The following is a 230,686-nucleotide window of genomic DNA, read 5'->3' on the forward strand; positions in this document are numbered from 1 at the left end:
TTTATGTCACTTTTCTTGATCAGCATGTGATGACACGTAAAGTGCGTACATTTGTCGATTATCTGGCCGATGCTGTTCCAGATAAATGGAAAAGTCCTACGCCTATATAGCCTCAGCCTGCTCAACAAAGAACGCTTCAACATCTGCCAATTCTCGGCTACGTCGGAACGGTGGCAAACTTTGCCAGATACGTTTTCCGTAATGCTTGGTGATTAACCTAGGGTCGCAGATCATTAACACTCCGCGATCAGTTTCGTCTCGGATCAATCGACCAGCACCCTGTTTGAGTGTTATCACGGCATAAGGCAGCTGGTATTCCATGAAAGCATTCTTGCCTTCGCTGTTCATCTTGTCGATACGCGCTGCCAATACAGGATCGTCTGGTGGTGCGAATGGCAATTTATCGATGATAACGGCAGAAAGTGCCTCACCGCGTACATCGACACCCTCCCAAAAACTTTGAGAACCCACTAGAACAGCATTACCAAGCTTACGAAATCGTTCAAGCAACTCGCTACGAGAGCTATCACCTTGAATTAGCAAAGGGTATTCCATGCCATTGCTTTCGAATGCTTCTTTTAGTAATGCATGAATCTCGCGCATCGCTCGCAATGAAGTGCAAAGCACGAAAGCTCGACCACCACTTGCCTGAATCACAGGCAAAGCTGCTGCTGCGACAGAGGCTGTATAGATGCTACTGCTTGGTTCCGGCATTTTTTGTGGCACATACAAAAGCGCCTGCTGACCATAATCAAAAGGACTATTCCAATAACCTGTCTGCGCATCGCCTAAGCCCATCTGGCCGAGGTAATGACTAAAATCACTCTTCACAGCAAGGGTTGCAGAAGTGAATATCCAAGAACGCGGCTGCGCATTCAGCTGTTTACCAAACCCTTCAGCCACTGACAGCGGCGTTGCATGTAACTGCACAGACTGCGTGAACACTTCAACCCAGCGCACCAGATTTGCATTATCAGCCTTTTGCCAACTATTGAGCTTTTGCTGCAAAGCCAAACCGCGCTGCCAGCAACTCTCAAGCGCTGGATCACGCTCTGCTTGCGATTCCAATACCTCGGTCAATGCGCTTAATTTCTCCTGCATCATGGCATAAGCAGATTCAAAATTATTCAGTGCCAATGCTTTCTGCACAGGCATGCGCGCACCTTCATAAGCAAATATCAGGCGAAAATCCCGCACGGATTTTTCCAGTGCAGCCGTAGCTTCAGGCAATGCGAGACAATCTTTCGCTGTTGTAATAAATTCAGCATGGGCATCGCGTGCCAACTCCATTAGCTGGCTAGTTGAAACATCATCGCCAAAGAAGATACCCGCGATCTCTGGCAACTGGTGGGCTTCATCGAAGATCACGGTGTTTGCCGATGGTAATAACTCGGTCACGCCTTCATCGCGCAACATGACATCAGCAAAGAAAAGGTGATGGTTCACTACCACAACATCGGCTGCCAGTGCTTTCTTGCGTGCTTCCATCACAAAGCAGTCTTTATAAAAACTACACTCTTGCCCCAGACAATTGTCACGTGTGGAAGTCACTGAGGGCCAGATAGTTGCCGTCTCGGGCACATCGGTCAGCTCGCTTTTATCACCTGTCGCGCTGTGCTCGGCGAATGCTTGTATCTTGTGTACGTAATTGGCATCTTCCCGCGAGATAAAACGCCCCTCTTTCATCGCCCGATCAAGATGGAAATGGCAGACGTAATTGGCACGTCCTTTTAGCATGGCAACAGTCACGGGGACTTTCAGTGCATCACGCACCGCCGGGAGATCACGGTTAAAAAGTTGGTCCTGCAATGTCTTGGTGCCCGTGGAAACAATAACCTTACCACCGGACAATAATGCAGGGATAAGATAGGCGAAAGTCTTGCCTGTGCCCGTGCCGGCTTCAGCGACCAGTTGCTGATCCGCCTTGATAGCACTCTCGATCGCCTTGGCCATCTCAAGTTGTTGAGTACGCATGCGATAGCCGGGGATATTCTCTGCCAAGGGCCCATCAGCAGAAAAGATAAAATCCAGTGATTCCAAAAACGCGTTTTCCTGAGAAGTATCTGCTATCGCAGACCATAACCCCACATGATAAAGCATCTGCAAGTTTAGGCGTAAATATGAACGATAGATTGGTATTGATTGTGCTAGAGTTGTAGCGATACCCAATAAACAGGCAAGGGCAAGATATGGCGATTCGCGTCGCGCTGCACCACAAAACGAGTTATAAGTTTGATCGCCCCGTTAATCTGTCACCTCATGAAGTCAGGCTAAAACCCGCAGCCCATGCGCGCACGCCTATATTGTCGTATTCGCTCAGCGTTAAACCTGAAAAACATTTCATCAATTGGCAGCAAGACCCTTACGGTAATTACATTGCCCGTTTTGTATTCCCCGAAAAAGTGCGTGAGCTGGAATTTACGGTCGATTTAGTGGCAGATATGACTGTCATTAATCCGTTCGATTTCTTTGTAGAGAAATATGCTGAGACTTTTCCCTTCAAATACACAGAACAGCTTGAATTTGAATTGAGCCAATACCTGACAGCAGAACCCGTGGGGGAATTAGTCGGTAATTGGATAACGCGCGCCAAAACTGAACTAGTGTCGCAGAATATGGGCACCGGTAACTTTCTGGTGGCGATCAATCAGCGCCTGCAAAACGATATCGGCTATACCCTGCGCATGGCGCCCGGTGTTCAATCCCCGGAGGAGACATTATCTTTAAGAACTGGATCCTGTCGCGATAGTGCATGGCTGCTTGTGCAGATATTGCGGAATTTGGGGTTGGCTGCGCGTTTTGTTTCGGGCTATTTGATCCAACTAACAGCGGATATCAAAGCACTTGATGGCCCTAGCGGTACAGAGGTCGATTTCACCGATCTACACGCGTGGACTGAAGTCTATGTGCCAGGCGCTGGCTGGATCGGTTTGGATCCGACCTCTGGTTTGATGACAGGTGAAGGCCACATCCCACTCGCATGTACGGCTATGCCATCATCGGCTGCGCCTGTGACCGGGTTTACTGATATTGCTGAGGTGACTTTCGAACACGAGATGAAAGTCACGCGCATTCATGAAGACCCGCGCGTCACAAAACCCTACAGCGAAGAAGATTGGCTGAAGATCGATAAGCTCGGCCAAAAGGTCGATGCCGAACTTAAGAAACAGGATGTACGACTTACCCAAGGTGGCGAGCCCACGTTTGTGTCGATAGATGACATGGAAGGGCCTGAGTGGAACACCACTGCGCACGGGGAAAAGAAACGGGAACTGGCTGGCAATCTCGCACTGCGTCTAAAAGAACATTTTGCCACTGGCGGTTTTCTGCATTATGGACAAGGCAAATGGTACCCGGGAGAACCGTTACCTCGCTGGGCGATCAATATGTTCTGGCGTGTAGATGGCAAACCTATCTGGCAAGATCCATCGCTGTTCTCTGATGAAAAGAACCCGGAGCAATACACCGCGAGTGATACCGAGAAATTCACGCTGCTATTGGCACAAAACTTGGGCTTGCCTTCCGCATACCTGATTCCGGCCTATGAAGATGTGCTGTTGCAAACAAAACTGGAACAAGCCTTCCCTGAAAATATCGATCCTTTAAAAGCTGATCTGAAAGATAGTGAAGAGCGCAGAAGATTAGCTCGTTTGCTTGAAACGGGCTTGGGCGAAGTCGTCGGCTATGTCATCCCGATCAAAGCGCAGGAAACAAAAAAAACCACCTCGACATGGCTGACAAGTAAGTGGCCACTTAAGCGGGAACACCTGTACCTGCTGAGTGGTGATTCACCCATGGGGTTACGCTTGCCGCTGGCGTCACTCCCTTGGAAGTTGCCAAAAGATATGGATCCGGAATTTCCCGTTGATCCATTCGACCAGCAAGACGAGTTACCCGCAACACTTTCATCTACCAAGACGACAAGCACTTTAAAACCGGGAAAACCACTACCGCGCGAAGTCATCCAGACCGCATTGTGCGTACAGGTACGTGAAGGTCGTTTGCATGTATTCATGCCACCTTTAACACGTATCGAAGATTATCTGGCACTTGTCACGGCGGTTGAGAATACGGCATCCACCTTAAACATGAAGCTTTGGCTCGAAGGATACACGCCGCCGCGCGATGCCAGAATAAAGTCATTAAGCGTAACGCCAGACCCCGGTGTGATCGAGGTGAATATCCACCCTTCTAGTAACTGGCGTGAACTGGTTAGCAACGTCACCACACTGTATGAAGAGGCGCGCCAAACGCGCCTTGGCACGGAGAAATTCATGCTGGATGGCCGCCACACTGGTACGGGCGGTGGCAACCACGCAACATTAGGTGGTGCGACCCCGGCTGATAGCCCGATGTTACGTCGTCCGGATATTCTTAAAAGCCTGATTACCTACTGGCAGAATCATCCGTCATTATCTTATCTCTTCTCTGGTACGTTTATCGGCCCCACCAGCCAATCACCTCGTGTAGATGAAGCACGTGATGATAATCTGTACGAGCTGTCTATTGCATTCCAGCAAATGGACAAAGTATTGCCTGATACGAAAGAAAGCGAACGCCCTTGGTTAGTAGACAGGCTATTGCGTAATCTGCTTGTCGACCTCACAGGCAATACCCACCGCGCTGAATTCTCCATCGATAAACTTTACTCACCTGACGGCCCAACAGGCAGATTGGGATTAGTCGAATTCCGCGCATTTGAGATGCCGCCACATGCACGCATGAGCTTACTGCAAATGTTGCTCCTGCGCGCGCTGGTTGCACGCTTCTGGCGTGAGCCGTATCAAGGCAAGCTGATCCATTGGGGTACAGAGCTACATGACCGCTGGATGCTGCCGCATTTCATCACGCAAGATATCGCCGATGTTGTCAAAGACCTGCGCACTGCTGGCTATAAATTCGAGAAACACTGGTTCGACCCTTTCATCGAATTCCGCTTCCCGCGTTACGGCACCGTGGCTTATGAAGGTGTTGAACTAGAGTTACGTCAAGCCATCGAACCATGGAACGTACTTGGTGAAGAGATGAGTGGTGGCGGTACAGCTCGCTATGTAGATTCCTCAGTCGAACGCATGCAGTTACGTGTTCGAGGGCTGACAGACACACGCCATATCGTCACATGCAACGGCCGCCCACTGCCATTACAACCTACAGGTATCGCAGGTGAATATGTAGCAGGCGTTCGCTTTCGCGCATGGGATCCTTGGTCAGCCTTGCACCCGACGATTAAGCCACATGTGCCATTGATATTCGATTTGGTCGATACATGGAGCGGACGCGCCATTGGTGGCTGCACCTATCATGTGTCACACCCTGGCGGACGTAATTACTCGACCTTCCCGGTGAATGCACTCGAAGCAGAAGCACGCAGGTTCACGCGATTTTGGGGCCATGGACACACACCGGGCAAGATGCAAATCGAAGAGGAAACACGTAATCCCCGTTTTCCTTTCACGCTAGACCTGAGGTGGCAAGGTGTTTAATATTGAAAGCCATACCTCCATTTTTTGTGTGACCTTTCTATACATGGCTTTCCTATAATCCTATGCTTCACTTAAGCCGTCTCATGATTCAGCACCATTTGCTTACCCCTAGCCGTTGGTTGATTGGTGCTGATTCGCGCAAGCCGTCACGCAGGTATTAGCCTCGATGCAGCAATCGATATTCAATGCCTATTCCTGGCATCAAGACCGTCATGATGAACTGCTGGATAATACCGGCACGCCGAGAGCACACTGGCAGGCACTCATGGATACGCTGGCAGAACTGCCGCCAGCGCAGATGCGGCAACGCGTTGAAGCAATACGCCGTCAAGTACGTGAAAATGGCGTCACCTATAATGTGTATGCAGACACAAAAGGGGTACAACGCCCTTGGGGGCTAGATATCCTGCCCTTCATCCTACCCCACGAAGAATGGGCGCAGATAGAGGCTGCCGTCATCCAAAGAGCGACATTACTCAATGCCATATTGAACGATGTTTATGGCGAACAAAACCTGATGCAGGAAGGATTATTACCACCCGCGCTTATTCACGGTCATTCCGGTTTTTTGCGTCCCTGCCATGGCATTAAGCATCCAGATAATTTTGCATTACATATGTATGCAGTCGATCTTGCACGCTCACCTGACGGACGTTGGTGGGTCGTAGGCGATCGCACGCAGGCGCCTTCAGGTGCAGGTTATGCACTTGAGAACCGCCTAATCATCTCCAGTGCATTCCCTGAATTATTCCGCGATTTGAACGTTCAACGCCTGAGCGGGTTCTTTGCCACGCTACGCGATAGCCTCGCGCACTGGGGCAGGCAATGTGCTGCAAAACAAAGTCTTGCAGACCCAAAGATTCCTCCATTGAGCGCGGGTGAACAACCACTCACTGTCCTGCTAACGCCCGGCCCATATAACGAGACCTATCATGAGCAATCCTATCTTGCTGGCTATCTAGGTTTCCCACTGGTGCAGGGCAATGACCTTACCGTACGCAATGGCGTGGTCTGGCTGAAAACGCTTTCAGGGCTTAAACCGGTGCATGTTGTCTTGCGCCGTCTAGATGATGATTACTGTGACCCCTTAGAGCTAATCCCCGAATCCGTATTGGGTATTCCGGGGCTGACTGAGGCGGCAAGGCGTGGCAATGTACTCGTCGCAAACAGCCTCGGCTCCAACCTGTTACAGACAGGCGCGCTTTTAGGGTTCTTGCCTAGCTTATGCAAACGTTTATTAGGGCAATCCTTATTGATGCCATCTGTCGCTACCTGGTGGTGTGGTGAACCGAAGGCATTGGAAACAGTCATCACAAACCTTGACCGTTTAGTCATCAAACCTGCATTCCCACAGATACATGAAAACCCGATCTTTGGTGAAGACCTCTCCACAGATGAGCGTGAGGCCCTGATACAAAAGCTGCGCGCCAATCCACAAAACTATGTCGCCCAAGAACAGGTCAAGATTTCACAAGCGCCAGTATGGGATTACGACGATTCGGAATCTTTAGATTCTCTCGCCATCGGCTTACGTTTGTACGCATGCGCCACACCACAAGGATATGTGGTCATGCCCGGCGGGTTAACACGCGTTGCCAGCGGTCAGGATGAGCGCATCATCAGCATGCAACGTGGCGGCACGAGTAAAGATACTTGGATTACCGCACCGCATGATGCCAATTACCCGAGCCTGCTGAGAAAGACTTCATCAAGCCGCGATCTTGTGCACAGCAATAGTCATCTATCTAGCCGAACCGTCGAGAATCTTTTCTGGTTCGGCCGTTACAGTGTGCGTAATCATCATTACACCAGATTACTGCGTACGGCGATTCGCTGTTTATTAGAGTTCTCAAGCGATCACCGCGCTGTTGAATGGCGCACGGTGCATAGTTTATGTACATGGTATGGATTGATGCCAGATGACGATGATGAATTGGATATTGGTCCTTCGTCTGAACTCAATGACGAAACAATTGAAAAGCTGCTGATCGCGGGGACATTCTCGACGGACTCTCCAAGTATCGCTAGCCATATACAAGATTTCTTCACTTTGGCGTTCAACCTGCGCGAACGCCTATCGATAGACAACTGGCGTAGCATCAACCAAATGGCGCAACGTTTTAACCGTAGCAGAAGCGCACCAACGTTAAGCGATGCATTGCTGGTACTAGACGAAACATCCACTTCACTCGTCACACTCGCCGGATTCACCCTGGATGGCATGACGCGAGATCAAGGCTGGCGCTTCCTCTCGATCGGCAGACGTATCGAACGCCTGCAATTTCTCTGTACGTTGCTACGTAATGCCTTACTGATGCCACCAGAAAGCAATCTGGACTGGCTACTTGAGATGACAGATAGCATCGTTACCTATCGCTCAAGATATGCAGCGCAAGCCGAGTGGTTACCGCTGCTTGATCTGTTATTGATGGATGACAACAATCCGAATGCGATGATATTCCAGCTCAAAGGGCTGATCAAATACCTGACCCAGATATCCGCAACCTATGGCGGTGGTGGAGAAAGCCAGTTCATCGGACGCTTGGCCGCTTTGCGCCTGATGGATCCAGATATCCATTTACGTCACGGCAGCCAGGAACTGATTGACTGGTTGGATGAAACCTATAGTGCCAGCATTGCGCTATCAGATAGCCTAAGCCATCGTTTCTTCAGCTATTCCGGACAATTACAAGAGATATCGCCAAAATCCATATCACAACAAGAGATATTTCATTTTTAGTTATGCGCTATCAGGTTTCACATATTACCCATTATCACTATGAGAGCAGCGTGACACTCTCACAACAGCTTCTGCACATGACACCGCGTAGCTTTTATACGCAGACATGCACTGCGCATCGCCTTGAGATCAACCCAGCACCTACCGAGTCACAAGTTAACCAAGATTATTTCGGTAATATCACCAACTACTTTGCGATTCGCACACCGCACAAAGAGCTATCAGTCCACTCTTTATCTGACATCGAGCTGATTGCCAAACCCACGTTAGCCGATATGCATAACAGTCGCCCATGGGAATCAGTCAGGGATGAATTACGCCTTGAATACAACAAGAATGCTGAGGCACAGGCTTTTTTATTCCCCTCCCCGAATATCAAGTGTAGTGAGGCCTTGGCAAACTACGCCATGCAAAGTTTTACACCCGGAAGATTATTGATTGAGGCCGCATTTGACTTAACACAGCGCATTTATCAGGAGTTCGAATTTGATCCAGATGCTACCGATGTCAGCACTCCGCTTTCAGAAGTGCTCCATAACAAACGCGGTGTGTGTCAGGATTTCTCGCATTTCATGATTGGTTGCCTCCGTAGCCTAGGGCTGGCTTGCAGATATGTGAGTGGTTACATACTGACCACACCACCGCAAGGGCAACCGAGATTGGTGGGCGCTGATGCCTCGCATGCGTGGGTCTCAGTGTATAGCCCGGTTTACGGCTGGGTAGACTTTGACCCCACCAACAACTGCTTAGTACAGCAGGAACATATCACCGTTGCCTGGGGCAGGGATTTTAGCGATATATCGCCCATGCATGGCATCGTACTGGGTGGCGGGCATCACAGCCTCGATGTGCGCGTTTCCGTAATGCCGATGCTATAAACAGGTTTACTTCTCGAATGTCCAGTCGGGCACAGGCAACTCGCTGAACACCTTTTTCAACCCTTCAGACCAACCCTGTTTAATCGTCGTGTAATACGGATCTTTATCTGTAACACGCTGATGGCAATCTGCATGCAGGCTATCCGTACGGTAAAGCATAATGTCGATAGGGGCTGCGACTGACACATTACTGCGAATAGTGGAATCAAAGGAGATCAATACGCATTTCACGGCATCCATCATATCGCTGTTATTTTTCACAACACGATCGATGATCGGTTTGCCGTATTTAGTCTCACCGATTTGAAAATATGGCGTTTCTATGCTGGTCTCGATAAAGTTACCAGCGGAGTAAAGGTGAAATAAACGCGGCTTCTCGCCTTTGATCTGGCCAGCAAGCAATATATTTGCGCTGAACTCAGCGTTCTGATTTTTAAGGTGTTCAGCATCGCGGTCAAAAGCAGCGCGAATCTCATCGCCGACCAAGGCGGCTGCATCAAACATGCTATCCACATTATGCAAGTGCGTGCCTTTGTCGGCTTTTACCCCTGCCCGTAATTGGTTGACCACAGATTGCGTGATGGCAAGATTACCAGCCGTCAGCAATACGATCACGCGATCGCCACGTACTTCAAAGATATTCATCTTAGGGAAGATGGCGACTTGATCCACACCCGCATTGGTACGGGTATCTGATGCCAGTACCAAACCTTCTTCAAGCACTATGCCTACACAATATGTCATGTTAATTTTTCGTTTATTCTAATCGGCTCTTGATTGAGCCTTGATAAAAAGACACTTGAGAAAAGATGCTATAGAAAAAGACAATAGCCGCTTTACTCAATAGGTGAAGCAACTAATTAAAAGATTGCTGCACGCCCTCTTCGACACCCGCAGCCTCTGTTAGTTTGGCCACATTGTCTTTGGTGAAGAATCCATCAAAATCGCCAAAACGCTGCACGTATTCGATGATCAAAGATGAATGTTCTGAAGCATTGGAGAATATCTGCTTTAATCCTTCTTCTTTGGAACCGATCACGTCAAGCAAAAACCCTTTGCCTTGCTCGGCGATAGATTTAACCACATATTCGATATTCTCTGTGCCATCCCGCTCACCATCTTTCACTGCAATCGCCATATGGTGCAAACGCGGGCCGTAGTTACGCACGAATGTCTCAGTGGGCGAAGGCAATTTTTCAAGGTGATTAACAAAGTACGGCGTATTGTTTGCAGTAAATACTTTCGCCGGGCTTTTAGATTCAGGGATTCCATGAACGCTTTTTGTCACATTGGTCGAAGAGTTCTGGTCAAAGATGTTATACGCACCCCAAAAATAATAACTCGTCCATGACAGGTATTCTAAAATCGCAACTTCACGATTCTGGCTGTAGATACGGGTCGCCAGATGGTCGAGAGGTAACAATAGTTCATCGATTCCCAGCTTGGTTTGCAGATTCTTTGACGTCTCATATGCTGCTTGTACTTCAGAATTGATGACGCTCATGCCTAGCGAGTACACGCGCAAATCACCCGGCTGGCGCTCAAGATATCCCACAATATTATGCGTATAAGGGGAAGGCTTGCCGATAGCTACATTGCCAGGCAACTCAAGCTTACGCACTTCATCTGGAGAAAAGAAACGGAACTCACGCTCCTGCTGCAACTTCACCACAGTATGCAGATTGCTGACACGGATGATCTCACCCATATAACGGCTATTCGGTTTTTTCGCGCCGACTGGGTACACTTCATTGAGCGATCTGAAAATACCGCGCAGATTAGGGTCTTTGACCTCACGCAGGAGAATATCAGGTGAATTTAAGTCTATGCGTAATATGTGCGTCCAATGTGATTCACTCTCCAGTGTCACCAAGTAATGGTATGGCGTCATCAAGGCGAGCTCGGCGATGTACTGGATCGAATGGCCGGGGTCAACCGTGATCATCAATGCATCGATTTCATGGATGAGCGATGTGAGCCCCATTTGGTCACGCTCTTCGAGCAGGCGAATCAAGTACTCTTCAAAGAACGCAGAGTTCTGTTTATCGCCATGGCGAGTGAATCCTAGGGAATTGATATTCTTCAGCATGATCTATCTACTTTAATTTAACCATTTGTTAATCAGGTTGCCTGAGCCCCAATCGCATTTAAAACTATCATTAGATTTAAGCTTAAATGCGATTTAGTTTGGCTCAGATCTTAAGCTCGGCCTATTGCTGTGACTGCTGCATCTGGTTCACGATGACATTCACTTCCATCTTCTCATCACCGCCCCCTACACGGGCACCGCTGATGGGGCAGGCATCGCGATAATCCAAACCAGCCGCGAGCCGAACATGCATACCATTGGTACGGCAGGCATTCGAGACATCAAGGCTGATCCAACCAGTATCTGCCAGACAAACATCAACCCACGCATGGCTTTCCATCAAGCTGCTATCGTGGGTAAATAAGTAACCACTCACATACCGCGCGGGCAACCCCAAACTGCGACAGCAAGAAATGAATACATGGGTTTGATCCTGCCCCACGCCAGCACCCTGCTCAAATGCTTCGGCAGCGGTGGTACCTATCGCGGTGGTGCCTTTTTTGTAACGCACATGCTTAATCACTGCTTTCATGAGCTTCTCAAGCTTTAATGCATCAATCGCTTGTGCTCCACCCACAGTCTTGGCAGCAAATGTTTTGATCGCTTCATCTGCCTGCGTCAGCGGTGTAGTGCGCAAATAGAACTCTAAAGGTATGTTGTCTTCTGGATGCGCTGCCGAATCAACACCGGTCTCGACTTCACCCACGGCAACAATGGTGATCTCATCATGTGCACCATCAAGTACCAGCGTGTGAACGATATTGCCGAACGTATCAGCATGGCGCTGCAGATGCCCGTTTACACGAATCTCCCACCGCTTCACATGCTGCCCAAAACCATCCTGCGGCGTGAGGCGCAATTGCTGTATGGTGTAATTGACAGGTTCGCTGTAAATATATTGCGTACGATGTTCGATATTTAAAAGCATAGTCTTATAGCTGACCCAGTATGCCTTCAGTTTAATTTCTAGAGGGAGTTAAAACAATCTTTTTGATGTTTTATATGGAAAGACTTAAAACAGGGAATCGATAAAGCAACAGATTAAGTACCGTGTGAGTTAAGGAATGTGCGCTGGATCTCACCACCAAGGGTGTTATTGTTCTCGATGAAATCTGTCAGGAACTCATGTAGCCCATCCTGAAAAATATCATCCATACGTCCATAACGTAAGCGTGAGTGCAGCTCACCCGCAAGCCTGCGGCATTCGCTATTACGACGTCCTGAAAGTTGCTCCAGAATCGGCGTGATCTCGGAAAGACAGGCATGCAGAGAGCGTGGCATATCTTCACGCAACACTAGCAATTCGGCAACGCGCCAAGGCTCGATGGTATCGCTGAATATCTTCTGGTAAGCCTGAAAAGCCGATACTGCGCGCAATACGGCACTCCATTCATAATAGTCTACTGCGCCGCCCACTTCCTCTTCTTCAGGTAGTAACAAGTGGTACTTCACATCCAGTAAACGTGCCGTATTATCTGCACGCTCGACGAAAGTGCCTAAACGCAGGAAGCGAAATGCATCATCACGTAACATGGTACCGAAACTGACCCCACGGAATAGGTGTGAACGCGACTTTACCCAATCGCAGAAAACACTCAGTCCACTCTCAGCAAGGTTTGCCCCAAAGAACTGACTGAACTCCAGCCAGAGCGTATTGATGTTCTCCCAAGTCTCGGTGGTTAAGGCAACGCGGACAGAACGTGCATTCTCGCGCGCACTGCGCAAAGCGCTATAGATGCTGGAAGGATTATTCTCATCCATGGCCAGATATTTGATGATATTTGCCGCGGTATATTCTTTATATTCTTTCTCGTACTCTTCGACATTGCCCGCGATCATCAATGCCGGTTGCCACAAAGCAGCTTCGCTCTCTGCGGCATTCGGCACTAGCGACATGTTGTAGGTAACATCCAACACGCGCGCCATGTTCTCGGCACGCTCAATATAGCGTGCCATCCAATATAAGTGATCAGCTGTACGGCTTAACAAAAACAGATTCCCCTAAATATCTAGCGCTCTAATACCCATGTATCTTTGGTACCGCCACCTTGTGATGAGTTCACGACAAGTGAACCCTCACGTAATGCGACACGGCAAAGGGCACCTGGGACTAGCGTAACGGTTTTACCTGAAAGTACGAAAGGCCTTAAATCCACATGACGCGGCGCAATCCCCTGCTCAACCAATGTCGGACAGGTTGAAAGTGCTAAGGTAGGTTGCGCGATGTAATTCGAAGGCGATGAAAGAATACGCAAACGGAACTCTTCTATTTCTTTTTTGGTCGCGGCAGGGCCAACCAGCATGCCATACCCACCTGAACCCTGTACTTCTTTGACTACCAGCTCTGGTAGATGGTCCAGTACATATTTAAGGTCATCTTCCTTACTTAGTTGATACGTCGGTACATTGGAAAGAATAGGTTCTTCCCCGAGATAGAAACGTATCATCTCTGGCACATACACATAAGTCGCTTTATCATCCGCAACACCAGTGCCCACCGCATTCGCCAGTGTCACACCACCATTACGATAAACGTTAAGCAACCCCGGAACGCCAAGCATGGAGTCAGGCTTGAAGCTAAGCGGGTCAATATAATCATCATCGATACGACGATAGATCACATCCACACGTTTAGGCCCTTCAGTCGTGCGCATATAGACTGCATTATTGCGAACGAATAGATCCTGCCCTTCAACCAATTCAACACCCATCTGCTGTGCGATGAAAGCATGCTCGAAATAAGCGCTGTTATAAGCGCCTGGTGTCAACATGACGACGACAGGGTCTTGCACACCCGGCTGCGCTACAGCGCGCAGATTATTCAACAAGACTTGCGGATAATGTTCAACAGGCGCAATCGGATAACGACGGAAAAGCTCAGGGAAAAGCCGCATCATCATCTTGCGGTCTTCCATCATATAGGAGACACCAGAGGGCGTTCGCAGGTTGTCCTCTAGTACATAGAAATCGTCTTCACCTGTGCGAACGATATCTACACCGGCGATATGCGCATAGATATTTTGCGGGACATCAACACCAAACATCTCCGGGCGATATTGAGCGTTTGCCAAGATACTTGCCGGAACAATGCCGGCCTCAATGATCTCTTTTTTATGGTAAATGTCATGCAGAAACATGTTGAGGGCGCGCACGCGCTGGAGACATCCGGCAGATAGCCGCTCCCATTCGCTAGCAGCGAGGATGCGGGGAATCACGTCAAAAGGGATGAGTCGCTCGGCACCGGCGGTTTCACCGTAGACATTAAAAGTAATGCCTACGCGACGAAACAGTAGCTCGGCTTCTTGGCGCTTGCTTTCAAGCTGCTGATGAGGCACATCGCGTATCCAATCTGCATACTGCGCGTAGATTTCACGCACTGCGCCATCGGTTAACTGCATTTCATCAAAAGGTAGTTTAGTTGCAGTATTCATATTTCTTAATTACGCAAAGCGCATGCCAGCTATTAAATCACCGAGTAATCAAAATGTTAAGTTAAATTAAGTAAATCACCTAAAAACAATTGCACCATCTTGGATTCACCACCTAAAACCCATGCCCCAAGATAGCGCTTTCTACCTAATCGCGTCCAGACCGCCATATCGAAATCATCAGCATAATACCGATACAAAAGGCGAGGAAGAAGCCCATGAAGCCAAATGCAGGAAGTCCGAATAAAGTAGGTCCACCCTTTACCGTCATTACGATAGAGGAGCCCACAATCAGTGCAGCGGCTATCAATGCCATGGTTAATCGGTTGGTACTATGATCCAGTTGGTGCCCAAAATGATCCAGCCGCTTTAGATCAAGATTCAGTTTTAATCTGCCACGCCCCGCCTCGCGTAATACCTGCGACACATCACCCGGCAGGCTAGTTACGGCATCAAATACGTTACCCAAGCTACGCTTACCTTTTTTGTAAAGCGTACCCGGCATATAGCGATCAATAATGATCTTCTTCACGAATGGCGTTAAGAAACTCACGATCTGGAAATCGGGGTCTAGTTGCCGCCCCAACCCTTCAAGCGTAATCAAAGCCTTAAACAACATCGTCAGGTCAGGCGGCACTGCAAGGTGATTCTCACGCATGATCGTGGTCAGGTCATTCAGCAGCGCACTGAATCTCACGTGCTTAAGAGGGGCGTTATCATAGTTACAGATGAACTCATCGATATCAGCACTTAGCTTAGCTTCATCGACGTTACTCTCACCAGCCCAGATGATCAATATATCGCGCAAACTATCGATATCGCGCGAAACGAGCGCTGCAAGCAAATCAGCTATTTCACCACGCCTATCGAGTGTCACACGCCCAACCATACCGCAATCAATGATAGCGACGCGGTTTCCAGCTAAGTAAAAAATATTACCGGGATGCGGGTCCGCATGAAAAAAACCATCGATCAGCACCATTTTTAATACAGCTTTAGCACCCCGTTCAGCCAATAAAGGCAAGTCGAGCCCTGCTTTTGTTGCTTGTTCAAGAGAATTACCAGGGATGCCTTCAATCCGCTCCATGACCAATACACTGTCGCTGCAGAAATCCCAGTAGATCTTAGCGAATTTCACATTTTCGTCATCAGCAAAGTTTCTGGCAAAGCGTTCGGTACTGCGCCCTTCTAAAGTAAAGTCTAACTCTCGCTTTAACGATTTCGAGAATTGGGCAATGATTTTACCGGGCTGAAAACGACGAATCTCCGGTAACTCAGACTCCACTAATCGCCCAAGATGAGATAACAGTCGCAAGTCTGCGTCAATATTAGCCTCTACATTAGGGCGACGTATCTTCAACACAACCGAGGTGCCATCTTGCAACTTAGCCAGATGCACCTGTGCAATCGAAGCAGCAGCGATAGGCTCTTTTTGCAAGTCGACGAATACATCAAAAGGCGACCTGCCAAAGACTTTTTCCAACTCTGGCAGAAGTTCATCGAATGGAACAGGCGGCACATGGTCTTGGAGCTTTGCAAATTCAGCGATCCATTGTGGCGGGAAAATATCTGGCCGAGTGGCGAGTACCTGCCCCAACTTAACGAAAGTCGGCCCAAGTTCCTGAATAGCCAGTCTTGCACGCACCTCCGAAGGCAAATTCTTGATTTCAGGCGCAGGCTGCGAACTAAGCGCATTACCAGCCCAACCAATCACACTGCGTTTACCTAGTCGCTTGGCGATATCACCCCACCCATAACGCATGAGGATGCCGGCAATCTCTCGTATGCGGCTAAAGTCACGAAATACTGAGATTGTTTGACGAATCATAGATAGTCCTGCATTGATAGCTTCTTTATATTCTTCTTTAAATTATTTAAGCGCATTGGCCTTTTGCTCCAGTTTTTGTGCAAATTCATGGAGCTTATGGCTTGCAAGCATGACAACATGTGCTTCTGTTTTGTGCACGATACGCTTACCTTTATTTTTTGCCGCAGATGCGGAAGCATGCAACTCTTTGATCAGTCCTTTGGCAACAAGCTTAATTCTTTGGCGCGCACCAGTACCTGTGTGACGCGCGTGATCTGCAAGAGTTTCCTGCCACTCACCATGTGGATGAGGCGCTCTATCCAGTATCTCATTGGCTAATGACCTTATCTTTTGCAAATCAAATAATTTTTTCTTACTCATTAAATACGCCCGCCATATCTAAGCACCCGCCTTGTATTTGCATGGTTTTATTCTACACCATCATCAAAAACAAGTCGGCTATGAAAAATAATCTTATGCAGCAAAGGTTTACAAACAAGGCAAAACCCTTTTAGAATCCATGCCATGCGTTTTTACATCTCACTGATCATGATCAGCATTAGCTTTTACAGCGCTCCTTTATGGGCCGCTGGTGCTGCTATCGATTCGTCGAACACGCAGAATACAATAAACAAATCCGGCAGCCAGCCAGAAAATCCTACCAGCAACTGGGCAAATACTGCACAAGAAATATTAATGGATGCGCTGAGCCTCACCGGAACGCAATACAAGTTTGGCGGAAAATCGCCAGAAACCGGGTTCGATTGCAGCGGTTTTGTACGCTATGTATTCCAGCAAGCTGCAAGTATGACGCTGCCTCACAGCGCAAGAGCGATCAGCCAACTGGGACAATCAGTAGCTATTGATGATTTGCAACCTGGTGACTTGGTATTCTTTAATACCTTGAAATCAGCGTTCTCACATGTTGGCATCTACATGGGCAACAACCGCTTCATTCATGCCCCTAGCTCAGGCGGCGGCATTCATATTGTGGATATGTCCGATAGTTACTGGGCAAAACGTTTCAACGGGGCTCGCCGTTTGGATAACAGCGAGCAAGCTGTTGTTGAAAGTGTTGCTACTACACAAGCAAAATAAATCAGCTCAATGCTGTATCGAGCATCATCATCAGTACAAAACCAATAATCAGCCCACTAGTCGCAAAAGCCTCATGACCTTTACGATGAGATTCCGGGATGATTTCATGGCTCACAACAAAGATCATCGCACCAGCGGCAAAACCCAAACCCCAAGGTAGTAATGTCAAAGAATGCCCAATAATCGCAGCACCCAATAGCGATGCTACTGGCTCTACTAATCCTGATGCCATGCCGATCAACATCGCTGTCATCCTTGGATAGCCCACGACAGCCAATGCCATTGCGACAACAAAGCCTTCCGGTATATCTTGTATCGCGATACCGGTCGCCAATGCGCTACCTCGCATCGTGTCGCCACCAGCAAATCCTACGCCGATTGCAAGGCCTTCTGGCACATTATGCAAAGCGATGGCAAATACAAACAGCCAAGTACGCTTAAGCGCGATTGAGCTTTCTCTTTCAATCCCTTTGATAAAATGCTCATGGGGTAGCCAATGCTCCATTGCAAGCAATAAAGCTGCACCTAAAATAATGCTGGTTCCCACAATACCCGCTGCAGACCAGGAACTCGCGCCAGCCGCACGCGCAGCTTCAATACCGGGAATGATCAGTGAAAACGCACTAGCAGCCAGCATGACACCAGCACCAAATCCAAACAAACTATCCAGCACTCGGTCTGGCAGCTTTTTACAGAACATGACCGGCAAAGCCCCAGCAGCTGTAGCCCCGGCTGCAACAAGGCCGCCCCATAAGGCATGATGCACCTGAGGCAAACCCCAGACGCTCAGCCCAGCACTAGCCAATTGCTGCACGATAGCAGCGAGTAAAATCACACTGATCGCAATAAATGACCAGACAAGTGCTTTGCTACGACCACTAGCTATCAAAAAAGGTAGATTCAAGGTGCACTCTCTTTGAAAATATAGCCTTTAGGATTTAGGCAATCGCAGCCTGATATCGACGGGCAACTTCTTTCCAATCGACCACATTATAAAAAGCAGCGATATATTCAGGGCGGCGGTTCTGGTAGCGCAAATAATAAGCATGCTCCCAGACATCCAATCCAAGAATTGGCGTGTTACCCTCCATCAATGGGCTATCCTGATTACCGGTGCTTTCAATAATCAATTTCTTTTCTGGTGTCACAGATAACCAAGCCCAACCACTGCCGAACCTAGTCAATGCAGCTTTGGTGAATGATTCCTTAAAAGTCGCAAAATCACCAATATCAGCAATCAACGCGGCGGCTAATGCGCCATCAGGCTCACCGCCGCCATTAGGTGACATCACTTTCCAGAACAGGCTGTGATTTGCATGGCCGCCACCGTTATTTTTTACAACAGCGCGTTTATTCTCAGGAAGTGCCTCGATATTTGAAATCAAATCCTCGACAGGCTTACTATCAAACTCACTACCCTCTAATGCGGAATTGATATTATTGATATAAGTCTGATGATGCTTGGTGTGATGGATCTCCATCGTCTGCGCATCGATATGCGGTTCAAGCGCATCGTATGCATAATCTAATGGTGGAAGTACATAAGCCATGATAATTCTCCTCAGTATTTATTGGATGTAATGCATCGACATACTGGCAATACCGATAACACTTCTTATTAACTACTATTGATAGGTCTATCAGTTCTGCTTAAAAGTTCATCAGCACAAAATACATTCGACCAATAGCGTTTATCGTACAAATAATAATGAGAATAATTATCATTTATTTATTAATTCAATACAACTCCTATCCTCACTTTAAAATAAGCGAACCTCCATATTATTTTGACTAAATAAAAAAGCGGCTGAAGAATCAGCCGCTTTTATGCCATCAATATCTACAAAAACTATCTATGAAATGGCGCAACGTCACCAGGTTTACGTAACATCTTATCTACCTCACCCAGATGCAACTCTTCTGTATAGATCATTTCACGTGCATATTCTTCCAGCATCACAGACTCGCCCTCAACCAATTTCAGGAGTTTACGGTAGCAATCTAATGAAGCTTTCTCATGTGCCAATGACTCACGCAAGATGTCGCCAACATCATGATTATGCGTTTCAAGCAAAGGGCCGATAGATAAAGATGGATGCCCACCGAGATTGGTAATCAACTCACCCGCCTTATTCGCGTGATCCAAAGATTCAGTCGCCTGACCACGCAGCCATGAAACGATAGGGATACGGTTGTAACCAAAGATCATTAAAGAATAGTGGGTATAACGTACAACACCAGCCAATTCCATCTCAAGCACTGTATTTAGTGCGTCGATGACTGCGGTTTGATAATCCTCTGTTTTGGATTTTTTAGCCATGATAGCCTCCATTAATTCATTCATTAAGTGGGGTGATGCACCCACGATGAGCGGAGTCTAACGTAATAAAAAATATATTGCAGAACTGCAAATAGTTCGCATTGCGAATCTCAAACTCTTTTAGAATCAACGTACTTGCACATCCTGTTTGGCAAACAGATTTCCCTGCACACAATCGACACCCATACGCTTTGCCCACTCGAACTGTTCGCAGCTATCCACACCATCCATAATGATCTGCACACCGATTCGTCTTGCGGCACTTACCAGCCAATCTACAGTTGATTGCGCCGCTACTTCATTCAGACCTTGCAACTCAGGACCACTAAATTTGATCACTCTGGCATCCATAAAAGCGCTCAATGAGAACATGCCCCAGCGCAATCCAACATCTTCAAGCGCTACGCCGGTGCCAGATTGCTGCAATAGCTCTATCACACGTTGAGATTTGTAAGCATCAGCGATCTGATGATTAGTCACCAGATTCACAACTAGCTCGCGTTCTGACCATGCATGTTGTTTAAACATCTGCAAAAATGGATTATCCGGGCTATCACCGCCTTCAAAAAAACTATCCACATCCAGATTCAACATCAACCAGCCCGTAACCGGCGCATGTTCGATCTGCATCTTTTTCATCTCTAGATCAACGTAGTAGAGCATGAGAGGATTATTGTGCAGATAGGCAAACATCTTGCCCGAGTTCAAGCACTGCTGATCTTTTGTCCAGAATCGTGCAGATGCCTGATATCCGACCACTTCACATGCCTGCACCTCGATGATAGGCTGATACTCGATACCGAACCGACGTGCCAGAATAATATCAAGCACATCGTCAGCTACGAGCTCATAAGGGTCAGCCCCTCGACTCTGCATAAAAGCGCGAATCTCTGCACGATTGATAGCATTCATTTTCGATGACCTCAGTTAATTGAGGATTTCATTGTAAATGAGAATCATTATTATCTAAAGAGGTTTGAGTAATTATTTTTTAAATAAAATCAACACTCAATCAGTTTTATCGCTGTGCCCTAAGGGTCTTGATGGGTCGATAATGTCACGAATAAGCTGCTTTAATTCTTTGGATTCGGGAAAACGACCCATTTCTTTCCTCGAGTAGATCGTCTTATCATCCAGTCGCACTTCAAAAATACCGCCAGTCCCCGGAACCAGACTGACGCGACCAATGTCTGACTCGAAGGTCACTAAAAGCTCTTGCGCCATCCAAGCTGCTCTTAATAGCCAACGGCACTGTGTACAATATTCGATCTCTACATGAGGCTGAGCCATAAATAACCTTATTAATTAAGCGTGTTTAAAATACTTATTTATCACTAATCATGAGTGCCCACTATGCAAGCGCATAGTAAATAGCGGAAAATAAGCTTTGTAATTATTTCATGCTAAATTATCTTACTACCTGTTTCCACCAAGGAATTGTTCCGCATGCATTCAAAATTTAATAAATTCGGTTTGATCACTGTCAGTGTCGCTATGGGCGTCATGCTCAGCCTGACTTATTCTGCCATTGCCGATAAAGAAACGAAATCTGAACTACCTCTTGATGATTTGCGTGCATTTGCTGAAGTCTTCGGCAAAATCAAAAGTGACTATGTCGAACCTGTAGAAGATAAAAAACTGATCAGTGAAGCGATCAACGGCATGCTTTCAGGCCTTGATCCACACTCCGCATATCTTGATGCTGACGCATTCAAAGACCTTCAGGCTGGAACCCAAGGCGAATTCGGTGGTTTAGGTATCGAAGTAGGTATGGAAGACGGCTTTGTGAAGGTCGTATCCCCTATCGAAGATACACCTGCTTATAAAGCTGGCATCAAAAGTGGTGATTTGATCGTCAAACTGGATGACACCCCTGTAAAAGGGATGACGCTGAATGATGCTGTAAAACGTATGCGCGGGAAACCAAATACCCCCATTACTTTGACCATATTACGCAAGGGTGAAGCGAAACCTGTCATCGTGACAGTGACTCGCGCAATCATCAAAACACAAAGTGTGAAATACAAGCTTACTGAGCCTGGTTATGCCTATGTGCGCATCACACAATTCCAGGAACATACTGGTGAAGATTTAGCCAAAGCACTGAAAACCATGCACGATGAAAATAAGGGGCCTTTCAAAGGTTTGATCCTTGATCTACGCAACAATCCAGGCGGTCTATTGAATGCAGCCGTTGGTGTATCTGCGGCGTTCATCCCTAAAGGTGAGCTAGTCGTTTACACAGAAGGCCGCACAGAAGATGCGAAGATGCGCCTGACTGCAAACCCTGAGAACTATGTGCGCGGTGGTGTACGTGATGATTACCTGAAAGACGAATTCGCTGACATTAAGACCGTGCCAATGGCGATTCTGGTCAATGGGGGCTCAGCTTCTGCTTCGGAGATTGTCGCTGGTGCACTTCAAGATCATCAACGTGCGATCATCATGGGCACACAAAGCTTTGGTAAAGGTTCTGTACAAACGATCTTACCAATGAATAACGGAACCGCGATCAAACTGACCACTGCGCGTTACTTCACCCCTAAAGGCCGCTCCATTCAAGCCAAGGGTATCGTGCCTGACATCACGGTGGAAGAAGGGACCGTTAGCACAGCTGATTCAGGTATAAACCTGCGCGAGGCTGATCTGACACACCACTTAACCAACCCTAAAGATGGTGAAGTGCCAGCGACAGAGGCTCCTCCAGCACCAGCCATTGCTCCTGCGACTGCACCAGCAGGTAGTGATAGCAAGGAAAAGAGCAAGGATGATAAAGATAAGTCTTCTGATAAACCAGCTCCTTTAGAGCCAGGTTCTAAGAGCGATTATCAATTCAACCAAGCCTTGAACCTGTTAAAAGGTTTGCAAATCCTGCAACATAAATAAAATAATGAGGCCGTCATCATCATGATGGCGGTCTCAGTCAAAATGGACACATCCCAATACGATGCTTGATCGCTTTATCATCGAATTCGACACTGGTTTAAGAACCCTTTTTGCCGAAGCGCATACTGGCAGACCATACCCAGACAATGCGATCAAAGAAACCCTAAGTGAGAAAAAAGATAAATCACGCTCGATATCACTTATGCGTGTCAATCATAGTGGCGAGGTATGTGCGCAAGCCCTTTATAGCGGACAGTCACTAACGGCAGACAACCCTGAAACTGCCGAGGCGCTTAAAGAAGCTGCTAAAGAAGAGACAGAGCATCTCGCTTGGTGTGAAAAGCGCATCAAAGAGTTAGGTGGCAGAACAAGTCTCCTTAACCCCATCCTTTATGCAGGATCTTTTAGCTTGGGTGCTATCGCTGGCGCATTAGGCGACAAATGGAATCTCGGTTTTCTTGCAGAAACGGAACATCAGGTAGAAAAACATCTCGAAAAACATCTTTCTCTACTACCAGAGCATGACGATAAAAGTCGGGCGATTGTGACTCAAATGCAGCATGACGAGGCAGCACATGCAGAAACCGCGATTGAGCATGGAGGTGCCGAACTACCCAGACCGATTAAATCTGCAATGCAGCTTTTTTCAAAACTCATGACCACTACTACGTATCATCTATGACAAAATTCAGTGAAATACTGGCCACATTAGAGCCAGCAGACCACGTTCAAAAAATCGAATTATTCAATCCAGATGGCACGCAAGCTGGCTTGATCGAGAATAAACCAGGCAGCCAAGGTTCGATCAAGGTTTACCATCATCTTTGGAAAAAATACGGCAGTATTAATACTGATGCCGCAAAAGATGGATTAGTGATCTATGCAGAGCATACGAGTGATGCGGAGAGTAATGCTGGAAAACACCCAAATATCGATCGCCTGTTTACTGTCATTAAAAGTAACAACCCGTTAACAGTAAAGATCGATATCTAAAAAGATTAGGCCATATCGGCAATGGGTGGGTGGTAGATCATCTGTACTACAGCCCCTGAAGGATCGGCACAGTAGAAACTTCTGGCACCATCTCGATGTGTCTTAGGTTGCTGGAGCACTTTGATGCCATGCTTGATAAAATGGGCATGCCATGCATCCACATCTTCAGGTGCTTTAAGAATAAACCCGATGTGATCCAGTCGTTGCAAACCACTTGGTGAATCACTCGCACGGTGCAAGGCGAGATTGTCAGTGCCAGATGTCAGGTAATAATTGTCAGCATCGGGTTGCCATTCGACCTGCATCCCTAATATATCAACATAGAATTTCAAGCAGGCTTCGATATCCTGTACGAACAGTGCCACATGCCGCATGCCCAAAAGGCCATTCGGGCGTGTGTTTTTAGATGTCACAGCTCACCCTCGACGATTTCAAAATCGTGAGTGATCTCTGCCGCTTTACCCAGCATAATCGAGGCTGAACAATACTTCTCAGCTGATAACTTCACTGCACGTTCTACCTGAACAGGATTCAAGCCTTTGCCAGTGACGACGAAATGTACGTGAATCTTGGTGAATACTTTTGGGATCTCGTCTGCACGTGCCGCTTCTATTTCAGCGACACAATCACTGATGGGTTGGCGGGCTTTTTTCAGTATGGTGACGACATCGAATGATGTGCATGCACCCATGCCTATGAGCAGCATCTCCATAGGACGCATGCCAAGATTGCGGCCACCAGCATCAGGGGCGCCATCTAGGACGACTGCGTGCCCGGTTTCGGATTCGCCCATAAAACAGACGTTTTCAATCCACTTGATTCTTGCTTTCATTCACTGCTCCAACTTCTACAGCAATTTTTAAGATTGTAAATTGCGCTTTAACGCCTTATCAGAAAACGTCAAAGCGCAAATATCATGTAGAACTACTTGATGCCTAATAATTCAACATCGAATACAAGACTAGCATTAGGAGGAATCACGCCACCTGCTCCACGAGCGCCATAGCCATATTCAGCAGGGATCAGTAATGTGCGTGTGCCACCGATCTTCATCCCGGCAAAGCCTTCATCCCAACCGCGGATCACTTGACCGCCGCCTAGATAAAATACAAATGGCTCGCCACGATCAAGTGAGCTATCGAACTTTTCACCCTTGCCTTCAGGCTTGCTTGGGTCATATAACCAGCCTGTGTAATGTACCGTGACATTCAATCCGGCTTCTGCTTCGCGGCCTGTGCCGATCTTGTGGTCGATTTTTGTGAATTCGGTGATGGTTTGACTCATTACTGTTTTTTCCTGATTAGAATTTTGAGAACCTGCATTACAGCCACTGATCGCAAGCATGGCGATGAGTACTGTACTTGCAATGATTGTTGCGTGTTTCATGTTTTACTCCAGAATCGCAAACGAACAGCTGAAATTATAACATCGGAGAAAATCCCAATCTTCAGCTAAGTTTCGCTCAGTTAATATTCGCCCTAAACATACAGGCACCTACGGCTGCTGATAAACCCAATTGATCAATGCATCTTGTGCTACTTTGCTATTAGCGGCGAGCGGATGGTTGATCATAAAAACCATCGCCCAACGCCGACCTTTGTTATCAAGGACATAGCCTGCGATAGTACTAACCCCATTTAATGAACCGGTCTTTAAATGCGCACGGCCTGACAAAGGACTGTCTTTCATACGTCTTGCCATCGTGCCATCTAACGACAAAATAGGCAGTGATGACATAAATTCAGGCATCACAGGACTCGCATAGGCATCCAGCAACAAAGTGCCGAGATGCTGCGCACTGATTCGCGCGTTGCGTGACAAGCCTGCCCCATTATCAATCACTAATTCAGGGAAGCTCATGCGTTTGCTTGCCAGCCAATCGGTAATGGCTTTTGTGCCACCGACCTCATTAGCAGGTGTCGCTATCTTCTCGGCGCCGATAGTGAGCAATAGCTGGCGCGCCATCAGGTTATTACTATATTTATTGATGCGCCTGACAATATCAGCCATCGGCTCTGATGTTTGTTCTGTAAACTTAGTCGCAGGAATAGGTGAAATAGTTCGCTGCAAAGTGCCTTGAATTGTGCCGCCCAGTTGCAGCCATAGCTTGTGAAACAGGTAAAAAGCATAGGCGGCATCGTCAACCAAGCTCAACTCGATATACTTCTCGCCACAGCTTTCAGGGTAAGTACCGTTGAACTCCAGGCTGAACTCGTTGAGTTTGTCATTCACGGCGACAGGTTTTATTTTATAGCCGACTTTATTACGCCAATCGCCACAATCCCCAGGAATGATCTGCATCCGGTTTGTGACTTTGATCTCGGGCAAATCAGGTTCGGAAGTGATCGATACTGCTGAAATATCATGTTGATAGCTGATCTGGAACTTAAAACTAGTAGATTTCAGGTTGACCAGCATCGCACTAGGAATCGCATTGTACGAACGATATAGCTCTCCATCAAATGCCCCTGCGTTGTCATTGATAGGGGCAAACCATGTGTTGTCGATAACAAGATTGCCTTGAATATCCTTGATGCCTAGTTGGCGCAAGCTATTCAAAAGGCGCCAATAATCCTCTGCCATCAAGGCCGGATCACCATAACCTTTTAATATCAGGTTGCCCTTGAGGACGCCATTCACCAACTCACCATCGGTATAGACTTCCGTGCGCCACCGATAAGCCGGGCCGAGTATGCTCAAACCCGCATACGTGGTCAGCAATTTCATCACTGAAGCAGGATTAAATGGCTTGCTCACCTGATGGATAAGTAATGGGATATTCGCGTCGACACGCTGCACAAATACAGCTACGTTGTCTTGAGGAATTTGGGCTTGCTGTAATGCTGTGACCACATCTTGCGGTAATTCAGCATGTGCGATCGCACTAGCGAAAACCAGTACTAGCAGGAATAATCGAGCAGCGCGCTTCATCATGGCTACACCCCCATCGCCAAAAGCGCCTGGGTTTGCTCAAGCATCCAATCCATTTCAGATTCGCTCACCACATAAGGCGGCATCCAGTACACGGTATTGCCGATGGGACGCAGAATCAATCCTCGCGCTAAGGCACGCTCATAAAAACGGCGGGAGAATTGTGCATCTTGCGTTTGCACATCGAAAGCCCAGACCATGCCCAAGTTACGCAGATTTTTAATTGGGAAGTCATTAAGCATTTGGATTTTATTATTGAGATAAACAGTTTTCTGACGATTAGCCTGCAAAATATCGTCCGTTTCAAAGATATCCAAGGTTGCCAGCGCAGCGCTACATGCCAATGCATTACCCGTATAACTATGGGAATGGAGAAACCCGCGCGCCACACTATCATCATAAAAAGCCTGATAGATCATGTCAGTGGTCAGCGTGACAGACAGTGGTAAATAACCGCCGGTAATACCTTTGGATAAGCAAATAAAATCAGGGCGAATGCCTGCTTGTTCTGTGGCAAACATGGTACCAGTACGACCAAAACCAACGGCGATCTCATCGGCGATCAGGTGCACCTGATATTGATCACATATCTCACGCGCACGCTTCAAATATACAGGCGAGTACATCGCCATGCCTGCGGCACACTGGATCAAAGGCTCAACAATAAATGCAGCGATCTCTTGATGATGCTGGGCAAGATACGTATCCAGCTCATTTGCACAGCGCAGTGCGTAATCATCAGCACTCTCACCCACTTCCGCCAAGCGCCAATCTGGCGATCTTACTTGTGCACTTTGCTGTAAAAGCGGCGCGTAGGTATCTTTGAATATCGCAACATCGGTGACCGACAAAGCACCTAAGGTTTCGCCGTGATAACTATTTTGCAAGCTGACGAATCTGGTTTTGTTAGGTTTACCTAGATTACGCCAGTAATGAAAACTCATCTTCAGGGCGATCTCAGTTGCAGAGGCACCATCGGACGCATAAAAGCAATGTCCAAGCCCCGTAAGCTTGCTCAGGCGCTCTGAAAGCGTTACGACCGGCTCGTGGGTGAATCCGGCAAGAATAACGTGCTCTAGGGTATTTAACTGTTGGCTGATGGCTTGTTTGATGCGCGGATTATTATGTCCGAACAGATTGACCCACCAAGAACTAACAGCATCGAGATAGCGGTTGCCTTCAAAATCATGAAGCCAAACACCTTCACCACTCTTGATTGGCACCAGCGGCATGGTTTCGTGAGCTTTCATCTGCGTGCATGGATGCCATACTGCAGCGAGACTTCGATCTAAAAGGGCTTTGTTATTCATGGACCGCAGGCAATGTTCGAATCTTTGGATTGTCGCCTATTTAGCCTGATTAAAAAAGCATCCTATTTAAATCAGTTTGATGAATTCTGGCTATGCTCATTCCAACCGCCACCCAACACTTTGTAAAGCGTGAGCTGACTGGTCAGATTAGATAATCGTAATAAGATCAGGCTTTGCTGGGCCGTATATAAAGTCCGTTGAGAATCCAGCACGGTGAGATAACTATCCACGCCATTTTTAAATCTTGCATCAGATAAGTTGAATGCATCTTGAGAGGCATCGACCAACGACTGCTGCGCCTCCATCTGCTCACCGAGATTCTCTCTTTGTGCCAACACATCGGCTACTTCACGAAATGCAGTCTGCACGGCTTTATCATACTGGGCCACCATGATCTTGCGATCGGCTTCGCCAACATCAAGATTCGCCCGATTTCTGCCCGCATTGAAGATCGGCACGCTGATTTGCGGAGCGAATGTCCAGACGCGTGAACCAGAACCGAACAGGCCGGAAAGCTCCGTACTCGCACTACCGATCGAACTAGTTAAAGAGATAGTTGGAAAGAACGCCGCCCGCAGTGCGCCGATATTGGCATTGGCCGCTTGCAAGGAATGCTCTGCCCCTAATACATCAGGACGAGACTGCAATATCGTGGAAGAAACACCAGTAGGCAAATCGTTGAGTGCTGTCACCTGATCAATATCAGCATTTGGCAACAAATCATCAGGTATTGTTGTGCCCGCCAACAAAGTCAATGCATTGATATCCTGCTTGATCTGACTGGTGTAAGCAGCGACATCTACGCGCGCGGTGTCGACGCTGGTTTGAAGCTGCTTCAATGGCAACGCAGATGAAATACCCAACTCAAAACTACGCTTGGTAAGATCATATGTCTTGCGCTGACTGGCAAGCGTCTCTTGTGCAAGTTTTAACCTTGCCATATCTGTAGATAACGTAAGCCAAGCCGTCGCTACTTCTGCCACTAGAGATATCTGCGTGCTGCGTCTCGCTTCTTCAGTTGCAAAGAATGATTGTAGTGCCTGCTCATTTAAACTACGAATACGGCCAAACAGATCAAGCTCATAAGCACTGAAGCCAACAGTAGCTCGATAGGTGTGCGAGACACTGCCACTTTGTCCTGATGAACCACTGACTGTGCCTGTCGTAGATGAGGTACTAGTGCCACTGCTGATACCCTGCTGCGCAGTACCACTGACCGTAGCATTCACCGTTGGGAAAAGATCAGCACGCTGCACTTGATATTGCGCACGCGCCTTTTCGATATTCAGCGCAGCGATACGTTGATCACGATTATTCTCCAAAGTTAGCGCGATCACCTGTTGCAAACGTTGATCGGCAAAGAATTCACGCCATCCGATATCAGGTAGTTTTGCCGCACTGTCAGCAGAAGAAGCATCACCAAAAGTTGAGGGCACGGGCGGTGACGGGCGCTGATAGTCAGGCGCCATACTCGCGCATGCCGTCAGCGATAAAGCGATTATACCAACTGATATCTTCAACAAATTCATTCTACTAAACCTTAATTACGGCACTGTCAGTGTCTGGTTTGTACGGAAATATGGTACGAATCAGCACATAAAATAACGGCACAAAGAAAATTCCCAAGAATGTTGCAGTAAGCATTCCACCCAAGACGCCTGTACCAATAGCCTGTCGGCTTGCAGCGCCAGCACCCGTACTCAACGCCAATGGCAGCACACCAAATACAAATGCAAGGGAGGTCATCAATATCGGTCGCAAGCGCAGGCGAACAGCCTGTAAGGTCGCATCCATTAAGCTATGTCCCTGCTCTTGTAAATGTTTGGCAAACTCAACGATCAGAATGGCATTCTTTGAAGCCAACCCAACCGTGGTCAACAAACCGACTTGAAAATACACATCGCTGGATAATCCCCTGAATGTCGTTGCCAGCAATGCGCCAACAACGCCCAATGGCACAATCAGAATCACGGAGAAAGGCACAGCCCAACTTTCATACAAAGCAGCAAGACACAAGAAGACGAAAATCACCGAAACCGCATACAAAAATGGTGCTTGTGAACCAGATAAACGCTCCTGATATGACTGTGCACTCCACTCATAGCCAATACCTTCAGGCAATTGCTTGATGATACTTTCTGCGATATCCATCGCCTCACCAGAGCTAACGCCATGCGCTGCCTCACCGACAATCTCCACTGAAGACATACCGTTATAGCGTTCAAGCAATGGCGAGCCATATACCCAACGACTGTTGGAGAATGAAGAGAATGGCACCATCTCGCCACTTGTATTCCGCACATACCAGTCATCAATATTGTCAGGCTGCATACGATAAGCCGCGTCGCCCTGCATATATACTTTTTTCACTCGGCCTTTATTGATGAAGTCATTCACATAACTTCCCCCCATGGCGATAGATAAAGTGCTGTTGATCGTGCTGGTCGTCAGGTTGAATGCGCCAGATTTTTTATCATCGATATCGAGCCTGAACATCGGCGTATCATCCAACCCATTAGGCCTGATCTTGGTCAGCCTAGCATCCTTGGAAGCTATATCGATAAACTGGTCACGCGCTTTGAGCAAAGCTTCATGCCCGAGACCACCCAGATCTTTCAACTGCAATGTAAATCCGCCGCTCTGCCCCAAGCCACGAACGGTGGGTGGTTGCATGATGAACACCTTGGCATCACGTATCTTGGATAAGACTTTGGTCGCCTGATCTGCAATCGCAGCAGATTGCTGACCTTCGCCGGTACGTTCTGACCAATCTTTAAGTTTGATGAACGCGCGACCTGAGTTCTGGCTACCCCCGCCACCTGCCCCCTGCCCTCGAATCGTCATGAATTCTTTCACGACATCGGTACGCGTGAGCAGATAATCTTCTAGCTGCCCCATCACCTTTTGCATACGATCATCCGTAGCCCCTGATGGCAGTTGCACCTGCGCCATGAGGATGCCTTGGTCTTCGGCCGGCAAGAATGAGGTCGGTAAACGTAAAAACAGAAACACCAATACGCCACCAATCAAGGCATAAGCCACTAATGCAATCTTGTTATGCTTAAGAATATTGCTGACAGCGTTTTGGTAGCCCTGTGATGCGCGATCAAAATTACGATTAAACCAGCGGAAGAAACCTCGAATTAATCCACCCGTCGGTTGGTGGTGCAATTTATCGACCGGCTTCAAAAGCGTCGCACAAAGTGCAGGCGTCAGCGTCAACGCAACGATTACCGATAACAGCATTGCAGACACAATCGTGATGGAGAACTGGCGATAGATCACGCCCGTTGAACCGCCAAAAAATGCCATCGGGATGAATACTGCCGATAAAACGAGCGCGATACCGATCAAAGCGCCCGTAATCTCACCCATGGATTTTCTTGTGGCTTCTTTGGGTGAAAGCCCCTCTTCACTCATCACACGCTCGACGTTCTCGACAACCACGATGGCATCATCTACAAGCAAACCGATGGCAAGCACGAGGCCGAACATGGTCAATGTGTTAATGGAATATCCGAACGCTGCCAGCACGCCAAATGTACCTAAAAGCACGACAGGAACGGCAATCGCAGGAATGATGGTCGCACGTATATTTTGCAAGAAAAGATACATGATAATGACGACGAGAATAATCGCCTCAATCAAGGATTTAACCACTTCCTTGATCGATATCTTGACGAAAGGCGTCGTGTCGTAAGGTACTTCGACATGCAAACCTAGGTCTGGCGGAAAGAAAGGTTTTAACTCATCCAGCTTTTTGAGTACCGCTTCAGCCGTCGTCAATGCATTTGCACCCGACGAAAGTTTTATGCCCATTGCAGAAGATGTGCGTCCGTTAAAGTCGGCGACCGGCGTATAACTATCAGCCCCTAATTCGACACGGGCAACATCGCTGAGGCGAACAACCGAACCATCTACCGCAGACTTAACGACGATATTATTGAATTGATCGACCGTCTGCAATTTACTGCGCGCGGTGATCGTCGCGTTCAATTGCTGCCCGGTTGCGGCTGGCAACGCGCCTAATTGTCCGGCAGAGACTTCGGCATTCTGTGCCTGCACCGCTGTGCTGATATCAGATGGCATCAGGCTGTATTTTTGCAACTTGGCGGGGTCAAGCCAGATACGCATGGCATACCCAGAGCCCAAGGTCTGGATATCACCCACGCCATCGACACGGCTGATCTGATCCAGCAAGTTGCTGGAGATATAGTCACCGATATCAATAGAACGGACATTGGGGTTATCAGAGACGAGAGAAACAACCAACAGAAAGTCTATGCCTGTTTTGGCAACCGTTACGCCCAAACTTTGCACCACTTGAGGCAATCTTGGCATCGCCTGTTGGAGTTTATTCTGTACCTGCATCTGCGCGACATCAGGGTCAGTGCCCGCATCGAATGTCAGGTTGATACTTGCTGTACCGGAGGAGGTACTGCTTGCCGACATATAGGTCAGGTTATCGATTCCCTTCATATATTGCTCGATCACCTGTGTGACCGAGTCTTCTATGGTCTTGGCCGATGCACCTGTATATGAAGCATTGATAGAAACTCTAGGGGGTGCGATATCAGGGTACTGCTCCAAAGGCAGGATCCTGATCGATCCCAAACCCGCAAGCATGATCACAATCGCGATCACCCAAGCGAAGATAGGCCGGTCAATAAAATAACGTGCCATATTCTTCCCTTAGCGATTTTCTACAGATTTAGCTGATGCCCCAGCTGTTTGATTTGTATCGCCAGCAGATGCATCCGCTTGAGGGAAAACAGGTTTGACGACATCACCCACTTTGACTTTTTGCAAACCATCGATAATCACTTGATCGCCTTCAGACAGCCCGCTCGTTACTAACCAGCTATCACCAATCGTATCGCCAACCGTTAATATCTTGAGCTCGACCTTGTCATCCGCACCAACCACAAGCACGGTAGGTTGCCCACGGCTATTACGCGTCAGGCTGCGTTGTGGCACCAGCATCGCATGCTCATCAATCGCTTGATCCAGCAACGCATGTACATACATGCCCGGCATGAGCAAACCATCAGGGTTCGGCACAACAGCCCTTAAAGTGACGGCTCCAGAACTTGGGTTCACACTCACACCGCTGAATTTCAGTCTGCCTTCGTGGCTATACTCCGAACCATCTTCGAGTACCACGCGGATACGCACCTCATCATGCCCGGTACGTTTTAACTTGCCTGCGGCAAACTGTTTCTTGAGCTTAAGCAGATCATTACTTGATTGCGTCACATCCACATAGATAGGATCAAGCTGTTGCACATTGGTTAAGCTGGTTTCCTGATTGGCGGTCACCAGCGCGCCGGGAGTCACGGTTGAAGTAGCGACGATCCCCGAAATCGGGGAAACAATCTTGGTGAAATCAAGGTTGATGCGCGCCGTATCCAAAGCTGCTTTCGATGATGCTCGATCAGCTTCGGCTTGCTTCAATGAAGCTTGAATATCATCGTCATCTTGTTGGCTCACTGCGTTGATCTTTACAAGCTCGGTATATCGTTGTGCTTTAGCGCGTATAGAAACGATATTGGCTTCTGCTTTCTGCACTGCGGCTTCGGCACTGGCATATGTCGCTTGATATGGCGCAGGCTCTATCTGGTAAAGCAGGTCGCCAGCATTTACATGGGCACCTTCAACAAAATTTCGTTTACGCACAATACCGCCAACCTGCGGACGAATCTCCGAAATCATGTAGGCATTGGTACGCCCTGGAAGATCAGTCACCATCACCTGCGGGCTACTCTTGATTGTCAGCACCCCTACTTCAGTAGCATGCGGATTAGATGGCGGTGCAGAAGAGGCGGAGCATCCGGCAAGTAAAGCCGCAAGCAGCAAACTATTGATTGCTGGATAAGTGGTAAAGGAATATTTACTCAATGTTATTTTCCATTATTTTTGAAGTATCTATCTGAGCGCGACTATCTTCAATCAAGAAGCAGGCAAATAAACATGCGCCCACACTTAATGTTCAGTCTAAAACGCTCTAGTACTGATTTGATTGCATCCATCAGAGTACAGAAATGAGATGAAGGTTCTTAACTAGCAAAGGCTCACAATAAACCGAGGTCTGATTTTGCATGAATTACATGTTGAATAGATGTCACTTGGCGTAAATATATGTAAAACCTTGCCCAATGAACGCGTGGCGAGATGCTTTCGTTGACAAAGGCCTATAAAAATCCATCTAGGTATTAATAAACGCTTAAATAATTAGTATCTAAGTTAAAAAAATATCAAGGCAGATGCAAAATCGTTAGATAATCTTACGCCTCACAAAATTCCCTACAAAATAGAGTAAAAGAAAGAGATTTTTATGCGCTTGTTCCGTTTTCCATGTACGCGGTACGTCTTTGTCATGGCGTTGCTGGGCATATCGCTACAAAGTGGATACGCAATCTCCAGAACAAGCTCAACACCGTCTCCCTCAGCACCGGACTTTGGCAAAAATGTGATCATTTTTGATCCATCAATGTCGACTTCAGCCGTGCAAAGCCAGGTTGATCACATATTCAAGCAACAACAAAGTAACCAGTTTGGTAACGATCGTTATGCCTTGCTGTTCAAACCCGGCACATACAACAACACCATCAATGTAGGGTTTTATACTCAAGTAATGGGGCTAGGCCAGACACCAGATGCCGTCACCATTCATGGCGGCGTGGAGTTAGATGCAACCTGGTTTGACAGAGATGCCACACAAAACTTCTGGCGCGGGGTCGAGAATCTGGCGGTGATCCCATCTAACGGCACCATGAAGTGGGCAGCAGCACAAGCCTCGCCATTACGTCGCTTACACATCCACGGCAACATAGTGCTAGATGATAATGGCTGGTCTAGCGGCGGCTTCATGTCCGATACCTTAATCGATAATCAGGTTAACACTGGCATGCAACAACAATGGTTATCGCGTAACTCAAGCTGGGGCAGCTGGGCAGGCTCTAACTGGAACATCGTATTTGTAGGTGACGATAATGCCCCCTCTGACGCTAACTGGCCCAATCTATCGTATACGGTGATTGAACACACCCCAGTCATCCGTGAGAAACCATTCCTTACGATCAACAGTGATGGCAACTACAGCGTGTTTGTACCAAATCTCGCTACCAGTAGCCACGGTACAACCTGGGGCACTGGCAAAGCGGCGGGAGAATCCATCCCCATCAGCAAGTTCTATATCGCCAAAGCGGGGTTGGATACAGCGACTACCCTCAATCGAGCATTATCAAAGGGTAAACATCTGCTGTTGACTCCAGGAATATATAAACTGAATGACACCTTGCGCGTGACTTCTGCTAACACCATCGTGCTGGGTTTGGGTATTGCCACATTGCAGCCAACAAACGGACGACCCGCCATGACAGTGAGCGATGTAGATGGCGTAAAGCTCGCAGGCATTCTGTTTGATGCAGGAACCATCAACTCTCCGGTGTTATTACAAGTTGGGCCCTCCAATAGTAGTTCTAACCACGCGGGCAACCCCACATCATTGCAAGACCTGTTCTTCCGCGTCGGCGGTGCAGGCGTGGGAAATGCCACAGTCAGCCTAAGAATCAACAGCAAGCACGTGATCGGCGACAACCTCTGGCTATGGAGAGCCGACCACGGGACAGGAATCGGCTGGGCCACAAACACCACAACGAATGGACTCGAAGTCAATGGTGACAACGTGACGATCTATGGCTTAGCCGTAGAGCATTACCACCAGTACCAAACCGTGTGGAATGGCAATGGCGGGGTAGTGTATTTTTATCAGAGCGAAGCGCCCTATGATGTGCCCGATCAAGCCAGTTGGATGAACGGCACTGTGAATGGCTATGCCTCTTACAAGGTGGGAGATTCAGTCACCAGCCACGAAGCATGGGGAGTTGGGGTCTACTGTTACTTTGATACCAACCCCGTAGTGAAACTACACAACGCCATTGAAGTACCCAACAACAATGTTGGAATGAATGGTGTCATATTCCACAATATGACCACTGTGTCATTGGGCGGCACGGGTGAAATCACCCATGTCATCGGCGAGGGTGGTGAAACGGCTAATGCGTCGATCCAAGTCATACGTCTCGCTAAGTAAAAGTCTGTAAATGCCACTATGTCCAACCCCGACGATTACTTAATTTTTCTGTTTTTTTAATATTGATGCAGTAGAAAACTTGAACCCGCTCTTGAAAAACAGACTACTTGCCCTTATTATTAGCACTCTAAGGGTTTGAGTGCTAATTGCATAAAACCCTCTATTGAATTCGTAGTTCGGATATCACAAATAATCTAGGAGAGTATCTCATGGCAATTCGTCCTTTACATGATCGCGTTATTGTAAAGCGCTTGGAAGAAGAGCGCACAACCGCATCTGGCATTGTCATCCCTGACAATGCAACTGAAAAACCAGACCAAGGCGAAATCATCGCTGTTGGCCCAGGTAAAAAAGATGATAACGGCAAAGCTATCGCACTAGATGTCAAAGTTGGCGATAAGGTTCTATTCGGTAAGTACGCAGGCCAGTCAGTCAAAGTGAATGGTGATGAAGTTCTGGTATTGCGTGAAGAAGACATTCTAGGTGTTTTAGAAGCCTAATCGGGTTTCTATTCCCTATCGTAATCAAATAAGTTTCAGGAGATAAACAATGTCAGCAAAACAAGTAATTTTTGGCGATGAAGCGCGTGCCAAAATCGTCAATGGCGTCAATATTCTAGCCAATGCAGTAAAAGTAACATTGGGCCCTAAAGGCCGTAACGTTGTGCTTGAGCGCTCATTCGGCGCCCCTACAGTCACTAAAGATGGTGTTTCAGTTGCGAAAGAAATCGAACTGAAAGATCGCCTTGAGAACATGGGTGCTCAGCTGGTTAAAGAAGTCGCTTCAAAGACTTCTGATAACGCAGGTGACGGTACAACGACTGCTACTGTCCTTGCACAAGCAATCGTACGTGAAGGCTTTAAATATGTAGCTGCTGGTTTCAACCCGGCTGACTTGAAACGCGGTATCGATAAAGCGGTTATCGCAATCGTTGCTGAGATCAAGAGTATCGCCAAGCCAACGACAACCAGTAAAGAGATCGCACAAGTTGGTAGCATCTCAGCTAACTCTGATGCAAACATCGGCCAAATTATTGCAGATGCAATGGATAAAGTTGGCAAAGAAGGCGTGATCACTGTTGAAGATGGCTCAGGCCTTGAGAATGAATTGGACGTGGTTGAAGGTATGCAATTCGACCGCGGTTACCTCTCACCTTACTTCATCAACAATCCAGAGCGTCAAATCGCACTGCTGGAAAATCCGTACGTTCTTCTGTTCGACAAGAAGATCTCCAACATCCGTGACCTGTTACCTGCCCTTGAGCAAGTAGCTAAATCTGGCCGCCCATTGCTGATCATCGCTGAAGATGTTGAAGGCGAAGCGTTGGCAACTTTAGTGGTCAATAACATTCGTGGCATCTTGAAAACTGTTGCTGTTAAGGCACCTGGTTTTGGTGATCGCCGCAAAGCCATGCTGGAAGACATCGCGATTCTTACTGGCGGCACAGTGATCGCTGAAGAAGTTGGCTTGAGCCTTGAGAAAGTAACGCTGAATGAACTTGGCCAAGCCAAGCGTATTGAAGTAGGTAAAGAAAATACGACGATCATTGATGGTTCAGGCGTTGAAAGCAACATCAAGGTACGTATCGACCAGATCAAGCAACAGATCGAAGAAGCGTCAAGCGACTATGACCGTGAAAAACTGCAAGAACGCGTAGCCAAGCTGGCTGGTGGTGTTGCTGTGATCAAGGTTGGCGCTGCGACTGAGATCGAAATGAAAGAAAAGAAAGCACGTGTTGAAGATGCATTGCATGCTACGCGCGCTGCTGTTGAAGAAGGTATCGTTCCTGGCGGCGGTGTTGCACTGTTACGTGCACGCGCTGCAATCAAGGAATTGAAGGGCGATAATCCAGATCAGGATGCTGGTATCAAGATCGTACTACGTGCTATCGAAGAGCCACTACGTCAGATCGTCGCTAACGCAGGTGACGAGCCATCTGTTGTTGTGAATAAAGTGCTGGAAGGCACAGGCAACTACGGTTACAACGCAGCTAACGGCACTTATGGTGACTTGGTTGAACTGGGTGTTCTTGACCCAGCAAAGGTAACACGTTCAGCACTGCAAAATGCAGCTTCTGTTGCTTCATTGATTCTGACTACCGATGCATTGGTAGCAGAACTGCCTAAGGATGATGCCCCTGCAATGCCAGGTGGTGATATGGGCGGCATGGGTGGTATGGGTGGATTCTAAATCAATAGATTAAGGCAGACCTCAAAAGGGAAAACCTAAGTCTTTGAGTTAGAAACGCTTAAAGAAAAAGCCTCGCAAATTGCGAGGCTTTTTCCTTTTATAAACCAATGTTTGGTATCCCCCTATATGCGTTTACATACATATTTACATACAGTATTTACTAATTTCGTTTTTTCAGCCTATACTGCAATACATCAGCCCTCGAAACATCAACGCAAAAACATACATTATGTTTTTAGCGGACAAAAAAACCCCCGATTAAAGGGGAGTAAAATCGGGGGCCAGAACAGCCTCATCAGATAAGGCTTCCCGCTCAGGGAGGAAAAGCGGGAGACGATTATCTCGTCTACAAAGTCAGACTAATGACAATTAGTTTAGTTCCACCAGTTATACGAAGTTTTGTTGCTTTAACCTAACTTTACAATCCCTAACATTTTGCATTGCTCACGTAACAGTTCTCTTGGCAGGCGTGACCTGCGATAATCACGGCATGAACACCCAGACCCAATCCGATTCATTGCTTGATGGCCTGAATCACAAGCAACTCGAAGCAGTAACCCTCCCACAACAATCTGCACTTATTCTGGCTGGTGCCGGCAGCGGCAAAACACGTGTGCTGACAACACGCATCGCGTGGCTAATCCAAACGGGACAAGTCTCGCCTAATGGTCTGCTTGCGGTGACGTTTACCAATAAAGCAGCAAAAGAGATGTTAACGCGATTGACTGCGATGCTGCCGATCAATACTCGCGGTATGTGGACAGGCACTTTTCATGGATTATGCAACCGCTTACTACGGGCACATCATCGTGAAGCCTTATTACCAGCAACTTTCCAAATCTTAGATACGGCTGACCAACTCTCTGCTATCAAGCGCGTAATGAAGTTGATGAATGTGGATGATGAGAAATATCCACCCAAACAGGTGATGGGTTACATCAATAGCTGTAAGGAGGAAGGTCTACGCGCGCATAGCGTGGATGCTTACGATGCGCACTCGCAACGCATGCGTGAGATATTTGAAGAATATGACAAGCAATGCCAACGTGAAGGTGTTGTGGATTTTGCAGAGCTATTGCTTCGCTGTTATGAACTATTAAGCCGCGATAACAATATTCGCCAACATTATCAAAGCCGCTTCAAATACATATTGGTAGATGAGTTTCAGGATACCAATCGCCTACAATATCTATGGTTAAAACTACTGGCTGGACAAGATAATTGCATCTTTGCCGTGGGTGATGATGATCAATCGATCTATGCTTTCCGTGGTGCGCGCGTTGGTAATATGCGCGACTTCGAGCAGGATTTTCATGTCGAGAAGATCGTCAAACTTGAGCAGAATTATCGCTCGCACAGCAATATTCTAGATGCGGCGAATGCCATCATCACGCACAACCGAAACCGCTTGGGCAAGAACCTTTGGACTGCGGCAGGCAAAGGTGAACCAGTACGAGTTTATGAAGCTTATAACGATATCGACGAAGCGAATTTTATCGTCGAAGAGATTCAGTCACTGCATCGTGATGGCATGGACCTCAGTGACATTGCCATGCTTTATCGCTCCAATGCGCAATCACGCGTGATCGAACATGCGCTGTTCTCCGCAGGCCTCGCCTACCGCGTATATGGCGGCTTACGTTTCTTCGAGCGTGCCGAGATTAAACACTCGCTCGCTTATATGCGCTTAATGGCTAATCCCGATGACGATACGGCATTGCTACGTGTTATCAATTTCCCCACACGCGGCATCGGCGCCCGTAGTCTGGAGCAACTGCAAGAAGTTGCGCGGCAACAAGGGGGTAGCTTATGGCAGGCCGCTTTACACGCAACCGGCAAGATCGCGAATTTCGTCACCTTGATCAAGCAGATGCAGGAAGAAGCCATCGGCATCAGTCTACCCGAAGTTGCCGAACTAGCAACGACACTCTCAGGCCTTAAAACTTTTTATCAGAACGAAAAAGAAGGTGAAGACCGCGTTGCTAACTTGGAAGAACTGGTTTCAGCGGCGACCGCATTCATGAATCAGGATATTGGCATGAGCGTGGATGAAAACGGTGAAGTCGCTCAGTCCTTACTTACCCAGTTCCTCGGCCATGCGAGTTTAGAAGCCGGAGAGCATCAAGCGGATGCCGGACGTGATGCATTACAACTCATGACCGTACATGCCGCTAAAGGGCTCGAATTCAAATCTGTATTTATCAGCGGGCTGGAAGAGGGCTTATGCCCCCATGAACAAAGCCTATATGAGGCTAATGGCTTGGAGGAAGAACGCCGCCTGATGTATGTCGCTGTTACGCGGGCGCGCGAAAGGCTGTACCTGAGCTATGCGCAAAGTCGTCTTTTGCATGGGCAGGTACGTTATGGTATTCCATCACGCTTCTTGGATGAGATTCCGGAAGAGCTGATGAAGCGTTTGAACGCCCGCCCGGTATCAAAACCGATGACACAGACATTCACACCGAGTAACTCGCAAAGCAACGCGATGCCATGGAGAATCGGGCAGAATGTGGCGCATGGAAAATTCGGACAAGGTGTCGTTGTCAGCTATGAAGGCAACGCCAATGACCTGCGCGTGCAAGTCAATTTTAAAGGTGAAGGCCTAAAATGGCTAGCGCTGGAATATGCAAAACTGGAAGCCCTGTAACCTAAAAGCCCTAAAACTAGAGCCAGCTATCAACTGGGTTGGGCTTCTACCACATTCGCAAACTTACGCTCGAATACATCCCGATAACTGACATATTGAAATGCCAGCATCATCGCTGTGCCCACCAGCAAACTCAGCAATAGGATAATCGCACCGACAGCCACGCCCACAAAGGGAGAGATAGAGGCAACGATGCCAACAACAATACCGGCCACCATCATGACGACCGCAAAGGCACATGTCAGCAATATCCAAGCGACCCCAAGAGAAAGAGCGCTATACAATGAACCCGCAATACTAGATTTGATCGCTCTAAATATCGGGAACTCATGATGGACGATCAGCATTGGTGCAAACCATGTGGCCATCATCAAGGGCGCGAAAAGCACTAAGACTTTTAGCGTCAACGGCAGCATGATCGTTGCCATCTCATCAAGGCTTGATTTCGCATTGGTCATCTCATTCAGCACTTTCATATCACTACCGATGAGCATGCTGATTAAAACACCATAAAGTAGGCAGATACCGCCAAGGCTAAGTAGTTTTCCTGCATGGGATTTGATAAGCGGAAAAAGCTTGGCCGCTTGTGGAACACGGCCTTGATCAACCTCACGATACAGGCTGATCACCAGCACCAGGAATGTCGGTGAGGTCAACAATACAAACAGCTTGATGACGGCGGGCAGGCCCTGTAACGAAGGCATTACGATAAATAAAAACACGTAAGCCAGTGCAAGTAGCATCCACATTGAAGGATATCGCCTGAACAAGGCAAAGCTGTCTTTGATCCACTCCAAACCTTCTTTGGCACTTCTTTTAAACATGTGAACTTTCTCTACCTCTCGGCATGATCTTGAATTTACTTAAACGGTAATGAGATGACTTGATATACGCTTTTTAAGGATGCGCTGAAAATGCTGCGGGTCTTTTGCATGCGTCAACTCTCCGGCATGGGGGAAATGAAAATCATTGAGGCGCGATAACCAGAAACGCAGCGCGGCGATGCAAAGCAAACCGAGCCATGCTGCATGCTCCGCACGGGTAAGCGGTCGCACTGCATTGTAGGCCTGCAACAAAGCCTCTGAACGAGCCGCATCAAGCGTTCCATCACCCTGCACACACCAGTCATTTACGGCGATTGCCACATCGTAAAGCAGCACATCGTTGCATGCATAATAGAAGTCGATTAATCCGCCCAGCTTGTCGCCATCGAACAAGACATTATCGCGAAAAAGGTCTGCATGAATAACCCCATGCGGCAGACTATTCAGCCCCAAGCTACCCTCAATCGCGAATACCTGCTCCAGCATCTCACGATCTTCCGTATTCAAAAAAGGCGCCACTTTACTCGCAGTCGCTGATCGCCATGCCGCTCCGCGCGAATTCACTGTTTGCAAAGTGAAATCAGCGCCTGCCAGATGCATCTTTGCTAAAACGTGTCCGATCTCGGCGCAATGAATAGGCGCAGGCTCTTCTAATGACCTGCCTTTTAGGCAGCTCACCAAGGCAGCAGGTTTTCCCTGCAAAGTGCCCAGCGCCTGGCCCGCAAGATTAGCGATAGGATGCGGACAAGGTACATTACGCTCCGCCAGATGCGTCATGAGGTCGATAAAGTAAGGCAGCTCTTCAGCGCTATGTTCTTCAAACAGGGTCAATACATAACGCCCTGTTGTCGTGGTCACAAAATAATTGGTATTGGTGATGCCTGAGGCAATGCCCTGCAGGTCGAGCAATTCGCCCAATGGATAAGTGCTTAGCCATATGCGCAACTGCTCAGAAGAAACTGTGGTGAATACAGACATAAATTAAAAGCCAACATTGAAAGAGGGCTTTGCAGCCCTCTTTCTTATGCATTTAGAAGTTGAACAACACCCATTTAGGTACGCTCAACGGCGCCGATGGCCCTTCATTGCGCGCCCATCCGCTATTCTGATCTTCTTTCGTCAAATAGTAAGGAACGCCATGTGCAGGGGTTACTTTCATCATATAAAGCTCGCCATTGACACGATACTCTTCAATCGTATCGGTGCCCTTCTTGATAATCGTTACTTTTGGTTCAGCTGCCGGATCACCACCATCAAAACCGGAAGGTGGTGGCGGTGCTTCTGGAATAGGTTCAAGGTCAGCAGGCTGCCCAGCCGCCATCGCAAGGACTGGCAAAGCAAGCAGAACAAACAGGGTATGTCTAATCAGGCGCATGGTAACCTCTGACGATATTTAGTATGTATGGATTCTATCAAAAAGCGCTTTGCAGCGCTCAAACCATTTGGCTAGCTGTCACATAAATACAACTATAGATAAAACTGTATCTGCTTCTCTGCTGGAGAAGGTTCAAATCCACGTGATTCATAGTGCTTAAAGATAGCTTCGACGATCTGTTTCGGGTCATCAATCACCTGGACTAGGTTGATATCATCTGGTGAGGCCATGCCTTCAGCAATGATGGCGTTACGAAACCAATCCAGCATGCCACGCCAATAAGGCTCATGCACAAGGATGATCGGTATTCTACGGGTCTTGTTTGTCTGTACCAAGGTCAAGGCTTCCATCAGTTCATCCAGCGTACCAAAACCGCCCGGCATCACCACATACGCCGAGGCATATTTAACGAACATGACTTTACGCATGAAGAAGTGCTGGAAATTAATGCTGATATCCTGATAGGCATTGCCTTTTTGCTCGAAAGGCAACTCGATATTCAAGCCGATACTGGGCGATTTACCTGCAAAAGCACCTTTATTCGCCGCCTCCATAATGCCGGGCCCACCGCCAGAAATCACGCTGAATCCGGCATCGGATAACTGTCTAGCAATTTCTTCCGTCAGCTTATAGTAAGGATGGTCAGGCTTAGTGCGCGCACTCCCGAAAATACTCACGGCTGGCGTGATCTGCTTAAGCCTCTCGGTGGCATCCACGAATTCTGCCATAATCTCGAAAGCATGCCAGGATTCATTCCCTGACTGACTGGCTCCCTTAAAATCGAGATCAGTCACCTTGGGGAGTTTCTTTGTAGTGAAAATAGACATAGCGGATACCCAGATCAGATGAAAACGTTGTTATTAGTGGATGGCTCGTCTTACCTTTATCGTGCCTTCCATGCCATGCCAGACTTACGCAACCGCCAGAACGAGCCCACCGGGGCTATTCAAGGTGTACTCAACATGTTGCGCCGTCTGCACAAGGACTATCCAGCTGATTATAGCGCGTGCGTGTTTGATGCTAAAGGCAAAACCTTTCGCGATGACATCTACCCTGAATATAAAGCGAATCGTGCTGCCATGCCGGATGATCTTCGCCCGCAAATAGAACCGCTGCACGAAGCGATTAAAGCCATGGGCTGGCCATTGATTGTAGAGAGTGGCGTTGAGGCAGACGATGTGATCGGTGCGCTTGCAAAACAGGCTGAGCGTGAAGGCATCAAGGTCATCATCTCCACTGGCGACAAAGATATCTCTCAACTGGTGAACGAGCACATCACGGTCGTGAATACCATGCGCGATGCTTTCCGGAGAACAGATGAAGTACTCGACGTTGCAGGCGTTGAGAATAAATTCGGTATCCCACCTAGCCTGATGGTCGATTATCTCGTGTTAATCGGTGACACCTCGGATAACGTTCCCGGTGTTGAAAAAGTGGGGCCAAAGACGGCAGTAAAATGGCTCAAACAATATGGTTCTTTGGATAACATCGTCGCACATGCGGATGAGATCACAGGTGTTGTCGGTGAGAATTTACGCAAAGCGCTACCTTGGTTACCCACTGCACGTGAGCTGATCACGATTCGCTGTGATGTCGGCATACAGGAGAACTTGGCCGATCTTGCTCCCCAGCCTCAGGATAAAGCCAAGTTGGCAGAGCTGTTCGACCGCTTCGATTTCAAGACATGGCGACGCGAGCTGGATGCGCAATCCACATCGGGCGCCCCGATAACTAGCCCTCAAGCCCCAGCATCGACAGCTTCAGCACATATCGCCACTGATCTTTTTTCGGCAGCCGCTGTTACCACGCGCAAATTCGATACAATTCTCACCGAAACGGCACTGCAAAGCTGGCTGGACAAAATAGCGGCAGCCCCACTGGTTTGCTTCGATACTGAGACCACGTCATTAAACCCGTTAACAGCAAAGTTGGTGGGAATGTCTTTTTCAGTGATAGCTGGCGAAGCAGCTTACCTGCCGCTAATGCACGATTATGCAGGCGCACCGGATCAATTACCTTTTGAAGCCACATTGGCACGTATCAAGCCCCTGCTGGAAAACCCTGCCATTAAAAAAGTGGGGCAGAACCTAAAATACGATAAGCATGTACTTGCCAATCACGGCATCCAGCTCAATGGCATCGAGCACGATACCTTGCTGCAATCCTACGTGCTGGAAAGCCACCGTACCCACGGCATGGATGATCTGGCGATGCGGCATCTGGGCGTGCAGACGATCACTTATGAAGAAGTTGCTGGCAAAGGTGCAAAAGCGGTTGGTTTCAGTCAAGTCGCGCTAGAGCAGGCCAGTGACTATGCTGCGGAAGATGCGGACATCACGTTGCAACTGCACGAGAACCTCTACCCGCAGGTTGCTGCGGATGACAAACTGGATTTCATCTACAAACAGATCGAAATGCCCGTCTCGGATATTCTGTTCACGATAGAGCGTAATGGCGTATTGATTGATAACGCCATGCTCAACAAGCAAAGCAACGAAATCGGCCTCAAGCTGATGGAGCTTGAGAAACAAGCGTTTGAACTCGCTGGCCAGCCATTCAACCTCGGCTCCCCCAAACAATTACAAGAGATTCTGTTTGGCAAACTGGGTATTAAACCTACCAAGAAAACGCCAAGTGGTGCGCCTTCTACTGACGAAGACGTGTTGCAGGAACTGGCACTGGATCACCCACTACCAAAAGTGTTGCTGGAATATCGCGGGCTCGCGAAATTGAAATCCACCTATACCGACAAACTTCCCAAGATGATTAATCCAGCAACTGGACGCGTGCATACTAGCTATAACCAAGCGGTCGCCATCACCGGTAGGCTGGCCAGCTCCGATCCTAATCTGCAAAACATTCCCGTACGCACCGCCGAAGGTCGCCGCATCCGTGAAGCTTTTATCGCACCGACTGGTAACGTGATTGTCTCTGCCGACTATTCACAGATCGAGCTACGCATTATGGCGCATCTATCGCAAGATGACGGCCTGCTCAAAGCCTTTGCCGCCGGGGAAGATATCCACCGTGCGACCGCTGCCGAGATATTCGGTGTAGAGCGAGAAGCTGTCAGTAGTGAACAACGTCGATATGCCAAAGTCATCAACTTCGGTCTGATCTACGGCATGAGTGCCTTTGGCCTCGCCCAGAACCTTAATATCGAGCGACAAGCCGCGCAAAACTATATCGACCGTTACTTTGCCCGCTACCCCGGCGTACGTGAGTACATGCAGGTCACCCGCGAGAGTGCCAAAGAGAAAGGTTATGTAGAGACATTCTTTGGTCGCCGCTTATGGGTACCTGAGATCAACAGCCCCAACGGTATGCGCCGCCAAGGCGCAGAACGCGCAGCGATCAATGCCCCTATGCAAGGCACTGCCGCTGATCTCATCAAGCTCGCCATGATCGCCGTACACAACTGGCTGACACATGAAAAACTTGCCAGCAAGATCATCATGCAGGTACACGATGAATTGGTACTAGAAGTGCCAGAAACTGAGTTGGCGCTGATAAAAGAAAAACTACCACTGCTGATGCAGAATGTAGCTAAGTTGGATGTTCCGTTGTTAGCAGAAGTTGGTATTGGGAATAATTGGGAAGCGGCGCATTAACACCCAACATCCGAAACGATGGGGAAGATCACCTATTTTTTGGGCTGAAATCACGTTGACTGCTTGCTTTGCTCTATAGCAAGCTCTTCCAAAAATTCCTGAATATCCCATTCGCAGCCGCCACAACCTGTGAGTGCCCCAGTCCAGCGGGAGATTGCCTCAACATCCTTACCTTGCAAGAACAGTTCGCGAATTTGACCACGTTTGGTGCCGCTACAATAGCAAATCACTTCATTGTCTGGATTATCTTGCTGAGTGGTCATGTGGTCGAATTCATGAAGATTACTTTTACAGCTATTTTAACGCCAGAAACCTGCGTGGAGTAAACAAGCGCATATACTTTGCACAAGACTCAGCTATAGTTGAATATCAATTACAAAGTCTAATTTAAAGCATGACAGATTCTATACCATCACGTTTTGGCGCCATCATCATCGGCGATGAAATCCTTTCTGGCAAACGCCAAGATGGGCATCTCGCCAAAGTGATTTCCCTGCTTTCTGCAAGAGGTCTCAGCCTATCTTGGGCAGAATACTTGGGAGATGAGCCAGCACACATTTCGACCACATTGCGCCGCACTATGCAAAGCAGTGACATCGTGTTTTGCTTTGGCGGCATCGGCGCCACGCCAGATGACTACACGCGTCAGGCAGCGGCCGATGCAGCAGAATTAGTGATTGAGCGCCACCCGGGTGCAGTTGCAGAGATTGAAGCACGATTTGGTGAAGGTGCATACCCCAAACGGGTGCTCATGGCAGACTTCCCACAAGGTGCTGAACTCATTCCTAATCCGGTCAATCGGGTACCCGGCTTTTCACTCGGGCGCCATTATTTTATGCCAGGCTTTCCCGAGATGGCATGGCCGATGACCGAATGGATATTGGATACCCATTACGCACACTTATTCCACCAGCAAGATTTCAGCGAAGCATCTATCCTAGTGTTCGATGCGGGAGAGAGCCAGTTAATCGACCTGATGAATAGCATCGTCGCAAACTATCCTGACCTCAAATTATTTAGCCTACCTAAACTCGACCAACGCAGAACGATAGAGCTTGGCGTCAAAGGGCCTGTAAAAACCGTTGAAGCGGGAATTGCCGAAATACGTACAGGCGTCACTCATGCCGGTTTTAGCTGGTCGCCAATACTTTGATGAAATCAATCAATCTAATCACAACCCATCTACCTGCACGGCATATTTAGAATGTTACACTGCGACAAAAACATATCCATCCACCATAAATCCATCAAATAGTTGTGAAACCCTGATTAATTTACAAATTTGCGTTTTGCTCACACGCTATTTGCATATAAAATGAGCAGTTCCGCTGAATTTTAAAAAAACGGTCATTCGTGCAAATCGGTCCCTACATACTTAAGAACAATCTGGTAGTCGCGCCCATGGCTGGCGTGACAGACCGCCCTTTCCGCATCTTATGCAAAAAGATGGGCGCGGGCTTGGCTGTTTCTGAGATGGTGACATCGAATTCGCTGCTCTACGGCAGTGCAAAAACCTTGCGCCGCGCTAATCATGAGGGCGAAGTAGACCCGATCTCGGTGCAGATCGCCGGTGCTGACCCGAAAATGATGGCTGAAGCGGCTAAATACAATGTTGATAACGGTGCACAGATCATCGATATCAATATGGGCTGCCCGGCCAAGAAGATATGTAATGTCATGGCGGGCTCGGCATTATTGAAAGACGAACCACTGGTTTCACAGATATTAAAAGCCGTTGTCGCTGCTGTGGATGTGCCCGTAACATTAAAGATACGTACAGGCTGGGATAAGCAGAATCGCAATGCGATTGCCGTTGCCAAAATGGCTGAAGATATCGGCGTACAAGCCCTTGCCATGCATGGCCGTACCCGCGCATGTGCGTACACCGGCGATGCAGAATACGACACCATCGCAGCGGTAAAACAGGCTATCAATATTCCTTTAATCGCGAATGGCGATATCACCACACCGGAAAAAGCCAAATATGTGCTGGATTACACGGGCGCTGATGCCGTGATGATTGGCCGTGCAGCACAGGGGCGCCCTTGGATTTTTCGTGAGATCGAACATTATTTAAAAACCGGCGAGCATTTAGCCTTACCCGAAGTCAGTGAGATACATAGGGTGATGCAAGAGCATGTCGCTGATTTATACGATTTCTACGGTGATTTATCTGGCATGCGCATAGCGCGCAAACACATCTCTTGGTACACCAAAGGTTTGAAAGATTCTGCGAACTTTCGCCATGCCATGAACCAACTGCAAACGATAGAAGAGCAGCAAGCTGCGATCAATGAATTCTTTGAGCGTTTGCAAACACAAAGTACACACCTGCAATACGCTGAAGACGATGCGGCAACTACTGATGAAGCGATGGCAGCCTGATGAGCAATAGAGATATCTCAGAATGCGTACGCGCCTCACTTGAAGAGTACTTCAAAGATCTAGACGGCGAGCCGCCACATGCGGTCTATGACATGGTGCTGCAATGCGTTGAAAAACCGATGTTGCAATATGTGCTCAACCGTGCCGGTGGAAACCAAAGCAAAGCAGCCGAGATACTCGGATTAAACCGCAACACGCTGCGCAAAAAACTTCAGCAATACAAGATTCAATAACCTCTTTTTCAGAAGTATTCCCTCATGGCGACAATTAAACGTGCACTGATCAGTGTTTCCGACAAGCAAGGCATTCTTGAGCTTGCAAAAGACCTAAATAAACTGGGCATAGAGATTCTTTCAACTGGTGGTACAGCTAAGCTCTTTCGCGATCATAATATCGCTGTCATCGAAGTGAGTGATTACACCGGTTTTCCGGAAATGCTGGATGGCCGCGTGAAGACACTGCACCCTAAAGTACATGGTGGCATTCTCGGTCGCCGAGATTTACCAGAACATGTCGCAGCGATGGATAACGCTGCGATCCCGCCTATCGATATGGTGGTGGTAAACCTCTATCCATTCGAGGCCACTGTCGCTAAAGCCGACTGTACGCTTGAAGATGCGATTGAGAATATCGATATCGGCGGCCCCGCCATGGTGCGCTCTGCTGCAAAGAACTGGAAAGACGTGGCGGTGCTAACGGATGCGTCACAATATGCTGATGTGATCGCGGAATTAAAAAGCACAGGCACGTTGGCAGACAAAACAAAGTTTGCTTTATCCGTTGCTGCCTTTAATCGTATCAGCAACTATGATGGTGCGATCAGTGATTATTTGTCTTCTTTTGATGCCGATGGCAAACGCGGTGAATTCCCAGGGCAAATCAACGGCCGATTCATCAAGTTGCAAGACCTACGTTATGGTGAAAACCCGCACCAGAATGCTGCATTCTATCGCGACCTCTACCCTGCACCTGGCTCATTAGTCACAGCAGAGCAGCTACAAGGCAAAGAACTTTCTTATAACAACATAGCTGATGCTGATGCTGCTTGGGAGTGTGTAAAGAGCTTTGATAATGCCGCTTGCGTCATCGTCAAGCACGCGAACCCATGCGGGGTCGCTATCGGCGCAGATACTGCCGAAGCTTATGCAAAAGCATTCAAGACTGATACTACCTCGGCATTTGGTGGCATCATCGCGTTTAATCGTCTTGTAGACAAGACAACTGCTGAAGCTGTCTCTAAACAATTCGTTGAAGTATTGATTGCGCCTGACTTTACCGCAGATGCGCTTGCCATCTTGCAAGCCAAAGCGAATGTGCGCGTACTCAAGATTGCACTGCCATCAGGCGGCAATACGGCTTGGGCACAAGGCCGTAATATGCATGATACAAAACGTATCGGCTCTGGCTTGTTAATACAGAGTGCGGACAATCATGAGATCAGCCCAAGCGACCTTAAAGTGGTCACTAAAAAACAACCTACCCCTGAACAACTTGAAGACCTGCTGTTTGCATGGCGTGTAGCGAAGTACGTTAAGTCGAATGCCATCGTATTCTGTGGGGATGGTATGACGTTAGGCGTAGGTGCAGGCCAGATGAGCCGCGTTGATAGTACCAAAATTGCAGCGATCAAGGCGCAGCATGCAGGGCTTTCATTACAAGGTTCAGTCGTAGCCTCTGATGCGTTCTTCCCTTTCCGTGACGGCGTCGATGTTTTAGCCGAAGCAGGTGCTACTTGCGTCATCCAACCTGGTGGTAGCATCCGGGATGATGAAGTGATCGCAGCGGCCGATGCACATGGCCTTGTCATGATTCTGACTGGCGTAAGGCATTTCCGTCATTAACCGAATGATTAATCTGGTGTGATCTTATGGTCGCACTTTTAAAAAATACTCAGGGTTCTTAGCTATGAAAGTACTTGTGATTGGTGGCGGTGGTCGCGAACACGCCTTGGCATGGAAGATAACGCACAGCCCAAAGATCAGCCGCGTCTATGTGGCGCCTGGTAATGCGGGTACTGCGTTGAACCCTGATATGGTGAATGTACCAATCACCGATGTGAAAGAACTCGTCGAATTTGCTGAAAAAGAACAGATCGCATTGACTATCGTTGGCCCAGAAGCGCCTTTGTCGCAAGGCGTGGTAGACGCTTTCCGCATTGCCGGGTTAAAAATATTCGGACCGACCAAAGCGGCAGCGCAATTGGAAAGCTCCAAAGATTTTGCCAAAGCGTTCATGATTCGCCACAACATCCCCACCGCAGCTTATGCCACATTCACAGACGCCAATGCAGCACATGAGTATGTGCGTAAGCAAGGTGCGCCTATCGTCATCAAGGCAGATGGATTAGCGGCTGGCAAAGGGGTTGTTGTTGCCATGGATGAAGATGAAGCCCATGCGGCTATCGACTCCATGTTGGCAGATAACAAACTTGGGGCCGCAGGTGCGCGCGTCGTGATTGAAGAATTTCTGACTGGCGAAGAAGCCAGCTTTATCGTGATGGTAGACGGTAAGAATATACTCCCACTGGCAACCAGCCAAGACCATAAACGGTTGTTGGATGGTGACGAAGGCCCCAATACCGGCGGCATGGGCGCGTATTCCCCTGCCCCTGTCGTTACCCCAGAAATACATGCAAAAGCCATGCGTGAGATTATTAAACCGACTGTTGCAGGCATGGCGCAAGATGGTATTCCTTACACTGGTTTCCTTTATGCTGGCCTGATGATTTCGCCAAATGGCGATGTCAAAACGCTTGAATTCAATTGCCGCATGGGCGATCCAGAAACTCAACCTATCATGCTGAGACTCAAGAGCGATTTAGTCACACTGGCTGAACATGCTGTCGATGGGGCACTGGATAAAGTCGAGGTGGATTGGGATAGACGTACAGCACTTGGTATCGTCATGGCATCAGCAAACTACCCTGAAACACCCCGTACTGGTGATGTCATCACAGGGCTGCCAAAAGACCTGCAAGATGCGCATGTATTCCATGCTGGCACTATGCTTAAAGACGAGCAAGTACTCACTAGCGGTGGGCGTGTACTTTGCGTAACTGCACTTGGTGAAACCGTAAAATATGCACAATCCCGCGCCTACCAGATTGCTGAAGAGATCAAGTTCGATGGTAGCCAGATGCGTAGTGATATCGGCTACAGGGCAATCAAAGCCTAAGGCTTACGGATGTGATCCAAAATCGAGGCTTACGTCACTATCTACGTCAAGGTGGTGTTATTGCCTACCCTACCGAATCTTGCTTCGGGCTTGGCTGTGACCCAAAAAGCCGCTTAGGTGTGCAGCGCATTCTCAGGTTAAAAGGTAGGCCTCAGCATAAAGGCCTCATTTTAATTGCACACGAATTAAGACAGTTCTCCCCATTCATCAGCCAACTATCTGCTAGCCAAAAGACGAAGTTATTAGAAACTTGGCCAGGCCCATTCACGTGGCTCATACCTGCCAGCAAACGTTGTCCATTTTGGCTGAGAGGGAAACATAGCAGCATCGCTGTGCGCGTTACAGCGCATACTGGCAGCGCCAAATTAGCCCATAGCATCAATAACGCCATCGTCTCCACCAGTGCGAATCGTAGTGGCCATCAATCAGCAAAATCTGCCCGTGAATGCAGTAGATTATTTGGAAAGTCAGTGCGCGTGATTTCAGGGCGAATCGGCAAGGCCAAAAAACCTTCGACGATTAAAGACCTTGTAACAAATAAGGTTATTCGTCCATAATGCCACCCTTAACCAGTTTACCAACGAATCTTCAGAAAATCAGCCATGAATCCAGATGCCGTCTTTGATTACTTACAAGGTTTACAAAACCGTATCGTAGAAGCAGTCGAAATGGTAGATGGCAAGACGTTTCTGCATGACAGTTGGCAACGTCCAGAGGGCGGTGGCGGAACCGCATGCATGCTGGAAGAAGGCAATGTATTCGAACGCGCTGGCATCGGCTTTTCTCACGTGATGGGTAATAAACTACCGCCATCCGCGAGCGTGGCGCATCCTGAAGCAGCTGGCCGTAGCTGGCGAGCAATGGGCGTGTCGTTGGTGTTTCATCCACGCAATCCTTTTGTGCCTACCGTACACATGAATGTGCGTTTCTTTATCGCAGAAAAAGAGAATGAAGCACCTATCTGGTGGTTTGGCGGGGGCATGGACTTGACACCCTATTACGGCTTTGAAGAAGACGCTGTGCACTTTCACCGAACATGTCGCGATGCACTTGCACCATTTAGTGATGACTACTATCCTAACTTCAAGAAAGCCTGCGATGAGTACTTCTATTTGAAGCACCGGAAAGAGCCTCGCGGCATTGGCGGTATATTCTTCGATGATTTCAATGAATTAGGATTTGAACAAAGTTTTGCATTGATTAAAAACGTTGGTGATGCATTCATCAATGCCTATCTGCCCATCGTGCAGCGCCGGAAAGATACACCATACAATGAGCAACAGCGCGACTTTCAGGCCTATCGCAGAGGGCGCTATGTCGAATTCAATCTGGTCTATGACCGCGGTACTTTATTTGGCCTGCAATCCAATGGTCGCACTGAGTCGATTCTGCTTTCCATGCCACCCGTCGTGAAATGGCGATATGACTGGAAACCTGATGCAGGGTCAGCAGAGGCTAAACTTTATTCCGACTTCCTCATCGATAAAAACTGGCTAGCACCTTCTTAACCTGATGGGCATATTTCGTGCATACTCCTGTATAAAAGGGAGTGTTCATGTTTGCACAGATATTTCGTACCAAACCGATTGCCACTGAAACTGATAGCGGCCTCAAAAAATGCTTGAGCGCTTTTGATCTAGCGCTGCTAGGAATAGGCGGGGCGATCGGCACCGGTATTTTTGTACTCACTGGGTTAGCCGCAGCAACTCAGGCTGGGCCAGCCGTCATCATCTCATTCATTATCGCTGGTGTCGCCTCAGCTTTTGCCGCACTTTCCTATGCTGAATTAGCAGCATCCGTTGGGGGTTCGGGTAGTGCATACGGTTACAGCTATGTAGCTTTTGGTGAGTTTTTCGCCTGGGTGATCGCTTGGATATTATTACTGGAATACGGTGTGGGAGCAGCAGCAGTCGCTAATGGCTGGGCAGGTTACTTTATTCGCACATTAACCAATTTTGGTTTCAGCATGCCAGAGGCTTATACAAAAGCGCCTAGTCTGGGTGGCATCATCAATTTGCCAGCGTTCTCTATCATCTGGATACTCACTTTACTGCTCATTTCCGGTGTTAAGCAAAGCTCTCAAGTCAACAACATCATGGTGGCGATAAAACTCACGACCATTGCAATCTTTCTGGCAATTGCTGCGATGAACCTGAATACCGATAACTGGCATCCTTTTATGCCTTTCGGCTGGTTTGACACACTGGAGAACGGCAAAACCATCGGGATATTGGCGGGCGCATCCTTGGTATTCTTCGCTTACTTCGGCTTTGATGCTGTATCTACAGCAGCTGATGAAGCAAAGAACCCGCAGAAAGACTTACCGATCGGATTGATCGCCTCCGTGACCTTCTGCACGATCATTTACATTCTAGTATCTGGATTCTTAACTGGCATCGTCCCCTACACCGAATTAAATACTACATCTCCTGTTGCTTTCGCACTAACTAAAATCGGCTACACATGGTCATCCACACTTGTTGCAACTGGCGTATTGGCAGGCCTGATCACGGTTTTATTGGTATTGTTATATGGCTTGACGCGCATCTTGTACGCCATGAGCCGAGATGGTTTGATATCGCCATTCTTTTCGACCATCAATCCAGAGCGACAAACACCGGTTCGCATCATCTTACTTTGCGGCTTCGTGATCTCTATCGTTGCGGGTTTTATTCCACTCGGCGAGCTAGCTGAAACGGTGAATATCGGCACGCTGGCGAGCTTTATCATGGTATGCGTCGGCGTGATCGTATTACGTATACGCCAGCCTAATCTCAAACGCCCATTCAAAAATCCATGGCATCCTGTGATTCCCGTACTCGGTATCATTTCATGCAGCGCATTGATCGCATTCTTGCCTGCGGAGACTTGGCATCGATTCTTAATCTGGGTGGTGATTGGTATCGCGGTGTACTTTAGCTATTCTTTTCAGCATAGCAAGTTGCGCAAACCTTAAACTACAAGTCAACAGAGTGACAACATAGAAAGTAAAAAGCCAGTCTTTTGGACTGGCTTGTTGTCATGCTCACTATAAATATTGATTAAAGTGATAGCACCCACTGGACGACAATTTTGATGTCTTCGTCCTTAACATGTGGACTGTTAGGTGGCATGCGCAAAGGACCCCATACGCCGCTGCCACCTTCTTTAACTTTTGCAATTAATTTAGCTTCTGCTGTCTTATCACCACGGTATTTGGTCGCCACATCCTGATACGATGGGCCGATTACTTTGACTGCAACACTATGGCAGGCAAGGCATCCATTCTTCTGCGCAAGCGCTTCTGCAACCTTGGCATCGACCGCTAATGCTTGGCCTGCCATCATAAAAGAGCTGGCGCTCACAATCGTCAACAACACCCCTTTCATGCTTACCCTTTCACCTTGATCACTCGCTGAAATAGACGATTAACTTCATCATACCCATGATTGCTCACGCATGGAAAGCTATAGATGCGTCAACAGCCCCTCAAGTTCATTAATGACTGGCAAGCACTCGACACCTCTGCATACCCAAGCATTGACAGCATCACTGGCTGGGCGTTCTAGTGTTTGCGGTAATTTTTTCAAATCGTTCGATAAATAAAACGTCAATGCAGCGGGCAGATAGCGCCGATTGATCTGCTGGCGCCACGCATCTTGAGCTTCTATTGCCCCCCGCAGAATCAGCATGGTAGGTGGCAGCAGGAACTCATCTAACGCCACCAGCATATTCGGGCAACCGGAAGGAGAGCGCTGCATGACACCATCAAATGCTTTCAAGCTACGCTCTACTGCCTGCAAATATCGTGGCTCACCCAGCATATGCCCTAAGCGTTGTAAACTGATCGCGGCGATACCATTACCATTCGGGGTAGCATTATCGTAGGCCTGTTTGGTGCGATGAATCAATACTTCATGGTTGTGCCCTGTGAAATAGAACCCTCCGTGCTCAGACTCGAACTCTTCCAGAAGCGTCTCCGCTAAGTCTTCCGCGAATTCCATATCCTGCGCACGATATTCTGCCTGCATCAATTCCAGCAAAGCGTCTAACAGAAAAGCGTAGTCATCGAGATACGCATTCAAATGGGCGATATCATCTTTGCAGGTTGCCAATAATTTCTCATCGACCCATAACTTATCTTTTATAAAATCTAATGCTTGCTGGGCAAGTATTACCCATTCTGGCCGATTCAGGATACGCCCAGCACGTGCCAGACCTTTGATGGCCAATGCATTCCAACTGGTCAGCAATTTATCATCGCGACCGGGGCGAATGCGCTGTTCTCGTGCCTGAAATAACTTTGTACGGGCGCTATCCAGTAGAACCTTATCTTCTGCATCAGCCTGCGCTGTTAAATATACATGCCAATCATGGCCCTCAAAATTAGGCGCGCGATCAAACCCAAAATAACGACTTGCGACGACAAATTCATCTGGGGTCAGTAAGGCTTTAGCCTCTGCTGGTTGCCATACATAGAATCTACCCTCTTCACCCTCAGAGTCTGCATCTAGCGAAGAATAGAAAGCCCCTGAAGATGAACGCATCTCACGTACCATCCAATCGATGGTTTCTTCGATCACCTCGACAAAACGCGGATCTTTACTCAACTGCCAGCCATCGACATACAGGCAAAGTAACTGCCCATTGTCATAGAGCATCTTCTCAAAATGGGGGATCATCCATTTTTCATCCACGCTATACCGACAGAACCCGCCACCAATCTGGTCATAGATGCCACCAGCAGCCATACTGCGCAACATTTGCAACGCCATGGCTTCTGCTTCTTTATTACCTTTTGCAGCCAAACGTAGAAGAAAATTCACATCTGCTGGATTAGGGAATTTTGGTGCTGAACCAAAGCCCCCATGTTCAAAATCAAACCCGCTTTTTAGATGCTCGAAGGCGAGCTGGATAGTTTCCTCACCAGCATTGATGACATTGCTTGCCGTCGGCACGGTACGCGCCATAGCCTGTAATAATTGGCGATTTTGTTCAGCCAGATCTTCTTTGCGTTGGTGATAGAAACCCGCAATATGCGTCACTAAATCAGGAAATCCCGGCAACTGATAGCGAGCAGTCTTGGGAAAATAGGTGCCACTATAAAATGGCTCTTGCTGCGGGGTAAGAAACACAGTTAACGGCCAGCCGCCGCTCTTATTGGAAAGCATGCTGTGTGCAGTCTGGTATATCTGGTCGATATCAGGGCGCTCTTCACGATCGACCTTGATATTGATGAAATGCCGATTCATCACGGCAGCCACTTCTGCATCTTCAAACGATTCATGCGCCATGACATGGCACCAGTGACATGCAGAATAGCCGACCGATAACAGGATAGGTTTATCCTGTTCGCGGGCCAGCTTCAGGGCTTCTTCACCCCATGGATACCACTCGACAGGATTATCTGCATGTTGCAGAAGATAAGGGCTAGTCTCGTTCGCCAGTCTGTTTGTCATGCAATTATAGATTGGTGACGCTATATTCCACAGTTAATACATGCGTACTATGCGGTGCGACATTGATCACATTATCCAGAGCATTGGCCGATTCGACACAGATCATATGGCGCCAGTCATCGTTATCGCCCATGTCACTCAATTCAGCAGCTTTTTGCTTCCATGGATTCCACACCACGGTTGATCGGCTACCGGTCTTCTTGATGCGGATCTTGCGGTTCAGGCCTTTATCTTCGATCACACAGTCAGACTGAGTATCGATATATACGCGGTCAAACTCGCTATGGAAAGTGAGCGCGCCTTTTTGCTTATCGCGTGCGAAATCTTTCACTTTATCAGCATACAAGGTGCCTTCAAGACCACTTACAGCAATCGTTTCAACATCGCTGACCTGAAAGTAAGTATGCAACGCTTCACCGATCTCAAATGGTTCATCGCCATTATTCTTGGTGGCCAGCTCCATTTGTAGCGTCTCGCCAATTATTAGGGTCAAAGTTAATTCATAAGGATATTCAAGCTGTTTCTGGGCAACAGGGGTGTCGATAATTTGCAATACCAATCGTGTCGCGCCACTATCAAGGATATTAGACTCGATCAAACGCCAAGGCATTACACGAGCAAAGCCGTGCGGACAGACTTCGGTATTAGTCGGGTGTGCTCCAAACCAAGGCCAGCAGATAGGCACGCCGCCACGGATTGAACGTCCATGGATATGACGCGCTTTCTTGGATAACCAAAGCACAGGCGCTGATACGTTTTTTGGCTGCCACTGCGTAACATGGGCGCCTTGAAGCGCAATCTGCGCTGTTGCCAACGGATTATTGACTTCGATTGTCATTAATCCGTTTTCATCTTCAACCAATTGAAGATGCAACGCGGCGGCTTCAGGTTTTTCCAGTGTCGATAATGAGTTCATTTGTACATCCCCGATAATTGAATCCGGTCATCCCCCTGCTACTAACTACTTCATTCTTATTTTTCTATTTGCGATACATCGCGTATCGCACCGCGCGAGGCGCTGGTACTCATGGCAGCATATGCACGCAAAGCTGGTGAAACGACGCGCTCACGCGAAACCGGCTTCCAGGCATCCTTGCCTTTGGCTTCCATCGTCGCACGACGATGTGCCATGATCTCATCCGTTACAACCAAGTGAATCGTACGGTTTGGGATATCGATTTCAATGGTATCACCTTCTTCCACCAATCCTATCGCACCACCTTCAGCCGCTTCAGGGGAGGCATGGCCGATACTCAATCCAGATGTGCCGCCGGAGAAGCGTCCATCCGTCAATAATGCACACTCTTTGCCCAAACCTTTGGATTTTAAGTAACTAGTAGGATATAGCATTTCCTGCATACCCGGGCCGCCACGCGGCCCTTCGTAGCGAATCACCACGATATCACCAGCGACGACTTTATCCGCAAGAATCCCCTCAACTGCATCATCCTGACTTTCAAAGATACGTGCACGGCCAGTGAATTTTAGAATGCTATCGTCCACACCGGCAGTCTTTACGATACAGCCGTCCATCGCGATATTGCCATAAAGCACAGCCAAGCCACCATCTTGCGAGTAGGCATGGTCTTTATCACGGATACAACCTTCTTTACGGTCATCATCAAGATCTGGCCATAACATTGATTGGCTAAACGCGATCGTTGTCGAGATACCACCGGGTGCTGCGCGGTAGAACTTCTTAACGTCTTCATCTGTTGTGGTAGTGATATCCCATTTAGCCAATGCCTCGCCCATACTAGCGCTATGCACAGTCGGGGTATCCAAATGGATCTTACCGGCACGACTCAGCTCGCTGAGAATACCCATCACGCCACCAGCCCGGTGGACATCTTCCATGTGATATTTAGCAGTCGCAGGTGCAACCTTGCAAATACAAGGCACATTACGTGAGATACGATCAATATCTGCCATCGTGAAATTCACGCCAGCTTCATGTGCAGCAGCAAGCAAGTGTAATACGGTATTAGTAGAACCGCCCATCGCAACATCTAGGCTCATGGCATTCTCGAACGCCTGCATATTCGCAATATTACGCGGCAACACACTGTAATCATCCTGCTCATAATGACGCTTCGCCAAATCCACGATCACACGACCAGCCTGTAAGAAAAGTTGCTTACGAGCCGCATGCGTCGCCAGCGTGGAGCCATTCCCTGGCAAACTCAAACCCAGCGCTTCAGTCAGGCAGTTCATCGAGTTTGCAGTAAACATGCCTGAGCATGATCCACAGGTCGGACAAGCTGAACGTTCGATAGCTTCAGACTCAGCATCGGACACTTTGCTATCTGCACCAGCCACCATCGCATCAACCAAGTCTAGCTTGTGTGTTGTGCCATTCCAGTTCACCTTGCCCGCTTCCATCGGGCCGCCAGATACGAATACCACAGGGATATTCAAGCGCAACGCGGCCATCAACATGCCAGGCGTGATCTTATCGCAGTTAGAGATACATACGAGGGCATCGGCACAGTGCGCATTGACCATGTACTCAACGCTATCAGCAATCAAGTCACGGCTTGGCAAACTATACAGCATGCCGCTATGGCCCATGGCGATGCCGTCATCCACGGCGATGGTATTGAATTCTTTGGCTACGCCACCCGCTCTTTCGATTTCACGCGCGACGAGTTGACCTAAATCTTTTAAGTGAACATGACCCGGTACAAACTGTGTAAATGAGTTTGAGATGGCGATGATCGGCTTGGTGAAATCCTCTTCTTTCATCCCCGTAGCACGCCATAGTGCGCGGGCACCAGCCATGTTACGACCATGTGTAGTAGTACGTGAGCGGTATTGCGGCATAACAAATCCTTATTTGTTTACAGCGATGTAAACGTAATAAATCGTATAATCCATTATTCTAACCCATATAACCACGATCCCTCTAATGTTGATACACCCGCAAATAGACCCTGTTGCCATCCATATTGGCCCGTTTGGCATCCACTGGTATGGCTTGATGTACCTGATAGGGTTTATGAGTCTACTTCTTCTCGGTAAGTTGCGCATACGCAACACTCCGGCACTCGACTGGAAAGAAAGTGATGTTGATGACCTTCTATTTTATGGTGCACTGGGTGTCATCTTGGGCGGGCGCCTAGGCTACGTAATCTTTTACCAGCCGGCCTATTACTTGAGCCATCCACTGGAAATATTATTTTTGTGGCAAGGCGGTATGTCTTTCCACGGGGGGTTTCTTGGTGTTTTAACTGCAATGATCTTCTTCGCCAGAAAAACCGGGAAACGCTGGCTGAATGTCATGGACTTTGTCGCGCCGCTTGTACCAATCGGCCTTGGTGCTGGGCGTATGGGTAATTTTATCAATGGTGAACTCTGGGGCCGTGCAAGTGATATGCCATGGGCGATGGTCTTTCCCCGTGTGGACAGTATTGCGCGTCACCCATCGCAACTTTATGAGTTTTTGCTTGAGGGCATCGTTCTATTTACGGTCTTATGGCTATATTCGAGAAAACCAAGACCATTAGGGGCGGTTTCAGCCTTGTTCTTGATTGGTTATGGCAGCTTCAGGTTCTTAGTAGAATTCACACGAGAACCCGACAGCTTTTTAGGGGTTCTTGCACTCGGTATGAGTATGGGGCAGTGGCTTAGCTTGCCTATGGTATTGGTTGGCGTATGGATGTTCATCCAAGCAAAAAAGCATCGCTTTGGGCAGCAATAAAACCGTGAACTGATTCACAAAAACAATGAATGTTGAAGTTTCGACGCATGCATAATCGTTCGTGGATTTTTCGACATCTCATTGCATCAAAGAATATCTCTATGAATTATAGAAATTAATAATCCATATAATAATCAGCTAGTTATAATTTAAATTTTTCTCTTAATCATTATGTCGAAACTGGTATGTGAATTGCACATGTATTACCAGAATATAAAAAATCCGGGGCAACCCTGACAACATAAGAAATTAGGAGAAATACCATGAAAAAATTATTTCAATCGATGCTTAACAGAAATCCTGGCGAACCATTCATCAGTGAAACAAAGGCACAAGAAGTTAAAATGGAGAAAGCGCGTGACAATGTATTCTCATCATCAAGCGCAAATCCTTATGGTGTTGAAATAGAAGAGCTAAGCTTTGAAGATTTTGCCCGCATCATGGGTGGTCAAGAAAGAAGCATGCGCGCTTAAGTAACAAGTAGTACTTCACTAGAGAGTGGTTAACAGCAGCGTTTAATTCCCGTCCACTTGCTGTCTTGCCACTCTTTAAAAAATTCTGCCTTGGTTTTTGCTACCTCACCTGAATGATGTTTGGCATGATGCAAGAGATAGCGCTCATATGCATCATCCCCTGATAAGCGCCGTATAAATCCCCAAATTTTCTTTAGCTTTTTAAGCATCAAACCCTTAATTCAGCGTGGTTGCCACATAGGGCACTTCTGTCGAAAGTGGTACCGATTTTCCTGTTAAGTAGCGCATGCTGACACGTACCATATCAAAGATCACCACCCACACGACCATCACGAAGAACAATGTTAACCAAGCATCTAGCTGTTGATTGAATATCAGTTGAGGTGCGACAGCGGCTTTCTCTGGTGGCAATAAGCCGGCTGCCAGTTTGGCAGACATATCATTCGCGGCAGCAAAGAAACCAACACGAATATCTGCGCTGGTGATCTTCTCCCAAGCTGCGGTTGTGGTGATGATCACAAGCCACAAGAGAGGTAATCCGGTCACCCATGCATGTCGCAATTTCCCAGATTTAATCAGAATGCCCGTGGCAATGCAAAGTGCTATTGCTGCCAGCATCTGATTGGCGATACCGAATAAGGGCCAAAGGATATTGACGCCACCGTTAGGGTCGATTACGCCGATATAGAGGAAATATCCCCAACCAGCGACGACTAAGGCGCTCGTGAATAAGACGGATGGATACCATGAAGTCTTACCTAATTTCGGCCAGATATTACCTAACATATCCTGCAACATAAAACGTCCGACACGCGTACCGGCATCTAAGGTAGTCAGGATAAAGATCGCCTCGAACATGATCGCAAAGTGATACCAGAGCGATAGCATGCTTTTACCAAAAGCACTGCCGAATATACTCGCCATACCCACGGCCAAAGATGGGGCGCCGCCAGTGCGGGCAAACAAAGTGGACTCCCCCATTTCGTTAGCCAGATGTTCCATCTGCTCGACTGTCACAGGGAACCCCCACGAGCTGATTTTAGCAACTGCATCGATCGCCTCTTTACCCACTACACCTGCGGGACTATTGATGGCGAAGAAGACACCCGGCTCCAGCACCGTTGCTGCCACCATTGCCATCATTGCGACAAAAGCCTCTAACAACATACCGCCATAACCGATCATGCGAATATCACGTTCATTGGCAATCAACTTAGGCGTAGTGCCCGATGCGATCAATGCGTGGAAGCCTGACACAGCACCACAGGCGATCGTGATAAAAACAAACGGGAACATCGAACCGCCAAATATCGGGCCGGTACCATCGGTGAACTGTGTCAGTGCTGGCATTTTGATCTCGGGGCTTAACACTACAATAGCGATAGCGAGCACGATCACAGTGCCAAGCTTCATAAATGTAGAAAGATAATCACGTGGCGCTAGTAACAACCAGACCGGAAGAATAGCCGCAGCAAATCCGTAAGCAATAATTCCCCAAGCCAAGGGCAAACCTTCATGGTCGAATAAGACTCTTAGCTGTGGGCTGTGATCTACCCAACCACCAGCCACTACAGAAAATAGAAGCAGTGCCACCCCCAGCATGGAGGCCTCTAATACACGGCCCGGGCGGAAACTACGCATATAAAGACCAACGATCATTGCGATAGGAATAGTCGCAGCCACCGTTGATGTCGCCCAAGGGCTATGCTTCATCGCATTGACGACCACCAGACCGAGTACGGCGATTAAAATCACCATGATACAAAAGGTACCGATCAATGCAGCTGCACCCCCGAATGCGCCCAACTCTTCTCGCGCCATTTGCCCAAGACTTTTAGCATTGCGGCGTGTCGAGAGAAATAAAGTGACGATATCCTGCACGCAACCGCCGAGCACCGCGCCTATCAATATCCACAAAGTGCCGGGCAAATAACCGAATTGGGCGGCCAGTGTTGGGCCAACTAATGGGCCAGGGCCAGCGATGGCAGCAAAATGGTGCCCAAACACTACCCATCTGTTGGTGGGCACAAAATCACGCCCATTATCTAAACGTTCTGCGGGTGTTGCCCGCGTCTCATCCAGTGTTAAAACTTCAGCAGCAATCCATGCCGAATAGAATCTATAAGCAATCGCGTAAACACATATCGCAGCAGTAATGAACCATAAGGCATTAATACTTTCTCCCCGATGGATTGCGATACCGCCGATAGCAGATGCGCCAATCACTGCGACTATAAACCAGACGCTTTTTTTAATGAATGCATTCATGGAAAGCTGGACTTGAATAATGGAGCATGCAGTATAAAGCAGGTCAGCTTGTAACTGAATGTAAATAGCAGCATCGTATAGATGCTGAAGCTATCTATTCCAAGCCAACATCAAAATGGGCTGGTCTGTATTACCAGACCAGCCCATTTATTTAAGAAATAGATGCAAAAATCTATTTCTTGCCACTACCCACTTGATTGCCGATTACACCGCCTACGGCCGCCCCGCCCACAGTGCCTAGCGCACTACCACCTGTGAGCACCGCACCAGCAACACCACCTATACCAGCACCAGCAGCGGTATTTTTATCACGGGTAGACATTCCACTACAGGCAGTTAGCGATATCACCAACATAAATAAAGTAGCTAATTTAAAGATAACATTCATTGATACCTCCCAAATATCTTAGGATCATTTAGTGCATAAAGAAGTAAATGATCACTAACAAGAAGAAAGGTACGCCCAGCATCCATGCAACGATATATTTCACCATGATGTTTCTCCTTTATTTAGTAGTCGTTAGAACCGACCAGTTAAAACAAGAATCAAAAGAATGATGACCACAAGACCTAAACCACCTGTAGGTCCATAGCCCCAGTTACGGCTGTGTGGCCAAGCTGGCAAAGCACCCAAGAGCATTAAAATTAGAATGATCAGTAATATTGTTCCCAATGACATTTTCTTACCTCCACTTATCAAGTTATCGGACTTATTGTTATTAAGAGAATGTCAGGTTCAATATTCTCTCGTCACGGTGATCAATTTAACGTTAACCTTGCGTTGGCATGAGCGGCGATTGACTGATTGTTATGTCAGACGTCACTGACAGCTATTTGCTACTAGCGGTTATTTCTCTGGATATGTCCAGAATAATGGCCAGTAACTTGAGTACGATACTAAGTAGGCTTAGAATGGTATGTGAATATGTTTTGCACTAGCTTGCTTTTAAATTACCCTTACCCATTGCCCGAAAGATTCTTGATGAAAAACGTTTATCTTGCCTTACTCCTTTCCACCCTTATGATTACGCCTGCGATCGCGGAAGAAATAGCTAGCGACATTACCGCTACTACCGCAAGTGGTGACAAAGTGATTTTGCAACCTAATGGCCGTTGGAAATTCGTAGAGAAAGAAAAAGCGGTTGAAGCTGAGAAAATCGCTAGCCAGTATGAAGAGAACCAAGGCTGTCCTAATGGGACACAAGGTGGCTTCTTAGGCTTCGGGCGCTGCATTCCCAAAGGAGATAAAGACTATAATCGCGGCTCTATGGGCGGCAAGGGTCGTTAATCCCACAAGACTATCATCACTCAATCCGGTTAGTATCATTCGCATATCACTGGATTGAGCTTTAAACAAACCAGAGGTACCTCTGCAAATACCTGTAGTCAATACAAGCAAACGTCTATCCTTACTATCTGATCTGTGGCCGCTTCTGCGGCCTTATCGTCTCCAGATACTCTTGGCGTTTCTACTTCTATGCTTTGCATCGGCTACGCTTTTACTCGTGCCATTAGCATTCCGTGACCTCATCGATTTTGGGTTCGGACAATCCGCGGCAAAGAATGTCGATTCACTGGGTAGTAAACTCAGTTTGAATAGCCACTTTCTCGTTCTATTCGGTCTCGCCAGCTTTTGGGCTGTGATGGTAGCAGCGCGCTACTATACTGTATCGTGGGTTGGCGAACGTGTGACAGCCGATCTGCGTAGTGCGGTCTATGGGCGTGTGATGACTCAGTCGCCACAGTTCTTTGAGACCTTACAAACAGGTGAAGTGTTGTCACGGCTTACGGGCGATACCACCTTGATCCAGACTGTCGTAGGTAGCTCAGCTTCAATGGGTTTACGTAGCTTGTTTCAGTTTATCGGTGGCATGATCATGCTGGCCGTCACCAGCTTCTATTTATTCTCACTCAATCTCGGTTTAATGCTGCTATTGATCTTCCCCATCATACTGATCGGTCGTTCGGTCAAGAAGTTATCCCGTGAGTCACAAGACAGGATCGCAGATAGTTCAGCAATGGCAGGCGAGATCCTCAATGCCATGCCTACCGTGCAATCCTACACACAAGAGCAGCGTGAGATCGCACGCTTCCGTAACAGCACAGAGATCAGCTTTTCAACCGCCATCAAACGCATACGTGTGCGAGCCGCGCTTACAGCCATCATCATCACAGCCATCATGGGCTCCATTATTTTTGTATTGTGGATGGGCGCACGACAAGTCAGCCAAGGCAGCATGTCAGGCGGTGAACTGGCCTCTTTCATTCTCTATGCCGCAATGGTAGCTGGCAGCGTGAGCACGATGGCCGAAGTATGGGGAGATATCATGCGTGCAGCAGGCGCGACAGAGCGCCTACTCGAATTATTACGCTCTGAACCCGCCATCGCAGAACCGGAACAACCCGTTGAATTCATCAAGCAAGCACAGGCAGGAATCGAATTCAATAACGTTAGTTTCTTTTACCCTGCGCGGCCGCAAATCCCAGCGCTTGATGGCATCTCACTCAACATCACCAATGGCGAGACCATCGCACTGGTAGGCCCTTCAGGTGCCGGAAAAACCACATTATTCCAACTTTTGCTCCGCTTCTATGATGTATCTAGCGGCAGCATCAGTATCAATAATCAAGATATCCGCTCATTAAGCCTAGAACATTTGCGCAGCATGATCGCCGTCGTTCCTCAAGATCCGGTTATCTTCTCGGCGAACGCGATGGAAAATATCCGTTACGGTCGCCCATATGCAACGGATGCAGAAGTCATGATTGCAGCAAAAGCAGCACTGGTAGATGAGTTTATCGAGCGACTACCAGAAGGCTATGAGACATTCTTAGGCGAACGCGGTACGCGTCTATCTGGTGGTCAGAAACAGCGCATCGCCATCGCACGCGCTATTCTAAAAGATGCACCGATATTGCTGCTGGATGAAGCTACAAGCGCACTAGATGCAGAGTCAGAGATACTCGTCCAGCAAGGTCTTAACACAGCGATGCAGGACCGCACGACGCTTGTTATCGCACACCGACTCGCTACCGTACAGAATGCTGACCGCATCATCGTTTTAGAGCACGGCAAGATCATCGAAATAGGCACACCCGCAGAGCTTCGGCATCAAGGCGGCTTATATAACAAGCTGGCAAACCTGCAATTCACTTTGGAAGATCAATTGCCCAAAACTTAAAGCAGCCCTTTTTCGGCGAACGATAAAGTCGTATTACCTGCCACGATAAAATGGTCCAACACCCGTACATCCACAAGCGAGAGGGCCTGCTTTAGCGCGGTAGTCAGCAACTCATCCGCCTGACTTTGCTGCGCAATACCCGATGGATGGTTATGCGCGAAAATCACTGAAGCGGCATTATGATGTAATGCCCGTTTAACCACTTCCCGAGGATACACAGAAGTTTGTGTCAATGTGCCAGAGAACAACTCCTCTTGCGATACCACCCGATTCTGCGCATCAAGAAATATCACCAGAAATACTTCACGTGTTAACTGACCTAACTTCAAACGTAAGTAATCCCTCACTTGCGCAGGTGAACTTAATACATCACGCACCTGCATCTCTTCCGCTAATGCCCTGCGACTCATCTCAAAGATCGCCTGCAACTGCGCATACTTACTTGATCCAATGCCACTCACCTGACATAACTCATGCAAACTGGCCGCAAATATCCCATTCAAGCTCCCGAAGCGAGTGAGCAAGTCCCTTGCGAGATCAACCGCACTTTTACCTGTCACGCCAACTCTTAAGAATATCGCCAGCAACTCGGCGTCTGAAAGTACACCCACCCCATTTGCCAAGAGTTTTTCACGCGGTCGCTCCCCCTCCGGCCAATCTGTAATCGCCACGCCTCACCCTTTCATATAAAATCCAGCTAATTCAAATCATTATTCATTATGACGCATCCTGCAATCAAAAAACTCTTGCTAGGCATTACCGGCGGCATTGCTGCCTATAAAGCGGCTGAGCTTGTACGATTATTAGTCAAACAAGGGATCGACGTTCAGGTCGTCATGACAACATCCGCCTGCCAGTTCATTACGCCTGTGACGCTACAAGCCTTATCAGGTAAACCAGTATTCACTGACATGTGGGATGCCAGCATCGCCAACGGCATGCCACACATTGAGCTATCACGTAACGTTGACGCTATTTTGATCGCGCCAGCCAGTGCGGATTTCTTATCAAAACTAGTGCATGGTGGAGCAGATGATCTTTTATCGACACTATGTCTAGCGCGTGACTGTCCGTTAATGGTCGCCCCGGCAATGAATAAACAAATGTGGGAAAACCCAGCGACACAGCGCAATATCCAACAACTGGAAAATGATGACATCACCATTTTTGGGCCCGGTGCTGGTGAGCAGGCCTGTGGAGAAATCGGCCTCGGGCGTATGCTCGAACCTGAACAGCTAGTAAAATTACTATCAAACACACTGCAACCGAAACTGTTTGCGGGCAAACATATATTGATTACTGCTGGCCCAACCATTGAAGCCATCGATCCTGTACGCGGCATCACTAATTTCAGCTCAGGAAAAATGGGTTACAGCATCGCAGAAGTCGCACAAGCAATGGGCGCTAAAGTCACTTTGATCAGTGGCCCTACGGCACTGCAAAAACCCTACTCTACAGACTTTATCGCTATTACTAGTGCCCAAGAGATGCATGGTGCCGTCATGGATAATATTGCTGAGCAAGATATCTTTATTAGCGTTGCGGCTGTTGCAGATTATCGTCCGGCAACAGCCAGTGCTCATAAGCTCAAGAAAACCGAACAGGCATTTACATTAGAATTAATTCCCAATACCGACATCCTCAGCGAAGTAGCCAACCTCAAACAACCACCATTCTGTGTGGGGTTTGCCGCCGAGAGTGAGCATCTATTGGAATTCGCTGAACAAAAGCGTCAACGCAAAAAATTGCCTTTGATTGCTGCCAATATCGCAACAGAAGCGATGGGCAAAGATAACAGCACACTGGTTTTATTAGATGATAACGGTAGCCATACGTTACCCCACGCTACAAAATCAGAACTTGCGCGTATGTTACTGCAACATATCGCAAGCATGCTTTCCCTTCACTCCTAGATTAAAGGCACTCTTATGTCTCTACAAGTCGAACTCAAGATACTGGATGATCGTTTAAGCAACCTGCTACCTACTTATGCAACACCAGGTTCTGCAGGTTTAGACCTTAGGGCGTGTATAGAGCATACACAGACATTAAACCCAGGCGAAACAACATTGATTCCAACAGGCATTGCCATGTATCTGCGTGATACAAACTATGCGGCCATGATTCTGCCGCGCTCAGGGTTAGGGCATAAACACGGCATCGTACTGGGCAACCTTGTAGGTTTGATCGATTCAGATTACCAAGGTCAATTGCTCGTTTCCTGCTGGAATCGCAGCAAGGAGTCTTTCATGCTAAACCCAATGGAGCGTATTGCACAATTGGTCATCGTGCCAGTCATACAAGCCAGTTTTACGGTTGTTGAAGAGTTTGCGGCAAGTGAACGGGGCGAAGGCGGCTTTGGTAGCACAGGTAAAAGCTGAATTCTCAAATATCGAGCAATGATTAGTTTTGCGCTACTTTTAGGCAGAAAATACAGAATTCACTTGAAAAACTCTGTATTTTCATGGTATAAATGCGGTCTTTTCGAATTTCGGAGTCCACCATGGCACGCGTATGTCAGGTAACCGGCAAAAAGCCGATGGTTGGGAATAACGTTTCCCACGCAAATAACAAGACCAAGCGTCGTTTCTTACCTAATTTGCAAAATCGCAAATTCTGGGTTGAGAGCGAAAATCGCTGGATCAGTATGCGTATTACTAATGCTGCTCTGCGCACAATCGACAAAAACGGTATTGATGCTGTTTTAGCCGATTTACGCGCTAGCGGTCAAAAGATCTAAGGAATTATCATGCGTGAAAAAATCAAATTAGAGTCAAGCGCAGGTACTGGTCATTTTTATACAACGACCAAGAACAAGCGCACCATGCCAGAAAAAATGGAGATCAAGAAATTTGATCCTGTTGTTCGTAAGCATGTACTGTACAAAGAAACTAAGCTTAAATAGCCTTTAAGTTTAGTAATAAAAAAGCCCGCACGTGCGGGCTTTTTTATTACGATATGTTTCTCGTCAGTTAGGCCATTCTATAACAACGTAGTCTGCGAGAGAATTCTTGCAAGGCCTCGACACCAGAGGCTTCTGCACGGTGGCACCAATCCTCTAAGTTCTTCAAAAGTTGCTCCTGAGTCGAAGTTGAACGCTCCCAAATCGCTACCAGCTCTTGTTTCAGCTCATATATCTTATGTAGATTGACCGTGCTTCGTAAGACGCTGTCTAACGCTAGCTTTTCTTTGTCTTGCAACTCGCTAGCATCTAAATGTAGCCATTGGCGAATACGCTCAAGCGTTGGGGACTCATGGCCGTGAGAGTGCGCTTTATAAGCATGACGCACCTTATCGATCTCTTGCTTGTATGCTTTCTTAAGCATCGCACCATATTTACCCATGACATCAAACCGATGCGTAATCACTGCCTGCAATGTATCAAGATCACAACGGGTCTTCGCCCAATCGAAACTTACTTTAGGCGCTACTTTCTTTACCTTGGCTAAGCTAATGATTTCCATCGCACGGATATACATCCAGCCGATATCAAACTCATACCACTTACTGGATAACTTGGCAGAACTGGCATAAGAATGGTGATTATTGTGCAGCTCTTCGCCACCGATCAAAATACCCCAGGGGAATATATTCGTACTCGCATCAGCTGCTGCAAAATTGCGATATCCCCAATAGTGCCCGAGACCATTAATAACACCAGCAGCAGTAATCGGTATCCATGCCATTTGTACCGCCCAAATAGTCATACCGAGCGGGCCAAATAAAGCAACATTGATCACAAACATCAGGCCTATCCCTAAAGCACTATGTTTGGTATAGACATGTCGCTCCATCCAATCATCTGGTGTGCCACTGCCATACTTATTCAAGGTCTCCTCATTTTTGGATTCTGCACGATAAAGCTCTGCACCTTCACGAAGCACCTTAACAATGCCTAATACTTGCGGGCTATGGGGATCATCTTCAGTTTCACATTTTGCATGATGCTTGCGGTGAATAGCTGCCCATTCTTTTGTGACCATTCCCGTCGTCATCCACAACCAGAATCGAAAGAAATGACTCACTACCGGATGAAGCTCCAAAGCCCGATGTGCCTGACAGCGATGCAGGTAAATAGTGACCGCTGCGATCGTGACATGGGTAAACGCTAAAGCAACTAATATATAGCCCCACCACGGTAAATCTATTAACCAAAAGTGACTCATGATATTCCTCTAGTGCTTCGACTCATTCAAATCCATCATACATCTAAACCAGAGGGTTTGCTGTTTTCCATATTAGACAGCACTCTCACCTCGCGCTGTGGATATGGAATAACAATCGAATTCGCTTGAAATGCGCGCCATATCTCAAGATAGATAGCAGACTTCAAGCTTGCTGAGCCTTCCTCAGGATCCGGAATCCAGATATTCAGGTTCAAATCGATACCGCTTTCGCCAAAACCAGCGATATTCACCGTCGGCACAGTATCTTGCATCACACGAGGATGGTTCTTTGCACATTCCAGCATTAATCCCATCGCTTTTTCAAGATTACTTTCGTAACTCACCTGAATCGGCATCTGTACACGCGCTTTTCTTTCCGTGAATGAATGATTCACCACAGAGCTTGTAATCAAGGTCTCATTAGGAATGACCACTTGTGTGCCATCTAACTTACGCAGTACAAGATAGCGTGACCGCAAGTCACTCACGATGCCATAATGATTATCAATGGTAATGACATCCCCCATTTGCATGGATTTATCGATGAGGATGATAAAGCCGCTGATGTAATTACTTGCGATTTTCTGCAATCCGAACCCAATACCGACACCTAAGGCGCCCCCAAAGACCGACAATAATGTGATATCAAGGCCAACCGCAGATAAGGCAATTAGTACTGCAATCAACGAGAAACAGATACGGATCAACTTGCTCAATACGACCCGCATATTCATATTGATCTGTGCAGCATTCATGAGCCGGTTCTCGATCACCCTACTTACCCACAGCGCACCTATCAAGGTGATTACTACCGTCAGCAACCCCTGCAAAATAAGTAGCAGATTGATATGGTTTTTACCTACAGTAAAACTGATATCTTCGAGTGCTAAGATAATATCCGGCAATAAACCACTCAGATGAAATGCTAATATCAACCATACAATAGTTGAGATTAAGTGCTCCATCGCGCGTACCCATCCACCGGAAGAGAAGATATAGCGCAAGGCATATACCACTAGCCTGATAACCGCCATCGCGATTAATAATTTATCAGCCAATTTCAACATACTGGTATGTTGCCAGTTACTTAGAATAAGCTGGCCGATATAGATCAATATCAAAGATGAGAGTGGGAACAAAACACGATTGATTCCACCGATACCGACTTTCCAAGTCTCAGGTGCATGCTTCATTACATAGGCTTTAAGCAGCCCATTGATAGACCCAGCAAGTACAAGCGAAAGTATGATGATACTGAGCTGCCAAACAATCACTGGGCTAGCTATATCCGTAGCAAGATCCTGCCACATTAGAGCTAATTCATTATTCATATAAGAAATATGCTGGCAAGGCCTAAAAAGATAAAAAAACCACCACTATCAGTCACCGCAGTGATCAGCACGCTGGAACCTACAGCAGGATCGCGCCCAGACTTTGTCATGACCAGCGGGATCATCACGCCCATGATCGCGGCAAGCAGAAGATTAAGCGTCATTGCAGCCGTCATCACTGCACCAAGCGCCCAGTTGTGATACAGGAAATAAGCCAATACCCCTAGCACACTACCCCAGAGCAAACCATTCATTAACCCGACCCCAAGCTCTTTGAGCAGAAGCGACTTCATGTTGTATGAAGCGATCTGCCCTAGTGCTAAGCCGCGCACAATCATCGTTGTCGTCTGATTACCTGAGTTACCACCTATACCGGCAACAATCGGCATTAACGCTGCTAAGGCCACGATCTTTTCTATTGACCCTTCGAATAAGCCGATCACCCGTGATGCAATAAAGGCCGTCACAAGATTGATCGCCAACCAAGTCCAACGGTTTTGTACCGATTTCCACACAGAAGAGAAGAGATCCTCCTCTTCACGCAAACCTGCCATCGAAAGCATGTCGCTCTCTGCTTCTTCTCGAATAAAGTCCATCACCGTATCAACGGTTAAACGACCTACAAGCTTATTATTACTATCGACAACAGGTGCTGTCACCAAGTCATAGCGCTCGAATGCCTTAGCTGCTTCATCAGCTTTGTCTTCTGGATGGAATACCACGGCATCATCCGCCATGATATCGACCACCTCAGCATCCAAATCATTCACCACCATACGTTTCAGTGGCAATACGCCTTGCAGAATGCCATAACGGTCTACTACGAATAACTTATCCGTATGATCGGGCAGCCCACCCAAACGGCGCAAGTAACGCAAAGCCACTTCAAGCGTAATATCTTCGCGAATGGTGACGATATCAAAGTCCATCAACGCACCAACTGCATCATCCGTATAACCCAATGCGGATTGCAAACGCTCACGATTCTGGATATCCAGGCTATCAAGCAGATCCTGCAGAACATCTTTAGGTAAGTCTGGCGCCAAATCAGCCAGTTCATCGGTATCGAGCTGCTCAGCAGCGGCCAGCAATTCATCGCTATCCATATCAGCGATAAGCGTCTGCCTAACAGCATCCGATACTTCCAGCAGTATCTCGCCATCACGCTCCGCTTTAACCAGCTCCCAGATATCAAGACGTTGCTCTAACGGTAATGACTCAAGGATGTAGGCGACGTCAGCCGGATGCAGGGCATCCAGTTTCTTTTGCAGCTCCGCAAGATTTTGTTTATGGACTAGCGTTTCAAGAAGATGCTGCTTAGGCATATCCTGCTTATGCACCAAACCCTCGACAAGCCGATGCTTATTCAACAGGCTGATCACCTGCTGCAAGTTCTCTTGTAAGCTTTCTTTTGATTCTTGGGTTTCGGCCATTACTTAGCTCATTGATGCTGCTAGGTTACAAGAATGACTGCCCGATTCGGGTGCCGCCTTAATGAAATTGGGTCAACCAGCTCACCCCCATCCCACTTAATCTGTGACAACTTCATTATTATGGAGTTTTTCTGAGCTAACGAAAACAATAATTTTAATTATCTTCATATTGTTAGCATAACAACTTGATGCCTTAGATGATGTATTTATACTGCATAAACGTGTCAGTAATATAAAAAGATATAGTTCAGACAATAAAAAAGCCGGTATGACCGGCTTTTTTATTCAAACTGTTTTAAATCCGTAACCGATATTACTCAGCAACAACTGGTTCTGCTGATAAATCAGGACGGTCAACCAACTCAACCAATGCCATTGGTGCATTATCGCCATCACGGAAACCGCATTTAAGAATACGCAAGTAACCACCATTACGTGTTTGGTAACGTGGACCAAGCTCATTAAATAGCTTGCCTACGATATCACGGTCACGCAAACGGCTGAAAGCCAAGCGACGATTAGCTAATGTTGCACTCTTACCCAAAGTGATTAAAGGCTCTGCTACACGACGCAGCTCTTTAGCTTTTGGCAAAGTAGTCTTGATCAGCTCATGGCGTAATAATGACGTTGCCATATTGCGCAACATCGCCTGACGATGGCTACTTGTGCGGTTTAATTTACGATTACTGTTACGATGACGCATAGTGATACCTCACACCTTTGCTATTTATACTTTTTCCAGGCCAACAGGCGGCCAGTTTTCTAGTTTCATACCTAATGTCAGGCCTTTAGAAGCCAGAACATCCTTAATCTCATTGAGAGACTTACGACCAAGATTTGGTGCCTTCAATAACTCATTCTCACCACGTTGGATCAGATCACCAATGTAGTAAATATTTTCTGCTTTCAGGCAGTTTGCTGAACGCACAGTCAACTCTAAATCATCTACTGGACGTAGCAAGATAGGATCAACTTGTGGTGCATTCTTCACTTCGATTTCTGTTGGAGCACCTTCAAGGTCAGCGAATACAGCCAATTGACCCATCAAGATACGCGCAGCATCACGAATCGCTTGTTCTGGCTCGATAACGCCGTTAGTTTCAACGTCCATTACCAATTTATCCAAATCTGTACGCTGCTCAACACGTGCACTTTCAACGTGGTAACTTACCTTGTTGATCGGGCTGAATGAAGCATCAACTTGGATAAAACCAAGCACACGGTCTTCATCTGTCTTTAAACGCGCAGGAACAGGTTGATAACCGCGACCCATACCAACCTTAACTTCAAGGTTTAACTTGCCACCCTTAGTCAGGTGAGCAATCACATGATTAGGATTAGAAATCTCAGCATCATGACCAGTTTCAAAATCAGCAGCTGTTACAACACCCTCAACTGATTTATTCAGAGTTAATGTTGTTTCACTCTTACTATTCAGCTTTAAAGCAACACCCTTGAGGTTCAACAGGATATCAACGACATCTTCCTGTACGCCATCAAGCGTAGAGTACTCGTGCACAACGCCATCAATTTTGACTTCAGTAATCGCGAAGCCAGGGATTGAAGAAAGCAATACACGACGCAAGGCATTACCCAGCGTATAGCCAAAACCGCGTTCCATCGGCTCAAGTGTCACGCGTGCACGCACAGGTGAAATCACTTCAACGTCAACAACACGTGGCTTTAAATATTCGGTCGGACTGTTTTGCATAACCTATCCTTGAAAGTTTATATCTGACAACTTAAATACGTGGGTATCTAAAACTTAAATACGGTAGTTTAGATACGACGTTTTTTAGGTGGACGGCAACCATTGTGCGGTACTGGCGTCACATCAGAAATGCTAGTGATCTTGAAACCTACAGCATTCAGCGCACGCACTGCAGACTCGCGACCTGGGCCTGGGCCCTTGATACGGACTTCAAGGTTCTTCACGCCGCATTCCTGAGCTGCTTTACCAGCTGCTTCAGCAGCTACCTGTGCAGCAAAAGGAGTACTTTTACGTGAGCCCTTAAAACCTGCTCCGCCAGAAGTTGCCCATGAAAGTGCATTACCCTGACGATCAGTGATCGTAATGATTGTATTGTTAAAAGAAGCGTGCACGTGGGCGATGCCCTCGGCAATGTTCTTTTTAACTTTCTTGCGTACGCGTACGTTAGCTTTTGCCATGTTGCATTATTCCTTACTTGGAAGACTTAATAGGCTTGATAGGACCCTTGCGTGTTCGCGCATTTGTCTTTGTACGTTGACCACGAACTGGTAGACCACGACGGTGACGTACACCACGGTAGCAACCTAAATCCATCAAGCGCTTGATATTCATCGTTACTTCACGACGCAAATCGCCTTCAACCTTAAGCTTTGCGACTTCATCACGCAGCTTTTCAACTTCAGCGTCGTTCAGATCTTTAATTTTTGCAGTCGTAGAAACACCTGCAGCCTGACAAATCTGCTTTGCAGTATTACGACCAACACCGTAGATCGACGTTAATGCGATCTCAGTGTGCTTATGATTTGGGATGTTAACCCCTGCTATCCGAGCCATGTTTCTACTCCAAAATAATGGCGCAATGATTTGATTGAATCAATTGGCCTAATCAAATCGCCAAAAAAGCCTAAAATTTTAACAGCTTGACCAACTTTTAACAATTACCAATTGATCAAGCCACAACTATTAAGTGTATTACTGTCCAATTAACCTTGACGTTGCTTGTGACGTGGATCTGTACAGATAACACGCACTACGCCACGACGACGGACAACTTTACAATGACGACAAAGCGCCTTAACTGATGCACGAACTCTCATTTTTCCACCTCTTTAGCTTGTTCTATACAGCCTAAAACTATTTCACGCGGAAAATAATCCGCGCACGTGACAAATCATAAGGCGTCATTTCTACAGTGACTTTGTCACCAGGAAGAATGCGAATGTAGTGCATACGCATCTTTCCTGAAATATAGCCCAATACCACATGACCATTTTCCAACTTAACTCTAAACGTTGCATTTGGGAGGTTTTCTAGAACCTCACCCTGCATTTCAATTCTGTCTTCTTTTGCCATTACTTTGCTTAACCAAAGGTCTTACTCAATTAGCGCGGAGTAACCGCACCACCTTTAAAATTAGCTTTCTTTAGCAAACCTTCATACTGATGAGACATCAAGTGTGACTGTACTTGTGTCATGAAATCCATGGTCACAACTACAATAATCAACAGCGATGTACCACCAAAGTAAAACGGTACGTTCCATTTCAAGATCAAGAACTCTGGCAACAAACAAACCAGCGTAATGTAGATTGCACCGATCAATGTCAAACGACCCATGATGCGATCTATATATTTAGCGGTTTGGTCACCAGGACGAATCCCAGGAACAAATGCACCACTCTTCTTCAAGTTATCTGCTGTTTCTTTTGGGTTAAACACTAACGCCGTATAAAAGAAACAGAAAAACACAATCGCAGTAGCAAAGAAAATGATGTAAAGCGGCTGGCCTGGCGACAACGTCGTGCCTACCTCTTTTAACCATGACATGCTATCTCTGCTACCAAACCATCCAGCTAACGTCGCTGGGAACAAAATAATACTTGAGGCAAAAATCGGGGGAATCACACCCGCCATATTCAGCTTCAACGGCAAATGACTTGTTTGACCGCCAAATACCTTACGACCTACTTGGCGCTTAGCATAGTTGACCGTAATTTTACGTTGACCACGCTCTACAAACACGACAAAAGCAGTTACTAAAATCGCAGCAGCAAACAGGAAGATCACCAGCGGGATAGAAAATGCGCCCGTTCTGGCCAACTCCAACGTACCACCAATGGCATGTGGCAATCCAGCAACGATACCGGCAAAGATAATGATAGAAATACCATTACCAACACCTCGCTCTGTAATCTGCTCACCTAACCACATCAAAAACATCGTTCCACTCACCAAGGTAACCACCGTTGTGAATCGGAACATCAAACCAGGATCTAGCACAAGGCCAGCCTGACTTTCTAAAGCAATCGCGATACCCAAACCTTGGAATGTCGCCAAAAGTACCGTGCCATAACGCGTATACTTCGTAATCAAACGACGTCCAGCTTCGCCTTCTTTCTTCAACTGCTCCATCTTTGGAGATACAACAGTCAATAACTGCATAATGATCGATGCAGAGATGTAAGGCATGATACCTAACGCAAATACGGTGAATCTAGACAACGCGCCACCTGAGAACATGTTGAACATGCCCAGAATGCCGCCACTTTGCGATTCAAATAACCTAGCCAGCACATCCGGATCGATACCCGGAACCGGGATGTGCGCGCCTAAGCGATATACAACTAAAGCACCTAACACAAATAACAGACGACTCTTAAGCTCGCCCATCTTGCTTACAGCACCAAACATACTATCGTTAGCCAACTTGCTATTACTCTACGATCTTGCCGCCAGCAGCTTCTAACGCCGCACGTGCACCCTTGCTCAGAAGAAGACCTTGTACATTGATTGCACGAGTCACATCACCTGAAAGGTAAACTTTCACAGATTTCACAGTTGTCGGCACAACGTTAGCTTGTTTCAAAGCAAGCAAGTCGATCACGTCCGCTTGAACTTTAACTAACTCACCAGTACGCACATGTGCAGTATCAGCCTTAGTTAAAGAATTAAAGCCACGTTTTGGCAAACGACGTTGCAAAGGCATTTGACCGCCTTCAAAACCAACTTTGTGAAAACCACCAGTACGTGATTTCTGACCTTTATGGCCACGACCAGCTGTCTTACCAAGGCCAGAGCCGATACCACGACCAACGCGACGCTTCGAGTGCTTAGCACCTTCAGCTGGCTTAATAGAATTCAATTTCATTATGCTTCTACCTTTAAGAGATAGTTTACTGCATTGATCATGCCGCGATTTTCCGGTGTATCTTGCACTTCAACAGTGTGATTCAAACGACGCAGACCAAGACCAGCGACACTTGCACGATGTGCAGCGATACGACCAATGGTGCTTTTAACCAAAGTTACTTTAACAGTGCCAACAGCCACTTCTTTTTTTGCTTTAGCCATGATTAGCCTCTGATTTCTTCAATTGTCTTGCCACGCTTTGCAGCGACTTCAGCAGGAGTATTCATGGATTGCAGGCCATTCAACGTTGCGCGAACAACGTTGTAAGGATTGGTTGAACCAATGCACTTAGCCAAAACATTCGTAATACCCATTACTTCAAAAATAGCGCGCATTGCACCACCAGCAATAATACCGGTACCTTCAGAAGCTGGCTGGATGAATACTTTAGCAGCACCGTGAACACCAGTAACTGCATGATGCAAAGTACCGTTAGTCAGGCTTACCTTGACCATATCACGACGCGCTTCATCCATTGCTTTTTGTACAGCAACAGGCACTTCACGCGCTTTACCTTTACCCATACCAACCGCACCGTCACCGTCACCAACAACGCTCAATGCAGCGAAACTCATAATACGACCACCCTTGACCACTTTGGTCACGCGGTTGACTGCGATCATTTTCTCGCGCAGACCATCGGTCTGCTGTTGTTCAATTTCTTTTGCCATCATCAACCCCGTCTATTAGAAGGACAAGCCGTTTTCACGCGCTGCATCAGCAAGCGCTTTGATACGACCATGGTATTTATAACCTGAACGGTCAAATGCCACTTGTGTAACGCCTGCAGCCTTTGCCTTTTCAGCAATTCGCTTACCAATAACCGCAGCTGCAGCAATATTGCCACCATTCTTGATATCTTTACGCACTTCAGCTTCTAGCGTTGAAGCACTCGCCAGAACTTTATCTCCAGTTTCGGCGATAATTTGCGCATAGATATGACCATTACTACGATGCACGCTTAGGCGTGTCACCTTTAACTCAGCGATTTTGGCACGAGTTTTACGTGCACGACGCAGACGAGAATTTACGATATTCATGGCTAAACCTTACTTCTTCTTGGTTTCTTTAATAATGACCACTTCATCGGAGTAACGAACACCCTTGCCTTTATAAGGCTCTGGTGAACGGTACGCACGAATCTGCGCAGCAACTTGGCCAATCACTTGTTTATCAACACCTGTCAACACGATCTCTGTTGGCGTAGGTGTTTGTACAGTTACGCCATCAGGCATCTTGTGGTTGACTGGATGTGAGTAACCTAGCTCCAGATTCAACGTAGTACCTTGCGCCTGTGCTTTATAGCCCACACCGACCAGGTTTAGCTTACGCGTAAAACCTTGAGATACGCCGTGTACCATATTTGCAACCAGCGCACGTAAAGTACCTGACATTGCACGAGAGTGTTGGCTATCATTTGCAACCACAAATGTAAGTGAATCACCTTCACGATTTAAGTTAACTGCACCAGTCAACGCTTGTGACAACTTGCCCAAAGGGCCGCTGACAGAAATATTGTTGGCACTTAGCACCACTTCAACCTTAGCAGGAATGGCGACTGGATTTTTAGCTACACGAGACATGTTTTCTCCTTAAGCCACGATGCACAGCACTTCACCACCGACACCGGCAGCCTGCGCTTTGCGATCAGTCATCACACCCTTGGAAGTTGACACGATCGTCACACCAAGACCATTTAATACCTTAGGAATATCTTGATTACCGCGGTAGATACGAAGACCAGGGCGACTTACGCGCTCGATCTTCTCAATCACAGGGCGACCAGCATAATACTTAAGGCTGATATTCAATTGTGGTTTGCCATCAAAATCTTGCACAGCAAAGTCATCAATGTAACCTTCATCTTTAAGTACGCTAGCAATAGCACGCTTTACTTTAGATGCAGGCATTGAAACTGCTGGCTTATTTGTGCTTTGCGCATTACGAATGCGGGTCAGCATATCGGCAATCGGATCACTCATACTCATGTTCTAACCCTCCGTTACCAGCTAGCTTTGGTGACGCCAGGCACTTCGCCGCGCATCATCAACTCGCGCAACTTGCTACGCGCAATACCAAACTTACTAAACACACCACGTGGGCGACCAGTCAATGCGCAACGATTACGCAAACGAACAGGACTGGAATTACGTGGCAAACTTTGCAATTTCAAACGTGCCGCACGACGATCTTCAGGTGAAGCATTTAAGTCGGTAGCAATTGCTGTTAATTCAGCGCGCTTAGTTGCATATTTCTTTACTGTATCGCGACGTTTTTGTTCGCGTTCAATCAAACAGGTTTTAGCCATAAGATCCTCAGTTTCTAAACGGGAAGCTAAATGCTGCAAGCAATGCACGCGCTTCTTCGTCAGTTTTTGCTGTTGTTGTAATCGTGATATTCAGACCACGCAACGCGTCGATCTTGTCATATTCGATTTCAGGGAAAATGATTTGCTCACGCACACCCATGTTGTAGTTACCGCGACCGTCAAAAGACTTAGCAGAAATACCACGGAAGTCACGGATACGTGGAATCGCAACAGTTACTAAACGATCCAAGAATTCGTACATACGCTCACGACGCAACGTCACTTTGCAACCGACAGGATAGTCATCACGAATCTTAAAAGCAGCGATAGACTTCTTAGCTTTGGTAACAATCACTTTTTGACCAGCGATCTTTTCAAGATCGCCAACCGCATTTTCCATTACTTTTTTATCAGCAACAGCTTCGCCAACACCCATGTTCAGCGTGATCTTTTCGATACGCGGCACTTGCATGGGGGATGTATAGCCAAATTGCTCGGTCAAGCTCTTGACCACTGATTCTTTATAAAAATCTTTTAAACGAGCCATGATATTTTCTTATGCTCCCTGGCTTATGCGTCTACAACTTCGCCGCTAGACTTGAAGACACGCACTTTGCGGCCGTCATCCAGCGTTTTGAAGCCAACGCGATCACCCTTCTGGGTGGCACGATTAAATAAAGCAACATTGGAAATGTCTAATGGCATTTCCTTACTAATAATTCCGCCAGTCACACCCTTCATTGGGTTTGGCTTTGCGTGCTTCTTAGCAACGTTGACACCCTCAACTAACACATGGCCAGACTCAAGAACGCTCAGAACAGTACCGCGCTTGCCTTTATCTTTACCAGTATTTAGAACGACTTCATCGCCCTTACGAATTTTACTCATCAGGCAGCTCCTTATAATACTTCCGGTGCCAGAGAAACGATCTTCATGAAACGCTCGCCGCGAAGCTCACGTGTCACTGGCCCGAAAATACGGGTACCAATCGGTTCCAGCTTGTTATTTAACAACACGGCCGCATTACCATCGAACTTAACCAGCGAACCATCAGGACGACGAACACCCTTGGCTGTGCGAACAACAACGGCGCTATATACTTCGCCTTTCTTCACACGACCACGTGGAGCAGCATCTTTAATGCTGACCTTGATGACATCACCGATACCGGCGTAACGACGCTTTGAACCGCCCAACACTTTGATGCACATTACAGAACGAGCACCAGTGTTATCGGCAACTTCTAGCCGAGATTGCATTTGAATCATGAGAATAATCTCCAACTTAATCCGTTAAAACCAACACCGGCCGTTTTTCAACTCGGCCGATAGACCACGGTCAGTATTGGGGCGCCAGCTTGTCTGCCTAAGAATTACCAGAGACAGGAGCGCCGAAAAGTCCAACATTATATATTGCATCCCCTAAGGAATGCAATATAAATTAGATGCTACGTGCTTTTTCTACTATCTTGCTTACTTTCCAAGTTTTAGTCTTGGAAAGTGGACGACTTTCTTCGATCACCACTACATCGCCTTCTTTACACTCGTTTGTTTCATCGTGTGCATGGAATTTGTTGGAACGGCGAACAACTTTACCGATCAATGGATGCTTTACTTTACGCTCCACCAATACAGTGACAGTCTTATCCATTTTGTCGCTAACAACGCGGCCGCTTAATGTGCGGACGACTTTTGCAGTTTGATTATCGCTACTCATTATTTATTCCGCCTTATGCCTGAGCTTGCTTGTTTTTCTCAGCAAGCACTGTACGGACACGAGCAATATCGCGACGAACCTTACCCACCTGATCAACTTTGTTAAGTTGTTGAGTGGCCAATTGCATGCGTAATGAGAACTGCGCGCGGCGCAATTCGATTAGCTCATTGCTCAACTCTTCAACTGTCTTGTTTCTTAATTCGGTTGCTTTCATTTTCAGCTCCCAATATGACGGGTAGTGAATGTTGTCTCGATTGGCAACTTAGCAGCAGCCAAACGGAACGCTTCACGCGCTAGCTCTTCGCTCACGCCGTCCATTTCATATAACATTTTACCTGGCTGGATTTGAGCAACGTAGTATTCAGTACTACCTTTACCGTTACCCATACGTACTTCAGCAGGCTTCTTAGAAATTGGTTGATCAGGGAAAATACGAATCCACACCCGACCACCACGCTTGATGTGACGCGTCATCACACGACGCGCGGCCTCAATCTGGCGAGCAGTCAAACGACCGCGACCAATTGCCTTAAGGCCATATTCACCAAAACTCACTTTATTACCCGTAGTTGCAATGCCCTTGTTACGGCCTTTTTGCATCTTACGATATTTTTGTCTAGCTGGCTGTAGCATTTTTCGCCCCTGACTTTCTTGCTTTTTTCTCTGGCTCGGCAGCTATTGCAGCAACAGGTTGTTCACCTTTACCAGCAAATACCTCACCCTTAAATACCCAAACTTTAATACCGATAATGCCGTATGTCGTTTGCGCTTCAGCAACACCATAATCGATATCAGCACGCAACGTATGTAGTGGCACACGACCTTCGCGATACCATTCTGTACGTGCAATTTCGATACCATTCAAACGACCTGAGCTCATGATCTTGATACCTTGAGCACCAAGACGCATTGCATTTTGCATTGCGCGCTTCATGGCGCGACGGAACATCACACGTTTCTCAAGCTGTTGCGCGATACTTTCAGCAATCAATGTCGCATCGATTTCAGGCTTACGCACTTCTTCGATGTTCAGATGTACTGGCACACCCATCAGACCTTGCAGGGTAGAGCGTAAGGATTCGATATCCTCACCCTTTTTACCAATCACAACACCAGGACGTGCACTATAAATAGTGATCTTGGCATTCTTTGCAGGGCGCTCAATGATGATACGGCTCACGGCTGCATGAGAAAGTTTCTTCTTGAGGAATGTACGGACCTTGATGTCGCCACTCAACATTGAAGGAAAGTTTTTGCTGTTTGAATACCAACGAGATAACCAATTTTTCTGGACACTCAGACGGAAACCAAACGGATGTATTTTCTGACCCATATCGATTCCTTTAGTTACCGACAGTCACAGTGATGTGACTGGTTGGTTTAATAATCTTGCCTGCACGACCTTTAGCACGGGCACGAATACGCTTAAGCACGATACCTTTATCAACATAGATTGAAATCACTTTCAACTCATCGATATCAGCACCTTCGTTATGCTCGGCATTGGCAATCGCAGACTCAACAACTTTCTTGATAATCTCAGCACCTTTTTTAGGTGAGAAATTCAAGATGTTGAGCGCAAAATCCACTTTTTTACCGCGCACCAAGTCAGCAACTAAACGGGCTTTTTGTGGCGACAGATGAACACCTTTTAACACTGCAGATACTTGCATCGTCATACTCCTACTTCTTAGCCTTTTTATCGGCTGCGTGACCCTTGAAAGTACGAGTCAATGCAAATTCGCCGAGTTTGTGGCCAACCATGTTTTCTGAAATCAGTACAGGCACATGCTGTCTGCCGTTGTGTATTGCAATGGTCAAACCGATGAAGTCAGGCAGGATAGTAGAACGACGTGACCAAGTCTTGATCGGCTTACGATCACGATTTGCAGATGCCACTTCTACTTTTTTTGCCAAATGACCATCAATGAATGGACCTTTTTTAATTGAACGTGCCATATCGATTACCTCTTATTCGCTGGACGACGAGCGACGCGCATATTATCGGTACGCTTGTTACGACGTGTACGGTAACCCTTAGTAGGCGTACCCCATGGGCTAACAGGGTTCATACCTGCAGCAGTCTTACCTTCACCACCACCGTGCGGGTGATCTACCGGGTTCATCACCACACCGCGAACGGTTGGGCGAACACCACGCCAGCGCATCGCACCAGCTTTACCGATAGAGCGCAATGAATGCTCTTCATTACCGACTTCACCGATGGTTGCTTTGCAATCAACGTGTACGCGACGCACTTCACCAGAACGCAAACGCAACTGAGCATAGCTGCCTTCACGCGCAAGCAACTGAACTGAAGTACCAGCAGAACGCGCAATTTGCGCACCCTTACCTGGTTGCAATTCGATGCAGTGGATCGTGCTACCGACAGGAATATTGCGCAAAGGCAATGCATTACCTGCTTTGATCGGTGCATCAGAACCGCTTACCAATTGCGCACCAGCAGCTATGCCGCGTGGAGCGATGATGTAACGACGCTCACCATCCGCATAAACCAGCAATGCAATATGTGCGCTACGGTTTGGATCGTATTCAATATGCTCAACTTTAGCTGGAATACCATCTTTATTACGGCGGAAATCCACCAGACGATAATGCTGCTTATGACCGCCACCTTGGTGACGAATCGTGATGTGACCATTATGGTTACGGCCAGCCTTTTTGCTTTGCTTTTCTAGCAAAGGCGCATGAGGCTTACCTTTGTACAGATCCGGTGTAACAACTTTCACTACGGCGCGGCGGCCAGGTGAAGTTGGCTTTACTTTAATTAGTGCCATGATTTCTCCTATTCGCCTGCTGCAAAGTTGATTTCTTGACCTGGCTTCAAGCTCACATAAGCTTTCTTCCAGTCCTTACGGCGACCTAGAACACGGCCAGCACGTTTTACCTTACCCTTAACGTTAGCAACGGTAACGGCATCCACTTCAACCTTAAACACCAACTCAACCGCTGCCTTGATTTCAAGCTTAGTAGCATCAGTGCGCACTTTAAATGCGATCTGCTGATTCTTATCGGCGATACGAGTAGCTTTTTCAGTGATCTGTGGCGCAAGAATGACTTGCAACAAACGATCTTGAGTCGCTATCAGATTTTGATTTGTGCTCATGCTAGCAACTCCTCAAGTTTTTTAACCGCACCCTTGGTAGCAATAACATTAGCAAAACGCACCAAGCTGACAGGGTCAACATATTGCGCTTCCAACACTAATACATGCGGCAAGTTACGTGAAGACAAGTAGAGATTCTCATCGAAAGTGTCAGTCAACACCAACACACCTTCGGCATAACCAAAACCTTTGATCTTTTCAACCAACACCTTAGTTTTTGGTGAGTCTACTGTGAACTCTTCTACAACACTCAGACGATCCTGACGAACAAGCTCAGAAAGGATAGAACGAATACCAGCACGGTAAGCCTTACGATTTACCTTATGGCTGAAATTTTCATCTGGGCTATTTGGGAAAGCGCGACCGCCTCCACGCCAGATCGGACTTGAGCTCATACCAGCACGTGCACGGCCAGTACCTTTTTGGTTCCATGGCTTGTGCGTCGTATGGCTAACATTGCCACGACCTAATTGGGCGCGTGTAGCAGTGCGCGCATTTGCTTGATAAGCAACAACCACTTGGTGAACTAGCGCCTCATTGAATTCACGACCGAACGTGATTTCAGAAACCTCTAGACCGCTCTTAGCTGGCTTACCGTTTTTATCAATTAATTTAAGTTCCATTATGCGCTCGCTTTCACGGCAGGACGCACAACAACGTCACCGCCCTTGGAACCAGGTACAGCACCCTTGATCAGAAGAAGGTTGCGCTCAACATCAACGCGAACGATCTCTAAGTTCTGTACGGTAGTTTTAATAGCGCCCAAATGGCCAGGCATACGCTTACCAGGGAATACTCGACCCGGATCTTGCGCCATACCGATAGAACCAGGCACGTTATGTGACCTAGAGTTACCATGGGATGCACGATTTGAGCTGAAGTTGTGGCGCTTGATCGCACCAGCAAAACCCTTACCGATTGAAGTACCAGTGACGTCAACGATTTGACCTGCCTGGAATATTTCAACAGTAACATTAGATCCAGCTGCGTAGTTTGCAGCATCACCTTCAGCAACTTGAAATTCTTTGCTACCTGAACCAGCCACAGCACCAGCTTTGGCATAATGCCCAGCAAGCGCCTTATTAACACGGCTAGCACGGCGTTCGCCATGCGTCAGTTGAAGGCTTGAATAGCCATCACTTGCAAGTGTTTTGACCTGCGTCACACGGTTTGGCACAACTTCCAACACTGTTACTGGAATGCTTTCGCCTTCATCAGTAAAAATGCGGGTCATACCCACCTTGCGACCAATAAGCCCTAAGCTCATGATCATTTCCTTATAATAATTAAAGGGCCGATTACAATTGACCGACCTGTTTTCATGCGAGGGGCGGATTATACCGAACCCTCAATATTTTTACAACTTATCTTTTATAACTTAACTACTTACAGCTTGATTTCTACATCCACACCAGCTGGAAGATCCAACTTCATCAAGGCATCGACAGTCTTATCAGTAGGATCTACGATATCCATCAGACGCTGATGGGTACGAATCTCGAACTGATCACGAGAAGTTTTATTCACGTGCGGTGAACGCAAAATGTCAAAACGTTCGATACGTGTTGGCAAAGGCACCGGACCTTTAACAACAGCGCCTGTGCGCTTTGCAGTTTCTACGATTTCCAAAGCTGACTGATCGATCAAACGATAGTCAAATGCCTTAAGACGAATACGGATTTTTTGAGCTGCCATTTTACTTTTCCTTAAAGAGCGAAACGGCAGGTGTAAGAACCACCTGCCGTTTTAAGTTTAACTACTATTTATTCAATAATTTTAGCGACGACACCGGCACCGACGGTACGACCACCTTCACGGATAGCGAAGCGTAAGCCGTCTTCCATGGCGATAGGCGCAATCAATGCAACAGTGATGGATACGTTATCACCTGGCATCACCATTTCTGTACCTGCTGGCAATTCAACTGCGCCAGTCACGTCTGTGGTACGGAAATAGAATTGTGGGCGGTAGCCGTTGAAGAATGGTGTATGACGACCACCTTCATCTTTACCTAACACGTAGATCTCAGCTGCGAACTTGGTATGTGGCTTGATTGAACCTGACTTAGCCAATACTTGACCACGCTCAACTTCTTCACGTTTAGTACCACGTAGCAACACGCCAACGTTGTCACCTGCTTGACCTTGGTCAAGTAACTTACGGAACATTTCAACGCCAGTACATGTTGTCTTGAGGGTTGGCTTGATACCAACGATTTCGATTTCATCACCAACCTTAACGATACCGCGTTCGATACGGCCAGTTACTACAGTACCGCGACCTGAGATCGAGAATACGTCTTCTACTGGCATCAGGAATGCGCCGTCGATTGCGCGTTCTGGTGTTGGGATGTAGCTGTCTAGTGCGTCAGCTAGTTTGAAGATTGATGGTTCGCCGATTTCAGATTGGTCGCCTTCAAGGGCAAGCTTAGCTGAACCGTGTACGATCGGAGTGTCATCACCCGGGAAATCGTATTTAGAAAGCAACTCACGCACTTCCATTTCTACGAGCTCTAATAGTTCTGCGTCATCGACCATGTCTGCCTTGTTCAGGAACACGACGATGTATGGAACACCAACTTGGCGAGCCAAGAGGATGTGTTCACGTGTTTGGGGCATAGGACCGTCAGCTGCGGAGCAAACTAGGATCGCGCCGTCCATTTGAGCAGCGCCAGTGATCATGTTCTTGACATAATCGGCGTGGCCTGGACAGTCAACGTGTGCGTAGTGACGTGCGGCTGTTTCGTATTCAACGTGAGCGGTATTGATGGTAATACCACGTGCCTTTTCTTCTGGGGCTGCGTCAATGTCTGCATATCCCTTAGCTTCACCACCGAACTTCTTTGAAAGAATCGTCGTGATCGCCGCTGTTAGCGTGGTCTTGCCATGGTCAACGTGACCAATCGTACCTACGTTTACGTGCGGCTTCGTCCGCTCAAATTTACCTTTTGCCATGATTGCTTTCCTTTATTAATCTAACTTAACAGTAAGTTTAGAATGTATTAGCGTTAGTGTTTATTTCTTGTTAATGATGGCTTCTGCCACGTTTCTTGGTGCTTCAGAGTAATGCTTGAATTCCATGCTGTAGCTAGCACGGCCTTGTGACAAGGAACGTACAACAGTTGAGTAACCAAACATCTCAGCAAGCGGCACTTCAGCGCGAATCACCTTACCACTCGCGTTATCTTCCATACCTTGAATCATGCCACGACGTGAAGACAAGTCACCCATTACATCACCCATGTAATCTTCAGGCGTTTCAACTTCAACAGCCATCATAGGCTCAAGAAGAATTGGATCCGCCTTACGCATACCATCTTTGAAACCAATCGAAGCCGCCATTTTAAATGCATTTTCATTGGAGTCGACATCATGGTAAGAACCATCGAACAATGTAACTTTTACGTCAACAACTGGGAAACCAGCCAATACACCACTAGGAATGGTCTCTCTCAAACCTTTCTCAACCGCAGGAATGAATTCGCGAGGCACAGTACCGCCCTTGATTTGATCAACGAACTCAAAACCTTTACCAGGCTCATTTGGCTCCATGATCAACCAAACGTGACCATATTGGCCCTTACCACCTGATTGCTTAACGAACTTACCTTCAACTTCAACTTTCTTCTTGATGGCTTCACGATAAGCAACTTGCGGAGCACCAACGTTAGCTTCAACGTTGAATTCACGCTTCATACGATCAACCAGAATCTCAAGGTGCAGCTCACCCATACCAGAAATAATAGTCTGGTTTGTTTCTTCATCAGTGCGCACACGGAATGAAGGATCTTCTTGCGCCAAACGATTCAGGGCAATACCCATCTTCTCTTGGTCAGCTTTAGTTTTAGGCTCAACAGCAACGTGAATCACTGGCTCAGGGAATATCATGCGCTCAAGAATCACAATATTATCTGGGTCGCAAAGCGTATCGCCAGTAGTTGCATCCTTCAAACCCACAGCCGCAGCGATGTCGCCAGCGTGAACTTCTTTGATTTCTTCACGCTGGTTAGCATGCATCTGCAAGATACGGCCTAAGCGCTCTTTTTTACCCTTGATCGGGTTATAAACAGTGTCGCCAGAATTCACGACGCCAGAATAAACGCGGAAGAAAATAAGCTGACCTACAAACGGGTCAGTCATGATCTTGAACGCAAGCGCGGAGAACTTCTCATTGTCAGCAGCTTTACGCTCAACGATCTTACCATCATCGTCCTCACCCTTAACCGGTGGAATATCTAATGGAGATGGCAAGAAGTCGATCACGGCATCCAGCATACGCTGAACACCTTTGTTCTTGAACGCAGTACCGCACAGCATCGGCTGAATCTCGTTGGCGATCGTACGATCACGCAACGCTTTAATGATCTCAGCCTCAGAAAGATCGCCCTCTTCCAAGTATTTATTCATGAGCTCTTCGTTAGCTTCTGCAGCCACTTCAAGCATATTCTCGCGCCACTTACCAGCTTCCGCAGCTAGGTCAGCAGGGATGTCTTCGTAAGTGAACTTAGTACCCTGGCTAGCCTCATCCCAGAAGATGGCTTTCATCTTGATCAGATCGACCACACCCTTGAATGTATCTTCGGCGCCAATAGGAATAACAACAGGCACAGGGTTAGCTCTTAGGCGAGCCTTTAGCTGCTCATATACCTTGAAGAAGTTGGCACCAGTACGGTCCATCTTGTTGATAAATGCCAAACGAGGCACTTTATATTTGTTAGCCTGACGCCACACAGTCTCAGACTGAGGCTGCACGCCGCCCACAGCACAGTACACCATACATGCGCCATCAAGCACACGCATAGAGCGCTCAACTTCAATCGTAAAGTCAACGTGACCTGGGGTATCAATAATGTTGATACGGTGCTCAGGATAGTTACCGGCCATACCCTTCCAGAACGCAGTCGTCGCAGCAGAAGTGATCGTGATACCACGCTCTTGCTCTTGCTCCATCCAGTCCATGGTAGCAGCGCCATCATGCACTTCACCAATTTTATGGTTTACACCGGTATAGAAAAGAATACGTTCAGTTGTCGTCGTTTTACCGGCGTCAATGTGCGCACTAATACCAATGTTACGATAGCGTTCAATAGGGGTTTTACGAGCCACAGCAAGTACCTTTACTTAAATTTCTTGATGATTTAGAAGCGGAAATGCGAGAAGGCTTTATTAGCTTCTGCCATACGGTGAACTTCTTCACGCTTCTTCATTGCAGAACCGCGACCTTCTGAAGCCTCTACAAGCTCAGCAGCTAGGCGCAAGCCCATAGACTTTTCACCACGCTTACGGGCAGCATCACGCAACCAACGCATCGCCAAAGCGCTACGACGGCTTGGACGCACTTCAACTGGCACTTGATAGTTAGCACCACCTACACGGCGGCTTTTAACTTCAACAACAGGGCGCAGATTGCTGATTGCCAGCGTAAATACTTCCAGCGCCTCTTTGCCACTCTTGCTTGTGACTTGATCGAACGCACCATAAAGGATACGCTCAGCAACTGACTTTTTACCGCCAGTCATCAGCACATTGATGAACTTCGATACTTCCTGGCTTCCGAATTTTGGATCAGGCAGAATATCGCGCTTGGGAACTTCTCTACGTCTTGGCATAGCTTTCTCGATTCTTTAACTTGTTAACAGCGCCAATTAAGCTGCTTTAGGGCGCTTAGCACCATACTTGGAACGGGACTGCTTACGATCTTTCACGCCCGCAGTATCCAGGCTACCGCGCACCATGTGGTAACGCACACCCGGCAAATCCTTTACACGACCACCACGCAGAAGAACTACTGAGTGCTCCTGCAAGTTATGACCTTCACCGCCGATGTAGCTAATAACTTCATAGCCATTGGTCAGACGTACTTTTGCCACTTTACGCAAAGCCGAGTTAGGCTTCTTAGGCGTAGTCGTGTATACACGAGTACATACCCCACGTTTTTGTGGACAGCTTTCAAGAGCTGGGACCTTGCTCTTGGTTACTACTTTTTGGCGCGGCTTGCGCACTAATTGATTGATGGTTGGCATAACCTTTAGCCTTTATATTTTAACCGCTAAAAATTACGGGATGGCGAATAGCCATCCCGGAAAACTTAGCATTCTATTAAGCGTTGTATGTATTGTCAAGCTGCGTATTGCTACGCAACTTCCGTATTACCTGTCGCCTCTTCAGACTGAGTACCAGTTTCTTCAACTTCTGGTGCCGAGTCAGCAATAACAGATGGTGCTGCATCTACGCCTGACGCTTGACGTTTACGCGTCTCGTGATAGGCCAGACCTGTACCTGCAGGAATCAAGCGACCAACGATCACATTTTCCTTCAAGCCGCGCAATTCATCACGTTTGCCCAAGATTGCAGCTTCAGTAAGAACACGCGTTGTTTCCTGGAAGGAAGCAGCAGAGATGAACGAGTCTGTCGACAATGAAGCCTTAGTGATACCAAGCAACACATATTCGAACGTTGCAGGGCGTTTGTTCTCTGCAACAACGCGTTCGTTTTCTGCCAACAAGTCAGCACGCTCGACTTGCTCACCTAAGATGAAGCTTGTCTCACCTGCATCAGATACACGTACACGACGCAACATCTGACGCACGATCACTTCGATGTGCTTGTCATTGATCTTAACGCCTTGCAGACGGTAAACGTCTTGCACTTCGTCGATGATGTAACGTGCTAGCGCTTCACGACCTTGCAGTCTCAAGATATCTTGAGGATCTGCTGGACCGTCAACAATGCTTTCACCCTTAGTCACCACTTGACCGTCATGCACAGTCACGTGCTTGTCCTTAGGAATCAGGAACTCATGAGAAACGCCGTCCAGATCTGTGAAGACCAAGCGTTGTTTACCCTTTGTATCCTTACCGAAAGACACAGTACCTGTGACTTCAGCCAGCATACCGGCATCTTTTGGTGAACGCGCTTCAAACAATTCAGCTACGCGTGGCAGACCACCAGTGATGTCGCGAGTCTTGGATGACTCTTGCGGGATACGTGCAAGCACTTCACCCACGCCGACATCCTGACCGTCTTTCACCGTGATGATGCAACCCAGTTGGAAGGTGATGTTCACTGAAGCGTCACCGCCAGAAACCTTCACTTCTACGCCATTCGCATCAAGCAATTTCACTTGAGGGCGCAGGCCTTTAGATTGACCAGCACGTTGCTTAGGATCGATCACCACGAGTGATGACAAACCAGTCACTTCATCGATCTGCTTAGCAACGGTAATACCTTCTTCGACGTTCTCGAATTTCACCTTACCGGCGTATTCAGTAATGATCGGGCGGGTATGTGGATCCCATGTTGCTAATGCTTGACCTGCTTTTACAGTCTTGCCGTCAAGCAATTGCAATGTCGCACCGTAAGGCACTTTATGACGCTCACGCTCACGGCCGTTCTCATCTTGAATGATCGCTTCGCCATTACGTGAAATGACGACCTGCTCATTACGCGCATTGGTAACATAACGCATCGTTGATGTGAAACGCACGATACCGTTGGATTTACTTTCAACCTGACTGATAGAAGCTGCACGCGATACCGCACCACCGATGTGGAACGTACGCATGGTCAACTGAGTACCAGGCTCACCGATGGATTGCGCAGCAATCACGCCGACCGCTTCACCCATGTTGATGAGCTTACCGCGACCCAAGTCACGACCGTAACATTGTGCGCAGATACCGTAACGCGTATCGCAAGTTAATGCAGTACGCACTTTGACTTCATCAATACCGAGTGAATCGATATGCTCGACTTCATCTTCAGTCAACAATGTACCAGCAGAGTAAACAACCTGTTGATTCTCTGGGTTAACCACATCAAGCGCTGCTACACGACCAAGGATACGGTCATGCAATGGCTCAACAACTTCACCACCCTTAACAAGGGCTTTAGTGACCAGACCTTCTACCGTACCGCAATCATGCTCAGTAACAACCAAGTCTTGTGTGACGTCAACCAAGCGGCGAGTCAGGTAACCGGAGTTAGCTGTCTTCAACGCGGTATCTGCAAGACCCTTACGTGCGCCGTGTGTTGAGATAAAGTATTGCAACACGTTCAGACCATCACGGAAGTTAGCAGTGATCGGCGTTTCAATGATCGAACCATCCGGTTTTGCCATCAAACCGCGCATACCAGCCAACTGACGCACCTGCGCAGCAGAGCCACGGGCACCAGAGTCGGCCATCATGTAAATCGCATTGAATGACTCTTGCTTGATGATTTTGCCTGATGCATCTTTGGTGACATCACCGTTAGCATCCAGTACTGGCTCTTCACGCAGTTGTTTCATCATGGCATCAGCGACTTTATCGCCGGCACGACCCCAGATATCGACCACCTTGTTATAGCGCTCACCCTGAGTCACTAGACCAGACACGTATTGGTCTTCGATCTCCTTGACTTCAGATTCAGCCGCCGCAATGAGTTGCTCTTTCTCTGGTGGCACCAACATGTCATTGATGCTGATGGAGATACCTGCGCGTGTGGCATAGGTGTAGCCCATATACATCAATTTATCAGCAAGAATCACCGTCTCACGAATGCCTACCTTACGGAAACCGGCATTGATCAGCTTGGAGATTTCTTTCTTCTTTAATGCTTTATCGATAGTGCTGAATGGCAAGCCTGCTGGCAGGATTTCTGAAAGCAATGCGCGGCCAACCGTTGTTTCATAACGGGTGATCTTTTCTTGTTTAGTGCCATCAACATCCAGATCATATTCCTTGATACGCACAGTGATGCGCGCATGGATATCGATCAAGCCACCATCATAAACACGCTGTACTTCTTGTACGTTTGCAAAGCGCATGCCTTCACCACGAGCGTTCACTTTATCGCGCGTCATGTAGTAAAGTCCCAACACGATATCTTGTGAAGGCACGATGATTGGCTCACCGTTGGCTGGAGACAATACGTTGTTAGATGCAAGCATCAATGTACGCGCTTCCATTTGTGCCTCAAGGCTCAATGGAACGTGAACAGCCATTTGGTCACCGTCAAAGTCGGCGTTGAACGCAGCACAAACCAATGGGTGCAATTGAATTGCTTTACCTTCGATCAAAACTGGCTCGAACGCCTGAATACCCAAACGGTGCAACGTAGGTGCACGGTTCAACAATACTGGATGCTCGCGAATCACGTCCTCAAGGATGTCCCAGACTTCTGGTCCTTCCTCTTCAACCTTCTTCTTGGCAGCTTTGATCGTTGTCGCAAGACCTAATACTTCCAACTTATGGAAGATGAATGGCTTGAATAACTCAAGCGCCATTTTCTTAGGCAAACCGCACTGGTGCAGTTTAAGTTGCGGACCAACCACGATCACTGAACGACCAGAGTAATCCACACGCTTACCAAGCAAGTTCTGACGGAAACGACCGCCCTTACCCTTAATCATGTCAGCAAGCGATTTCAATGGGCGCTTGTTAGCGCCTGTCATTACCTTACCGCGACGACCGTTATCAAGCAGCGAATCAACCGCTTCTTGCAGCATACGTTTTTCGTTACGTACAATGATCTCTGGTGCCTTCAACTCTAACAGACGCTTCAAGCGGTTGTTACGATTGATCACACGGCGGTATAAGTCATTCAAATCAGATGTCGCAAAGCGGCCACCATCCAATGGCACCAACGGACGTAATTCTGGTGGCAATACTGGCAATACTTCTAAGATCATCCATTCTGGCTTGATGCCAGATTTCTGGAAAGCTTCCAATACTTTTAGACGCTTTGAGATCTTCTTTATCTTAGCTTCTGAACCGGTTTCAGTGATGTCGCGACGCTGTCTTTCGATCTCGTTGTGTACATCCATTGTGCGCAATAATTCACGTACAGCTTCAGCACCCATCACGGCATTGAATTCGTCACCGTACTCTTCGACCTTGGCCAAATAGTCATCTTCAGTCAACAACTGACCACGTGTAAGTGGGGTCATGCCTGGATCGATGACGATATATGCTTCAAAGTACAATACACGTTCGATATCACGCAATGCGATATCCAATACCATACCCAAACGGCTTGGCAGGCTCTTTAAGAACCAGATATGCGCAACTGGGCTAGCCAGTTCGATGTGCGCCATACGTTCGCGACGAACCTTTGAAAGTGTGACTTCAACGCCACATTTTTCGCAGATCACACCACGATGCTTCAGGCGTTTGTATTTACCGCAAAGACACTCGTAATCTTTGATAGGGCCAAAGATCTTCGCGCAGAACAAACCATCACGTTCCGGCTTGAATGTACGGTAGTTAATAGTTTCAGGCTTTTTAACTTCGCCATAAGACCAGGAACGAATTTTTTCAGGAGATGCCAAAGCAATCTTGATGGCATCAAATTCTTCTTCTTGGGTTACCTGCTTAAATAAGTCTAATAGAGCTTTCATGTAATCTCCTTAGTTCCTGTCCAGGTCAATATCGATAGCAAGCGAGCGGATTTCTTTCACTAGCACGTTGAATGATTCCGGCATGCCGGCGTCAATCTTGTGCTCGCCCTTGACGATGTTCTCGTAGACCTTGGTACGGCCGGATACATCATCAGACTTGACGGTGAGCATTTCCTGCAAGGTGTAAGCGGCACCGTAGGCTTCCAACGCCCAGACTTCCATCTCACCGAAGCGCTGACCACCGAACTGAGCTTTACCACCCAGCGGTTGTTGCGTGACCAGTGAGTAAGGTCCGGTTGAGCGGGCATGCATCTTGTCATCAACCAAGTGATGCAGTTTAAGTACATGCATATAACCTACCGTCACAGGACGCTCGAACGTCTCGCCAGTACGGCCATCGATCAACTTAACTTGTGTCTTGCCCGCAGCGAACTGCAATTGCTTGGTACGTGGATCATCGTCCGGGAACGCCAGATCTAGCATCGCACGGATGTCAGACTCAGCAGCACCGTCAAACACTGGCGTTGCGAATGGTACGCCACGCTCAAGGTTCTTCGCCAATTCCAGCACTTCAACATCGCTCAGCGACTTGATGTCTTCTTTCTTGCCGCTGCTTTCGTTATAGATCTGGTCGATAAACTTACGGACTTCAGCAACCTTAGTCTGGCTACGCAGCATTTCACCGATACGCATACCTAGACCCTTAGCTGCCCAACCTAAGTGAGTTTCAAGAATCTGACCGATATTCATACGTGATGGAACGCCCAGCGGATTCAATACGATATCCATTGGTGTGCCGTCAGCCATGTGCGGCATATCTTCGATCGGAACGATCTTCGATACCACACCCTTGTTGCCGTGACGGCCAGCCATCTTGTCACCAGGCTGGATACGACGTTTAACAGCCAAATAAACCTTGACCATCTTCTGTACGCCAGGCGGCAACTCATCGCCTTGCGTCAGCTTACGTTTTTTCTCTTCGAACTTATTATCAAAAGTGATACGCGCTTGTGACAAGCTGTCTTTCAACTGCTCAAGCTGGCGCGCGGCATCTTCATCAGACAAGCGAATGTCAAACCAATCGTAACGACCGATACCATCTAGGTAGTCAGCTGTAAGCGTATCGCCCTTTTTCAGCTTGTTAGGACCACCGGTCGCAACCTTACCTTCGATCAAGCGACGGATACGACCGAACGCATCGTCTTCAACGATACGCATCTGGTCAGCCAAATCTTGCTTGTAATGACCAAGCTGATCATCAATGATCTGTTGCGCACGTGTATCACGGTCGATACCTTCACGTGTGAACACTTGCACATCGATCACGGTACCTGACATACCTGAAGGTACACGCAGTGATGTATCTTTAACATCAGAAGCTTTTTCACCGAAAATAGCACGGAGTAATTTTTCTTCTGGTGTCAGTTGTGTCTCACCCTTAGGTGTTACTTTACCGACCAATACATCGCCAGCCTCAACTTCAGCACCGATGTATATAATGCCTGAGTCATCCAAACGGCCAAGCATACGCTCAGACAAGTTTGAGATATCACGGGTGATTTCTTCAGCACCAAGCTTGGTATCACGGGCAACAACTGATAACTCTTCGATATGGATAGAGGTATAGCGGTCATCTGCCACGACGCGCTCAGAAATTAGGATCGAATCTTCAAAGTTATAACCGTTCCATGGCATAAATGCCACGAGCATGTTTTGACCCAATGCCAACTCGCCCATATCGGTAGAAGCGCCATCGGCAATCACGTCGCCGCGCGCCAATACGTCACCGATATTTACAAGCGGACGTTGGTTGATGTTTGTATTCTGGTTAGAACGGGTGTACTTGGTGAGGTTATAGATATCCACACCAACTTCACCGGCTGCAGCTTCGGCATCATGCACACGTACCACGATACGGCTTGAATCCACATAATCTACGATACCGCCACGACGCGCCTGAACGATAGTACCAGAGTCAATCGCCACTGTACGTTCAATACCTGTACCGACCACGGCCTTTTCAGCACGTAGACATGGCACAGCTTGACGTTGCATGTTGGCGCCCATCAATGCACGGTTCGCATCATCGTGTTCCAAGAATGGAATCAGTGAAGCAGCTACTGAAACGATTTGACCAGGAGCAACGTCCATATATTGAACACGGTCAGGTTGTGACATCGTGAATTCATTATGGTAACGCGCAGAGATCAGGTCTTCCTTGAAACCACCCTTTGGATCCAATTCAGTATTCGCCTGAGCGATCATGTATTGGCTTTCCTCAATCGCAGACAAGAAATCAATATTGGCCGAAACCTTATTGTTTTCTACACGTCGATATGGTGTCTCAAGGAAACCATACTTATTGGTACGCGAATACAATGCCAATGAGTTGATCAGACCGATGTTCGGGCCTTCAGGCGTCTCAATCGGGCATACACGACCATAATGCGTTGTATGTACGTCACGCACTTCAAAACCAGCGCGTTCACGTGTCAGACCACCAGGGCCAAGTGCTGAAACACGACGTTTGTGCGTGATTTCAGACAATGGGTTGGTTTGATCCATAAACTGTGACAATTGGCTTGAACCGAAGAACTCGCGGATAGCACTTGAAACAGGTTTAGCATTGATCAAGTCATGCGGCATCAGATTATCTGACTCAGCCTGGCTCAAACGCTCTTTCACTGCACGCTCAACGCGGACAAGACCGGCACGGAATTGATTCTCGGCCAACTCACCAACGGAACGGATACGACGGTTACCCAAGTGGTCGATGTCATCGATTTCACCACGGCCGTTACGCAGCTCAAGCAGAACTGAGATTACAGCCAGGATATCTTCGTGAGACAATATGCCCGGGCCTTCAGCGCCACGCGCGCCCACTGTTTCGTAGAAACGGCGCAGCCAAGCAGCTGAACGATCTTCTACTTTTTCAGGGAATGCACGGCGGTTGAACTTCATGCGACCTACAGTCGACAGATCATAACGATCTTCATTGAAGAACAGACCATCAAACAATGCTTGAACAGCATCTTCAGTCGGCGGTTCGCCTGGGCGCATCATGCGGTAGATAGCAACACGCGCTGAATATTGGTCTGGGATTTCATCGATACGCAATGTTTGAGAAATATAATCGCCATGATCAAGGTCGTTTGCATACAGCGTATTGACCTTGCCAACTTTGGCTTCGCGTAATTTCTCAAGCAAAGTCTCAGTGATCTCGTCATTCGCATTCGCTACGACTTCACCCGTCTCTTTATCTACGATACCAGCACTGATTGAACGGCCGAGCATGAACTCATCAGGCACATTGATCTTACTGATACCCGCTTTTTCCATATCACGGATATGCTTAACGGTGATACGTTTATCCTTGGCAACGACAACTTTGCCTTCTTTATCAAGGATATCAAATTTAGCGACTTCACCACGCAAACGCTCTGGCACTAATTCGAACTGCACAGCCTTCGCTGTGATGTGGAAAGTATCCACATCATAGAATGTCGCAAGAATCTGCTCAGGCGTAAAGCCCAATGCTTTAAGCAGGATAGTGACAGGCATCTTGCGACGGCGGTCAACACGGAAATACAAGTAATCCTTAGGATCGAATTCGAAATCGAGCCATGAACCACGGTAAGGGATGATACGAGCAGAGAATAGCAACTTGCCTGAGCTGTGCGTTTTACCGCGATCATGCTCAAAGAATACGCCAGGACTACGATGCAACTGGGATACGATCACACGCTCGGTACCATTGATCACGAAAGAACCGTTCTCAGTCATCAAAGGCAATTCGCCCATGTAGACTTCCTGCTCTTTCACTTCCTTCACGGTAGGCTTTGAAGCCTCTTTATCCATGATAGTGAGGCGTACTTTAACGCGCAATGGTGCAGCATAGGTCAAACCACGTTGCTGACACTCTTTAACATCAAACGGCTCAGCACCCAAGGTATAGCTCACATAATCAAGGCGAGCATTACCAGAATGACTGACGATAGGGAAAACCGAGCTGAATGTTGCCTGCAATCCTGCGTCATCGCGCTTATCGGCTGCAACATTGGCTTGTAAAAATGCAGCGTAAGATTCTAATTGCATCGCGAGCAAGTATGGAACTTCTTGCACACTTTCGCGTTTAGCAAAACTCTTACGAATGCGTTTTTTCTCGGTAAAGGAATAGCTCATAGCATCTCCTGAGGGTAGAGGGTATAGAACAGAAAGCGATTATTCACTCGCTGTTGTATAACTTCTAAACACAACTTGATTAATCAGTACAACAACACAGCTTACAAAAAAAGGTGAAGGCTGGCGGTTTCCCGCCAGCCTGCCTACTCATACAACCAATTACTTGATTTCTGCCTTAGCGCCAGCTTCTTCAAGCTTCTTCAGTGCAGCTTCAGCATCAGCCTTGGAAACGCCTTCCTTGATTGCTTTAGGAGCGCCGTCAACCAAGTCCTTAGCTTCTTTCAAGCCAAGGGCTGTCAATTCACGAACAGCCTTAATTACGTTCACTTTGTTGTCGCCAGCTGCAGTCAAGACTACGTCGAACTCAGTCTTTTCTTCAGCGGCAGCAGCGCCAGCGCCAGCTGCTGGAGCAGCAGCAACAGCAACAGCAGCGGCAGCAGCTGAAACACCAAACTTCTCTTCCAAGTCTTTGATTAACTCAGATAGTTCAAGCACTGACAGTGACGCGATTGCGTCAATAATTTCTGTTTTAGATAAAGCCATTTGTAATACTCCTGATAATATTTTGTTGATTAAGCAGCTTGCTTTTGATCACGCACTGCAGCAAGACCACGTACGAACTTCGTAGGCACTTCATTAAGCGTGCGAACAAAGGTAGCAATCGGTGCTTGCATAGTGCCGAGCAATTTAGCCAGCAACTCTTCACGACTAGGCATAGTAGCCAGAGCCTGAACGCCTTTGGCATCCAGAACCTGATTAGGCAACCCACCCGCCTTGATCACGAACTTGTCATTTGCTTTAGCAAAGTCGTTAAGGACTTTCGCTGCAGCAACTGGATCGGTAGAGATACCGAATACCAGTGGGCCAACGATGTCGTTTGATAAACCAGAGAACGGTGTGCCATCAACAGCACGACGTACTAGCGTATTTTTAAGAACGCGCAAGTACACACCGGATTTTCTGGCATCAGCGCGCAACTTCGTAATTTCGCCCACTTCCAAGCCACGATACTCAGCAAGTATGATTGACTGAGCTTTCGAGACTTGCTCGCTAACTTCAGCAACTACTGCCTTTTTCTGTTCAAGATTAAGACTCAAAGTCTTACCTCCTTCCGTTAATTGAGCACTCATACAAAACATATGAGCACCTACCCACGGCGACCTTTCATCAGGGGATTACTTATCCTGTTTTAGGGAACGCCATCTGCGTAGGATTCCTGCTACTCGACACACAAGTTGCATGCATCTTTCAAAGTTGATTAAACCCTTGCGGGCTCCTACGGTCTTTGATGATCTCGTTACTGCTTCCAATAACGAGCCCAAAGCCTTTTGCCGAGACAGTCATTAGACTGCCTCGATTCATTCATTTACAACTTAAACCAGATTAGCCTGATCCACACGTATACCAGCGCCCATGGTGCTAGATACAGAAAGCTTCTTCAGGTAAACACCTTTAGTCGAAGCTGGCTTCGCCTTATTCAAGGCATCCACTAATGCAGCCAAATTGCCTTGCAAAGCTTCAACCGTGAAAGATGCACGACCGATAGTGCAATGTACGATACCGCCTTTATCTGTACGGTATTGAACTTGACCAGCCTTAGCATTCTTAACAGCGGTAGCGACATCAGGTGTCACAGTACCAACCTTAGGATTAGGCATCAGACCGCGTGGGCCCAGCACCTGACCAAGCGTACCAACAACACGCATCGCGTCTGGTGTAGCAATTGCCACATCAAAGTCCAAGAAACCACCCTTAACCTGCTCAGCCAAGTCGTCAAAACCAACGATATCTGCACCAGCAGCTTTAGCCGCTTCAGCAGCAGCGCCCTGTGCGAACACAGCAACGCGCTTTGTTTTACCAGTACCGTTAGGCAATACCAATGCACCGCGTACCAATTGGTCTGACTTACGGGCATCAATACCAAGATTGATCACAGCATCTACAGACTCATCGAACTTTGCAGTTGCGATCTCTTTAACCAAAGTCAACGCTTCAGCCACTGGATAGATCTTATTGCGATCTACTTTAGCCTGAATTGCCGCTACTCTTTTAGATACATTAGCCATGTTATACACCCTCCACTTCAATACCCATGCTGCGCGCGCTACCAGCGATAGTGCGAACTGCCGCATCCAGATCAGCTGCTGTCAAGTCAGGCGCCTTGGTCTTGGCGATCTCTTCAGCTTGCGCACGCGTGATCTTACCTACCTTGTCGGTATGTGGACGTGGGGAACCTTTATCGATCTTGGCTGCTTTCTTGATGAGGATAGTCGCCGGAGGCGTCTTCATCACGAATGTGAAGCTCTTATCAGCAAATGCAGTGATCACAACAGGGATCGGCAGACCAGGCTCTAAGCTCTGAGTCGCAGCATTAAATGCCTTACAGAATTCCATGATATTCAAACCACGTTGACCAAGCGCTGGGCCAACAGGTGGACTAGGGTTGGCTTTACCTGCAGGAATCTGCAGCTTGATATAGCCGATAACTTTCTTTGCCATTTTAATACTCCTAATATGGGTGCAAACGCTCTAAAAACGAGTTTTAAAGCTCCCCAGTTTGGTAAACCGACTCACGTCGGACTATTTTGCTTAATTCAATAAGCAATGCACCATTTGCAATAAGCAAACAGTGCAAAAAACTTAAACTTCTTTTTCGATCTGGCTGAAATCCAGCTCAACCGGTGTCGCACGGCCAAAGATCACGACAGACACACGCAACTTGCTCTTTTCGTAGTTGATATCTTCAACATTGCCAGAGAAGTCTTTGAATGGGCCATCGATAACACGCACAGACTCGCCCTTTTCGAAAGTAAGCTTCTGTGTCGGATTACTCTTGCTGTCATCCATACGCTGCAGGATGATCTCAACTTCTTTATCTTTAATAGGCGTAGGCTTTAATGCTGTACCACCGATAAATGCAGTCACTCTCGGCGTACTCTTCACCAAGTGCCAGCTATCATCATTCATCTGCATCTGCACCAAGACATAACCCGGATACAACTTACGCTCGGTAATCGTCTTCTGGCCGCTTTTCATTTCGACCACTTCTTCAACCGGCACAAGAATCTGACCAAAATCATCTTTTAGATCAGAACGGGCAATACGCTCTTCCAAACCACGTTGCACTGATTTCTCAAAACCTGAGAAAGCCTGCACTGCATACCATCGCATATTCATTACGCGCTCCGCCCCATCAGCACTTTAACCATCCACAAGAAGCCGATATCAACAGCCCATAAGAACAGAGCCATCACAACGACCAAACCAAAAACAGCTAATGTAGTTTGTATGGTGTCTTTACGACTCGGCCAAACAACACGACGCGCTTCCGCGACTGACTCGCGCGCAAACGTGAAACCACTTTGTCCAAGCGGCGTAGTCCACACAACGGCCAGACCAGCGATAACACCCGCAAGCACAGCCAAAATCCGTAGAACAAGCGCCTGCTCAGAAAGCAGGTAAAAGCCAGCAACACCCGCCACAACCAGCAGCAAGGCAAGGACAAGCTTGATTTTATCTATCATATTGTTATGTGCACTTAAGTTAATGCTTCTATCAAAATTCTGGCAGGCCAGGAGGGCCTCGAACCCCCAACCTTCGGTTTTGGAGACCGACACTCTGCCAATTGAGCTACTGGCCTAAAAACTTTTCAGGAACGCATAAGGGCTGCGCTGGTTTGATTCAAAAATCATCGCAGCACAGCCCCGCAATCCTTGGATTATTTATTCAATAATTTTAGCGACGACACCGGCACCGACGGTACGACCACCTTCACGGATAGCGAAGCGTAAGCCGTCTTCCATGGCGATAGGCGCAATCAATGCAACAGTGATGGATACGTTATCACCTGGCATCACCATTTCTGTACCTGCTGGCAATTCAACTGCGCCAGTCACGTCTGTGGTACGGAAATAGAATTGTGGGCGGTAGCCGTTGAAGAATGGTGTATGACGACCACCTTCATCTTTACCTAACACGTAGATCTCAGCTGCGAACTTGGTATGTGGCTTGATTGAACCTGACTTAGCCAATACTTGACCACGCTCAACTTCTTCACGTTTAGTACCACGTAGCAACACGCCAACGTTGTCACCTGCTTGACCTTGGTCAAGTAACTTACGGAACATTTCAACGCCAGTACATGTTGTCTTGAGGGTTGGCTTGATACCAACGATTTCGATTTCATCACCAACCTTAACGATACCGCGTTCGATACGGCCAGTTACTACAGTACCGCGACCTGAGATCGAGAATACGTCTTCTACTGGCATCAGGAATGCGCCGTCGATTGCGCGTTCTGGTGTTGGGATGTAGCTGTCTAGTGCGTCAGCTAGTTTGAAGATTGATGGTTCGCCGATTTCAGATTGGTCGCCTTCAAGGGCAAGCTTAGCTGAACCGTGTACGATCGGAGTGTCATCACCCGGGAAATCGTATTTAGAAAGCAACTCACGCACTTCCATTTCTACGAGCTCTAATAGTTCTGCGTCATCGACCATGTCTGCCTTGTTCAGGAACACGACGATGTATGGAACACCAACTTGGCGAGCCAAGAGGATGTGTTCACGTGTTTGGGGCATAGGACCGTCAGCTGCGGAGCAAACTAGGATCGCGCCGTCCATTTGAGCAGCGCCAGTGATCATGTTCTTGACATAATCGGCGTGGCCTGGACAGTCAACGTGTGCGTAGTGACGTGCGGCTGTTTCGTATTCAACGTGAGCGGTATTGATGGTAATACCACGTGCCTTTTCTTCTGGGGCTGCGTCAATGTCTGCATATCCCTTAGCTTCACCACCGAACTTCTTTGAAAGAATCGTCGTGATCGCCGCTGTTAGCGTGGTCTTGCCATGGTCAACGTGACCAATCGTACCTACGTTTACGTGCGGCTTCGTCCGCTCAAATTTACCTTTTGCCATTTCCGTATCCTTTAACCTGGCTTTCTAAGCCGTTTCAAGTTAATGAAGTAGTTCGCCTATAAAACGATGCAACAATTTAGTCAGCACCATTCATGGTGCCCATGGCGGGAATCGGACCCGCGACCTCTCCCTTACCAAGGGAGTGCTCTACCACTGAGCCACATGGGCGATTTACAATCCCGCTTAATAAATTCTAAATTTCCGTGGAGCGGGCGACGAGGTTCGAACTCGCGACATCTTGCTTGGAAGGCAAGTGCTCTACCAGCTGAGCTACACCCGCACACCTCACCAGAAATCAACGCCCTGGCTCCTGAACAACTTTTACTGGTGGAGGGGGAAGGATTCGAACCTTCGTACTCTGAGAGAACGGATTTACAGTCCGTCGCCTTTAACCACTCGGCCACCCCTCCAAACCGAACCCAAGATTATGCTGACATTTTGACAATCTGTCAAACGCATTTGGGTAAAAGAAAATTGGTGCCGGATGTCGGAATCGAACTGACGACCTTCGCATTACAAGTGCGCTGCTCTACCAACTGAGCTAATCCGGCATTTGATCGGTCTCACATAAAGAGACCTTGGTGACTTACTAACTACTTAACCAACGTTAGCGTTGGCTTTTTTGCTTCTTTCGGGGTGCTCTCCGAACTTACTACAACTTCACTTGCCTCTGCATCTTTGCTGACCTCAGGCTTATCTTCCTCTTGGAAAAACATGCCCTGACCATTTTCGCGTGCAAAGATACCACGAACCGCATTGATTGGCACATACAAATTATTTGATACACCACCAAATCGCGCCGAGAATGTAATCGTTTCGTTGCCAATTTGCAAGTCTTTTGTTGCTGCATAGTTTAAATTAAGAACAATTTCACCATTCTTAACATAAGCCAGCGGCACTCGCGTTTCGGCATCTACCGCAACCAAAAGATGTGGCGTGAAGCCATTATCAACGCACCACTCGTGGAGCGCCCGCACTAAGTACGGCTTGGTTGAAGTAGACTCGCTCATATTACTTGCGCATCGCCTTCTCTGATGGCGTCATCGCTTCGATGTAAGCCGGGCGAGAGAATATACGTTCTGCGTATTTAAGTAAAGGGGCTGCCTGCTTAGGCAACTCAATACCGTAATGTCCCAAACGCCACAACAACGGCGCTATCGCGACATCCAGCATAGAAAATTCATCACCTAAAATATATTCTTGACGACTAAACAAGGGCACGATTTGTGTCAGATTATCACGAATAGCCACACGCGCTTTGTCAGCCGCTTTTTGATTGCCAGACTCGATATCAGGAATATGCGCGAAAAGCTCTTGCTCAAAATTATGCAAGAACAAGCGCGCACGGGCACGCATCACAGGATCAGCTGGCATCAATTGTGGATGAGGAAAACGCTCATCTATATACTCATTGATGATGTTTGCTTGTTGCAATACGAGGTCGCGCTCAACCAGTACAGGCACGGTATTATGCGGATTGATGACAGCCAGATCTTCAGGCTTGTTAGCAAGGTCGACATCAATCACCTGAAAATCCATGCCTTTTTCAAACAGAACAATGCGGCAACGGTGGCTATATGGGTCAGTTGTACCCGAATATAATGTCATCATAATCTTTTAGTTTTTCCTACTCGCTAATGCGTAACTCGCTATTTTACAACTTTCGAAACAAAACTTAAACCTTAAAACGTTTTATACCGGATTATCTATATCAATAAATTGATGATTTAGCTTGAATTTAACCGCCAGATGCTCTCCCAAGGCTTTGGCACCGTATCGCTCTGTTGCATGATGTCCTGCTGCCATATAGGCAATACCTGACTCGCGGGCGATATGCACGGTTTTTTCTGAAATCTCGCCACTGATATAAAGATCGACACCTAAATCTATCGCCTGCTCGATGTAATCCTGCGCACCACCCGTACACCATGCAATGCGCTTGATCTCTTTACCTGCCTCGCCGATGACCAAAGGCTGCCTATGGAGCCTTTCTCCAACCAGCATGGAAAAAGCATTCAAGTCGATGGCTTGTGACAGTGCCCCATAAGAAATAATGTTTTGTTCACCGGAATAGCCGTGATGTTCGATACCAAGCAATTTTCCAAGCTGAACATTATTCCCGAGCTCAGGGTGCGCATCCAAGGGCAAATGATAGGCAAGTAGATTGATATCGTGATCCAGCAAAAATTTAAGGCGCGCGCGCTTCATGCCAATCACACGGGCATCTTCATTACGCCAGAAATAGCCATGATGCACGATCACAGCATCGGCATTCTCGGCATGGGCGGCCTCTAGCAATGCCATACTCGCGGTGACGCCGGTCACAATCTTCAACACGTCTGACTTACCTTCCACTTGCAAGCCATTTGGGCAATAATCACGGAAGCGATCAACCTGTAGAAATTGTCCGGTATAATGAATTAAATCTTTTAATTTCATCAACTTTCATCCAATAATCAATAATATTTCCCAACCTGAATCCACACAAAACTCACATGCGTAAACTTTGGCTTATTTTTGCACAGACTGTGACTGTTAGTCTTGCTGTTCTCTTTGCTGCACAGACGTTTTATCCCGGCTTGTTAGGAGGGCATGAACAAACTGTTGAAGTAAAAGAAGCGGATAGTGTACCGCAGGCAGTCAACCCGGGCTCATATAGCGTGGCAGCAAAAAAAGCCATGCCGTCGGTGGTCAATATATTCACCAGCAAAAAAGCGGCAGTGAATCCAAACCAACAGTTTATGGATGATCCGTTATTTCGCCATTTCTTTGGTGACCAGCTGGATGATCAGCCGCAACGGGAAAATAGTCTGGGCTCAGGGGTTATCGTCAGCAATCAGGGGTTGATCATCACCAACCACCATGTGGTAGAAGCCGCTGATGAAATTGAGGTTGCCTTAGCTGATGGGCGGACTGTACCTGCTCGTGTTGTGGGCACGGATCCGGAAACGGATCTGGCCATTTTGAAGGTGGATGTTAAGGATCTGCCTGCAATCACTTTTGCCAACCCCGAGAATGTGAAAGTGGGCGATGTAGTCTTGGCCATCGGCAATCCCTTTGGTGTTGGCCAGACGGTTACGCAAGGTATCATCAGCGCGGTGGGGCGCAGCCATTTGGGTATCAATACGTTCGAGAATTTCATACAAACGGATGCGCCAATCAATCCAGGGAATTCTGGTGGCGCACTGATCGACACCGAGGGCAATCTGGTGGGTGTGAATAGCGCCATCTACTCCCGCAGCGGCGGCTCCATGGGTATCGGTTTTGCGATTCCCGTAAGCTTGGCAAAGCAGGTCATGGAGCAGATTGTGCGGCAAGGTAGCGTTACACGCGGCTGGATCGGGATCGAGGCACAAGACATTAGCCCCGAACTGGCAGAGTCATTCAAATTAAAACATGCACAAGGCTCCCTCATCGCCGGTGTGTTGCGTGGTAGCCCTGCTGAGCGCGCCGGATTAAAACCGGGAGACATCCTGCTGGCGATTGATGGCAAAGAGGTAGCTGATAGCTCCAGCATGTTGAACCTGATCGCGGTTTTGAAACCAAATCAGCAAGCGGTACTCAAGATTGCCCGTGCTGAAAAAGAGATGGATGTTCCTATCACGATAGGCAAGCGCCCTAGACCCCAGCCTCAAGCCTCGAACAGAGAGTAAGCACACTCAATCTTTCAATACAATCAATTTTAAGGTTGAATTCGCTCTTCTACACGCGGTGAGATAAAGCGGGCTGTGAATATCCCCGCCTCATATAGCAGCCATAAAGGGACGGCGAGCATGAATTGGGAAATGATATCCGGTGGTGTGAATATCGCACCGACGACAAAAGCGCCGACGATGACGTACCCGCGAATCTCTTTTAGCGTTTTTATGTTCACCATACCGAAATGCACTAGCAATACGACCGCCACTGGCACCTCAAATGCAAACCCGAATGCCATGAACAATGTGCTGACGAAATCCAAGTAACTACCAATATCGGTCATCACCGAGACGCCTGCTGGCGCACTGCCAGCCAAAAAACCGAATATCACGGGAAAGACCGCGTAATAGGCGAAAGCCATCCCAAGAAAGAAAAGCAAGGTGCTGGCAAAAACCAGCGGCGCCATGAATCGACGCTCATGCGCGTATAAGCCAGGGGCGATAAACGACCACGCCTGATAAAGCGTATGCGGCAATGAGATCACAAATGCCGCTAGCATGGCGACCTTCATCGGCACAAAGAATGGCGTTGTGACTGCCGTAGCAATCATATGCCCTCCCTCAGGTAGCTTACTTAAGAGTGGTTGCGCCAATAATGTGTAGAGATGATTGGCAAAAGGGAAAAGTACGATAAACACGACAACGAGGCCGATAATGGCACGCAGCAACCGCATACGCAGTTCAATCAGGTGCGAAATGAAAGTATCAGAATTGCTCATTTAGGAGAGGAGTCGCCATTTGGCTCTGACGAAGTAAGATCTTCATTCGTGGCTTTAGCAGGCGCAGGGCTACTGATGGTCTGCTCTATCTCTTTGACCTCGCCTATGACAGCGGACGTTGATTTACTGATACCGGAATGAATCGTTTGCGCATTTTCTTTGATATCCTGCCTTAGCTGATTCAATTCCGCTACACGCAGCTCGCGATCGATATCCGCTTTGACCGTTGAAACGTATCGCTGAAGACGCCCAACTAGCAAGCCTACTGTACGAGCAACTTTGGGCAATTTTTCCGGGCCGATGACGACTAGCGCAACCACCGCGATAACGACTAACTCGGAAAATGCGATATCGAACACGATAGATTACTGCTTGGTTTTTTGCGTGACTTCACCTTCAACCGTAGTGCTGGAAGATACATCATCCAACTTTGAGGTTTTACTATCCTCTTTTACGGCATCTTTGAAGCTTTTGACTGCTCCACCTACATCGCTGCCGATGTTACGTAGTTTTTTAGTGCCGAATATCAACACCACAACTAACAATACGATCAACCAATGCCAGATACTAAATGAACCCATGTCTGCTCTCCTTACGTTTTATGCACTAAGTCTTTGGCAACGTATCACCGCCGCCAAATGCGTGTACATGGATGTGAAAAACTTCCTGCCCACCTTCAACACCAGTATTGATCATGCTGCGAAAACCTTTCAAGCCCTGCTCCTTCGCCAGCTTTGGGGCTAGCAATAGCATCTTGCCCAATAATGCTTGATGCCGAGGCTCACAGCTCGCCAGACTTTCGATATGCTCTTTAGGGATTACCAAAAAGTGTACAGGAGCCAATGGGTGAATATCATTAAAGGCAATGACTTCATCATCTTCATAGATCTTCTTGGATGGAATATCACCCTTGATGATCTTACAAAAAATGCAATCTGCACTCATCGTTAATCCTTACGTTGTGCTTTTTCAACTAATCCGGATAAACCTTCACGTCTGGCTAGCTCATCCAGCACATCTTGTGGATGCAAGCCGGCATTAGCCAACATAATCAGGCTATGGAACCAAAGATCTGCTGTCTCGTAGATGATCTTCTCAGCATCACCGTCTTTAGCAGCAATAATGGTTTCAGCGGCTTCTTCACCGATTTTTTTTAGAATGCTATCAACACCCTTGGCATATAGCTTTGCGACATAAGATGATTGTGGGTCGGCACTCTTACGCTCTTCGAGTAAATCGGCCAAACGATTAAGCACATCACTCATGATAGATTTCCTTGGGGTCTTTGATGACGGGTTGATCAATCACCCATGCCTCATTTTCAAGCTTCTGGAAGAAGCAATCATGACGACCAGTATGACATGCAATACCGCCAACTTGTTCTACCGTAAGCAATACGACATCCTCATCGCAATCCAGACGAATCTCGTGCACCTTTTGAACATGACCTGACTCTTCACCTTTGTGCCAGAGTTTATTACGCGAGCGCGACCAATAAACAGCCTCTCCGGTATCAACCGTTAGCTTTAAGGCATCACGATTCATCCACGCGAACATTAGTACCTCATTGGTACCGAACTCCTGCGCGATCACGGGCACCAGACCATCGGCAGTCCAGCTTACCTTATCTAGCCAGTCGCTCATAATCGCACCTCAATACCATGTTGTTGCATGTATTCTTTGGCTTCACGCACGGTGAATTCGCCATAGTGAAAGATGCTTGCGGCAAGCACAGCATCAGCACCGCCCTCTTGTACGCCTTCGACCAGATGCATCAAGTTACCAACACCGCCTGAGGCAATGATCGGCACATCGACCGCATCGCTGATCGCACGATTCAACGGAAGATTAAAACCGATCTTCGTGCCATCGCGATCCATACTCGTAACTAGTAGCTCACCTGCCCCTAAAGCAACCATCTTCTTTGCCCACTCGACAGCATCTAAGCCTGTTGCCTTGCGCCCGCCATGGGTAAAGACTTCCCAATGGTCATCGACCTGTTTGGCATCGATAGCAACTACGATGCATTGAGACCCGAAACGACCAGAGGCATCTGCCACCAATTGCGGGTTAAGCACGGCTGAGGTATTGATGCTGACTTTGTCAGCCCCAGCATTCAACAAGCGACGCACATCGTCAACTTCGCGCACACCGCCGCCAACAGTCAACGGAATAAATACCTGAGAAGCAACACGCTCGATAATATTCAGGATAAGACCACGGTTATCAGAACTCGCCGTGATATCAAGAAAAGTAAGTTCATCTGCACCCTGCTCATCGTAGCGACGAGCAATCTCAACTGGGTCACCGGCATCCCGTAGCTCAAGGAAATTGACACCCTTGACCACACGGCCATCAGTCACATCCAAGCAGGGAATGATGCGTTTAGCGAGGGGCATCAGCCATTCAACTCATCTGCCAGCTTTTGCGCTGCGGCAAAATCAAGTGTGCCTTCGTAGATGGCACGGCCAGTGATTGCGCCCATGATACCTTCGTCTTCAACCGCACACAGATTGCGCACATCATCAAGATTAGTGATGCCGCCACTGGCGATCACAGGAATCTTCAACGCCTGCGCCAAAGCCACTGTGGCCTCAATATTCACGCCACTCAGCATGCCATCACGGCCGATATCCGTATAGACCACAGCCTCCACACCGTAATCTTCAAACTTCTTGGCAAGGTCGATCACATCATGACCTGTCAACTTTGACCAACCGTCAACGGCGACCTTACCGTCTTTCGCATCCAAACCGACAATGATCTGACCGGGGAAGGCGTAACATGCTTCGTGCAGAAACCCTGGATTCTTGACCGCAGCAGTGCCGATAATCACATAATCGATGCCATTATCGAGGTAGCGCTCTATGGTCTCAAGATCGCGGATACCGCCACCCAACTGGATAGGTATCTCACCACCGACAGCTTCTACAATCGCTTTGATCGCAGCCTCATTAACCGGCTTACCGGCAAAAGCACCGTTCAGGTCAACCAAGTGCAGACGTTTACCGCCCTGATCCACCCAATGACGGGCCATGGCCCCCGGATCTTCGGAGAAGACCGTAGCATCTTCCATCAGACCTTGTTTTAAACGAACACAGTGACCGTCTTTAAGGTCGATAGCAGGAATAATCAGCATAATATTTTATAAAGAATAATTAAGGACGACCGTCCCACTGGACGAAATTGGATAAAAGTTGCAAGCCAGCATGCTGGCTTTTTTCCGGGTGAAATTGTACAGCGAATATATTATCGCGCGCGACGCAACTAGTGAAGCGTTCAGGATATTCACTGACCGCTGAAATCAAAGTGCCGTCTTGCGGGGCAACATAATAACTGTGCACGTAATAGAACCTGGCACCATCTTCAATGCCACGCCAAAGTGGGTGTGCTTTCGTTTGGTAAACTTGGTTCCAGCCCATGTGGGGCACCTTAAGTTTACGCCCACCGCTATCGTGCATATCCTGTGCTGCAAAACGCTTGACGTTACCATCAAGTATGCCTAAACCAGCTGCATTACCTTCTTCGCTATGCTCGAAAAGCAACTGTAAGCCGATACATATGCCCAAGAAAGGTTTATTGGCAGCAGCAGACTTAACAGCATCTCGTAAGCCACGCGCATCCAATTCCCTGACACAATCAGGCATCGCGCCTTGCCCAGGAAAAACGACACGGCCAGCAGCAGCGATCTCTTGCGGATCGCTGGTCACCAGCACATGTTTATCAGGAGCCACATGCTCCAAGGCTTTCGACACAGAGCGTAGGTTGCCCATGCCATAATCAACTACTGCAATATCAATCATTTTGTTTTTGTTTGCTACAAAGTGACTATAAAGAACCTTTAGTAGATGGCATGATACCTGCCATACGAGCATCAGCCTCTAATGCCATGCGCAATGCACGGCCGAATGCCTTGAAAACAGTTTCAGCTTGATGGTGTGCATTCACACCCTTTAAATTATCAATATGCAGGGTGACCAAGGCATGGTTCGCAAAACCTTGAAAGAACTCATGTACCAAGTCTACATCGAACTCGCCGATCTGCGCACGTGTAAACTTCACATTGAATTCAAGCCCCGGACGTCCGGATATATCCAGCACGACGCGTGACAAAGCCTCGTCTAGCGGCACATAAGCGTGCCCATAACGACGAATCCCTTTTTTATCGCCGATCGCCTTGGCAAAAGCCTGGCCTAAGGTGATCCCGATATCTTCAACTGTGTGATGCGCATCAATGTGTAAATCGCCTTTAGCTTCAACACTGATATCCATCATCCCATGGCGGGCGATCTGATCCAGCATGTGGTCAAGGAAACCCAGACCTGTTGAAAATTTGGATACACCAGTACCATCAAGATTAATGCTCACACTAATCTGTGTCTCTAATGTATTACGATTAACTTCTGCGATACGCATTTCTATATTGCCTCTAAATACAAATTCACGCTTAAAAATTAAAACCGCTGCAAAACCCCGACTTTAGTCTGTTTTGCAGCGGCCTTATTTTACGGCTATATCGAGTGTTTAGCTAAAAAGCTTTTTCACCCAACCGAACAGACCACCGCAGCTACCGCCTTTAGCGATTGAGCTGATTTCTGCAGCAGCAGCAGCAGGATCAGCAGCACCGTAGATAGCAGCACCAGCAACAACGATTGTTGCACCAGCATCAACTACTTGTTTCACTGTAGCAGCTTTAACGCCACCAGCAACAGAGATCTTCAAGCCAGTGTTCAGGCCCGCAACCAAAGCCAAATCAGTGAAAGGTGTTTGACCAGCAGCTTGCTGGTCAAGACCAGTGTGCACACCAATGATGTGCGCGCCAACAGCAGCTACAGCTTTAACAACTTCAGCTTTGTTAGGTACGTTGATCAAGTCAACTTGTGCTTCTTTACCGTACTTGTTAGCAACATCAACTACACCTTTGATAGTGCCGATGTCAGAGATACCAAGTACTGTCACGATGTCAGCACCAGCCTTGAAGAATGGCTCAGCTTCGTAGTAACCAGCATCTGCTGTCTTCAAGTCAACAAGGATCTTGTTGTTTGGGAATTTTGCACGAAGAACCTTGAGCAATTCGATACCGTTATGCTTGATGCATGGTGTACCGATTTCAAGGATGTCTACGTGTGGAGCAACAGTAGTAGCAAGTGCTACAGTTGCGTCGAAATCTAATGAATCTAGTGCCATTTGAACTAATGGTTTTGCCACGATACTTCCTCCACTTAATAACAATATAGGTCAGGTGTCTAATGAATAACCGCACTATGATACATTTTTTCTGTATTTTAAGGGAAGTTATCCGTTCAATCGCAAGATTTTCTTACTATTTTCATCAAAATTTCACGATGATGTGTTTCATTACAGCTAAGCTAGTATATCTTTTAAAGCATCCACAAGTGCATCACATTGCGCATCTGTACCGATAGTAATCCGCATATAAGGCACGACACGTGCAGGATTCTTGAAATGCCGCACGATAATACTACGTTCGCGCAATTTGGCAGTCAGTTCAGCGCCATCGCGCACTGCATGTTTGGCAAAGATAAAGTTAGCGCCTGAAGGCAATATTTCGAACCCTAATGATTCTAATCGGCTCACTAAGTTTCCGCGAGTTGCTATCACTTTATGACGAGTCTCTTCAAAATAAGCCTTGTCATTGACTGCAGCTACCGCACCTGCGATGGCAAAACGATCAAGCGGGTAAGAATTGAAACTATCTTTAACGCGATTTAGTGCATCGATCAAGTCAATATGACCGATTGCGTAACCGACCCTGAGGCCTGCCAGAGAGCGCGCTTTCGATAAAGTATGCGTGACGAGCAATTGCGGATAACGATCAACTAGACTAATGGCTGATTCCCCACCGAAATCGATATACGCTTCATCAATCACTACTACAGATTCTGTATTGGCTTTGAGTAACCGCTCAATCTCCGCTAAAGACAGGAGTCGACCAGTTGGCGCATTGGGATTCGGAAAAACGATCCCGCCATTAGGCTGCTTATAATCTTCAACGACTATCTCGAAAGCATCATTTAGCGGGATAGTTTTATATTCAATCCCATAAAGACCGCAATACACAGGATAAAAACTGTACGTGATATCCGGGAAAAGCAAAGGTTGCTCATGCTTGAGTAAGGCTTGGAATACATGGGCGAGCACTTCATCCGACCCATTACCGACAAATACTTGTACAGGCTCTACCTCATAAAAATCAGCAATCGCAGCCTTTAGCTGATCTGAATTAGGGTCAGGATATAGTCGTAGTGTATCTGCTGCCTCAGCCTGCAATGCCCCGATCACCTTAGGGCTAGGACCATAAGGATTTTCATTGGTATTGAGCTTGATCAGATTGTTTAGCTTAGGCTGCTCTCCCGGGATATAAGGAGTGAGCCCGTGCACTACGGCGCTCCAGAACTTGCTCATTTTTTCAGCCGATACTCAGCAGAACGTGCATGCGCTTGCAGACCTTCCCCATATGCCAACGTAGCTGCAACCTTACCTAACTTTTGCGCCCCTTCTGCCGATACCATAATCAGGCTAGAACGCTTCTGGAAGTCATAAACGCCCAATGGGGAAGAGAAGCGTGCGGTGCGCGAGGTTGGTAATACGTGATTAGGTCCCGCACAGTAATCGCCAATCGCTTCGCAGGTATCGCGCCCCATGAAGATAGCACCTGCGTGTTTGATCTTCTTGCTAAATGCCAAGGGATCATCGACCGAAAGCTCTAAGTGTTCTGGCGCAATATAATTAGCGATACGGGCGGCTTCATCAAGGTCTTTTACCTGAATCAACGCGCCGCGGTCTTGCAATGAAGTACGAATAATGTCTTTACGCGGCATCTCTTCAACCAACCGGTCGATGCTTGCGGCCACTTTATCCAGAAACGCCGCATCGGGTGAAAGCAGAATAGCCTGCGCAAGTTCATCATGCTCAGCTTGTGAGAACAGATCCATGGCAACCCAATCAGGATTGGTCTTACCATCGCAGATCACAAGGATCTCAGAAGGCCCGGCGACCATATCGATGCCGACAACACCGAACACGCGACGCTTAGCCGCCGCCACATAAGCATTACCAGGGCCCACGATCTTATCAACCTGAGGCACGGTCTGCGTGCCATAAGCCAACGCCCCAACAGCCTGCGCGCCACCGATACAGAATACGCGATCCACACCACACACTGCTGCAGCGGCGAGAACGAGCTGATTCTTTTCACCATTCGGTGTCGGTACCACCATGATCAGTTCCTGCACGCCAGCAACTTTGGCAGGGATGGCATTCATGAGGACAGAAGACGGGTAAGCGGCTTTACCGCCCGGCACATATAAACCAACACGATCAAGCGAAGTCACTTGCTGACCCAGCAATGTGCCGTCATCTTCAGTGTATGTCCAAGAAGACATCAATTGCTTCTCGTGATAGATACGTACACGTTCAGCAGCATGCTGCAATGCATCCCGTCTATCGGCTGGTAAACCATCTAGTGCTGCCTGAAGCTCAGCCTTAGGAATCTCAAGCTCATTTAAGCTGTTAACACTTAAGCGATCAAATTTTTGCGTATATTCAAGTACTGCCGCATCACCGCGCTGCCTGACATTGCGCAGAATATCGGCAACTACTAGATCGACCTCATCATCCTGCGCTGTTTCAAAAGCCAGCAACTGTTTCAGCTTGCTATCGAAATCACTATCTATCGTAGAAAATCTTCTGATATCCATCATAACAACCTATTTATCTTCATTCGCTGCCACAGCCTTGGCAAAACTATCCATGATCGGCTGTAACAAATCACGCTTAAGCTTGAGCGATGCCTGATTAACGACTAAACGCGAGCTAATGTCGCCAACCTCTTCTACAGCTTTTAAATTATTTGCACGTAGCGTACCGCCCGTGCTGACCAGATCGACAATCGCATCGGCCAGCCCCACCAATGGGCCAAGCTCCATAGAGCCGTAGAGTTTGATCAAGTCTACATGCATGCCTTTATTAGCAAAATGCTCACGCGCCGTCTGTACGTATTTAGTCACGACTTTCAATCGTGCACCACGGCGTATGGAACCGAAGTAATCGAAATCCTCACGCACAGCCACCATCATCTTGCAACGCGCGATCTTTAAATCAAGCGGCTGGTATAAGCCTGCGCCCCCATGTTCGTTCAGCACATCTTTACCGGCGATACCTAAATCGGCTGCACCATATTGCACATAGGTCGGCACATCAGTTGCGCGGACGATGATTAGGCGAACATCTGGTCTATTTGTAGGTAAGATAAGTTTGCGGGAAGCCTCAGGGTCTTCGAGCGCAGTAATCCCCGCCGCTGCCAGTAGGGGTACTGTCTCTTCAAATATCCGGCCTTTGGATAAGGCGATGGTAATCATTTAGTGTGTAGTTTCTTATTATCAAAATTGCGTTAATAAACAGATAATAACGCGAAGACGATTTTTATTTAAGCGGACTTTAATGAATACGCTTAACTTTAGCGCCTAGGGCGGTCAACTTCTCTTCCAGATGTTCATACCCGCGATCCAGATGATAGATACGCTCTATGGTGGTTTCACCGCGTGCAACAAGCCCAGCCAACACAAGACTTGCAGAAGCCCGCAAGTCAGTCGCCATCACGATGGCACCATCAAGATAATCAACACCACGGACAATTGCGGTGTTACCTTCCACCTCGATTTGAGCGCCTAATCGCTGCATTTCCTGCACATGCATAAAGCGATTCTCGAAAATCGTTTCAATCACGCTCGCCGCGCCAGTAGCAATAGTATTCAACGCCATGAATTGTGCCTGCATATCGGTAGGGAATGCAGGATGTGGCGCAGTACGAACATTCACCGCTTTAAGTTTGCCATTGCTCTTGATACTAATGCTATTCGCATCATGCTCGATCTCCGCACCCGCTTCGCGTAATTTATCGATTACTGCATCCAGCAGGTCAGCGCGCGCGTTATTCAGTTTGATATTGCCACCCGTCATCGCAGCGGCAACGAGATAGGTACCTGCCTCGATACGGTCACAGACCACGCTATGCTCAGCGCCATGCAGGCGCTCAACGCCATGTACGGTAATCACATCGGTACCTGCGCCTTCGATTCGCGCACCCATCTTGGTGAGGCACTCCGCCATATCGACCACTTCAGGCTCACGTGCTGAATTTTCAAGCACAGTTGTACCCTCAGCAAGTGCAGCTGCCATCATGAGGTTTTCTGTACCAGTGACAGTGACGATATCCATGAAAATACGTGCGCCTTGCAAACGCTTATTCGGCAAATGCGCAGTACTCGCTTCGATGTATCCGTGCTCAATATGTATCTCGGCACCCATCGCTTGCAAGCCTTTGATATGCAAGTCAACCGGGCGTGAACCGATAGCACAGCCGCCCGGCAAAGAGACGCGCGCATGGCCGAACCGTGCCAACAATGGCCCCAAGACCAGAATTGATGCGCGCATGGTTTTCACCATTTCATAGGGTGCTTCATGCGAAGTGATATTGCCAGCATCCAAAGTGACCTGATTGGCGCCATGCTGTGTGACTTGCACGCCCATGTGCTCAAGCAATTTAAATGTCGTACCTACATCACGTAGCTGGGGGACACTGCTCAACACCAAGGGTGTTTCTGCTAGCAATGCTGCACAGAGAATCGGCAGTGCGGCATTTTTGGCACCGGATATCTGCACTTCACCGTTTAAGGGAAAGCCACCTTCTATAACGAGTTTATCCAATTAAACGCCAGCCTCAGCTAACAATTTCTGCAATTCGCCTTGTTGGTACAAGTCTTTCATAATGTCTGACCCGCCAATAAATTCGCCGTTGATATAAAGCTGAGGCGTTGTTGGCCAATTCGCATAAATCTTGATGCCTTCACGAATCGCAGGATCAGCCAGTACGTCCACCGTCACCAGATCCTTCACGCCACAAGCTTGCAGAATCTGGATAGCCAAACCTGAAAAACCACACTGCGGGAATTTCGGGCTACCCTTCATATAAAGAATGACAAGATTTGATGTCACTTGACTCTTAATTAACGCTTGTGTATCCATCTGAATATCTCCAATTTATTTTTTTGAAAAATTAGCAGCTTCTGATTTTTATCAGATATTGGCCTTAGCCCAAGCTTCAGGGGTAAATGTACGCATCGACAGTGCGTGAATCTCCTGCCGCATGCGATCCCCTAGTGCCTGATAAACTAATTGGTGCTGCTGTACCATATTTCTACCAGCAAACATTGGACTGACAATCACGGCCTCAAAATGCTGGCCGTCATCGCCCAACACCTGCACATAATCACAAGCTAAGCCTTGGCTTATGTAATCTTTTACATCGTTAGCACTGACCAAGTTTACCCCCTAAGCTTATAGCCGGATTTAAGCATCGCTAATGTCAAACCTGACAAAGCCAGAAAACTTGCAATGATAACGCTAAGGCTGATCCAAGGGGAAATATCTCCCACGCCAAAGAACCCATAGCGGAACCCATCAATCATGTAAAAGAAAGGATTCAGGTGCGAAACCGTTTGCCAGAATGATGGCAATGAATGTATCGAGTAAAAAACGCCAGACAAGAATGAAAGCGGCATGATGATAAAGTTCTGAAACGCCGCCATCTGGTCGAACTTATCTGCCCATATACCAGCGATGATACCGAACGCGCCTAACAATGCACTGCCAAGTATCGCAAATGCCAATATGAATATCGGATGCGCTAATGGTAGATCGATAAAGATAATGGCAACCAGGTAAATACCCAAGCCAACCACTAGCCCGCGAATAATCGATGCCGCAAGAAATGCGACAAACAGTTCAAGATAGGTAAGCGGCGTCAATAATACAAAAATAATATTACCCATCACTTTTGCTTGTATCAGGCTAGATGAGCTATTGGCAAAAGCGTTCTGCAATAACGACATCATGATGAGTCCTGGAATCAAAAACGCGGTATAGCTGACTCCGGGATAGACCTCTACACGTTTATCTAATACATGTGAAAAAACCAGCAAATACAACAACGCGGTCATCACAGGTGCAGCGACTGTCTGAAAGCTTACACGCCAAAAACGGATGATCTCTTTTTTGAACAGCGTCCACGGCCCGCGAAATTTGAATAATTGCGTATTATCCGCTTGCATTATCGCCCCACCAGATCGACAAACACGTCTTCAAGGTCCGCTTCCAGCAATTGCATATCGACCACCGGAATGTTAGCGCTACGCAGTTCACCCAGTATCCACTCCACTTGGGCAATATCACTCAGCAGGAATATATAAGCATCATTATCTTGAGATTTCAGGATAGATTTTAACGATGTCGGCAATTCGACTTGCCCAAGCGTCACACGCAAACTTTTACTTGGCAACCGCTTCAGCAGATTACTAGTACTATCAAGTGCGACGATCTTACCTTGCTTCATCATGCCGACACGCGTACAGAGTATTTCAGCTTCTTCAAGATAATGCGTTGTCAGGATAATGGTATGCCCCTCGCGATTGAGGCGCTTTATGAATTCCCACATTGTTTGCCGCAGCTCAACATCAACACCAGCTGTTGGTTCATCGAGCACGATGACGGGGGGTTTATGTGCCAGCGCCTGTGCGATCAACGCACGTCGCTTCATGCCGCCAGATAAACGACGCATATTGGTATGCGCTTTATCAGTTAAGCCTAAGGCTTCAATCACCTCATCGACCCATGCATCATTCTCGCGGCCACGGCCAAAGTAACCCGCCTGAAAACGTAGCATCTCACGCACATTAAAGAATGGATCGAACACCAACTCTTGTGGCACTACGCCTAACAATTGACGCGCTTGGCGATATTGATCTACTACGTCATAACCCATGACCGATATATTGCCATTTGTAGGGCGTAACAACCCTGCCAAAATATTGATTAGCGTGGACTTTCCAGCGCCATTAGGGCCAAGCAAGCCAAAGAACTCACCTTGCTCAATCGTCAGGTCGACACCGTTTAGCGCATGCAATGCACCAAAACTTTTATGGACCTGTTGAATATTAATAGCGGGAATCATGGCTAGATAGGCGAACGCCTAAAGCTTAATGTGCAGTTTGCGGAATAAGTTCGATAACGCCGTAAAGCGTTGCGAGGCTAATCAGGTTCGCAGGAAAATTACTAAAGACGACTTTGCATTTCTGCGCATGCGCATTACGCAACCACTCGAATATCAGCGCAATCGTAGCCGTATCGACGTCAGACACATCCTTAAGATCGATCTCGAATTTTTTTGGCATAGTCAACGCTTCGGCCTCGACAAGCAGGGCATTAACATTCGACATTGTCATTGCCCCGCTAATCAACCAGCGTTCATCTTGCAGTGTAATTTGAGCCAAAGGTAATTCTTTCAGATTTAAGCGCCCTGCTTACTTAGCAGGGGCAGCCTCTTTATTCTTGGTAACTAGCTTCTGAATTAAACCATCCATGCCTGACTGGCGAATCTCATTGCTGAACTGGCCGCGATAGTTAGTCACCAAGCTAACGCCTTCAATCACGATGTCATAAACCTTCCAGCCATCTGCACCTTTTTCTAAGCTGTAGTCGACACCAATCGGCTGACCACCAGGTTGCAAGATCAACGTCTTAACAGTCACTTCTTTGTCTTCTGGTTGCGCACGCAAAGGCTTGTATTCCAGCGTCTGATTCTTGTATTTAGATAATGCTGAAGCATAAGTTCTAATCAACAACGTACGGAATTCACGTTGAAAAGCATCTTGCTGCTCTTTAGTGGCACCACTCCAGTTTTTACCAAGCACCATACGGGATACACGGTCAAAATTAAAGTTTGGCAGAATCTTTTCTTCAGCAAGCTGGAAGATTTTCTTCTGGTCGCCAGCCTGAATATCCTTATCTTTTTTGACGATAGCCAAGACATCTTCTGCGGTTGATTTAACAAGCGCATCTGGCGCGATCTCAGCCAGTGCAGCGCTAGAGAATGCAATAAGGGTCAAGCTTAAGAACCAATTCATCAAACTTTTCATATATTCGCCTATTTTTTATCTTCTGAGTCAGAAGCTTTGTTGTACAAGAACTGACTGATCATTTTTTCCAACACTACTGCATCCTGCGTATGGGTGATTTTATCACCGTTCTTTAGTGCCTCATCATCACCGCCAGCCTCAAGCCCGATATATTGCTCACCTAGCAAGCCAGCCGTATAGATATTGGCAAATGTGTCCTTAGGAAAGCTATAACGCTTATCCACGCTAATAGTTACAACAGCTTCGTATGTCTTGTTATCGAACTGGATGCTGCTGATACGCCCGACTACAACACCTGCACTTTTCACAGGTGCTCGTGGCTTTAGACCACCAATATTCTCAAAAGCTGCACTGACTGAATAAGTTTCTCCAAGCGTGCCGGAAGTCAGATTACCGACTTTCATCGCCAAACCGAAAATAGCCGCCGCACCTGCCGCCGCGAAGATACCTACCCATAAATCTATCGTTGTACGTTCCATTTATTTTCCTTTATTACGCGCCTATCATGAACGATGTCATAATAAAATCCAGCCCCAGAACCGCAAGCGACGAGTTGACCACCGTACGGGTCGTAGCACGGCTAACGCCCTCTGCCGTCGGCGGCGCATCGAAACCTTCAAACAATGCAATCATCGTACAAGCCACACCAAAGACAAAGCTTTTGATGACGCCATTGACAACATCCACACGCCAATCCACATTAGCCTGCATCTGTGACCAGAACGCCCCGTTATCCACACCGATCAACGGCACTGCCACGAGATAGCCGCCTAGCACACCTACCATTGAGAACATGGCAGCCAATAATGGCATCGAGATTACTCCAGCCCAGAAGCGCGGAGCCACAACACGCGCAATAGGACTTACCGCCATCATCTCCATCGCAGACAATTGCTCTGTTGCTTTCATGAGGCCAATCTCAGCCGTGATGGCTGTGCCAGCACGCCCTGCAAACAACAGGGCAGTCACTACCGGGCCAAGTTCTCGCACTAGCGACAAGGCAACCAATACACCGATCGCATCAGACGAACCATATTTCTGCAATGTGTTATAGCCTTGCAAGGCTAACACCATGCCCACGAAAAAAGCTGATACAAGGATAATAATCAGAGACATTACCCCAGTGAAATAAATCTCACGAATCGTCAGGTGCAGACGACGAAAACTCTCGCCCGAATAAATCAGCGTATAAACAAAGAAGCGCGCACCAGAGCCAAAGCGCCAAACACGATCAATCAGACGGTGACCTATACCACGCAATGCGCTAGATACCTTACTCAGCATCATGGCCTCTCAACATATCTTTCTTGTAATCAGGTGCTGCATAATGGAATGGCACAGGACCATCCACCTCGCCATGCACAAACTGGTGCACAAATGGCAACTCGGACTTACGTAAATCATCTGGCGTACCTTCAGTTTCTACCACGCCATTGGCCACGATATACACGTAATCCGCAATCGAGAATGCCTCTTTTACGTCATGCGTCACGAGAATAGACGTGGCGCCAAGCGCATCGTTCAAACTGCGGATCAGGTTACAGGTCACGCTCATAGAAATGGGGTCTAAACCAGTGAATGGCTCGTCGTACATGATAATCGCGGGATCTAGGGCAATCGCGCGCGCCAAAGCTACACGTCTCGCCATACCGCCAGAAAGCTCAGTTGGCATGAGGTTACGCGCACCACGCAAACCAACCGCGTTCAGCTTCATCATGACAAGATCACGCACGATAGATTCCGGTAAATCGGTATGCTCGCGAATCGGGAATGCTACATTTTCATAAACGGACAAATCAGTGAACAAGGCGCCGAATTGAAATAACATGCCCATTTTACGACGCAATAGATAAAGACCGTGACGATTCTGCTTATGCACGACCTCGCCATCCACCAACACTTTTCCGTGTGTGGGCTTTAGCTGTCCGCCAATCAACCGCAACAACGTTGTCTTACCGCTGCCGCTGCCGCCCATGATGGCAATCACCTTGCCACGGGCAAAAGACATATTGATGCCTTTGTGTAGCAAACGACCTTTATAGCCAAAAGAGAGATTGTCGATTTCGACGATGTTGTCGGACATGGTGATTGGTAGTGTTGTAATTCTGCTTATTTTAAAGCAATTCTGTACCAATACGTAAGTTAAAAACAAAAAAGCCCGCCGAAGCGGGCTTTTTTACAACATTCATTAAAATGCCATACATACTGTGTATGCGTTAGCAGGAATAATATTAGCAGTCACCGTTGCGGCAGCGCCTGTAACTGCTGTTGGAGTCGCTCTCATTGACCCTGTTGATGTATCCCCATCATCCATTAACACATCAAGATCTATAGCAGCTGTCCCCAAAATACCATCAGAGCATACGGCAAAAGAACCTGTCATATTAGTAATTTTGTTAAAAGCAGCCACACTTTGAATACCAATGCTTCCGCCATTCGCATTACGGGGCCGATAGTTTGCATCAGCCGTATTAGTTGGCCCAGGCGCAAGGTTTGCAAGCCTTACATGCTGCCAAAACAAGAAAGACTCATCGCCTATGGCGCTAGAATCCCATGCGCCTTCAATTAAACCATTCTGGGTTCCATTCGCAGCAGGAGTGGCCAATGCCCCCAAATGGGCGATCACCGCCCGATCATCCCCAGGTAAAGCTCGAAATCTATCTTGATATCCATATATATACGTTTGAATATTACGAAAATCACTAGCCATATTCTTAACGCGAGCATTATTTATTAGCTCTTGCCCCTTCAAAACACCACCGAGCAATAAACCAATAATCACCAGTACGATCGCCAATTCGATCAACGTAAACCCAGACTGCTTTTTCATTATGCTATCCTAATCCTTAAGCACACCGATAAATTCAAACGCCTGATTGCGCGTAGAACAATGTCAATAATTTTGAGTTATGGTGCAAATCGCGTGCCAATATCGAATTTAAGCAAAACATGATAAAACATCACCTAATTAGGTAGCTTAAGCAAGATTAATAGCAATACTGCGTCAATATTTCATCAACACTGACAATTTTATGACAGATTTTAGAAAACCTAACCCACGATGATAGGCAACTTTAAAAGAAAAATTAGATCGTTGATGCGCCATCAGTGGGAGCTAGCCCTCATGCTGCTATCTCTACATGCAATATTGATTGCGGGCGTGAATAGCACTTTTCAGACGGCACTTGTTATCAGCCATTTTGGTTTCTTTTTGCTTTGGCAGCCTGTTTGGCGCACACAAGAAAAACCTTCAGTACCGGCATTAGCACTTTTAAGTGCAGGTGTGGTCGTCATGGTGTTTTTCTTAAGTTGGTGGCTGCTTGCATTCTGGATATCTGTTCTTTTTGCATTGCTAGGTGGCCGCATATTCTCTACACAAGCCAAAAGCGCAAGACTTGGCTACTTACTAGCGGCAGGCTATATGCTTGCCTGTCTGCTCATGTGGGTGGTGCCAAAACTATTGCACAACACGACAGAGCTTGCAGCTGCGAGATTGGTCGTGATCTATTGCTTGCCGCTAATGCCACTCGGTATTTTGTTTACTCGCATTGCAAAAGCCGACAGTGGACAACCGCCTATTCTGGATTTTTTCTACACCTTACTGCTTTTGCTGCTTGCGATCATTCTCGTGCTTGGTGCTTTTGCGGTGCAGGCATCCAGTGAGGCGATGTATGCCGAGATCATATTTGAAACATTATTAGGTCTTGCAGCAGCCTTGGTAGTGATTAGTTGGTTATGGAACCCACGCTCAGGATTTGTCGGTATAGGCCACCTGCTATCGCGCTATCTGTTAAGTGTTGGATTACCTTTCGAGCAGTGGGTGAAAAGCATTGCCGAGCTTGCAGATAAAGAATCCAGCCCGCAGGAGTTCACTAATAAAGCCATGCAGGAAGTGTTAGCACTGCCTTGGGTGAGCGGCGTGACTTGGGGCACTGCCGATGGTGCTGGCACCATCGGTAACCAGACACAACATTTATCGAATCTTGATTTTCAGGAATTTCATATCAGCATCCACACCGACGCCCCCCTGACCCCCGCATTGACAATTCACCTGAAGTTGCTTGGGCAGATATTGAATGAATTCTACGAGGCAAAGCGACGTGAAGAGACCTTAAAGCAAAATGTCTATATGCAGGCGATATATGAAACAGGGTCACGCCTGACACATGACATCAAGAACCTGGTGCAATCCATGAGCGCGCTCTGCAATGCAGCAGAACATACCCCAGAAGCGGACAATGACCGATTATTAGCTTTGCTACGTCGCCAATTACCTTTATTAAACCAGCGACTGGCACGCACACTGGAAAAATTACAGGAACCGCAAAAAGAAACTACCCAGCAGACACCGGCATTGGAGTGGTGGAACGCATTAAAAGAACGATATATTCAACACAAAGTTATGTTTGTTGCCAATGAAATCCCGGCATTTGAGGTTGATGCAGAATTACTGGATAGCGTGTTGGAAAACTTGCTACAGAATGCACTTGAGAAAAGTAAATCGGATACCAGCATCACCATTAAAGCGGAGATCGTTGCAGAAGATGGTTTTTGCGTTGAGGTAACGGATACGGGTAAAGCAATGCCGTCAAACATCGCAGAGCAATTATTTAAAAAGCAGATCGGCTCTGAGAATGGTTTAGGCGTTGGGCTGTATCACGCGGGCAGACAGGCGGAACAGTCCGGCTACACTTTGACGCTGGCTGAGAACCTGAACGGCGGTGTTAAATTCAGGATATACCGCCGCTAGCTCTAAAGCTCGCCGTATGAGTGCAAGCCTGACAGGAACATATTGACACCAAGGAAAGCGAACGTGGTGACCAGCAAACCAACCAATGCCCACCATGCCAAGAGTTCACCACGCAGGCCTTTAACCAAGCGCAAATGTAACCATGCTGCATAATTGAGCCAGACGATGAGCGCCCATGTTTCTTTAGGATCCCAAGACCAATAGCCTCCCCAGGCTTCCGCTGCCCACATGGCGCCAAGAATGGTCGCAATGGTAAAGAAAGCAAACCCAACGGCGATGGACTTGTACATGACGTCATCAAGTACTTCAAGTTTTGGTAAGCGGCTGGCAAGGATACCGCGACTAGCCAGCAAGTAAGCACTTGCTACCATTGCAGCAAGCGAAAATGAACCGTAGCCGATAAAGTTGGCTGGTACGTGTATCTTCATCCAATAGGATTGCAGGGCAGGCACTAGCGGCTGAATGGATTGCGCCTGACGATCAAAGGTGTACCAAAGAATGAAGCCCACTGCTGCATTCACGACCAGTAAAACAAACCCACCAAGCTGCTTGGTTTCATAACGACGCTCGTAATAGAGGTATAGCAACGAGGTGATCAGACAGAACAACACGAAAACCTCATACAGATTGCTGATAGGGATGTGCCCGACTTCTGGCGCGATTAGGTAACTCTCGTACCAGCGCACCATGAGGCCGACAAACCCCATCAACACAGCCAGCCAGGTGAGGCTAGTCGCCACTTTTCCAGAAAAAATAGAGCGTGAGAAAAGAGCAAACCAATAGGTAAGCATCGCCAACACAAACAGCACATTCATCCACATGATAGAAGATTGGCTGGAGATAAGGAATTTGAGCAGGAATGCATGATCCGCACGCTCAAGATCACCGTGATACAAACTAATAGAAAATAGACTGACGGCTGCGATTGCAATCATCAATAAACGAATCGGCTTCCATTGCCAGCCAAGCACACTAAACACAATGACAGCGCCAAACAAGAAACCGGTTTCGTAAGCATCCATATAAACGCCATATTGGCTAAAGGCGTATACAGCACCTACCAGCAATAGCAATGCATATACCCAGTCATGCCAGTGCAGGCGTTTTAGAAGTGGCTGGGGAACATCATCTATCAACAAGCTATTCATCATTATTCCTGATCTTCAAGTTTTCAGTCGTTCTATCGGCTGCCGGCTTTTGAGGCTTATCTTTGAATGATATATCACAGCTAAGTTACTCGGATGCACTCAATAAGCGTTGTATCTGCGCGCGGTATTCACCGAACTGCATATCAAAATCACGCGTCTTGCGGTTAGAAAACATCGCAAACACTATCTGGTTCGTATTTGATTTAAGCAAGAGCCACATACGGCGCTCTCTTATATAGATCATTGAGAAGATACCCAGCACCAGCAGAATCGAACCAGAATAAACCAAGACCTTACCTGGCGATCTGGTCAATTGCAGTCCGCTTGCCTGACGTTGTTCAAAGTTAGTCATGTGCAAGTAGAACGGTGCGCCATAAAAATAAAGGTCACTCATTGCATTCAAGCTATCTTGCAAGAAGATGCCAGTCGCTTCATCAGCTACCACAGGTTTTAAGCCAGCCTGTTCACGGCTCAAGTTATAAGCCTCATAAGTAGCGCCAGCGATAATCTTTAAATAGGCTTGCGCCGCTTTTTCGCGTTCGGCCTCTGGTACAGATTTTTCGATCAATGTAGCAATGCGTGTATATCCACCTGAGCCATAAGCTTCCAGCAACTGCTTCACGCTACCTTCAAACTTGCTACGCAAAGCAAGATCACCCGCATGATCTGATAACGCATTACTCGAGAAACGTTTCGCGATCTCATCGTACATCGCCGGATTAAACATCGTGGCGCGCAGACGCATAAAACCCTGCACGCTATAGTCTTCATCAGCAGGGATACGCAAATACTTGTATTCATCCTGCTGCATACCGCGCATGCCGGAGACAAAATACAAACGGTCATCCAACGTCAAAGGATTCATGTAGCTCACGTATTCACGCGCTTGGCCTTGTGTATCACGCACTTTGAATACGATGCTGGGCCCTACGTTATGAGGCTTACCCTTACCATCTTTAGATAAATTAAGAATATTGAATAAGCGGAAATCGTCGAACTCCACCTTAAGTGCATCCGCACCTTCACCTAGAGTTAGTGACTTAAGCACATTGCCAGTCAACTCAAGTGGTTTGGGGTTGGTATTGAACAAGCCCCACGCATCCAGATTCAGCTTTGAGCCACCATCCTGAAAGCCGGATTGGTAAATGGCGATGCCTTTATAGATCAGCGGATGATTGACGCGGATAGTATGTTCGATAGGGGCTTTTAATTCAGGATCGATAATGACCAGATCGCTTTCAAACGATTTGGGCTGCCCTGTCGCGTAGTGTTCTATACGGAACTGCTTGAGTGCAATACGGAAAGGCAGCTCCTGCACCAGATATCCATCGCGCATGCGCATCAGCGCGACATTACCGCTGGCACCCTCAGGCAAAGTCAGGTTGGCACGGAATGAAAGATTCGAAACACCCATGCGGCTTTCCTGCGGCACTTCACTTTCTGGTATATCCAGTGTCTCGACTTTTTTATAGCCCAAAAGCTCTTGCGCCTTGAAAGGTACATTGCCGTCGATCAACCCGCCAATACAGATCACAACAATCGCCACATGTGTGAAGATATAACCTAAGCGCTGATAGCTACCCGCCTTGCCAGCCATCAGCACACTGCCATCGGTTTGCGTTTGTGTCTTAAAACGAAACCCACGTAGAGTAAAAAATTGTAGTAATCGTTGTTGCGCCTCCTCAGCCGGATACGCTGAGGCATATTCAGCTTGATGTTCAAAATTCCGCAGCGATTTCTCAGTCGTATTCTCGCGGAAAGAGCGCAATTCGCGCAGCATGATAGGAGAATTCCGGTAGATACAAAGGCTGGTAGAGATCAATAGAAAAAGCAGGATCAGCAGAAACCATGCGCTGTGATAGACATCGTATAAACCGAGCACTTCAAAAAAGTCGAACCAGAACTGCCCGAACTGGATCACATAATTGGAGTAAGGCTCATTCTGCTTGAGCACGGTGCCGATAATCGCTGCAATAGCAATCACGACCAGCAAGGTGACAGCCAAGCGCATCGAACTGAATAACTCGTATAGACGCTTTGAGATAGGTAAAGAGGGGGTCAAAATTGGGTCAATTAAATAAGGTGAGAGTCTGACAGCGCCATGTGAGATCAGTTGCCTGATACAACAGAGGGCAGCTTACGCCACCCTCATTCATCACATATCTGTGACCTATCTCTATTGCATGCCCTGGATATAATCCGCAACAGCGGCCATATCTTCAGGGGTCATTTTAGAGGCAATCATACGCATCATCTTCGCGGCATCGTTGGCACGAGCACCGCTATTGAACAATTGAAGCTGCGCAGTGATATAGCCCGCATGCTGACCAGCTAAACGCGGGAACTCAGGTGCTAGACCCTGACCACTGGCCCCATGACATGAAGTACAGGCTGGCACGCCGACACCAGGGATACCGCCTTTAAATATCTTCTCACCGACTGAACCAGCACCATTGCTTGCAGAGGTACCTGCTCTCATGGTTTGCGCACCAAAGTAAGCGACAATGGCAGTGATGTCTTCCGGCTTAAGTGGTGCCGCCATACCAGCCATAATCGGACTCATACGCACACCCGATTTAATGTTGCTCAATTGCTTGGCAAGGTATTCAGGATGCTGCCCTGCTAGTTTTGGGTAGACGGGAATCATGCTGTTACCATCAGCGCCATGACAAGCGGCACAGACTGCAGCAGCAGCGGGCAGAGGAATTGGCGCTACATCATCTGCTTGCGCGATCGATACGCTGGCTAGAACACCCAGACTCAAAACTAGCACCGCGATATTACGGAAACTCATACCCACTCCTTCAAGCAAACCAGCTAAGATAACAAGCTACTGAGTAAATAACCTTAATTTTTAACCGACTATTTTATCGAAAAACCCTACTTCGTGGTAGTATTTTTGCCCTTTACCCCAACTGATTGACCTAATTCATGCCGCTGTTCCAGAACGCTATTTTTTATATATCGGCTCACCACCTCAGTGACCTGCCCCCCCCAGCGGGCGTAGAGGTTGCTTTTGCAGGTCGATCCAATGCGGGTAAATCGAGCGCTCTGAATACACTGGCAAACCATAATCGCCTCGCATTCGTCAGTAAACAACCGGGGCGCACGCAGCTGATCAACTTCTTTAGCTTGGGTGGTGACCGCTTTCTGGTCGACTTGCCGGGGTATGGTTATGCAAAAGTACCCGAAGCCATGCGCAAGCATTGGCAGACGACGTTAGCGAGCTATTTATCTTATCGCTCTACGTTGAATGGATTAGTACTGGTGATGGATTGCCGCCACCCGCTGACACCTCTTGATCGACAGATGCTGGATTGGTTTAGCCCTAGCGGCAGACCGATTCATGTATTGCTGACAAAGTCAGATAAACTTTCACGAAATTCAGCCAATCAGGTCTTGCAGGCAGTGAAGAAAGAATTGACTGAGACATGGGGCAATTGCACCATTCAACTCTTCTCCAGCCTAAAGAAGCAAGGCGTGGAAGAAGCGGAGAAAATCATTGGTAGCTGGCTTTTTACCGATCCGGAAGAAGACCCAACAGAAGTCTCATCTGCAACATGACCCCTGATATCGTCTTAACAGCGCTTGAAAACAATATCCCACACGCCGTGACCAAGCTTGATGCCACGGTTTTCGAATTTGGTTAACGGACGGTAATCTGGCTTAGGCGCATAATCTTGCGCAGTATTTTCAAGCAACGGCTCCTGTTTCAACACATCAAGCACCCACTCGGCATACTCCTGCCAATCAGTCGCCACATGTAAGTAAGCGCCAACTTTAAGCTTGCTACAAAGTAATTTGACGAACTCAGCCTGAATCAAACGACGCTTGTGATGGCGCTTTTTATGCCAAGGGTCAGGGAAAAATATGTGCGCACCATCCAAGCTGGCATCCGGCACCATATGCTTCAGTACCTCTACCGCATCATGCTGGATGATGCGCAGATTCTTAAGTTTTAACTCATCTATTTGCTTAAGCAAACTGCCTACACCCGGCGTATGGACTTCGACACCCAAAAAGTCACGTTCTGGCTGAAGGTTGGCGATATAGGCTGTACTCTCGCCCATGCCAAAACCGATCTCCAATATCTTTGGGCTATCTGCACGACCGAATACGACATTTAAATCGATGGGCGCTGGTGCATATGGCACACCGAAGATAGGCATCACCTCATCGATCGCGCGCTGTTGAGCAACAGTCAGCCGCCCCTGCCGCAATACAAAACTGCGAATAGGTCGTCTTTTAAGTTCTTCGGGGGTTAACAGTTCTTTTTCCATACACTAGGGCAGAAATTCAAAAGCGGCGATTATACCGGAAGGTAGCGGCATGCATTTATAAAGCATGCCGCTTGTCACCTTGTATAAATCCGACAAGGTCTTCAGCAATACCTTTACCAAGGGCAATCACTTTAAATAGATCCCCCATCTCAGCAGGGGAAAGCAGCTTTTGTGCTTGCGAAGCCAAAGGCGCATAGCGCGTAATATCATGCGGCGAATAGCGGGTGAGAATATCGGTGATACCACAGTTGATGAGAAATTGCGCTTGCGAAGAAAAGCCTAACAACTCCGTCCCACTCTCTACACCAGCAATCGCAACAGCGGTGAAATCGACATGGGCAGTGATATCTTGTAAACCAATATAGGCAAACGGATCACCATGCGCATGATGTCGATAATGACACATAAGCGTGCCTTGATTACGTTGTGGGTGATAATACTCACGGTGTGGAAAACCGTAATCGATCATCAGAATCACGCCTTGCTGCAAGATACGACTTAAACTCGAAATCAGCCCGCTCGTAGCTGGGCAAATCTCCGTCACATAATCATCGGGCAAAGTAAGTTTACTTGCTGATTCATAGAGCGGTCCCGATAAATCACGCGCTTGCCATTCAAATGCCCCGTTCCAAACCACTCCCAACTCTCGCGACCCATCAGACGTATTGCTGAGAATGTTCACTGGTAAAGCATCGAGCACCTCATTCCCCAGAATTATTCCGCTAAATTTCTCTGGCAAAACGTCGAGCCACATCACACGGCTATAGATATCTTCAGGTAAACATTGCTGAAGGGTTTGTTGCTGGACACCTCGCAAATGCGCGCTGACTTCAAGAATCAGATATTGTGCAGGTAATGACTCCGAAAGATGTAGCTCCAGTAGAAGTTCAGCCGCCAACTTGCCTGTGCCAGCACCCAACTCCAGCACATCGCCATCAGTCAACGCCAAGACCTGCCTGACCTGATTAGCAAGGGATTGCGCAAATAATGGAGATATTTCAGGTGCTGTGACAAAATCGCCTGATTCGCCAAATTTCTGGCTACCTGCGCTGTAATAACCCAACCCCGGCGCATAAAGCGCAAGCTCCATATAGCGTGAGAAACTGATCCAACCACCAGATTCTGTTATCTCAGCCTGTATTAGGCTCGATAGTTTTTTACTGTACGCAATCGCGTCGATATCTGGCATCGGTAAAGCGCTGTGTGATGAAATTTTCATAGTCATAGTGGATTATAATGGCATGATAAGCATCAAGAACGTTTTGTTATAAAACGTCATTCTCAGGAAGATATGTGAAACAAGAACTACCAAGTCTGCATGATAAAGTCATACTGATTACCGGCGGTGCCAAGCGAGTAGGTGCAGCCATCTGCCGTTTGCTGCATGCCGATGGCGCACAATTGATGATTCATTATCGCAACTCGGTGGGTGAGGCGCGTGCGTTGCAGTCCGAGCTTAACCTGCAACGCCCTAATTCGGTTGCCATCATTCAAGGTGATCTGCTTAACCTTTCTGTTTCCCCCAGCTTGATTGCAGAAACAGTCAAACATTTCGGCAAACTCGATGTATTGATCAATAATGCCTCTAGCTACTACCCTACCGAGCTTGGGCAGATCGGTGAGCAGGAGTGGGAAGACTTACTGGGTTCTAATCTGAAAGCGCCTTTATTTCTCTCTCAATCAGCGGCACCTGAGTTACGCAAAACGTCTGGTTGTATTGTCAATATCACGGATATGCACGTTGAGCGCCCTAAAAAAGGTTACATCGTCTATAGCGTTGCCAAAGCTGGCTTAGTCACCTTGACCAAGTCATTGGCGCATGAGCTTGCCCCAGAAGTACGTGTGAATGCAGTAGCCCCTGGCCCCGTTCTATGGCCAGAAGATAACCCACAATTCGATGAGGTATATCGTCAACGTGTCATCTCGCAGACACTATTAAAACGCATCGGCGAAGGTAATGATGTCGCAAAAGCGGTACGTTTTCTGATTCAGGATGCGCCATTCATCACCGGGCAGATCATCGCAGTAGATGGCGGCAGGTCGTTGAATCTGTAACGCGCGTTTAGCCTGCAAGTCACAAAGCCTGTAGAATACCCATTATGATTAAACACTTACCAGATAACGCATCGGGAAATTTCGTCCGTTTGCGCAATAGCCTCATCAGTGCGACAGGCAAGGCGATCGGCGATTACAACATGATCGAGGAAGGCGATACGGTCTTAGTCTGTATGAGCGGCGGTAAAGATTCACACGCAATGCTGATGATATTACTGGCATTACAAGAGCGCGCGCCTATCGATTTCAAGATCATCGCGATGAATCTGGATCAGAAGCAGCCGGGCTTCCCTGCCGACATCTTGCCCGCCTATCTGGAGAAACTTGGGGTGGAATACCGTATCGTGGAAGCGGATACCTATTCCATCGTGAAAGAGAAGATTCCTGAAGGCAAGACAACCTGCTCACTTTGCTCACGCTTACGACGCGGCATCATCTACAGCACCGCCAAAGCATTAGGCGCCACGAAGATCGCCCTTGGGCACCATCGTGACGACATCGTGCATACACTATTTCTCAATATGTTCTTTGGGGCAAAATTAAAAGCGATGCCACCAAAACTTGCGACCAACCGCGGTGCATTCCAAGTCATTCGCCCATTAGCTTATTGCGCTGAAAAAGACATCGCCAGCTATGCACGTCAAATGGAGTTCCCCATCATTCCGTGTGATCTTTGCGGCTCACAAGAGAACTTGCAGCGTCAAAAGATAAAAGAAATGCTGAATGATTGGGAGCGTGAGCAACCGGGACGCATCAATAATATATTCCGTGCGATTACGAATGTTGAGCCATCGCATTTGGCCGATACAGCGCTTTACGACTTTAAGAATATGTCACAAGCCGACCCAGATGATGAAGACCCATTGTTCGGCGATATTGCCAAAGAAGACAATGGCGCTTTGTCACTCGCTGGCACGGACGGTAAGCGGATTGAATTTAAACGCAACACTGCTTAATCAACAACGGAGTCGATGCGCCCAGCATCATTTCTTTGCGTAATCACCGACGACTTTAACAAAGCGATCAGCGACAACTGGCTGGCTTGTATACTTATCCAGACTACTCCCCATCGCAGCATCCAATAATTCAAGGCGCTTTTGCGGCGCCGGATGCGTTTTAAACATCAATGCTAAGCTGCTATCTTGCGCATTCATGGCCTCCAGCGTCTGCAATACTGATGGCAGGCCATAGGGGTCATACCCAGCACGCGCCGCGATGACCACGCCCATACGATCAGCCTCGAACTCATCGTCTTTATCCAACCCGCGCGAGTAAAGTTCTGTACCCGCACCAATCGCTTTTTGTGCGAGCTCTGCGTGTTGGCTATCACTCACCGCAATACTAGCGATATCCGCCAACAAACCAGTTTGAGCACTTTTCTGAATTGCCTGTAAATGATGGCGCTTAAGCACATGCGATATTTCATGTGACAAGACACCTGCTAATTCAGCCTCATTGCGCATACGCAACAACAAACCTCTGGTCACGAACACATAACCACCCGGTGCTGCAAAAGCATTGACGCTATCACTATCAAGTACACCAAAATGCCACGGAATATCAGGTCGCTCAGTATGTATCGCAAGCCACCAACCCAACCGATTGACATAGGCTTGTAGTTTTTCGTCCTGCACTAAAGGTGCGGCACCAAGCAGGTTAGCAGCCACGCCACTGCCGATCTCAAACTCGCCTTTATCATCGACAGGTTTTAAATCTTGCGTCTTTTTAGCGATACTCATCAACTTGTCGACATTAAGATTATCAAGACTCAAGTCGAATGCATGGACATGCAATCCTAGTGAAATCGTAGCGATGCCAAGAATCGATATGATCAACCTTTTCATTTGCGACTCCCACCAAAAAATGATTTGGTCGCCTCGGCGATCGGCTTACTCTCAACAAGATAATCTACTTGCTGGGCTTGCAGTTTTGCTGCACTAGCAAAGGACTCCGCCTCTTTCGCACCTTTAGGGAAAGCATCCATCTTTTTAACAGCGTCGGGTGCTGGGCTGGCATTCTTTAGATCTTCTTGACTCAGACCTCGCACGCCTGTTGTAACAGTAACGCCAGTATTGCCCGATCGTCCACTGCGCGCAACATTAAATAAAGAACTAAAGCCACTGTCTCCTTTGTTATTTCCCGCGCCTGCACCCAAGCGAACGCTCGTCATCTTCAACCACCCCTGCTCGCCGCTATTTGCCTTTACTTGAATCCATCCGCCTTGTCGTTTTAAGACATTGAGTGAGGTATTCACAGGCAAGTTAGTAATGACCTGCGCATCGATAAAAGGCTCTTGGCGAATATCGGTAGCGATCAAGGTCGTTGCTGCATCTTCTGCTGCCATAACACACCAACTGCTAAAGATGAATAGTGCGGCGACCAATAGATATTTAATGTTCATCGTCTGCTTTTCTTATGCTCGAACCCTTTTGGGTTCAAATAACCTGACAGGCTGCGCGCGCCCTTTGACTTCATGACTACCACAATCGATGAATTCAAATGGGCAATGCACACTCCCTGACTGTTGCAAACATAGATCACGCGTCTCTTGGGAAACCAACACGCGAGCTATCCCCTTTGTTAATCCTTCGATACGGCTGGAGAGATTCACTGTATCGCCAATCGCCGTGTAATCCTGCCGATTTTCAGAGCCAATGAATCCGACAACCGCCTGACCACTATGCACACCGATACCTATCTCGATATCTTTAGCAATCTCGCCATGTTCTTGCTTAAATACATCTAGCCTTTCACTCATATCCAAAGCCCCAGCAACAGCTTTCAATGCGTGATCTGATTGCGTGACCGGCGCTCCCCAAAAAGCCATGATAGCATCGCCGATATATTTATCCAGCGTGCCTTCATGAGCAAAGATTGCTTCAGATTGCGCACCAAAATAAGTATTCAGGAATGCGACGATCTGCTCAGGCGTGCTGTGTTCTGACATCGTCGTAAATCCACGAATATCAGAGAACAGCACGGTGATTTCAGAACTTTTACCACTCATGGATTGCATGGTTTCTCCGCGAGCGACTAAAGCTTCTACGACACGCGGATCAAGAAAGCGGCCAAATGTAGCAATCGCCAATTCACGCGCTTTACGTTCGTTGAGATACTCCATGAACGCAGCGGCCAAGTAATACACCCATGCAAATACCAAAGGCGTCAGGACATAGAAAATATATTGCAGATTTAATAAGCAGTAGCCTGCGCCCAAAGAGACGCCGCTCACAACACCTAAGGTGATCCCAATGCGTAATAAAGATCGGCACCTGATAAATATCAGCCCTAATGCTTCTATCAGCAAAACACCGAAACCTAAAATCACTTTCTCATTAACCAATACAAGTGGATTAGCATTTTTTAGGTTATCTATCGCCGTAGCCAATATCTCAACACCTGGATAAAAACCATCGACTGGCGTAGCCCGCACATCATGTAAACCACTGGCAGTGGCACCTATGATGATGATCTTGCCAGTGAACTCATTATTGGTACGCGTTGGTTTACTACGCTGCAAGTCGTTATAGACATCTGCATAGGAGACACGTGTATAACTTAAAGCATGGCCGTGCCAATTTAGCTGGATATCCGGTGTAGTCGGCAATGAGTAGCCAAGCTCAGTAGCCAATTTGGATGGTAACGAAGGAATCTTCCATCCCAACACGTCGTTATAGATCGTGTATTTACGTACGACGCCATCATCATCTGCCACTACGTTGTGCGTGCCTAACTTGCGGCTTTCCAACATCGCAGGCAAAGGTAATACCATGCTGACCATCGCATCGGCACTTGCATCACTGCCGGGGCTGATCCCTAAAACATCCGAGAACTCTGCAAGTGGAATGCCTTTTTCATTGCCTTGCAGTAACAGCATAGGGAAATATAGATTAGATTGCGCATGTACAACTTCAGCAAGGTAAGCATCATCTGCAGGTCTTGTCAGGTCAGGGTCGCTAAATAACACATCAAACACGATCGCTTGCGGCTGTTGCCGCTCCAACCCTTCGATCAACTCCGCATGTAATGAGCGGGGCCAAGGCCAACGACCCACACTATCTGCCATTAACGCCAAGCTACGCTCATCAATATCAACAATCACGATATCTTTATCCGGCTGGCTGTGTAAGGCGTGATGAGCAATCATTGCGTCAGAAAGACGCATCTCAAGTGGCTGCAATAGATGAAACCACCGAATCTCCAAAATAAATATCAGCGATACTAATATCGCCAACCATATATAAAAGTATCTAGCAGTAGATTTCATGCCTGCATCATAACAGGCTGATTATCAGTTATAAAAGTGTGCGATTTAAAATTGCTGCACTACAACTTAATAAAAACAGGCACCTCAAGCGCATGGTTTATAGAAAACAAAATGCAAAACAAGTGCTGTTTTTAGTGTCATAAACCGCCTTGAAACAACTTCTTACACCAACTTTTCTTGTCTAGCGCCTAATTTACTCTTATTATCTGCCACTCTTGTCTACCTAAATGACTTAGCCTACATGTCAAAACTGTTAATCGTTGAATCGCCCTCAAAAGCAAAAACCCTGAAAAAATATCTGGGGAAAGATTTTGAAGTGCTCGCCTCATACGGCCATGTACGCGACCTTATCCCTAAAAGTGGGGCGGTAGATACAGAGAATGATTTCTCGATGAAATACGAGATCATCGAGCGCAATTCAAAGCACGTGGATGCGATTGCCAAAGCAGTCAAAGCAGCCGATGCCATTTATCTGGCAACCGATCCTGACCGTGAAGGTGAAGCCATTTCATGGCACATCGCTGAGATTCTCAAAACCAAAAAACTGATTAAAGACAAGATACTCAAGCGCGTGGTATTCCACGAGATCACCAAAAGCGCAGTGCAGAACGCCATTGATTCGCCGCGCGATATCTCGATGCCATTGGTGAATGCACAGCAAGCTCGCCGCGCTTTAGATTATCTGGTCGGGTTTAATTTATCCCCACTGCTATGGAAAAAGATTCGCCGCGGACTTTCTGCCGGTCGCGTACAAAGCCCTGCATTAAGGCTAATCGTTGAGCGCGAACTTGAGATTGAAGCCTTTAAGAGTCAGGAATATTGGACGATCCATCTGGAATCACGCAAACATCAGCATGCTTTCGATGCCAAGCTGGTGCAGCTCGATAGCAAAAAAGTCGAACAGTTCACCGTCACGAGCCAAAACCAACAAGAAGAGATCGTAGGTAAGCTTTTACTTGCCAGCGCAGGTAAGACCACTGTTTCGCGTGTAGAGAAGAAACAAAAAAACCGTAGCCCAGCGGCGCCATTCACGACATCTACCCTACAACAAGAAGCCGTACGTAAACTGGGTTTTACGACCAGCCGCGCAATGCGTATCGCCCAGCAACTATATGAAGGTATTGACGTAGGTGGTGGTGCCGTCGGCCTGATTACCTATATGCGTACCGATTCTTTTAGCTTGGCTACAGAAGCAGTGATGCAGATACGCGATTACATCAAGAAGAATTTTGATGGTGATTATCTGCCTAAAGCACCCATCATGTACAAAACCAAAGCCAAAAACGCCCAGGAAGCGCACGAAGCGATTCGACCAACTGATATCAGCCGCACGCCCGCAAGTTTGCGCGCGGTACTGACACCTGAACAGTTCAAGCTATATGAAATGATCTGGAAGCGCGCGGTCGCTTGCCAAATGGCACCAGCCAGATTCGACGCAGTCAGCGTAGATCTCGCTATCGGTTCTGATGCTAATCTGTTCCGCGCAACTGGCCAAACCATGATATTTCCCGGCTTTATCGCCGTCTATATGGAAGGCATCGATGATGAGGAAGAAGAAGGTGAAAGCAAGCTGCCACACCTTGAAACCGGCGAGATACTCGATGTAAGCAAAATATTCGGTAGCCAACACTTTACTGAACCCCCGCCTCGTTATTCAGAAGCCAGCTTGGTGAAGGTACTTGAAGAATACGGCATCGGCCGTCCATCCACTTATGCCAGCATCATCTCTACGCTGCAAGATCGCGAATATGTGCTACTGGATAAAAAACGCTTCACGCCTACGGATGTTGGCCGCGTCGTCAACAAGTTCCTCACCGAGCATTTCACGAAATACGTGGATTACGACTTCACCGCCAACTTGGAAAATGAGTTGGATGATATTGCGGAAGGTGCGCGTGAATGGCTGCCAGTATTAAATGATTTCTGGCAAGGCTTTAATCACCAGATCGATGCAAAGAAAGATGTTGAACGCCCGGGTACCGAGTTGATAGATGAAGCCTGTCCGAAATGCGGCAAGCCGCTTTCCAAACAACTCAGTCGCTATGGCAGTTTCATTGGCTGTACAGGCTACAACGACACACCGAAGTGCGACTACAAGCGCAGCATCAATGGTGAAGGCGCAGCTATCGGTAGCGAACCGACCAAGATTGGCGTTGATACGACTAGCGGCAAAGACATCTTACTATTAGTCGGCCCTTATGGCCCCTACTTGCAGCTTGGCTTGCCTGAAGAAGACGCAAAAAAGAAACCAAAACGCGTCAGTATTCCTAAAGATATCGCGTTAGCGGATGTTAATCTGGAAGTCGCCAGCAAACTGATTGCCTTACCACGTGACCTAGGCCAACACCCGGAGACGAATAAAAAGATCATTGCCAATATCGGCCGCTTTGGCCCTTATGTGAATCATGATGGCAAATTTAAATCTATCCCTAGAAGTGATAGCGTTTTCGATATTGACCTGCCACGTGCTGTTGAGCTGCTGGCTCAGGCTAACTCCGGCCCTGCACCGATCAAGGAGCTAGGCAAACACCCGACTGAGGATGGTGACATCGCGATCTATTCCGGACGTTATGGCCCTTATGTTCAGCATGGGAAGATACGTGCGACCTTATCAAAGAGCCAAGAACCAGAAAGCCTGACACTTGATGAAGCGCTTGAACTCTTGGCGGCCAAAGCAGCGAAAGAAGCTGCAACAGGTGGCAAAGGCACTACAAAGAAAAAAACAGTAGTCAAGAAAGCGGCTGCACCTAAGGTTACGGCAAAGAAACCTGCTGCGAAAAAGCCTGCCACTAAAAAAGCAGCGCCTAAGAAGAAACCCGCGGCAAAATAATAAATAGCCAAATAAATAATGGCTTGTGGTAGGAAATAAAAAAGCGGCCTAAGCCGCTTTTTTATTTGGGTATCGATGCTGAATACTTAGCCCAGATATGAACACTCAACCAAGATATGGCTTGAATACATTGCTGCTCTCAATCCATTTACGAATGCGCTGAGCATCGCCTATACGTGCAAGTTTTCCGTCAGAATCAAGCAATACGATAATCATCGGCTTACCTGCGATTTCAGCCTGCATCACAAGACAACGTCCAGCTTCACTGATATACCCTGTTTTAGATAAGCCGATCACCCAATCACTATTGCGTACCAGTATATTCGTATTCACAAAGCTAACAGGGTTACGCATTCCATTCACAGCAACCAATTGAGAGCCTGTGGTAGTGATCTGGCGAATCTGCGGATATTGATAAGCCGCGCGTACCATATGCACAAGGTCTGCAGCGGTCGAGACGTTATTGCTATTCAAACCTGTTGAGTCAACAAAACGTGAATGCGCCATGCCTAACATCAAAGCCTTGGTATTCATCGCAATAACAAATGCACGCAAACCGCCGGGATAATTTCTACCCAGCGCACTAGCAGCACGATTCTCAGAAGACATCAAAGCCAATTGCAACAGCTCACCACGCGTAAGCACAGTGCCCACCCGTAAACGAGAGCTTGTGCCCTTGAGCAGATCGACATCGGCTTCATCGATGCTCAACAACTCATCCATCGGCAGATTGGCATCCAACATCACCATTGCTGTCATCAGCTTGGTCACAGAGGCGATAGGTGTAGATTGATCGGTATTCTTCGCGTACAGCACTTCGCCAGTTTCCTGATTAACGATCAGGGCTTTAGATGATGCTAGCCGTGGCATACCAGTCACGTTATCATCTTCATTTGGGAATGCGTTTTCGCGGTTGTAGCTGGCTTTCTGAACCTGATATTTTTTATCAGCTTGGATAGTCACCAGAATACGCTTGCTGGTGACAGTGTGCTTAGCGACGACTTGCTTCTTGCTTGGCTGTTTGCTCGCGGTCTGCTTGCTAGAACCAGACTTGCTAAGTTTTGGCGTATATTTTTCTGCAGCTTGGAGAGGGATAAACGGCATTATCAAGGTTAATGTCACACCTATGAGTATTAGTTTTCGTATCATTGCAGCCGTTCTTTCACCAAAGCGTCGATGGATATTATCGAAAATATTCCAATTTGTCATCAAGATACGTGCGTTACTTTACAAAATAACTTAAATACCTTTGCAAAAATGACACACTCTCAATTTATGAGAAAATATAATCAACCAACCGACATTACCTATTATGAAAATTCCAGAGAATCTAAAATATAGCGCAGACCATTTATGGGTCATCCAAGAAACAGATGGCTCTTTCCTAGCCGGCATTACGGATTACGCCCAAGACTTGTTGGGTGACATCGTTTATGTTGAGCCACCAAAAGTAGGAGCAACGATAGAAATAGGTAAACCTTGTGGATTGGTTGAGTCAGTCAAAACAGGCTCAGATTTGCATGCGCCACTCAATGGCGTAGTGACAGCAATCAATGAAGCGCTGCAAGGCAACCCTGAACTCATCAACGAAAATCCTTATGATGCATGGATATTCAGGATTGCTGCGGGTGATGATTCAGGATCAAAAGACCTGCTGAGCGCGCAGGCATATGCTGAATTACTGGGGAATGCATAAGGCACTCTGAGGACTATTGCTTCAGCACCGCCTCCAGATGCTGACGCAATAGTTGCATTACTTCTTTTTCTAATCGGGGAACTACCGTCTTTTTGGCATTCACCAGCTCCTGCATGACGGCGTCTTTCACTAAAGACTTGATCTTGGGTGCCATTTCCAACAGCAATCTATCTACCAAGTCTTCGCTTACTACCGAATCAATAGTGACTTCCTCGTTTAGCGTCGGTACGCCTGAACGTGCCTGAGCAGTAACTACCCCAGCAACTGCCTCACCCACATACACTTCGGTTAACACAGGGATATCGCTGGAAGGCGCATCCACAATAGGCACCGGGGCAACAGGCTGGTTTTGCGTCAAGGCATTGATACGGCTTAGTACTTTTGCAAGCTCGTGCTTATCTTGCGTTATCAAATTACTCACAGGCTGGCTCCATTGGAATCAAACGTTCTTATCTCATAGCCACGGTCACGATAGAACTTATAACGTAGCCTTGCCTCAGTTTTATCGGCTTCATCATTGCCAACGATTTCAATCAAGCGACGGAAGCGACTGAAAAATGGCGGATGCTGGTTTTGCATATTAACCAGCACATCGTCATGGACCAGTTGCGTTCCCTGCCAATCGACAATAATCGGTGTTGCATCTGCCAATGGGCTTTCTGGGCGACAACTCGGCATAAAACTCAGTGCCGAATGGGTCCATAAGAACTGCTGCATCTTTTCGGCTGATGCCGCATCGGGGCTAAACACCATCAGGCGTCTATTTTTGCCCAATGCTTTCTCGCTCAGGTCCGCCACTATCTGCATCTTATGCTCGACGTTAAAAAAGAATTCGATACGTGTCATGCGTTATTTTGCTGCGCGCTTTATCAAAAATTCAGTCAACAATGGCACAGGGCGGCCTGTTGCACCTTTATCTTTGCCGGATTTCCACGCTGTGCCTGCAATATCCAGATGCGCCCAATCGTATTTCTTCGTGAATCTGGAAAGGAAACATGCTGCTGTGATACTACCGCCAGCACGACCGCCAATATTGGCGATATCAGCAAAATTGCTATCCAGCTGACTCTGATAGTCATCCCAAAGTGGCATCTGCCATGCTCGATCAAGTGCTGCTTCACCAGCATCCAGTAACTCTTTCGCAAGACCATCTTTATTACTGAAAAGACCACTGGCATGATGCCCCAAAGCGATCACACAAGCGCCCGTGAGGGTAGCGATATCAACAACAGCCGCTGGATCGAACTTTTCAGCATAGGTAAGCGCGTCACATAAAATCAGACGGCCTTCAGCATCTGTATTCAATACCTCAATTGTTTGGCCTGACATGCTGGTCAATATATCGCCCGGTTTGATGGCATTACCGTCTGGCATATTTTCGCAAGTCGGGATAATGCCGATCACATTCAAGGGCAGCTCCATCTCGGCAATCGCCTTCATCGTGCCAAATACGCTTGCAGCACCGCACATATCGTATTTCATCTCATCCATCTCAGCCCCCGGCTTCAATGAGATGCCACCCGTATCAAATGTAATGCCCTTACCTACCAGTACGACTGGTTTTTGATTCTTTTTGCCTTTTTTGTGCTGTATCACGATCAACTTTGGTGGCTCAACGCTCCCTTGTGCAACGCCAAGGAAAGATCCCATACCGAGCTTTTCCATGTCCGCACGCTCAAGCACTTCAACTTGCAGGCCATGTGTCTTACCCAAGGCTTTTGCCTGATCAGCAAGATATGTAGGCGTGCAGTAATTAGGTGCGAGATTACCAAGGTCTTTTGTAAAGCTGATACCAGAAGCGAGCGCCAGCCCTTGTTTAAGGCCGTCTTCGGCTTTTTTTACATCACTTTTGGCAACGCTAATGACCAGTTTCTTAATGCCTTTAGTATCTTTTATTTTGTTATCTTTACCTTTGGTCGCATCAAATCGATAGGTGCTGTCCTGAGCGATTTCCACCAGTTGCGCGACTTTCCAGGCTGCGTCATATTTCTTGACTGGAATATCAGCCAGATAAGTAGTGACATTCGCCGCAGCACTGCTTGCCAAAGCACGGACTGAAGCACGCACAGCCTGACGATACTCACGCTCTTTGAACTCACGCTCTTTGCCCAAACCGATCAATACCACACGTGTGGCAGCCACATTGGGCACACTATGCAACACCAAGCTGCTACCCAGCTTGCCTTCAAGGTCCCCACTACGCAAAACTGCGGTAATATAGCCCTCGGCGGCAAGATCGATTGCAACTGCGGCGGCAGAGAGTTTACGTGATTCGAATACGCCAACGATGACTGCATCGCTACGTTGTTTTTCCGGATTACCGTTTTTTATGCTAAATTCCATTCACTTCGTCCTTTGGGCTAATCCTGCATTAACATCCTGATTGAATTATCCTGCGTTTTTGTCCTAAATCAAACTTGTTAACTATAAATATATTGAAATAAACGTATGCTGCTCTTCAAACGCTCATTACTGCAAGAGCTGGTGACTACCGCTATCGGTGCCTTTATGGTGTTGTTCGGTATCGTCATTGCACAACGGGTTGCCTACTATATCGGTATTGCAGCACGTGGCAGCCTTGCGAGTGACGCAATCAATACTTTGTTAGGCTTTAGCATGCTGAAGTTCCTGCCGATGCTGTTGTCGCTGACATTATTTTTAGCGGTGCTGCTCACATTGACCCGCTGGCATAGGGATAGCGAGATGGTCGTGTGGTTCAGCTCCGGCATCGGTATCGCCACATGGGTCAGGCCGGTGATCATATTTGCCACACCTGTTATCGTATTGATCGCCCTATTAAGTCTGTTTGTGACGCCTTGGGCTACGCAAAAAGGTTCAGATTTCAAAGATCAGCTAAAGAGTCGCGACGAGTTAGCTTCTATCAGTCCCGGTGTATTCAAGGAATCACGCAATGCAGACCGTGTCTATTTCGTAGAAAGCTTCGATGAACTAGGCAATCTGGTTAAGAATATCTTTGTGCAATCGGTACAGCATCAACGCTTAGGCATCGTCGTAGCAAACCATGGTTATCGCGAGACAGAGGAAAATGGCGATAGCTTTCTCATCATGGAGAATGGCCGCCGTTATGAAGGTAAACCTGACACAGCGGAATACTCCAAAACCGAGTTTGAGCGTTATGCGATCCGCATAGAACCAGCCGAGGTCAAGCAAGACCCACCAAGCACGCAATCAAAAGGCAGCCTAGATCTATTACAGGATCGTAACCCAGCCAACAATGCCGAGATGCAATGGCGCCTTGCTTTGCCGATCTCCGCTTTCATTCTGGTGCTGCTTGCGATTCCACTGAGTTTTGTCGATCCGCGCTCTGGCCGCTCAGCCAACCTAATGATGGCCTTATTGATCTATATCATCTATAACAATCTGCTTAGCATCATGCAAGCATGGTTAGCACAAGGAAAACTGAGTCCATTGGTCGGCTTGTGGCCAGTGCATATTTTCTTTTTGCTGTTTACTGTCTATATGTTCTACCGCCGCCTGTTCCAATTGCCACTGATCCCTAGATTGTGGCGTGCATAAACAATGAAACTTTTAAAACGTTACTTATCGCAGGAAATCATCGCCAGCATCATGCTGGTGATGGTAGCTCTGCTTGCTATGTTCTCTTTTTTCGACCTGATCCAAGAGCTCGAGAACATCGGCAAAGGCACATATGGCATTGAAAAAGTCTTGTTATTCGTTTTACTGAGCATCCCAGGACACGTTTATGAAGTAGTGCCGGTAGCAGTACTGGTCGGCACGATGTATGCACTGGGCCAGTTTTCACGCCATTCTGAGTTGATTATTCTGCGTGTCAGTGGCATCCCTATCTCAAGCATCGCGCTATCTTTATTACGCGTTGGGCTGATCTTTGCCGTGATTACATTTGTTGTCGGCGAGCTTGTAGCGCCCTATAGTGAAAAAACGGCACAAAGATTAAGGGTACAGGCGACTGACTCCGTGGTCGCACAGGATTTTCGTTCAGGGCTGTGGGTAAAAGACGGCAACAGTTTCGTCAATGTAGAAGATATATTGCCGGATGCTGGTTTACTCAATGTGCATATCTACGAGTTTGATCCTGAGTTTCGCTTGCGCACCATCAGTAACGCCAAAAGTGGTCGATTCGAAGACAAAGGTTGGCAGCTAAAAGACGTCACGCAGACGCATTTTGACCAAAACCGGGTAGAAACCAGTTTTTACCCGGAAGCGAAATGGCAATCACTCATCAGCCCTGAATTATTGAATGTGTTACTGGTAGTACCTGAGAAGATGTCGGCGTGGAATCTCTATTTCTTTATTCGCCACTTAAGTGCCAATAAGCAGAAAACCTCACGCCATGAGATCGCGTTGTGGTCAAAGATGGTCTACCCAACTGCATGCTTGGTGATGGTGGTACTCGCGCTGCCTTTTGGCTTCTTACAACAGCGCTCAGGGGGGGCAAGTGCCAAAATCTTTGCTGGCATCATGCTCGGGATTACCTATCAGGTGCTCAATCGGGTATTCGTTCATTTGGGATTATTGAATGACTGGTCAGCCCTGTTTAGCGCGGTAATGCCCACCCTGCTATTCCTGATAGCAGGGCTATTTATGCTATTTATGGTGGAACGTCGTTAGGTTATTAGTGAGATAAACTAACGTGGTGGTGGACGGAAGCCATCCGGTGCATTACCAGAGCCACGGTATTCTCGCCGCAGGTTCTCACGCTCATCTTCCGACAAGTTCTGATATTCGCGCCATTTCTTGCGGAATTCTTCCTTCTTTTCAGGCGGTAGTGCCTTGAATTCCTGATATCGCTTGCGCACATTCTCACGCTCTTCCGGCGTCATCTTGCTCCAATGTGCCATGCGATGTTGCACGCGATCCTGCTGCTCAGGTGTCATCTTCGGATAATCACGCGCGATACTTAACATCTTTTCACGCTGCCAATCAGGCAAGCTATCCCAATCCGCTGAGACTGGTTCCAGTACTTTTCGCTGCTCTTCGCTTAGCTGTTTCCATGCAGGGGTGGAGCCTTCCGCATGGGCATACCCTGTTAACAATCCTAATGTTAAAGTTAGTGCGAGGAGTCTTGCGCTAGCCATGTATCAAAACCTTTATCCAAATAAGCCTCAGGCGGTAATTCCGATCCGAGTATAAAAGCATCGTCCTGCTCAATAACATCCTGTGAAGTCAATTGTTGGGTGGTAATAAAGGCAAAGAATGCGAGAGATGCCAATAGCACCACGATAGTTAAGTTGCGCCCACTAGAGATAGTGTCACCGAATAAGCGCAGGACTCCACCACGGCTATCAGCCATGGCAGTTTGGTGACTGGCGCGCATCGCTGATAAAGCCTGCTGGCGTGCAGTGACAAGCTTATTGACGACATTCGCATCCATAGATGCGAGTTCATCATCAAGCAAAGAGATGATGGCTTTTGCGGTATCTTGTTCGTGATTCATGATTCGGCTCCGGACTTGATCAATCCTTGTTTACTTAAACCAGATTGTTCCAGTATTGCAGATAGCGTGTGTACGGCACGCGAGCAATGTGTTTTAACGCTCCCCTCAGAACAACCCATTGCAGCAGCTGTTTCTGCTACATCCATATCTTCCCAGTAACGCATGACGAATGCTTCCCGTTGACGTGATGGTAATTTTTTTAATGCCGTCTCGATTATAGCAAGTGTTTGCTTACGCTCAAGCTGTGCGTCTGGTTCATCCCTGTTGTCATGATCATCTGATTCAAGCGTCTCTAAAGGATCACGTTCCTCGCCATCTTCATCTCCACCGCCAAATGAAGAGAGCAATGTCGTCCAAAGATTGCGCACCTTTTGTCGACGCCAGTAATCTTTCATCGTATTTTGCAGAATGCGCTGAAACAGCATGGGATACTCGCCCATATCATGCGTGCCGTATTTCTCTGCTAGTTTCAGCATGGCATCTTGCACGATATCAAGGGCCGCATGCTCATCGCGAACTGCATAGACAGTCTGCTTGAATGCACGCCGCTCAACTTGTGCGAGGAAATCGGAGAGTTCTTGTGTGGTAGCCATCTAGTAATATAAAAATCGACAATGTCGTGATTTAACGGTGTCGTGATTCAATCGTATTGCGTACGTTGGAATCGAGTATAGCAGGTTTGAATTTTGTTCTAAGCCGAGCTTTTCGTTACAATCAATCGATCTTCACTTTAAAGAATCAAGTCCACCATGGGAAAGATATTATTCATTGTTATCGCATTATGGCTGATTTTTACCATACTCAAGCGTTACTTTAATAACGTTAACTCCTCAGAAGACAAGCAGGCATCGAAGCGTTCAGAAGATATGGTGCAATGCCATCGATGCGGCATCCATATGCCTAAAAGCGATAGTTTAGTCGTCAATGACCAATATTATTGTTGTGCCGAACACGGCAAAGATCAGGATGTATGAGTGTAGCGACTGAAAATCTCCAGCCACAAATGAGCGATTACTGGCGCTCAATGGGGCTTTTTAATATCTACCGCGTCATCATCGCGTTAGTACTCACAAGCTCCTACTACTTCACTCCGACCAATCAATGGCTCGATAACTACGACAAAACACTGTACCTGCAATGTGCTTACGGTTATGTTGCCATGAGTTTTATTGCGATCATTTTTACATGGATAAAATGGCCAAAATTTAACTTGCTGCTCTCATTGCAAGTCATGACAGACATCGGCTTCATCGTTGCCTTGATGTTTGCCTCTGGCGGCATTAAAAGTGGCTCCAGCTTATTACTGGTGGTCGCTATCGCGGCGGCAAGCCTGATTAGTCGCGGACGACTGGCAATGTTTTATGCAGCAATTGCAACGATTGCCGTGCTGCTAGAACAGTCTTACCAGATGATTTACTGGCGTGAGAGTTACGATGACTACTCACATGCGGTCATGCTGAGCCTCAGCTTTTTCGCTACCGCCTTACTTGCACATAGTCTTGCAAAACGCGCCCACCAAAGTGAGGCTCTGGCATCACAACGCGGCATCGATCTTGAGAACTTGGCGCAGATAAACACCCTGATCACGCAAGAGATTCAGGATGGCGTCTTGGTTGTCGACCAACACTTCAAATTACGCCATCGCAATATGTACGCAAAAACATTATTAGACGTGGATGACGAAGCTTGGCAATCGGAGCTTCTGGATAGCTGTTCGCCAAAAGTAGCCAACCTGATGCGCGACTGGATAGCCAAACAACCGGGTATGGAGTTAAGCACATTGCGTATTAACACATCGGGTAAAGAGCTAAAACTACGCTTCATGCCCATCGCTGCAGAAAGGGCACAGGGTGCCGTCATCTTCATTGAAGACTGGAGTCAGGTACAAGCACAGGCACAGCGCGTAAAACTAGCGGCACTAGGCAGATTGACTGCCAATATCGCCCATGAGATACGCAACCCATTAAGTGCGATCAGCCACGCCAATCAGCTATTACAGGAAGAACTCTCTGACGCATCATCACAACGCCTATTACAGATCACTGCAGATAACGTAAAGCGGCTGGATCAAATCATCAGCGATGTGCTGGAGCTGAATCGAAGAGATCGCACCAACCAGGAAGAGATTCAGCTTGATATATTTCTGCGTGATTTCCATGATCAATTCTGCCAAATTGAAAAAATTCCCGAAAATGGCTTTCAGTTGAATGTCCCATCCAATCAATATTCCGTGCTTTTTGATCATAGACATCTACACCAGATTTTATGGAATACATGTCGTAATGGCTGGCGACATAGCAAGCAGGGAACAAAGAGTCTAAGTTTAACCGTAACCAAGGCATCGCCTGAAAACAACACATTGATTACCATTCAGGATGATGGAGACGGCATTACAGCAGACGCTCGCTCACATTTATTTGAACCATTCTTCACAACAGCGGCGACAGGAACAGGGCTTGGGCTTTATATTGCGCGCGAATTATGTGAAGCTAACGGTGCTAGCATTCAGCATATACCGTCAGAAAGTGAAACTTTATTTACGATCAGCTTAAAAAATGTCCACTAAACCAGCTTGCCTAGTCGTTGACGACGAAACCGACCTGAGTGAACTCATCGTGATGACGCTTGAGCGCATGGGCGTGTCTGCTGATAGCGCAGACAATCTGGACGATGCAAAGTACATGCTTAAGAAACGTGATTACGGTCTATGTCTCACGGATATGCGATTACCTGATGGCAACGGCCTGGATCTGGTGAGGCATATCAATCAGCATTATGCAGGTCTGCCAGTGGCTGTCATCACCGCATTCGGTAGTGCAGATAATGCTGTATCTGCATTGAAGGCAGGGGCATTCGATTACCTGACCAAGCCCATTTCGTTACAGCAATTACGCCCTTTAGTAGAGTCAGCCCTGAAGCTATCGCAGAATGAGCCTATCAAGAGAAATGTCACATTAATTGGACAATCTGCGCTGATCAAGCAGATCAATAGCACGATTGAGAAACTGGCGCGTAATCAGGCACCCGTACTCATTCAGGGGGATACTGGTACAGGCAAGGCACTTGTCGCAAAACTGATTCATGACAATAGTGCCCGCCAAGATAAAGCATTTGTGATTGCCCACTGTAATGCGATTGCAGAAAACCTGATAGAAGAAGTCTTGTTCGGCAACCAGACGAAAGACGGTTTATTCCAGCAGGCAAACGGCGGGACATTACTCATCGATGAGGTCGCTGATCTGCCCTTAGCAACACAGATAAAGGTACTACGCGTCATTCAGGAAAAGAAGGTTTGGCGGGTCGGCAGCACGAATGAAGAACCGATAGACGTCCGTATCATCAGCTCGTCGCAACGCAATCTCACCCAGATGATGGACCAAGGCCGCTTACGCCAGGATCTTTACTATCGTTTGAATGTAGTCGAGCTCAACATGCCGACCTTACGGGAGATCGCAGAGGATATCCCCTTGTTCATCCAGCATTTTCTTGAAAGACAATGTAAATCATCAGGGTGCGCTTTGCTACCTTTAGATAGTGCCGCAAGAAAACTGCTTCTGGAATATAGCTTTCCGGGGAACGTGAAAGAGTTGGAGAATATTCTTGAACGTGCAGTCGCATTATGTGAAAACGGGATCATCAAACCCGAAGATCTGGCATTACCAAAAAATGTAAAATCGCATGAGATGCCAATAGATGCCAACGGGTTGGCACTTCCAGACTTTCTGGAGAATATCGAGAAAACCGCCATCATCAATGCGCTGGAAAAAACCGGGCATAATAAGACAGCTGCTGCAAAACTGCTCGGCGTTAGCTTTCGTACATTGCGCTATAGGTTATCCAAGCTCGGCCTGAGCAAAGATAATGATGAGTAAAAGGCGCCTAACTTTAAGACAAAGCAATCGCTAAATAGATCAAGTACATCAGGCCATTAATCCATAGATGCCATACTTTGATGCCACCTTTAGCGATACATATACGCAGCCAAACAGCGGCTAACAATGTAATCACCAGCCCAGCTAGCACTTCAAGCCGCGGTTCCCAAGGCGTCAGCATAATACCGATCGCAGGTAAGAGCGTACCCTGAAACACCAATGCACCCGTAATATTACCGAACGCCAGTGTATCTTTACCGCGTCGCGCCCATAACACACTGTTTATCTTCTCCGGCAGTTCCGTTGCTATCGGAATAATCAGCAAAGAAAGTAATAAAGCCGATATCCCCATGATCTGCGAGGCGGCGTCAATGCCATGAATGAACCCTTTGGCACCGCCCACAAGCAAACCAAGACCCAATACCAATTGCAGCAAAATGACAGGCAGATTATTAGGCAATCCCAGCCGACATAGGAACATGGCATGCTCGGCTTCTGTACCATGGCCTTCACTAACCAACAATTTAGAAGCCCTGATCGTCAAGATGATATAAAACACATAGATCAACACCATGACGCCGCCTAATGCCCCCCGAACCAATGTTTGTGTATGAGGAATATACAAAGCGATCGCCGCGAACAAGAATGCCATCATGAAGAAATCGAGATCGCGCGTGACGCCAGTCTTCTCTGGATTAAATCGGCCTGTTGCACCACGCTTTGCCAATACGGCAAATGCCATGATAGAGATAGACAGAGTCGCTAGCATCAACGGTGCACCGAGAATCGCACCAACACCGATCTCCTCATTCACCTGAACGTTTTGTGTGCCTGCAAAGAGCGCAAGAATAGGGATCGACGTCTCCGGCAATGCAGTGCCTACAGCCGCAAAAAGAGAACCTGTAACGCCTTCGGATATCTTTAATTTCTCACCCAGATGCTCAAGGGCATTGGTGAAGACTTCTGCAGCGATTAGAATCACAACCAGCATGAAGAACAACTGTAGAAATACCATGTAAGATTTACCTGAGTTAATAACCGATTAAGAAACTTGAGCTTTAGAAATCTGAGTTTACGAAAACCACGGATAGCGCACGGACTATGGACACCATCAAGATCAATCCGCAGGGCATCGCCACTGAAGCAGTCGGTATTATATCGCCTAATTACGATCATCGGCCTGACAACACGCAGATCAGCCTCATCGTCATCCACAACATCAGCCTGCCGCCACAAATATACGGGGGGCAAGGTGTCATTGAGTTATTCACGAATCAACTCGACCCGAACGCACATCCCTACTATGCCGAGATTCACCATCTTAAGGTTTCATCGCATTTCTTTATCCGTCGCGATGGCAGCCTGATGCAATTTGTACCATGCACTGAGCGGGCCTGGCATGCTGGGGCTTCGAGCTGGCAAGGGCATGAGCGCTGTAACGATTTTTCGATCGGCATTGAACTGGAAGGCTCTGATTTCGATGCCTTTGAGAATGCACAATATGACACACTGAACCTGCTGCTTGCAGGATTAAAAAATGCTTACCCTATCCAAGATATCGTCGGGCATTCAGATATCGCACCGGGGAGAAAAACCGACCCTGGCCCGTTTTTCGACTGGTCGAAAATTGTCTCAGTAACAAGCAAAATCGCATAAGCTTATACGAAAATCTTCATCCAAATTTCCAGCCGCAAAAGTTATACTGTGGGGCTAAAAACATCATTATTATTCAGAAAGCATGCTCCATGTTTTTCAACCTAAGGTCTGCCAGCTCAATCGTCTTTATGCTGTGCCTGAGTATTACGCTGTTGGCCTGTGGTAAAAAAGAAGAGGCAGCCAAAAAATCCCCTTCTCCTACATTAATCAGCATCATCGCGGCAAGCAGCACGCAGCTAGAGATTCGTGAAGAGGCTGTAGGCAGTCTGGAAGGTTTGATAGACCCGACTATCGCCGCCGAGATTCCTGCCAGTGTCGTTAAGATACTCGTCAGCCCCGGTAGAATCGTTAAAAAAGGCGATGTATTGGTGCTGCTGGACGCCACAGATGCGAACATACAGCGTCAGGAAGCCCGCGCGGAAGTTGCCAGACTGGAAGCTTTATTAGCCAATCAGGATAAGGTATTGGAGCGCAATAAAGCACTGGTGCAAAAGAACTTCATCTCCCAAAATGCGCTGGATGATATCGCCACCCAGAAAACGGCTTTAAAACAACAGCTCGCAGGCGCACAGGCCAGATTAGCCAACTTGGATTATTCAGGTGGCAAAGCCCGTGTCGTCTCCCCTATTGATGGTGTTGTCGAAAAGCAGATCGTCTCTACCGGCGATTACGTCAAAGTCGGCGACCCATTATTACAATTGATCGGCACACAACGTTTGCGCGCGCATCTTCCTTTCCCTGAAAGTGTCGCCGCAAAAATACAACCGGGGCTCAAAGTCAGGTTGACTACGCCCACATCAGAAACACAAGTCATCTCTAGCGTGCGCGAGATGAAACCTATGGTAGGTGCTAATAGCCGCGCAATCGATGTCACGGCAGATGTCATTGATCAGGCGGGCTGGCAGCCGGGGGCAAGTGTCAATGGCACGATCATCTTAGGTGAACATGCTGAAGCGATCATCGTACCGGAACAAAGCGTGGTGTTACGTCCAGCAGGTGAGGTCGTCTATGTGATCGCAGACAATATCGCGCATCAACGTATCGTCAAAACCGGCTTCCATCAGGAGGGCAATATTGAGATCCTGGAGGGCCTGGCCGCAGGCGAGATCGTTGCGGTAGATGGGGCGGCATTTCTGACAGATGCAGCCAAGGTAGCAGTGCAGGATAGAAGTGCCACCACAGGAAAACCATGACGCTGCCTGAGTTATCGATAAAACGCCATGTATTGGCGTGGATGGTGTCCGGTCTGCTGGTACTGTTCGGCATCATCAGCTATCAGCGCATTGGGGTTGATCGCTTACCTTATATCGAATTCCCCATCATCTCGATCACCACGACCTTAAAAGGCGCGAATCCAGACATCATTGATGCGAGTATCACCAGCATCATCGAAACCTCGGTGAATACCACACCCGGCATCGAACATATCCAGTCATCTTCGTCGCCCGGTGTGTCAGTCATTACCATCACATTCAGCCTGGAAAAGAATATCGATGTCGCTTATAACGAAGTGCAATCGAAGATCAATCAGGTACTGCGCCGATTACCGGACGACATAGACCCGCCTACCCTGCAAAAAGTCGAGACGAACTCGCAACCGATCATGTGGCTTGCATTACGTGGTGATCGCACTGTGCAACAACTCAATCTATATGGTTACAACATACTCAAAAAGAAATTAGAGACCATCAACGGTATAGGTGAGGTAAGGCTTGGTGGCCGCCGTGACCGCACCATACGCGTGAATATTCTACCTGAACGCATGACGGCTTACGGCATTGTGGCAAGTGACCTCATTACCGCTTTTGAGAACGAACATGTACAGCTACCCGGCGGATTCTTGGTTGGTGATAAAGCCGAAAGACTGTTGAAGCTTGATATGGAGTTCCATAGCCTGCGCGATCTGGAAAACATGGTGGTCGCATACCGTGATAGCGCACCGATTAAACTAAAAGATATCGCCGAACTTGAAGATGGCCTGACGGATGATCGCCAGTTGGCGCACTACAATGGCGAACCGACAGTAGGTCTGGGTATCATCAAGATTTCCAATGCCAATACGGTTGCCATTATCGATGAAGTCGAGCGGCGGCTGGATGAGGAGATACGCCCCAATCTGCCTGCAGGCATGCGTATCGATGTATCTACCAATGATGCACTCTTTATCAAAGAGATCGTACTTGCACTGCAAGAGCACTTGATCGCAGGGACATTACTAGCCGCCTTTATCGTGTGGATATTCTTACGCTCCATCCGCTCCACACTCATCATCGCCACTGCGATTCCTGTCTCACTGCTAGGTGCGGTTGCGGTGATGTATTTTTCTGGTTTCACTTTCAACACCATGACATTGCTGGCTTTACTGTTACTTATCGGCGTGGTGGTTGATGATGCCATCGTCGTGCTGGAGAATATCTATCGCCACCGTGAAAGAGCAGATGCTGATCCGACAACTGCAGCCATCAATGGCAGTAAAGAGGTCGCATTTGCTGTAATAGCGGCGACGCTTTCATTAGTCTGTATCTTCGCACCGGTGATTTTCATGGATGGCGTCATCGGAAAATTCTTCAAGTCTTTCGCCGTGGTCGTCACCTGCGGGGTATTGGTATCGCTACTGGTCTCACTCACGCTCACACCCATGTTGTGCTCACGCTACCTTAAAGCAGAGAGTCAAAAAGGTCGATTCTATGAGTGGTTAGGTCGCGTTTTTGCCAGCATGGATAGCTGGTATATCAAGATGCTGGCATGGGCACTTTTACACCGCTGGAAAGTGTTGATCTCCACAGTCATCATCGTTTTAAGCAGTGGTTTGTTATTCAACCACGTCACCAAAGAATTTGCGCCAGAAGCTGACGAAGGGCGTTTTCTCGTTTCAATCAAAACACCGCTTGGTTCAAGTCTGGAGTATACGAACTCAAGGCTTGAATTGATTGAAAAGATACTCGCAAATCACTCATCAGAGATCGCCAGCTATTTCACAACCATCGGGGTGGGTTCACAAGGCCAGGTAAACCAAGGTAATGCCAATATCCGACTGAAAGATCGTAGTGAGCGAAAACTTAGTCAGCAGGCCTTGGTTAAAGTGTTGAAAGAAGAGTTCGAAAAGATTCCGGGCGTAAAAGCATTCCCCTCATCCGTGGCGATCGTTGGCGGGCAACGTCCCGAAAAACTGCAATTCAATATGACCGGGCCTAACCTGCAACAAGTGGGTATGCTCGCCAAAAGCTTGCAGCAAACGTTGAGCAATACCCCGGGTATGGGTAAAGTGGATCTGGATGTTCAACTTGATCTGCCGCAACTTGTGATGAATATTGACCGCGAGCGTGCTGCCAGCCTTGGCCTTTCAGCCAGCGATATCGCTACTGCCATCAGCATGTTCGCTGGCGGTATTGATATCGCCAAATTCAATGATGATCCCGGTGATGGGCAACGTTATGACATTCGTGTAAAAGCCAAAGGTGGCAGCTTCACACAAATGGCAGACCTAAAAAAAATCTATCTCCGCAGCAACACCGGGACTCTTGTCCGGCTTGATACAGTCGCAAGCTTCAAGCAGGAGTTAGGGGCAGCGGTAATCGGACGTTTCGACCTGCAATATGCAGCTAATTTTTACATCAGCCCCACCATTGCATTGGCAGAAGCGGTCAATATCGCCAGAACCAATGCCGCGGCATTATTGCCACCCGGCTATAGCATTCGGCTCACAGGCCAGGCAGAAGAGCTCGAGAAAACCATCAAGAACATGGTATTCGTGTTCACGCTCGCGCTCATTCTGCTTTACATGGTGTTGGCCAGCCAATTCAACTCTTTCCTGCAACCACTCATCATCATGATGGCGCAACCGCTTGCGATTATCGGCGGGGTATTAGCGTTATGGTTAACAGGCAATTCACTCAATATCTTCTCAATGATCGGCCTTGTTTTGCTTATTGGCCTTGTCGCCAAGAATTCTATTCTTCTGGTAGACCTGACCAACCAGTTGCGCAGTGAAGGCAAAGCGATTGATGAAGCATTGAAAGAAGCGTGCCCAATTAGGCTCAGGCCAGTTTTAATGACCTCGCTGACGATCATTCTTGCCCTCCTCCCAGCAGCCCTTGGGTTTGGTGCAGGCTCAGAAACCAATGGGCCACTATCGGTTGCCGTGATTGGCGGGATGATATCCTCCACACTACTGACGCTGGTCGTGGTGCCTGCGGTCTATTCTTTAACCATGCACGGCGTTGAGCGATTCCATCGCTATCAGGCACAAAAACACCACTAGCCATACACGGGTAATGTGTTATTAGACGAGGGGTTTTGATATATAAGTTTAAATATTTAGGGCTAATCTACTTCAGCCACTTAGATTTTCAGCCTGTGATATTACCCTTCGCCAGATATACTTCGGCGCCATTTGAATCCCTGCAAGCTGATCGCCAATACGCCGATCATCACTAAAATGGTACCCAATATTTGCAATTCAGACATCGTCTCATCCAGAAAGAGATAAGCGAGCAAGATTGTAGAAACCGGCCCGACAGAACTCACCAAAGAGGCTTTGCTTGAACCCAATCGCCGAATACCTGAGTTAAGCAATAAAGCGGGCAATACGGTTGCGATCACCGCCATGAGAAAACTAAGCCCGTAAACCTCTACAGGCTGTTGCAGACTCATGAATGGATGCGTCAATACAAAATGCAGCATGCTAAAGCTACAACCTGCCAACATCGTATATGCGGTAAATCGTGCTGTCCCTATACGTTGGATGATGCGTCCATTGAACACAAGGTAGATCGCGTAAACCAAAGCACTCAAAAAAACGAATGTAGCGCCAATCAATGTTGCATGAACGCCTAATGGAGATATCCGTATATCGTGCCCCACCGCTAATCCGATACCGACATAACTCGCCAATAGTGCAAATAGCTCACGTTTTGTAATGCCTTGCTTGAATAACACCGCAGAAATCAATATCACCATAGTCGGATACAAAAAAAGTACCGTCCGCTCTAATCCGGCTGATACATAAGTTAGCCCTGCAAAATCCAGCCATCCCGCAAGATAGACACCGCAAAATCCCAACATGACCAAACTGAACCAGTCTTTAAGCGTTAAGGTTGCAGCTTGCGTGCCATTTTCACGGTTTATCCATAAAGTCAGACAGATAAAGAATGGAGCAGAGAACAGCATGCGCAATGCGAATAGGGTTTCGACATCGACACCATATTGATAAGCCAGCTTGACCAGTACGGCTTTTGATGAAAAACCTATCGCCCCAATAAAAACAAAAATGGAGCCTACTAAAACCGGATGATGCGATTTGATTGAATTATTCATGAATCACTACCAAAAATATGACTGCCATAAAAAAAGGGCAGCTAAGCTGCCCTTTTTTCACTGAATCGTTTGTGTGTTTACACTAACTTAACAGTGCCCTTCATCATCATTGCATGACCAGGGAAAGAACAGAAGAATACATAGTCTGTTCCAGCTGCCAGTTTGCTTACTGAGAACTTAACGCTATCTTTTTCACCTGAACCAACCAGTTTGGTGTGCGCTACAACACGTGCATCACCAGCCTTGATGTAGTTATTGGATTCACCAGCAGCACCGCCATCAGCAATAATCGCTTTTTCATCAGCAGCACTTGCGATGACAACGTTATGGCCCATGATGCTCTTAGCCAAAGAACCTGTATGCTTTAGGTTCACTGTAAAGTCCTTACAGCTCTTGCTGATCTCGATAGCTTTCGTGTTGAATTGCATAGCATCATTCGCTTCAATATCAACAGAGCAGTTAGCAGCAAATGCTGCGCTTGAGAATAAGGTAACAAACAACATTGCGATTAATTTGCAGCTTTTCATATCTACTTCCTCTTCAAAATTAGGCATTGACGCCTATGTTATAAAATCTGTTTTAATAACGCTTTTAAGAACGACACCTGCCAAGCTACTACTTCATTTGAGGTTTGCTTTTAACACTAGCAAATCAAACGTACATCTTGTGGCTGCATTATATACGCTATACGCAAACACAATCAAATGAGAACGATTATCAACTAAGTGAAACATTTGATATTCACTCATTCATTTTATTAATAACGTTTCAAGCAGCAGTTCGACTACATGTTCTAAATATAATTCCCTGCACCCTATGACCCTTAATGAAATCCATTCATCAGACTTAATTACAGGATCACTTGGATTCAACGACTTTCTGCACGATCAGACTACCCACCATGTCACCTTCAACATTGACCGAAGTGCGAAGCGTATCCAACAATCGGTCAATTGGCAACAAAATCGCAATCGCTTCCGCAGGCAAACCAACCGATTGCAATACCATGACCATCGTCACCATGCCCGCACTGGGTATACCAGGCGCGCCAACGGAGGCAAGCATGGCAGTGAAGCAAACGATAAGCTGCTGTGCAAGATTGAGTTCAATGCCGACAAGATTTGCGATAAACAAGGCAGCGGCAGCTTCATATAAAGCGGTGCCATCCATATTGAGCGTAGCGCCCAATGGTACGACAAAGCCTGTGATTTCCTGCGGCACTTTCAGGTTTTGCTGTGTGCAACGTAAAGTCACCGGCATGGTAGCGGAACTGGAAGACGTGGCGAACGCCGTGACCAGCGCATCGCGCGCTCCGCGGAAAAACGTCAGGGGCGAAACACGTGTCACGATATACAGTATCAGCGGCAATACAATGACGCCATGAATCAGGGTCGTACCGCTGACGACCAAAGCGAACTTCCATAGACTGCTAAACAGGCTTACATCTTGTGTCGCTACCAATTTAACAAGCAAGGCCATGATGCCGATCGGGGCAAGGTACATGATCCACCCGACGATACGCATGGAGAGCTCAAGGAATTCTTGAAATAAAGCCAGTATGTTGCGGTAACGTTCTCCACCAACGACCAAGGCAATACCGACGAATAAGGCAAACACCACGACTGCGATCACATTCCCCTGTGCCAGCGCAGCAAAAGGATTCACAAAAAGATCATGCAGAAACTGGATAAAAAAATCGGAAATACTTAAGCGTGTCGCGGGAATCGACTGCATCGAATCTTGAAACATGGAAAGATGCAAACCAGCCCCTGGCTGAAAAATGTGGCTGGCAGTAACGCCAAGCAGAATCGCCACTGTGGTCGAAAATGAAAAGAATATCAGTGTCGTCAGCCACACGCGATGAATCTGTTTATGTGCCTGCAAATTAGCCACGCCGACGACGATTGAACTGAATAATAAGGGAATCAATATCATCTTGAGCAAATCGATGAATACGCCACCCACCAATTTACTTGTGTAGATACTGGCATCGCGAACAGGGGATGCAGGATCAAGATGATTGACAACGAGACCAAGCAGTACGCCCAAACCAGCACCAATCAGAATTTGTGTATTAACACTGGACCATTTCATTTTGGACGTTCCTTTTATATGCTAGAGGTCAAATATTCAAATCAAGTGTTTACATCGACGGTATCTTTACTTTCAATCTGCCCTGCTGCTTCTTTTACTACAACTGATTGCTTTGCTGCGTCTTCATTAACTACTGCAACTTTTGCTTTCTCGAATACAGCGGCGAAAAAACCATCTGTCTGGTGCACATGCGGCAACAACTTAAGATACTTGCCTGTATCGAGTGCTATTTGTTGTTGTGCCAGAATCTCATTGGCCTTCACTAAGGCATAGTCAGGATGTTCCGCCAAGAATGCTTCAGCGATATCTTCATTTTCATCCTGCAACAAGCTACAAGTTGCGTAAATCAAACGCCCACCACCTTTGACCAATTTGGATGCACGGTTAAGAATGGCCGTTTGTTTGGCTCTTAACTCGATAATATCCTGCGGCATTTGGCGCCATTTTAAATCAGGGTTACGGCGCAAAGTACCCAAACCACTACATGGCGCATCGACCAGTACACGGTCAAATTTACCGTTGAGTCGTTTCAGCTTGGGGTCTTGCTCACTTGTGATCAATTGGCTATGCAGATTGGATAAACCAGATCGCTTTAGACGGGCACCAAGGTTCTGCAGACGCTTTTCTGAGACATCGAATGCATAGATACGCCCGGTATTACGCATCAATGCGCCAATTGCAAGGCTTTTGCCGCCAGCACCAGCACAGAAATCCGCAATCATCTCACCACGTTTAGGCGCGACTAATTGCGCCAGAAGCTGGCTGCCCTCGTCTTGCACTTCTATCTTGCCATCGGTAAATAATACATGGCGACTGATGGTCATCTTTTGTGCCATACGAATACCCTGCGGCGAATAGGGCGTAAGAGCAATCTCTGTATTTTCGCTGGCAAACTTGCTCACCACATCCTCACGCGATGCCTTAACCAGATTCACCCGTAGATCAAGAGACGCTGGCTGATGCATGCTACGGGCGATAGTAAGTGCCTGCTCTTCACCATACTGTTCAACCAAGCGATCCCATAACCATTCTGGCAAATCCGCCTGCATCGCCTTGCTGATGTCATCGCTGTTTTTTGCCTTGATTGCATGTGCCCATTCTTTTTGCTGCTTATTGAGCACTTCATCAAGGTCTCGCATGCTCATCCCCTGCACGCGCAATAGCCAGGCAACCAATAATTTACGCGGGTCTTCGCCATCTGCCACATACACCAGAAAAGATTTACGGCGCAGTACGCCATAGACAGATTCCGCGACAAAGGCACGGTCTTTTGTACCCAGCTCACGGTTCTGCTTGAAGAACCAGCCGAGCTTGGCATCAGCAGGTCCTGTGTTGGAAAGGACATCGGCAAGCGCCATGCCAGCCAGTCTTAATATATTTGGATTGATTACATTCATTTAAAAATATCGGTATCGAGACGGGTCACAATCTGCTCCATCACGTTACCATCTTTCTCTGTTTTACGAATTTTAAAAGGTAGATATTTATAATCCACCGCTAACCACAGCTCGGTTTTCTCATCCCCATCGCCATTGCTTCTTACAATGTGCACAACTTGCACATCCCCCAGCTTGGTACTTAAAGTCTCTTGCCCTTCAAAAAGGTAAGTATAAGCATGCAGGCGTTTACCGTTAGTGACTGAGAGCTGCATATTCACTAAAGGCGGAATAAACATGAATTGGTACATAAAGCTCAAAAGATCTTGCGCATCTTCAGGCAAGGCCACCTTACTCACGCCTTTATTGCTATTCAGCGTTAGCATGTGTTCTTGCCAGTTGAATTCAGCATGCTGTGCCTTACTCGTGTCGCTGCCATACTGGTAAAAAAAGCTGGATGGCTGCAAGCCTTTTGTCGGGCTAACGATGCCTTCACTCATTTGCACCAGCTTGCCTGACAAGATCAGGCTGGCGATACCCTTTGCTTCGGTTTCACTACTCAGCTTGTAGGTTCTATCTTCATTGGCTTTGTAGCGGATACGCGCAACACCGATCTTGCTCTGTGCATCACCACGCAATACATCGAAATCCATATCAATATGCCCTGCATGAAATTCGATCTCAACAGGGTCACTTTCCTGCGGGGCATCTTGCAACACGGCCTCGTTAAATACGCGCTCGTCAGCAGAGGACTGCTCTTGTAGAGACCCGCTATCTGCCACTGGTTGATCTACTGGCGCTGCTGGTGCCTTATGCACTGGTATGGCTTTTTTCACAGCGACCCGCTTCGGTGGTGCTTGGGGCGGCGGCAAACTCAACTGCACCTCAACTACATGTTCGTCATCCTCATCCAGCAAAGGCCAATGCCAGCCTGTACTGCCGAACACGATCAATAGATGTAATAGAACGGAAACCGCAAGGGCGAATACATAGCGCCAATAAACAGATATTTTGGATAGACGCAAAAGCCTACTCGACTTGAATGCTGGTCAGGGTCTGCTCGATCTTCATGCCATTTTCGTCGCGCATTTCCAAGCGAACAGGCAGATAATGGTTTTCAACACCCAGCCATAATTCTTTTGAATCGTCATTCGATGCAGCATCTGCATCCATTAAATGGATGGTCTTGAATTTTTTATCACCGATCTCGACCACGACATCACGTTCAGTCACTTTGTAGTGATAATCGCGCAGTTTTTTACCTGTGGTCACCGGCAAATTAAATTCATCGCCTGCAGGTGGGGCAAACATGAATTGGTAAATAAAGCTGGCGATATCTTGCGCGCCTTTTTCAAGCGTTGCCGTGACCGGCTTACCCTTCACCTGCATATTAAGCTTACCGGCTGACCAATCGAAATCAGCGAACAAAGACTTCTTTGCCTTATCGCCCTGATGCAATTCAAAGTGCGCAGGCTTTAAACCCTCAGGGGTGATCTCCCCCTCACTCAATAACCTGCGTTTACCGAATAAAGCGTAGACGCCGATGCCCGTAGTGACACTTTCAATCTTGTAGCGGCCATTCTCGGCACGATAACTCTCTTCGATGGTGGCAAATGGCTGCCCGTTGCGCGTGGCCTGATAAACGACATCGACTTTGGTAGGTGCTGCGGCATGCGCAACACCGGATAAAGCCAAGACAAGAAACTGTATAACGGCTATATATCGCCCGATGACCTGCATATTCAATTTCTCCCAAAGGCTTTTGGACGGCTCAAAACTCAGAAAGTGCGATCTTTAAATGGTGTAACCTTTAAAGACTAAATCAAACAACGACTGTGGCATGCTCTCCAGCAGCTTGACGACGGATATGACCGATCTCAAAGACCTGTTCACCCTCAGTCGTCAATAACGCTTTAGCCGCAGCAGCATCTTGCGCAGATACAATCACCACCATACCGATGCCGCAATTGAATGTGCGGTACATCTCGTCATCGGTCACATTGCCTTGTGCTTGCAACCAACTAAACAATGGTGGCAACTGCCAGCCTGTTTTCTTGACTTCGGCAGTCAACCCTTCAGGTAAAACACGTGGAATATTCTCGGTGATACCGCCACCTGTAATGTGTGCCATACCCTTAACAGGCAAAGCAGCAAGCAATTTAAGCAAAGGTTTTACGTAGATACGTGTGGGTGCCATAACAACATCACGGAATGGTTTACCGTGAAAATCACTATCCCAAGCGATACCTGATTTTTCGATCAATTTACGAATGAGAGAGTATCCATTGGAGTGGGCACCGCTAGATGCAAGGCCCAGTACCACATCACCCTCAGCTATGGTGCTGCCATTGATGATAGCTTCTTTATCAACTGCGCCAACGGCAAAACCAGCAAGATCATACTCACCGGCAGGGTACATGCCAGGCATCTCGGCGGTTTCACCACCGACTAATGCACAACCCGACTGCTCACAACCAAGGGCGATACCTTTGATGACTTGTGCTGCCACGCCGACTTCGAGCTTTCCGCAAGCGAAATAATCCAAGAAGAACAATGGCTCAGCGCCTTGTACCAGAATATCGTTCACGCTCATGGCCACAAGATCGATACCAACGGTATCGTGTTTATTCAATTGAAACGCCAGTTTAAGCTTGGTACCCACGCCATCCGTACCAGAAACCAGCACCGGGTTCTTGAATTTTTTAGGCACTTCAAACAATGAGCCAAAGCCACCAATTCCACCCAAAACCTCCGGGCGCATGGTACGCTTGGCATATGGCTTGATTTCCTCTACCAGCGCATCGCCAGCTTCAATATCGACACCCGCATCGCGGTAGCTAATCGAGGTTTTTTCAGAATTCAAGTTGAGTTCTCGCTTTCCACAAGATAATTTGAGTAAGTCACTTAATAAATTTAAGTCATGCGTGACTGAATAAGTATAATTTTAACCGAAATGACAGATAAACGAGAAAACGTGTTGCCTGATTACCGCATTATCTTGCTGGTAGCCTTTGCTTTTTTCATTTTTTATCTGCTTTTGCCCATCATGACACCCTTTTTGATCGCGGCTATCGTGGCTTATATCTGTAGCCCGCTTGCCGATAAACTTGAAACCATACAAATCGGCAAGTTCAAGATCGGCCGTACCATAGCGACAATCATCATCATGGCACTATTAGTCGGTGTGATTACGTTAATACTCCTCATCATCGTACCGCTCATGCAAAAAGAACTGTTTTTGGTTGCAGAGCGCATCCCTGTTTATTTCAGCACATTCAAACAACGTGTGGACCCTTGGCTTATTCAGCACTTTGGGGTGTCTTTAGCGATCGACTCTGCGCAGATTCAGGCGATCATTACAAAGAATTGGAAATCTGCCGGTGATTTTGCCACGCAATTCTTACGGGTACTCAGCGATCACGGGTTAGCGTTAGTCGCGTGGCTCGCGAATTTGCTCATTATCCCTCTTGTGTTCTTCTATCTACTACGCGACTGGCATGGCTTGGTCGACCGTGTAGAGCAACTTCTACCACGCCGCTGGCATAGTAAAACCACCAATATCGCCAGCGAAGTCGATCTGGTATTGGGTGAATTCTTGAGAGGTCAATTAGCGGTCATGTTATTGATGAGCGCCTTCTACTCAATCGGCTTATGGATGGCAGGGCTTGAACTTGCATTACCGATAGGCTTACTAGCTGGTCTGCTCGGTTTTGTGCCTTATTTAGGCATAGGCACCGGCATGTTGTTAGCCTTACTAGCTTCTGCATTGCAATTTACCAGCATCGGACAATTCATTCCCGTGGCTATCGTCTTTGGACTTGGGCAGGTATTAGAGAGCATGTTCCTCACACCGCAGCTAGTTGGGGAGCGTATCGGGCTGCATCCAGTAGTCGTTATCTTCGCACTTTTGGCAGGCGGTGAGCTATTCGGATTTACCGGTATTTTGCTTGCATTACCAGTCAGCGCAGCAATTGCAGTGGGCTTACGCCATGCCAAAACAAGTTATTTAGCCAGTCAGTTATATCTTAAAAAATGAAACAGTTACTTTTGGATATTCAACCGGCGGCCCTGCCGACCATGGAGAATTTCGTCATTGGCCGTAATGCCGAGGCATTACATAGCTTGCACGCCGTCATTGATGGGAACGCACAATCTAGATTTATTTATCTCTGGGGTGAGGCTGGCAGTGGCAAGAGCCATCTCTTATCCGGCATCGAATTGCTGTCGAAAGACACTAAGCAACAGGTCATTTGTGTCGATGACGTGCATTTACTGAATGACGAAGCACAGATCGATTTATTCAACACTTATAATCAATTGCGCGCATCAGATGGCGTATTGATTACTAGCGGAATCGCTGCCCCAACGCAGATGGGCTTACGCGATGATTTAGCCACCAGATTAGCATGGGGGCTGACTTATCAATTACATCCGCTAAGCGACAATGAAAAAGCTCAAGCCCTTAAAAGTCACGCACAGGTGCGCGGCATGAAACTACCGGATGAAGTGCTGGATTACTGCTTACGGCATCTACGCCGCGATATGCCGTCATTGATCGCGACACTGGATGCGCTAGATGAGTGGTCGCTCACTTACAAACGAGCCGTAACCTTACCATTATTAAAACAGTTACTTAATCTATCGCAACCCTGAATCAATGACGTCTTTTAGGTGAAAATTTAATGGCTATTTACAGGTGCAGTCAATGTAATTACATCGCCGAAATCGAGGTCGAGAAAATAGGCAGTTCATTAGCATGCAAGCGTTGCCAGCACTCGAACAAAGTGTGGGATACCACCTTCTTCGTCACGAAACTTTTAGAGCAACATTTTGCTTTACAGCAATCTATTAAACGCGCTCAAACGAAAATAATACCCAAAGATGACCCTGATATTGGGGCTGAAAATATACTTTCCGGCATCAGCCTGTTCAATACAGACTTGATGGCTAGTGACGCGCAACATAAACCTATCCAAACCTGGTTTTCCAAACTGCATATACAGGCATCCCCAAACCATAAAGCCGTTGATACAACAGGATTTTTTGATGAGATCGCGAATGAAATTGGCAACAACTATGCGCTCTTCAACCCGTTGTTAGAACAAATCTGCTATGCGCAAACTAAAAACCATAATGGCACCACCCTTAGTCTTTCACAAAAAACACCTAGTGAAGTTAAGACATTGACCGCATTTTGCAGGCAACTTTACGATTATTCGTTTGTAGGAAAATATTTCCATCAGAAAACAGAAAAATCGATACGATTGATATTGCAAACTTCACCAGTTATTCGCAGTTTTTTCAGCGGCGCATGGCTAGAGTGGTTTGCGATGATGCAGGTTCTAATACTGGCGCAGGAGAAAAATATTCCATTTTCATGTGCCCGCAATCTTTCCATCACTTTCGCTAATAATGATGTAAACGAGTTGGACGTTTTTTTCCTGATTAACGAAAAAACACCTATCTGCATCGAATGCAAAACGGGCGAATATAAATCCTCTATTGAGAAATACCGTATTATCAAAAAGAGGCTCGGATTGCAAAAAAACCAATTTATTCTTTGCGTCGCAGGGCTATCTGATGAACATGCTCAAGGCATGAGCAGCATGTATGAGATCACGTTTGTTAATGAAAAAGGGCTAAACACCCATTTACGAAGTTTCATTTAGATCACATGACCTAAACGACAAAGATTTGGGAATTACCTGTATTACCCTGATTGTCATGCCAAACAATGACAATCTTATCCCCGATTTTGGCACCTTTGAGATGAAATGTTAGGTAAGGGTCTTTAGCGATACCTGTCCCCCATTCTGCTTCCAGAACCGTTTTATCATTCAGTAGCATCGTGACGAGCTGAATAAAATGGGCGGGCACGATTTCGCCAGCACCATTCTTGCGCCGACCTGTTTCCATCGGGTGACTCATCAGCACTTTGATTTCAGTAATATCGTCATTGAGTTGAGCGCGCAGCTTGATATCGTTTGCCATCGCTAGCCGCACCCATTCTCAAAAACTTCAACACGTTTGCTCGCCGTGAAATATTGCCCATCCGCCTTGATGAACACCTGAATATCATCGGTCTCTGCCATTTTTATGCGGGTGATGAGGTAGGGCTGCATACCATTGGATAAAATAAAATTTGCAATCAGCGGGGTCGGGTTCTTTGCGACCATGATCAAGATCGCTTCAGTATTCGCAATATGACTCGTGATCTCTACCTGCACGACAGCGCCATTCTCTGCACGATCTGGCGCGATCACTTTGATCTGTGGGCTGACTTTAGCCGACAAAATCCCCAACTCCTTTTTTACGATATCTAAAGAAGATGTTTCAAAAGCAGCCTTATTCCAAATGGCAGCCAAGGTTTCTAGTGGCGCCAGTAAACTCCATGCAATTGCGCCGCCCAAGATTTTTAAGAAGTTTCTACGTTGCATCATTGGTCTACTTAGGTTTCTTAGGATCATCGACCAACTGGCGCAGTTGGCTCAAGCGCGCCTCCACAATGGAGTGCTGGTAAAAATCCCCATCAGTCGCTTTTGCCGCGAGATCCATCTGTTCTATAGCTTTAGGGATGTGATAGCGACGTACATAAGCCTCCCCTTGCGCTTGATGACGCAACAACACTTTGCCCTGCATGGTATAGGCCTTGGATATCAGCTCGTAGAAATAAGGATCGTCAGGAAAAGAGGACTGTTTATCACTGATCAACTTCAACGCATTATCAACCTGATTCAAGGCAAGTAGATGCTCGGCATAACCATAGATGAGCGCACGATGATTCGGGAAAATGGCAAGACCAGTAATAAATGCTTTCTCAGCCTGCTCCGGCTTGTTTTGTGCAACAGCGATATTGGCCGCCAGATTCGCAATCATGGCATGCACAGGGGCATTCATCTTTAGCCAATCAAGCTCTTTGGCAGCGCCTGTGAAATCACGCTTACGCATCAGGGCGATGGCTAACCCATAATGCTGGCCTGCTTCGTTGGTATATTTCTTTTCTTGCAGGTTATTACGAAATGAATCTACAGCCTGTGTCGGCGTACCCAGATCAGCCAGCAGTTTTGCGCGGACATAGTAAAACTCCTGACTATCTTCCACGAGTTTAAAAGAGCTCATCTGCTCCACTCTGCCGCGCACATCAGTGATACGTTCCGTGGTCAGCGGGTGGGTACGAAGAAAAGAAGGTGCCGTACCTTGAACAAAGCGCGTGCCTTTTTGTAGCACTTCAAAGAAAGCGGGCATGCCATGTGGGTCAAAGCCTGAATCCGTCATGATCTGCAAACCCACGCGGTCGGCCTCACGCTCATGATCGCGCGTGTAATCCAGCTGCTTCTGAATAGCGTTTGCACTGGCCGTCATCATCGCGCCTCCGCCAAGCTGGGGATTGCCCACGGCTGCAAGTAACGCCAATGCCATGGTGGCCATTGAGACGACTGAATCTATCTTTTGCTGAGCCAGCATACGCGCAAGATGGTGCTGCACCACATGACCGATTTCGTGCCCCAGCACCCCTGCGACTTCGGATTCTGTATCGGCAGCAATGATCAGACCCGTATGCACTCCGACAACCCCACCCGGCATCGCAAACGCATTGATGGTGTTATCTTTCACAACAAAGAAATTGAACTGCTGATGTGGATCAGGGCCATGGCTCGCAAGACGGTAGCCCAGATTCTGTACGTAATCGTTCACTTCAGCATCGCTGACAACATCATCACTCGCCATCACCTGACGCATGATCTGATCAGCTATCTTTTGCTCTTGCAATGGTGATAAAACAGTCGCGGATGAATCACCCAGCTCAGGCAAACCATCAGCTAATGCCAATGGAGAGAGGAACAACGCACAGACAATCATGTAAATCGGCTTCATCTTGGTATGATAACAATCTCAGGATTCAAGTTCACCTAGCATTTTGCTTAGAAAGAAGGCAGCAATGAGCGAGCTCACGCATTTTAATAGCGCAGGACAAGCCCACATGGTCGATATCGGCGAGAAAACCGAAACCCATCGCATCGCGGTCACCAGCGGCAAAATCAGCATGCTACCAGCGACACTGCAACTGATACTGAAAGGTGATGCAAAAAAGGGCGATGTATTAGGTATCGCCAGAATCGCAGCGATTCAGGGCTCCAAACGTACATCAGACCTCATTCCTTTGTGCCACCCGATCAGCCTGACCAAAGTGAATGTTGAATTTGAGATAGATGAAGCCGATGCCATCATCACATGTAAAGTCACCGCTGAAACCATTGGCCGCACAGGTGTAGAGATGGAGGCACTAACTGCCACAAGTGTAGCGTTACTGACCATTTACGATATGTGCAAAGCAGTAGATCGGGGGATGCAAATCAGTGAAATCAAGTTACTGGAAAAAATAGGCGGCAAATCTGGTCACTGGACGGCATCCTAATCTGAATGGCACCCCAATAATGCGCATTCTCTAAAATTTAATTTAAGCACTGGATTAAAAACGCATAAATATTGAATTCAGGGTATTGACTACTGTACGAACGTACATTAATCTATTTCCATGGATAAAGATTTCGAATATTTGGGCAGCATTCAGGATTACTACGCCGAGCATAAAACGCTACCGTCGTTTGCACTGATTGCACAACTGCTGGGCTTTAAATCAAAGAATGCAGTCACGGCATTAGTCGCAAGGTTCAGGTTGCAGGGTTTTCTTGATTATGCGCCAGACAAACGCCTGAAACCTGGCAGAAGGTTCTTTGAACGTACCCTAGCCGAGAGCACCGTACAAGCAGGCATGCCAACACCAGCATTTGGTGGGCAACCCGAGACCCTCAGCATTGATGATTATTTGGTAGAACGCCCATCCAAGTCGGTGCTCATCACAGTAAGAGGTGACTCGATGATTGATGCTGGCATATTCCCCGATGATGTCGTCATCGTAGAAAAACGCCCGATGGCGAATATCGGCGATATCGTCGTCGCGATCATTGATAACGAATTTACGCTCAAGACTTTAGGCCGAGAAAACGGCAAGTTTATTCTCATTCCCGCCAATAAAGACTACCCAGTTATTCGCCCCAAAACCGACTTTGAGATATTCGGTATCGTCGTAGGTCAGTTCAGGAAATACGGTTAAACAGGGTAAGCATAAGCTGAAATATCCAGCTCAGATTGCTGCCCGCTGATTAAATCAGCCGTGATCTGTGCACTAATAGGTGCCATCGTCAGGCCGTAACGGAAATGACCAGTATTGAGATAGAGATTCTCGATATGTGGATGAGGGGCGATTGTCGGCAGATTATCAGGTGTACCCGGCCTTAGACCGCTCCAATGCTTGATGATAGGCATCCCCTTTAATTCAGGCATGATCGCTTCCGCCTTATGGCTAATCTCGTCACGCACTTTTGCAGTAGTTGATGCATCGAAACCTACATCCTCCAGCGTACTGCCCGCTAACAAATAACCATCTTTACGCGGCACCATATAAAAACCATCACGGTAGACGATTTGTTCCAGATTCTTTTCAGGTTGATAAAGCAATATCTGCCCACGCATCGGTTTGATATTCAACTTTTGGGCGGTTTCTTTTAATAGCTCAAAGCTCCACGCACCTGAAGTCACCACAAATTTATCGGCCTTCAATGTCTCCCCGCTTACGGTTTTCCATTCATCTAGGCTTGTGGTTTCTTTCAGGGGCGTTAATTCAGTATGCTCAAGCAGCGTCACGTGGTTTTTCTCAAGCCAAGCGCGTAAAGCCAGCATGAGATAAGGTGGACGTATCTGACTGACACTAGGTAGCCATAAAGCATCATCGCCAGTGACTGATTGAATACCAAACGATGAGGCACTCACTGGATGAGCCGAAAAATGATGCCGATCACACCATTGGCGAGCTATTTCCACATCAAACGGTGGTAACAATAAAAAACCTGACGGCAACAGGTCAGAATCTATCCCGGTTTCATCCAGTAATCGTTGCGCTATTTCAGGATATAGGCTGGCACCGGCGAGTGTTAGCGCATTGACCGGTTCCGAATACATCCAGGGTAACAATGGGAATAGAACACCTGCGCCAGCCCATGAAGACTCACCCGATGTCTGGCTTGCGATCTTATTACGCTCCACGATCGTCACTTCATAACCGCGCGTTACAAGCTCCATAGCCGTCAGGCAGCCGACAATACCGCCGCCAGCGATCACAACACGTTGGCTCATTTGATACGGCTTAACAATGCTTTTTCTGCACCGGCCAGATCATCAGGCGTTCCCAGCAAGACAACCACATCGCCTTCAGCAAATACAAAATCCGGTTCTGGCTTAAATGGCTTGAATGTCTGACGACGAATCGACTGTACTTCGACGACGAACTTGGAAAAATCGATATCTTTCAACTTACGCCCCAAACAATAAGCTGAAGCCGTGATCGCAACAGAATGTAAACGCGGCTGTGTTTTTTCGATAGGCTCATCGATATCTGACATACCGTGGAAGAAGCCCCGAAACATCTTATAACGCTCTTCGCGGAACTTACGGATACGTTTGACGACTCGATTGAGCGGCACACCCAGCAAGACCAAGGCATGAGAAGCAAGCATAAGACTGCCCTCCAACACTTCAGGCACAACCTCGGTGGCGCCTGCCGCGCGGAATGCTTCCATGTTGGAATCATCAACAGTACGTACGATGACAGGCAAACCGGGATAGTTATCTTCGACCACATGCAAGATCTTCATCGCAGAAGGCTCATCGTCATAACTTACGATCAGTGCCTTGGCTCTCGCTGCCCCTGCGGCTTCAAGCACAACGCGACGACCAGCATCACCATACAGCACGTTTTCACCGGCAGAACCTGCTTCACGTACCCGTGATGGATCAACATCCAGCGCAATGAACGGAATGCTTTCTTCAGTAAGAAAACGTGCAAGATACTGCCCGCTACGACCAAAACCACAAATAATCACATGGCCGGAAAGCTCTTTACCGATATCTTCAATACCATGAATCTGCTTCTCGCGATTCTTCACATAACTACGCGATAAACGCTCACCCAGCCGCTCGTTGTACTGAATAATAAAGGGCGCCACCACCATCGAGATCAATGACGCTGCAAGCACGATATGAAAAGCATGACCACTTAAAAGATGATGTTCTGCCCCTAAAGCCAGCACCACAAAACTAAACTCACCAGCCTGAGCCAACGTCACGCCCGTGCGAATAGCAACCCCTGGCTCGTAACCGAATATTCTGCTCAACACTGCCACCAATGCTGCCTTTAAGGTAACAAAAGCAAATACCAATAGCAGCACCCAACCGATATTATCAATCAGCGCATGAAAATCCAGCAGCATGCCCACCGTAATGAAAAACAGGCCGAGCAAAATATCGCGGAAAGACGCAATATCAGATTCCACCTGATAGCGATAACGCGTTTCGGAGATCAGCATGCCCGCAATGAAAGCACCAAGCGCATAAGAAAGGCCGGCCAGTTTGGTCGCATACGCCAATATCAAGGTGACCATCAACACATTCATGACAAATAACTCACGGGAACGTTGACGCGCAACCAGATTGAACCAAGGCGTGAGCAAGGCCTTACCAAAGGCAAATAAAAAGCCCAGCATCACGGTGGCTTTAAGCATGGAGACTCCCAAAGCCTCTATCAGCGTATCGGTATGCGCCCCCAATGTAGGAATGAGCACCAGAAGAGGAACAACCGCGATATCCTGAAACAACAGTACGCCAATGGCCAAGCGACCATGCCTTGAATTTAACTCCAAGCCTTCCACTAACATCTTAGAAACGATCGCAGTTGACGACATCGCCAATGCCCCACCGATCACGAACGAAGCAGCCCAGCTCAAGCCTAGGAAACGACAGACCAAAATGACGATAATCATGGTAATAGATACCTGCGCACCGCCAAGGCCGAAAACTGTTTTCCGCATTGCATACAACTGAGTCAGACTGAACTCAAGGCCGATACTAAACATCAGGAATACGATGCCGAACTCAGCCAATTCACGATTTGCCTCAGTATCGGGCAAGATACCGAACGTTTTTGGGCCCAGAATCAAACCAACAAGAAAATAAGCCAACATCGCAGGCAGCTGAAAAGCCCGAAATAGCGCTACTGCCAGCACTGAGCTAGTAAGCAGGAGGAGGATGGCTGGTAAGGTGTCGTGCATAAGCGGTTGATTTAGGCAAAAATTATGCCGACTTTGATAAAAGTCGCAATAATTTGTCTATCTTTCCTTTATTCGTAAGACATTCCCTTTTATACTTGGCAGGTATGGAAACATCAAAATTACAAAAAATAGGCGCTACAAAAGCGCCGATTGAGCTAGCCAAAGAAGTTTTGTTGATTGAGGCGCGTGAAGTCGAAGCGCTAGCCCATAGATTAGACGAAAACTTCAATCGCGCAATCGACCTCATTTTACAATGCCAAGGCCGTGTTGTGGTGACCGGAATAGGTAAATCCGGCCATATTGGCAATAAAATCGCAGCGACACTTGCCAGCACTGGCACGCCTGCATTTTTCATGCATCCGGCAGAAGCAAGTCATGGCGATTTAGGCATGATCACGAAAGATGACGTCGTCCTCGCGCTCTCTAACTCAGGTGAGGCAGATGAGCTATTGACGATCATCCATCCGATCAAGCGCATGGGTGCAAAACTCATCAGCATTACCGGAAACCCCAAATCTACATTATCCAAAGCGGCGGATGTATTTCTGGATGCGCATGTATCACAAGAAGCCTGTCCACTTGGACTCGCACCGACGGCAAGCACAACAGCCGCACTGGCACTAGGTGATGCCTTGGCAGTGACCTTGTTGGACTTACGCGGCTTTTCATCCGAGGATTATGCACGATCGCACCCGGGCGGCAGTTTAGGGCGGCGCCTGCTAGTACGTGTCAAAGACATTATGCGCAAAGGCATCGAGGTGCCTAGCGTAGGTAAAGGCGCATCGCTAAAAGATGGCCTACTCGAAATGTCGCGTAAAGGTCTAGGCATGACCGCCATTGTTGATGACTCCAACCATCCGGTCGGTGTATTTACCGATGGCGATTTACGTCGTGCATTTGAATCTGGCGTTGATGTCACCAGCACAACAATATGGGAGGTAATGAACTCAAAACCTGCGAATATTGGTCCTGACCAATTAGCGGTTGATGCAGTGGAGCTCATGGAACAAAGAAAAATCAGTGCATTGTTAGTCGTAGATGCACAAGGAACATTGGTTGGCGCATTAAATATGCACGACCTGCTTATTGCAAAGGTGGTTTAAAAAGTGATCTCTGTAGAAGAACGTGCCAAACGGCTCAAACTCGTGGTATTCGATGTAGACGGCGTCATGACGGATGGCGGTCTGATGTTGTCCGATAATGGTTTGGAGTCAAAAATATTCCATTCCCAAGATGGCTTGGGCTTAAAGCTATTAAAAGCCAGTGGTGTAGAAATGGCGATCGTGACAGGCCGCACATCGAATGTCGTGGTCAAACGCGCAGAGAATATCGGCATCACCCATTATCACCAAGGCATTGAGAATAAACTTGAGGCGTTTGACCTCATCCTGAAAGAGACGGGATTCAGCTATGAAGAAGCCGCATTTATGGGGGATGATGTCATTGATCTCCCGCCAATGCGAAGAGCAGGCCTTGCTGTCACAGTACCGCATGCAATGCCTTTGGTAAAAGAGTACGCACATTATGTAACAACGCGTGAAGCAGGCCATGGTGCCGTGCGAGAACTTTGTGAATTGATCATGAAGGCGCAAGGTACATTTGATGCCCAAATGGCACAGTTTTTAAAATAATATCGGTCAGATTTTTAAGTGTACGGACGTTCTACGATTCTTTTTCCTTTGGCGCTTTTAGCGCTATTGGCGTTGCTGACATTATGGATTGATCGATCTGTGCAGCCGCCTGAGAAGAAACCGGATGGCAATTCACGGCATGACCCAGACTACATATTGCATGATTTCGTGACATCCAAAACCGACATCAATGGCAAGCTACAGTACATGCTGGCAGCAACTGAAATGAAACATTACCCGGACGATGACAGCACATCACTCATTCGTCCACGTTTCACGCAATACGCAACGGATAAGCCTTACACCCAGATCGAAGCACAGCGCGGCACAGTATCCAGCGATGGCGAGGTCGTGGAATTTATGGACAAGGTAAAGGTGGTACGGCAGGCGTTTAAAGATAGAGGCGAGATGACTGTATTCACTGAGTATCTAAAGGTTTTCCCTAAAACGGATATCGCCACCACCGATAAACCTATTTTGATTACTCAAGCACCGAATACGGTGATTCATGCCAATGCCATGGTTTATGATAAAAAACGCAAAGTGATCAACCTTTCTCAAAAGGTACGAGTACACTATGAAAGGCCAGCGCCTATTGTAGCGCCTGCGAGTGCTAGGTCTGTGAATACAACTAAGTCTGCTAGTAATCCTGTTAATAAAAAGAATAGCCCTGTACCTGAAAAGGCCAAGCCTAAGGCAGCAGTTAAAAATACGACACCAAACAATGCCAGAACCAAAAAAACAATCCAACCCAATATCCAGCGTAAATCTGCGCTTAACCAGCAATACCGGAACTCGGAGACATCATGACTAAGTCGTTACATCTTAGCCTGCTAGCTACTTTACTGGCCTTATCTTGCGTAACGGCACATGCTGAAAAAGCGGATCGCGATAAACCTATCGACCTAGAAGCCGACACAGTCACGGTCAACGATGCCAAAAAGACGAGCACCTACACTGGCAATGTCATCCTTACGCAGGGTACATTGATTATTCGTGGTGACAAACTGGTCATACGTGAAGATAAAGAAGGTTTTCAGCATAGTACGTCTTATGGCAACCCGACGACCTTCAAGCAGAAACTTGAGGGGAAAAGTGAGTATATGGAAGGCAGCGCGCAGCGAATCGAATACGATGGCCGTATGGACAAAGTGCAGCTTTACACTAAGGCCTGGGTAAAACGTGGGGACGATATCGTCCATGGTGATTACATCATGTATGACGCGAATGCAGAATATGCCGAAGTCATCGGTGGCGGCTCTCAGACAGATACCCCATCGGCACCTAATGGCCGCGTACGTGCTGTCATTCAGCCAAAGAAAAAAGCGGATAGCCCTGTTGCACCTGCGACACCTAACTAAAAGACTTCATCCGAGGATGACCCGAATAACCGAATCTATTTGAAGAATATCGCGACAGATGAGTGAGTTGATCGTAGAAGGTTTACGCAAGAAATATAAATCCCGCACCGTCGTGCAGGATATTTCACTGAGCCTGAAAAGTGGTGAAGTCGTCGGCCTGCTTGGCCCAAATGGCGCGGGTAAGACCACCAGCTTTTATATGATGGTCGGTCTAGTGCCATTGGATGGCGGAAGGATTTTACTGGATGGCAGGGATCTAAGCCGTTTGCCTATCCACCAGCGCGCGCGCCTCGGTGTTTCCTACCTGCCACAAGAGCCTTCCATTTTCCGTAAGATGACGGTGGCAGAAAACATCACCGCGATTCTGGAGCTGCAAAAACTCACGCCTGAAGAACAAAGCAAACAGCTGGAATCTCTACTAGAAGAGCTCCATATCACGCATATTCGCAATAACATGGGCGTGAGTCTTTCTGGTGGTGAGCGCCGCCGTGTGGAGATTGCACGTTGTCTCGCGACAAACCCAAGCTTTATCCTGTTGGATGAACCGTTTGCCGGTATCGACCCGATCGCCGTGCTGGATATTCAGAAAATCATTCGCTTCCTCACCGAAAAAAACATTGGTGTATTGATTACCGACCACAATGTACGAGAAACCCTAGGCATCTGCGATAGAGCGTATATTGTAAATGAAGGACGCGTATTCGCAGCAGGCGCGCCCAGCGAGATCATTCATAACAAGAGCGTGAGAGAAGTCTACCTCGGTAAGGATTTCCGTCTGTAATCAGTGCGTACAGCGGATTAAAAATGAAGCAAAGCTTACAACTTAAATTTTCGCAACATTTAGCGCTAACTCCGCAGTTGCAGCAGTCTATCCGCTTGCTGCAACTGTCAACGCAAGAGCTGAATCAAGAGCTGGAAACACTCTTGCAAGAAAATCCTTTGCTGGAGCGTGCAAGCAAAAGTGAAGACAGCATCGACCCAGATGCCGAGAATTTCGTTCCTAATGGCAACAACAATACGACTGAAGTTGCAGCGCCTGACAATAATGAAGAGCCGCCTCGTCAAGAAGAGATCAGCGATGATTATTTCGAGTTCTCCAATACTGGTCGCTGGGAAGAAAATAGCGCTGGCAATGATGATGATAACGACTTCAGTTTTCAGGAAGCCATCAAGCCTACGCTTCGCGAGCACCTACTGAGCCAGATTAAGCTGCTGCCCCTATCTGAGCGTGACCAGACCTTATCCATGCTGCTGGTAGACACCATCAATGACGACGGCTACCTTGAACAGTCATTGGAAGATTTCGCCGCAGGACTCCCTGAAGAACTTGAGATCGATCTACTGGAGTTACAGACTGCACTCAAACATATCCAACATCTTGATCCGCCAGGTATCGCATCAAGAAACCTTTCAGAATGCCTCACGCTTCAGTTGGAAGCATTGCCAGAAGATACGCCAAATCTAAAAATCGCCATTGAGGTCACTAAGAGTCATTTACCGCTACTAGCCACACGCGATTACGCAAAACTGCGCAAGCTTCTGCAATGCGACGATGAAGTATTGCGTGCGGTACAACAATTGGTGATACAGCTTAATCCACGACCCGGCAGTGAATTCACCAGCATCAGCTCCGACCATTACATTCAGCACGAAATCATGGTCAAAAAGTACAAAGGTGTATGGATCGCCAGCCTGAATGACGAAGTCGTGCCTAAGTTACGCATCAACCAGCTTTATGCAGGTATTTTGAAACGTAATCGCGATAGCTCCAGTCAATACTTAATGAGCCAGATGCAAGAAGCCAAGTGGATGATCAAGAATATCCAGCAGCGTTTCTCTACCATATTGCGCGTATCCCAAGCCATCGTAGACCGCCAGCGTAAGTTTTTTGAGCATGGCGAAGTCGCGATGCGCCCACTGGTTTTGCGCGAAATCGCAGATGAGCTAGGCTTACACGAATCCACTGTTTCCCGTGTGACTACACGCAAATATATGCTGACCCCGCGTGGTGTGTACGAGCTTAAATATTTCTTCGGCAGCCATGTCGCTACAGAATCTGGCGGCGCTTGCTCTGCAACGGCAATACGCGCGCTCATTAAGCAGATGGTCGGCGAAGAGAACCCGAAAAAACCGTTATCAGACAATCAAATTACTGACATTCTAAGTAAGCAAGGCATCATGGTCGCCAGACGGACCATTGCGAAATACCGCGAGTCTCTTCAGATACCCGCGGCTAACCAGCGTAAATCGCTTTGATTTACGTTTTTATACTGTGAAGGAGTAACTTATGAACCTGCATCTAACCGGTCATCATCTGGAAGTCACCCCAGCTTTACGCGACTACGTTCAGGGAAAATTAACCCGCATCAGCAACCATTTCGATCACGTGATCGATATCAAGGTCACGTTCAGCGTGGAAAAGCTGGCGCAGAAGGTTGAAGCGACATTACATGTCCCGGGCAATGATCTACATGCTGAAAGCAGTGACGACAATATGTACAGCGCGATCGACACGCTGGCGGACAAGTTGGATCGACAGGTGGTCAAACATAAGGAAAAGATCAGTAACCATCACAAGATCAATGGTGCCCTTAAACATCAGCAGGCAGCTGAATAAATAGCGTTAGAACCTTGCCCATTGCCAGCACATGTTAGCTCTATATAAAAATAGCCGCTTGATGTCTTGTGTGCTCGCAATCGGGCGATCCATGCCCTTATTAGGCGGTTTATATCATGGCTGAAATAAACGTCAATCAGTTATACGAAGATACACGGCGCAACCTTAAACTCACTTGGGTTTCAGGGCATGCGGGCGGTGATAATCTACTCACCAGCGAGACCGTGACCAAACCATCACTGGCCCTTATCGGTCACCTTAATTTCGTGCATCCTAACCGTGTTCAGGTACTGGGATGTGCCGAAATGGATTACCTGCGTAGCCTGAAAACCAAAGAGCTCACGCAATCCATTTACAACCTGTTTTCTACTGACTTAGCTGCTGTCGTCGTCGCGAATGGCGAGACTCCGCCACCAGAATTGATCAGTGCATCGGATGAATTCCAAACCCCGCTATTCACGACCCCGTTGCAAAGCCCGGGATTAATGGATGTATTAAGTCACTATCTTGCGCAAGCCGTTGCAGAATCGACAAGTGCGCACGGCGTATTCATCGAAGTACAAGGCTTCGGCATTCTAATCAAAGGCAGCCCGGCTATCGGTAAAAGCGAGCTGGCGCTTGAATTAATATCCCGCGGTCACCGTCTGGTAGCTGATGACATTGTGGATTTCTATCGCATCGCGCCAGATCGCTTAGAAGGCAGGTGCCCGCCTTTGCTGCAAGATTTTCTTGAAGTACGCGGCCTAGGCATACTGAATATTCGCGCATTGTTTGGTGATAATGCAGTCAAACCAACCAAGCCCTTGGATTTCATCATTCAGCTTGAGATGGCAGATACCATGGTTCCGGAAAAACTGGATCGACTTAAAGTTAAATCGCTAAGTGAAAAGATACTTGGGGTCAAAGTCCCCAAGATCACTATCCCAGTCGCAGCAGGCCGCAATATTGCTGTACTAGTCGAGGTCGCCGTGCGTAATCACATGTTGTTGTTAAGAGGCATAAACGGTACCAAACAGTTCATGCAGCGCCAGCATCGTGAGATGCGTAATAGCCTCAAAAAACTTCAGCAGACTGAAAGCTAAACCATGCAGCTCGTTATCGTCACTGGTCTCTCAGGCTCCGGTAAAAGTATCGTGCTAAAGGCATTAGAAGATAGCGGTTATTACTGTGTCGATAATTTGCCTGCTACCCTGCTTCCACAAATCTCTAAGCATCTAGCCGGTAATCACGAATTTGTTGCCATTAGTATTGATACCCGTAGTGCAGCGCTTGAGGTATTACCGGAGAATATTGAGACGCTAAAAGCGCAAGGTATCCATGTTCAATTACTGTTCCTCGATTCCAACAATGAAACGCTGGTCAAACGTTTTAGCGAGACACGCAGACGCCACCCTTTAAGTAACGACAGCACCACATTAGCTGAAAGTATCGCCCATGAACGCGAGCTTTTAAGCCAGCTTTCCTACCTCGGCCACAAGATCGACACCAGCAACTTAAGCACCAATACCCTTCGCAGCTGGGTCAAGGATTTTGTCTCTCTTGAAGAGAGCGGGCTAACGTTGATGTTTGCATCCTTTGGCTTCAAACACGGCATTCCATTAGATGCTGATTTTGTTTTTGATGTGCGCTGCCTGCCTAACCCGCACTACGACCCTATATTAAAACCACTCACGGGCAAAGATCAGCCAGTCATTAGCTTTCTTGAAAACCAGGAAGCCGCACAAGCCATGCTGGAAGACATTCGCAATTATGTAGAGCGTTGGCTACCTTGTTTTGTGAGAGATAACCGCAGCTACCTTACAGTTGCCATCGGCTGCACAGGCGGCCAACACAGATCAGTCTATTTTGTGGAGCAATTAGGTCAATATTTTACTGAGCACAACAAAGTACAGATTCGTCATAGAGAGCTGGAATAATGCGGGCGCAACAGCAAGGTCGGTCACGACTAGCCAATAGGCTTTGGCTTGAATAAATCGGGCAATGCTCCCATTTTAAGGTAAACAGGATACGATTATGATCGGTATTTTAATCATCGCACATGGCACGCTAGGTGAAAGTCTGATTCACTGTGCAAGCCACGTCATGGGTAGCAGGCCCCCATTGTTGCGGCAGCTAGGCATCGGCACACATGATGACCCTGCATCGCTTTTGCCGCAGGCACAGCAGATCGTCAAGGAGATGGATGACGGGCACGGTGTGCTCGTGCTCTCTGATATCTACGGAGCAACGCCCTGTAACATGGTAGGTCGGCTATTGATACCGGGCAAGGTAGAAGGCGTCTCTGGCGTGAACCTGCCCATGCTGGTTCGCGCATTGACCTACCGCAATGGCGATCTACAAAAGTTAGTTGAGAAAGCCCTGAGTGGAGGGCGTGAAGGTGTGATGCATTTTACCGAGGAAGCATGTAAAAATCATGATTAAGCAAGAAATCGAGATCATCAATAAACTGGGATTGCATGCAAGAGCCTCTACCAAACTGACACAAACTGCCAGCCAGTATTTCGATTGCGAGATATGGATAGAACGTAATGGTAGACGGGTAAATGCAAAAAGTATCATGGGTGTGATGATGCTAGCCGCAAGTAAAGGCTCCAAGATCACACTCGAAACTTCAGGCAAAGAAGAAAAACCTGCCATGGACGCATTAGTCCTGCTGATTAACGACCGATTTGGCGAACCAGAATAAATTGATCCATATTAAGAACAAGGCCCACTAAACAAGGCTCATGAAACCTATATCCAAAGTCAGCTTCACCATGCACGGCATCGGTGTCTCCAGTGGCATCGCGATAGGCCATGCGCATCTGGTTTCGCACGCGCTGATCGAAGTAGCCCACTACCAAGTACCAAAAACGCTGATCACGCAGGAAATAGAACGTTTTGAGCAGGCAATCCAGACCGTAAAGCAGGATCTGGAGATTGTCCGCCAGCAATTGCCTGAGCGCGCACCCGCAGAACTCAGCGCATTCCTTAATACGCATTTGATGATACTGGCAGACCATTCGTTATCTGATGCGCCCAAGGCCATCATCATCAGCGAGCAGTGCAATGCGGAATGGGCGCTCAAGCAAAAGATGGACGAACTTGTGACCCAGTTTGACAAGATCGATGACGAATACTTACGCGAGCGTAAGCACGATGTCGTGCAGGTCGTCGAACGTATCATTAAGGTACTATTGGGGCATCCGCGTGAAGTTGCGCTTAAAGAAGCTAGCAGCCCGACCATTCTCGTCGCACATGATCTCTCCCCTGCTGATGCGATCCAATTCAAGCAGCATAAATTCGGCGCATTCATTACGGATGTCGGCGGTGCGACTTCGCATACGGCGATTCTGGCACGTAGCCTGAATATTCCCTCTATCGTCGCGTTACAAAAAGCGCGCGACCTAGTGCGGGATGGCGAACTGATTATTGTGGACGGCCACCAAGGCGTTGTCATTGTTAATCCAGATAAGAGCACACTCGAAGAGTACAAGCTGCGTCAGGAACAATGGGAGCTTGAGCAACAGAAACTCAAACGCCTGAAACTCAACAAAGCCATCACGTTAGATGGTACCGCCATTGAACTACATGCCAACATCGAGGTACCTGAAGATGTTGCGCAAGTGAGAGCCGCCGGGGCTACGGGCATCGGGCTTTATCGCACTGAATTCCTCTTTATGAATCGGCAAGAGATGCCGGATGAAGAAGAACAGTTCATTGCATATCGCAAGGTCGCCGAAGACATGAAAGGCCTACCGGTCACTATCCGTACGCTAGACTTGGGCGCGGATAAAGAAATGAATCCCGATACCGCCCGTAGTTGCACCAACCCTGCACTTGGCCTGCGTGCGATCAGGCTTTGCCTGTCTGAACCGCAGATATTCCATACGCAACTGCGTGCGATCTTACGTGCATCGCATTATGGCAACATCAAGATACTGATCCCGATGCTGTCCTCTGTCACTGAACTCAGGCAAAGCATCGTCCTGCTTGAGCGGGCAAAACAAAGTCTACGTACGCAGAAAATCGACTTCAAAGAAGATATCGAGATCGGCGGCATGATAGAGATACCAGCCGCCGCACTCTGCGCCGAGGCTTTCGCAAAAGAGCTGGATTTCCTCTCCATCGGCACCAATGACCTGATTCAATATTCACTGGCGATCGACCGCACAGATGATGCCGTCTCGCATCTATATAACCCCTTGCACCCAGCCATACTGCAATTGATTGAGATGACCATTCGCGCGGGGGCAAAACTCGGCAAACCGGTTTCCATCTGCGGTGAAATGGCTGGCGATGCCAAACTGACACGCTTATTGTTAGGCTTGGGCCTACGCCAGTTTTCTATGCACCCCTCTAATATACTCACGGTAAAACGCCAGATACTACAAAGCGATCTGGCAAAAATAAATCCCGGGGCACGCAAGATATTGGGTACACAAGATATTGATAGAATTGAACCTTTAGTACAAAAACTTAATCTTCAATAATAGGGGACTAAAATGGCTGATATAGAAAATATGGATGTAAAAACAGTACCGAGCCCTGATGATAAAAATATCGCGGTACTGACCCACTTGGGTGGTGCTTTATTCAGCGTGATCCCCAGCCTGATCGTGTGGCTACTGAAAAAAGATGATAATGCCTATATCGGCGAGCAAGCGCGTGAAGCATTGAATTTTCAGATTACCATGCTCATCGCCAATGTCATCAGCGGCTTTCTGATGGTGATTTTGATTGGCTTTTTATTATTCTCGCTCATCTGGATTGCCAATATCATATTTTGCATAGTGGCAGCGGTTGCTTGCAGCAAAGGTGATTCATACAAATACCCATTTAGTTTAAGACTTATCAGTTAAGGATTCAAAAGACGTGACCGAAACCGTATTAGCAAACAACCCATTACTTGATTTTTCCGGCCTACCTAAATTCAATCAGGTCAAAGCCGAACATGTCACGCCAGCTATCGATAATTTACTGAGTGAAGCAAGAAATATCGTTGAAACACTCAGCACTGCGACTGAAGCACCTACTTGGCAGAACTTCGCACACCCACTAGAGGATATCGAGGAGAAAATCGCGCGCGCATGGTCACAAGTCTCGCATATGAACTCAGTGGTCAACAGCCCGGCCTTGCGTGAAGCTTATAACGACAATTTGCCGAAGTTAACCGCATTTTATGCAGATTTATCGCAAGATGAGCGCTTATATGCAAAATTCCGCTTATTGCATAGCAGCCCGGACTACCAATCACTTAATACGGCGCAACGCAAAATTATCGAGAATGAATTACGTGATTTTCGTTTAGGCGGTGCAGAGTTAGCTGATGACAAGAAAGCGCGCTTTAAGGAGATTCAAGAAGAACTCTCTCAACTCTCAGCAAAATTTGAAGAGAACCTGCTAGATACCACTAACGACTTTTCATTACTCATTGAAGATATCAATGTATTGAAGGGCGTGCCGGAAGATGTCATTCAGGCCGCAGCCGAGGCCGCCAAACAAGATAACAATACCGGTTACAAGATCACCCTGCATTACCCATCTTATATGCCAGTGGTGCAATATGCAGATAATCGCGAGCTACGCGAAAAGCTTTATCGCGCTTACGCCACACGTGCATCTGAATTCGGCAAACCGGAGTGGGATAACACGCAACTCATCAAAGACATACTCAAGCTACGCCAAGAAGCAGCCCATCTGCTCGGCTACAAGAACTACACCGAGCTATCACTGACCACTAAGATGGCGAATGGTCAGCAACAAGTGACCGAGTTTCTCAATACGCTGGGGAAAAGCGCAAAACCTTTTGCCCAAGCCGATATGCAAGAGCTTAAAGAATTTGCAGCTAACAAGCTCGACCTGCCTAAATTGGCAGCATGGGATATCGCTTATGTGTCAGAGAAATTGCGCGAAGAGAAATACGCATTCTCTGACCAAGAGGTGAAGCAGTATTTTCCTGAAGAACAGGTGCTTCATGGCTTATTTAAAGTCACTGAAACCATATTCGGTGTGCACGTTAAAAAATCAAAAGCGCCTGTCTGGCACAGTGATGCCAGCTTTTACGAGATCACAGATACCAATGGCAAGCCTGTCGGCCAATTCTATTTGGACTTATATGCCCGCAACAATAAACGCGGTGGCGCATGGATGGATGAAGCGATCACACGGCGCAAAAAATCGCATGGTGTAGAAACGCCAGTAGCTTTTCTCACCTGCAACTTCTCGGCACCTATTGGCAATAAACCTGCCCTTTTCACGCATGATGAAGCCATTACCATGTTCCACGAATTCGGTCATGGTTTGCACCACATGCTCACCAAGGTCGATGAATATGGCGTTTCTGGCATCAAGGGCGTCGAATGGGATGCCGTTGAGCTTCCTAGCCAGTTCATGGAGAACTTCTGCTGGGAGTGGGAAGTATTGCGCCACATGACCAAGCATGTGGAAACTGGCGCGCACTTGCCGCGTGAACTATTCGATAAGATGGTCGCTGCAAAGAATTTTCAGGCTGGTATGCAAACTGTTCGCCAGATTGAATTCTCGTTATTCGATATCCGCCTGCATGGCGATTTCAACCCGAATGGTAAAGAAACGGCATTAGACCTCATCGAACAAGTGCGTGATGAAGTCGCTGTTGTCCGTCCACCAAAATGGAACCGCTTCCCCAATAATTTCTCGCATATATTTGCTGGCGGCTACGCGGCTGGCTACTATAGCTACAAATGGGCAGAGGTACTTTCAGCAGATGCATATAGCCTTTTTGAAGAAACTGGTGTGCTTTCTCAGGAAACCGGACGGCGATTCTGGTCTGAGATCTTGGCGCAAGGCGGCTCTCGCCCCGCACTCGAATCATTTATCGCTTTCCGCGGTCGTGAACCGTCAATCGATGCTTTGTTACGCCATAATGGGATGACCAATTGATACTGCATATGCCTAGAGTCAGATTACTGCTCGTCATGATTGTGAGCTTAGGGACTGTTATTTTTTCTGCCAGCAGCTTTGCACAGGTATATAAATGGGTAGATGCACAAGGCAAAATTCATTACACCGATACCCCGCCGATGCCTGAGGTCGCAAAGAGTGTGGAAACCAAAAAAGCACAAGGGAATGTGATTGAAAGTGACGCACAACCATTCGCCACAAAAATAGCGGCGGAGAAATTTCCTGTTTCGTTATACACATTTGCCGGATGTGGAGACTTATGCGATAAAGCAAAAGCTTTATTAGACAAGCGCGGCATCCCCTATGCGACAAAAAGCACTGAAGAAGATAAAGAGGCTTTGAAAAAACTGACTGGCGATTCTCAAATCCCTGTGTTAGTCGTTGGCAACAAAACACCCCGTCGCGGGTTTGAAGAAAGCGCATGGAATAGCTTGTTAGATGAAGCCGGATATCCAAAGAGCAATCCACTCGCCAATATGCGCAAACCAACACCCAATAACTCCGCAACCCAGCCTTAAATATGATACTCGCCACATGGAATGTAAACTCACTTAATGTGCGTTTACCGCACGTGCTTGATTGGCTCAATGCGCATCAACCAGATGTGCTTTGCCTGCAGGAAACCAAGCAGGAAGATAGTAAATTCCCCTACCAGGCGCTTGCTGATATCGGCTATCACGCCATCCACTCTGGGCAAAAAACCTACAATGGCGTTGCCATCATCAGTCGCCACCCGATTGAAGAGGCAACTCACGGCATTATCGGCCTAGAGGATGAGCAAAAAAGACTGATCTCCGCGACCATTCAAGGCATTCGTATCATATGCGCCTATATTCCTAACGGCCAAAGCGTGGATTCAGATAAATACCAATACAAACTCAAATGGTTGGCTTCCCTCACCCGTCATTTACGCGACGAACTGGCATTGCACCCGAAACTGGCACTTCTAGGTGATTACAACATCGCCCCTGAAGACCGCGACGTACACGACCCCAAAGCGTGGGAAGGCCAAATACTCGTCAGCGAACCTGAACGTGATGCCTTCAAGGCACTATCTAGTTTAGGTCTTCATGATGCATTTCGCCTGTTCGACCAACCCGAATCCAGCTTTAGCTGGTGGGATTACCGCATGGCAGGGTTCAGACGCAACCTCGGTATGCGCATCGATCACATTCTTGTCAGCACACCCTTGGTTTCATCCTGCACATCCAGCTGGATAGACAAAGCCCCACGCAAACTGGAAAGACCTTCAGACCACACTCCCGTAGTACTAGACCTAAAGAACTAAGTCTTATTGCAATTGCATGATTGAAAAGATAGGCTAGAGATAAAGCATGGGATGCATAAAATTGACGTATATAGAATTAAAATTTAGGATGTACTAAATAATATTAACATAATGATTTTGTTTAATAATAAATTCACTAAATCAACAATAATTTCCTACTTTGCGTTAGAAGGCTTCACTACCGCTTATGACCGTTCTCCGAGCATTCACTGACTATCCAGCTGAGGCGGCGCTCATCGGGCGCATGCTTGCTGGGTATGCCGACTTGGAAATCGATCTAATGAATTGTGCGAAGGCTGTACGTGGCGACCTCGACCTTGCTCTCAAGACAATGTTCCGGGGCCGCGGCAATAGCCAAAGAATCGATCTTGCAGCCGCTATTGCAAGACGCCCGTATGAGGACTTAGGGTTGGCTGCAGAGTTCGACACGGCTATAGCAGCGGTTCGTTACTCTCTCCGCATTAGAAACTTATATGCTCACTGCACGTGGTGGAATGACAACTCGGGTGAGCTTGCCTTTGCAAATCTTGAGGAGTTGGCAAAGTTGAATGTAGTAGTTACTGACCTTCGCGGTCTGACTGTCAATCATGTCAACGTCGCGCACCTTCAATCTCAGTTCGACTATTTCGAGTACGCGGACAATATGCTGCTCGGTGTACTCCAGGCAGGAAATCTCAAAGCGGGAAAACCTCATCATCTTGGTGTAGTTATCCCCGCTTTCGTTGCGCCGCCGCCAGTTACCTTATAGTGGGCTCAATTGCAAATCCTTATAACCCTTCGGTCAACCGGACCTGCCTCTGGCAGGCCGATTACCTCCAACGTTAGGCATATATGACACTGCCCGATCCTGCGACTGTCGTTCCTAGGCTTTTCGCTTTGTATGGCGGGAAAGATAAGTTCTTTGAGGCAATGGACTCTCGCCAACAAGAGTTTTTCGCGCTTTGGGAGCATGACTCCGAAAATATTGGCCGGGTATTGCATGCTCATCTTGTTGTCGAGCATTTTCTTACTGCTCATCTTCAGGCCCAAAATCCAAAGCTTGCCCCTATCTCAGGAGCGCGTCTTACTTTTGCGCAGAAGGTTGCTCTCATCGGAGATAATGACCAAACGGCCAAGCTCTTAATACCTGGCTTGCTGGGGCTTAACAAAGTAAGGAATCGCTTGGCTCACAAACTAAAAGTCGAAATCGATGCTGAGGATATACAAGCAATATTTTCCGTAGAGCTATATGCCGCGACATTGAAAGAGAAACAAAACCCAAAACCAGAAGACCCTCTTTGGGTGCTGGAGGACTTTGCAAAGTTCGCAGGTACTTTGCTCCAATCAAGTGCCGCTCCTGATAACGCTCTTTGGGCAAAGGCATTCGAAAATGCCTAACCTCTCGGTCAAGTTCGCTCCACTTCGTTTCGCTGGGACGCGCCTACGGCGCGCCCCTTACCTCAAACGTTAGCCACTCAGGAGAGAGCTAAAAACATGAAAAGTCTAAGAATAGCTTTTGTAATTGCACTCTCGCTAATGTCGGGTTGTGCATCAATCGAACCATCCATAAAACCATCAGACGTAGCCGATAGCGAAGCTGCTTATGTGGCAGGCAAGTTCACGCGTTTCAACAGTGGTGGCTTTGCATTCGTACTCGTCAACCAGTCGTCAGGCAAGGAGTACAATATTTCACTAGGAAGTGATTCTGCGTTACCTAAAAACGTCGCAGATCAGGTGGTAGCGATAAAAGTACCTCCTGGCATGTACACTCTCTCTTACTGGTTCACCTATGGAACGCTCACGAAAGAACGCTCTGATAAGCACGCTATAACTAACTTGGCACTGTCGGCGCCATTTTTGGCCTCGAGTGGATCCATAGTATTTCTCGGGAAGTATTTAGCTGACACAGACTTCTCTAGCGGCCGAGCATTCTGGTCAATAAAATCTCAAAAAATAAGCGAAACTCAGGCGAGGGAAGACTTTGCAGAAGCCTACCCGATACTCGGGAAGCTGGAGTTCTTTTGCCAGAATTGCTGGCGCTAGTCATGGCTAACCCATCATTCACACCGCAAGGGTCTTCCCCGTCGACATGGTCGCTAAAGCGACTCAGCTCAACGCGAAAGCGGGACACGCTAAAGCCAGCCACTTAATTCAAGTAAGCATCCAGAATATATTGAATAAGGTATGGCTGGTCACGCGGTGCCATGTGGCCGGCATTCAGCACTTTCAACCATCCAAGCTGCGCTTTACCTTGTGTAAAACCCACTACATTCTTCTGTTGGTCTAGCCACTGCTGTGGCGTGGCTTGATGGAAGGCATTGGCCGCACCGCCCTGTAATTTTTCTAGCCAGGCACCGGTACCGAGGAAATTACAGTCCTTGGCATCGTTAAGCCCTGAGATCACCCGCACTTTTAAGCCGCTCGCGTCATCAAGCAGCGCCTCTACAACATGGGCGTAGGAGTCATTCACCCGAGATGCATAGTTATCGGAGATTAGCTGTGACCAGCCCTGAGCAATAGTGGGATAGTGCGTAGGCACATGCAGTGCTTCACGCACGGCGGCATCGTTCAGGTAATCGAGTATGGGCTGAAATGGCGGGTCTTGCGTCTGCGCGGTATTGGCCATGTAACAGCCGCAAAGTTTCTGGATAGCATCATTGATTTCAGGCAGGCGGCCAGCATAGGTTTTGTCCAACGTCTCTTTCTGTGCCTTGGAGATCAAGCCGTGACTGAAGGCCCAGTCGGTATTCGTGGCCATCTGTACCTGAGGATCCACCCACGCATCGCACAATACCATAAGGCGCAAATCAAGCGGCCTGCTACCCGCTTTGTTGCCATTCAGGATAGCCTGCGCCAATAATGGCAAGTAAGTGCCAGCGTAGGATTCACCAGCGAGAATGATGGGGTTGGCAGCTATTTCAGGATGCAAATCGAAGAAGTTCAACAGCGCCTGATAGAGTTGCTCAATGCCTTGCTCTACCGTCTTCGGCACATCGCTGGTCTGTTGCTCGACCGAAAGGGTGACACTGAGCGGATGCTCCACAATCATGTAATTGACGTAATTATTCCAGGCAAACTCGCGTTTACTGAGTTGCATGGTCTCAGCATCAATCGCATAAGGGCCATTCTCAATAAAGAAGCCCCAAAAGCTGCTTGAACCGGGGCCGCCATTTGTCCAAAGGATGGTAGGCTGCTTCGCATAATCTTCGGCACCGACGAACCAGTAAAAAAGCTTCTCATCCACAGCACCCGGACAATTGGGAACAGACCCGCCCGCGTATATCGAAGCGTAACCGGCGAACTGAGTATTATCGACCTGCCCCCAACCCGGCAGGTAGGCCACCTGATCAGAGGTAGCGTCGATTTTTTGGGATAAGTCTGGTGTCTGGGGATGCATGTGGTCTTATCCAGCCCTTTCTATTTTTATTTTATTGAATCTTTGCTTGGCAGAACCCAAAGCTCATTACCAGTATTTATCCTTTGGTCTTGATGCCCAGCTGTTTAAGTTTACGATATAAATGGGTGCGCTCAAGCTCGACATTCTCAGCGACACGACTCATATTCTTGCCCACTTTGGCGATGTGATGCTCGAAATAGATTCTCTCAAATGCATCGCGCGCTTCGCGCAAGGGTAGATCGAGATTGATTGGCAACTGATGGCCATTTAATGCCTCTGCGGCTTGTTCAGCAGAGGCATTAAACGCGGAGAACTGCTCAAGTACACGATGTACATCATTCAGGCTGATTTTCTCGCCCAAACTAGTTTGCATCAGGTTACGGATCACGCTATCAAGTTGTGTCAGATTACCTGACCAGTTTGCATTTCTGAGCGCATTGAGCGCCGCGATATCAAACTCACGATAAGACGAAACCTCATTGGTCTCAACCATCATCAACGCCATCGCACGTGCAAGATCAGGGATATCTTCACGATGATCGTCCAGTGATGGAATAGATAAAGTGGTGGCAGAAAGTGTCTGCAAGAGTTGGCTATCAAACTGCCCCTCTTCTACCAGTTTGGGCAATGCATGCGAAGTAGCACATACAATGCGCACGCTATATTTTTCAGCTTTTGTGATTAACAGGAACAAACCGCGCTGCTCGGTTTTATTCAGCCCAACGACCTCTGGGATAAATATCAGGCCCTCAGCATGTTGTTCCAATAGTTCAATCGGGGCTTCGGCAAGTCGTTGATATTCTGTTAACGTGACCCAAGGCGTGCCCTCATCATGCAGAAAACGTGCACAAAGCTCTGCACCGCATCCTTTCTCACCAATCAAGAGTAAAGGCGCACTCGAAAAAGACACTTGCTCAAGGCGCTGCTTAAGCTCGGTAATGACAGCGCCTTTGCCCAAGCTCAGCAGACTCATACCAGACTTGGGCAGTTGCTCACCGTATTTGAGTGCAGCATTGACGGTTTTCAGTAGTTTTTGAAGCGCGATCGGTTTTTCAAGAAAATCAAACGCACCGATACGGGTGGCCTCTACCGCTGTATCGATCGTGCCATGACCCGACATCATGACGACTGGCATGGTCAATAATCCACCATTACCCCATTCTTTCAATAGGCTAATACCATCGCAATCCGGCATCCAGATATCCAGCAGCACCAAGTCAGGGCGTACTTGCTGACGCATCTCGCGCGCCTCGGCGGCATTTTCAGCCAGCCTGACCTGATAGCCCTCATCTTGCAGGATATCGTGCAGGAGCTCGCGAATACCGACCTCATCATCTACTACTAGAACTTGCCTTGCTGTCATTACTGAGACTCCAACTTTTTAAGCATCAGTGGTAGCGTAATCATCACGCTTGCCCCGCCTTCTGCCAGATTTTCAATCTTGATACTGCCTTTATGCTCTTCTATGATCTTACGCACAATCGCCAAACCCAAGCCAGTACCATGTTTTTTGGTCGTCATATACGGCTCAAAGGCACGTGCGATGATTTCTAGCGGAAAACCATCTCCATTATCCTGCACGCTTAGCTTTACTTCATTATCTTGTAGGTCAGTGATGATGTGAATAGTGGCAGCATCTCGCCCGACAATCGCATCCTGCGCATTTTGTAATAGATTATGCAGCACCTGACGCAACATCGTAGCATCACCCAGCACCGATGGCAGATTTGGATTCAAACTGACATTCAACTGTATGTGCTCAGGCTCGTATAAAGCAAGCACCCCTTCGACCAAGAGATTCAAATCTACCGGCGCAAGATTAGGCGCAGGGGCACGTGCATACTCACTAAATTCATTCACCATGGTCTTCATCGCATCCACCTGCTCAACGATGGTATTGGTAGCACGACGCAGCATAGCAGCATCAGTCACATCAAGTTTAGCGGCCAGTTTATGGACCAGACGCTCAGCCGACAGTTGAATCGGTGTGAGCGGATTCTTGATCTCGTGCGCGAGCCTGCGTGCGACTTCACCCCATGCAGCGTCACGCTGGGCCTGTACGACAGTTGTAATGTCATCAAACACTACAAGAAACCCGCTATCGGCACTATCAGGCAAACGCGTACCGCGCAAAAATAGCGTGCGTTGACCTTGCGCAGTAACGATCTCCATTTGCTCTTGCCACTCACCTGATTCAGTGCCATGAAAGTGCGCCAGCACGCTAGCAACAAATTGCGCCAATATCGGCAGCTTTTGCGCAATCACATCGAATGGCTGATTAACATAATCGCTGAGCGGCACTTCTAGAATATTGGCGGCCGCAAGGTTATAGGCGCGTAATTCCGCACGATCGTTCAGCGTGATGACGCCTGATGATAAATGCGCAAGTATCGTTTCAAGATAGCCACGCGCGGCCTCGACTCTTGCACGATTCCTATCGGCAGCAGTTGTCGCATCACCAAGTTGCCGCGTCATGCTATTAAAAGATTGCACCAGAATACCAAGCTCATCTTTACCATGCACGGGGAGCACAATGCTGTAATCTCCGCGCGCAATAGCGTCAGTGCCTTGCGCAAGTATGCCTAATGGCGCAGAAAGTCGACGACTAACCACAAATGCGATTGAGATGGCCGATAGCATCGCCAACATCAGCACTAAAGTAAGCGTTAAAGAGAAAACCTCTTTTAAGGATTCTCGGCTAAGCGATAACTCCTGATAATCTTCATAGACATCCTGCACGGCCTCAGCAGTACCTGCCAACGATTTCGGTACCGGTTGCAAAAGCTGCAGGATCCGCGTCTCACCAGCCAGATCAGGCATCACGACAGGGGCCAGCACACGCAGATACAACCCTTTATCAGGAATAGGCTCTATGGTGCCATACACGTGCTGGCGCGCTTGGCGCAACTGGGGAATACTCGGCAGATCAGGCAGAAAGCTGGAAGGATCACTACTTGAAAAAGCGATGATACGGCCCTGTAATGTCAGCAATACCGCATCCTGAATACCACTTTTTTCGCGTAGGTCATTGAGTACATTCAGGTGCAGATTGACAGGCTGGAAAGCAAGACCCAAAGCCATGCTCTCACTTTTTTCCTCAATGTCTGAGAGCATGATATCCAGCGCACTTTGCCCTAGACGCAAACCACCTTCGAGAGCAGCCTCTACTTTCACGTTAAACCACGACTCAATAGAACGCGTCAGAAAATTAACCGAGACTGCATACACCATGACACCAGGAATAACAGCCATCAGGGCAAAAGCGCCGAGCAGCCGTAAAGTCAGCCGACTGCCCATGACCTTCTTGCGTAATTGCCGGTAGAGGCGCCACAGTTGCCAGCCAATCAGCAGAATCAGCGATCCAGCAAGCACGATATTCAGCACCAGCAATGTTGAGTAATAACTCCCTGCGGCGGCGGTATTAGCACTCGCATGCGATAGCAGATATAGAAGTACAGCACCCAAGACCGCACTAAAAGAAACGATATATCTCATCTGGAGTGAATCAACATAACCATAGAGATCAAGACATACATCGCTTTACAACACAAAAGCGGGAGTCCAATGATAGCGTTCGGAGATCATGTCCCAGTTCGCGGACCCCAGTGCCTCGACCTGCAAAGGCTTGGGTAACTTGGATTGATCCAGACGAATACGCAAACCAGCATGATAAATCTCGCCTTTTTTAAGCAGCGTTTTATCCAGAACCTGCCAATCACGTAGGTGCGAGAGTTCTTCTTTCGCTTCTTGCAAACTGACAAAGGTCTGTTGGTGATTATTACGATTCACCAGATATTGCCTCGACAAGGCATGGTAGCTTAAAGTGACTTGGCTGCTTGCGCTGATAATCTCATCATCAAACCAGTATTTTCGCGGCGAAAGCAGCTGAAACTCGATCAGGAAAGTTAAAGGGATGCCTTTGCTAAGCGCATCCTCAACCTCGGCACTTAGGTTTAGATCAAAATCCGCATGCAAGGCATACGATTCATTTGTCGCCACAAGTTCAGCTGTTTTGATATGCAAACTGCTCGCTGCTGCATACACCGCCACAGCAAAAAATAATGTGAAAAGGCCTAAAAAATGGACTCTGAACAGGCGGCTTGCTTTAATTTTTCTGTAGCAATGCGTAAAAAAATCCGTCATGTTCTGCGCAGGGGTGTAATTGTCCATGATGTAAATTGATCGGCCCTGAGTTGGTTGATTGTAAGCGTTCAAGCGGCAACTGCTCAGCATCTGCGTTAGCCTTCAGGAATCGATCAATTTGTTGTTGATTTTCTTCATGAAAAATCGAGCAAGTCACATAAAGTAATTTACCACCCTTTGCCAAGAGCTGCCACAACGCAGGTAATATTAATGCCTGCTGCTTAACAAAAGATCCCACATCGGCTTCGCGACGCAGCCATTTGATATCCACATGACGGCGCACGATACCGGATGCCGTACATGGCACGTCGGCGAGAATACGATCAAAGGTTTTTCCATCCCACCACACCTTGGGCTCAGCCGCATCACCGGTAGCCAGAGTAGCATGCAAACCCAAGCGATCCAGATTACTTTCAGTGCGCTGTAAACGTTGCGCATCGCTATCTATCGCAACCATCTGCACTTCTGCCAGCTCTAAGATGTGACCTGTTTTACCCCCCGGGGCACAACAGGCATCCAATACCCGCATGCCTTCTTTTGCATCCAGCAAATAGGCAGCACATTGGGCACCGTAATCTTGTACTGATACTTCACCCGTAGTAAATCCGGGTACTTTATCGACAGAAACGGGCTTTGCAAGCTTGAATGCATATTCGCCAAGCCGGTCAAAAGAAATCTCTTGCTCAACAAGTTGATCGAAATACGCTTGAGGGTTGGTTTTGCGCTGGTTGATGCGCAATGTCATTGGCGGATGCTGATTACCGGTTTCGAGAATGGCCTGCCAATCCGCTGGGTATTGCTTCTTTACCTTATTAATCCACCACTCAGGGTAAGAATAACGGGCAACTTCATTCTCTAACGCTTTCTGTTTTAAAACCTCATGTTGGCGTAGAAAATTACGCAAAACACCATTTACAAGCCCTTTAACCCAGGATTTTTTATGGTGGCTCGCTGCATTAACGGCTTGATCAACCACAGTGTGCGAGGCTGCTTTATCATGATTCAATTGATAGATTGCAACCAGCAATAGACACTCAACGTTCACATCCTGCAATGGCTTCTCTAACAAGCATGTCAACATGGCATCAAGCTCGCCATAGAACCGCAAGGTGCCGTAACTTAGATCCTGCGCGACCGCGCGCTGCTGTGGCGTAGCATCTGCATAGCTACGCAATGCGCTTTCCAAAGCGAGTGTGAGATTCTTACCGGCTAAAACCTGCGCAACCGTCTTCGCAGCAATGGTCTGAGAAACTTGCAATTAGCGCGCCATCGCCATTAAGCGTGCGATACGTTCTTCGGTATTAGGATGGGTGCTAAACAAGCCTTTAATGCCGCCAGCTGACAGCGGATTAATGATCATCATCTGCGCAGTCTCAGGATGCTGTTCAGCCGTATCCATTGGAATACGGTGCGCATAGTCATGAATCTTCTTTAATGCCGCAGCCAAAGCCGTGGGGTCATTGCTAATCTGTGCGCCACCTTTATCTGCTTCAAACTCACGCGCACGCGAGATCGCCATTTGAATCAACATAGCCGCGATAGGGGCAAGCACCATAATAAGGATCGCAACCAGAGGATGCACGTTACGATCACGCTGTCCGCCAGAGAACAGAAGTCCAAACTGGGCAATCGATGAAATCGCGCCCGCGATAGTAGCCGAAATGGTTGAGATCAAAGTATCTCGATGTTTTACATGGGCGAGCTCATGCGCCATCACGCCGCGCAACTCACGCTCGGTCAATATATTCATAATGCCGGTTGTAGCAGCAACGGCTGCATGCTCAGGGTCGCGTCCTGTTGCAAACGCATTAGGCTGTGGCTCATCGATCAGATATACCTTTGGCATAGGCAGTTGTGCATTTTGCGCCAACTCGCGCACCATACGATAAAACTGCGGCGCACTGTTTTCATCCACCTCACGCGCGTTATACATTTTGAGTACAGCTTGGTCTGAAAACCAATAGGCGTAGATATTCATACCGCCTGCTAACAATAAAGCAATCAACATCCCCTGCCCGCCACCAAGCGTAGCACCAATAGCACCGAACAAGACAACAATACCCGCCATCAATATGGTGGTTTTAAACCAGTTTTCTAACATGTGTTCCTCTGTCGCTTAACTATGAAGTAACCATTAAATATCATGGTTTAGATGGTGCTAATTCGTAAAAATTCAAATTCACATGAATTGCTGCCCTACGGCTAAAGAATGTCCGGCCAGAAAGTCACGCGCGCGTAAACGCTTGCCACCCGGCATTTGTAATTCTTCTATCTTTAACAAGCCCTCACCGCATCCGACAATGATGCCGTTTGAAGTATCAGTAACTTTTCCGGGCTCGGCTAGCCCGTCCAAATGCGTCGCCATCCATATCCGGCAAACTTCACCATTCAGCTGGGTTTTCGCTACGGGGAATGGATTAAAAGCGCGTACTTGCCGAGATAGCTCCAGGGCACTCTTGCTCCAATCAATCGCTGCTTCAGACTTCTGTAACTTAGACGCATACGTGACTAATGCTTCATCCTGCGGTACTGCTTCAAGTTTCCCTGTTGAGGCCAACGTATTCATTGCTGCCAACATAAGTTCTGCCCCAACACTCGCAAGACCATCATGCAAGGTTTGCGCCGTATCCAATTGCGTAATTGGCAAAATGCCGTGACTGATCATGGCACCAGCATCCAATGCAGGCACCACTTCCATAATCGTGACGCCTGTCTCTTTGTCACCCGCAAGCAAAGATCGTTGAATAGGCGCGGCGCCACGCCAACGAGGCAACAATGAAGCATGGATGTTGTAACAACCAAGTGCTGGCATCTGCAATACCACGGTGGGGATAATCAAGCCATAAGCTGCCACGATCATGACATCTGCATTCTCCGTGGCAATACGCGCCTGAACATCGCTATCTTTTAACGTTTCAGGTTGAAATACCGCTATTTGGTGCGCAAGCGCTAACGCTTTCACCGGGCTTGGCTTCAGTTTCATACCTCGCCCGGCAGGACGATCCGGTTGGGTAAGCACCAAACTCACCTCATGGTGAGAACTGAGTAAGGCAGCTAAAGCAGGCACAGCAAAATCCGGCGTACCGGCAAAAATGATCTTTAGGGCGCGCATATTAACGGCCTCGCTGACGTTTTTTAAACTTATTCTTAATACGAGATTGCTTCAAGGGAGAGAGGTAATCAACAAAGACCTTACCAATGAGATGATCCATTTCATGCTGGATACAAACGGCCAACAAACCCTCGGCTTCGAGCGTAAAAGGCTTTCCGTCACGATCCAATGCCTCTATGGTAACTTTTTCAGCGCGGGTTACCATTTCATACACCCCAGGCACAGAAAGACACCCTTCTTCATAGTCCTGTGAGCCGCAACTGGCACTGACTTTAGGGTTGATAAACACTTGTAGATTGCGTTTATCCTCAGATAAATCCATCACGATAATTTGCTGATGCACATCTACTTGGGTCGCGGCCAAGCCGATACCTGGCGCATCATACATCGTCTCTGCCATATCATCGATGAGTCGCCGGATACTCGCGTCTACCACTTTTACCGGTTGGGCAACGGTATAAAGCCGCGGGTCAGGATAATTTAAGATATTTAAAATTGCCATAAAAGCTTGATTGTTTAATGAATTACATGCAAAATTTAATGCAACTTCGCGGATATTTTGTCCGCAACTTCATTGGGGTCTTGAATATGTTTCGGTACATTATAACGCCGCTATTATTTTGTTGCTTCATATCGCATGCGATGGCGGACGATATCTTGTTGCAAGAAGACCATCCAGATCGCTATGTCGTAGTCAAAGGCGACACATTATGGGCGATTTCCGGCAAATTCCTGAAAGACCCTTGGCAATGGCCAAAAGTCTGGAAGATGAACAAGGATGAGATCAAGAATCCACACCGCATCTATCCCGGTGATGTCGTTGTACTCGATACCAGCAGTGGCAGTCCGCAATTACGGTTATTGCATGAAACCGTAACATTATCCCCGGGCGCCATTGAAGAACCGCTTGAAAAACAAGCCATCCCGGTCATTATGCCGAGTACCATTGCCCCATTCCTGAATCAGCCACTGGTGATTGAGAAAGATGAGCTGACAACTAGTCCAGTCATTCTTGCGGGCCCCGATAATCGTGTTGCGTTTGTAGACGGCAATAAAATCTATACCTCTGAGATCGAACAAAGCGAAGGTTACCTATGGCATATATACCGTCCAGGTAAAGTCTTGGTAGATCCTGACTCACGCGAAGCTCTCGGCATCGAGGCAACCTATTTAGGAGATGCTCGCATCACTAAATATGGTGACCCGACTGTAGGTGAGATCTTTCGCTCAAAAGAAGAGATATTCAAAGACGACAAGCTTATCAAGATGTCTGACAACTTAATGACCAGCTTCGTGCCCCGAGCGCCAGAAACATTAGTCAAAGGTCGTATCATGACAATCTACGGCGGCCTTGCGGAAGCGGGCAACAATACGATCGTATCTATTAACAAAGGTAAAAAAGATGGGCTGGAAGAAGGCCATGTATTGAGCATCAACAGAGCTGGTTCATTTGTGAATAGAAACCCGAAACAAAAAACGACAGATGAGCGCTTTCCGATGAAAGAGCTACGTTTTACAGATACAGAGCCTACAGAAAAAGCGCCTGGGAAAGAAAAAATCAAGGAATCGGGCACGCCAGATAAAACCATTAAAAAAGATCCAACAATGGTGCAATTGCCTAGCGAACGTATTGGTCTACTGATGATTTTCCGTACGTTTGACCGCGTCTCTTACGGACTGATTATGCAGGCTACACAACCTATCAATGTTCTGGATATCACCCAAACGCCTTAATATTGATGTCATCAACAACAGATGCCCAGCGCACTGAGAGCGCTCTTTGGATTAGCCTTGGGCTAATTCATGGCCTTGGCGGGCAAGGCATCTGCCAGTTACTAAAAGCATTCGGCTCACCAGAGCATATCTACGCAGCTCCTGTAAACGAGGTACGCAAGATTGTATCCGACGCTGTCGCTCAAGCAATCGCTAAGGGGCCGGATATTGATAGTGCAAACCCCACACTTGAATGGTTGGAACAAGAACATAACCATCTCATCACATTAGCCGATGCTGAATACCCTCAGCTTCTACTCGAAATTCCTGATCCACCCCCATTAATTTACGCAAAAGGTCAGCTAGAGAGACTCAAACAACCTTGTCTAGCGATTGTCGGTAGCCGTAACTCCACAACACAAGGTGAAAAGAATGCGGAAGATTTTGCCCATGCCTTAAGTCAACATGGGCTTTGCATCGTCAGCGGTATGGCATTAGGCATAGATGGCGCAGCGCACCGTGGGGCACTAAAAGCGAATGGTTCGACCATTGCCGTTGTGGGTACTGGCCTTGATATCGTCTATCCAGCAAAACACCGCGATCTGGCGCATCAAATTGTGGAACGCGGGTTGATTATTTCTGAGTTTCCATTGGGCACACCCTCACGTGCGCAGAACTTCCCCCGGCGTAATCGATTGATTAGCGGTTTAAGCTTGGGTTGCCTTGTCGTTGAGGCCAATACAAAAAGTGGATCACTCATCACCGCGCGTTTGGCTACTGAGCAAGGTCGGGAAGTCTTCGCAATTCCCGGGTCTATTCATTCACCCGTAGCAAAAGGTTGCCACGAACTCATCAAACAGGGTGCAAAACTGGTAGATGATATTAGCGACATCATCAGCGAATTAGGCGACCAGCTATCTCCCCTATCAAGACAACATTCAATGGTTACTAAGGCCTTGGAAACAACGGCTGACCCGCTACTGGAATGCATGGGATTTGACCCAATCAGCATGGAGTCACTTGTTGAAGAAAGTGGCTTGACGAGCGACAACCTTTCAGCCATGCTATTAGTACTGGAGCTAGAAAACAAAGTGGCTTCTCTTCCGGGAGGCCGCTACCAGCGAATTGCCTGATTCAGTTCTCAGGCTAACTATAGGGTGCTGCTAAGAATTAAGATTGAAGGCGCGATATAGTCACCCAGATCGCTAGTTCGTTTTAATTTTTGATAGACCCAGATTAGGGGAAATATGTTCGAAGTCTTGGTGTATATGTTTGAAAATTACTTTGAAGCTAACATCCGTCCCGACCAACAAACTCTCGAAAAAGAATTATTTGCAGCAGGTTTTGATCAAGAAGACATTAACGGTGCTTTTAACTGGTTTAGTGCACTTGAAGAAATGACCAATCAGGCTGATGAATCCATCAGCGATCTCAGCACCAGCCTCAGAATATTCACTGAAGCTGAAACTAAAAAAATCAGCGGCGAAAGTATCAGTTTCATCATGTTCTTGGAGCAAGCACATGTGCTTAATTCCGTTCAACGTGAACTGATCGTTGACCGCGCAATGGCATTGCCACAAGCAGAAATCAGTATCGAAGAAATACGCTGGATCGTACTGATGGCTTTATGGAATCAAGACAAGGCCAAAGATTACCTATTCGTTGAAGATGCAATGTTTAGCGATAGCAAACCAACATTGCATTAACAAACGTAATCTAATCGCCTTGTAGATTCAAATGGCTGGCGATGGTGCTAATAATACCGGCTTGATTCAACGTATAGAAATGCAAGCCGGGCGCACCTCCAGCCAGTAGTTTTTGGCAAAGCTCAGTCACCACATCGAGTCCGAAAGCTCGGAGTGAAGCTAAGTCATCCCCATAATCCTGCAATCTCAAACGTAACCAACGCGGTATATCTGCGCCACATACATCCGAAAAACGCGCTAGCTGTGTGATGTTATATATCGGCATTACACCAGGCACGATAGGCACATTAATTCCAGCACTTTGGCATTGATCCATAAACCTGAAATAAGCATCAGGATTATAAAAATACTGGGTAATAGCCGTATTTGCACCAGCATCTATCTTGTTTTTAAAATGCATCAAGTCAGCACTAGGTGAACGCGCCTCAGGATGAAACTCAGGGTATGCGGCCACTTCAATGTGGAACCAATCACCTGTCGTCTGGCGAATGAAACTTACCAATTCATTCGCATAATGAAAATCACCGGCACTCACCTCTCCTGAAGGCAAATCGCCGCGTAGCACGACTAGACGGTTGATACCTTTATTACGATAAGTCTCAAGCAACCCTTGAATTTCTTCACCGCTTGATGACACCCCAGAGATATGGGGTGCGGCTTCGTGACCTTCCGACTGGATCTCAAGCACAGTTTCCAAGGTGCGGTCGCGTGTTGAACCACCGGCACCAAACGTAACAGAGAAAAACTTGGGGTTTAGCAAAGCAAGTTGCTTACGCGTTTCGCGCAACTTGGCTAGCCCCTCCGCCGTTTTAGGCGGGAAAAACTCAAAACTGATCATAGGTGCAGTCATTTCAATAATTAACGGAAGGATTAATCCTTATCCGATAAGATCAATGCAGATAACAACCATGAAATGATGCTATAAAGAATAGCGCCAATAATGCCAGCCATCACGCCTTGCACCTCGAAACCATCCAGAAAATGCCCGACTGCAAAAAAGAGCAGTCCATTGATCACAAAGATGAACAATCCTAATGTCAGAATCGTCACCGGCAAGGTCAATATCACCAATACTGGCCGCACCAGCATATTAACCAATCCGATCACAGCAGCAGCAATCAAGGCGCTACCTAAACCTGCCACATGGATGGATGGCAGCAAATAGGCAACCGCCACTAAGGCAAGTGCATTCAATATCCATACAATCAACAATTTCATGGTGTTACCTCCTATTTTTAGCCGGATATGCTTCACCCGGCAAAACAAGCTAGTTAATAACGATAATGTTCTGGCTTATAAGGGCCTTGTTGAGGCACGCCAATATAGTCGGCTTGCTGCTCTGTTAATATCGTCAACTGCGCATTGAGCTTCTTCAATTGCAATATTGCGACTTTCTCATCCAGATGCTTAGGTAAAGTATATACGCCAACTGGATAATTCGCGGTGTTGGTAAATAGCTCGATCTGCGCAATCGTCTGATTCGCAAATGATGAACTCATCACATAGCTTGGATGACCAGTGCCGCAACCAAGATTCACTAAACGACCTTTGGCAAGCAGGATGATCTTTTTACCATCAGGGAAAATCACGTGATCGACTTGTGGCTTGATCTCATCCCATTCGTATTTCTCTAAAGAGGCTACGTCGATCTCGTTATCGAAGTGCCCGATATTACATACGATGGCTTGGTTCTTCATTTTTGCCATATGGTCATGGGTAATCACATGATAGTTACCTGTAGCGGTCACAAAGATATCAGCATGCTCTGCTGCGTAATCCATCGTCACGACACGGTAGCCTTCCATTGCAGCCTGCAATGCACAAATAGGGTCAATCTCGGTCACCCATACTTGGGCTGATAGCGCACGCAAAGCTTGCGCTGAGCCTTTGCCCACATCGCCATACCCAGCAACCACTGCGACCTTACCTGCCACCATGACGTCAGTCGCGCGCTTGATACCGTCCACCAAAGACTCACGGCAACCGTACAGGTTATCGAATTTGGATTTAGTCACAGAGTCATTCACGTTGATCGCGGGGAAAGCAAGCTTGCCGTCTTTATGCATTTGATAAAGACGATGCACACCAGTCGTTGTTTCTTCAGTCACGCCAATAATCTTAGGTAAGCGTGTGGAATACCAAGTCGGATCGATCGCCAATTTGGCTTTGATCGCATTGAATAGACAGATTTCTTCTTCACTACCTGGATTTGCCAACAATGAAGCATCTTGTTCTGCGCGGGTGCCAAGATGCAGTAGCAATGTAGCATCGCCACCGTCATCTAGAATCATGTTTGAATAGCCATTATCTGGCCATTCAAAAATGCGGTGTGTGTAATCCCAATACTCCTCAAGGGATTCACCCTTGACTGCAAATACGGCAATGCCTTCAGCGGCGATCGCCGCAGCGGCATGATCTTGTGTGGAATAAATGTTACATGAAGCCCAACGAACCTCAGCGCCTAAATCTTTAAGCGTTTCGATCAACACGGCTGTTTGGATCGTCATATGCAACGAGCCGGTGATGCGTGCGCCTTTTAATGGTTTACTTTGTGCGTATTCTTCACGAATCGCCATCAAGCCAGGCATTTCCGTCTCGGCGATAGCGATTTCTTTGCGGCCCCATGCAGCAAGGCTCAAATCGGCAATAACATAATCTTTGATGTCAGCCACAGTATTCATTCTGTATTCCTTTGAATAATATGGCCGGTAGGGGAAACTAGAGATAGCAGCGGCTGCTTGTAGATGCCAGCGGGCGCTTGCTCACCATATCCCGTGACCGGCACGGTTGTAAGGTGAACGCCGTTTGAAACGCTGTTCCGAGCCTGGGAGTGTAGCTTAACCTCTCGCAGCGCTCCTCGGAATAGGCAAGATTATAAAGTAAGTTTCCATTTGGAAACAGAGTTTACTTACTCCAAATATCGTTAATATCGTTAATGCCCCATAACACAGGGTCTTCATGACCGACGATCTTATCTTGTGAGAACTTCGACAGATCGATGATTTCAACTGGAATACGTGCCTTGACTCTGGTAGAAAAGAACACTTTAACAATAGGGCTAAGTAAGGATTTTGGGCTTTGATCTATTACCACAGCGAGCCTGCCTGACTTCATCATCACCATGGAGCCTACCGGATAAATGCCCATACTCTTAATGAATGCCTTAAATACAGCATCGTCAAAATGGGTACCGCTCCATTGCGCCATACGCTGCAACGATACACCAGGTTCCCAGCCCGCCTTGTAAGGTCGATTCGACGTGATGGCATCATAAACGTCACAGATCGCGCCCATCTTGGCAAAAAGACTGATTTGGTCGCCCTTCAGTTTCTTAGGGTATCCGGTACCATCCATTTTCTCATGGTGGTGTAAACAAACATCAAGCGCAACGTCGCCGACCCCTGTAGATGAAAGTAATATCTCATGCCCGGCTGCTGGATGGCCTCGCACCACATCAAACTCATTGTCTGTGAGTTTTCCCGGCTTATTCAGTACCTCCAGAGGGATCGCCATTTTGCCTACATCATGCAATAGGCCTGCCAAACCAGCCTGACGCGTATCTTCGGCTGACAGCTTAAGCTCTTTTGCCAATGCAACCATCAAGGCACAGACTGCGACTGAGTGCATGTAGGTGTAATCATCTTTACGCTTCAATCGCACCAAGCTGATGAGCGCATTCTCATTACGAAATACCGAAGCCGCGATCTCTTCAACCAATGGCATGGCATCTTCGGCATTCAACGCTTTACCCATGCGGACTTCAGTGAACATGGACGTCACAGCTCTTTCTGAAGCCTTGAGCAGCTTGGCAGCTTGCGCGCGTTCTTGATCTATCGGGACACGCGGTACAGCGGGTGGAGGAGGAGTATTAACTGCAGGAGATGATTCAACAGCTTGGGTAACTTCAACATCCAGACCTTTGGCTGTATCAATCACAAGCTCTTCGACCTTGGAGGCCAATAGCTGTTTCAACAGCGCTTCATCTTCAAGCTTGAATGATTTACGCCAAAATGGATGGTCTATCCAGGAGCTTGATAACTCCTGAATAAACATACCGAGTCTAACCTGATGAACAGAAATACGCTTTAACATATTGCCTGTAGCTATGCTGGTAACTCACCAGCGAGAATGACATCTAAATAGCGTCTTTTAAAGCTACGGCTTTATCGGTTGCTTCCCAAGTGAATTCTGGTTCATCTCGTCCGAAATGTCCATAGGCCGCCGTTTTTGTGTAGATCGGACGCAACAGATCAAGCATTTTCACGATACCTTTAGGACGTAGATCAAAATGATCCAATACCAATTGGGTAAGCACTTCGTTTGAAACCTTGCCCGTACCGTATGTTTCGACCATCACGCTGGTTGGACGAGCCACGCCAATCGCATAAGAGACTTGTACCAAGCAACGTGAAGCCAAACCAGCAGCTACAATATTTTTAGCAACATAGCGTCCAGCATAAGCGGCGGAGCGATCCACCTTGGAGGGATCCTTACCAGAGAATGCACCACCACCATGTGGCGCTGCGCCGCCATAGGTATCGACAATAATCTTACGGCCAGTCAGGCCACAATCACCTTGAGGACCACCGATCACGAAACGACCAGTAGGATTCACCAGATACTTGATGTCTCCTTTGATCAGTTCTTTAGGCAATATCGGTTTGATGATCTCTTCAATCACAGCCTCACGAATCGCTTCAAGACTCATTTCAGGTGCATGCTGTGTCGAGATTAAGACCGTATCAATCGCACTTGGCTTGCCATCCACATACTTGATCGTTACCTGGCTTTTTGCATCCGGGCGCAACCAAGGCAAACGACCATCTTTACGCAACTGGGATTGACGCTCCATCAAACGATGTGACATCCAGATTGGCAAAGGCATCAATTGCGGTGTTTCATCACATGCATAGCCAAACATCAGACCCTGGTCACCCGCACCCTGATCCAAAGGATCATCATCCGCGTTATCTACACCTTGCGCGATATCAGGTGATTGTTTGTCATACGCAACTAAAACAGCACAACCCTTGTAATCGATACCATACTCAGTATTGTCATAGCCGATGCGCTTGATTGTGTCACGCGCCACTTTGATGTAATCGACGTTAGCTGTTGTAGTAATCTCGCCTGCTAATACCACTAGCCCTGTATTTGCCAGCGTCTCCGCAGCAACACGTGCAGTAGGATCTTGCTCAAGGATGGCATCTAGGATGCTATCTGAAACTTGGTCAGCGAGTTTATCGGGGTGGCCTTCTGAAACAGATTCAGAGGTAAATAGATACTCATTCATGAAGTTTAGTAATCGATAAATTAATGAAAAGATTGCTAGAATAACAAATCTACAAGCTTTCAAAAAGTAATTCATGCTCAAGGTGTTTTTTCTTAGTCTTGCCCGCCTACCACTTCCCTTAATACATGTAATGGGCATCCTAATCGGATGGCTAATGTACTTAAGTGACAATAAGTTCGCGCGGCGTATACGCAAGAACCTTCTCACCGTACGCATAAGCAACTCTGAAAAAGAATATAAGAAGCTAATTCGCCAAAATGTTCGCGAGACAGGCAAAGCCATACTCGAGACGTTTGCGATCTGGTTCAAATCAGAAGCTTCAGTGCTTAAATGGATAAAGGCGTGTGATGGATGGGAGCATGTCGACAGTGCATTGACAAAGGGGAAGGGTGTTATCTTTTTGACACCTCACCTTGGATGCTATGAAATCACAGCGCGCTATTATGCAGCACGCCACCCAATTACCGTACTTTTCAGGCCACCCCGTCAAAAATGGTTGGCTCCGCTCGTGGATGAAGGTCGTAATCGCGGCCAGATCACAATGGCACCTACGACGCTGAAAGGTGTTCGTAGTCTGCTTAAAGCATTAAAACTTGGTCAGGCAATCGGCATATTGCCCGACCAAGTACCTGAAGAAAACGAAGGTGTTTGGGCTAATTTTTTTAATACACCTGCATACACTATGACATTGGTCAGTAAACTTGCCGAATCCACAAACGCAACAGTATTGGTTGCATTTGGCGAGCGTCTGTCATGGGGGCGCGGGTATGTCATACATATTGAGCCTCTAAATGCAGAAGCAACGCCACAAAACATTAATGATGCGACTGAGCGATTGGTAAGAAAGAAGCCTGAACAATACCTTTGGAGTTATAGCCGATTTAAAAAACCATAATGTTGGAATAAGGGCATCAATCCCCATATCACTGCTTTATGCCTAGATATTCTACAATTCAGCATCCACAAAAATAGCATAAACTCATGAAGATAAAATTCACAAAAATGCACGGAATTGGCAATGACTTTGTTGTGATCGATGCATATAGTCAGCCAGTAAAAATAGATGGCGCAAAAATCAAATCGATTGCTGACCGTCATTTTGGTATTGGATTTGACCAATTACTTCTGGTTGAACGCTCACAATTGCCAAATGTAGATTTTCGCTATCGCATATTCAATGCAGATGGCGGAGAAGTCGAGCAATGTGGCAATGGCGCACGCTGCTTTGTTCGCTTCGTACACGACAAAGGTTTAACGCAAAAGGATGATATTCAGGTGGAAACGGCTGGCGGCCTCATTTCCTTAAAACTGGAAGACAATGGCCAAGTCACGGTCAATATGGGCGCTCCGCACTTTGCCTTGCAAGATATCCCTTTCACGGCAGAAAAGCTCGCACTCACTTATACCCTAGACGTCAATGGTTTTGCCACAACGATCTCGGCACTCTCTATGGGCAATCCCCATGCGATCCAGATAGTTCAAGATACCGAAGCAGCACCGGTAGAGATACATGGCCCGATCATTGAGTCACATCCGCGTTTTCCACAACGGGTTAACGCAGGATTCATGCAAATCAATGACACGCACCATATTAAGCTGCGCGTTTATGAACGTGGCAGTGGCGAAACTCTTGCCTGCGGCACAGGTGCATGTGCTGCCGTAGTATCCGGGATAAGGCTTGGGCATTTACAATCCCCGGTGAAGGTTTCGATGCACGGTGGTGATCTCTCTATTCGTTGGGATGGCGACGGCACACCAGTATGGATGACGGGCCCAGCCGAGACCGTATTTGAAGGCGAACTAGAATTAAGTGATACAGAAGCTTAAATCTATAGCTTACAATCTACGCTGCCAATACGTTATGCTGTATGAATATTCAGTAAGGAATCTACATGGAACCAATCAACCCGCTGTCAGAAGAACAAGTCACCGCATTCTTAAGGGCAAATCCTAAATTCTTTGAGCGCCATGCAGAGCTGCTAGTTGATATGTATCTGCCTAGCACGCATGGTGTCGGCACGGTTTCTCTAGCAGAAAGACAACAACTGGCTCAACGTGACAAGATACGCGTACTTGAAGCCAAAATGGCCGAATTTCTGCGATATGGCGAAGAAAATGATGCCATTAGCGACAAAGTGCATCGATTGAGTCTGGGGCTACTTGCTGCGCAAAATTTTGATATTCTGGTACAACTCCTTGTGCACACGCTACAAGAAGACTTTCAAGTTCCGCATGTGGGTTTAAGGCTTTGGGCTACACCACAAAATGAAGCGATTAATACACACCCAGTCTTTGCTCCGGTAGATGCGGAGCTAACTAGCTGGACTGATGGCTTGGTCACGCCTTATTGCGGAAGCCGCCCAGGCTTGGAGCTGGATAGCTGGTTTGGTGAGCATGCTGCACCAACATCATTTGCATTGATTGCGTTACGTACTGACAAAGTATTTGGATTGCTCGCGATGGCATCTGAAGATGAAAAACGCTTCTACCCTGAGATGGGTATGCTTTACCTGAAACGCATCGGTGAACTCGTCAGTGCCTCACTTTTGCGTTACATCGATAATTAAGCCCTCACCTTAAGTGGCTACCGATCTATTAGTTAGCTATCTCGATTACATCGCCTATGAACGTAGGCTCAGCAACCTTACGCGTGAGAACTATGAGCGTGATATTAAATCACTACTCAAGCTTAGCGAAGGGCAAACGCTGGATGCAATAAAGCCGCAGCATATCAGGCGATTCGTGGCAGCCATGCATGGCAAGGGCTTAAGCAGTAAAAGTATCGCCAGAGCACTCTCCTCATGGCGGGGATTTTTTCATTTTCTCACCCTACGGCACAACTTTAGCAGCAACCCCTGCATCGGCATGAAAGCCCCTAAGGCCGCAAAAACGTTGCCCCAAGCTTTATCCATCGAACAAGCGGTCAAACTTGTAAGCATCAATGAGAATAGTTTACTTGGTGTACGCGATCATGCGATTCTTGAACTATTCTATTCGTCAGGCCTACGACTAGCCGAACTGGTTGGCCTTGATATAGAAGCACTGAACTTTGGTGAGGGCATCGCCACTGTCACAGGCAAAGGCCAGAAGACGCGTATTGTTCCTATGGGAACCCATGCCATGAATGCAATAAAAAAATGGCTGGAAATGCGCGCGCAAATCAAGCTAGATGAGACTGACCCATCAGCACTATTCATTACACAACAAGGCAAACGCATCACCCCTCGCGCAATACAATATCGAATCAAGCAATGGGCGATCAAACGAGACATCAATAGCGATGTGCACCCACATATGCTGCGTCATAGCTTTGCCACACATGTATTACAATCCAGCGGCGATTTACGTGCAGTACAGGAAATGTTAGGGCACGCCAACATCAGCACCACGCAAGTGTATACACACCTCGATTTTCAGCACTTGGCAAAAGTGTATGATTCGGCCCACCCTAGGGCTCGAAAAAAATAATCTTTGCCAGCGATTTTCACTAGAAAATAAGCTATTTCAAAACATCAAAATAGTAATGATTCTCACTACTAAAGAATTTTTAGTGCTGTGGCAAAATGGATAAATTCAGCAGCAAAACATATCCAGACCCACATATCTAAAAATTTTAAGGAGAAACATTCATGGAACATTTATTACCTCCCTTGCCTTATGAGAAAACTGCTCTGGTACCACATATCTCAGAAGAGACGTTCGATTATCACTACAGCAAACATCACCAGACCTACGTGACTAACCTGAACAATCTGATCAAAGGCACAGAATTTGAAGATAGCAGCCTTGAAGACATCATCAAGAAATCTTCTGGCGGCATCTACAATAATTCAGCACAGGTATGGAACCACACATTCTTCTGGAAAAGCATGAAACCAAATGGTGGTGGTGAGCCAACTGGCGCTTTAGCTGATGCGATCAAAGCAAAATGGGGTTCTTTCGAAGACTTCAAAAAGGCATTCCAAGCTTCAGCGGTAGGTAATTTTGGCTCTGGCTGGACATGGTTAGTGAAAAAGTCTGACGGCAGCGTGGATATCGTGAATATGGGTCCAGCAGGCACACCATTAACGACTGCGGACAAAGCATTGATCACGATCGATGTATGGGAGCATGCTTACTATATCGATTACCGTAATGCACGCCCAAAGTTCGTTGAGACATTCTTGGCGTCACTGGCTAACTGGGATTTTGCAGAAGCGAATTTCAAAGCTTAAATTTCAACAAGTTTGAGCTCTAACAATGGTCGCTAATGCGGCCATTTTTATTTTCTGCTCATAATCTGCTATAGTTGCAACTATGTTGCGTAAACTGTTTCTTAGCATCTCACTTGCCCTTCTGCTTGCCATCGGCCAGCAGGGCGCGCTCGTGCATGAGATATCTCACTATGCAGACATAGGCGATTCAACATCTAGCTTAAAACTTGGCCTGTCCTCATCTCACCCTGACAAGGCACCGCACTCACCGCTATGTGACAAATGTCTTGGCTATGGCGAGCTTGCACATACGCTCACCATTACCTACGTTTTACCTCCTATCGTAAAAACAGGTTTCACAACCGCTTTTTACACCAGCAAGAATCACGACAGTCGTCGCCTATCACCCTACTCCGCTCGCGCTCCGCCAAAGCTCGCATAACGTTTAAAAATTAACCAGCGCATTTGCGCGCTGATGTGATTGATTTGTTATGCGAGGATTAAGATGATTCAACATCTACGCTTGGCGCAGCCGTTCATCGGCGCGCAAAAAAATATTTACATGGTCGTAGCGATCGCTTTAAGCAGCCCGCTATTGATGTCGATCGATGCAATCGCAGACGACAAAACGGATAAAACGCCTATTGAACTTGCTCCAGTAGCAGTGACGGCAAACCCATTGGGGGTGGGCTCAGATGAGCTAGTAACCCCTGTGTCTGTACTTAATGGACGTGAGCTTTCATTACAACGCGAAAGCACGCTGGGAGAGACACTGCAATCGATTCCCGGGGTCAGCTCTACCTATTTTGGCCCTAATGCGTCACGCCCCGTCATCCGCGGTCTCGATGGTGACCGCATTCGTATCATGCAAAATGGCGTGGGTATTCTGGATGCATCTGCCTTAAGTCCAGACCATGCCGTAGCACTTGACCCATTAGTGATCGAACAGATCGATGTAGTTCGCGGACCTGCCACCTTACTCTATGGTGGCAGTGCAGTCGGTGGAGTCGTGAATGCGATTGACCATCGGATTCCTAAAGAAGCATTGAATGGCGTCACAGGTCGTAGCGAAGTGAGATACGGCGGCGCGGATAACGAGAAGAGTGGCGCCGCGGTTGTTGATGCTGGCAATGGACTGATTACTATCCATGCAGACGCTTACAAGCGCGATACGGATGATCTCAATATTCCCGGTTATGCGGTTTCCAAACGCAAAAGTGAGGCGGATGGCACACCTCGGGAAAATAAAGACAAACTGGTCAATAGCTCAGCCGAAAGCGATGGTGGTGCATTGGGCGCGTCTCTGGCATTCGAGAAAGGTTACGCAGGATTCTCCTACTCTACATTCAATAGCAACTATGGAACGGTTGCCGAACCCGGGGTTAGAATCGACATGAATAGCGACCGCTGGGATTTCGCGTCAGAATTCAAAGATCTGGGAGAGATCATCAACCGTGTAAAAATACGTTTAGCACATACGGACTATCAACATCAGGAAATTGAAGATGGCGAGGTAGGCACCACGTTCAAGAATCGCGGCATAGAAGGTACATTAGAAGCTGGTCATGGCAATATCGGCAAGATGAATGGCGTTGTTGGCGTACAAATCCAGAACAGCCAATTCGAGGCATTGGGTGAAGAGGCTTTTATTCCCAGAAGCAACACCAAGACTAAAGCGTTATATGTCTATGAGGAGCTGCCATTAGATGCGTTAAAACTATCGGCGGGTGGTCGTTTTGAGCATGCCAAGATAGGTTCGGCAGGGGGCGGCCCGGATGATCCGCTTGTCCCCGGCGTGCCTAGATTCGGCGATGCACAGTCCAGAAGCTTCAATCCATTCAGCTACTCTGCAGGCGCGTTATATGCCTTGGATCAGAATTGGAGTGTAGCAAGCAACCTCTCCCACACAGAACGTGCGCCTACTTATAACGAGCTATACAGCTATGGTGCCCATATCGCGACAGCGCAATATGAACTGGGCAATACCGCGCTAAATAAAGAACGGTCAAATGGCGTAGATGCCCAATTGCGCTGGAAGTCAGGCCATCATTCTTTCAACGTATCGACTTACTACACACGCTTCAGCAATTTTATCGGCTTGGTCAATACAGGCAATATGAGGGATGAAGATGGCCTGCTTGATCCAACTGGAGAGTTAACTGAGGCAGCTATTCAATCGGTCCCAGCCGTATTCAAAGGTGTTGAAGGCGAAGGCAAGTTCCGCATCTATGAAGGCCAAGGCGATATCGACCTCCGTCTGCGCGGCGATTACGTAAAAGCCACTAATAGCGATACGAATGAACGTTTACCGCGCATATCGCCATTGCGTTTGGGCTTTGGTCTCGATTACAAGCTCGACAAATTTGGCTCTAGGGTAGATGTTCTGCATGCGTTCAAGCAGGATCGTACTGCCGATAATGAGCTGGCAACGGATGGTTATACCTTAGTCAATGCAACCTTGACGTATCGCTGGCCGACAGCTTTTCATCTGGAGGCTTTTGCCAAGGCAAAGAACCTGCTCGATCAAGAGATACGCGAGCATAGCTCCTTCCTGAAAGACATATCCCCCATGGGCGGACGTTCTCTACTGGTCGGTTTACGCGGAGAGTTCTAGGCCGCATTTCAATCGGATGATGAGCGAGATAGTGGCTATGCTATCGCGCTCACTCTCCCCTTGCGCTATGATAAGCACCTCACAAGTTATCTCTGAAAAATATCATGGCACGTACAGTTCATTGCATTAAATTAGGTAAAGACGCAGATGGTTTGGATTTTCCTCCCTATCCTGGCGAATTAGGTAAACGTATCTACGAGAGCGTCTCAAAAGAGGCTTGGGCAGGCTGGATCAAGCAACAGACTATGCTGGTGAACGAGAACCGGTTAAGTCTGGCTGACCCACAAGCACGCAAATACTTAGCCGATCAAACCGAGGCCTATTTCTTTGGCAATGGCGCTGACACAGCTTTAGGATATGTACCACCTAAACTATAGATTCAGGGTTATTTCACATTGGACAATAACTACCCGCGCTTCAAAAAATTCACGACTTGGGAATAATAGGAAATTGACATGGAATTCGCTAGAGTATCAAGCACGGGCTTTTTGATCATAATATTTGCCACACTCACCATTACAGGGTGTGCTGCAAATACCGGAATTGTAAAAATCTCAGATGACACTTACATGATTGGTAAGCAAGGAGGATGGGAGTCATCGGGGTCTGTTGTAAAGGTCGAGCTATACAAAGAAGGTAATCAGTTTTGTTCGAATATTGGGAAGAAATTTGTTCCGTTATCTAGCCAATCTGACGACCAAGGGCTTGGAAAACATGCCACGGCTGAAATCCAGTTTAAGTGTCAGTAAAAATTATTCAACTTTCAGGATTTTGGGAAGCTAAACTTTTGACTCGGTTACCAAACCAGCATTCGAGGGGTATTGTGCATGAACATGCGGCCTCCCAATTTAAACATTAGTCATCGTTTTGTCATATTACGCAGTTAAAGTTAGGTTTTAATTTGTCAGCCTCAAAATTGAATCCCGAATACTTTGTAAATCGCGAACTAGGCATACTCGCCTTCAATCGTCGCGTACTGGCACAGGCAGAAAATGAACGCGTTCCATTGTTGGAGCGCCTGAAATTCCTCTGTATCTTCAGCAGCAATATGGATGAGTTCTTTGAAGTTCGCGTTGCCGGGTTAAAAGAGCAGATCAAATACAACGATCAGCACGCAGGTGCCGATGGGCTCTCGCCTAAGCAGATATTTGCCAAAGTCAGCACCGAAGCGCATCAGCTCATCGACTATCAATACCAGATATTGAATGACGTCGTGCTACCCAAGCTGGCAGAACAAAACATTCGATTTTGGCGCAGGGCCTTCTGGACAGATGCGCAACGAGAATGGATACGCAATTATTTCTTCCGTGAGCTGATGCCTATCCTGACGCCTATTGGGCTGGATCCATCACACCCTTTTCCACGTGTATTGAATAAAAGCCTTAACTTTGCAGTAGAGCTTGAAGGCAAGGATGCTTTTGGCCGCAACTCTGGTGTTGCCATCGTGCAAGCGCCACGGGCTTTACCACGCTTCGTCAAGCTACCGAATGAGATAGCCGGCTGCGATCATGGTTTCGTATTCCTATCGTCTATTTTGCACGCCCATGTGAATGAACTGTTCTCTGGCATGCAGGTAAAAGGATGCTACCAATTCCGCGTAACACGTGACAGCGATCTCACCGTAGATGATGAAGATGCAAAAGACTTACGCCAAGCGCTGCAGGGCGAGCTTTCACACCGCCAATATGGAGATGGTGTGCGCCTTGAAGTGGCTGATAGTTGCCCCGCAGAGATGTCTGCATTCTTGTTAGGGCAATTCGGCTTGGGTCAGGATGACCTCTACCAAGTGAATGGCATCGTTAATCTGGTAAGACTGATGCAGATCCCTGACTGGGTCGATCGGCCTGATCTGAAGTTTCCGCTATACTCTCCTAGCACGCCCAAAGAGTTCAGTAAGGAAACAGATCTATTCAAGGTGATTCGCAAGCAGGACGTATTGCTGCATCACCCTTTCCAGTCGTTCAATCCTGTCATCGAGTTTATCCAGCAGGCCTCTGAAGACCCAAATGTTTTAGCCATTAAGCAGACGTTTTACCGTACCAGTGCGGATTCGACATTGATGAAATCATTGATCGAAGCTGCCAAGCGCGGCAAAGAGGTCACGGTCGTGGTGGAACTGATGGCGCGCTTCGATGAACAAGCCAACATCACATGGGCTGCCCAATTGGAATCGGCTGGTGCCCACGTCGTATATGGCGTAGTCGGGCATAAGACACACGCCAAAATGGCGATGGTCGTCCGCCGTGAAGAAGACAAGCTGCGCCGCTATGTGCATCTATCCACCGGTAACTATCACCAAAGCACCGCCAGGCTTTATACGGATTTTGGCCTGCTGACTTGCCATGAAGAAATCTGCGAAGATGTGAATGATGTGTTCGCACAACTGACTGGCTTAGGTAAAGCGAGCAAGTTGAAACATCTCTGGCAATCGCCATTCACACTGCATCAACGATTGATCAAAGCGATTCACAACGAAACCGAGATCGCCAAATCAGGTAAGAAAGCACGTATTATCGCCAAGATGAATGCCTTGCTGGATGCAGATGTCATTCGCGCACTTTACGATGCATCAAGTGCTGGCGTGGAGATCGATCTGATCGTACGTGGAGTTTGTGCGCTTAAGCCAGGCATCCCGAATGTATCGGAAAATATCCGTGTACGTTCGATTGTTGGCCGCTTCCTGGAACACACACGTATTTTCTACTTCTATAATAATCAGGAAGAGAATCTATATTTGGCGAGTGCAGACTGGATGTACCGTAATTTCTTCCGTCGCATTGAGGTTTGCTTCCCGATTCTGGATGCAAAAGTAAAAAGGCGTGTGATCAAGGAAGGGTTAGAGCCTTACCTGAAAGATAATATCAATGCTTGGGAAATGCTGCCGGATAGCACCTATAAACTGCGCCCGACAAGAAAAGGTACGGCTTTTAGCGCTCAGAAGTTTCTCATGATGGAGCACGGACAAAATCTGCCGCTCGAGATATAACGAGACTTTAGATATACCTAACTAAGCAACAACGGGATATCGACTTCTTTCCAATAGGCGACTTCGTTCGCCAGCTCAGCTTCTGTTAAAGGATTATCGTTTAGCCAGTGCTTTTCGATAGTGAGTGAAAAATCACTCTTATTCCAACTCAGCTCGAGCTCCGGATAACTATCATCCAGACGATTGCGGTGAAACAATATCGCCAGTCTTAGAATCAACACCAAGATAAAACGGTCATCCGCTAGCGATATCGGCATATTCAGCTTGGTCAAGGTACGGCGTTGGGCACGTACCAGCAGCCCCAATGCTTCCTGCTCTTTCTTGGAGAAGCCCGGCATATCTGCATTCTCGATGATATATGCCGAATGCTTGTGGTAGCCACTATGCGCGATGGAAATACCGATCTCATGCAGCTTGGCCGCCCAAATCAGATATTGTTCGGCCACTTCAACATCCATCGTGAATTTATAGCTCACTTGAGACAATAAGGATAAAGCCAGCTGCTCTACACGCTTCACCTGATCTTGGTCGACCTGATAGCGGCGCATAAAGCTAATGACGGTTTCTTCACGGGTATCCTGATGCGACATGCGCCCTAGTAGCTCGTATAGCACCCCTTCGCGCAAGGCACTATTCGCTGTAGTCATGGTTTCGATCTTGAGCGACTCAAAAGCTGCCAGCATAATCGATAGCCCACCTGGCAATACTGCTGCGCGATCTGCACTTAAGCCATCGATCTCGATTTTTTTGGTATCTTTGGCCTTAATCAATAACTCACGCAGCTTTTTAAGGCCATCGCGCGTGATCGCACCATCACTAAAACCATTTAATCTGAGAATCTCACCTAAGGAGCGTGCGGTGCCTGATGAACCAACAGCTTCTTGCCAGTTAGACGAGGCAAAGCTCTTACGTATGATCTGTATCTCACTTGAGGCGGCTAGCTGTGCTTTAGCAAAGTTTTCTTCAGTGAGTTTGCCTTCAGGGAAGAACTTAAGGCTGTAACTGACACAGCCCATATACAGACTTTCCATCTCGATAGGCTCAAGGCCTTCACCAATAATAAATTCCGTAGAACCACCACCGATATCGATCACCAACCGCTTATGTGCTGCCTGCGGCAAACTATGGCTCACCCCGACGAAGATCATGCGCGCCTCTTCACGGCCCGCGATGATTTCAATGGGGAAACCTAATGCAGCTTGTGCCTCAGCAAGTAATTGCGGCGCATTTTTAGCCACTCGGAAAGTATTGGTCGCAACAGCACGAACGGCTTGCGGAGGGAGACCTCGCAAGCGTTCGCCGAATTTCCTGAGACAATCGATTGCACGCCGCTGCGCATCTGCATCCAGATGCTTATCTTTGCTCAAACCAGCACCTAATCGGACAGGTTCACGTAAGGAATCATGAAAGATCAGATGCCCGTCTGAAACACGGGCAAGCTGTAACCTGAAACTATTGGAGCCTAAATCAACTGCGGCGATTTCAGAAAAACTGGGTTTTTGAGTTGCCAAATCCAGCCTTTATTGAAAAAAACGTACTTCTAACATCATGATTGCAGGGTTTCGCGTTCCATTTCCTGCACGGTGGTATGGCGAACATCTTTACCTTTAACCATGTAAACCACATATTCAGCGATATTCTTAGCATGGTCACCAATACGTTCGATCGCTTTTGCCACAAACAATACTTCAAGTGACATAGAGATCGTACGTGGATCTTCCAGCATGAAAGTAATCAGTTGACGCATCGCTGCACGGAACTGCTCATCCACTTGCTCATCCTGACGAGCTACTTCAACCGTTTTTGTCATATCCAAACGCGCGAATGCATCCAAGGATGTGCGCAGCATCTCACGCACCAGCGCGACCATATTCTTGATCTCGGTGAAACGTGGTGTATACATACGATCTGCTTCAGCAACCTTTTGCGCTACGCGGGCGATTTTGGTCGCTTCGTCACCGATACGCTCCAAGTCAGTGATGGTTTTCACCATCATCATCACCATACGCAAATCACCGGCAGCTGGCTGGCGACGCGCAATAATATGGCTGCAGTCTTCATCGACCTGCACCTCAAGATCATTTACACGATGATCGTTCGCAATCACGCTTTCAGCAAGATTTGCATTTGCATTCACCAACGCATCCAATGCATTGACGATCTGCTGCTCGACCAATCCACCCATCTGCAAAACCTTTGCACGGACGGCTTCAAGCTCGGCATCATATTGCTTGTAGGTATGTTCAAATTGCATAGCGTGTTTCCTTAATTAAGATTTTAAGCAGCATAAGACCGAGTAGTCTAATGCGGGAATATGACACTTTTGTGTCTAATCCTGCTTTTCTTTATATCTCACAGCAACTTAGACAGACTAACTATATGTCTTAACACCATTAGCCGTTGCCAGTAATAATACATTGGCTGGGCGCGCTGCAAACAAACCGTTCGTCACGACACCAACGATCTGGTTGATCTTGTTTTCTAATTCAACCGGATTAAGGATCTCAAGGCCTGATACATCAATGATCACATTACCATTATCTGTCTTGAAATCACGCAATTTAGGCTGACCACCCAGTTTTACCAATTCGCGTGCCACATAGCTACGCGCCATCGGAATGACTTCAACAGGCAATGGGAACTTACCCATCACTGGAACTAGTTTGCTCTCATCTGCGATACAGATAAAGCTTTTGGCACAGGCCGCCACGATTTTTTCACGCGTTAACGCGCCGCCGCCGCCTTTTAACATATGCAGGTGCTCTGTGATCTCATCCGCACCATCAACATAGATTTCCATGCCATCAACACTATTCAGGTCAAATACTTCGATTCCATGACCTCTTAAACGCTGGGCAGTGGCTTCTGAGCTTGCTACTGCGCCTTCAATTCTTGATTTTACTTTTGCCAGCTCATCGATAAAGAAATTGGCTGTAGAGCCAGTGCCTACACCGATAATACCGCCTTTTACATATTGTACTGCTGCTTCAGCGACCTGTTTCTTTAATTCATCTTGCGTTGCCATTTACTTTTATCCTAACGTTTTCTTTATAATCACGCACAAACTTGAATCATACACGCCCTGCACGCCAATGAAAAACGACTATCCAGAAAAAATCCGTAACGCACGCGTCTACGATGTAGCGATCGAAACAGCTTTAGAGCTGCAACCGAACCTATCAAACCGTATTGGCAACCGTGTTTTGCTAAAACGCGAGGATATGCAGCCGGTTTTTTCTTTTAAACTGCGCGGCGCTTACAACAAGATGGCAAACCTCTCGGCACAGGCGCTTGAGCGCGGCGTCATCACTGCATCTGCGGGTAACCATGCACAAGGTGTAGCGCTTGCAGCCAAGAAGATCGGTTGCCGTGCCGTGATCGTCATGCCGACAACCACGCCGCAGATCAAGGTAGACGCAGTCAAAAGCCGTGGTGGCGAAGCCGTATTATTCGGTGACTCTTACACAGACGCATACGACTATGCACTCAAGCTTGAAAAAGAAGAGCAGCTCACCTTTGTGCACCCTTTTGATGATCCTGACGTTATTGCAGGCCAAGGTACTATCGCAAAAGAGATTCTGGATGAACACCCCGAGCCCATAGAGGCGATATTTTGCCCAGTGGGTGGTGGTGGCCTGATTGCTGGCGTTGCGGCCTACATCAAGAGTGTACGCCCTGAGATCAAGATCATCGGCGTTGAGGTAAATGACGCCAACGCCATGACGCTATCATTGCAAAAAGGTGAGCGCGTTACGCTTGATCAAGTCGGTTTATTCGCTGACGGTAAAGCCGTCAAATTAGTCGGCGAAGAGACATTCCGTCTATGTAAGGCATATGTCGATGAGATGATTCTGGTTGATAACGATGCTATTTGTGCCGCGATCAAAGACGTGTTTGAAGATACGCGTTCGATCTTAGAACCCACTGGCGCGTTAGCCTTGGCTGGCCTGAAGCTTTATGCGAAACAGCATAAACTGCATGATAAGACGTTGATTGCTGTCGCCTCTGGTGCCAATATGAGTTTTGATCGCTTGCGTTTCGTTGCCGAGCGCGCCGAGATCGGCGAAAAACGTGAAGCCGTATTAGCTGTGACGATTCCAGAAAAACCCGGTTCATTCAAGACCTTCTGCCGATTATTGGGCGACAGGAATATTACGGAATTCAATTACCGTTACTCCGACCCGCGTGCTGCGCATATCTATGTCGGCATCGCCGTTCACGATCCGAAAGAGTCGAGCAAACTGTTAGACATGCTAAAAAAGCATGACCTAGCTGCCATGGATCTTACCGATAATGAAGTCGCCAAGCTGCACTTAAGACACCTTGTCGGCGGTCACGCCCCTCAAGCAGAGCATGAATGTGTTTATCGCTTTGAGTTTCCTGAAAAGCCGGGCGCATTGATGAAATTTCTGGATACGATGGGCCACGATTGGAATATCAGCTTATTCCATTACCGTAATCATGGCGCTGACTTTGGACGTGTACTGGTGGGTATGCAAGTACCACCGGAGGATAGAGACGCGTTTAATCTCTTCCTGCAGAACTTGGGTTATCCGTATTGGGATGAAAGCAGCAATCCCGCATATAAACTGTTTCTTGGCTAATCGTAAGATACATCATGCAGGCCAGTAACTTTGTACTAGCAGATTACTTTCAGCGCATAGGCTTTGCCTCAGAGCCTAAGACAGATATTGGTACGGTGGCCGAAATCATGCGCTGCCAGTTATTCAGCACACCCTTTGAAAATCTGGATGTACAGGCAGGAAAGATCATCTCGCTAGTGCCTGAAGATATCGTCGAGAAAATCGTCACACGTCGACGTGGCGGCTACTGCTACGAAGTGAATGGTATCTTTGCCATGGCGCTACAAGCACTTGGCATCGACTATCAATTCGTTGCTGCAAGACCCATGTTCTACCCGACAAGAAGACCAAGAACGCATATGGCGATTGTGGTTAACATTGCGGGTGAGCAATGGCTATGTGATTTAGGATTTGGTAGCTATGGCCTCAGAGCGCCTATCAGGCTAGATATACTCGATCAAGCTGTGAAGCAGGATCACGATAGCTTCATGTTAAGCAAAGCAAGCGAGCATGAATACCTATTACAAGCATGGGTAGATGATGTCTGGGCACCGCAATTCGCCTTTGATTTTTCGCCGCAGGAATGGGTGGACTTTTTTCCTGCGAATTACATGAACTCCACCCACCCCGACGCTATTTTTGTGCAAAAACTATTAGTCGTTTTGCACAACCCAGCTGGCCGGAAGATACTGTTTGGCACCACGCTCAAAACCATTATCGATGGCAACATCGAAAAGCAATTTATTGCAAAAGAAAACTTAGCTAACGTACTGCAAAGCCAGTTTGGTTTAAGCCAAACAAGCTGATTCAATAAGCCTTACAAACGCTCGATAATAAACTCCCAATCGCGCGGATCCACTGGCGTGATTGAAAGCCGGTTACCGCGCTGCAGTATCTTCAAATTAGCCAGTTCAGGCGTGTCGCGCATCTCCTTCAGACTCAGTAGCCGGGTCTTACGTACCAGCTTCACATCGACATTAAACCAGCGCGGGTTATCTGCCGTTGCTTTTGGATCATAATATTTATGCCCTTCGATAAACTGTAATCGGTCGGGATAAGCTAACTTGCTAACCTCAGCAATGCCCGCGATACCGGGCTCATCACAATTCGAGTGATAAAAGAACACACCATCGCCCACCTTCATCTGGTCGCGCATAAAATTACGCGCCTGATAATTTCTCACCCCATACCAATCTACAGATTGATTGGGAAAACCAGCCAGATCATCAATAGAGACATCCGATGGCTCGGATTTCATCAACCAGTAACGCATGTATCAACTCCCAAATATCATCTGAATGATTATATGGTGATTTAGATATCCAAGCAGCGTTAATCAATAAATCAATGCTCTCGGCCTTGTCCACCATGCCCTTGATTGCCTCCTGAAGACCTTGGTGGGGGCGCACTATGTTGCTGTTGTGGCGAAAGCTGATGTGAGGGTTGTGACTGATGCATTTGTGGTCGCTGCATATCAGGCATGCTCCGTTGTTTCACGCTCTCTGGCGCATTTATACGCGGTTGCGAAGGCGCAATGTCTCGCGGTTGCCGGTTAACAGACCCTGCATCCCGCTGAACAGGCTGAGCATTCTGCCCAGAGAACCCTGAGACCGGTGATCTAGCTGGCGCACCCTGAGGTTGCTGACCCTGAGGTTGCTGACCCTGAGGTTGCTGACCCTGAGGTTGCTGACCCTGAGGTTGCTGACCCTGAGGTTGCTGACCCTGAGGTTGCTGACCCTGAGGTTGCTGACCCTGAGGTTGCTGACTTGGGTTTCTTGAGCCTCTATCCCTCTGGTCTTGCATTTTATTAGGCGGGTTTGGTCTGCCAGACATATCGCCATGTGTATTATTTCCATTTGGATCACGCCGAGCATCAGACGAAGGCGATGGCCTTGAACGTCCACCGTATTGTTGTTGTATTGAGTTACCTTGATATTGCACACCGTGCCGATGGTCAGGATCATGACGCCAAGCACCCGGTGTCCCTCCGTTAGGCGCAGGATTGCGAGGTGGTCCACCATTGTGTGAAGGTGGGCCGTTACGTAGGCCCGGATGGCGGTCATAGTAATTCCTGTAGTAATAGTTATTCACGTTCACTACATTCACATGGTGTCGATGCCAATCAAAATTTCCATAAAAGAAACCACCGCCAACGGCGATACCAGCCCCCCAATAAAAACCGACACTCAATCCCGGGCGACGATAATACCCAGGCCACGGATCCCAATACACGGGAGGATAAGCATCCCACCACCACGGCCCATAAACAACGGCGGGATTGTAATAAGGCACATAGACCACCTGTGGTGCAGCTTGCTGAATAATGATGGTCTGGCCCTGTGGCTGTACGCGTATCTGATCATCAGATTGCAGGTTGCCTGCGGCCATCGCTTTTTGTCGCAGATTTTGCGTCGTATCCATCACTTGTGATTGCTGGGCAAGGAAAGCATTACCTAAACGCTCAGTCCAATCCAGCTTTTCATCCATCATCGCCAGTATTTGCGGAAACGCCGTGAGCGAAACAACACTGGGATCCCAATTATTCTGTTGTGCTGCGTTGACGGCATCATCTCCTTTTAAATCCGGATGTGCCTTCGACCAGCGCGCCGCCTGAACTACCTCTAATGGATAGGTTGATGCCATGAGTACCTGCGAGAGCAATGCATCAGGATATAGTGCGATGGGTGCCAGCATCTGATCCAGCTCTTGTTGGCTGTATGATTGGGCTGGCGGCGCTACATCATCTTGAGCGAACACCACGGGTGGACTAGATATCGCAATTGAAAATAGGAATATGCCTATTAAAAAAATCGTGGGCTTAACTCTCATGCATTCTCCAAATTATCTGCCGATTACCTCAGCGTTGCCCCATCGTTAGTCACTGCGCAACTCAATGAGTTGCATCTATGCAAAACAGGAAGCATTGAATCTGCATACTCGCATTCTTATGCATCGCCTATACTAGAACGCACAACTTCTTTAATAGTTTACGTATCATAGGTTTTATTGATGGTTTTATAGGAAACATAAATGGCACATAACGTAATAGGCACGGCTTTACAGATATGCAGCATGAATCCACTAACGGGGTTTATCCGCAATGGTTGCTGCGAGACAGGGCCAGAAGATAGCGGTAGCCATACGGTATGTGCTGAAGTCACAGAAGAGTTTCTGGTCTTTTCCAAGGCAAAAGGGAATGATTTAAGTACACCAAGGCCTGAATACGGTTTTGCAGGCCTAAAACCCGGGGATCGATGGTGTTTATGCGCTACACGTTGGCATGAAGCCGCTGAGGCAGGCTACGCGCCGCCTGTGGTGCTAGAAGCCACCCACGAGAATGCTTTGAAGATCGTTAGTCTTGCGGACTTGAAATACCACGAACTGCGCTAGTCTCGTGCTCTTAAGTTACGTACGAAGAACCTAGTAATAGGGAGTTCCCCACAAATGTTATCTAGACCAGCATCCTGAACCTGTAAGGTTCAAGTGGTAACAGCTTTAAGCCGCATCAGGTACACCCACAATCGGAGCGCGCACAACAGCTACTTAACAAGCCGAAACCTATGCCAGAAAATGGTTCAAGGAATCTATGGCCTAAATAACACCGCAGGGAACAAACTGAAAGCTTTGGATTTTTTAAAACCCAACAGCTATAAACTGGAATACTTGAGGTTTAAAACAACTTATTTTGCTCGGCGACTGCCTCGTCGATTTGTTCCTGCATAGAAATGATTCTACGCTTGAAATCCCCAATGTCAAAGCCTCCGCTACGCGTCGTCAGCAACTCATGCGCTAGGTTAAGCGCCGCCATGATTGCGATACGCTCAATACCAATCACCTTGCCAGTATCGCGTATATCCCGCATCTTCTTATCAAGGTAATTAACGGCGGTGATCAGGCCTTCGCGCTCATCCTCAGTACATGAGACCTTGAACTCGCGCCCCATAATATTGACATCAACACCCCGACTATCGCTCATAGCGCACTTTCACTTACAACATCTTCTTGAGGCAAACGATCAATCAGTGCCTCAAGCTTTGTGCTGGCCTGCGCCATCTGCTCTTTAAGCTGGCGCGTATCATCCTGCGCCTGCGCAAGATCCTGCCGAAGCTGTAAATTCTCTGAACGCAACGACTGACAAAGCTCAATGAGCTGTATCAGCTTTTCTTCCAGCACTTTTAAATCTGATTCCATGCCGTCACTATAATTGGAAATTCCTTGCATGGTCAACTGCTAACAGTGATTTTTGAAAGTATTACAATACATTAGGTCTAAATTAAATGATGTCTGTTTTTGCTTATATCCCCTATAATCAGCACTATGTTGTCAGGTGCCGACCTCACTATTCAGTGACTAGGTGAAACTGGGAAACAGGTGCGTTTCGTCGCAATTAGACAGAGCAATCCCTGTGCTGCCCCCGCAACGGTAATTACGTGTGGTTAATCCATACGCCACTGTGAAGCATCTTCATGGGAAGGCGGATTAACAAAACGTATGAGCCCGGAGACCGGCCTGAAAACATTTAACGCAGGAAATACCGCGGGGTGACGGTTTCCGGGGCAAATCCAGTTTTATATCTGGCTATTAGCTCTTGATCAGCAGTCTCTTCATGGTATTTCCCTGAAACGAATAAATGAATGCGGGGACGCGTTCAAATTACAGGGAAAATAATGAACAAAACCATCATTGCAAGCCTGACCGGCTTGCTTATCTCGTCTAATGCTTTTGCGGCATCCAATGACGATATTCAAACAGAGCCAGTGATAGTCAAAGCGAATAAATTTGACCGCAAAGATACTGAAGCGACTTATGCGTCTGAAATCCATACAAGAAAAATGATAGAGGAGTCAGGTGCATCGAGCTTATACGATTATTTGGCACAACACACCTCGGTCACCACATTACCGAGTTTTGGTAATAAAGCCACTCCTAGTATTGATATGCGGGGCTATGGGACATCCAGCGGCTACCAAAACATAGTAGTCAGTGTTGATGGGCAACGCTTAAATAATATTGACCAATCATCACAACTGCTTGGCGCGATCCCGCTTGGTAATATCGATCATATCGAGATTACCAAAGGCAGCGGCTCTGTCATTTATGGCGATGGTGCAATGGCAGGTTCAATCCAGATTTATACAAAAGCTAAAACCGGAGTGACAGTGAGTGCATCGGGTGGAAATTTTGGCGCAAAAACTGGTTATGTGGCCGCCGGAATATCAGAACAATATTTTGATTTATCTGCGAGTGCTTCCGATGACAGCCATGATGGATATAGCAAAAAAGATACGACAGGTAAAAGAGATACTTATTCAAGCACTGCCCAAAATATCAAGCTTGCAATCAAGCCTTCAGACGACCTACGTTTTAACATCGAAGGCACAAGCTCTCGTACCGACACAAGATATAATAATTCACTGACGCGGGCTCAATTCAGGGATGATCCACGGCAAAATGGAGGTGGGCCATACTCTCACCAAGGCTTGGATTCAGACATGTGGCGTATTGGTTTCGAATACAGCATCACGCCTAAACTGAAACTTACAGCCAATCATATTCAAGAAGATAAACTTTCAGACTTTATATCGCCCTTCCCCTTTAAAGCTAATTATGATTATCGCTCAAACGACATAGCCCTGAACTACCAAGGCGAATCCATTAGCGTGGTCGGTGGTTTTCAGGTTTTTGACGGGGAACGCTTAAGTAGTGCCAATAAAACAACGAAAGATAATCTAGCCGCATTCATTCAAACCGAATATCGCTGGGATGACTTTACCGTATCGGCCGGTGCACGCCGCGAACGCGTTAAGTATGATTACAACCCTGCAGGGGGAACTTCCATCGATTCCGATGACAAACTCAATGCATGGGATGCGGGCATCAATTACCGCATTAACAAGGAAGCTAGTGTTTTCGCAAACTACAACCAAGCGTATCAAGCTCCCGATATTGATCGTTTTTTCACATTCTTTGGCACATTCAATGATTTTATCGTTCCGGCAAAAGCAAAAACGCTAAACATTGGTTTTAATCATGTCATGGATAGAAATCGTTTAAAGATTACATTATTCCGTAGCAATCTTAAAAATGAGATTTATTACGATGCGGGGACATTCACTAATACGAATATCGACAAATCGCACAAATACGGAGTTGAGCTACAGGATCAGTTCAAAATCACCAGCAATCTGAATACATCGATCATATACACATACACGCGTGCCATTATCGACAAGGAAGCTGATGGCGGAGGTGCATTTAACGGTCAAGATTTACCAGGCGTTTCCAAGCATGGTGTCGTAGCAAATCTTGGTTACAACTTCATGGAGAATACCAACGTAAATCTAAGCCATGTCTGGCGCTCTTCAAGCTATGCTGCCAATGACTTTGCCAACAACTTTAGTCAAAAACAAAATAGTTATGAATCCACCAATTTGGCGCTTAATTACCGATACAAGAATCTTCAATGGTTCACCGCATTGAATAATATTTTTGAGCATAAGAACTCTATTCAAGTAAGGGACGATGCGATCTACCCAGTCGATTTCTCCAGAACGTGGCGTATCGGCATGAAAGCAGACTTCTAAGTAATACCATTCGTATAGCTAAGCCAATCGTTGAAATGGTATTATTCATATATTAAGTTACTTCCATGCACGAGCAATCTGGGCATGGAAGATTTTTCGGAGAATTGAATGATGTCTACAACTACACCTGCAAATAAATCAAATCCTTTCATTCGACATTTGAGTATTTTTGCAGGATTGGCTTTTTTCATGTTACTGACTCGTGGTAGCCACGCATTGACTGCGGTCGCTTTTCCGGATGCCAGTCTTGCTATATTTTTACTTGGCGGCCTGTTCCTCGGCCGTGCGGTTTGGTTTGTTGCGTTCTTCGTGCTGGCATCTCTTATAGATTTTGGGGCTGCTGCACTGGACCCGATGCAGGGGTTCTGCCTGACTGACGGCTATTGGGGATTGATTCCGGCATATGCAGTGATGTGGATGGGCGGCCGT

General features: G+C 47.5%; 241 protein-coding genes, 5 tRNA genes and 2 riboswitches (2 of these 248 running past the window's edge). Of the genes, 86 read left to right on the forward strand and 160 right to left on the reverse strand.

Going from position 1 to position 230,686, the window contains the following annotated elements; all coding sequences use genetic code 11:
* On the forward strand, positions 1-110 hold the 3' end of the coding sequence (locus A7981_RS09080) for a LysR family transcriptional regulator (RefSeq protein WP_067267258.1). 832 nt of this gene lie to the left of the window's left edge; only the last 110 of its 942 coding nucleotides appear in the window; the start codon falls outside the window, past its left edge; its stop codon occupies positions 108-110.
* Here the strand turns inward: A7981_RS09080 and A7981_RS09085 are convergent.
* The gene (locus A7981_RS09085; protein WP_067267260.1) at positions 103-2,040 is read right to left on the reverse strand and encodes an ATP-dependent DNA helicase; all 1,938 of its coding nucleotides are present in this window, start codon (positions 2,038-2,040) and stop codon (positions 103-105) included. The genes A7981_RS09080 and A7981_RS09085 overlap by 8 nt on opposite strands.
* A 149-nt stretch (positions 2,041-2,189) precedes the next feature.
* Between A7981_RS09085 and A7981_RS09090 the strand changes: the two genes are divergently transcribed.
* The 3 genes from A7981_RS09090 to A7981_RS09100 all read left to right on the forward strand — a co-directional run bounded on the left by A7981_RS09090 (position 2,190) and on the right by A7981_RS09100 (position 9,101).
* Positions 2,190-5,483 (forward strand): DUF2126 domain-containing protein, encoded by a 3,294-nt coding sequence (locus A7981_RS09090; RefSeq protein ID WP_067267262.1) that lies wholly within the window; start codon positions 2,190-2,192, stop codon positions 5,481-5,483.
* A 166-nt stretch (positions 5,484-5,649) separates the two neighbouring features.
* Positions 5,650-8,223 (forward strand): circularly permuted type 2 ATP-grasp protein, encoded by a 2,574-nt coding sequence (locus A7981_RS09095; protein WP_067267264.1) that lies wholly within the window; start codon positions 5,650-5,652, stop codon positions 8,221-8,223.
* 2 nt (positions 8,224-8,225) lie between these two features.
* Positions 8,226-9,101, forward strand: coding sequence for a transglutaminase family protein (locus A7981_RS09100; RefSeq protein ID WP_067267266.1), 876 nt, complete (start codon positions 8,226-8,228; stop codon positions 9,099-9,101).
* 6 nt (positions 9,102-9,107) lie between these two features.
* On the opposite strand, the gene A7981_RS09105 is transcribed toward A7981_RS09100, so the two are convergent.
* The 7 genes from A7981_RS09105 to A7981_RS09135 form a co-directional block, all read right to left on the reverse strand.
* On the reverse strand, positions 9,108-9,845 hold the full coding sequence (locus A7981_RS09105) for a proteasome-type protease (RefSeq protein ID WP_067267268.1): 738 nt from the start codon (positions 9,843-9,845) through the stop codon (positions 9,108-9,110).
* Positions 9,846-9,957: 112 nt separating this feature from the next.
* Positions 9,958-11,190, reverse strand: coding sequence for a hypothetical protein (locus tag A7981_RS09110; RefSeq protein ID WP_067267270.1), 1,233 nt, complete (start codon positions 11,188-11,190; stop codon positions 9,958-9,960).
* A 121-nt stretch (positions 11,191-11,311) separates the two neighbouring features.
* Positions 11,312-12,118 (reverse strand): transglutaminase family protein, encoded by an 807-nt coding sequence (locus tag A7981_RS09115; protein WP_067267272.1) that lies wholly within the window; start codon positions 12,116-12,118, stop codon positions 11,312-11,314.
* Positions 12,119-12,231: 113 nt separating this feature from the next.
* Positions 12,232-13,179 (reverse strand): alpha-E domain-containing protein, encoded by a 948-nt coding sequence (locus A7981_RS09120; RefSeq protein WP_067267273.1) that lies wholly within the window; start codon positions 13,177-13,179, stop codon positions 12,232-12,234.
* 20 nt (positions 13,180-13,199) lie between these two features.
* The gene (locus A7981_RS09125; protein ID WP_067267275.1) at positions 13,200-14,621 is read right to left on the reverse strand and encodes a circularly permuted type 2 ATP-grasp protein; all 1,422 of its coding nucleotides are present in this window, start codon (positions 14,619-14,621) and stop codon (positions 13,200-13,202) included.
* 145 nt (positions 14,622-14,766) lie between these two features.
* Complete coding sequence (locus A7981_RS09130; RefSeq protein WP_067267278.1) at positions 14,767-16,446, reverse strand: AarF/ABC1/UbiB kinase family protein; 1,680 nt, start codon at positions 16,444-16,446, stop codon at positions 14,767-14,769.
* A gap of 42 nt (positions 16,447-16,488) precedes the next feature.
* Entirely contained in the window at positions 16,489-16,806 is a 318-nt protein-coding gene (locus A7981_RS09135) for a hypothetical protein (protein ID WP_067267281.1), read from the reverse strand.
* Between the two features lie 144 nt (positions 16,807-16,950).
* Between A7981_RS09135 and A7981_RS09140 the strand changes: the two genes are divergently transcribed.
* Entirely contained in the window at positions 16,951-17,523 is a 573-nt protein-coding gene (locus tag A7981_RS09140; protein ID WP_067267284.1) for a C40 family peptidase, read from the forward strand.
* A 1-nt stretch (position 17,524) separates the two neighbouring features.
* Here the strand turns inward: A7981_RS09140 and A7981_RS09145 are convergent, their stop codons facing one another.
* The 5 genes from A7981_RS09145 to A7981_RS09165 all read right to left on the reverse strand — a co-directional run bounded on the left by A7981_RS09145 (position 17,525) and on the right by A7981_RS09165 (position 21,133).
* Positions 17,525-18,427 (reverse strand): ZIP family metal transporter, encoded by a 903-nt coding sequence (locus A7981_RS09145; RefSeq protein ID WP_082889290.1) that lies wholly within the window; start codon positions 18,425-18,427, stop codon positions 17,525-17,527.
* A gap of 34 nt (positions 18,428-18,461) precedes the next feature.
* Positions 18,462-19,073, reverse strand: coding sequence for a superoxide dismutase (locus A7981_RS09150; RefSeq protein WP_067267286.1), 612 nt, complete (start codon positions 19,071-19,073; stop codon positions 18,462-18,464).
* Positions 19,074-19,372: 299 nt separating this feature from the next.
* Positions 19,373-19,843: a bacterioferritin gene (locus tag A7981_RS09155; protein WP_067267890.1), complete on the reverse strand. Its 471-nt coding sequence runs from the start codon at positions 19,841-19,843 to the stop codon at positions 19,373-19,375.
* A gap of 126 nt (positions 19,844-19,969) precedes the next feature.
* A complete protein-coding gene (locus A7981_RS09160; RefSeq protein ID WP_067267289.1) occupies positions 19,970-20,755 on the reverse strand; it encodes an EAL domain-containing protein in 786 nt (261 codons plus the stop codon).
* A 96-nt stretch (positions 20,756-20,851) separates the two neighbouring features.
* On the reverse strand, positions 20,852-21,133 hold the full coding sequence (locus tag A7981_RS09165) for a SelT/SelW/SelH family protein (RefSeq protein WP_067267291.1): 282 nt from the start codon (positions 21,131-21,133) through the stop codon (positions 20,852-20,854).
* Between the two features lie 156 nt (positions 21,134-21,289).
* Here A7981_RS09165 and A7981_RS09170 point away from each other — a divergent pair, with 156 nt between their 5' ends.
* The 3 genes from A7981_RS09170 to A7981_RS09180 all read left to right on the forward strand — a co-directional run bounded on the left by A7981_RS09170 (position 21,290) and on the right by A7981_RS09180 (position 23,722).
* On the forward strand, positions 21,290-22,729 hold the full coding sequence (locus A7981_RS09170) for a S41 family peptidase (protein ID WP_067267293.1): 1,440 nt from the start codon (positions 21,290-21,292) through the stop codon (positions 22,727-22,729).
* A 61-nt stretch (positions 22,730-22,790) separates the two neighbouring features.
* On the forward strand, positions 22,791-23,411 hold the full coding sequence (gene coq7, locus A7981_RS09175; protein ID WP_067267296.1) for a 2-polyprenyl-3-methyl-6-methoxy-1,4-benzoquinone monooxygenase: 621 nt from the start codon (positions 22,791-22,793) through the stop codon (positions 23,409-23,411).
* A complete protein-coding gene (locus A7981_RS09180) occupies positions 23,408-23,722 on the forward strand; it encodes a DUF2322 family protein (protein WP_067267299.1) in 315 nt (104 codons plus the stop codon). Before coq7 ends, A7981_RS09180 begins: the two co-directional genes overlap by 4 nt.
* A gap of 5 nt (positions 23,723-23,727) precedes the next feature.
* Here the strand turns inward: A7981_RS09180 and A7981_RS09185 are convergent, their stop codons facing one another.
* The 8 genes from A7981_RS09185 to A7981_RS09220 form a co-directional block, all read right to left on the reverse strand.
* Entirely contained in the window at positions 23,728-24,135 is a 408-nt protein-coding gene (locus A7981_RS09185) for a VOC family protein (protein WP_371440352.1), read from the reverse strand.
* Positions 24,132-24,554: an OsmC family protein gene (locus A7981_RS09190; protein ID WP_067267301.1), complete on the reverse strand. Its 423-nt coding sequence runs from the start codon at positions 24,552-24,554 to the stop codon at positions 24,132-24,134. Before A7981_RS09190 ends, A7981_RS09185 begins: the two co-directional genes overlap by 4 nt.
* Before the next feature lie 92 nt (positions 24,555-24,646).
* Entirely contained in the window at positions 24,647-25,108 is a 462-nt protein-coding gene (locus A7981_RS09195; RefSeq protein WP_217234090.1) for an FKBP-type peptidyl-prolyl cis-trans isomerase, read from the reverse strand.
* Positions 25,109-25,216: 108 nt separating this feature from the next.
* Complete coding sequence (dacB, locus tag A7981_RS09200) at positions 25,217-26,656, reverse strand: D-alanyl-D-alanine carboxypeptidase/D-alanyl-D-alanine-endopeptidase (RefSeq protein WP_371440353.1); 1,440 nt, start codon at positions 26,654-26,656, stop codon at positions 25,217-25,219.
* 2 nt (positions 26,657-26,658) lie between these two features.
* On the reverse strand, positions 26,659-27,963 hold the full coding sequence (gene bioA / locus A7981_RS09205; protein ID WP_067267304.1) for an adenosylmethionine--8-amino-7-oxononanoate transaminase: 1,305 nt from the start codon (positions 27,961-27,963) through the stop codon (positions 26,659-26,661).
* Positions 27,964-28,034: 71 nt separating this feature from the next.
* Entirely contained in the window at positions 28,035-29,492 is a 1,458-nt protein-coding gene (gene adeC / locus A7981_RS09210; RefSeq protein ID WP_067267307.1) for an AdeC/AdeK/OprM family multidrug efflux complex outer membrane factor, read from the reverse strand.
* 4 nt (positions 29,493-29,496) lie between these two features.
* Complete coding sequence (locus tag A7981_RS09215) at positions 29,497-32,646, reverse strand: efflux RND transporter permease subunit (protein ID WP_067267309.1); 3,150 nt, start codon at positions 32,644-32,646, stop codon at positions 29,497-29,499.
* A 9-nt stretch (positions 32,647-32,655) separates the two neighbouring features.
* Positions 32,656-33,861, reverse strand: a complete 1,206-nt coding sequence (locus A7981_RS09220; RefSeq protein WP_254258546.1) for an efflux RND transporter periplasmic adaptor subunit — start codon at positions 33,859-33,861, stop codon at positions 32,656-32,658.
* A 436-nt stretch (positions 33,862-34,297) separates the two neighbouring features.
* Between A7981_RS09220 and A7981_RS09225 the strand changes: the two genes are divergently transcribed.
* From A7981_RS09225 to A7981_RS09240, 4 genes are all read left to right on the forward strand, one after another.
* Positions 34,298-36,058 carry an adenylyl cyclase gene (locus A7981_RS09225; protein ID WP_131800960.1) on the forward strand — a complete coding sequence of 587 codons (1,761 nt, stop codon included), beginning with the start codon at positions 34,298-34,300 and terminating at the stop codon, positions 36,056-36,058.
* 209 nt (positions 36,059-36,267) lie between these two features.
* Positions 36,268-36,558 carry a co-chaperone GroES gene (gene groES, locus A7981_RS09230; protein ID WP_067267314.1) on the forward strand — a complete coding sequence of 97 codons (291 nt, stop codon included), beginning with the start codon at positions 36,268-36,270 and terminating at the stop codon, positions 36,556-36,558.
* 49 nt (positions 36,559-36,607) lie between these two features.
* Positions 36,608-38,248 (forward strand): chaperonin GroEL, encoded by a 1,641-nt coding sequence (gene groL, locus A7981_RS09235; RefSeq protein WP_067267316.1) that lies wholly within the window; start codon positions 36,608-36,610, stop codon positions 38,246-38,248.
* 490 nt (positions 38,249-38,738) lie between these two features.
* Positions 38,739-40,895 (forward strand): UvrD-helicase domain-containing protein, encoded by a 2,157-nt coding sequence (locus A7981_RS09240; RefSeq protein WP_067267318.1) that lies wholly within the window; start codon positions 38,739-38,741, stop codon positions 40,893-40,895.
* Between the two features lie 29 nt (positions 40,896-40,924).
* On the opposite strand, the gene A7981_RS09245 is transcribed toward A7981_RS09240, so the two are convergent.
* From A7981_RS09245 to A7981_RS09260, 4 genes are all read right to left on the reverse strand, one after another.
* A complete protein-coding gene (locus A7981_RS09245) occupies positions 40,925-41,719 on the reverse strand; it encodes a BPSS1780 family membrane protein (RefSeq protein ID WP_067267321.1) in 795 nt (264 codons plus the stop codon).
* 39 nt (positions 41,720-41,758) lie between these two features.
* Positions 41,759-42,697: a homoserine kinase gene (thrB, locus tag A7981_RS09250; RefSeq protein WP_067267323.1), complete on the reverse strand. Its 939-nt coding sequence runs from the start codon at positions 42,695-42,697 to the stop codon at positions 41,759-41,761.
* A gap of 52 nt (positions 42,698-42,749) precedes the next feature.
* Positions 42,750-43,094, reverse strand: coding sequence for a DUF2782 domain-containing protein (locus tag A7981_RS09255; RefSeq protein ID WP_067267325.1), 345 nt, complete (start codon positions 43,092-43,094; stop codon positions 42,750-42,752).
* 92 nt (positions 43,095-43,186) lie between these two features.
* The gene (locus A7981_RS09260; RefSeq protein ID WP_067267327.1) at positions 43,187-43,921 is read right to left on the reverse strand and encodes a TIGR00730 family Rossman fold protein; all 735 of its coding nucleotides are present in this window, start codon (positions 43,919-43,921) and stop codon (positions 43,187-43,189) included.
* Between the two features lie 18 nt (positions 43,922-43,939).
* Here A7981_RS09260 and polA point away from each other — a divergent pair, with 18 nt between their 5' ends.
* Positions 43,940-46,705, forward strand: coding sequence for a DNA polymerase I (polA, locus tag A7981_RS09265; protein ID WP_067267330.1), 2,766 nt, complete (start codon positions 43,940-43,942; stop codon positions 46,703-46,705).
* A 50-nt stretch (positions 46,706-46,755) separates the two neighbouring features.
* Here polA and A7981_RS09270 read toward each other — a convergent pair whose 3' ends face one another.
* Positions 46,756-46,968: a (2Fe-2S)-binding protein gene (locus tag A7981_RS09270; protein ID WP_067267332.1), complete on the reverse strand. Its 213-nt coding sequence runs from the start codon at positions 46,966-46,968 to the stop codon at positions 46,756-46,758.
* Positions 46,969-47,099: 131 nt separating this feature from the next.
* Between A7981_RS09270 and A7981_RS09275 the strand changes: the two genes are divergently transcribed.
* From A7981_RS09275 to A7981_RS09310, 8 genes are all read left to right on the forward strand, one after another.
* On the forward strand, positions 47,100-47,858 hold the full coding sequence (locus A7981_RS09275) for a molybdopterin-binding protein (RefSeq protein ID WP_067267335.1): 759 nt from the start codon (positions 47,100-47,102) through the stop codon (positions 47,856-47,858).
* A 200-nt stretch (positions 47,859-48,058) separates the two neighbouring features.
* Positions 48,059-49,090, forward strand: a complete 1,032-nt coding sequence (dusB, locus tag A7981_RS09280; protein WP_067267337.1) for a tRNA dihydrouridine synthase DusB — start codon at positions 48,059-48,061, stop codon at positions 49,088-49,090.
* Complete coding sequence (locus A7981_RS09285) at positions 49,090-49,323, forward strand: Fis family transcriptional regulator (protein ID WP_067267339.1); 234 nt, start codon at positions 49,090-49,092, stop codon at positions 49,321-49,323. The genes dusB and A7981_RS09285 overlap by 1 nt, the downstream gene beginning before the upstream one ends.
* A 24-nt stretch (positions 49,324-49,347) precedes the next feature.
* Complete coding sequence (purH, locus tag A7981_RS09290) at positions 49,348-50,931, forward strand: bifunctional phosphoribosylaminoimidazolecarboxamide formyltransferase/IMP cyclohydrolase (protein WP_067267342.1); 1,584 nt, start codon at positions 49,348-49,350, stop codon at positions 50,929-50,931.
* Between the two features lie 64 nt (positions 50,932-50,995).
* Positions 50,996-52,264: a phosphoribosylamine--glycine ligase gene (gene purD, locus A7981_RS09295; RefSeq protein ID WP_067267344.1), complete on the forward strand. Its 1,269-nt coding sequence runs from the start codon at positions 50,996-50,998 to the stop codon at positions 52,262-52,264.
* Positions 52,265-52,275: 11 nt separating this feature from the next.
* Positions 52,276-52,821 (forward strand): L-threonylcarbamoyladenylate synthase, encoded by a 546-nt coding sequence (locus tag A7981_RS09300; protein WP_067267346.1) that lies wholly within the window; start codon positions 52,276-52,278, stop codon positions 52,819-52,821.
* Between the two features lie 45 nt (positions 52,822-52,866).
* Positions 52,867-53,772: an oxygen-dependent coproporphyrinogen oxidase gene (gene hemF, locus A7981_RS09305; RefSeq protein ID WP_067267348.1), complete on the forward strand. Its 906-nt coding sequence runs from the start codon at positions 52,867-52,869 to the stop codon at positions 53,770-53,772.
* Positions 53,773-53,819: 47 nt separating this feature from the next.
* The gene (locus tag A7981_RS09310; protein ID WP_067267350.1) at positions 53,820-55,220 is read left to right on the forward strand and encodes an APC family permease; all 1,401 of its coding nucleotides are present in this window, start codon (positions 53,820-53,822) and stop codon (positions 55,218-55,220) included.
* A gap of 85 nt (positions 55,221-55,305) precedes the next feature.
* On the opposite strand, the gene A7981_RS09315 is transcribed toward A7981_RS09310, so the two are convergent.
* The 4 genes from A7981_RS09315 to ilvD form a co-directional block, all read right to left on the reverse strand.
* Entirely contained in the window at positions 55,306-55,632 is a 327-nt protein-coding gene (locus A7981_RS09315) for a c-type cytochrome (RefSeq protein WP_067267352.1), read from the reverse strand.
* A gap of 78 nt (positions 55,633-55,710) precedes the next feature.
* A complete protein-coding gene (locus A7981_RS09320; RefSeq protein WP_067267354.1) occupies positions 55,711-57,702 on the reverse strand; it encodes a thioredoxin domain-containing protein in 1,992 nt (663 codons plus the stop codon).
* A 4-nt stretch (positions 57,703-57,706) separates the two neighbouring features.
* Entirely contained in the window at positions 57,707-58,618 is a 912-nt protein-coding gene (locus A7981_RS09325; RefSeq protein ID WP_067267356.1) for a D-hexose-6-phosphate mutarotase, read from the reverse strand.
* A 56-nt stretch (positions 58,619-58,674) separates the two neighbouring features.
* Positions 58,675-60,525 carry a dihydroxy-acid dehydratase gene (gene ilvD / locus A7981_RS09330; protein WP_067267358.1) on the reverse strand — a complete coding sequence of 617 codons (1,851 nt, stop codon included), beginning with the start codon at positions 60,523-60,525 and terminating at the stop codon, positions 58,675-58,677.
* Between the two features lie 85 nt (positions 60,526-60,610).
* Here ilvD and lgt point away from each other — a divergent pair, with 85 nt between their 5' ends.
* Together lgt and A7981_RS09340 are read left to right on the forward strand one after the other, a co-directional pair.
* Positions 60,611-61,402, forward strand: a complete 792-nt coding sequence (lgt, locus tag A7981_RS09335) for a prolipoprotein diacylglyceryl transferase (protein WP_067267360.1) — start codon at positions 60,611-60,613, stop codon at positions 61,400-61,402.
* Positions 61,403-61,665: 263 nt separating this feature from the next.
* Positions 61,666-61,875, forward strand: coding sequence for a hypothetical protein (locus A7981_RS09340; RefSeq protein WP_067267362.1), 210 nt, complete (start codon positions 61,666-61,668; stop codon positions 61,873-61,875).
* Positions 61,876-61,904: 29 nt separating this feature from the next.
* Here A7981_RS09340 and A7981_RS09345 read toward each other — a convergent pair whose 3' ends face one another.
* The 4 genes from A7981_RS09345 to A7981_RS09360 all read right to left on the reverse strand — a co-directional run bounded on the left by A7981_RS09345 (position 61,905) and on the right by A7981_RS09360 (position 64,822).
* On the reverse strand, positions 61,905-62,084 hold the full coding sequence (locus tag A7981_RS09345) for a YbdD/YjiX family protein (RefSeq protein WP_067267364.1): 180 nt from the start codon (positions 62,082-62,084) through the stop codon (positions 61,905-61,907).
* Positions 62,085-62,091: 7 nt separating this feature from the next.
* Positions 62,092-64,143, reverse strand: a complete 2,052-nt coding sequence (locus A7981_RS09350) for a carbon starvation CstA family protein (protein WP_067267366.1) — start codon at positions 64,141-64,143, stop codon at positions 62,092-62,094.
* A gap of 172 nt (positions 64,144-64,315) precedes the next feature.
* Positions 64,316-64,531 carry a glycine zipper 2TM domain-containing protein gene (locus A7981_RS09355; RefSeq protein ID WP_067267368.1) on the reverse strand — a complete coding sequence of 72 codons (216 nt, stop codon included), beginning with the start codon at positions 64,529-64,531 and terminating at the stop codon, positions 64,316-64,318.
* A gap of 132 nt (positions 64,532-64,663) precedes the next feature.
* Positions 64,664-64,822, reverse strand: coding sequence for a DUF3309 family protein (locus tag A7981_RS09360; RefSeq protein WP_067267371.1), 159 nt, complete (start codon positions 64,820-64,822; stop codon positions 64,664-64,666).
* Between the two features lie 303 nt (positions 64,823-65,125).
* Between A7981_RS09360 and A7981_RS09365 the strand changes: the two genes are divergently transcribed.
* Positions 65,126-65,431: a hypothetical protein gene (locus A7981_RS09365; RefSeq protein WP_067267902.1), complete on the forward strand. Its 306-nt coding sequence runs from the start codon at positions 65,126-65,128 to the stop codon at positions 65,429-65,431.
* A gap of 82 nt (positions 65,432-65,513) precedes the next feature.
* Positions 65,514-67,325 (forward strand): ABC transporter transmembrane domain-containing protein, encoded by a 1,812-nt coding sequence (locus A7981_RS09370; protein WP_067267372.1) that lies wholly within the window; start codon positions 65,514-65,516, stop codon positions 67,323-67,325.
* Here the strand turns inward: A7981_RS09370 and radC are convergent.
* Positions 67,322-67,996, reverse strand: coding sequence for a DNA repair protein RadC (gene radC, locus A7981_RS09375; RefSeq protein ID WP_067267375.1), 675 nt, complete (start codon positions 67,994-67,996; stop codon positions 67,322-67,324). The genes A7981_RS09370 and radC overlap by 4 nt on opposite strands.
* Before the next feature lie 48 nt (positions 67,997-68,044).
* Between radC and coaBC the strand changes: the two genes are divergently transcribed.
* From coaBC to rpmG, 4 genes are all read left to right on the forward strand, one after another.
* Positions 68,045-69,238: a bifunctional phosphopantothenoylcysteine decarboxylase/phosphopantothenate--cysteine ligase CoaBC gene (gene coaBC, locus A7981_RS09380; protein WP_067267376.1), complete on the forward strand. Its 1,194-nt coding sequence runs from the start codon at positions 68,045-68,047 to the stop codon at positions 69,236-69,238.
* A 15-nt stretch (positions 69,239-69,253) separates the two neighbouring features.
* Positions 69,254-69,706 (forward strand): dUTP diphosphatase, encoded by a 453-nt coding sequence (dut, locus tag A7981_RS09385; RefSeq protein ID WP_067267378.1) that lies wholly within the window; start codon positions 69,254-69,256, stop codon positions 69,704-69,706.
* 122 nt (positions 69,707-69,828) lie between these two features.
* Positions 69,829-70,065: a 50S ribosomal protein L28 gene (gene rpmB / locus A7981_RS09390; RefSeq protein WP_067267380.1), complete on the forward strand. Its 237-nt coding sequence runs from the start codon at positions 69,829-69,831 to the stop codon at positions 70,063-70,065.
* A 9-nt stretch (positions 70,066-70,074) separates the two neighbouring features.
* The gene (gene rpmG / locus A7981_RS09395) at positions 70,075-70,230 is read left to right on the forward strand and encodes a 50S ribosomal protein L33 (RefSeq protein WP_067267382.1); all 156 of its coding nucleotides are present in this window, start codon (positions 70,075-70,077) and stop codon (positions 70,228-70,230) included.
* A gap of 67 nt (positions 70,231-70,297) precedes the next feature.
* Here rpmG and A7981_RS09400 read toward each other — a convergent pair whose 3' ends face one another.
* From A7981_RS09400 to A7981_RS09650, 52 genes are all read right to left on the reverse strand, one after another.
* The gene (locus A7981_RS09400; protein WP_067267383.1) at positions 70,298-71,491 is read right to left on the reverse strand and encodes a fatty acid desaturase; all 1,194 of its coding nucleotides are present in this window, start codon (positions 71,489-71,491) and stop codon (positions 70,298-70,300) included.
* Between the two features lie 35 nt (positions 71,492-71,526).
* Positions 71,527-72,822 (reverse strand): mechanosensitive ion channel family protein, encoded by a 1,296-nt coding sequence (locus A7981_RS09405; RefSeq protein WP_067267385.1) that lies wholly within the window; start codon positions 72,820-72,822, stop codon positions 71,527-71,529.
* Positions 72,819-74,255: a magnesium transporter gene (gene mgtE / locus A7981_RS09410; protein ID WP_067267386.1), complete on the reverse strand. Its 1,437-nt coding sequence runs from the start codon at positions 74,253-74,255 to the stop codon at positions 72,819-72,821. Before mgtE ends, A7981_RS09405 begins: the two co-directional genes overlap by 4 nt.
* 313 nt (positions 74,256-74,568) lie before the next feature.
* On the reverse strand, positions 74,569-74,958 hold the full coding sequence (rplQ, locus tag A7981_RS09415) for a 50S ribosomal protein L17 (RefSeq protein ID WP_067267390.1): 390 nt from the start codon (positions 74,956-74,958) through the stop codon (positions 74,569-74,571).
* Between the two features lie 24 nt (positions 74,959-74,982).
* On the reverse strand, positions 74,983-75,966 hold the full coding sequence (gene rpoA / locus A7981_RS09420) for a DNA-directed RNA polymerase subunit alpha (protein ID WP_067267392.1): 984 nt from the start codon (positions 75,964-75,966) through the stop codon (positions 74,983-74,985).
* A 68-nt stretch (positions 75,967-76,034) separates the two neighbouring features.
* Positions 76,035-76,424, reverse strand: a complete 390-nt coding sequence (gene rpsK, locus A7981_RS09425) for a 30S ribosomal protein S11 (RefSeq protein ID WP_011478671.1) — start codon at positions 76,422-76,424, stop codon at positions 76,035-76,037.
* Positions 76,425-76,437: 13 nt separating this feature from the next.
* Positions 76,438-76,800: a 30S ribosomal protein S13 gene (gene rpsM, locus A7981_RS09430; protein WP_067267394.1), complete on the reverse strand. Its 363-nt coding sequence runs from the start codon at positions 76,798-76,800 to the stop codon at positions 76,438-76,440.
* A gap of 149 nt (positions 76,801-76,949) precedes the next feature.
* Positions 76,950-77,063 (reverse strand): 50S ribosomal protein L36, encoded by a 114-nt coding sequence (gene rpmJ, locus A7981_RS11835; RefSeq protein ID WP_082048359.1) that lies wholly within the window; start codon positions 77,061-77,063, stop codon positions 76,950-76,952.
* 37 nt (positions 77,064-77,100) lie between these two features.
* Complete coding sequence (gene infA / locus A7981_RS09435; RefSeq protein WP_067267396.1) at positions 77,101-77,319, reverse strand: translation initiation factor IF-1; 219 nt, start codon at positions 77,317-77,319, stop codon at positions 77,101-77,103.
* Positions 77,320-77,348: 29 nt separating this feature from the next.
* Positions 77,349-78,656: a preprotein translocase subunit SecY gene (gene secY / locus A7981_RS09440; RefSeq protein ID WP_371440359.1), complete on the reverse strand. Its 1,308-nt coding sequence runs from the start codon at positions 78,654-78,656 to the stop codon at positions 77,349-77,351.
* A 22-nt stretch (positions 78,657-78,678) separates the two neighbouring features.
* Positions 78,679-79,113: a 50S ribosomal protein L15 gene (gene rplO / locus A7981_RS09445; RefSeq protein ID WP_067267401.1), complete on the reverse strand. Its 435-nt coding sequence runs from the start codon at positions 79,111-79,113 to the stop codon at positions 78,679-78,681.
* Positions 79,113-79,316, reverse strand: a complete 204-nt coding sequence (gene rpmD / locus A7981_RS09450; RefSeq protein ID WP_067267405.1) for a 50S ribosomal protein L30 — start codon at positions 79,314-79,316, stop codon at positions 79,113-79,115. The genes rplO and rpmD overlap by 1 nt, the downstream gene beginning before the upstream one ends.
* 2 nt (positions 79,317-79,318) lie before the next feature.
* Positions 79,319-79,825, reverse strand: a complete 507-nt coding sequence (rpsE, locus tag A7981_RS09455) for a 30S ribosomal protein S5 (RefSeq protein ID WP_067267406.1) — start codon at positions 79,823-79,825, stop codon at positions 79,319-79,321.
* 15 nt (positions 79,826-79,840) lie between these two features.
* Positions 79,841-80,194, reverse strand: coding sequence for a 50S ribosomal protein L18 (gene rplR, locus A7981_RS09460; protein ID WP_067267407.1), 354 nt, complete (start codon positions 80,192-80,194; stop codon positions 79,841-79,843).
* Between the two features lie 9 nt (positions 80,195-80,203).
* On the reverse strand, positions 80,204-80,737 hold the full coding sequence (rplF, locus tag A7981_RS09465) for a 50S ribosomal protein L6 (protein ID WP_067267408.1): 534 nt from the start codon (positions 80,735-80,737) through the stop codon (positions 80,204-80,206).
* A 9-nt stretch (positions 80,738-80,746) separates the two neighbouring features.
* Positions 80,747-81,142: a 30S ribosomal protein S8 gene (rpsH, locus tag A7981_RS09470; protein ID WP_067267409.1), complete on the reverse strand. Its 396-nt coding sequence runs from the start codon at positions 81,140-81,142 to the stop codon at positions 80,747-80,749.
* A gap of 14 nt (positions 81,143-81,156) precedes the next feature.
* Positions 81,157-81,462: a 30S ribosomal protein S14 gene (gene rpsN / locus A7981_RS09475; protein WP_067267412.1), complete on the reverse strand. Its 306-nt coding sequence runs from the start codon at positions 81,460-81,462 to the stop codon at positions 81,157-81,159.
* 7 nt (positions 81,463-81,469) lie between these two features.
* Entirely contained in the window at positions 81,470-82,009 is a 540-nt protein-coding gene (rplE, locus tag A7981_RS09480; RefSeq protein WP_067267415.1) for a 50S ribosomal protein L5, read from the reverse strand.
* A gap of 23 nt (positions 82,010-82,032) precedes the next feature.
* Complete coding sequence (rplX, locus tag A7981_RS09485) at positions 82,033-82,350, reverse strand: 50S ribosomal protein L24 (protein WP_067267418.1); 318 nt, start codon at positions 82,348-82,350, stop codon at positions 82,033-82,035.
* A gap of 11 nt (positions 82,351-82,361) precedes the next feature.
* Entirely contained in the window at positions 82,362-82,730 is a 369-nt protein-coding gene (gene rplN / locus A7981_RS09490; RefSeq protein WP_067267420.1) for a 50S ribosomal protein L14, read from the reverse strand.
* A 172-nt stretch (positions 82,731-82,902) separates the two neighbouring features.
* Positions 82,903-83,178, reverse strand: coding sequence for a 30S ribosomal protein S17 (gene rpsQ / locus A7981_RS09495; protein ID WP_067267422.1), 276 nt, complete (start codon positions 83,176-83,178; stop codon positions 82,903-82,905).
* Positions 83,179-83,191: 13 nt separating this feature from the next.
* Positions 83,192-83,392 (reverse strand): 50S ribosomal protein L29, encoded by a 201-nt coding sequence (gene rpmC / locus A7981_RS09500; RefSeq protein ID WP_067267425.1) that lies wholly within the window; start codon positions 83,390-83,392, stop codon positions 83,192-83,194.
* A gap of 2 nt (positions 83,393-83,394) precedes the next feature.
* A complete protein-coding gene (gene rplP / locus A7981_RS09505; RefSeq protein WP_067267427.1) occupies positions 83,395-83,811 on the reverse strand; it encodes a 50S ribosomal protein L16 in 417 nt (138 codons plus the stop codon).
* Positions 83,795-84,511, reverse strand: a complete 717-nt coding sequence (rpsC, locus tag A7981_RS09510) for a 30S ribosomal protein S3 (RefSeq protein WP_067267429.1) — start codon at positions 84,509-84,511, stop codon at positions 83,795-83,797. The genes rplP and rpsC overlap by 17 nt, the downstream gene beginning before the upstream one ends.
* A 10-nt stretch (positions 84,512-84,521) precedes the next feature.
* Complete coding sequence (gene rplV / locus A7981_RS09515; protein ID WP_067267431.1) at positions 84,522-84,851, reverse strand: 50S ribosomal protein L22; 330 nt, start codon at positions 84,849-84,851, stop codon at positions 84,522-84,524.
* Positions 84,852-84,861: 10 nt separating this feature from the next.
* Positions 84,862-85,137, reverse strand: a complete 276-nt coding sequence (gene rpsS, locus A7981_RS09520) for a 30S ribosomal protein S19 (protein WP_067267433.1) — start codon at positions 85,135-85,137, stop codon at positions 84,862-84,864.
* Positions 85,138-85,142: 5 nt separating this feature from the next.
* A complete protein-coding gene (rplB, locus tag A7981_RS09525) occupies positions 85,143-85,976 on the reverse strand; it encodes a 50S ribosomal protein L2 (RefSeq protein ID WP_067267434.1) in 834 nt (277 codons plus the stop codon).
* 8 nt (positions 85,977-85,984) lie between these two features.
* Positions 85,985-86,305, reverse strand: coding sequence for a 50S ribosomal protein L23 (rplW, locus tag A7981_RS09530; RefSeq protein WP_067267437.1), 321 nt, complete (start codon positions 86,303-86,305; stop codon positions 85,985-85,987).
* On the reverse strand, positions 86,302-86,928 hold the full coding sequence (gene rplD / locus A7981_RS09535) for a 50S ribosomal protein L4 (protein WP_067267439.1): 627 nt from the start codon (positions 86,926-86,928) through the stop codon (positions 86,302-86,304). The genes rplW and rplD overlap by 4 nt, the downstream gene beginning before the upstream one ends.
* Complete coding sequence (gene rplC / locus A7981_RS09540; RefSeq protein WP_067267441.1) at positions 86,928-87,572, reverse strand: 50S ribosomal protein L3; 645 nt, start codon at positions 87,570-87,572, stop codon at positions 86,928-86,930. Before rplC ends, rplD begins: the two co-directional genes overlap by 1 nt.
* A gap of 119 nt (positions 87,573-87,691) precedes the next feature.
* Positions 87,692-88,000 carry a 30S ribosomal protein S10 gene (rpsJ, locus tag A7981_RS09545; protein WP_011478646.1) on the reverse strand — a complete coding sequence of 103 codons (309 nt, stop codon included), beginning with the start codon at positions 87,998-88,000 and terminating at the stop codon, positions 87,692-87,694.
* A 68-nt stretch (positions 88,001-88,068) separates the two neighbouring features.
* On the reverse strand, positions 88,069-89,259 hold the full coding sequence (tuf, locus tag A7981_RS09550) for an elongation factor Tu (protein WP_067267444.1): 1,191 nt from the start codon (positions 89,257-89,259) through the stop codon (positions 88,069-88,071).
* Between the two features lie 60 nt (positions 89,260-89,319).
* Positions 89,320-91,410, reverse strand: coding sequence for an elongation factor G (fusA, locus tag A7981_RS09555; RefSeq protein ID WP_067267446.1), 2,091 nt, complete (start codon positions 91,408-91,410; stop codon positions 89,320-89,322).
* A 32-nt stretch (positions 91,411-91,442) separates the two neighbouring features.
* Complete coding sequence (gene rpsG / locus A7981_RS09560) at positions 91,443-91,913, reverse strand: 30S ribosomal protein S7 (RefSeq protein WP_067267449.1); 471 nt, start codon at positions 91,911-91,913, stop codon at positions 91,443-91,445.
* Positions 91,914-91,949: 36 nt separating this feature from the next.
* Entirely contained in the window at positions 91,950-92,327 is a 378-nt protein-coding gene (rpsL, locus tag A7981_RS09565) for a 30S ribosomal protein S12 (RefSeq protein WP_015829259.1), read from the reverse strand.
* A 110-nt stretch (positions 92,328-92,437) separates the two neighbouring features.
* Positions 92,438-96,685, reverse strand: coding sequence for a DNA-directed RNA polymerase subunit beta' (gene rpoC, locus A7981_RS09570; protein WP_067267451.1), 4,248 nt, complete (start codon positions 96,683-96,685; stop codon positions 92,438-92,440).
* Between the two features lie 9 nt (positions 96,686-96,694).
* Positions 96,695-100,867, reverse strand: coding sequence for a DNA-directed RNA polymerase subunit beta (gene rpoB, locus A7981_RS09575; RefSeq protein ID WP_067267452.1), 4,173 nt, complete (start codon positions 100,865-100,867; stop codon positions 96,695-96,697).
* A gap of 159 nt (positions 100,868-101,026) precedes the next feature.
* On the reverse strand, positions 101,027-101,410 hold the full coding sequence (gene rplL / locus A7981_RS09580; RefSeq protein ID WP_067267453.1) for a 50S ribosomal protein L7/L12: 384 nt from the start codon (positions 101,408-101,410) through the stop codon (positions 101,027-101,029).
* Positions 101,411-101,439: 29 nt separating this feature from the next.
* Positions 101,440-101,964, reverse strand: a complete 525-nt coding sequence (gene rplJ / locus A7981_RS09585) for a 50S ribosomal protein L10 (protein ID WP_067267905.1) — start codon at positions 101,962-101,964, stop codon at positions 101,440-101,442.
* A 276-nt stretch (positions 101,965-102,240) separates the two neighbouring features.
* A complete protein-coding gene (gene rplA / locus A7981_RS09590; protein WP_067267454.1) occupies positions 102,241-102,933 on the reverse strand; it encodes a 50S ribosomal protein L1 in 693 nt (230 codons plus the stop codon).
* 1 nt (position 102,934) lies between these two features.
* Positions 102,935-103,366, reverse strand: a complete 432-nt coding sequence (gene rplK, locus A7981_RS09595) for a 50S ribosomal protein L11 (RefSeq protein WP_067267457.1) — start codon at positions 103,364-103,366, stop codon at positions 102,935-102,937.
* Positions 103,367-103,507: 141 nt separating this feature from the next.
* Positions 103,508-104,044 (reverse strand): transcription termination/antitermination protein NusG, encoded by a 537-nt coding sequence (gene nusG, locus A7981_RS09600; RefSeq protein ID WP_067267459.1) that lies wholly within the window; start codon positions 104,042-104,044, stop codon positions 103,508-103,510.
* Entirely contained in the window at positions 104,044-104,391 is a 348-nt protein-coding gene (gene secE, locus A7981_RS09605; protein ID WP_067267462.1) for a preprotein translocase subunit SecE, read from the reverse strand. Before secE ends, nusG begins: the two co-directional genes overlap by 1 nt.
* Before the next feature lie 40 nt (positions 104,392-104,431).
* Positions 104,432-104,507: transfer RNA gene (locus A7981_RS09610), tRNA-Trp, on the reverse strand.
* An 82-nt stretch (positions 104,508-104,589) separates the two neighbouring features.
* On the reverse strand, positions 104,590-105,780 hold the full coding sequence (tuf, locus tag A7981_RS09615) for an elongation factor Tu (RefSeq protein ID WP_067267444.1): 1,191 nt from the start codon (positions 105,778-105,780) through the stop codon (positions 104,590-104,592).
* A gap of 93 nt (positions 105,781-105,873) precedes the next feature.
* Positions 105,874-105,948, reverse strand: a tRNA-Thr gene (locus A7981_RS09620).
* 36 nt (positions 105,949-105,984) lie between these two features.
* Positions 105,985-106,060 (reverse strand) — tRNA-Gly (locus A7981_RS09625).
* Positions 106,061-106,105: 45 nt separating this feature from the next.
* Positions 106,106-106,190, reverse strand: a tRNA-Tyr gene (locus A7981_RS09630).
* Positions 106,191-106,255: 65 nt separating this feature from the next.
* Positions 106,256-106,331, reverse strand: a tRNA-Thr gene (locus A7981_RS09635).
* A gap of 42 nt (positions 106,332-106,373) precedes the next feature.
* Positions 106,374-106,790: a ClpXP protease specificity-enhancing factor gene (locus A7981_RS09640; protein WP_067267464.1), complete on the reverse strand. Its 417-nt coding sequence runs from the start codon at positions 106,788-106,790 to the stop codon at positions 106,374-106,376.
* Between the two features lies 1 nt (position 106,791).
* Positions 106,792-107,391, reverse strand: a complete 600-nt coding sequence (locus tag A7981_RS09645) for a glutathione S-transferase N-terminal domain-containing protein (protein ID WP_067267466.1) — start codon at positions 107,389-107,391, stop codon at positions 106,792-106,794.
* Positions 107,392-107,472: 81 nt separating this feature from the next.
* A complete protein-coding gene (locus A7981_RS09650; protein WP_067267468.1) occupies positions 107,473-108,219 on the reverse strand; it encodes a Nif3-like dinuclear metal center hexameric protein in 747 nt (248 codons plus the stop codon).
* Between the two features lie 56 nt (positions 108,220-108,275).
* Here A7981_RS09650 and A7981_RS09655 point away from each other — a divergent pair, with 56 nt between their 5' ends.
* On the forward strand, positions 108,276-109,433 hold the full coding sequence (locus tag A7981_RS09655) for a Do family serine endopeptidase (RefSeq protein ID WP_067267469.1): 1,158 nt from the start codon (positions 108,276-108,278) through the stop codon (positions 109,431-109,433).
* Positions 109,434-109,462: 29 nt separating this feature from the next.
* Here the strand turns inward: A7981_RS09655 and tatC are convergent, their stop codons facing one another.
* From tatC to A7981_RS09780, 25 genes are all read right to left on the reverse strand, one after another.
* Positions 109,463-110,197: a twin-arginine translocase subunit TatC gene (gene tatC, locus A7981_RS09660; RefSeq protein ID WP_067267470.1), complete on the reverse strand. Its 735-nt coding sequence runs from the start codon at positions 110,195-110,197 to the stop codon at positions 109,463-109,465.
* Positions 110,194-110,556 (reverse strand): Sec-independent protein translocase protein TatB, encoded by a 363-nt coding sequence (gene tatB / locus A7981_RS09665; protein WP_067267473.1) that lies wholly within the window; start codon positions 110,554-110,556, stop codon positions 110,194-110,196. Before tatB ends, tatC begins: the two co-directional genes overlap by 4 nt.
* Before the next feature lie 6 nt (positions 110,557-110,562).
* Positions 110,563-110,778, reverse strand: a complete 216-nt coding sequence (tatA, locus tag A7981_RS09670; RefSeq protein ID WP_067267474.1) for a Sec-independent protein translocase subunit TatA — start codon at positions 110,776-110,778, stop codon at positions 110,563-110,565.
* A gap of 25 nt (positions 110,779-110,803) precedes the next feature.
* The gene (locus A7981_RS09675; RefSeq protein WP_067267476.1) at positions 110,804-111,142 is read right to left on the reverse strand and encodes a histidine triad nucleotide-binding protein; all 339 of its coding nucleotides are present in this window, start codon (positions 111,140-111,142) and stop codon (positions 110,804-110,806) included.
* A gap of 2 nt (positions 111,143-111,144) precedes the next feature.
* Positions 111,145-111,462 carry a phosphoribosyl-ATP diphosphatase gene (locus tag A7981_RS09680; protein ID WP_067267479.1) on the reverse strand — a complete coding sequence of 106 codons (318 nt, stop codon included), beginning with the start codon at positions 111,460-111,462 and terminating at the stop codon, positions 111,145-111,147.
* Positions 111,455-111,841, reverse strand: coding sequence for a phosphoribosyl-AMP cyclohydrolase (gene hisI / locus A7981_RS09685; RefSeq protein WP_067267480.1), 387 nt, complete (start codon positions 111,839-111,841; stop codon positions 111,455-111,457). The genes A7981_RS09680 and hisI overlap by 8 nt, the downstream gene beginning before the upstream one ends.
* Positions 111,838-112,596 (reverse strand): imidazole glycerol phosphate synthase subunit HisF, encoded by a 759-nt coding sequence (gene hisF / locus A7981_RS09690; protein ID WP_067267485.1) that lies wholly within the window; start codon positions 112,594-112,596, stop codon positions 111,838-111,840. The genes hisI and hisF overlap by 4 nt, the downstream gene beginning before the upstream one ends.
* Complete coding sequence (gene hisA, locus A7981_RS09695) at positions 112,596-113,336, reverse strand: 1-(5-phosphoribosyl)-5-[(5-phosphoribosylamino)methylideneamino]imidazole-4-carboxamide isomerase (protein WP_067267490.1); 741 nt, start codon at positions 113,334-113,336, stop codon at positions 112,596-112,598. Before hisA ends, hisF begins: the two co-directional genes overlap by 1 nt.
* A 19-nt stretch (positions 113,337-113,355) precedes the next feature.
* Positions 113,356-114,000 carry an imidazole glycerol phosphate synthase subunit HisH gene (hisH, locus tag A7981_RS09700; RefSeq protein WP_067267492.1) on the reverse strand — a complete coding sequence of 215 codons (645 nt, stop codon included), beginning with the start codon at positions 113,998-114,000 and terminating at the stop codon, positions 113,356-113,358.
* Positions 114,001-114,025: 25 nt separating this feature from the next.
* Positions 114,026-114,613: an imidazoleglycerol-phosphate dehydratase HisB gene (gene hisB / locus A7981_RS09705; protein WP_067267494.1), complete on the reverse strand. Its 588-nt coding sequence runs from the start codon at positions 114,611-114,613 to the stop codon at positions 114,026-114,028.
* A 108-nt stretch (positions 114,614-114,721) separates the two neighbouring features.
* On the reverse strand, positions 114,722-115,384 hold the full coding sequence (hxlA, locus tag A7981_RS09710) for a 3-hexulose-6-phosphate synthase (protein WP_067267496.1): 663 nt from the start codon (positions 115,382-115,384) through the stop codon (positions 114,722-114,724).
* Positions 115,385-115,561: 177 nt separating this feature from the next.
* A complete protein-coding gene (hisC, locus tag A7981_RS09715) occupies positions 115,562-116,623 on the reverse strand; it encodes a histidinol-phosphate transaminase (RefSeq protein ID WP_067267497.1) in 1,062 nt (353 codons plus the stop codon).
* Complete coding sequence (gene hisD, locus A7981_RS09720; protein WP_067267499.1) at positions 116,620-117,918, reverse strand: histidinol dehydrogenase; 1,299 nt, start codon at positions 117,916-117,918, stop codon at positions 116,620-116,622. The genes hisC and hisD overlap by 4 nt, the downstream gene beginning before the upstream one ends.
* A 9-nt stretch (positions 117,919-117,927) precedes the next feature.
* The gene (gene hisG / locus A7981_RS09725; protein WP_067267501.1) at positions 117,928-118,578 is read right to left on the reverse strand and encodes an ATP phosphoribosyltransferase; all 651 of its coding nucleotides are present in this window, start codon (positions 118,576-118,578) and stop codon (positions 117,928-117,930) included.
* A 79-nt stretch (positions 118,579-118,657) separates the two neighbouring features.
* Positions 118,658-119,926 (reverse strand): UDP-N-acetylglucosamine 1-carboxyvinyltransferase, encoded by a 1,269-nt coding sequence (gene murA, locus A7981_RS09730; RefSeq protein WP_067267502.1) that lies wholly within the window; start codon positions 119,924-119,926, stop codon positions 118,658-118,660.
* Positions 119,927-120,244, reverse strand: coding sequence for a Grx4 family monothiol glutaredoxin (gene grxD / locus A7981_RS09735; RefSeq protein WP_067267504.1), 318 nt, complete (start codon positions 120,242-120,244; stop codon positions 119,927-119,929).
* A gap of 51 nt (positions 120,245-120,295) precedes the next feature.
* Complete coding sequence (locus A7981_RS09740; RefSeq protein ID WP_067267505.1) at positions 120,296-120,541, reverse strand: BolA family protein; 246 nt, start codon at positions 120,539-120,541, stop codon at positions 120,296-120,298.
* A gap of 2 nt (positions 120,542-120,543) precedes the next feature.
* A complete protein-coding gene (locus A7981_RS09745) occupies positions 120,544-121,329 on the reverse strand; it encodes an ABC transporter permease (RefSeq protein ID WP_067267506.1) in 786 nt (261 codons plus the stop codon).
* On the reverse strand, positions 121,329-122,228 hold the full coding sequence (locus A7981_RS09750; RefSeq protein WP_067267508.1) for an ABC transporter ATP-binding protein: 900 nt from the start codon (positions 122,226-122,228) through the stop codon (positions 121,329-121,331). The genes A7981_RS09745 and A7981_RS09750 overlap by 1 nt, the downstream gene beginning before the upstream one ends.
* A gap of 25 nt (positions 122,229-122,253) precedes the next feature.
* The gene (locus tag A7981_RS09755) at positions 122,254-122,547 is read right to left on the reverse strand and encodes a lipid asymmetry maintenance protein MlaB (protein ID WP_067267509.1); all 294 of its coding nucleotides are present in this window, start codon (positions 122,545-122,547) and stop codon (positions 122,254-122,256) included.
* A gap of 30 nt (positions 122,548-122,577) precedes the next feature.
* Entirely contained in the window at positions 122,578-123,192 is a 615-nt protein-coding gene (locus A7981_RS09760; RefSeq protein ID WP_067267511.1) for a phospholipid-binding protein MlaC, read from the reverse strand.
* An 8-nt stretch (positions 123,193-123,200) separates the two neighbouring features.
* The gene (gene mlaD, locus A7981_RS09765) at positions 123,201-123,671 is read right to left on the reverse strand and encodes an outer membrane lipid asymmetry maintenance protein MlaD (RefSeq protein WP_067267513.1); all 471 of its coding nucleotides are present in this window, start codon (positions 123,669-123,671) and stop codon (positions 123,201-123,203) included.
* 13 nt (positions 123,672-123,684) lie between these two features.
* Positions 123,685-124,479, reverse strand: coding sequence for a lipid asymmetry maintenance ABC transporter permease subunit MlaE (mlaE, locus tag A7981_RS09770; protein ID WP_067267514.1), 795 nt, complete (start codon positions 124,477-124,479; stop codon positions 123,685-123,687).
* The gene (locus A7981_RS09775) at positions 124,466-125,275 is read right to left on the reverse strand and encodes an ABC transporter ATP-binding protein (protein WP_067267517.1); all 810 of its coding nucleotides are present in this window, start codon (positions 125,273-125,275) and stop codon (positions 124,466-124,468) included. Before A7981_RS09775 ends, mlaE begins: the two co-directional genes overlap by 14 nt.
* Before the next feature lie 105 nt (positions 125,276-125,380).
* The gene (locus A7981_RS09780) at positions 125,381-126,022 is read right to left on the reverse strand and encodes a prepilin-type N-terminal cleavage/methylation domain-containing protein (RefSeq protein WP_067267525.1); all 642 of its coding nucleotides are present in this window, start codon (positions 126,020-126,022) and stop codon (positions 125,381-125,383) included.
* A gap of 267 nt (positions 126,023-126,289) precedes the next feature.
* Between A7981_RS09780 and A7981_RS09785 the strand changes: the two genes are divergently transcribed.
* Complete coding sequence (locus A7981_RS09785; protein ID WP_254258547.1) at positions 126,290-127,942, forward strand: sensor histidine kinase KdpD; 1,653 nt, start codon at positions 126,290-126,292, stop codon at positions 127,940-127,942.
* Between the two features lie 2 nt (positions 127,943-127,944).
* On the opposite strand, the gene ccsB is transcribed toward A7981_RS09785, so the two are convergent.
* The 3 genes from ccsB to A7981_RS09800 form a co-directional block, all read right to left on the reverse strand.
* Positions 127,945-129,093, reverse strand: a complete 1,149-nt coding sequence (ccsB, locus tag A7981_RS09790; RefSeq protein ID WP_371440354.1) for a c-type cytochrome biogenesis protein CcsB — start codon at positions 129,091-129,093, stop codon at positions 127,945-127,947.
* 82 nt (positions 129,094-129,175) lie between these two features.
* Positions 129,176-131,101, reverse strand: a complete 1,926-nt coding sequence (locus A7981_RS09795) for a cytochrome c biogenesis protein ResB (protein ID WP_067267532.1) — start codon at positions 131,099-131,101, stop codon at positions 129,176-129,178.
* 165 nt (positions 131,102-131,266) lie between these two features.
* On the reverse strand, positions 131,267-131,884 hold the full coding sequence (locus tag A7981_RS09800; protein ID WP_067267535.1) for a c-type cytochrome: 618 nt from the start codon (positions 131,882-131,884) through the stop codon (positions 131,267-131,269).
* A 137-nt stretch (positions 131,885-132,021) separates the two neighbouring features.
* Here A7981_RS09800 and yihA point away from each other — a divergent pair, with 137 nt between their 5' ends.
* A complete protein-coding gene (yihA, locus tag A7981_RS09805) occupies positions 132,022-132,654 on the forward strand; it encodes a ribosome biogenesis GTP-binding protein YihA/YsxC (protein ID WP_067267538.1) in 633 nt (210 codons plus the stop codon).
* A 14-nt stretch (positions 132,655-132,668) separates the two neighbouring features.
* On the opposite strand, the gene trmB is transcribed toward yihA, so the two are convergent.
* Positions 132,669-133,370, reverse strand: a complete 702-nt coding sequence (gene trmB / locus A7981_RS09810; RefSeq protein WP_067267541.1) for a tRNA (guanosine(46)-N7)-methyltransferase TrmB — start codon at positions 133,368-133,370, stop codon at positions 132,669-132,671.
* Positions 133,371-133,425: 55 nt separating this feature from the next.
* Positions 133,426-134,595, reverse strand: coding sequence for a class I SAM-dependent methyltransferase (locus A7981_RS09815; RefSeq protein ID WP_067267543.1), 1,170 nt, complete (start codon positions 134,593-134,595; stop codon positions 133,426-133,428).
* Between the two features lie 89 nt (positions 134,596-134,684).
* On the opposite strand from A7981_RS09815, the gene A7981_RS09820 reads away from it, so the two are divergent.
* Both A7981_RS09820 and ttcA read left to right on the forward strand, forming a co-directional pair.
* A complete protein-coding gene (locus A7981_RS09820) occupies positions 134,685-135,425 on the forward strand; it encodes a pteridine reductase (protein WP_067267909.1) in 741 nt (246 codons plus the stop codon).
* Between the two features lie 44 nt (positions 135,426-135,469).
* Positions 135,470-136,381 carry a tRNA 2-thiocytidine(32) synthetase TtcA gene (gene ttcA / locus A7981_RS09825; RefSeq protein ID WP_067267546.1) on the forward strand — a complete coding sequence of 304 codons (912 nt, stop codon included), beginning with the start codon at positions 135,470-135,472 and terminating at the stop codon, positions 136,379-136,381.
* Between the two features lie 27 nt (positions 136,382-136,408).
* Here ttcA and A7981_RS09830 read toward each other — a convergent pair whose 3' ends face one another.
* Genes A7981_RS09830 through A7981_RS09840 form a run of 3 tightly spaced genes read right to left on the reverse strand, consistent with a single transcriptional unit; the run spans position 136,409 to position 139,692 of the window.
* Positions 136,409-137,269, reverse strand: a complete 861-nt coding sequence (locus A7981_RS09830) for a M48 family metallopeptidase (protein ID WP_067267549.1) — start codon at positions 137,267-137,269, stop codon at positions 136,409-136,411.
* Positions 137,266-137,826, reverse strand: coding sequence for an SH3 domain-containing protein (locus tag A7981_RS09835; protein WP_067267551.1), 561 nt, complete (start codon positions 137,824-137,826; stop codon positions 137,266-137,268). Before A7981_RS09835 ends, A7981_RS09830 begins: the two co-directional genes overlap by 4 nt.
* A 12-nt stretch (positions 137,827-137,838) precedes the next feature.
* Positions 137,839-139,692 carry a CHASE2 domain-containing protein gene (locus A7981_RS09840; protein WP_067267553.1) on the reverse strand — a complete coding sequence of 618 codons (1,854 nt, stop codon included), beginning with the start codon at positions 139,690-139,692 and terminating at the stop codon, positions 137,839-137,841.
* Positions 139,693-139,933: 241 nt separating this feature from the next.
* Here A7981_RS09840 and topA point away from each other — a divergent pair, with 241 nt between their 5' ends.
* Positions 139,934-142,522 carry a type I DNA topoisomerase gene (gene topA / locus A7981_RS09845; RefSeq protein WP_067267554.1) on the forward strand — a complete coding sequence of 863 codons (2,589 nt, stop codon included), beginning with the start codon at positions 139,934-139,936 and terminating at the stop codon, positions 142,520-142,522.
* Between the two features lie 105 nt (positions 142,523-142,627).
* Here topA and pbpG read toward each other — a convergent pair whose 3' ends face one another.
* On the reverse strand, positions 142,628-143,671 hold the full coding sequence (gene pbpG / locus A7981_RS09850) for a D-alanyl-D-alanine endopeptidase (RefSeq protein WP_067267910.1): 1,044 nt from the start codon (positions 143,669-143,671) through the stop codon (positions 142,628-142,630).
* A 163-nt stretch (positions 143,672-143,834) separates the two neighbouring features.
* Here pbpG and gcvH point away from each other — a divergent pair, with 163 nt between their 5' ends.
* A complete protein-coding gene (gcvH, locus tag A7981_RS09855; RefSeq protein WP_067267555.1) occupies positions 143,835-144,218 on the forward strand; it encodes a glycine cleavage system protein GcvH in 384 nt (127 codons plus the stop codon).
* A gap of 13 nt (positions 144,219-144,231) precedes the next feature.
* Here the strand turns inward: gcvH and A7981_RS09860 are convergent, their stop codons facing one another.
* Genes A7981_RS09860 through A7981_RS09870 form a run of 3 tightly spaced genes read right to left on the reverse strand, consistent with a single transcriptional unit; the run spans position 144,232 to position 146,561 of the window.
* A complete protein-coding gene (locus A7981_RS09860) occupies positions 144,232-144,639 on the reverse strand; it encodes a hypothetical protein (RefSeq protein WP_067267556.1) in 408 nt (135 codons plus the stop codon).
* The gene (locus tag A7981_RS09865) at positions 144,636-145,064 is read right to left on the reverse strand and encodes a DNA polymerase III subunit chi (protein ID WP_067267557.1); all 429 of its coding nucleotides are present in this window, start codon (positions 145,062-145,064) and stop codon (positions 144,636-144,638) included. Before A7981_RS09865 ends, A7981_RS09860 begins: the two co-directional genes overlap by 4 nt.
* Positions 145,065-145,067: 3 nt before the next feature.
* On the reverse strand, positions 145,068-146,561 hold the full coding sequence (locus tag A7981_RS09870) for a leucyl aminopeptidase (RefSeq protein WP_067267558.1): 1,494 nt from the start codon (positions 146,559-146,561) through the stop codon (positions 145,068-145,070).
* Positions 146,562-146,666: 105 nt separating this feature from the next.
* Between A7981_RS09870 and lptF the strand changes: the two genes are divergently transcribed.
* Both lptF and lptG read left to right on the forward strand, forming a co-directional pair.
* Positions 146,667-147,755 carry an LPS export ABC transporter permease LptF gene (gene lptF, locus A7981_RS09875; RefSeq protein WP_067267559.1) on the forward strand — a complete coding sequence of 363 codons (1,089 nt, stop codon included), beginning with the start codon at positions 146,667-146,669 and terminating at the stop codon, positions 147,753-147,755.
* Positions 147,756-147,758: 3 nt separating this feature from the next.
* Positions 147,759-148,829 carry an LPS export ABC transporter permease LptG gene (gene lptG, locus A7981_RS09880; RefSeq protein ID WP_067267560.1) on the forward strand — a complete coding sequence of 357 codons (1,071 nt, stop codon included), beginning with the start codon at positions 147,759-147,761 and terminating at the stop codon, positions 148,827-148,829.
* A gap of 17 nt (positions 148,830-148,846) precedes the next feature.
* Here lptG and A7981_RS09885 read toward each other — a convergent pair whose 3' ends face one another.
* The 3 genes from A7981_RS09885 to A7981_RS09895 are packed head-to-tail and all read right to left on the reverse strand — an operon-like array spanning position 148,847 to position 150,248.
* Complete coding sequence (locus A7981_RS09885) at positions 148,847-149,296, reverse strand: DUF3106 domain-containing protein (RefSeq protein ID WP_067267562.1); 450 nt, start codon at positions 149,294-149,296, stop codon at positions 148,847-148,849.
* Positions 149,269-149,655, reverse strand: coding sequence for a DUF3619 family protein (locus A7981_RS09890; protein WP_067267565.1), 387 nt, complete (start codon positions 149,653-149,655; stop codon positions 149,269-149,271). The genes A7981_RS09885 and A7981_RS09890 overlap by 28 nt, the downstream gene beginning before the upstream one ends.
* Positions 149,652-150,248 carry an RNA polymerase sigma factor gene (locus A7981_RS09895; protein ID WP_067267567.1) on the reverse strand — a complete coding sequence of 199 codons (597 nt, stop codon included), beginning with the start codon at positions 150,246-150,248 and terminating at the stop codon, positions 149,652-149,654. The genes A7981_RS09890 and A7981_RS09895 overlap by 4 nt, the downstream gene beginning before the upstream one ends.
* Before the next feature lie 156 nt (positions 150,249-150,404).
* Between A7981_RS09895 and A7981_RS09900 the strand changes: the two genes are divergently transcribed.
* From A7981_RS09900 to A7981_RS09910, 3 genes are read left to right on the forward strand one after another with little or no spacing between them, the layout of a single operon-like run.
* Entirely contained in the window at positions 150,405-150,629 is a 225-nt protein-coding gene (locus A7981_RS09900) for a PP0621 family protein (RefSeq protein WP_067267569.1), read from the forward strand.
* Positions 150,626-152,221 carry a PAS domain-containing sensor histidine kinase gene (locus tag A7981_RS09905; RefSeq protein ID WP_067267570.1) on the forward strand — a complete coding sequence of 532 codons (1,596 nt, stop codon included), beginning with the start codon at positions 150,626-150,628 and terminating at the stop codon, positions 152,219-152,221. The genes A7981_RS09900 and A7981_RS09905 overlap by 4 nt, the downstream gene beginning before the upstream one ends.
* Positions 152,211-153,527, forward strand: coding sequence for a sigma-54 dependent transcriptional regulator (locus A7981_RS09910; RefSeq protein ID WP_067267572.1), 1,317 nt, complete (start codon positions 152,211-152,213; stop codon positions 153,525-153,527). Before A7981_RS09905 ends, A7981_RS09910 begins: the two co-directional genes overlap by 11 nt.
* A 13-nt stretch (positions 153,528-153,540) precedes the next feature.
* On the opposite strand, the gene A7981_RS09915 is transcribed toward A7981_RS09910, so the two are convergent.
* Positions 153,541-154,542 carry a sodium:calcium antiporter gene (locus A7981_RS09915; protein WP_067267574.1) on the reverse strand — a complete coding sequence of 334 codons (1,002 nt, stop codon included), beginning with the start codon at positions 154,540-154,542 and terminating at the stop codon, positions 153,541-153,543.
* An 86-nt stretch (positions 154,543-154,628) separates the two neighbouring features.
* Here A7981_RS09915 and ampD point away from each other — a divergent pair, with 86 nt between their 5' ends.
* The 3 genes from ampD (at position 154,629) to A7981_RS09930 (ending at position 159,444) form a co-directional block, all read left to right on the forward strand.
* Positions 154,629-155,183: a 1,6-anhydro-N-acetylmuramyl-L-alanine amidase AmpD gene (gene ampD / locus A7981_RS09920; protein WP_067267577.1), complete on the forward strand. Its 555-nt coding sequence runs from the start codon at positions 154,629-154,631 to the stop codon at positions 155,181-155,183.
* Positions 155,184-155,272: 89 nt separating this feature from the next.
* Positions 155,273-156,376 carry an efflux RND transporter periplasmic adaptor subunit gene (locus A7981_RS09925; protein WP_067267579.1) on the forward strand — a complete coding sequence of 368 codons (1,104 nt, stop codon included), beginning with the start codon at positions 155,273-155,275 and terminating at the stop codon, positions 156,374-156,376.
* Positions 156,373-159,444 carry an efflux RND transporter permease subunit gene (locus A7981_RS09930; protein WP_067267585.1) on the forward strand — a complete coding sequence of 1,024 codons (3,072 nt, stop codon included), beginning with the start codon at positions 156,373-156,375 and terminating at the stop codon, positions 159,442-159,444. The genes A7981_RS09925 and A7981_RS09930 overlap by 4 nt, the downstream gene beginning before the upstream one ends.
* A 101-nt stretch (positions 159,445-159,545) precedes the next feature.
* Here A7981_RS09930 and A7981_RS09935 read toward each other — a convergent pair whose 3' ends face one another.
* From A7981_RS09935 to purM, 7 genes are all read right to left on the reverse strand, one after another.
* Positions 159,546-160,499: a DMT family transporter gene (locus A7981_RS09935; protein ID WP_067267587.1), complete on the reverse strand. Its 954-nt coding sequence runs from the start codon at positions 160,497-160,499 to the stop codon at positions 159,546-159,548.
* A 77-nt stretch (positions 160,500-160,576) separates the two neighbouring features.
* The gene (gene azu / locus A7981_RS09940; RefSeq protein WP_067267911.1) at positions 160,577-161,026 is read right to left on the reverse strand and encodes an azurin; all 450 of its coding nucleotides are present in this window, start codon (positions 161,024-161,026) and stop codon (positions 160,577-160,579) included.
* Between the two features lie 331 nt (positions 161,027-161,357).
* Positions 161,358-162,593 carry a dicarboxylate/amino acid:cation symporter gene (locus A7981_RS09945; protein ID WP_067267589.1) on the reverse strand — a complete coding sequence of 412 codons (1,236 nt, stop codon included), beginning with the start codon at positions 162,591-162,593 and terminating at the stop codon, positions 161,358-161,360.
* Between the two features lie 41 nt (positions 162,594-162,634).
* A complete protein-coding gene (locus A7981_RS09950) occupies positions 162,635-163,981 on the reverse strand; it encodes an RsmB/NOP family class I SAM-dependent RNA methyltransferase (RefSeq protein ID WP_082889300.1) in 1,347 nt (448 codons plus the stop codon).
* 5 nt (positions 163,982-163,986) lie between these two features.
* The gene (locus A7981_RS09955) at positions 163,987-164,994 is read right to left on the reverse strand and encodes a DUF3108 domain-containing protein (protein WP_067267592.1); all 1,008 of its coding nucleotides are present in this window, start codon (positions 164,992-164,994) and stop codon (positions 163,987-163,989) included.
* A gap of 4 nt (positions 164,995-164,998) precedes the next feature.
* Positions 164,999-165,709, reverse strand: coding sequence for a DUF3108 domain-containing protein (locus A7981_RS09960; protein WP_067267594.1), 711 nt, complete (start codon positions 165,707-165,709; stop codon positions 164,999-165,001).
* Between the two features lie 82 nt (positions 165,710-165,791).
* A complete protein-coding gene (gene purM, locus A7981_RS09965; RefSeq protein ID WP_067267596.1) occupies positions 165,792-166,832 on the reverse strand; it encodes a phosphoribosylformylglycinamidine cyclo-ligase in 1,041 nt (346 codons plus the stop codon).
* 90 nt (positions 166,833-166,922) lie between these two features.
* On the opposite strand from purM, the gene A7981_RS09970 reads away from it, so the two are divergent.
* The 3 genes from A7981_RS09970 to A7981_RS09980 are packed head-to-tail and all read left to right on the forward strand — an operon-like array spanning position 166,923 to position 169,638.
* On the forward strand, positions 166,923-168,005 hold the full coding sequence (locus A7981_RS09970; RefSeq protein ID WP_067267599.1) for an AI-2E family transporter: 1,083 nt from the start codon (positions 166,923-166,925) through the stop codon (positions 168,003-168,005).
* Positions 168,002-168,622, forward strand: coding sequence for a DnaA ATPase domain-containing protein (locus A7981_RS09975; RefSeq protein ID WP_067267601.1), 621 nt, complete (start codon positions 168,002-168,004; stop codon positions 168,620-168,622). The genes A7981_RS09970 and A7981_RS09975 overlap by 4 nt, the downstream gene beginning before the upstream one ends.
* 29 nt (positions 168,623-168,651) lie before the next feature.
* Positions 168,652-169,638 carry a hypothetical protein gene (locus tag A7981_RS09980; RefSeq protein WP_067267604.1) on the forward strand — a complete coding sequence of 329 codons (987 nt, stop codon included), beginning with the start codon at positions 168,652-168,654 and terminating at the stop codon, positions 169,636-169,638.
* Between the two features lie 10 nt (positions 169,639-169,648).
* Here the strand turns inward: A7981_RS09980 and soxZ are convergent, their stop codons facing one another.
* Genes soxZ through A7981_RS09995 form a run of 3 tightly spaced genes read right to left on the reverse strand, consistent with a single transcriptional unit; the run spans position 169,649 to position 171,844 of the window.
* Positions 169,649-169,960: a thiosulfate oxidation carrier complex protein SoxZ gene (soxZ, locus tag A7981_RS09985; RefSeq protein WP_067267605.1), complete on the reverse strand. Its 312-nt coding sequence runs from the start codon at positions 169,958-169,960 to the stop codon at positions 169,649-169,651.
* Between the two features lie 2 nt (positions 169,961-169,962).
* Positions 169,963-170,406: a thiosulfate oxidation carrier protein SoxY gene (locus tag A7981_RS09990; protein WP_067267912.1), complete on the reverse strand. Its 444-nt coding sequence runs from the start codon at positions 170,404-170,406 to the stop codon at positions 169,963-169,965.
* Positions 170,407-170,413: 7 nt separating this feature from the next.
* Positions 170,414-171,844 carry a M48 family metalloprotease gene (locus A7981_RS09995; protein ID WP_067267606.1) on the reverse strand — a complete coding sequence of 477 codons (1,431 nt, stop codon included), beginning with the start codon at positions 171,842-171,844 and terminating at the stop codon, positions 170,414-170,416.
* 64 nt (positions 171,845-171,908) lie between these two features.
* On the opposite strand from A7981_RS09995, the gene moaC reads away from it, so the two are divergent.
* Together moaC and A7981_RS10005 are read left to right on the forward strand one after the other, a co-directional pair.
* Entirely contained in the window at positions 171,909-172,385 is a 477-nt protein-coding gene (gene moaC / locus A7981_RS10000) for a cyclic pyranopterin monophosphate synthase MoaC (protein ID WP_067267607.1), read from the forward strand.
* A gap of 120 nt (positions 172,386-172,505) precedes the next feature.
* Complete coding sequence (locus A7981_RS10005; protein ID WP_067267608.1) at positions 172,506-173,084, forward strand: LexA family transcriptional regulator; 579 nt, start codon at positions 172,506-172,508, stop codon at positions 173,082-173,084.
* On the opposite strand, the gene A7981_RS10010 is transcribed toward A7981_RS10005, so the two are convergent.
* Together A7981_RS10010 and A7981_RS10015 are read right to left on the reverse strand one after the other, a co-directional pair.
* Positions 173,081-174,163: an FAD-binding oxidoreductase gene (locus tag A7981_RS10010; protein ID WP_067267611.1), complete on the reverse strand. Its 1,083-nt coding sequence runs from the start codon at positions 174,161-174,163 to the stop codon at positions 173,081-173,083. The genes A7981_RS10005 and A7981_RS10010 overlap by 4 nt on opposite strands.
* The gene (locus A7981_RS10015; protein ID WP_067267614.1) at positions 174,160-176,133 is read right to left on the reverse strand and encodes a monovalent cation:proton antiporter family protein; all 1,974 of its coding nucleotides are present in this window, start codon (positions 176,131-176,133) and stop codon (positions 174,160-174,162) included. Before A7981_RS10015 ends, A7981_RS10010 begins: the two co-directional genes overlap by 4 nt.
* Positions 176,134-176,237: 104 nt before the next feature.
* On the opposite strand from A7981_RS10015, the gene A7981_RS10020 reads away from it, so the two are divergent.
* The 19 genes from A7981_RS10020 (at position 176,238) to A7981_RS10110 (ending at position 191,976) form a co-directional block, all read left to right on the forward strand.
* The gene (locus A7981_RS10020; RefSeq protein ID WP_067267615.1) at positions 176,238-177,236 is read left to right on the forward strand and encodes a KpsF/GutQ family sugar-phosphate isomerase; all 999 of its coding nucleotides are present in this window, start codon (positions 176,238-176,240) and stop codon (positions 177,234-177,236) included.
* Positions 177,237-177,239: 3 nt separating this feature from the next.
* Positions 177,240-177,764, forward strand: a complete 525-nt coding sequence (locus A7981_RS10025) for an HAD family hydrolase (protein WP_067267617.1) — start codon at positions 177,240-177,242, stop codon at positions 177,762-177,764.
* Positions 177,765-177,782: 18 nt separating this feature from the next.
* On the forward strand, positions 177,783-178,574 hold the full coding sequence (gene lptC, locus A7981_RS10030) for an LPS export ABC transporter periplasmic protein LptC (RefSeq protein ID WP_067267619.1): 792 nt from the start codon (positions 177,783-177,785) through the stop codon (positions 178,572-178,574).
* Positions 178,571-179,125: a lipopolysaccharide transport periplasmic protein LptA gene (lptA, locus tag A7981_RS10035; protein ID WP_067267621.1), complete on the forward strand. Its 555-nt coding sequence runs from the start codon at positions 178,571-178,573 to the stop codon at positions 179,123-179,125. The genes lptC and lptA overlap by 4 nt, the downstream gene beginning before the upstream one ends.
* A gap of 58 nt (positions 179,126-179,183) precedes the next feature.
* Complete coding sequence (lptB, locus tag A7981_RS10040) at positions 179,184-179,906, forward strand: LPS export ABC transporter ATP-binding protein (protein ID WP_067267623.1); 723 nt, start codon at positions 179,184-179,186, stop codon at positions 179,904-179,906.
* 23 nt (positions 179,907-179,929) lie between these two features.
* A complete protein-coding gene (locus tag A7981_RS10045) occupies positions 179,930-181,381 on the forward strand; it encodes an RNA polymerase factor sigma-54 (RefSeq protein ID WP_067267625.1) in 1,452 nt (483 codons plus the stop codon).
* 31 nt (positions 181,382-181,412) lie between these two features.
* Complete coding sequence (gene hpf, locus A7981_RS10050; RefSeq protein WP_067267628.1) at positions 181,413-181,742, forward strand: ribosome hibernation-promoting factor, HPF/YfiA family; 330 nt, start codon at positions 181,413-181,415, stop codon at positions 181,740-181,742.
* A gap of 116 nt (positions 181,743-181,858) precedes the next feature.
* On the forward strand, positions 181,859-182,824 hold the full coding sequence (gene hprK / locus A7981_RS10055) for an HPr(Ser) kinase/phosphatase (RefSeq protein ID WP_067267630.1): 966 nt from the start codon (positions 181,859-181,861) through the stop codon (positions 182,822-182,824).
* A gap of 3 nt (positions 182,825-182,827) precedes the next feature.
* The gene (gene rapZ / locus A7981_RS10060) at positions 182,828-183,658 is read left to right on the forward strand and encodes an RNase adapter RapZ (protein WP_067267632.1); all 831 of its coding nucleotides are present in this window, start codon (positions 182,828-182,830) and stop codon (positions 183,656-183,658) included.
* A gap of 97 nt (positions 183,659-183,755) precedes the next feature.
* On the forward strand, positions 183,756-184,163 hold the full coding sequence (locus tag A7981_RS10065) for a PTS sugar transporter subunit IIA (RefSeq protein ID WP_067267634.1): 408 nt from the start codon (positions 183,756-183,758) through the stop codon (positions 184,161-184,163).
* The gene (locus A7981_RS10070; protein ID WP_067267637.1) at positions 184,156-184,428 is read left to right on the forward strand and encodes an HPr family phosphocarrier protein; all 273 of its coding nucleotides are present in this window, start codon (positions 184,156-184,158) and stop codon (positions 184,426-184,428) included. The genes A7981_RS10065 and A7981_RS10070 overlap by 8 nt, the downstream gene beginning before the upstream one ends.
* Before the next feature lie 40 nt (positions 184,429-184,468).
* The gene (gene ptsP, locus A7981_RS10075; RefSeq protein WP_067267639.1) at positions 184,469-186,214 is read left to right on the forward strand and encodes a phosphoenolpyruvate--protein phosphotransferase; all 1,746 of its coding nucleotides are present in this window, start codon (positions 184,469-184,471) and stop codon (positions 186,212-186,214) included.
* Between the two features lie 12 nt (positions 186,215-186,226).
* Positions 186,227-186,583 carry a DUF4870 domain-containing protein gene (locus A7981_RS10080; protein WP_067267641.1) on the forward strand — a complete coding sequence of 119 codons (357 nt, stop codon included), beginning with the start codon at positions 186,227-186,229 and terminating at the stop codon, positions 186,581-186,583.
* 13 nt (positions 186,584-186,596) lie between these two features.
* The gene (locus A7981_RS10085; protein ID WP_067267644.1) at positions 186,597-188,645 is read left to right on the forward strand and encodes a M3 family metallopeptidase; all 2,049 of its coding nucleotides are present in this window, start codon (positions 186,597-186,599) and stop codon (positions 188,643-188,645) included.
* 35 nt (positions 188,646-188,680) lie between these two features.
* Positions 188,681-189,184: a glutaredoxin family protein gene (locus tag A7981_RS10090; protein ID WP_254258549.1), complete on the forward strand. Its 504-nt coding sequence runs from the start codon at positions 188,681-188,683 to the stop codon at positions 189,182-189,184.
* A 2-nt stretch (positions 189,185-189,186) separates the two neighbouring features.
* Positions 189,187-189,954 (forward strand): exodeoxyribonuclease III, encoded by a 768-nt coding sequence (xth, locus tag A7981_RS10095; protein ID WP_067267646.1) that lies wholly within the window; start codon positions 189,187-189,189, stop codon positions 189,952-189,954.
* 187 nt (positions 189,955-190,141) lie between these two features.
* Complete coding sequence (locus tag A7981_RS10100) at positions 190,142-190,702, forward strand: hypothetical protein (RefSeq protein WP_067267648.1); 561 nt, start codon at positions 190,142-190,144, stop codon at positions 190,700-190,702.
* Positions 190,703-190,785: 83 nt separating this feature from the next.
* Positions 190,786-191,331, forward strand: a complete 546-nt coding sequence (locus A7981_RS10105) for a hypothetical protein (protein WP_067267650.1) — start codon at positions 190,786-190,788, stop codon at positions 191,329-191,331.
* 96 nt (positions 191,332-191,427) lie between these two features.
* On the forward strand, positions 191,428-191,976 hold the full coding sequence (locus A7981_RS10110; protein WP_067267652.1) for a hypothetical protein: 549 nt from the start codon (positions 191,428-191,430) through the stop codon (positions 191,974-191,976).
* A gap of 103 nt (positions 191,977-192,079) precedes the next feature.
* Here the strand turns inward: A7981_RS10110 and A7981_RS10115 are convergent, their stop codons facing one another.
* The 8 genes from A7981_RS10115 to def form a co-directional block, all read right to left on the reverse strand.
* The gene (locus tag A7981_RS10115) at positions 192,080-193,330 is read right to left on the reverse strand and encodes a hypothetical protein (protein WP_067267655.1); all 1,251 of its coding nucleotides are present in this window, start codon (positions 193,328-193,330) and stop codon (positions 192,080-192,082) included.
* A 76-nt stretch (positions 193,331-193,406) separates the two neighbouring features.
* Positions 193,407-194,693: a sigma-54 dependent transcriptional regulator gene (locus A7981_RS10120; RefSeq protein WP_067267657.1), complete on the reverse strand. Its 1,287-nt coding sequence runs from the start codon at positions 194,691-194,693 to the stop codon at positions 193,407-193,409.
* Positions 194,693-196,825, reverse strand: a complete 2,133-nt coding sequence (locus A7981_RS10125) for an ATP-binding protein (RefSeq protein ID WP_067267659.1) — start codon at positions 196,823-196,825, stop codon at positions 194,693-194,695. The genes A7981_RS10120 and A7981_RS10125 overlap by 1 nt, the downstream gene beginning before the upstream one ends.
* Positions 196,826-196,870: 45 nt before the next feature.
* Complete coding sequence (locus A7981_RS10130) at positions 196,871-197,380, reverse strand: DUF4390 domain-containing protein (protein WP_371440357.1); 510 nt, start codon at positions 197,378-197,380, stop codon at positions 196,871-196,873.
* 55 nt (positions 197,381-197,435) lie between these two features.
* Positions 197,436-198,731 (reverse strand): 16S rRNA (cytosine(967)-C(5))-methyltransferase RsmB, encoded by a 1,296-nt coding sequence (gene rsmB / locus A7981_RS10135; protein WP_067267662.1) that lies wholly within the window; start codon positions 198,729-198,731, stop codon positions 197,436-197,438.
* On the reverse strand, positions 198,732-199,574 hold the full coding sequence (gene htpX, locus A7981_RS10140; protein WP_067267664.1) for a zinc metalloprotease HtpX: 843 nt from the start codon (positions 199,572-199,574) through the stop codon (positions 198,732-198,734).
* A 78-nt stretch (positions 199,575-199,652) separates the two neighbouring features.
* The gene (gene fmt, locus A7981_RS10145) at positions 199,653-200,585 is read right to left on the reverse strand and encodes a methionyl-tRNA formyltransferase (RefSeq protein ID WP_067267666.1); all 933 of its coding nucleotides are present in this window, start codon (positions 200,583-200,585) and stop codon (positions 199,653-199,655) included.
* Position 200,586: 1 nt separating this feature from the next.
* Positions 200,587-201,087 (reverse strand): peptide deformylase, encoded by a 501-nt coding sequence (def, locus tag A7981_RS10150; protein ID WP_067267669.1) that lies wholly within the window; start codon positions 201,085-201,087, stop codon positions 200,587-200,589.
* 86 nt (positions 201,088-201,173) lie between these two features.
* On the opposite strand from def, the gene A7981_RS10155 reads away from it, so the two are divergent.
* The 3 genes from A7981_RS10155 (at position 201,174) to A7981_RS10165 (ending at position 204,004) form a co-directional block, all read left to right on the forward strand.
* Positions 201,174-202,319 (forward strand): LysM peptidoglycan-binding domain-containing protein, encoded by a 1,146-nt coding sequence (locus tag A7981_RS10155; RefSeq protein WP_067267915.1) that lies wholly within the window; start codon positions 201,174-201,176, stop codon positions 202,317-202,319.
* Between the two features lie 5 nt (positions 202,320-202,324).
* A complete protein-coding gene (gene dprA / locus A7981_RS10160) occupies positions 202,325-203,431 on the forward strand; it encodes a DNA-processing protein DprA (protein WP_067267671.1) in 1,107 nt (368 codons plus the stop codon).
* 114 nt (positions 203,432-203,545) lie between these two features.
* Positions 203,546-204,004 (forward strand): DUF494 domain-containing protein, encoded by a 459-nt coding sequence (locus tag A7981_RS10165; RefSeq protein WP_067267673.1) that lies wholly within the window; start codon positions 203,546-203,548, stop codon positions 204,002-204,004.
* A 10-nt stretch (positions 204,005-204,014) separates the two neighbouring features.
* Here the strand turns inward: A7981_RS10165 and metF are convergent, their stop codons facing one another.
* The 5 genes from metF to metK form a co-directional block, all read right to left on the reverse strand.
* On the reverse strand, positions 204,015-204,854 hold the full coding sequence (gene metF, locus A7981_RS10170; RefSeq protein WP_174545158.1) for a methylenetetrahydrofolate reductase [NAD(P)H]: 840 nt from the start codon (positions 204,852-204,854) through the stop codon (positions 204,015-204,017).
* A gap of 20 nt (positions 204,855-204,874) precedes the next feature.
* Positions 204,875-205,222, reverse strand: a complete 348-nt coding sequence (locus A7981_RS10175; RefSeq protein WP_067267679.1) for a phage holin family protein — start codon at positions 205,220-205,222, stop codon at positions 204,875-204,877.
* A gap of 53 nt (positions 205,223-205,275) precedes the next feature.
* Positions 205,276-206,685 (reverse strand): adenosylhomocysteinase, encoded by a 1,410-nt coding sequence (gene ahcY, locus A7981_RS10180; RefSeq protein WP_067267682.1) that lies wholly within the window; start codon positions 206,683-206,685, stop codon positions 205,276-205,278.
* 108 nt (positions 206,686-206,793) lie between these two features.
* A riboswitch (S-adenosyl-L-homocysteine riboswitch) is annotated at positions 206,794-206,869 on the reverse strand.
* Positions 206,870-206,908: 39 nt separating this feature from the next.
* Positions 206,909-208,096, reverse strand: a complete 1,188-nt coding sequence (locus A7981_RS10185) for an HD-GYP domain-containing protein (protein WP_067267685.1) — start codon at positions 208,094-208,096, stop codon at positions 206,909-206,911.
* A 43-nt stretch (positions 208,097-208,139) separates the two neighbouring features.
* A complete protein-coding gene (gene metK / locus A7981_RS10190) occupies positions 208,140-209,297 on the reverse strand; it encodes a methionine adenosyltransferase (RefSeq protein ID WP_067267687.1) in 1,158 nt (385 codons plus the stop codon).
* 73 nt (positions 209,298-209,370) lie between these two features.
* On the opposite strand from metK, the gene A7981_RS10195 reads away from it, so the two are divergent.
* The 10 genes from A7981_RS10195 (at position 209,371) to ppk1 (ending at position 219,090) form a co-directional block, all read left to right on the forward strand.
* The gene (locus A7981_RS10195; RefSeq protein ID WP_067267690.1) at positions 209,371-210,192 is read left to right on the forward strand and encodes a lysophospholipid acyltransferase family protein; all 822 of its coding nucleotides are present in this window, start codon (positions 209,371-209,373) and stop codon (positions 210,190-210,192) included.
* Between the two features lie 86 nt (positions 210,193-210,278).
* Entirely contained in the window at positions 210,279-211,124 is an 846-nt protein-coding gene (gene dapF / locus A7981_RS10200) for a diaminopimelate epimerase (protein WP_067267692.1), read from the forward strand.
* Between the two features lie 65 nt (positions 211,125-211,189).
* A complete protein-coding gene (locus A7981_RS10205; RefSeq protein WP_067267694.1) occupies positions 211,190-211,864 on the forward strand; it encodes a DUF484 family protein in 675 nt (224 codons plus the stop codon).
* 13 nt (positions 211,865-211,877) lie between these two features.
* Positions 211,878-212,765 carry a tyrosine recombinase XerC gene (gene xerC / locus A7981_RS10210; RefSeq protein WP_067267697.1) on the forward strand — a complete coding sequence of 296 codons (888 nt, stop codon included), beginning with the start codon at positions 211,878-211,880 and terminating at the stop codon, positions 212,763-212,765.
* A gap of 161 nt (positions 212,766-212,926) precedes the next feature.
* On the forward strand, positions 212,927-213,511 hold the full coding sequence (locus tag A7981_RS10215; RefSeq protein WP_067267700.1) for a superoxide dismutase: 585 nt from the start codon (positions 212,927-212,929) through the stop codon (positions 213,509-213,511).
* 82 nt (positions 213,512-213,593) lie between these two features.
* Positions 213,594-213,932: a hypothetical protein gene (locus tag A7981_RS10220; protein WP_067267702.1), complete on the forward strand. Its 339-nt coding sequence runs from the start codon at positions 213,594-213,596 to the stop codon at positions 213,930-213,932.
* A 63-nt stretch (positions 213,933-213,995) separates the two neighbouring features.
* Positions 213,996-216,104 (forward strand): TonB-dependent receptor, encoded by a 2,109-nt coding sequence (locus tag A7981_RS10225; protein WP_067267705.1) that lies wholly within the window; start codon positions 213,996-213,998, stop codon positions 216,102-216,104.
* A 104-nt stretch (positions 216,105-216,208) separates the two neighbouring features.
* On the forward strand, positions 216,209-216,481 hold the full coding sequence (locus tag A7981_RS10230; protein ID WP_067267707.1) for an oxidative damage protection protein: 273 nt from the start codon (positions 216,209-216,211) through the stop codon (positions 216,479-216,481).
* A gap of 78 nt (positions 216,482-216,559) precedes the next feature.
* Positions 216,560-216,853, forward strand: coding sequence for a hypothetical protein (locus tag A7981_RS10235; RefSeq protein ID WP_067267710.1), 294 nt, complete (start codon positions 216,560-216,562; stop codon positions 216,851-216,853).
* Between the two features lie 152 nt (positions 216,854-217,005).
* Entirely contained in the window at positions 217,006-219,090 is a 2,085-nt protein-coding gene (gene ppk1, locus A7981_RS10240; RefSeq protein ID WP_067267712.1) for a polyphosphate kinase 1, read from the forward strand.
* 17 nt (positions 219,091-219,107) lie between these two features.
* On the opposite strand, the gene ppx is transcribed toward ppk1, so the two are convergent.
* The 3 genes from ppx to rpiA all read right to left on the reverse strand — a co-directional run bounded on the left by ppx (position 219,108) and on the right by rpiA (position 222,115).
* A complete protein-coding gene (ppx, locus tag A7981_RS10245; protein ID WP_067267715.1) occupies positions 219,108-220,601 on the reverse strand; it encodes an exopolyphosphatase in 1,494 nt (497 codons plus the stop codon).
* A 35-nt stretch (positions 220,602-220,636) separates the two neighbouring features.
* Complete coding sequence (phoU, locus tag A7981_RS10250) at positions 220,637-221,344, reverse strand: phosphate signaling complex protein PhoU (RefSeq protein ID WP_067267717.1); 708 nt, start codon at positions 221,342-221,344, stop codon at positions 220,637-220,639.
* A 117-nt stretch (positions 221,345-221,461) separates the two neighbouring features.
* Positions 221,462-222,115 carry a ribose-5-phosphate isomerase RpiA gene (rpiA, locus tag A7981_RS10255; protein WP_067267719.1) on the reverse strand — a complete coding sequence of 218 codons (654 nt, stop codon included), beginning with the start codon at positions 222,113-222,115 and terminating at the stop codon, positions 221,462-221,464.
* A 67-nt stretch (positions 222,116-222,182) separates the two neighbouring features.
* On the opposite strand from rpiA, the gene ilvA reads away from it, so the two are divergent.
* Entirely contained in the window at positions 222,183-223,694 is a 1,512-nt protein-coding gene (ilvA, locus tag A7981_RS10260) for a threonine ammonia-lyase, biosynthetic (RefSeq protein ID WP_067267722.1), read from the forward strand.
* A gap of 14 nt (positions 223,695-223,708) precedes the next feature.
* On the forward strand, positions 223,709-224,479 hold the full coding sequence (locus A7981_RS10265; protein ID WP_067267724.1) for an arylamine N-acetyltransferase: 771 nt from the start codon (positions 223,709-223,711) through the stop codon (positions 224,477-224,479).
* Between the two features lie 11 nt (positions 224,480-224,490).
* Here A7981_RS10265 and A7981_RS10270 read toward each other — a convergent pair whose 3' ends face one another.
* Together A7981_RS10270 and A7981_RS10275 are read right to left on the reverse strand one after the other, a co-directional pair.
* A complete protein-coding gene (locus tag A7981_RS10270; RefSeq protein ID WP_067267726.1) occupies positions 224,491-224,946 on the reverse strand; it encodes an EVE domain-containing protein in 456 nt (151 codons plus the stop codon).
* Between the two features lie 71 nt (positions 224,947-225,017).
* Entirely contained in the window at positions 225,018-226,502 is a 1,485-nt protein-coding gene (locus A7981_RS10275) for a DUF3300 domain-containing protein (protein ID WP_082889293.1), read from the reverse strand.
* Between the two features lie 201 nt (positions 226,503-226,703).
* Here A7981_RS10275 and A7981_RS10280 point away from each other — a divergent pair, with 201 nt between their 5' ends.
* Positions 226,704-227,063 (forward strand): DUF2237 family protein, encoded by a 360-nt coding sequence (locus A7981_RS10280; protein ID WP_067267731.1) that lies wholly within the window; start codon positions 226,704-226,706, stop codon positions 227,061-227,063.
* 280 nt (positions 227,064-227,343) lie between these two features.
* Here the strand turns inward: A7981_RS10280 and A7981_RS10285 are convergent, their stop codons facing one another.
* The gene (locus A7981_RS10285; RefSeq protein WP_067267733.1) at positions 227,344-227,649 is read right to left on the reverse strand and encodes a cell division protein ZapA; all 306 of its coding nucleotides are present in this window, start codon (positions 227,647-227,649) and stop codon (positions 227,344-227,346) included.
* A complete protein-coding gene (locus tag A7981_RS10290; protein WP_067267735.1) occupies positions 227,646-227,894 on the reverse strand; it encodes a hypothetical protein in 249 nt (82 codons plus the stop codon). The genes A7981_RS10285 and A7981_RS10290 overlap by 4 nt, the downstream gene beginning before the upstream one ends.
* Positions 227,895-227,981: 87 nt before the next feature.
* Positions 227,982-228,201, forward strand: a riboswitch (cobalamin riboswitch).
* Between the two features lie 139 nt (positions 228,202-228,340).
* On the opposite strand from A7981_RS10290, the gene A7981_RS10295 reads away from it, so the two are divergent.
* Complete coding sequence (locus A7981_RS10295) at positions 228,341-230,257, forward strand: TonB-dependent receptor (protein WP_067267738.1); 1,917 nt, start codon at positions 228,341-228,343, stop codon at positions 230,255-230,257.
* 189 nt (positions 230,258-230,446) lie between these two features.
* Positions 230,447-230,686 carry the 5' end (the start) of a hypothetical protein gene (locus tag A7981_RS10300; RefSeq protein WP_254258551.1) on the forward strand. It continues 267 nt past the right edge of the window, so 240 of the gene's 507 nt are visible here — the first part of the coding sequence; the start codon lies at positions 230,447-230,449; its stop codon lies off the right edge, out of view.

Origin of the sequence: Methylovorus sp. MM2 (genome assembly GCF_001648895.1) — a bacterium.
Classification (GTDB): Bacteria; Pseudomonadota; Gammaproteobacteria; order Burkholderiales; family Methylophilaceae; genus MM1.

Bases quoted from the DNA above. Each gene is read 5' to 3' on its own strand.
- trmB (WP_067267541.1), bottom strand. From the start codon at position 133,370: ATGGAAAAAGAACTGTTAACCCCCGAAGAACTTAAAAGACGACCTATT.
- A7981_RS09325 (WP_067267356.1), bottom strand. From the start codon at position 58,618: ATGAACTCATTATCGACACTGGAAAAACCTGAAGCCGCCGCGTTGCAT.
- coq7 (WP_067267296.1), top strand. From the start codon at position 22,791: ATGCTTGATCGCTTTATCATCGAATTCGACACTGGTTTAAGAACCCTT.
- A7981_RS09945 (WP_067267589.1), bottom strand. From the start codon at position 162,593: ATGAAATGGTCCAGTGTTAATACACAAATTCTGATTGGTGCTGGTTTG.
- rpsQ (WP_067267422.1), bottom strand. From the start codon at position 83,178: ATGAGTAGCGATAATCAAACTGCAAAAGTCGTCCGCACATTAAGCGGC.
- dut (WP_067267378.1), top strand. From the start codon at position 69,254: ATGTCTCTACAAGTCGAACTCAAGATACTGGATGATCGTTTAAGCAAC.
- A7981_RS09315 (WP_067267352.1), bottom strand. From the start codon at position 55,632: ATGAAAGGGGTGTTGTTGACGATTGTGAGCGCCAGCTCTTTTATGATG.
- dprA (WP_067267671.1), top strand. From the start codon at position 202,325: ATGTCATCAACAACAGATGCCCAGCGCACTGAGAGCGCTCTTTGGATT.
- bioA (WP_067267304.1), bottom strand. From the start codon at position 27,963: ATGAATAACAAAGCCCTTTTAGATCGAAGTCTCGCTGCAGTATGGCAT.
- rpmG (WP_067267382.1), top strand. From the start codon at position 70,075: ATGCGTGAAAAAATCAAATTAGAGTCAAGCGCAGGTACTGGTCATTTT.
- A7981_RS10220 (WP_067267702.1), top strand. From the start codon at position 213,594: ATGTTGCGTAAACTGTTTCTTAGCATCTCACTTGCCCTTCTGCTTGCC.
- A7981_RS09260 (WP_067267327.1), bottom strand. From the start codon at position 43,921: ATGTCTATTTTCACTACAAAGAAACTCCCCAAGGTGACTGATCTCGAT.
- coaBC (WP_067267376.1), top strand. From the start codon at position 68,045: ATGACGCATCCTGCAATCAAAAAACTCTTGCTAGGCATTACCGGCGGC.
- rplD (WP_067267439.1), bottom strand. From the start codon at position 86,928: ATGGAACTTAAATTAATTGATAAAAACGGTAAGCCAGCTAAGAGCGGT.
- A7981_RS09275 (WP_067267335.1), top strand. From the start codon at position 47,100: ATGACAGATTCTATACCATCACGTTTTGGCGCCATCATCATCGGCGAT.
- A7981_RS09680 (WP_067267479.1), bottom strand. From the start codon at position 111,462: ATGAGTGATGTGCTTAATCGTTTGGCCGATTTACTCGAAGAGCGTAAG.
- rpsJ (WP_011478646.1), bottom strand. From the start codon at position 88,000: ATGGCAGCTCAAAAAATCCGTATTCGTCTTAAGGCATTTGACTATCGT.
- A7981_RS09800 (WP_067267535.1), bottom strand. From the start codon at position 131,884: ATGAGTTTCCGTAATATCGCGGTGCTAGTTTTGAGTCTGGGTGTTCTA.
- A7981_RS10045 (WP_067267625.1), top strand. From the start codon at position 179,930: ATGAAGCAAAGCTTACAACTTAAATTTTCGCAACATTTAGCGCTAACT.
- mlaE (WP_067267514.1), bottom strand. From the start codon at position 124,479: ATGATGCTGAGTAAGGTATCTAGCGCATTGCGTGGTATAGGTCACCGT.
- A7981_RS09255 (WP_067267325.1), bottom strand. From the start codon at position 43,094: ATGCGCCTGATTAGACATACCCTGTTTGTTCTGCTTGCTTTGCCAGTC.
- A7981_RS09865 (WP_067267557.1), bottom strand. From the start codon at position 145,064: ATGACACGTATCGAATTCTTTTTTAACGTCGAGCATAAGATGCAGATA.
- A7981_RS10155 (WP_067267915.1), top strand. From the start codon at position 201,174: ATGTTTCGGTACATTATAACGCCGCTATTATTTTGTTGCTTCATATCG.
- rplB (WP_067267434.1), bottom strand. From the start codon at position 85,976: ATGGCACTAATTAAAGTAAAGCCAACTTCACCTGGCCGCCGCGCCGTA.
- A7981_RS09215 (WP_067267309.1), bottom strand. From the start codon at position 32,646: ATGGCACGTTATTTTATTGACCGGCCTATCTTCGCTTGGGTGATCGCG.
- A7981_RS10110 (WP_067267652.1), top strand. From the start codon at position 191,428: ATGAAAAGTCTAAGAATAGCTTTTGTAATTGCACTCTCGCTAATGTCG.
- rpoC (WP_067267451.1), bottom strand. From the start codon at position 96,685: ATGAAAGCTCTATTAGACTTATTTAAGCAGGTAACCCAAGAAGAAGAA.
- metK (WP_067267687.1), bottom strand. From the start codon at position 209,297: ATGAATGAGTATCTATTTACCTCTGAATCTGTTTCAGAAGGCCACCCC.
- def (WP_067267669.1), bottom strand. From the start codon at position 201,087: ATGGCAATTTTAAATATCTTAAATTATCCTGACCCGCGGCTTTATACC.
- rplO (WP_067267401.1), bottom strand. From the start codon at position 79,113: ATGAAATTGAATTCTATTAAGCCAGCTGAAGGTGCTAAGCACTCGAAG.
- A7981_RS09995 (WP_067267606.1), bottom strand. From the start codon at position 171,844: ATGAAGCCGATTTACATGATTGTCTGTGCGTTGTTCCTCTCTCCATTG.
- A7981_RS09830 (WP_067267549.1), bottom strand. From the start codon at position 137,269: ATGAAAAGGTTGATCATATCGATTCTTGGCATCGCTACGATTTCACTA.
- tuf (WP_067267444.1), bottom strand. From the start codon at position 89,259: ATGGCAAAAGGTAAATTTGAGCGGACGAAGCCGCACGTAAACGTAGGT.
- mlaD (WP_067267513.1), bottom strand. From the start codon at position 123,671: ATGGAACGTACAACGATAGATTTATGGGTAGGTATCTTCGCGGCGGCA.
- A7981_RS09655 (WP_067267469.1), top strand. From the start codon at position 108,276: ATGCGTAAACTTTGGCTTATTTTTGCACAGACTGTGACTGTTAGTCTT.
- rpsE (WP_067267406.1), bottom strand. From the start codon at position 79,825: ATGGCAAAAGAAATTGAACAACAGCAGACCGATGGTCTGCGCGAGAAA.
- A7981_RS09125 (WP_067267275.1), bottom strand. From the start codon at position 14,621: ATGAATACTGCAACTAAACTACCTTTTGATGAAATGCAGTTAACCGAT.
- groES (WP_067267314.1), top strand. From the start codon at position 36,268: ATGGCAATTCGTCCTTTACATGATCGCGTTATTGTAAAGCGCTTGGAA.
- rplV (WP_067267431.1), bottom strand. From the start codon at position 84,851: ATGCAAGTATCTGCAGTGTTAAAAGGTGTTCATCTGTCGCCACAAAAA.
- A7981_RS09980 (WP_067267604.1), top strand. From the start codon at position 168,652: ATGGCTATTTACAGGTGCAGTCAATGTAATTACATCGCCGAAATCGAG.
- A7981_RS09930 (WP_067267585.1), top strand. From the start codon at position 156,373: ATGACGCTGCCTGAGTTATCGATAAAACGCCATGTATTGGCGTGGATG.
- A7981_RS10010 (WP_067267611.1), bottom strand. From the start codon at position 174,163: ATGAGCCAACGTGTTGTGATCGCTGGCGGCGGTATTGTCGGCTGCCTG.
- A7981_RS09885 (WP_067267562.1), bottom strand. From the start codon at position 149,296: ATGGCTAGCGCAAGACTCCTCGCACTAACTTTAACATTAGGATTGTTA.
- rpiA (WP_067267719.1), bottom strand. From the start codon at position 222,115: ATGGCAACGCAAGATGAATTAAAGAAACAGGTCGCTGAAGCAGCAGTA.
- A7981_RS09135 (WP_067267281.1), bottom strand. From the start codon at position 16,806: ATGAGTAAGAAAAAATTATTTGATTTGCAAAAGATAAGGTCATTAGCC.
- hisH (WP_067267492.1), bottom strand. From the start codon at position 114,000: ATGATTGATATTGCAGTAGTTGATTATGGCATGGGCAACCTACGCTCT.
- A7981_RS09090 (WP_067267262.1), top strand. From the start codon at position 2,190: ATGGCGATTCGCGTCGCGCTGCACCACAAAACGAGTTATAAGTTTGAT.
- azu (WP_067267911.1), bottom strand. From the start codon at position 161,026: ATGAAAAGCTGCAAATTAATCGCAATGTTGTTTGTTACCTTATTCTCA.
- A7981_RS10270 (WP_067267726.1), bottom strand. From the start codon at position 224,946: ATGCGTTACTGGTTGATGAAATCCGAGCCATCGGATGTCTCTATTGAT.
- hisG (WP_067267501.1), bottom strand. From the start codon at position 118,578: ATGATTACCATCGCCTTATCCAAAGGCCGGATATTTGAAGAGACAGTA.
- yihA (WP_067267538.1), top strand. From the start codon at position 132,022: ATGCCGCTGTTCCAGAACGCTATTTTTTATATATCGGCTCACCACCTC.
- rplL (WP_067267453.1), bottom strand. From the start codon at position 101,410: ATGGCTTTATCTAAAACAGAAATTATTGACGCAATCGCGTCACTGTCA.
- rpsS (WP_067267433.1), bottom strand. From the start codon at position 85,137: ATGGCACGTTCAATTAAAAAAGGTCCATTCATTGATGGTCATTTGGCA.
- A7981_RS09350 (WP_067267366.1), bottom strand. From the start codon at position 64,143: ATGAATGCATTCATTAAAAAAAGCGTCTGGTTTATAGTCGCAGTGATT.
- A7981_RS09750 (WP_067267508.1), bottom strand. From the start codon at position 122,228: ATGATTCCCGCTATTAATATTCAACAGGTCCATAAAAGTTTTGGTGCA.
- A7981_RS10125 (WP_067267659.1), bottom strand. From the start codon at position 196,825: ATGAGATATATCGTTTCTTTTAGTGCGGTCTTGGGTGCTGTACTTCTA.
- dacB (WP_371440353.1), bottom strand. From the start codon at position 26,656: ATGATGAAGCGCGCTGCTCGATTATTCCTGCTAGTACTGGTTTTCGCT.
- A7981_RS10230 (WP_067267707.1), top strand. From the start codon at position 216,209: ATGGCACGTACAGTTCATTGCATTAAATTAGGTAAAGACGCAGATGGT.
- A7981_RS10105 (WP_067267650.1), top strand. From the start codon at position 190,786: ATGACACTGCCCGATCCTGCGACTGTCGTTCCTAGGCTTTTCGCTTTG.
- A7981_RS10195 (WP_067267690.1), top strand. From the start codon at position 209,371: ATGCTCAAGGTGTTTTTTCTTAGTCTTGCCCGCCTACCACTTCCCTTA.
- grxD (WP_067267504.1), bottom strand. From the start codon at position 120,244: ATGGATACACAAGCGTTAATTAAGAGTCAAGTGACATCAAATCTTGTC.
- A7981_RS09320 (WP_067267354.1), bottom strand. From the start codon at position 57,702: ATGACAAACAGACTGGCGAACGAGACTAGCCCTTATCTTCTGCAACAT.
- A7981_RS09760 (WP_067267511.1), bottom strand. From the start codon at position 123,192: ATGAAAAGTTTGATGAATTGGTTCTTAAGCTTGACCCTTATTGCATTC.
- A7981_RS10225 (WP_067267705.1), top strand. From the start codon at position 213,996: ATGATTCAACATCTACGCTTGGCGCAGCCGTTCATCGGCGCGCAAAAA.
- A7981_RS09130 (WP_067267278.1), bottom strand. From the start codon at position 16,446: ATGATTCGTCAAACAATCTCAGTATTTCGTGACTTTAGCCGCATACGA.
- lptG (WP_067267560.1), top strand. From the start codon at position 147,759: ATGAAACTTTTAAAACGTTACTTATCGCAGGAAATCATCGCCAGCATC.
- A7981_RS10265 (WP_067267724.1), top strand. From the start codon at position 223,709: ATGCAGGCCAGTAACTTTGTACTAGCAGATTACTTTCAGCGCATAGGC.
- A7981_RS09225 (WP_131800960.1), top strand. From the start codon at position 34,298: ATGCGCTTGTTCCGTTTTCCATGTACGCGGTACGTCTTTGTCATGGCG.
- A7981_RS09160 (WP_067267289.1), bottom strand. From the start codon at position 20,755: ATGAATGCTATCAATCGTGCAGAGATTCGCGCTTTTATGCAGAGTCGA.
- rplR (WP_067267407.1), bottom strand. From the start codon at position 80,194: ATGAATATCGTAAATTCTCGTCTGCGTCGTGCACGTAAAACTCGTGCC.
- polA (WP_067267330.1), top strand. From the start codon at position 43,940: ATGAAAACGTTGTTATTAGTGGATGGCTCGTCTTACCTTTATCGTGCC.
- rpsC (WP_067267429.1), bottom strand. From the start codon at position 84,511: ATGGGTCAGAAAATACATCCGTTTGGTTTCCGTCTGAGTGTCCAGAAA.
- A7981_RS09170 (WP_067267293.1), top strand. From the start codon at position 21,290: ATGCATTCAAAATTTAATAAATTCGGTTTGATCACTGTCAGTGTCGCT.
- A7981_RS09835 (WP_067267551.1), bottom strand. From the start codon at position 137,826: ATGAACATTAAATATCTATTGGTCGCCGCACTATTCATCTTTAGCAGT.
- A7981_RS09110 (WP_067267270.1), bottom strand. From the start codon at position 11,190: ATGCTGAAGAATATCAATTCCCTAGGATTCACTCGCCATGGCGATAAA.
- pbpG (WP_067267910.1), bottom strand. From the start codon at position 143,671: ATGATACGAAAACTAATACTCATAGGTGTGACATTAACCTTGATAATG.
- A7981_RS10290 (WP_067267735.1), bottom strand. From the start codon at position 227,894: ATGCAAGGAATTTCCAATTATAGTGACGGCATGGAATCAGATTTAAAA.
- secY (WP_371440359.1), bottom strand. From the start codon at position 78,656: ATGTTTGGTGCTGTAAGCAAGATGGGCGAGCTTAAGAGTCGTCTGTTA.
- A7981_RS09745 (WP_067267506.1), bottom strand. From the start codon at position 121,329: ATGCAAGCGGATAATACGCAATTATTCAAATTTCGCGGGCCGTGGACG.
- dapF (WP_067267692.1), top strand. From the start codon at position 210,279: ATGAAGATAAAATTCACAAAAATGCACGGAATTGGCAATGACTTTGTT.
- A7981_RS10295 (WP_067267738.1), top strand. From the start codon at position 228,341: ATGAACAAAACCATCATTGCAAGCCTGACCGGCTTGCTTATCTCGTCT.
- ptsP (WP_067267639.1), top strand. From the start codon at position 184,469: ATGAAACCTATATCCAAAGTCAGCTTCACCATGCACGGCATCGGTGTC.
- rpsN (WP_067267412.1), bottom strand. From the start codon at position 81,462: ATGGCTAAAACCTGTTTGATTGAACGCGAACAAAAACGTCGCGATACA.
- ahcY (WP_067267682.1), bottom strand. From the start codon at position 206,685: ATGAATACTGTGGCTGACATCAAAGATTATGTTATTGCCGATTTGAGC.
- hisD (WP_067267499.1), bottom strand. From the start codon at position 117,918: ATGGATATCAGAAGATTTTCTACGATAGATAGTGATTTCGATAGCAAG.
- A7981_RS09245 (WP_067267321.1), bottom strand. From the start codon at position 41,719: ATGTTTAAAAGAAGTGCCAAAGAAGGTTTGGAGTGGATCAAAGACAGC.
- lptB (WP_067267623.1), top strand. From the start codon at position 179,184: ATGAGTGAGTTGATCGTAGAAGGTTTACGCAAGAAATATAAATCCCGC.
- hpf (WP_067267628.1), top strand. From the start codon at position 181,413: ATGAACCTGCATCTAACCGGTCATCATCTGGAAGTCACCCCAGCTTTA.
- A7981_RS09165 (WP_067267291.1), bottom strand. From the start codon at position 21,133: ATGGCTCAGCCTCATGTAGAGATCGAATATTGTACACAGTGCCGTTGG.
- purD (WP_067267344.1), top strand. From the start codon at position 50,996: ATGAAAGTACTTGTGATTGGTGGCGGTGGTCGCGAACACGCCTTGGCA.
- A7981_RS09775 (WP_067267517.1), bottom strand. From the start codon at position 125,275: ATGTCCGACAACATCGTCGAAATCGACAATCTCTCTTTTGGCTATAAA.
- mgtE (WP_067267386.1), bottom strand. From the start codon at position 74,255: ATGGCCGAAACCCAAGAATCAAAAGAAAGCTTACAAGAGAACTTGCAG.
- moaC (WP_067267607.1), top strand. From the start codon at position 171,909: ATGAGCGAGCTCACGCATTTTAATAGCGCAGGACAAGCCCACATGGTC.
- A7981_RS09340 (WP_067267362.1), top strand. From the start codon at position 61,666: ATGAAAAAATTATTTCAATCGATGCTTAACAGAAATCCTGGCGAACCA.
- A7981_RS10215 (WP_067267700.1), top strand. From the start codon at position 212,927: ATGGAACATTTATTACCTCCCTTGCCTTATGAGAAAACTGCTCTGGTA.
- A7981_RS09645 (WP_067267466.1), bottom strand. From the start codon at position 107,391: ATGATGACATTATATTCGGGTACAACTGACCCATATAGCCACCGTTGC.
- hisI (WP_067267480.1), bottom strand. From the start codon at position 111,841: ATGAGCGACTGGCTAGATAAGGTAAGCTGGACTGCCGATGGTCTGGTG.
- A7981_RS09100 (WP_067267266.1), top strand. From the start codon at position 8,226: ATGCGCTATCAGGTTTCACATATTACCCATTATCACTATGAGAGCAGC.
- A7981_RS09975 (WP_067267601.1), top strand. From the start codon at position 168,002: ATGAAACAGTTACTTTTGGATATTCAACCGGCGGCCCTGCCGACCATG.
- rplC (WP_067267441.1), bottom strand. From the start codon at position 87,572: ATGAGCTTAGGGCTTATTGGTCGCAAGGTGGGTATGACCCGCATTTTT.
- A7981_RS09890 (WP_067267565.1), bottom strand. From the start codon at position 149,655: ATGAATCACGAACAAGATACCGCAAAAGCCATCATCTCTTTGCTTGAT.
- A7981_RS09650 (WP_067267468.1), bottom strand. From the start codon at position 108,219: ATGAAATTAAAAGATTTAATTCATTATACCGGACAATTTCTACAGGTT.
- A7981_RS10165 (WP_067267673.1), top strand. From the start codon at position 203,546: ATGTTCGAAGTCTTGGTGTATATGTTTGAAAATTACTTTGAAGCTAAC.
- A7981_RS09180 (WP_067267299.1), top strand. From the start codon at position 23,408: ATGACAAAATTCAGTGAAATACTGGCCACATTAGAGCCAGCAGACCAC.
- A7981_RS09405 (WP_067267385.1), bottom strand. From the start codon at position 72,822: ATGAATAATGAATTAGCTCTAATGTGGCAGGATCTTGCTACGGATATA.
- A7981_RS09935 (WP_067267587.1), bottom strand. From the start codon at position 160,499: ATGAATAATTCAATCAAATCGCATCATCCGGTTTTAGTAGGCTCCATT.
- rplK (WP_067267457.1), bottom strand. From the start codon at position 103,366: ATGGCAAAGAAAGTTATCGGCTATATCAAGCTGCAGATTCCTGCAGGT.
- rpmJ (WP_082048359.1), bottom strand. From the start codon at position 77,063: ATGAGAGTTCGTGCATCAGTTAAGGCGCTTTGTCGTCATTGTAAAGTT.
- metF (WP_174545158.1), bottom strand. From the start codon at position 204,854: ATGACTGCACCTATGATCAGTTTTGAGTTTTTCCCGCCTAAAACGGCG.
- A7981_RS09675 (WP_067267476.1), bottom strand. From the start codon at position 111,142: ATGAGTGCAGATTGCATTTTTTGTAAGATCATCAAGGGTGATATTCCA.
- rplA (WP_067267454.1), bottom strand. From the start codon at position 102,933: ATGGCTAATGTATCTAAAAGAGTAGCGGCAATTCAGGCTAAAGTAGAT.
- ttcA (WP_067267546.1), top strand. From the start codon at position 135,470: ATGATTAAACACTTACCAGATAACGCATCGGGAAATTTCGTCCGTTTG.
- secE (WP_067267462.1), bottom strand. From the start codon at position 104,391: ATGATAGATAAAATCAAGCTTGTCCTTGCCTTGCTGCTGGTTGTGGCG.
- rpoB (WP_067267452.1), bottom strand. From the start codon at position 100,867: ATGAGCTATTCCTTTACCGAGAAAAAACGCATTCGTAAGAGTTTTGCT.
- rpmB (WP_067267380.1), top strand. From the start codon at position 69,829: ATGGCACGCGTATGTCAGGTAACCGGCAAAAAGCCGATGGTTGGGAAT.
- A7981_RS09795 (WP_067267532.1), bottom strand. From the start codon at position 131,101: ATGCGCTTGGCTGTCACCTTGCTGGTCGTGATTGCTATTGCAGCGATT.
- soxZ (WP_067267605.1), bottom strand. From the start codon at position 169,960: ATGGCAAACGATATCAAGCTGCGCGCTCAACTCAATGACGATATTACT.
- lptF (WP_067267559.1), top strand. From the start codon at position 146,667: ATGCTGCTCTTCAAACGCTCATTACTGCAAGAGCTGGTGACTACCGCT.
- A7981_RS09640 (WP_067267464.1), bottom strand. From the start codon at position 106,790: ATGAGCGAGTCTACTTCAACCAAGCCGTACTTAGTGCGGGCGCTCCAC.
- A7981_RS10285 (WP_067267733.1), bottom strand. From the start codon at position 227,649: ATGAGCGATAGTCGGGGTGTTGATGTCAATATTATGGGGCGCGAGTTC.
- tuf (WP_067267444.1), bottom strand. From the start codon at position 105,780: ATGGCAAAAGGTAAATTTGAGCGGACGAAGCCGCACGTAAACGTAGGT.
- A7981_RS10005 (WP_067267608.1), top strand. From the start codon at position 172,506: ATGGATAAAGATTTCGAATATTTGGGCAGCATTCAGGATTACTACGCC.
- A7981_RS10280 (WP_067267731.1), top strand. From the start codon at position 226,704: ATGGCACATAACGTAATAGGCACGGCTTTACAGATATGCAGCATGAAT.
- A7981_RS09155 (WP_067267890.1), bottom strand. From the start codon at position 19,843: ATGGCTAAAAAATCCAAAACAGAGGATTATCAAACCGCAGTCATCGAC.
- rplP (WP_067267427.1), bottom strand. From the start codon at position 83,811: ATGCTACAGCCAGCTAGACAAAAATATCGTAAGATGCAAAAAGGCCGT.
- A7981_RS09970 (WP_067267599.1), top strand. From the start codon at position 166,923: ATGACAGATAAACGAGAAAACGTGTTGCCTGATTACCGCATTATCTTG.
- A7981_RS09910 (WP_067267572.1), top strand. From the start codon at position 152,211: ATGTCCACTAAACCAGCTTGCCTAGTCGTTGACGACGAAACCGACCTG.
- A7981_RS09365 (WP_067267902.1), top strand. From the start codon at position 65,126: ATGAAAAACGTTTATCTTGCCTTACTCCTTTCCACCCTTATGATTACG.
- tatC (WP_067267470.1), bottom strand. From the start codon at position 110,197: ATGAGCAATTCTGATACTTTCATTTCGCACCTGATTGAACTGCGTATG.
- A7981_RS10205 (WP_067267694.1), top strand. From the start codon at position 211,190: ATGGAACCAATCAACCCGCTGTCAGAAGAACAAGTCACCGCATTCTTA.
- A7981_RS09240 (WP_067267318.1), top strand. From the start codon at position 38,739: ATGAACACCCAGACCCAATCCGATTCATTGCTTGATGGCCTGAATCAC.
- infA (WP_067267396.1), bottom strand. From the start codon at position 77,319: ATGGCAAAAGAAGACAGAATTGAAATGCAGGGTGAGGTTCTAGAAAAC.
- adeC (WP_067267307.1), bottom strand. From the start codon at position 29,492: ATGAATTTGTTGAAGATATCAGTTGGTATAATCGCTTTATCGCTGACG.
- rpmC (WP_067267425.1), bottom strand. From the start codon at position 83,392: ATGAAAGCAACCGAATTAAGAAACAAGACAGTTGAAGAGTTGAGCAAT.
- fmt (WP_067267666.1), bottom strand. From the start codon at position 200,585: ATGCGCGCCCTAAAGATCATTTTTGCCGGTACGCCGGATTTTGCTGTG.
- A7981_RS09105 (WP_067267268.1), bottom strand. From the start codon at position 9,845: ATGACATATTGTGTAGGCATAGTGCTTGAAGAAGGTTTGGTACTGGCA.
- rplN (WP_067267420.1), bottom strand. From the start codon at position 82,730: ATGATTCAAATGCAATCTCGGCTAGAAGTTGCCGATAACACTGGTGCT.
- nusG (WP_067267459.1), bottom strand. From the start codon at position 104,044: ATGAATATGCGATGGTATGCAGTGCAGGCTTTCTCAGGTTTTGAGAAA.
- A7981_RS09345 (WP_067267364.1), bottom strand. From the start codon at position 62,084: ATGCTTAAAAAGCTAAAGAAAATTTGGGGATTTATACGGCGCTTATCA.
- rpmD (WP_067267405.1), bottom strand. From the start codon at position 79,316: ATGGCTAAAGCAAAAAAAGAAGTGGCTGTTGGCACTGTTAAAGTAACT.
- A7981_RS10080 (WP_067267641.1), top strand. From the start codon at position 186,227: ATGGCTGATATAGAAAATATGGATGTAAAAACAGTACCGAGCCCTGAT.
- lptA (WP_067267621.1), top strand. From the start codon at position 178,571: ATGACTAAGTCGTTACATCTTAGCCTGCTAGCTACTTTACTGGCCTTA.
- A7981_RS09310 (WP_067267350.1), top strand. From the start codon at position 53,820: ATGTTTGCACAGATATTTCGTACCAAACCGATTGCCACTGAAACTGAT.
- hemF (WP_067267348.1), top strand. From the start codon at position 52,867: ATGAATCCAGATGCCGTCTTTGATTACTTACAAGGTTTACAAAACCGT.
- rapZ (WP_067267632.1), top strand. From the start codon at position 182,828: ATGCAGCTCGTTATCGTCACTGGTCTCTCAGGCTCCGGTAAAAGTATC.
- rpsM (WP_067267394.1), bottom strand. From the start codon at position 76,800: ATGGCTCGGATAGCAGGGGTTAACATCCCAAATCATAAGCACACTGAG.
- rpsL (WP_015829259.1), bottom strand. From the start codon at position 92,327: ATGCCAACCATCAATCAATTAGTGCGCAAGCCGCGCCAAAAAGTAGTA.
- hisC (WP_067267497.1), bottom strand. From the start codon at position 116,623: ATGAGCAAGTTCTGGAGCGCCGTAGTGCACGGGCTCACTCCTTATATC.
- xth (WP_067267646.1), top strand. From the start codon at position 189,187: ATGATACTCGCCACATGGAATGTAAACTCACTTAATGTGCGTTTACCG.
- A7981_RS09360 (WP_067267371.1), bottom strand. From the start codon at position 64,822: ATGTCATTGGGAACAATATTACTGATCATTCTAATTTTAATGCTCTTG.
- ampD (WP_067267577.1), top strand. From the start codon at position 154,629: ATGGACACCATCAAGATCAATCCGCAGGGCATCGCCACTGAAGCAGTC.
- phoU (WP_067267717.1), bottom strand. From the start codon at position 221,344: ATGCAATTTGAACATACCTACAAGCAATATGATGCCGAGCTTGAAGCC.
- A7981_RS10065 (WP_067267634.1), top strand. From the start codon at position 183,756: ATGATCGGTATTTTAATCATCGCACATGGCACGCTAGGTGAAAGTCTG.
- A7981_RS09915 (WP_067267574.1), bottom strand. From the start codon at position 154,542: ATGGTATTTCTACAGTTGTTCTTCATGCTGGTTGTGATTCTAATCGCT.
- A7981_RS09150 (WP_067267286.1), bottom strand. From the start codon at position 19,073: ATGGCTTATGTACTTCCACCATTAGATTATGCATACGATGCGCTTGAA.
- A7981_RS09900 (WP_067267569.1), top strand. From the start codon at position 150,405: ATGGGAAAGATATTATTCATTGTTATCGCATTATGGCTGATTTTTACC.
- thrB (WP_067267323.1), bottom strand. From the start codon at position 42,697: ATGTCTGTATTCACCACAGTTTCTTCTGAGCAGTTGCGCATATGGCTA.
- A7981_RS09400 (WP_067267383.1), bottom strand. From the start codon at position 71,491: ATGAGTCACTTTTGGTTAATAGATTTACCGTGGTGGGGCTATATATTA.
- A7981_RS10275 (WP_082889293.1), bottom strand. From the start codon at position 226,502: ATGAGAGTTAAGCCCACGATTTTTTTAATAGGCATATTCCTATTTTCA.
- A7981_RS09095 (WP_067267264.1), top strand. From the start codon at position 5,650: ATGCAGCAATCGATATTCAATGCCTATTCCTGGCATCAAGACCGTCAT.
- rplW (WP_067267437.1), bottom strand. From the start codon at position 86,305: ATGAGCACAAATCAAAATCTGATAGCGACTCAAGATCGTTTGTTGCAA.
- rpoA (WP_067267392.1), bottom strand. From the start codon at position 75,966: ATGCAAAACAGTCCGACCGAATATTTAAAGCCACGTGTTGTTGACGTT.
- hxlA (WP_067267496.1), bottom strand. From the start codon at position 115,384: ATGGCACTAGATTCATTAGATTTCGACGCAACTGTAGCACTTGCTACT.
- rplQ (WP_067267390.1), bottom strand. From the start codon at position 74,958: ATGCGTCATCGTAACAGTAATCGTAAATTAAACCGCACAAGTAGCCAT.
- rpsG (WP_067267449.1), bottom strand. From the start codon at position 91,913: ATGCCAAGACGTAGAGAAGTTCCCAAGCGCGATATTCTGCCTGATCCA.
- rplX (WP_067267418.1), bottom strand. From the start codon at position 82,350: ATGAGTAAAATTCGTAAGGGCGATGAAGTCGTTCTAAATACTGGTAAA.
- rplE (WP_067267415.1), bottom strand. From the start codon at position 82,009: ATGGCTCGTTTAAAAGATTTTTATAAAGAATCAGTGGTCAAGAGCTTG.
- A7981_RS09785 (WP_254258547.1), top strand. From the start codon at position 126,290: ATGCGCCATCAGTGGGAGCTAGCCCTCATGCTGCTATCTCTACATGCA.
- hprK (WP_067267630.1), top strand. From the start codon at position 181,859: ATGGCTGAAATAAACGTCAATCAGTTATACGAAGATACACGGCGCAAC.
- A7981_RS09270 (WP_067267332.1), bottom strand. From the start codon at position 46,968: ATGACCACTCAGCAAGATAATCCAGACAATGAAGTGATTTGCTATTGT.
- tatA (WP_067267474.1), bottom strand. From the start codon at position 110,778: ATGGGTTCATTTAGTATCTGGCATTGGTTGATCGTATTGTTAGTTGTG.
- rplF (WP_067267408.1), bottom strand. From the start codon at position 80,737: ATGTCTCGTGTAGCTAAAAATCCAGTCGCCATTCCTGCTAAGGTTGAA.
- A7981_RS09780 (WP_067267525.1), bottom strand. From the start codon at position 126,022: ATGAAAAAGCAGTCTGGGTTTACGTTGATCGAATTGGCGATCGTACTG.
- A7981_RS09905 (WP_067267570.1), top strand. From the start codon at position 150,626: ATGAGTGTAGCGACTGAAAATCTCCAGCCACAAATGAGCGATTACTGG.
- ilvA (WP_067267722.1), top strand. From the start codon at position 222,183: ATGAAAAACGACTATCCAGAAAAAATCCGTAACGCACGCGTCTACGAT.
- A7981_RS09115 (WP_067267272.1), bottom strand. From the start codon at position 12,118: ATGCTTTTAAATATCGAACATCGTACGCAATATATTTACAGCGAACCT.
- A7981_RS10100 (WP_067267648.1), top strand. From the start codon at position 190,142: ATGACCGTTCTCCGAGCATTCACTGACTATCCAGCTGAGGCGGCGCTC.
- A7981_RS09895 (WP_067267567.1), bottom strand. From the start codon at position 150,248: ATGGCTACCACACAAGAACTCTCCGATTTCCTCGCACAAGTTGAGCGG.
- A7981_RS09355 (WP_067267368.1), bottom strand. From the start codon at position 64,531: ATGAATGTTATCTTTAAATTAGCTACTTTATTTATGTTGGTGATATCG.
- A7981_RS10185 (WP_067267685.1), bottom strand. From the start codon at position 208,096: ATGTTAAAGCGTATTTCTGTTCATCAGGTTAGACTCGGTATGTTTATT.
- rpsK (WP_011478671.1), bottom strand. From the start codon at position 76,424: ATGGCAAAAGCTAACGTACGCGTACGCAAGAAAGTTAAAAAGAACATT.
- purH (WP_067267342.1), top strand. From the start codon at position 49,348: ATGGCGACAATTAAACGTGCACTGATCAGTGTTTCCGACAAGCAAGGC.
- A7981_RS09925 (WP_067267579.1), top strand. From the start codon at position 155,273: ATGTTTTTCAACCTAAGGTCTGCCAGCTCAATCGTCTTTATGCTGTGC.
- htpX (WP_067267664.1), bottom strand. From the start codon at position 199,574: ATGTTAGAAAACTGGTTTAAAACCACCATATTGATGGCGGGTATTGTT.
- topA (WP_067267554.1), top strand. From the start codon at position 139,934: ATGTCAAAACTGTTAATCGTTGAATCGCCCTCAAAAGCAAAAACCCTG.
- A7981_RS09960 (WP_067267594.1), bottom strand. From the start codon at position 165,709: ATGCAGGTCATCGGGCGATATATAGCCGTTATACAGTTTCTTGTCTTG.
- A7981_RS10020 (WP_067267615.1), top strand. From the start codon at position 176,238: ATGGAAACATCAAAATTACAAAAAATAGGCGCTACAAAAGCGCCGATT.
- A7981_RS10175 (WP_067267679.1), bottom strand. From the start codon at position 205,222: ATGAAATTGTTGATTGTATGGATATTGAATGCACTTGCCTTAGTGGCG.
- A7981_RS09815 (WP_067267543.1), bottom strand. From the start codon at position 134,595: ATGACTATGAAAATTTCATCACACAGCGCTTTACCGATGCCAGATATC.
- gcvH (WP_067267555.1), top strand. From the start codon at position 143,835: ATGAAAATTCCAGAGAATCTAAAATATAGCGCAGACCATTTATGGGTC.
- A7981_RS10235 (WP_067267710.1), top strand. From the start codon at position 216,560: ATGGAATTCGCTAGAGTATCAAGCACGGGCTTTTTGATCATAATATTT.
- A7981_RS10115 (WP_067267655.1), bottom strand. From the start codon at position 193,330: ATGCATCCCCAGACACCAGACTTATCCCAAAAAATCGACGCTACCTCT.
- A7981_RS09990 (WP_067267912.1), bottom strand. From the start codon at position 170,406: ATGCAACGTAGAAACTTCTTAAAAATCTTGGGCGGCGCAATTGCATGG.
- hisA (WP_067267490.1), bottom strand. From the start codon at position 113,336: ATGCTGATTATTCCTGCTATCGACCTTAAAGACGGTCACTGTGTTCGT.
- A7981_RS09285 (WP_067267339.1), top strand. From the start codon at position 49,090: ATGAGCAATAGAGATATCTCAGAATGCGTACGCGCCTCACTTGAAGAG.
- A7981_RS10120 (WP_067267657.1), bottom strand. From the start codon at position 194,693: ATGACAGCAAGGCAAGTTCTAGTAGTAGATGATGAGGTCGGTATTCGC.
- A7981_RS09140 (WP_067267284.1), top strand. From the start codon at position 16,951: ATGCGTTTTTACATCTCACTGATCATGATCAGCATTAGCTTTTACAGC.
- ilvD (WP_067267358.1), bottom strand. From the start codon at position 60,525: ATGCCGCAATACCGCTCACGTACTACTACACATGGTCGTAACATGGCT.
- A7981_RS10090 (WP_254258549.1), top strand. From the start codon at position 188,681: ATGATTGTGAGCTTAGGGACTGTTATTTTTTCTGCCAGCAGCTTTGCA.
- A7981_RS10015 (WP_067267614.1), bottom strand. From the start codon at position 176,133: ATGCACGACACCTTACCAGCCATCCTCCTCCTGCTTACTAGCTCAGTG.
- ccsB (WP_371440354.1), bottom strand. From the start codon at position 129,093: ATGATGAATAGCTTGTTGATAGATGATGTTCCCCAGCCACTTCTAAAA.
- groL (WP_067267316.1), top strand. From the start codon at position 36,608: ATGTCAGCAAAACAAGTAATTTTTGGCGATGAAGCGCGTGCCAAAATC.
- hisB (WP_067267494.1), bottom strand. From the start codon at position 114,613: ATGCGTATCGCAGAAGTTAATCGTAATACATTAGAGACACAGATTAGT.
- hisF (WP_067267485.1), bottom strand. From the start codon at position 112,596: ATGCCCCTCGCTAAACGCATCATTCCCTGCTTGGATGTGACTGATGGC.
- lgt (WP_067267360.1), top strand. From the start codon at position 60,611: ATGTTGATACACCCGCAAATAGACCCTGTTGCCATCCATATTGGCCCG.
- A7981_RS09190 (WP_067267301.1), bottom strand. From the start codon at position 24,554: ATGAAAGCAAGAATCAAGTGGATTGAAAACGTCTGTTTTATGGGCGAA.
- rpsH (WP_067267409.1), bottom strand. From the start codon at position 81,142: ATGAGTATGAGTGATCCGATTGCCGATATGCTGACCCGCATTCGTAAT.
- A7981_RS09195 (WP_217234090.1), bottom strand. From the start codon at position 25,108: ATGAAACACGCAACAATCATTGCAAGTACAGTACTCATCGCCATGCTT.
- A7981_RS09870 (WP_067267558.1), bottom strand. From the start codon at position 146,561: ATGGAATTTAGCATAAAAAACGGTAATCCGGAAAAACAACGTAGCGAT.
- A7981_RS09840 (WP_067267553.1), bottom strand. From the start codon at position 139,692: ATGAAATCTACTGCTAGATACTTTTATATATGGTTGGCGATATTAGTA.
- A7981_RS10070 (WP_067267637.1), top strand. From the start codon at position 184,156: ATGATTAAGCAAGAAATCGAGATCATCAATAAACTGGGATTGCATGCA.